At 68.9% G+C, this 223651-nt stretch carries 202 protein-coding genes, 2 tRNA genes and 3 riboswitches (1 of these 207 only partly in view); of the genes, 110 read left to right on the plus strand and 94 right to left on the minus strand.

All coding sequences use genetic code 11. The features are described from left to right. Window positions 1-141 precede the first annotated feature (141 nt). Window positions 142-268, plus strand: a riboswitch (S-adenosyl-L-homocysteine riboswitch). Between the two features lie 23 nt (window positions 269-291). From ahcY to AC2EWF_RS06025, 3 genes are all read left to right on the plus strand, one after another. Continuing rightward, complete coding sequence (gene ahcY, locus AC2EWF_RS06015) at window positions 292-1731, plus strand: adenosylhomocysteinase (protein WP_483638460.1); 1440 nt, start codon at window positions 292-294, stop codon at window positions 1729-1731. Window positions 1732-1895: 164 nt separating this feature from the next. Beyond that, on the plus strand, window positions 1896-2420 hold the full coding sequence (locus AC2EWF_RS06020; RefSeq protein ID WP_483638461.1) for an RNA polymerase sigma factor: 525 nt from the start codon (window positions 1896-1898) through the stop codon (window positions 2418-2420). After that, on the plus strand, window positions 2420-3184 hold the full coding sequence (locus tag AC2EWF_RS06025; protein WP_483638462.1) for a hypothetical protein: 765 nt from the start codon (window positions 2420-2422) through the stop codon (window positions 3182-3184). Before AC2EWF_RS06020 ends, AC2EWF_RS06025 begins: the two co-directional genes overlap by 1 nt. Before the next feature lie 169 nt (window positions 3185-3353). Here the strand turns inward: AC2EWF_RS06025 and AC2EWF_RS06030 are convergent, their stop codons facing one another. Next, window positions 3354-3911 (minus strand): DUF3228 family protein, encoded by a 558-nt coding sequence (locus tag AC2EWF_RS06030; protein ID WP_483638463.1) that lies wholly within the window; start codon window positions 3909-3911, stop codon window positions 3354-3356. 144 nt (window positions 3912-4055) lie between these two features. Here AC2EWF_RS06030 and metF point away from each other — a divergent pair, with 144 nt between their 5' ends. The 5 genes from metF to AC2EWF_RS06055 all read left to right on the plus strand — a co-directional run bounded on the left by metF (window position 4056) and on the right by AC2EWF_RS06055 (window position 8723). Continuing rightward, window positions 4056-4880 carry a methylenetetrahydrofolate reductase [NAD(P)H] gene (gene metF / locus AC2EWF_RS06035; protein WP_483638464.1) on the plus strand — a complete coding sequence of 275 codons (825 nt, stop codon included), beginning with the start codon at window positions 4056-4058 and terminating at the stop codon, window positions 4878-4880. A 52-nt stretch (window positions 4881-4932) separates the two neighbouring features. Then, the gene (locus AC2EWF_RS06040) at window positions 4933-5472 is read left to right on the plus strand and encodes a DUF4124 domain-containing protein (protein ID WP_483638465.1); all 540 of its coding nucleotides are present in this window, start codon (window positions 4933-4935) and stop codon (window positions 5470-5472) included. 74 nt (window positions 5473-5546) lie between these two features. Then, complete coding sequence (locus AC2EWF_RS06045; protein ID WP_483638466.1) at window positions 5547-6464, plus strand: branched-chain amino acid transaminase; 918 nt, start codon at window positions 5547-5549, stop codon at window positions 6462-6464. A 110-nt stretch (window positions 6465-6574) separates the two neighbouring features. Beyond that, window positions 6575-7750, plus strand: coding sequence for a class I SAM-dependent rRNA methyltransferase (locus AC2EWF_RS06050; RefSeq protein WP_483638467.1), 1176 nt, complete (start codon window positions 6575-6577; stop codon window positions 7748-7750). 7 nt (window positions 7751-7757) lie between these two features. After that, entirely contained in the window at window positions 7758-8723 is a 966-nt protein-coding gene (locus AC2EWF_RS06055; protein WP_483638468.1) for a hypothetical protein, read from the plus strand. Window positions 8724-8739: 16 nt separating this feature from the next. On the opposite strand, the gene AC2EWF_RS06060 is transcribed toward AC2EWF_RS06055, so the two are convergent. Further along, window positions 8740-9933: an NAD(P)/FAD-dependent oxidoreductase gene (locus AC2EWF_RS06060; protein ID WP_483638469.1), complete on the minus strand. Its 1194-nt coding sequence runs from the start codon at window positions 9931-9933 to the stop codon at window positions 8740-8742. Window positions 9934-10056: 123 nt separating this feature from the next. On the opposite strand from AC2EWF_RS06060, the gene AC2EWF_RS06065 reads away from it, so the two are divergent. The 7 genes from AC2EWF_RS06065 (at window position 10057) to AC2EWF_RS06095 (ending at window position 17829) form a co-directional block, all read left to right on the plus strand. Then, on the plus strand, window positions 10057-11502 hold the full coding sequence (locus tag AC2EWF_RS06065) for a DNA recombination protein RmuC (protein ID WP_483638470.1): 1446 nt from the start codon (window positions 10057-10059) through the stop codon (window positions 11500-11502). Window positions 11503-11593: 91 nt separating this feature from the next. Further along, complete coding sequence (gene folE / locus AC2EWF_RS06070; RefSeq protein WP_483638471.1) at window positions 11594-12193, plus strand: GTP cyclohydrolase I FolE; 600 nt, start codon at window positions 11594-11596, stop codon at window positions 12191-12193. Window positions 12194-12256: 63 nt separating this feature from the next. Further along, window positions 12257-13498, plus strand: a complete 1242-nt coding sequence (locus tag AC2EWF_RS06075) for a GGDEF domain-containing protein (protein ID WP_483638472.1) — start codon at window positions 12257-12259, stop codon at window positions 13496-13498. Window positions 13499-13623: 125 nt separating this feature from the next. After that, the gene (locus AC2EWF_RS06080; protein ID WP_483638473.1) at window positions 13624-13974 is read left to right on the plus strand and encodes an EF-hand domain-containing protein; all 351 of its coding nucleotides are present in this window, start codon (window positions 13624-13626) and stop codon (window positions 13972-13974) included. A 91-nt stretch (window positions 13975-14065) separates the two neighbouring features. Next, window positions 14066-15409, plus strand: a complete 1344-nt coding sequence (locus AC2EWF_RS06085; protein ID WP_483638474.1) for a TCR/Tet family MFS transporter — start codon at window positions 14066-14068, stop codon at window positions 15407-15409. Then, window positions 15406-15921 (plus strand): DUF1993 domain-containing protein, encoded by a 516-nt coding sequence (locus AC2EWF_RS06090; protein WP_483638475.1) that lies wholly within the window; start codon window positions 15406-15408, stop codon window positions 15919-15921. The genes AC2EWF_RS06085 and AC2EWF_RS06090 overlap by 4 nt, the downstream gene beginning before the upstream one ends. A gap of 249 nt (window positions 15922-16170) precedes the next feature. Then, on the plus strand, window positions 16171-17829 hold the full coding sequence (locus tag AC2EWF_RS06095) for an NAD(P)/FAD-dependent oxidoreductase (protein ID WP_483638476.1): 1659 nt from the start codon (window positions 16171-16173) through the stop codon (window positions 17827-17829). A gap of 79 nt (window positions 17830-17908) precedes the next feature. On the opposite strand, the gene AC2EWF_RS06100 is transcribed toward AC2EWF_RS06095, so the two are convergent. From AC2EWF_RS06100 to AC2EWF_RS06140, 9 genes are all read right to left on the minus strand, one after another. Continuing rightward, window positions 17909-18592, minus strand: coding sequence for an HAD family hydrolase (locus AC2EWF_RS06100; RefSeq protein ID WP_483638477.1), 684 nt, complete (start codon window positions 18590-18592; stop codon window positions 17909-17911). 20 nt (window positions 18593-18612) lie between these two features. Beyond that, entirely contained in the window at window positions 18613-19407 is a 795-nt protein-coding gene (gene trpC, locus AC2EWF_RS06105) for an indole-3-glycerol phosphate synthase TrpC (protein ID WP_483638478.1), read from the minus strand. Between the two features lie 65 nt (window positions 19408-19472). Continuing rightward, the gene (gene trpD, locus AC2EWF_RS06110; RefSeq protein WP_483638479.1) at window positions 19473-20528 is read right to left on the minus strand and encodes an anthranilate phosphoribosyltransferase; all 1056 of its coding nucleotides are present in this window, start codon (window positions 20526-20528) and stop codon (window positions 19473-19475) included. Next, complete coding sequence (locus AC2EWF_RS06115; RefSeq protein WP_483638480.1) at window positions 20525-21124, minus strand: anthranilate synthase component II; 600 nt, start codon at window positions 21122-21124, stop codon at window positions 20525-20527. Before AC2EWF_RS06115 ends, trpD begins: the two co-directional genes overlap by 4 nt. A gap of 115 nt (window positions 21125-21239) precedes the next feature. Beyond that, window positions 21240-22508, minus strand: a complete 1269-nt coding sequence (locus tag AC2EWF_RS06120; protein ID WP_483638481.1) for a dicarboxylate/amino acid:cation symporter — start codon at window positions 22506-22508, stop codon at window positions 21240-21242. Next, window positions 22505-23275, minus strand: a complete 771-nt coding sequence (locus AC2EWF_RS06125; RefSeq protein ID WP_483638482.1) for a L,D-transpeptidase family protein — start codon at window positions 23273-23275, stop codon at window positions 22505-22507. Before AC2EWF_RS06125 ends, AC2EWF_RS06120 begins: the two co-directional genes overlap by 4 nt. Before the next feature lie 291 nt (window positions 23276-23566). After that, on the minus strand, window positions 23567-24424 hold the full coding sequence (locus tag AC2EWF_RS06130) for a MurR/RpiR family transcriptional regulator (RefSeq protein ID WP_483638483.1): 858 nt from the start codon (window positions 24422-24424) through the stop codon (window positions 23567-23569). 13 nt (window positions 24425-24437) lie between these two features. After that, a complete protein-coding gene (locus AC2EWF_RS06135; RefSeq protein ID WP_483638484.1) occupies window positions 24438-25538 on the minus strand; it encodes a dipeptide epimerase in 1101 nt (366 codons plus the stop codon). A gap of 843 nt (window positions 25539-26381) precedes the next feature. Further along, on the minus strand, window positions 26382-27791 hold the full coding sequence (locus AC2EWF_RS06140) for a C40 family peptidase (RefSeq protein WP_483638485.1): 1410 nt from the start codon (window positions 27789-27791) through the stop codon (window positions 26382-26384). A gap of 167 nt (window positions 27792-27958) precedes the next feature. Between AC2EWF_RS06140 and AC2EWF_RS06145 the strand changes: the two genes are divergently transcribed. From AC2EWF_RS06145 to AC2EWF_RS06170, 6 genes are all read left to right on the plus strand, one after another. Continuing rightward, complete coding sequence (locus tag AC2EWF_RS06145; RefSeq protein WP_483638486.1) at window positions 27959-29437, plus strand: transglutaminase-like domain-containing protein; 1479 nt, start codon at window positions 27959-27961, stop codon at window positions 29435-29437. A gap of 19 nt (window positions 29438-29456) precedes the next feature. Further along, window positions 29457-30725, plus strand: a complete 1269-nt coding sequence (gene lysA, locus AC2EWF_RS06150) for a diaminopimelate decarboxylase (protein WP_483638487.1) — start codon at window positions 29457-29459, stop codon at window positions 30723-30725. Beyond that, window positions 30722-32323, plus strand: a complete 1602-nt coding sequence (locus tag AC2EWF_RS06155) for a serine hydrolase (protein ID WP_483638488.1) — start codon at window positions 30722-30724, stop codon at window positions 32321-32323. The genes lysA and AC2EWF_RS06155 overlap by 4 nt, the downstream gene beginning before the upstream one ends. Before the next feature lie 101 nt (window positions 32324-32424). Beyond that, the gene (locus tag AC2EWF_RS06160) at window positions 32425-33123 is read left to right on the plus strand and encodes a M15 family metallopeptidase (protein WP_483639116.1); all 699 of its coding nucleotides are present in this window, start codon (window positions 32425-32427) and stop codon (window positions 33121-33123) included. Between the two features lie 291 nt (window positions 33124-33414). Then, window positions 33415-34470, plus strand: coding sequence for a serine hydrolase domain-containing protein (locus tag AC2EWF_RS06165; RefSeq protein WP_483638489.1), 1056 nt, complete (start codon window positions 33415-33417; stop codon window positions 34468-34470). A 23-nt stretch (window positions 34471-34493) separates the two neighbouring features. Beyond that, complete coding sequence (locus AC2EWF_RS06170) at window positions 34494-35309, plus strand: N-acetylmuramoyl-L-alanine amidase (RefSeq protein ID WP_483638490.1); 816 nt, start codon at window positions 34494-34496, stop codon at window positions 35307-35309. On the opposite strand, the gene AC2EWF_RS06175 is transcribed toward AC2EWF_RS06170, so the two are convergent. The 8 genes from AC2EWF_RS06175 to AC2EWF_RS06210 form a co-directional block, all read right to left on the minus strand. Continuing rightward, window positions 35306-35941 (minus strand): hypothetical protein, encoded by a 636-nt coding sequence (locus AC2EWF_RS06175; RefSeq protein ID WP_483638491.1) that lies wholly within the window; start codon window positions 35939-35941, stop codon window positions 35306-35308. The genes AC2EWF_RS06170 and AC2EWF_RS06175 overlap by 4 nt on opposite strands. 22 nt (window positions 35942-35963) lie before the next feature. Next, window positions 35964-37439: an anthranilate synthase component I gene (gene trpE / locus AC2EWF_RS06180; protein WP_483638492.1), complete on the minus strand. Its 1476-nt coding sequence runs from the start codon at window positions 37437-37439 to the stop codon at window positions 35964-35966. 156 nt (window positions 37440-37595) lie between these two features. Beyond that, window positions 37596-39608, minus strand: coding sequence for an ATP-binding protein (locus tag AC2EWF_RS06185; RefSeq protein ID WP_483638493.1), 2013 nt, complete (start codon window positions 39606-39608; stop codon window positions 37596-37598). Window positions 39609-39618: 10 nt separating this feature from the next. Then, the gene (locus tag AC2EWF_RS06190; protein ID WP_483638494.1) at window positions 39619-40209 is read right to left on the minus strand and encodes a hypothetical protein; all 591 of its coding nucleotides are present in this window, start codon (window positions 40207-40209) and stop codon (window positions 39619-39621) included. A gap of 2 nt (window positions 40210-40211) precedes the next feature. Beyond that, on the minus strand, window positions 40212-40901 hold the full coding sequence (gene pdsR / locus AC2EWF_RS06195) for a proteobacterial dedicated sortase system response regulator (protein ID WP_483638495.1): 690 nt from the start codon (window positions 40899-40901) through the stop codon (window positions 40212-40214). A 741-nt stretch (window positions 40902-41642) separates the two neighbouring features. Continuing rightward, window positions 41643-42311, minus strand: coding sequence for a ribulose-phosphate 3-epimerase (rpe, locus tag AC2EWF_RS06200; RefSeq protein ID WP_483638496.1), 669 nt, complete (start codon window positions 42309-42311; stop codon window positions 41643-41645). A gap of 85 nt (window positions 42312-42396) precedes the next feature. Beyond that, on the minus strand, window positions 42397-43203 hold the full coding sequence (gene djlA, locus AC2EWF_RS06205) for a co-chaperone DjlA (RefSeq protein ID WP_483638497.1): 807 nt from the start codon (window positions 43201-43203) through the stop codon (window positions 42397-42399). Further along, window positions 43200-43526, minus strand: a complete 327-nt coding sequence (locus AC2EWF_RS06210; RefSeq protein ID WP_483638498.1) for a c-type cytochrome — start codon at window positions 43524-43526, stop codon at window positions 43200-43202. The genes djlA and AC2EWF_RS06210 overlap by 4 nt, the downstream gene beginning before the upstream one ends. 278 nt (window positions 43527-43804) lie before the next feature. On the opposite strand from AC2EWF_RS06210, the gene AC2EWF_RS06215 reads away from it, so the two are divergent. From AC2EWF_RS06215 to AC2EWF_RS06225, 3 genes are all read left to right on the plus strand, one after another. Then, window positions 43805-44701 (plus strand): phosphoribosylaminoimidazolesuccinocarboxamide synthase, encoded by an 897-nt coding sequence (locus tag AC2EWF_RS06215; RefSeq protein WP_483638499.1) that lies wholly within the window; start codon window positions 43805-43807, stop codon window positions 44699-44701. A gap of 77 nt (window positions 44702-44778) precedes the next feature. Continuing rightward, window positions 44779-45270 carry an Mpo1 family 2-hydroxy fatty acid dioxygenase gene (locus tag AC2EWF_RS06220; protein ID WP_483638500.1) on the plus strand — a complete coding sequence of 164 codons (492 nt, stop codon included), beginning with the start codon at window positions 44779-44781 and terminating at the stop codon, window positions 45268-45270. Continuing rightward, the gene (locus AC2EWF_RS06225) at window positions 45267-45674 is read left to right on the plus strand and encodes a hypothetical protein (protein WP_483638501.1); all 408 of its coding nucleotides are present in this window, start codon (window positions 45267-45269) and stop codon (window positions 45672-45674) included. The genes AC2EWF_RS06220 and AC2EWF_RS06225 overlap by 4 nt, the downstream gene beginning before the upstream one ends. Before the next feature lie 498 nt (window positions 45675-46172). On the opposite strand, the gene AC2EWF_RS06230 is transcribed toward AC2EWF_RS06225, so the two are convergent. The 3 genes from AC2EWF_RS06230 to rplM all read right to left on the minus strand — a co-directional run bounded on the left by AC2EWF_RS06230 (window position 46173) and on the right by rplM (window position 47131). After that, a tRNA-Gln gene (locus tag AC2EWF_RS06230) sits at window positions 46173-46246 on the minus strand. A gap of 54 nt (window positions 46247-46300) precedes the next feature. Continuing rightward, entirely contained in the window at window positions 46301-46693 is a 393-nt protein-coding gene (rpsI, locus tag AC2EWF_RS06235; RefSeq protein WP_483638502.1) for a 30S ribosomal protein S9, read from the minus strand. A gap of 9 nt (window positions 46694-46702) precedes the next feature. Beyond that, on the minus strand, window positions 46703-47131 hold the full coding sequence (rplM, locus tag AC2EWF_RS06240) for a 50S ribosomal protein L13 (protein ID WP_404541882.1): 429 nt from the start codon (window positions 47129-47131) through the stop codon (window positions 46703-46705). A gap of 206 nt (window positions 47132-47337) precedes the next feature. On the opposite strand from rplM, the gene coq7 reads away from it, so the two are divergent. Further along, entirely contained in the window at window positions 47338-47979 is a 642-nt protein-coding gene (coq7, locus tag AC2EWF_RS06245; protein WP_483638503.1) for a 2-polyprenyl-3-methyl-6-methoxy-1,4-benzoquinone monooxygenase, read from the plus strand. Here coq7 and AC2EWF_RS06250 read toward each other — a convergent pair. Together AC2EWF_RS06250 and speD are read right to left on the minus strand one after the other, a co-directional pair. Further along, window positions 47967-48320: a low molecular weight protein tyrosine phosphatase family protein gene (locus AC2EWF_RS06250; RefSeq protein WP_483638504.1), complete on the minus strand. Its 354-nt coding sequence runs from the start codon at window positions 48318-48320 to the stop codon at window positions 47967-47969. The two genes, coq7 and AC2EWF_RS06250, sit on opposite strands and share 13 nt — an antisense overlap. A gap of 37 nt (window positions 48321-48357) precedes the next feature. Then, a complete protein-coding gene (gene speD / locus AC2EWF_RS06255; protein ID WP_404548982.1) occupies window positions 48358-49143 on the minus strand; it encodes an adenosylmethionine decarboxylase in 786 nt (261 codons plus the stop codon). Window positions 49144-49578: 435 nt separating this feature from the next. On the opposite strand from speD, the gene crp reads away from it, so the two are divergent. After that, window positions 49579-50274, plus strand: a complete 696-nt coding sequence (gene crp, locus AC2EWF_RS06260) for a cAMP-activated global transcriptional regulator CRP (protein ID WP_483638505.1) — start codon at window positions 49579-49581, stop codon at window positions 50272-50274. Window positions 50275-50292: 18 nt separating this feature from the next. Here crp and AC2EWF_RS06265 read toward each other — a convergent pair whose 3' ends face one another. Next, the gene (locus AC2EWF_RS06265) at window positions 50293-53220 is read right to left on the minus strand and encodes a bifunctional diguanylate cyclase/phosphodiesterase (RefSeq protein ID WP_483638506.1); all 2928 of its coding nucleotides are present in this window, start codon (window positions 53218-53220) and stop codon (window positions 50293-50295) included. 110 nt (window positions 53221-53330) lie between these two features. Between AC2EWF_RS06265 and dinG the strand changes: the two genes are divergently transcribed. The 6 genes from dinG (at window position 53331) to AC2EWF_RS06295 (ending at window position 58401) form a co-directional block, all read left to right on the plus strand. Continuing rightward, entirely contained in the window at window positions 53331-55427 is a 2097-nt protein-coding gene (dinG, locus tag AC2EWF_RS06270; protein ID WP_483638507.1) for an ATP-dependent DNA helicase DinG, read from the plus strand. Between the two features lie 286 nt (window positions 55428-55713). After that, window positions 55714-56265: a HutD/Ves family protein gene (locus tag AC2EWF_RS06275; RefSeq protein ID WP_483638508.1), complete on the plus strand. Its 552-nt coding sequence runs from the start codon at window positions 55714-55716 to the stop codon at window positions 56263-56265. 70 nt (window positions 56266-56335) lie between these two features. Further along, on the plus strand, window positions 56336-56914 hold the full coding sequence (locus AC2EWF_RS06280) for an NnrU family protein (RefSeq protein ID WP_483638509.1): 579 nt from the start codon (window positions 56336-56338) through the stop codon (window positions 56912-56914). Between the two features lie 243 nt (window positions 56915-57157). Further along, window positions 57158-57355 carry a hypothetical protein gene (locus AC2EWF_RS06285; RefSeq protein WP_483638510.1) on the plus strand — a complete coding sequence of 66 codons (198 nt, stop codon included), beginning with the start codon at window positions 57158-57160 and terminating at the stop codon, window positions 57353-57355. Between the two features lie 10 nt (window positions 57356-57365). Beyond that, window positions 57366-57962 carry a DUF938 domain-containing protein gene (locus AC2EWF_RS06290; RefSeq protein WP_483638511.1) on the plus strand — a complete coding sequence of 199 codons (597 nt, stop codon included), beginning with the start codon at window positions 57366-57368 and terminating at the stop codon, window positions 57960-57962. 37 nt (window positions 57963-57999) lie between these two features. Continuing rightward, on the plus strand, window positions 58000-58401 hold the full coding sequence (locus tag AC2EWF_RS06295) for a YchJ family protein (RefSeq protein ID WP_483638512.1): 402 nt from the start codon (window positions 58000-58002) through the stop codon (window positions 58399-58401). A gap of 76 nt (window positions 58402-58477) precedes the next feature. On the opposite strand, the gene ligB is transcribed toward AC2EWF_RS06295, so the two are convergent. The 3 genes from ligB to AC2EWF_RS06310 form a co-directional block, all read right to left on the minus strand. Beyond that, on the minus strand, window positions 58478-60160 hold the full coding sequence (gene ligB, locus AC2EWF_RS06300) for an NAD-dependent DNA ligase LigB (RefSeq protein ID WP_483638513.1): 1683 nt from the start codon (window positions 60158-60160) through the stop codon (window positions 58478-58480). Window positions 60161-60255: 95 nt separating this feature from the next. Next, window positions 60256-61032, minus strand: a complete 777-nt coding sequence (locus tag AC2EWF_RS06305; protein ID WP_483638514.1) for an NRDE family protein — start codon at window positions 61030-61032, stop codon at window positions 60256-60258. A 3-nt stretch (window positions 61033-61035) separates the two neighbouring features. Then, the gene (locus AC2EWF_RS06310; RefSeq protein ID WP_483638515.1) at window positions 61036-61956 is read right to left on the minus strand and encodes a LysR substrate-binding domain-containing protein; all 921 of its coding nucleotides are present in this window, start codon (window positions 61954-61956) and stop codon (window positions 61036-61038) included. A 94-nt stretch (window positions 61957-62050) separates the two neighbouring features. On the opposite strand from AC2EWF_RS06310, the gene AC2EWF_RS06315 reads away from it, so the two are divergent. Continuing rightward, window positions 62051-63256 (plus strand): YbfB/YjiJ family MFS transporter, encoded by a 1206-nt coding sequence (locus AC2EWF_RS06315; RefSeq protein ID WP_483638516.1) that lies wholly within the window; start codon window positions 62051-62053, stop codon window positions 63254-63256. Here the strand turns inward: AC2EWF_RS06315 and AC2EWF_RS06320 are convergent. Both AC2EWF_RS06320 and AC2EWF_RS06325 read right to left on the minus strand, forming a co-directional pair. After that, a complete protein-coding gene (locus AC2EWF_RS06320; protein ID WP_483638517.1) occupies window positions 63189-65300 on the minus strand; it encodes a beta-galactosidase in 2112 nt (703 codons plus the stop codon). The genes AC2EWF_RS06315 and AC2EWF_RS06320 overlap by 68 nt on opposite strands. A 58-nt stretch (window positions 65301-65358) precedes the next feature. After that, on the minus strand, window positions 65359-66690 hold the full coding sequence (locus tag AC2EWF_RS06325; RefSeq protein WP_483638518.1) for an APC family permease: 1332 nt from the start codon (window positions 66688-66690) through the stop codon (window positions 65359-65361). A gap of 111 nt (window positions 66691-66801) precedes the next feature. Between AC2EWF_RS06325 and AC2EWF_RS06330 the strand changes: the two genes are divergently transcribed. After that, window positions 66802-67128, plus strand: coding sequence for a hypothetical protein (locus AC2EWF_RS06330; RefSeq protein ID WP_483638519.1), 327 nt, complete (start codon window positions 66802-66804; stop codon window positions 67126-67128). Here the strand turns inward: AC2EWF_RS06330 and AC2EWF_RS06335 are convergent. Both AC2EWF_RS06335 and AC2EWF_RS06340 read right to left on the minus strand, forming a co-directional pair. Beyond that, window positions 67125-67331, minus strand: a complete 207-nt coding sequence (locus AC2EWF_RS06335; RefSeq protein WP_483638520.1) for a hypothetical protein — start codon at window positions 67329-67331, stop codon at window positions 67125-67127. The two genes, AC2EWF_RS06330 and AC2EWF_RS06335, sit on opposite strands and share 4 nt — an antisense overlap. Next, on the minus strand, window positions 67328-68092 hold the full coding sequence (locus tag AC2EWF_RS06340) for a COG4280 domain-containing protein (RefSeq protein WP_483638521.1): 765 nt from the start codon (window positions 68090-68092) through the stop codon (window positions 67328-67330). Before AC2EWF_RS06340 ends, AC2EWF_RS06335 begins: the two co-directional genes overlap by 4 nt. A 143-nt stretch (window positions 68093-68235) precedes the next feature. Beyond that, window positions 68236-68313: riboswitch (S-adenosyl-L-homocysteine riboswitch) on the plus strand. An 18-nt stretch (window positions 68314-68331) separates the two neighbouring features. On the opposite strand from AC2EWF_RS06340, the gene AC2EWF_RS06345 reads away from it, so the two are divergent. Beyond that, complete coding sequence (locus tag AC2EWF_RS06345; protein WP_483638522.1) at window positions 68332-69237, plus strand: ATP-grasp domain-containing protein; 906 nt, start codon at window positions 68332-68334, stop codon at window positions 69235-69237. Continuing rightward, window positions 69237-69587, plus strand: a complete 351-nt coding sequence (locus AC2EWF_RS06350; protein ID WP_483638523.1) for a gamma-glutamylcyclotransferase family protein — start codon at window positions 69237-69239, stop codon at window positions 69585-69587. Before AC2EWF_RS06345 ends, AC2EWF_RS06350 begins: the two co-directional genes overlap by 1 nt. Window positions 69588-69611: 24 nt before the next feature. On the opposite strand, the gene AC2EWF_RS06355 is transcribed toward AC2EWF_RS06350, so the two are convergent. Then, a complete protein-coding gene (locus AC2EWF_RS06355; RefSeq protein WP_483638524.1) occupies window positions 69612-70091 on the minus strand; it encodes a YybH family protein in 480 nt (159 codons plus the stop codon). Window positions 70092-70252: 161 nt separating this feature from the next. On the opposite strand from AC2EWF_RS06355, the gene dinB reads away from it, so the two are divergent. Continuing rightward, on the plus strand, window positions 70253-71335 hold the full coding sequence (gene dinB / locus AC2EWF_RS06360) for a DNA polymerase IV (RefSeq protein WP_483638525.1): 1083 nt from the start codon (window positions 70253-70255) through the stop codon (window positions 71333-71335). A gap of 27 nt (window positions 71336-71362) precedes the next feature. On the opposite strand, the gene AC2EWF_RS06365 is transcribed toward dinB, so the two are convergent. Genes AC2EWF_RS06365 through AC2EWF_RS06375 form a run of 3 tightly spaced genes read right to left on the minus strand, consistent with a single transcriptional unit; the run spans window position 71363 to window position 73969 of the window. Further along, window positions 71363-71668, minus strand: a complete 306-nt coding sequence (locus AC2EWF_RS06365) for a hypothetical protein (protein ID WP_483638526.1) — start codon at window positions 71666-71668, stop codon at window positions 71363-71365. A 28-nt stretch (window positions 71669-71696) separates the two neighbouring features. Further along, window positions 71697-73010 (minus strand): ABC transporter permease, encoded by a 1314-nt coding sequence (locus AC2EWF_RS06370; protein ID WP_483638527.1) that lies wholly within the window; start codon window positions 73008-73010, stop codon window positions 71697-71699. Beyond that, the gene (locus AC2EWF_RS06375; RefSeq protein WP_483638528.1) at window positions 73007-73969 is read right to left on the minus strand and encodes an ABC transporter ATP-binding protein; all 963 of its coding nucleotides are present in this window, start codon (window positions 73967-73969) and stop codon (window positions 73007-73009) included. Before AC2EWF_RS06375 ends, AC2EWF_RS06370 begins: the two co-directional genes overlap by 4 nt. Before the next feature lie 226 nt (window positions 73970-74195). On the opposite strand from AC2EWF_RS06375, the gene AC2EWF_RS06380 reads away from it, so the two are divergent. Then, window positions 74196-74474 (plus strand): hypothetical protein, encoded by a 279-nt coding sequence (locus tag AC2EWF_RS06380; RefSeq protein ID WP_483638529.1) that lies wholly within the window; start codon window positions 74196-74198, stop codon window positions 74472-74474. A gap of 78 nt (window positions 74475-74552) precedes the next feature. On the opposite strand, the gene AC2EWF_RS06385 is transcribed toward AC2EWF_RS06380, so the two are convergent. After that, window positions 74553-75182: a trimeric intracellular cation channel family protein gene (locus tag AC2EWF_RS06385; protein WP_483638530.1), complete on the minus strand. Its 630-nt coding sequence runs from the start codon at window positions 75180-75182 to the stop codon at window positions 74553-74555. Between the two features lie 57 nt (window positions 75183-75239). Next, window positions 75240-75566, minus strand: coding sequence for a hypothetical protein (locus tag AC2EWF_RS06390; protein WP_483638531.1), 327 nt, complete (start codon window positions 75564-75566; stop codon window positions 75240-75242). A 120-nt stretch (window positions 75567-75686) separates the two neighbouring features. Here AC2EWF_RS06390 and AC2EWF_RS06395 point away from each other — a divergent pair, with 120 nt between their 5' ends. From AC2EWF_RS06395 to AC2EWF_RS06410, 4 genes are all read left to right on the plus strand, one after another. Continuing rightward, the gene (locus tag AC2EWF_RS06395; RefSeq protein WP_483638532.1) at window positions 75687-76262 is read left to right on the plus strand and encodes an RNA polymerase sigma factor; all 576 of its coding nucleotides are present in this window, start codon (window positions 75687-75689) and stop codon (window positions 76260-76262) included. Continuing rightward, window positions 76259-76726 carry a hypothetical protein gene (locus AC2EWF_RS06400; protein WP_483638533.1) on the plus strand — a complete coding sequence of 156 codons (468 nt, stop codon included), beginning with the start codon at window positions 76259-76261 and terminating at the stop codon, window positions 76724-76726. Before AC2EWF_RS06395 ends, AC2EWF_RS06400 begins: the two co-directional genes overlap by 4 nt. 82 nt (window positions 76727-76808) lie before the next feature. Then, the gene (locus AC2EWF_RS06405) at window positions 76809-77492 is read left to right on the plus strand and encodes a hypothetical protein (protein ID WP_483638534.1); all 684 of its coding nucleotides are present in this window, start codon (window positions 76809-76811) and stop codon (window positions 77490-77492) included. Between the two features lie 91 nt (window positions 77493-77583). Continuing rightward, the gene (locus AC2EWF_RS06410) at window positions 77584-78279 is read left to right on the plus strand and encodes a hypothetical protein (RefSeq protein WP_483638535.1); all 696 of its coding nucleotides are present in this window, start codon (window positions 77584-77586) and stop codon (window positions 78277-78279) included. Window positions 78280-78282: 3 nt separating this feature from the next. Here the strand turns inward: AC2EWF_RS06410 and dapB are convergent, their stop codons facing one another. Further along, window positions 78283-79083, minus strand: a complete 801-nt coding sequence (dapB, locus tag AC2EWF_RS06415; RefSeq protein WP_483638536.1) for a 4-hydroxy-tetrahydrodipicolinate reductase — start codon at window positions 79081-79083, stop codon at window positions 78283-78285. A 165-nt stretch (window positions 79084-79248) separates the two neighbouring features. Here dapB and AC2EWF_RS06420 point away from each other — a divergent pair, with 165 nt between their 5' ends. Then, complete coding sequence (locus tag AC2EWF_RS06420; protein ID WP_483638537.1) at window positions 79249-79941, plus strand: hypothetical protein; 693 nt, start codon at window positions 79249-79251, stop codon at window positions 79939-79941. An 81-nt stretch (window positions 79942-80022) separates the two neighbouring features. On the opposite strand, the gene lpdA is transcribed toward AC2EWF_RS06420, so the two are convergent. Both lpdA and aceF read right to left on the minus strand, forming a co-directional pair. Next, a complete protein-coding gene (gene lpdA, locus AC2EWF_RS06425) occupies window positions 80023-81849 on the minus strand; it encodes a dihydrolipoyl dehydrogenase (RefSeq protein WP_483638538.1) in 1827 nt (608 codons plus the stop codon). A gap of 102 nt (window positions 81850-81951) precedes the next feature. After that, the gene (gene aceF / locus AC2EWF_RS06430) at window positions 81952-83640 is read right to left on the minus strand and encodes a dihydrolipoyllysine-residue acetyltransferase (RefSeq protein WP_483638539.1); all 1689 of its coding nucleotides are present in this window, start codon (window positions 83638-83640) and stop codon (window positions 81952-81954) included. 237 nt (window positions 83641-83877) lie between these two features. Between aceF and AC2EWF_RS06435 the strand changes: the two genes are divergently transcribed. Both AC2EWF_RS06435 and AC2EWF_RS06440 read left to right on the plus strand, forming a co-directional pair. Further along, on the plus strand, window positions 83878-84762 hold the full coding sequence (locus AC2EWF_RS06435; RefSeq protein WP_483638540.1) for an ABC transporter ATP-binding protein: 885 nt from the start codon (window positions 83878-83880) through the stop codon (window positions 84760-84762). A 25-nt stretch (window positions 84763-84787) separates the two neighbouring features. Continuing rightward, entirely contained in the window at window positions 84788-88387 is a 3600-nt protein-coding gene (locus AC2EWF_RS06440) for an ABC transporter permease/M1 family aminopeptidase (RefSeq protein ID WP_483638541.1), read from the plus strand. An 899-nt stretch (window positions 88388-89286) separates the two neighbouring features. On the opposite strand, the gene AC2EWF_RS06445 is transcribed toward AC2EWF_RS06440, so the two are convergent. The 9 genes from AC2EWF_RS06445 to AC2EWF_RS06485 form a co-directional block, all read right to left on the minus strand. Next, on the minus strand, window positions 89287-90114 hold the full coding sequence (locus tag AC2EWF_RS06445; RefSeq protein WP_483638542.1) for a mechanosensitive ion channel family protein: 828 nt from the start codon (window positions 90112-90114) through the stop codon (window positions 89287-89289). Between the two features lie 224 nt (window positions 90115-90338). After that, window positions 90339-91160 carry a DUF2884 family protein gene (locus tag AC2EWF_RS06450; RefSeq protein ID WP_483638543.1) on the minus strand — a complete coding sequence of 274 codons (822 nt, stop codon included), beginning with the start codon at window positions 91158-91160 and terminating at the stop codon, window positions 90339-90341. Window positions 91161-91303: 143 nt separating this feature from the next. After that, on the minus strand, window positions 91304-91645 hold the full coding sequence (locus AC2EWF_RS06455) for a DUF2845 domain-containing protein (protein WP_483638544.1): 342 nt from the start codon (window positions 91643-91645) through the stop codon (window positions 91304-91306). A 135-nt stretch (window positions 91646-91780) separates the two neighbouring features. Further along, window positions 91781-92272 carry a ferritin family protein gene (locus AC2EWF_RS06460; protein WP_483638545.1) on the minus strand — a complete coding sequence of 164 codons (492 nt, stop codon included), beginning with the start codon at window positions 92270-92272 and terminating at the stop codon, window positions 91781-91783. Between the two features lie 45 nt (window positions 92273-92317). Continuing rightward, a complete protein-coding gene (locus tag AC2EWF_RS06465; RefSeq protein WP_483638546.1) occupies window positions 92318-93070 on the minus strand; it encodes a DUF2884 family protein in 753 nt (250 codons plus the stop codon). Window positions 93071-93180: 110 nt separating this feature from the next. Next, window positions 93181-94017 (minus strand): energy transducer TonB, encoded by an 837-nt coding sequence (locus AC2EWF_RS06470; RefSeq protein WP_483638547.1) that lies wholly within the window; start codon window positions 94015-94017, stop codon window positions 93181-93183. 59 nt (window positions 94018-94076) lie between these two features. Beyond that, on the minus strand, window positions 94077-94622 hold the full coding sequence (locus tag AC2EWF_RS06475; protein WP_483638548.1) for a hypothetical protein: 546 nt from the start codon (window positions 94620-94622) through the stop codon (window positions 94077-94079). After that, window positions 94622-95164, minus strand: coding sequence for a peroxiredoxin (locus AC2EWF_RS06480; protein WP_483638549.1), 543 nt, complete (start codon window positions 95162-95164; stop codon window positions 94622-94624). The genes AC2EWF_RS06475 and AC2EWF_RS06480 overlap by 1 nt, the downstream gene beginning before the upstream one ends. A gap of 96 nt (window positions 95165-95260) precedes the next feature. After that, window positions 95261-95719 carry a hypothetical protein gene (locus AC2EWF_RS06485; RefSeq protein WP_483638550.1) on the minus strand — a complete coding sequence of 153 codons (459 nt, stop codon included), beginning with the start codon at window positions 95717-95719 and terminating at the stop codon, window positions 95261-95263. Between the two features lie 200 nt (window positions 95720-95919). On the opposite strand from AC2EWF_RS06485, the gene AC2EWF_RS06490 reads away from it, so the two are divergent. After that, window positions 95920-96333: a universal stress protein gene (locus AC2EWF_RS06490; protein WP_483638551.1), complete on the plus strand. Its 414-nt coding sequence runs from the start codon at window positions 95920-95922 to the stop codon at window positions 96331-96333. Window positions 96334-96505: 172 nt separating this feature from the next. Here AC2EWF_RS06490 and AC2EWF_RS06495 read toward each other — a convergent pair whose 3' ends face one another. The 3 genes from AC2EWF_RS06495 to AC2EWF_RS06505 form a co-directional block, all read right to left on the minus strand. After that, window positions 96506-96952 (minus strand): DUF6491 family protein, encoded by a 447-nt coding sequence (locus AC2EWF_RS06495; protein WP_483638552.1) that lies wholly within the window; start codon window positions 96950-96952, stop codon window positions 96506-96508. Between the two features lie 64 nt (window positions 96953-97016). Beyond that, a complete protein-coding gene (locus AC2EWF_RS06500; RefSeq protein ID WP_483639117.1) occupies window positions 97017-97754 on the minus strand; it encodes a hypothetical protein in 738 nt (245 codons plus the stop codon). 76 nt (window positions 97755-97830) lie between these two features. Then, a complete protein-coding gene (locus AC2EWF_RS06505) occupies window positions 97831-98706 on the minus strand; it encodes a LytTR family DNA-binding domain-containing protein (RefSeq protein WP_483638553.1) in 876 nt (291 codons plus the stop codon). Between the two features lie 156 nt (window positions 98707-98862). Between AC2EWF_RS06505 and AC2EWF_RS06510 the strand changes: the two genes are divergently transcribed. After that, window positions 98863-100692: an FAD-binding oxidoreductase gene (locus AC2EWF_RS06510; protein WP_483638554.1), complete on the plus strand. Its 1830-nt coding sequence runs from the start codon at window positions 98863-98865 to the stop codon at window positions 100690-100692. An 11-nt stretch (window positions 100693-100703) separates the two neighbouring features. On the opposite strand, the gene AC2EWF_RS06515 is transcribed toward AC2EWF_RS06510, so the two are convergent. After that, the gene (locus AC2EWF_RS06515) at window positions 100704-101009 is read right to left on the minus strand and encodes a DUF3247 family protein (protein WP_483638555.1); all 306 of its coding nucleotides are present in this window, start codon (window positions 101007-101009) and stop codon (window positions 100704-100706) included. Between the two features lie 146 nt (window positions 101010-101155). On the opposite strand from AC2EWF_RS06515, the gene AC2EWF_RS06520 reads away from it, so the two are divergent. From AC2EWF_RS06520 to AC2EWF_RS06540, 5 genes are all read left to right on the plus strand, one after another. Continuing rightward, window positions 101156-102430 carry an MFS transporter gene (locus AC2EWF_RS06520; protein ID WP_483638556.1) on the plus strand — a complete coding sequence of 425 codons (1275 nt, stop codon included), beginning with the start codon at window positions 101156-101158 and terminating at the stop codon, window positions 102428-102430. 112 nt (window positions 102431-102542) lie between these two features. Then, window positions 102543-103109 (plus strand): hypothetical protein, encoded by a 567-nt coding sequence (locus tag AC2EWF_RS06525; protein WP_483638557.1) that lies wholly within the window; start codon window positions 102543-102545, stop codon window positions 103107-103109. After that, window positions 103106-103777, plus strand: coding sequence for a glutathione S-transferase family protein (locus AC2EWF_RS06530; protein WP_483639118.1), 672 nt, complete (start codon window positions 103106-103108; stop codon window positions 103775-103777). The genes AC2EWF_RS06525 and AC2EWF_RS06530 overlap by 4 nt, the downstream gene beginning before the upstream one ends. A gap of 75 nt (window positions 103778-103852) precedes the next feature. Then, on the plus strand, window positions 103853-104170 hold the full coding sequence (locus AC2EWF_RS06535; RefSeq protein WP_483638558.1) for a hypothetical protein: 318 nt from the start codon (window positions 103853-103855) through the stop codon (window positions 104168-104170). 85 nt (window positions 104171-104255) lie between these two features. Next, window positions 104256-105863 carry an MFS transporter gene (locus AC2EWF_RS06540; RefSeq protein WP_483638559.1) on the plus strand — a complete coding sequence of 536 codons (1608 nt, stop codon included), beginning with the start codon at window positions 104256-104258 and terminating at the stop codon, window positions 105861-105863. A 109-nt stretch (window positions 105864-105972) separates the two neighbouring features. Here AC2EWF_RS06540 and AC2EWF_RS06545 read toward each other — a convergent pair whose 3' ends face one another. The 5 genes from AC2EWF_RS06545 to rsgA all read right to left on the minus strand — a co-directional run bounded on the left by AC2EWF_RS06545 (window position 105973) and on the right by rsgA (window position 114305). Then, window positions 105973-106302, minus strand: coding sequence for a hypothetical protein (locus AC2EWF_RS06545; protein ID WP_483638560.1), 330 nt, complete (start codon window positions 106300-106302; stop codon window positions 105973-105975). A 111-nt stretch (window positions 106303-106413) separates the two neighbouring features. Continuing rightward, window positions 106414-109110, minus strand: a complete 2697-nt coding sequence (aceE, locus tag AC2EWF_RS06550) for a pyruvate dehydrogenase (acetyl-transferring), homodimeric type (RefSeq protein WP_483638561.1) — start codon at window positions 109108-109110, stop codon at window positions 106414-106416. A 436-nt stretch (window positions 109111-109546) separates the two neighbouring features. Then, entirely contained in the window at window positions 109547-111823 is a 2277-nt protein-coding gene (locus AC2EWF_RS06555; RefSeq protein ID WP_483638562.1) for an NADP-dependent malic enzyme, read from the minus strand. A gap of 77 nt (window positions 111824-111900) precedes the next feature. Continuing rightward, on the minus strand, window positions 111901-113169 hold the full coding sequence (locus AC2EWF_RS06560; protein ID WP_483638563.1) for a peptidase MATCAP family protein: 1269 nt from the start codon (window positions 113167-113169) through the stop codon (window positions 111901-111903). Window positions 113170-113249: 80 nt separating this feature from the next. Continuing rightward, window positions 113250-114305: a ribosome small subunit-dependent GTPase A gene (gene rsgA, locus AC2EWF_RS06565; protein ID WP_483638564.1), complete on the minus strand. Its 1056-nt coding sequence runs from the start codon at window positions 114303-114305 to the stop codon at window positions 113250-113252. Between the two features lie 146 nt (window positions 114306-114451). Here rsgA and AC2EWF_RS06570 point away from each other — a divergent pair, with 146 nt between their 5' ends. Continuing rightward, window positions 114452-115696 carry an aminotransferase class I/II-fold pyridoxal phosphate-dependent enzyme gene (locus AC2EWF_RS06570; RefSeq protein ID WP_483638565.1) on the plus strand — a complete coding sequence of 415 codons (1245 nt, stop codon included), beginning with the start codon at window positions 114452-114454 and terminating at the stop codon, window positions 115694-115696. A gap of 32 nt (window positions 115697-115728) precedes the next feature. On the opposite strand, the gene mpl is transcribed toward AC2EWF_RS06570, so the two are convergent. Both mpl and AC2EWF_RS06580 read right to left on the minus strand, forming a co-directional pair. After that, window positions 115729-117096 carry a UDP-N-acetylmuramate:L-alanyl-gamma-D-glutamyl-meso-diaminopimelate ligase gene (gene mpl / locus AC2EWF_RS06575; protein WP_483638566.1) on the minus strand — a complete coding sequence of 456 codons (1368 nt, stop codon included), beginning with the start codon at window positions 117094-117096 and terminating at the stop codon, window positions 115729-115731. Window positions 117097-117256: 160 nt separating this feature from the next. Further along, window positions 117257-117841, minus strand: coding sequence for an adenylate kinase (locus AC2EWF_RS06580; RefSeq protein ID WP_483638567.1), 585 nt, complete (start codon window positions 117839-117841; stop codon window positions 117257-117259). Window positions 117842-117996: 155 nt separating this feature from the next. On the opposite strand from AC2EWF_RS06580, the gene AC2EWF_RS06585 reads away from it, so the two are divergent. Further along, entirely contained in the window at window positions 117997-119265 is a 1269-nt protein-coding gene (locus tag AC2EWF_RS06585; RefSeq protein ID WP_483638568.1) for a 6-phosphofructokinase, read from the plus strand. Between the two features lie 26 nt (window positions 119266-119291). Beyond that, window positions 119292-120224: a 1-phosphofructokinase family hexose kinase gene (locus AC2EWF_RS06590; protein ID WP_483638569.1), complete on the plus strand. Its 933-nt coding sequence runs from the start codon at window positions 119292-119294 to the stop codon at window positions 120222-120224. A 39-nt stretch (window positions 120225-120263) separates the two neighbouring features. On the opposite strand, the gene AC2EWF_RS06595 is transcribed toward AC2EWF_RS06590, so the two are convergent. Continuing rightward, complete coding sequence (locus AC2EWF_RS06595; protein WP_483638570.1) at window positions 120264-121088, minus strand: isocitrate lyase/PEP mutase family protein; 825 nt, start codon at window positions 121086-121088, stop codon at window positions 120264-120266. Window positions 121089-121277: 189 nt separating this feature from the next. Here AC2EWF_RS06595 and AC2EWF_RS06600 point away from each other — a divergent pair, with 189 nt between their 5' ends. From AC2EWF_RS06600 to ppa, 8 genes are all read left to right on the plus strand, one after another. Then, complete coding sequence (locus tag AC2EWF_RS06600; protein WP_483638571.1) at window positions 121278-121643, plus strand: RcnB family protein; 366 nt, start codon at window positions 121278-121280, stop codon at window positions 121641-121643. 152 nt (window positions 121644-121795) lie between these two features. After that, window positions 121796-123853 (plus strand): sodium-translocating pyrophosphatase, encoded by a 2058-nt coding sequence (locus AC2EWF_RS06605; RefSeq protein ID WP_483638572.1) that lies wholly within the window; start codon window positions 121796-121798, stop codon window positions 123851-123853. 146 nt (window positions 123854-123999) lie between these two features. Then, complete coding sequence (locus AC2EWF_RS06610; protein ID WP_483638573.1) at window positions 124000-126132, plus strand: prolyl oligopeptidase family serine peptidase; 2133 nt, start codon at window positions 124000-124002, stop codon at window positions 126130-126132. Between the two features lie 573 nt (window positions 126133-126705). Further along, the gene (locus AC2EWF_RS06615; RefSeq protein ID WP_483638574.1) at window positions 126706-127257 is read left to right on the plus strand and encodes a helix-turn-helix domain-containing protein; all 552 of its coding nucleotides are present in this window, start codon (window positions 126706-126708) and stop codon (window positions 127255-127257) included. Window positions 127258-127508: 251 nt separating this feature from the next. After that, entirely contained in the window at window positions 127509-130637 is a 3129-nt protein-coding gene (locus tag AC2EWF_RS06620; RefSeq protein ID WP_483638575.1) for a TonB-dependent receptor, read from the plus strand. Between the two features lie 539 nt (window positions 130638-131176). After that, window positions 131177-132619: a MocR-like pyridoxine biosynthesis transcription factor PdxR gene (pdxR, locus tag AC2EWF_RS06625; RefSeq protein WP_483638576.1), complete on the plus strand. Its 1443-nt coding sequence runs from the start codon at window positions 131177-131179 to the stop codon at window positions 132617-132619. 300 nt (window positions 132620-132919) lie between these two features. Then, entirely contained in the window at window positions 132920-133750 is an 831-nt protein-coding gene (locus AC2EWF_RS06630) for a 2OG-Fe(II) oxygenase (RefSeq protein WP_483638577.1), read from the plus strand. Between the two features lie 226 nt (window positions 133751-133976). Further along, entirely contained in the window at window positions 133977-134513 is a 537-nt protein-coding gene (ppa, locus tag AC2EWF_RS06635) for an inorganic diphosphatase (RefSeq protein ID WP_483638578.1), read from the plus strand. A gap of 57 nt (window positions 134514-134570) precedes the next feature. On the opposite strand, the gene AC2EWF_RS06640 is transcribed toward ppa, so the two are convergent. Continuing rightward, a complete protein-coding gene (locus AC2EWF_RS06640) occupies window positions 134571-135521 on the minus strand; it encodes a LysR family transcriptional regulator (protein WP_483638579.1) in 951 nt (316 codons plus the stop codon). A 97-nt stretch (window positions 135522-135618) separates the two neighbouring features. Here AC2EWF_RS06640 and AC2EWF_RS06645 point away from each other — a divergent pair, with 97 nt between their 5' ends. The 3 genes from AC2EWF_RS06645 to AC2EWF_RS06655 are packed head-to-tail and all read left to right on the plus strand — an operon-like array spanning window position 135619 to window position 138920. Continuing rightward, a complete protein-coding gene (locus AC2EWF_RS06645; protein ID WP_483638580.1) occupies window positions 135619-136815 on the plus strand; it encodes an MFS transporter in 1197 nt (398 codons plus the stop codon). Between the two features lie 27 nt (window positions 136816-136842). Beyond that, on the plus strand, window positions 136843-137907 hold the full coding sequence (locus AC2EWF_RS06650) for an aldo/keto reductase (protein WP_483638581.1): 1065 nt from the start codon (window positions 136843-136845) through the stop codon (window positions 137905-137907). Beyond that, entirely contained in the window at window positions 137904-138920 is a 1017-nt protein-coding gene (locus tag AC2EWF_RS06655; protein ID WP_483638582.1) for a zinc-binding alcohol dehydrogenase family protein, read from the plus strand. The genes AC2EWF_RS06650 and AC2EWF_RS06655 overlap by 4 nt, the downstream gene beginning before the upstream one ends. A gap of 54 nt (window positions 138921-138974) precedes the next feature. Here AC2EWF_RS06655 and AC2EWF_RS06660 read toward each other — a convergent pair whose 3' ends face one another. From AC2EWF_RS06660 to AC2EWF_RS06670, 3 genes are all read right to left on the minus strand, one after another. After that, window positions 138975-139592, minus strand: a complete 618-nt coding sequence (locus AC2EWF_RS06660) for a ferritin-like domain-containing protein (protein ID WP_483638583.1) — start codon at window positions 139590-139592, stop codon at window positions 138975-138977. Between the two features lie 116 nt (window positions 139593-139708). Continuing rightward, complete coding sequence (thiC, locus tag AC2EWF_RS06665) at window positions 139709-141586, minus strand: phosphomethylpyrimidine synthase ThiC (protein WP_483638584.1); 1878 nt, start codon at window positions 141584-141586, stop codon at window positions 139709-139711. A gap of 112 nt (window positions 141587-141698) precedes the next feature. Continuing rightward, a riboswitch (TPP riboswitch) is annotated at window positions 141699-141795 on the minus strand. Between the two features lie 66 nt (window positions 141796-141861). Then, entirely contained in the window at window positions 141862-142512 is a 651-nt protein-coding gene (locus AC2EWF_RS06670) for a TetR/AcrR family transcriptional regulator (protein ID WP_483638585.1), read from the minus strand. Between the two features lie 239 nt (window positions 142513-142751). Here AC2EWF_RS06670 and AC2EWF_RS06675 point away from each other — a divergent pair, with 239 nt between their 5' ends. Continuing rightward, window positions 142752-143411 carry a protein-L-isoaspartate O-methyltransferase family protein gene (locus AC2EWF_RS06675; RefSeq protein WP_483638586.1) on the plus strand — a complete coding sequence of 220 codons (660 nt, stop codon included), beginning with the start codon at window positions 142752-142754 and terminating at the stop codon, window positions 143409-143411. Between the two features lie 41 nt (window positions 143412-143452). Beyond that, complete coding sequence (locus tag AC2EWF_RS06680; protein WP_483638587.1) at window positions 143453-144802, plus strand: TolC family outer membrane protein; 1350 nt, start codon at window positions 143453-143455, stop codon at window positions 144800-144802. Between the two features lie 73 nt (window positions 144803-144875). On the opposite strand, the gene waaA is transcribed toward AC2EWF_RS06680, so the two are convergent. Beyond that, complete coding sequence (gene waaA / locus AC2EWF_RS06685) at window positions 144876-146150, minus strand: lipid IV(A) 3-deoxy-D-manno-octulosonic acid transferase (protein WP_483638588.1); 1275 nt, start codon at window positions 146148-146150, stop codon at window positions 144876-144878. Between the two features lie 57 nt (window positions 146151-146207). Here waaA and lpxL point away from each other — a divergent pair, with 57 nt between their 5' ends. Genes lpxL through AC2EWF_RS06700 form a run of 3 tightly spaced genes read left to right on the plus strand, consistent with a single transcriptional unit; the run spans window position 146208 to window position 148960 of the window. Continuing rightward, a complete protein-coding gene (lpxL, locus tag AC2EWF_RS06690; RefSeq protein ID WP_483638589.1) occupies window positions 146208-147143 on the plus strand; it encodes an LpxL/LpxP family Kdo(2)-lipid IV(A) lauroyl/palmitoleoyl acyltransferase in 936 nt (311 codons plus the stop codon). Window positions 147144-147161: 18 nt separating this feature from the next. Beyond that, the gene (locus tag AC2EWF_RS06695) at window positions 147162-147881 is read left to right on the plus strand and encodes a polysaccharide deacetylase family protein (RefSeq protein ID WP_483638590.1); all 720 of its coding nucleotides are present in this window, start codon (window positions 147162-147164) and stop codon (window positions 147879-147881) included. After that, window positions 147878-148960, plus strand: a complete 1083-nt coding sequence (locus AC2EWF_RS06700) for a glycosyltransferase family 4 protein (protein ID WP_483638591.1) — start codon at window positions 147878-147880, stop codon at window positions 148958-148960. The genes AC2EWF_RS06695 and AC2EWF_RS06700 overlap by 4 nt, the downstream gene beginning before the upstream one ends. Before the next feature lie 72 nt (window positions 148961-149032). Here AC2EWF_RS06700 and AC2EWF_RS06705 read toward each other — a convergent pair whose 3' ends face one another. The 4 genes from AC2EWF_RS06705 to AC2EWF_RS06720 form a co-directional block, all read right to left on the minus strand. Continuing rightward, complete coding sequence (locus tag AC2EWF_RS06705; protein WP_483638592.1) at window positions 149033-149785, minus strand: glycosyltransferase family 2 protein; 753 nt, start codon at window positions 149783-149785, stop codon at window positions 149033-149035. After that, window positions 149782-151104, minus strand: a complete 1323-nt coding sequence (locus AC2EWF_RS06710) for an O-antigen ligase family protein (protein WP_483638593.1) — start codon at window positions 151102-151104, stop codon at window positions 149782-149784. Before AC2EWF_RS06710 ends, AC2EWF_RS06705 begins: the two co-directional genes overlap by 4 nt. A 53-nt stretch (window positions 151105-151157) precedes the next feature. Then, window positions 151158-152285: a glycosyltransferase gene (locus tag AC2EWF_RS06715; RefSeq protein WP_483639119.1), complete on the minus strand. Its 1128-nt coding sequence runs from the start codon at window positions 152283-152285 to the stop codon at window positions 151158-151160. 94 nt (window positions 152286-152379) lie between these two features. Next, the gene (locus AC2EWF_RS06720) at window positions 152380-152586 is read right to left on the minus strand and encodes a zinc-finger domain-containing protein (RefSeq protein WP_367855626.1); all 207 of its coding nucleotides are present in this window, start codon (window positions 152584-152586) and stop codon (window positions 152380-152382) included. Between the two features lie 181 nt (window positions 152587-152767). Here AC2EWF_RS06720 and AC2EWF_RS06725 point away from each other — a divergent pair, with 181 nt between their 5' ends. Then, window positions 152768-154030: a Yip1 family protein gene (locus tag AC2EWF_RS06725; RefSeq protein WP_483638594.1), complete on the plus strand. Its 1263-nt coding sequence runs from the start codon at window positions 152768-152770 to the stop codon at window positions 154028-154030. Between the two features lie 71 nt (window positions 154031-154101). On the opposite strand, the gene AC2EWF_RS06730 is transcribed toward AC2EWF_RS06725, so the two are convergent. After that, window positions 154102-154686 carry a YceI family protein gene (locus AC2EWF_RS06730; protein WP_483638595.1) on the minus strand — a complete coding sequence of 195 codons (585 nt, stop codon included), beginning with the start codon at window positions 154684-154686 and terminating at the stop codon, window positions 154102-154104. Between the two features lie 236 nt (window positions 154687-154922). Between AC2EWF_RS06730 and AC2EWF_RS06735 the strand changes: the two genes are divergently transcribed. After that, window positions 154923-155888 (plus strand): mitochondrial fission ELM1 family protein, encoded by a 966-nt coding sequence (locus AC2EWF_RS06735; protein ID WP_483638596.1) that lies wholly within the window; start codon window positions 154923-154925, stop codon window positions 155886-155888. Window positions 155889-155900: 12 nt separating this feature from the next. Here AC2EWF_RS06735 and glnE read toward each other — a convergent pair whose 3' ends face one another. After that, the gene (gene glnE, locus AC2EWF_RS06740; RefSeq protein ID WP_483638597.1) at window positions 155901-158750 is read right to left on the minus strand and encodes a bifunctional [glutamate--ammonia ligase]-adenylyl-L-tyrosine phosphorylase/[glutamate--ammonia-ligase] adenylyltransferase; all 2850 of its coding nucleotides are present in this window, start codon (window positions 158748-158750) and stop codon (window positions 155901-155903) included. 299 nt (window positions 158751-159049) lie between these two features. Here glnE and AC2EWF_RS06745 point away from each other — a divergent pair, with 299 nt between their 5' ends. Continuing rightward, on the plus strand, window positions 159050-160936 hold the full coding sequence (locus AC2EWF_RS06745; protein WP_483638598.1) for an LTA synthase family protein: 1887 nt from the start codon (window positions 159050-159052) through the stop codon (window positions 160934-160936). A 142-nt stretch (window positions 160937-161078) separates the two neighbouring features. Continuing rightward, on the plus strand, window positions 161079-161462 hold the full coding sequence (locus tag AC2EWF_RS06750) for a hypothetical protein (protein WP_483638599.1): 384 nt from the start codon (window positions 161079-161081) through the stop codon (window positions 161460-161462). 369 nt (window positions 161463-161831) lie between these two features. Here AC2EWF_RS06750 and groL read toward each other — a convergent pair whose 3' ends face one another. Together groL and groES are read right to left on the minus strand one after the other, a co-directional pair. Next, on the minus strand, window positions 161832-163475 hold the full coding sequence (groL, locus tag AC2EWF_RS06755) for a chaperonin GroEL (protein ID WP_483638600.1): 1644 nt from the start codon (window positions 163473-163475) through the stop codon (window positions 161832-161834). Window positions 163476-163576: 101 nt separating this feature from the next. Next, window positions 163577-163870 carry a co-chaperone GroES gene (gene groES, locus AC2EWF_RS06760; protein ID WP_049623107.1) on the minus strand — a complete coding sequence of 98 codons (294 nt, stop codon included), beginning with the start codon at window positions 163868-163870 and terminating at the stop codon, window positions 163577-163579. 369 nt (window positions 163871-164239) lie between these two features. Between groES and cutA the strand changes: the two genes are divergently transcribed. The 11 genes from cutA (at window position 164240) to purH (ending at window position 174562) form a co-directional block, all read left to right on the plus strand. Beyond that, complete coding sequence (gene cutA / locus AC2EWF_RS06765; RefSeq protein WP_483638601.1) at window positions 164240-164566, plus strand: divalent-cation tolerance protein CutA; 327 nt, start codon at window positions 164240-164242, stop codon at window positions 164564-164566. Window positions 164567-164633: 67 nt separating this feature from the next. Then, entirely contained in the window at window positions 164634-166877 is a 2244-nt protein-coding gene (locus AC2EWF_RS06770; protein ID WP_483638602.1) for a protein-disulfide reductase DsbD family protein, read from the plus strand. Window positions 166878-166968: 91 nt separating this feature from the next. Next, window positions 166969-167478, plus strand: a complete 510-nt coding sequence (locus AC2EWF_RS06775) for a TlpA family protein disulfide reductase (RefSeq protein ID WP_483638603.1) — start codon at window positions 166969-166971, stop codon at window positions 167476-167478. A gap of 196 nt (window positions 167479-167674) precedes the next feature. Further along, the gene (gene aroQ / locus AC2EWF_RS06780) at window positions 167675-168118 is read left to right on the plus strand and encodes a type II 3-dehydroquinate dehydratase (protein ID WP_483638604.1); all 444 of its coding nucleotides are present in this window, start codon (window positions 167675-167677) and stop codon (window positions 168116-168118) included. A gap of 55 nt (window positions 168119-168173) precedes the next feature. Next, window positions 168174-168638: an acetyl-CoA carboxylase biotin carboxyl carrier protein gene (gene accB, locus AC2EWF_RS06785; RefSeq protein ID WP_483638605.1), complete on the plus strand. Its 465-nt coding sequence runs from the start codon at window positions 168174-168176 to the stop codon at window positions 168636-168638. A 10-nt stretch (window positions 168639-168648) separates the two neighbouring features. Beyond that, window positions 168649-170016 (plus strand): acetyl-CoA carboxylase biotin carboxylase subunit, encoded by a 1368-nt coding sequence (gene accC / locus AC2EWF_RS06790; protein ID WP_483638606.1) that lies wholly within the window; start codon window positions 168649-168651, stop codon window positions 170014-170016. Between the two features lie 4 nt (window positions 170017-170020). Further along, the gene (locus tag AC2EWF_RS06795; RefSeq protein WP_483638607.1) at window positions 170021-170497 is read left to right on the plus strand and encodes a hypothetical protein; all 477 of its coding nucleotides are present in this window, start codon (window positions 170021-170023) and stop codon (window positions 170495-170497) included. An 11-nt stretch (window positions 170498-170508) separates the two neighbouring features. Continuing rightward, window positions 170509-171408 (plus strand): 50S ribosomal protein L11 methyltransferase, encoded by a 900-nt coding sequence (gene prmA, locus AC2EWF_RS06800; RefSeq protein WP_483638608.1) that lies wholly within the window; start codon window positions 170509-170511, stop codon window positions 171406-171408. 100 nt (window positions 171409-171508) lie between these two features. Further along, on the plus strand, window positions 171509-172363 hold the full coding sequence (locus AC2EWF_RS06805; RefSeq protein ID WP_483638609.1) for a zinc-ribbon and DUF3426 domain-containing protein: 855 nt from the start codon (window positions 171509-171511) through the stop codon (window positions 172361-172363). 224 nt (window positions 172364-172587) lie between these two features. Next, window positions 172588-172875, plus strand: coding sequence for a helix-turn-helix domain-containing protein (locus AC2EWF_RS06810; RefSeq protein WP_483638610.1), 288 nt, complete (start codon window positions 172588-172590; stop codon window positions 172873-172875). Window positions 172876-172951: 76 nt separating this feature from the next. Then, complete coding sequence (purH, locus tag AC2EWF_RS06815) at window positions 172952-174562, plus strand: bifunctional phosphoribosylaminoimidazolecarboxamide formyltransferase/IMP cyclohydrolase (RefSeq protein WP_483638611.1); 1611 nt, start codon at window positions 172952-172954, stop codon at window positions 174560-174562. A 109-nt stretch (window positions 174563-174671) separates the two neighbouring features. Here purH and AC2EWF_RS06820 read toward each other — a convergent pair whose 3' ends face one another. After that, window positions 174672-175673, minus strand: coding sequence for a bile acid:sodium symporter family protein (locus tag AC2EWF_RS06820; RefSeq protein ID WP_483638612.1), 1002 nt, complete (start codon window positions 175671-175673; stop codon window positions 174672-174674). 112 nt (window positions 175674-175785) lie between these two features. Beyond that, window positions 175786-176307, minus strand: a complete 522-nt coding sequence (locus AC2EWF_RS06825) for a DUF2782 domain-containing protein (RefSeq protein WP_483638613.1) — start codon at window positions 176305-176307, stop codon at window positions 175786-175788. A 94-nt stretch (window positions 176308-176401) separates the two neighbouring features. On the opposite strand from AC2EWF_RS06825, the gene polA reads away from it, so the two are divergent. From polA to AC2EWF_RS06850, 5 genes are all read left to right on the plus strand, one after another. Beyond that, complete coding sequence (polA, locus tag AC2EWF_RS06830) at window positions 176402-179179, plus strand: DNA polymerase I (RefSeq protein ID WP_483638614.1); 2778 nt, start codon at window positions 176402-176404, stop codon at window positions 179177-179179. 291 nt (window positions 179180-179470) lie between these two features. Further along, window positions 179471-179689: a hypothetical protein gene (locus AC2EWF_RS06835; protein WP_483638615.1), complete on the plus strand. Its 219-nt coding sequence runs from the start codon at window positions 179471-179473 to the stop codon at window positions 179687-179689. A 26-nt stretch (window positions 179690-179715) separates the two neighbouring features. Next, window positions 179716-181920, plus strand: a complete 2205-nt coding sequence (uvrD, locus tag AC2EWF_RS06840; RefSeq protein WP_483638616.1) for a DNA helicase II — start codon at window positions 179716-179718, stop codon at window positions 181918-181920. A gap of 182 nt (window positions 181921-182102) precedes the next feature. Next, the gene (locus tag AC2EWF_RS06845; protein WP_483638617.1) at window positions 182103-183161 is read left to right on the plus strand and encodes an HD domain-containing phosphohydrolase; all 1059 of its coding nucleotides are present in this window, start codon (window positions 182103-182105) and stop codon (window positions 183159-183161) included. A 4-nt stretch (window positions 183162-183165) separates the two neighbouring features. Further along, window positions 183166-185352 (plus strand): ATP-binding protein, encoded by a 2187-nt coding sequence (locus tag AC2EWF_RS06850; RefSeq protein WP_483639120.1) that lies wholly within the window; start codon window positions 183166-183168, stop codon window positions 185350-185352. Here the strand turns inward: AC2EWF_RS06850 and AC2EWF_RS06855 are convergent, their stop codons facing one another. The 4 genes from AC2EWF_RS06855 to AC2EWF_RS06870 form a co-directional block, all read right to left on the minus strand. Beyond that, window positions 185353-186249 carry a crotonase/enoyl-CoA hydratase family protein gene (locus AC2EWF_RS06855; protein ID WP_483638618.1) on the minus strand — a complete coding sequence of 299 codons (897 nt, stop codon included), beginning with the start codon at window positions 186247-186249 and terminating at the stop codon, window positions 185353-185355. A gap of 426 nt (window positions 186250-186675) precedes the next feature. Next, window positions 186676-187929, minus strand: coding sequence for a heme biosynthesis HemY N-terminal domain-containing protein (locus AC2EWF_RS06860; RefSeq protein WP_483638619.1), 1254 nt, complete (start codon window positions 187927-187929; stop codon window positions 186676-186678). Beyond that, a complete protein-coding gene (locus AC2EWF_RS06865) occupies window positions 187926-189023 on the minus strand; it encodes a uroporphyrinogen-III C-methyltransferase (protein WP_483638620.1) in 1098 nt (365 codons plus the stop codon). The genes AC2EWF_RS06860 and AC2EWF_RS06865 overlap by 4 nt, the downstream gene beginning before the upstream one ends. Window positions 189024-189077: 54 nt before the next feature. Next, window positions 189078-189809, minus strand: coding sequence for a uroporphyrinogen-III synthase (locus AC2EWF_RS06870; protein ID WP_483638621.1), 732 nt, complete (start codon window positions 189807-189809; stop codon window positions 189078-189080). Window positions 189810-189914: 105 nt separating this feature from the next. On the opposite strand from AC2EWF_RS06870, the gene AC2EWF_RS06875 reads away from it, so the two are divergent. The 3 genes from AC2EWF_RS06875 to AC2EWF_RS06885 all read left to right on the plus strand — a co-directional run bounded on the left by AC2EWF_RS06875 (window position 189915) and on the right by AC2EWF_RS06885 (window position 191402). Then, window positions 189915-190391 (plus strand): YiiD C-terminal domain-containing protein, encoded by a 477-nt coding sequence (locus AC2EWF_RS06875; RefSeq protein WP_483638622.1) that lies wholly within the window; start codon window positions 189915-189917, stop codon window positions 190389-190391. Between the two features lie 63 nt (window positions 190392-190454). Further along, window positions 190455-190868 (plus strand): hypothetical protein, encoded by a 414-nt coding sequence (locus AC2EWF_RS06880; RefSeq protein WP_483638623.1) that lies wholly within the window; start codon window positions 190455-190457, stop codon window positions 190866-190868. Window positions 190869-190955: 87 nt separating this feature from the next. Then, window positions 190956-191402: a rhodanese-like domain-containing protein gene (locus tag AC2EWF_RS06885; RefSeq protein ID WP_483638624.1), complete on the plus strand. Its 447-nt coding sequence runs from the start codon at window positions 190956-190958 to the stop codon at window positions 191400-191402. A gap of 63 nt (window positions 191403-191465) precedes the next feature. Here the strand turns inward: AC2EWF_RS06885 and AC2EWF_RS06890 are convergent, their stop codons facing one another. Beyond that, on the minus strand, window positions 191466-192557 hold the full coding sequence (locus AC2EWF_RS06890) for a 2Fe-2S iron-sulfur cluster-binding protein (protein ID WP_483638625.1): 1092 nt from the start codon (window positions 192555-192557) through the stop codon (window positions 191466-191468). A 27-nt stretch (window positions 192558-192584) separates the two neighbouring features. Between AC2EWF_RS06890 and AC2EWF_RS06895 the strand changes: the two genes are divergently transcribed. The 3 genes from AC2EWF_RS06895 (at window position 192585) to AC2EWF_RS06905 (ending at window position 194474) form a co-directional block, all read left to right on the plus strand. Further along, window positions 192585-193025, plus strand: a complete 441-nt coding sequence (locus tag AC2EWF_RS06895) for a hotdog fold thioesterase (RefSeq protein ID WP_483638626.1) — start codon at window positions 192585-192587, stop codon at window positions 193023-193025. Continuing rightward, the gene (locus tag AC2EWF_RS06900; protein WP_483638627.1) at window positions 193022-193966 is read left to right on the plus strand and encodes a serine/threonine protein kinase; all 945 of its coding nucleotides are present in this window, start codon (window positions 193022-193024) and stop codon (window positions 193964-193966) included. Before AC2EWF_RS06895 ends, AC2EWF_RS06900 begins: the two co-directional genes overlap by 4 nt. Window positions 193967-194039: 73 nt before the next feature. Next, on the plus strand, window positions 194040-194474 hold the full coding sequence (locus AC2EWF_RS06905; RefSeq protein ID WP_483638628.1) for a hypothetical protein: 435 nt from the start codon (window positions 194040-194042) through the stop codon (window positions 194472-194474). A 38-nt stretch (window positions 194475-194512) separates the two neighbouring features. Here the strand turns inward: AC2EWF_RS06905 and AC2EWF_RS06910 are convergent, their stop codons facing one another. The 6 genes from AC2EWF_RS06910 to AC2EWF_RS06935 all read right to left on the minus strand — a co-directional run bounded on the left by AC2EWF_RS06910 (window position 194513) and on the right by AC2EWF_RS06935 (window position 200098). Next, window positions 194513-195796 carry a sensor histidine kinase gene (locus AC2EWF_RS06910; protein WP_483638629.1) on the minus strand — a complete coding sequence of 428 codons (1284 nt, stop codon included), beginning with the start codon at window positions 195794-195796 and terminating at the stop codon, window positions 194513-194515. Then, a complete protein-coding gene (locus AC2EWF_RS06915) occupies window positions 195780-196466 on the minus strand; it encodes a response regulator transcription factor (RefSeq protein ID WP_077485657.1) in 687 nt (228 codons plus the stop codon). The genes AC2EWF_RS06910 and AC2EWF_RS06915 overlap by 17 nt, the downstream gene beginning before the upstream one ends. A 302-nt stretch (window positions 196467-196768) precedes the next feature. Further along, on the minus strand, window positions 196769-197686 hold the full coding sequence (rimK, locus tag AC2EWF_RS06920) for a 30S ribosomal protein S6--L-glutamate ligase (protein WP_483638630.1): 918 nt from the start codon (window positions 197684-197686) through the stop codon (window positions 196769-196771). Further along, window positions 197683-198165, minus strand: coding sequence for an ATP-dependent zinc protease family protein (locus AC2EWF_RS06925; protein WP_483638631.1), 483 nt, complete (start codon window positions 198163-198165; stop codon window positions 197683-197685). Before AC2EWF_RS06925 ends, rimK begins: the two co-directional genes overlap by 4 nt. A gap of 217 nt (window positions 198166-198382) precedes the next feature. Then, the gene (gene ltrA / locus AC2EWF_RS06930) at window positions 198383-200008 is read right to left on the minus strand and encodes a group II intron reverse transcriptase/maturase (protein ID WP_483638632.1); all 1626 of its coding nucleotides are present in this window, start codon (window positions 200006-200008) and stop codon (window positions 198383-198385) included. Between the two features lie 16 nt (window positions 200009-200024). Continuing rightward, a tRNA-Gly gene (locus AC2EWF_RS06935) sits at window positions 200025-200098 on the minus strand. Between the two features lie 1122 nt (window positions 200099-201220). Between AC2EWF_RS06935 and AC2EWF_RS06940 the strand changes: the two genes are divergently transcribed. From AC2EWF_RS06940 to AC2EWF_RS06960, 5 genes are all read left to right on the plus strand, one after another. Then, window positions 201221-203398 carry a DUF6600 domain-containing protein gene (locus tag AC2EWF_RS06940; RefSeq protein ID WP_483638633.1) on the plus strand — a complete coding sequence of 726 codons (2178 nt, stop codon included), beginning with the start codon at window positions 201221-201223 and terminating at the stop codon, window positions 203396-203398. A 91-nt stretch (window positions 203399-203489) separates the two neighbouring features. Then, a complete protein-coding gene (gene thiS / locus AC2EWF_RS06945) occupies window positions 203490-203690 on the plus strand; it encodes a sulfur carrier protein ThiS (RefSeq protein WP_483638634.1) in 201 nt (66 codons plus the stop codon). A gap of 68 nt (window positions 203691-203758) precedes the next feature. Then, window positions 203759-204559 carry a thiazole synthase gene (locus tag AC2EWF_RS06950; protein WP_483638635.1) on the plus strand — a complete coding sequence of 267 codons (801 nt, stop codon included), beginning with the start codon at window positions 203759-203761 and terminating at the stop codon, window positions 204557-204559. A 241-nt stretch (window positions 204560-204800) separates the two neighbouring features. After that, the gene (gene trmB, locus AC2EWF_RS06955) at window positions 204801-205502 is read left to right on the plus strand and encodes a tRNA (guanosine(46)-N7)-methyltransferase TrmB (protein ID WP_483638636.1); all 702 of its coding nucleotides are present in this window, start codon (window positions 204801-204803) and stop codon (window positions 205500-205502) included. A gap of 324 nt (window positions 205503-205826) precedes the next feature. Continuing rightward, window positions 205827-207644, plus strand: coding sequence for an SLC13 family permease (locus tag AC2EWF_RS06960; RefSeq protein WP_483639121.1), 1818 nt, complete (start codon window positions 205827-205829; stop codon window positions 207642-207644). A 57-nt stretch (window positions 207645-207701) separates the two neighbouring features. Here the strand turns inward: AC2EWF_RS06960 and AC2EWF_RS06965 are convergent, their stop codons facing one another. Then, entirely contained in the window at window positions 207702-208046 is a 345-nt protein-coding gene (locus AC2EWF_RS06965; protein WP_483638637.1) for a Rieske (2Fe-2S) protein, read from the minus strand. A gap of 78 nt (window positions 208047-208124) precedes the next feature. Here AC2EWF_RS06965 and AC2EWF_RS06970 point away from each other — a divergent pair, with 78 nt between their 5' ends. From AC2EWF_RS06970 to AC2EWF_RS06985, 4 genes are all read left to right on the plus strand, one after another. Beyond that, entirely contained in the window at window positions 208125-208397 is a 273-nt protein-coding gene (locus AC2EWF_RS06970; protein ID WP_483638638.1) for a hypothetical protein, read from the plus strand. Window positions 208398-208465: 68 nt separating this feature from the next. Then, complete coding sequence (locus tag AC2EWF_RS06975) at window positions 208466-209326, plus strand: methylated-DNA--[protein]-cysteine S-methyltransferase (protein WP_483638639.1); 861 nt, start codon at window positions 208466-208468, stop codon at window positions 209324-209326. Window positions 209327-209596: 270 nt separating this feature from the next. Next, on the plus strand, window positions 209597-210514 hold the full coding sequence (yedA, locus tag AC2EWF_RS06980; protein WP_483638640.1) for a drug/metabolite exporter YedA: 918 nt from the start codon (window positions 209597-209599) through the stop codon (window positions 210512-210514). A 111-nt stretch (window positions 210515-210625) separates the two neighbouring features. Next, entirely contained in the window at window positions 210626-212017 is a 1392-nt protein-coding gene (locus AC2EWF_RS06985; protein ID WP_483639122.1) for a short-chain fatty acid transporter, read from the plus strand. 88 nt (window positions 212018-212105) lie between these two features. Here AC2EWF_RS06985 and AC2EWF_RS06990 read toward each other — a convergent pair whose 3' ends face one another. The 4 genes from AC2EWF_RS06990 to AC2EWF_RS07005 form a co-directional block, all read right to left on the minus strand. Beyond that, complete coding sequence (locus AC2EWF_RS06990; protein ID WP_483638641.1) at window positions 212106-213431, minus strand: ABC transporter permease; 1326 nt, start codon at window positions 213429-213431, stop codon at window positions 212106-212108. 12 nt (window positions 213432-213443) lie between these two features. After that, window positions 213444-214610 (minus strand): ABC transporter permease, encoded by a 1167-nt coding sequence (locus AC2EWF_RS06995; protein ID WP_483638642.1) that lies wholly within the window; start codon window positions 214608-214610, stop codon window positions 213444-213446. A gap of 10 nt (window positions 214611-214620) precedes the next feature. Beyond that, window positions 214621-215307 carry an ABC transporter ATP-binding protein gene (locus AC2EWF_RS07000; protein WP_483638643.1) on the minus strand — a complete coding sequence of 229 codons (687 nt, stop codon included), beginning with the start codon at window positions 215305-215307 and terminating at the stop codon, window positions 214621-214623. A 70-nt stretch (window positions 215308-215377) separates the two neighbouring features. After that, window positions 215378-216625: an efflux RND transporter periplasmic adaptor subunit gene (locus AC2EWF_RS07005; RefSeq protein WP_483638644.1), complete on the minus strand. Its 1248-nt coding sequence runs from the start codon at window positions 216623-216625 to the stop codon at window positions 215378-215380. 605 nt (window positions 216626-217230) lie between these two features. Between AC2EWF_RS07005 and AC2EWF_RS07010 the strand changes: the two genes are divergently transcribed. The 4 genes from AC2EWF_RS07010 (at window position 217231) to AC2EWF_RS07025 (ending at window position 220536) form a co-directional block, all read left to right on the plus strand. Next, a complete protein-coding gene (locus tag AC2EWF_RS07010) occupies window positions 217231-217779 on the plus strand; it encodes a hypothetical protein (RefSeq protein WP_483638645.1) in 549 nt (182 codons plus the stop codon). A gap of 18 nt (window positions 217780-217797) precedes the next feature. After that, window positions 217798-218484 (plus strand): fumarylacetoacetate hydrolase family protein, encoded by a 687-nt coding sequence (locus AC2EWF_RS07015; RefSeq protein ID WP_483638646.1) that lies wholly within the window; start codon window positions 217798-217800, stop codon window positions 218482-218484. A gap of 95 nt (window positions 218485-218579) precedes the next feature. After that, window positions 218580-218990, plus strand: a complete 411-nt coding sequence (gene mscL / locus AC2EWF_RS07020) for a large-conductance mechanosensitive channel protein MscL (RefSeq protein WP_483638647.1) — start codon at window positions 218580-218582, stop codon at window positions 218988-218990. A 109-nt stretch (window positions 218991-219099) separates the two neighbouring features. Next, window positions 219100-220536: a M20/M25/M40 family metallo-hydrolase gene (locus AC2EWF_RS07025; protein ID WP_483638648.1), complete on the plus strand. Its 1437-nt coding sequence runs from the start codon at window positions 219100-219102 to the stop codon at window positions 220534-220536. Window positions 220537-220589: 53 nt separating this feature from the next. Here AC2EWF_RS07025 and AC2EWF_RS07030 read toward each other — a convergent pair whose 3' ends face one another. Beyond that, window positions 220590-223651 carry the 3' portion of an efflux RND transporter permease subunit gene (locus tag AC2EWF_RS07030; RefSeq protein WP_483638649.1) on the minus strand. 43 nt of this gene lie beyond the right edge of the window, so only the last 3062 of its 3105 coding nucleotides appear in the window; the start codon falls outside the window, past its right edge; it ends in the stop codon at window positions 220590-220592.

Genomic DNA, 223651 nt, shown 5'->3' on the forward strand with positions numbered 1-223651 from the left:
CGGCATCGGCTCGCAGGAGGCGGAACCCCAAGCCTAGCGCAAGCGCGACACTTTTGCTGCACTGCCGCAAAACCCTTCGGCGGGACTGCGCGAAGGCTCGCCGCAGGCATGTCCGACTCCACGCAGCTATAATGCGCGTTCACCGTCGAGGGGCGCTGCGACCGTGGGTGCTGCGGTTTCATCCGCAACAGGCTGCACATCCTTGTGCAGGCTCATCACCCGAACGGCCAGGCTCGACGGCATTTTTCTGAAACGGCGCCCGGTTTGTCCCCACCAGAACCGGAGCAACACATGAACGCCGCTCTCAAAGAAAACAGCCACGACTACAAGATCCGCGACATCGGCCTTGCCGATTTCGGCCGCAAGGAACTGGACATCGCCGAACACGAGATGCCCGGCCTGATGGCCATCCGCCGCAAGTACGCCGCCGCCAAGCCGCTCAAGGGCGTGCGTGTCACCGGCTCGCTGCACATGACGATCCAGACCGCGGTGCTGATCGAGACGCTGAAGGACATCGGCGCCGACGTGCGCTGGGCCTCGTGCAACATCTTCTCGACGCAGGACCACGCGGCCGCCGCGATCGCCGCCACCGGCACGCCGGTGTTCGCGTGGAAGGGCGAGACGCTGGAGGAGTACTGGGACTGCACGCTGGATGCGCTGTCCTTCCCCGACGGCAAGGGCGGCTTCCTCGGCCCGCAGCTGGTGGTGGACGACGGCGGCGACGTGACGCTGCTGATCCACAAGGGCTACGAACTGGAAAAGGGCGACGAGAGCTGGGTCAACAGCGCCTCGGGCAGCCATGAGGAGCAGGTCATCAAGAACCTGCTGAAGCGCGTCGCCAAGGAGCGTCCCGGCTACTGGACCCGCGTGGTCGCCGACTGGAAAGGCGTCTCCGAGGAAACCACCACCGGCGTGCACCGCCTGTACCAGCTGGCCGAGGCCGGCAAGCTGCTGGTGCCCGCGATCAACGTCAACGACTCGGTGACCAAGAGCAAGTTCGACAACCTGTACGGCTGCCGCGAGTCGCTGGCCGACGGCCTGAAGCGCGCGATGGACGTGATGCTGGCCGGCAAGCTGGCCGTGGTCTGCGGCTACGGCGACGTGGGCAAGGGCTGCGCGCATTCGCTGCGTGCCTACGGCGCGCGCGTGGTGGTCACCGAGATCGACCCGATCAACGCGCTGCAGGCGGCGATGGAAGGCTTCGAGGTCAACACCGTCGAGAGCACGCTGGGCCGCGGCGACATCTACGTCACCACCACCGGCAACAAGGATGTGCTGACGTTGGCCCATATGCAGGCGATGAAGGACCAGGCCATCGTCTGCAACATCGGCCATTTCGACAACGAGATCCAGGTCGATGCGCTGAACGCCAGCGGCGCCCAGCGCCTCAACATCAAGCCACAGGTGGACAAGTACACCTTCAAGAACGGCCATGCGATCTTCCTGCTCGCCGAAGGCCGCCTGGTGAACCTGGGCTGCGCCACCGGCCACCCCAGCTTCGTGATGAGCAACAGCTTCTCCAACCAGACGCTGGCGCAGATCGACCTGTGGGCGAACAAGGATTTCTACGATCCGAAGGTCTACATCCTGCCCAAGAAGCTCGACGAGGAAGTCGCGCGCCTGCACCTGGAGAAGATCGGCGTGAAGCTCACCAAGCTCACCGACGAACAGGCCGCCTACCTCGGCGTGTCGGTGGACGGCCCGTACAAGCCGGACCACTACCGCTATTGACCGGCGGTTCCGTTCCCGAACGGACAGGCGAAGGGCGCAGCGATGCGCCCTTCGTCGTTTCCGGTGCCCGCTGCTGTAAGAATCGGGTACGCCGGAGCGTCTTGGTGGGTGAACCCAGCCGGAGACGCACCATGCCCCTCTCACTTTCCCGCGGAGGCGAACCCATGACGGACATCGCACCGCCCGACGTGAACGCGCTCGCCCGTGGCTACGGCCGTGCCGTGTATCTCGCCGCCTACCGCGTGCTCGGCGACGCCAGCCAGGCAGAGGACGTGCAGCAGGACGTATTCCTGCGCCTGATCGAAAAGCCGCCGGCGGACGTCGCCTCGTGGCCGGCCTACCTCACCGCGATGGCCACCCGGCAGGCGATCGATCGCCTGCGCAGCAGGCAACGCTGGCGCCGGTTGCGGCCGCTGTGGAAGGCTGCCGAGCCCGTCGCCGCGGATACCGTCGAGGAAGACGCCGCACTAGCCGAACGCGCACGGCTCCTGCGGGCCGCCCTGGCCCGGCTCAAGCCACGACATGCCGAGTGCTTCGTGCTGCGGCATGTCCAGGGCCTCGACAGCGCGGCGATCGCCCGCGCCACGGGCCTGACTCCCAACCACGTCGGCGTATGCCTGCACCGCGCTGCGCAGACGCTGGAATCCCTGCTCAACGACCCGGCGCGCCCTGCGCAGGAGGTGCTGTGATGGAACCGACCCTGTCCCCCGCCCTGATCGGCCACCTGCAGGCATTGACCCGCGATCCGCCCGCCGCTGCGCTCGATGCCGCGCAGGCCAGGCTCGAACACCGCCTTGCCGGCATGCGCCCGCGCAGCACGCGGCCCGTGCGCTGGATTGGCGCGTTCGCCGCAGCGGCGACTGCCTGCCTGATACTCGCCCTGGTGCTGATGCCGACCTCGCGCAGCGTGGCCTTCGATGCGGCGCTCAGGCGCCTGCGCGACTTCCACACCCTCGCGCTGACCGTCGAGCAGCAATCGCAGGGCATGGCGATGCCGACGATCCACGTGCGGATGGACCGCGCCGGCGATGCCCGCACCGACATCGGCAACGCCACCAGCGTGGTGGTGAATGCGGCCGAGCATCGCATGCTGACGCTGTTGCACGGTCCGCGCATGGCGCTGGTGACCCTCTTGCCGACGAATGCCAGGCCGACTCCGGATGCCGCACTGAAGTGGCTGGATGCGATCCGGCAGTTCCAAGGTACCGCGGTCAAGCTGCCGGGCCAGCGCGTGATCGACGGTCGTATCACCCACGGTTGGCGCCTCGACGTGCAAGGCATGCGCATCGCCCTCTGGGCCGACGACGACGGCGTGCCGCGCGCGGTGGAGGTCGGCGACGGCCGCGTGCTGAGCCAGCGCATCCACGTGACCGTGGATCCGCCGCTGGAAGCAGGCACCTTCAACACTGCAGTCCCCACGGGCTACCGCGAGGCGAGACCCGATCGGGACTGAAACAGCACGATTGGACGTGCGCGGGCCTGCGGCCCGCGCGCGTCACGAGGCTCCTGGCCGATTGCGCAAACCATGGCGCGGCTGATCGGCTCCGGACCCGTCCAGGCCAGTGAAGACCCTGTCCGACCAGCGGGCGGTCCGGCGCGACACGCTGCCGACGACAGCGGCACTACGGCCGCCAGTTCGCATTGCGCTCCCAGAACGCCACGCTGCGCAGATACGCCTCGCGGTCCAGCAGCACGCCGGAGCCGCCCTCGTCCACCCCCAGCGCATTGCGCATCATGGTGATCGGCGCCATCGGGATTTCCTCCGGCTCGAGGGTGTAAAGGCAGCCCACGATGCCCCAGTCCGCATCAATGGGCTCGCCTTCCTTGGCCAGTTGCTCCCGGCTGTAGAGGATCACCACCAGATAATTCGCCACCGGCGACTCCACGCCCTCGAACCAGCGAACCAGCACCGGCAGTTCGGCCCTGGTGCGTGCCTCGTAGGCGCTGCGCAACCGGTGCCGGTTGGCGTCGGTGACAGGAATGGTGAGGCAGCGCGTGGAAGTCCAGTTGCGGTGCACGTGCAGCTTGCAGAACGGCGCGTAGCCGTCGAGCACCTTGCACGGCGCCTCGTCGTTGAGGCGGCGCTGGAAAGCTTCGGGTGTGCAGTCCTGGATGGTGTTGCCACGCGGTTCGCGCGGGAACAGGCGGGCTCGCGCGAAGGGGGTGAGGACGATAGACATGGTGCAGCCCGCAGGGAAAGGGCGCCAGCCTAGCGCATGCCACTGGGCGGACTGCCGTCGTCCGCGGCACCCAGGCGTTTGGACTTCTATCTTTTCATCGCGATGAACGTATAAAATTACCCGCAGCACTCCCGAAGGACTCCCATGCCCGCCATCAGCCTCGAATTCTTCCCGCCCAAGACCGACGAGCAGCGCGCCCAGCTGGACCAGGCCGCGCAGACGCTGAAGGCCTGGCAGCCCGAATACGCATCGGTGACCTTCGGCGCCGGCGGCTCCACGCTGAGCTACACCGGCGACACCGTGGCCCACCTGCACGCGGTGCACGGCCTCGCGGTGGCGCCGCACCTGTCCTGCATGGGCGGCACGCGTGCCGAGATCCACGCCCTGCTCGACGGCTACAAGGCCGCCGGCTACCGCCGCATCGTGGCCTTGCGGGGCGACCTGCCGTCGGGCATGGCCAGCGTGGGCGATTTCCGCTACGCGGCCGAACTGGTGCGTTTCATCCGCGAGCACAGCGGCGACCATTTCCACATCGAGGTGGCGGCGTATCCGGAAATCCATCCGCAGGCCGGCGACGCCCATGCCGACCTGCGCCACTTCAAGGCCAAGGTGGACGCCGGCGCGAACGGCGCGATCACCCAGTACTTCTTCAACCCCGACGCGTATTTCCGTTTCGTGGAAGACGCCTACCGGCTCGGCGTGCGGGTACCGATCGTGCCGGGCATCATGCCGATCGCGAACTACAGCCAGCTGCAGCGCTTCTCCGACCTGTGCGGCGCCGAGATCCCGCGCTGGATCGCCAAGCGCATGCAGGCGCACGGCGACGATGCCGCGTCGGTGCGCGAGCTGGGCGCGGAAGTGGTGGCGCAGATGTGCCGCCGCCTGCTGGACGGCGGCGCGCCGGGCCTGCACTTCTACACCTTGAACCGGGCGAAGGCCACGCGCGCGGTGCTGGAACAGCTGCGTTAAACCGCCGGATGGATTCACGGTCGTCGCGGCCGCGCATCGCTATGCTGCGCAGATGCGTGTGATCGCCTTGCTCCTGCTGCTTCCGCTGTTTGCCGTCACCCTGCCGGCACGGGCGCAGAACCCTATCCATCACTGCGTGGACGCGCACGGCAACCCGCTGTTCACCGACCAGCCCTGCGCGTCGCAACAGGCCAGCCCGGTGCAGGCGGTGGCGCCCGGCACCGGCGTCTCCTCCCCCGGCCTGCCGGTGCCCCTGCAGCGCTGCGCCGGTACCGCGGCGGAACTGCGCCAGCGCGTGATCGATGCCTTCGCTGCGCGCGATCCGAACCAGCTGGCCGGACTGATGCTGTGGCATGGCTATGGCCACGTGTCGGCAGTCGGCGACCTCCGCGCGCTGGGCCGGCTGGTGCAGCAGCCCTTGCTGGAGATCCACTTCGGTGACGATCCGGGCGACGGACCCGCCGTGGAAGGCAGTGCGGCCACGCCGCCCGCGGCAGCAGGCGACGAGCTGCGGCTGCGCACCGGCGACGACGACGCGCGCTTCGCCGTCTCCCGCCAGGCCGGCTGCCTCTGGTTGCGCTACGGCGGCTGAGCCTTCGTGCTGCGCCGCAAATGCCGGCGCGCGACGGGGGGATTATCATGGGCGGTCCCCAACGGAGATTCGCCATGGCGCAGCAGTACCCCGAATGGATCTGGCAGAACGGCACGATCAAGCCGTGGGCCGAGGCCACCACCCACGTGATGTCGCATGCGCTGCACTACGGTTCCTCGGTCTTCGAAGGCATCCGCAGCTACGCCACGCCGGACGGCGCCGCGATCTTCCGCCTCACCGACCACCTCGACCGCCTGTACCACTCGGCGAAGATCTACGACATGGCGCTGCCGTACACGCGCGACGAACTCGCCGCAGCCTGCCGTGACGTGGTGAAGAAGAACGGCCTCACCGCCGCCTACCTGCGTCCGGTGGCCTGGCGTGGCCTGGGCGGCTTCGGCCTCTCCGCCGAGACGCCGATCGACGTGGCCGTGGCCGCATGGCCGATGGGCCCCTACCTCGGGCCGGAGGCGCTGGAGAACGGCATCACCGCCTGCGTATCGAGCTGGCAGCGCTTCGCGCCCAACACCATCCCGGCCGGCGCCAAGGCCGGCGGCAACTACCTCTCCGGCCAGCTGATCGCCCGCGAAGCGCGTCGCCTCGGCTTCGGCGAGGGCATCGCGCTGGCCTCCAGTGGCCTGCTCAGCGAAGGTGCGGGCGAGAACATCTTCCTGGTGTTCGACGGCGTGCTGCACACCACGCCGGCCAGCGCGTCCATCCTCACCGGAATCACCCGCCACTCGCTGATCACGCTGGCGCGCGAGGATGGCATCGAGGTGGTCGAGCGCGACATCCCGCGCGAGTACCTCTACCTCGCCGACGAGGTGTTCATGTGCGGCACCGCCGCCGAAGTCACCCCGATCCGCGCCATCGACGGCAAGCAGATCGGTGCCGGCAAGGCCGGTCGCGTCACGCGCCGCGCCCAGGAACTGTTCTTCGGCCTGTTCAACGGCAAGACCAACGACCAGTGGGGCTGGCTGGAGCCGGTATGAGTCTTGCCTGAAGCCCTTTCCCGCAGGCGGGCCCGCGGGGAGCGGCCAGGGAAGGCCGCAGCCTCGAGGGGCGAGGGGAGGACGGCGGGGCTAGCCGTTATCATGGGCGGATGACCGACACCACACCCGCTCTGCCCTTCATCCGCCTGAAATCCGACCGCTCCCCCGGCCATCCCTGGGTGTGGTCGGCGCAGGTGCACAAGCCCGAAGACCGCATTCCGCCGGGCAGCGTGGTGGATGCGGTGGACGCGAAGGGCCGTTTCGCCGGCCGCGGCTTCTGGAACGGCCACGCGCGCATCGCGCTGCGCCTGCTCACCCATGATCCCGCCGAAACCGTCGACGCCGGCTGGATCGCCGCACGCATCGCCCGTGCCGTGCAGCTGCGCCGCGAGCTGCTGCAGCTCGATCGCGACACCGACGCCTGGCGCGTGGTGCACAGCGAGGGCGACGGGCTCAGCGGCCTGATCGTGGACCGCTACGCCGACATCCTGGTGGTCGAGTACTTCGCCGCCGGCATGTGGAAGTTCCGTGACGCGATCCGCGATGCGCTGCTGGCGCACTTCCCGGGGGCGCGCATCTATGGTTTCGCCGAAACGCACGTGCAGAAGCAGGAGTCCTTCGACTGCCGCACCGGCGAGCCGCCGGTGCCGGTGGCGGTGCACGAGCACGGCCTCGCGTTCCACGCCGCGCCCGGCGCGGGCCACAAGACCGGCTTCTTCGCCGACCAGCGCGACAACCGTCGCCGCTTCGCTGAACTGGCGCGTGGCCGCCGCGTGCTCGATCTCTGCTGCAACGCCGGCGGGTTCGCGGTGCATGCCATGGCCGCAGGCGCGCGCGAGGCGGTGGGCGTGGACATGGACGCCGGCATCCTCGACATCGCCCGCGCCAACGCCGCTGCGAACAAGGTGACGGTGGATTTCCAGCAGGCCGACATCTTCGACTGGCTGCGCGCCGCGGCGGCGCGCGGCGAACAGTACGACGCCGTGATCCTCGACCCCGCCAAGCTCACCCGCGACCGCAGCAAGGTGTTCGACGCGCTGAAGAAATACTTCGCGATGAATCGCCTCGCGCTTGACGTGATCCCGCCCGGCGGCCTGCTGCTCACCTGCTCGTGCACGGGCCTAGTGAGCGAGGCGGATTTCCTGGAGATGCTGCGCCGCGTGGCGCTGAACGCCGGCCGCGAGATCCAGATCCTCGAAGTGCGCGGCGCCGGCGCCGACCACCCGGTGCGCGCCGACGTGCCGGAAAGCCGCTATCTCAAGGCGGTGTTCTGCCGGGTGGAATGAGGCTTCGTTGCGCGACGTCGCATGTCGGGCCAAAGTAGGCAAACAGGGAAAGCCTGAGGGGAATCGACTCATGCGCAGGATCGCCGCGGGCCTGGCGCTCGCCTGTCTCTCGTTGTCCGTCGCCCATGCCCGCGACAAGGCCAACCCGCGGGCGCCCATCGAGGACACCTACATCATCGCGCCAAGGCATGACGCCGAGTACACGCTGACGCGCTCGGAGAATTACGCCGACAAGGGGGACCTCGTCGACGGCGTCGGCCTGACTTACCGCGATGCGCTGTCGCCCGCGTTGAATACGGACATCTACATTTATCCTGCTGGCGACAACGCCACGCCCGAAACGCTGGAAGCGGGCTTCCGCGCCAGCGTGAAAGCCGCGGAAGCACACGGCCTCTACACCGTCACGCAGCAGGGCGACTCCACGCCCTATGCCTTGCACCAACGCGACGGCAGCGAATGGCAGGGGCGCGTGGTGCCGCTGCGCATGAAGCTGGAGCGGGGCGAGCTCGAATCCCGCGCCTACCTTTTTCACCATGGCATCTACGCCTACAAGGTGCGCATAGACCTTCCTGTCGCCCAGGCCGCCGACCTGCCCGCGACCGCTGATGCACTGGTGCGCGCGTTGCTGCCGTCGATCCAGGTGGTGAGCATCGGCGGTTGCGGCAAGCAGATGAGCATCGACGTGCTGAAGGGCACGGATGCCATTCCCGCGGATTACGTGGATGGCGTCACTGCCGATGGTTTCGGCATAGCCATCCGGGAGACCGACTTGAATGCCGCCGCGGCGAGTTCCAGCGCGGCGGCGGCGGAGAACAATGCCGTGGTGAAACTGACCCTGCTCGCCGCCCAGCGGCAAGTCGCCCACGGCTGCACCTCTTTTCCCTTCGAGCCGCAAGGCGACGACGTGGCCGTGCTGAAGCTGCACTATCCCGCCGACTTCTGGCGGTCCGGCCCTGCCAGCCCGGGGCACTGAATAACCGGATTCCTGCTCACGCGCCGCGCGGCAACCTGCCGCGCAACGTCGCCGCATCGAACGGCCCGGCTTCGGCGATCAGCGCGCGCGCCGCATCAACCTGGTCCCAGGTATTCCACAACAACACCCCGCGCACGCGGCCATGCTCGAGGTAATACACCACGCCTTCGCGGTTGGGTTCGCGCCAGTCCTCGACCACCTGCAATCGCGTGTCGAGCAGGCCCACGGCCTCGTAGCCGAGGTCGAACAGGTCGGAATAGAAGAACGGCAGCGTGTCGAAGCTGTCGGCGATGCCGGCCATGGCGCGTCCGGCGTGGCGGCCCATGCTCACCGCCGCGTCTTCGTGCTCCACGCGCAGGCGCCGGTCCAGCGCAGGATTGAAGAAGTTCGCCACGTCGCCTGCGGCCCAGATGTCGGGGACGTTGGTGCGCAGCTGCGCGTCGACCACGATGCCGTTGTCGACCTTGAGGCCCCCCTGTTCGGCCAATGCGGTGTTCGGCGTCACGCCGAGGCCGGCCACCGCCGCTTCCACCTGCAGCGTGCTGCCGTCGGACAGGTTCAGCTCCACGCCGCCGTCGGTGGGCCTGCTGCCGGTCACGCGCACACCGCTGCGCACGTTCACGCCGCGCTGGCGGTAGTAGCCGTCCAGATAATGCGCGAGGCCGTCGGGATAGCGGCCCGCGCCGAGGTGCGTATCGGGGAACAACAGGCACACCTTGCAGCCGGCGTCGCACAGCGAAGCAGCCAGTTCGGCGCCGATGAAGCCGCCGCCGACCACCGCGATGATCGCGCCTGGCTGGGCGTAACGGCGGAGTGCCCGGTAGTCGTCCAGCGTGCGGTAGTGGATGATGCGGTCACCGCCTTCGAACGGCAGACGCCGTGGCGCGGCACCGGTGGCGAGCAGCAGGCGGCGATAGCGGTAGCTGTCGCCTTGTTCGTCGTGCACGGCGTGGGTCATGCGGTCCAGTTTCACGATGCGCCGCCCCTGGTACAGCAACGCGCCGCTGGCGGCGGTGCCGAGGTCGATGTCGGCCACCTGCTTGCCGCCCTTCCACAGGGCCTTGGACAGCGGCGGGCGCTGGTACGGCGGCGCGGGTTCGTCACAGACCATGCCGATGTCCGCCGCCGCGTCCGCCTCGCGGATCGCCTTCGCCGCCGCGTCGGCCGCCATGCCGCCGCCGACGATCAGATAATCGTGCACGTGCTCCATGATCCGCTCCCTTGCCAGGCGATCCAGGCATCATGCGCGCCCGTGGCGAATGCAGCGTGAAGTCGCAGAGCTTGCGACGACAGGACGTACACTGGTGCATACCGTTCCATGCGAAACCAGCCCATGCCCGCCAGCGAAATCCTGCTCATCGTCCTCGTCGTGCTCGCGCTGGTGCTGCTGGCCTTGCAAGTCGCCCTGCTGCTGCGTGGCCACGGCGATGTCGGCGTCGCCGCGAAGCTCGACGCGCTGAAGGACGACAACGAGCGCCTGCAGCGCGCGCTGCGCGAGGAGCAGCACAATGGCCGCGAGGAATTGCAGCAGGGTTTCGAGCGTTTCCGCGGCCACGTCAACGAGCAGCTCGGCGGCATGTCCCGCCAGCAGGCGGAACGCATCGACGGCTTCGGCCAGCGCCTCGCCGCACTCACCGACAGCACCGGCGCCGGCCTGCAGACACTGGCGCAACGACTGACCGACGACGCGCGCCACAGCCGCGAAGAGCTCGCACAGGCCCTGAACCGCTTCGGCGAGCAGCAGCAGCAGCGCCTGTCCGCGCTCGGCGCCGAGCACGAGAAACGCATGGGCGAGGTGCGCGGCACGCTGGAGGCGCAGCTGAAGGCACTGCAACAGGACAACGCCACCCAGCTGGAGAAGATGCGCGCCACCGTGGACGAGAAGCTGCAGACCACGCTGGAGGCACGGCTAGGCCAGTCGTTCCAGCTGGTCTCCGAACGGCTGGAAGCGGTGCAGCGCGGGCTGGGCGAGATGCAGTCCCTGGCCACCGGCGTGGGCGATCTCAAGCGCGTGCTGAGTAACGTGAAGACGCGCGGCATCTTCGGCGAGGTGCAACTGGGCGCCCTGCTCGAACAACTGCTCGCTCCCGACCAGTACGAGTCCAACCTGGCCACCGTGCCGGGCAGCGGCGAGCGCGTGGAGTTCGCGATCCGCCTGCCTGGCGCCGAGCGCGAGCAGCCGGTGTGGCTGCCGGTGGACGCGAAGTTCCCGCGCGAGGACTACGAGCGCCTGCTCGACGCCCAGGAGCGCGCCGACGCCGAGGCCGCCACGCTCGCCGCCGGTGCGCTGGAGCGCCGCGTACGCGACGAGGCCAGGACCATCCGCACCAAATACCTGGCGCCACCGCACACCACCGACTTCGCGATCCTGTTCCTGCCCACCGAAGGCCTGTACGCCGAGGTGATCCGGCGCCCCGGGCTGTTCGAGGCGCTGCAGCGCGAGCATCGGGTGACCGTGGCCGGACCCACCACGCTCACCGCGATCCTCAATGCACTGCAGATGGGCTTCCGCACGCTGGCGATCCAGCAGCGCAGCGGCGAGGTGTGGCAGCTGCTTGGCGCGGTGAAGAACGAGTTCGGCAAGTTCGGCGAGATCCTGGACAAGGCCAAGAAGCAGCTCGACAGCGCCCGCAACAACCTCGACGAACTGGTCGGCAAGCGTACCCGCGCGATCGAACGCAGGCTGCGCGGCGTGGAGTCGCTGGCCGAGGACGACGCGCAGCGCCTGCTGGGCGGCGCCACCGCGGGCGACGAGGCCGGCGGCGAGGACGAGGCCTGACCCTCGCCGCGGGCCTTGCACACCGACCGCAGCGCCCGCGACGGCGGGGCCGTTACACTGTCGCACCCCACCCGATGATCGCGAGCCCCGCATGAGCGAGTCCATCTCCAACGACGTCACCCGCGAGCAGGCCGAGGAAGCCGTGCGCGTCCTGCTGCGCTGGGCCGGCGAGGATCCTGCGCGCGAAGGCCTGCTGGACACGCCAAGGCGTGTGGTGAAAGCCTATCGCGACTGGTTCAGCGGCTACGCCGAGGACCCAGCCGACTACCTCAAGCGCACCTTCAAGGAAGTCGAGGGTTACGACGAGATGGTGGTGCTTCGCGACATCGAGTTCGAGAGCCATTGCGAGCACCACATGGCGCCGATCATCGGCCGCGCCCACGTCGGCTATCTGCCGACCAACCGCGTGGTCGGCATCAGCAAGCTGGCGCGCGTGGTGGAAGGCTATGCGCGCCGCTTCCAGGTGCAGGAGAAGCTCACCGCGCAGATCGCCCACTGCATCCAGGAGAACCTGCGGCCGGTCGGCGTGGCGGTGGTGGTCGACGCCAGCCACGAGTGCATGACCACCCGCGGCGTGCACAAGCGCGGCGTGTCGATGGTCACCAGCCAGATGCTGGGCGCGTTCCGCGACGACGCGCGCACCCGCGCCGAGTTCCTGCAGTTTATCGGCATCCACGGCGGAGTGCGCTGAAGCATCCCGTACCGCTGCCGATAACCGCTGCGTACCCGGAGGCACCGCCGCCGCTCCGGTCCCGTGATCCCGGACATCGTGCGTATCGACCTGGCCACCATCGCCCTGTTCGGCGCCTTGCAGGCGCTGCTGCTGGCACCGCTGCTGCTGGCTGCCACGCGGGCCTATGCCGGCGTCGCCCGCACCAGCCTGCGCATCTGGGGCACCGTGTTGCTGCTGCAGGCAATCGGCTGGGTGCTGATGGGGTTGCGCGGACAGGTCAGCGACTGGCTGTCGATCGTGCTCGCCAACGGCGTGCTGATGGTGTCCTACGCTGAGACCGCGCGCGCGCTGCGCCTGTTGCTGGGCGCGCCGCAACGCCGGCCGCTGCTGGTGGCGATCGGCGCGGCCGGCTGGCTCGGCATCGCCTGGTTCGGCGTGGCCGTGCCCGACTACCGCATGCGCGTCTACATCGCCTCGCTGGCGCTGGGCGCCTACCTGCTATTGCTGGCGTGGCCGCTGCGCCACGCGCTGCGCCGCGGCGGCTCGATCGCGCAGCGGGTGATGCTGCTGGTGCTGCTGGGCACCTTGGCGGGCTGGGTCGCCCGGCTGGGCGACCTGGCCTTCCACCCCGCCGCTGCGGCCGGGCTGCTCGCCTACTCGCCCGCGAATGCGGCGCAGGCGATCTACAGCGCGGTGGAGCCAGTGCTCGCCAGCATCGGCTTCCTGCTGATGTACAACGAGACGGTGCAGGCTGAACTGCACCGGCTGGCGCGCACCGATCCGCTTACCGGCACGCTGAACCGCCTGGCGCTGGACGAGGAGTCGGCACGGCTGTTCGGCGCAACCAGCCGCCCCAACACGCTGGCCGCGCTGATCATCGACGTCGACCACTTCAAGCGCATCAACGACGATTTCGGCCACGCCACCGGTGATCGGGTGCTGGCCGCACTGGCCGCCGCCATCCGCTGGCGGCTGCAGCCACCGGCCGTGCTGGGCCGCATGGGTGGCGAGGAGTTCCTCGCCCTACTGCCGGGCACGGGCCTGGCCGAGGCGATGGCGCTGGCCGAACGGCTGCGCGTGGCCGTCGCCATGATGCAGCCCTTGCCGGATGTCGGCGTCCCGGACATCACCATTTCCGTCGGCATCGCCGCCTGCCGGCTCGAGGACACCGAGGTGCAGACCCTGGTCCGCCGCGCGGATCGCGCGCTGTACGACGCCAAGCGCGCGGGGCGCAACCGCGTCGTCGCCGCGCTTGGCGATGCCTCACCGGTCCAGCCTCATGCCGCCAACTGCTCGCCGCAGCAACCGCGGCCCGCGAAGTAAGGCGCGGGAAACCGGGCTTCGCGGCGGCGCGCCGGCTGGATCGCACGACGCTCCCCGCCGCGGGTTTTCGCGCGGCGTGCATCCGTTCTCGACGCCACGGCGCGGCGTGCCGCACACTGTCCCGCATGCCGACTGCCCCGCATCTCCTCCGCCCCGGCCTCGCCGCCACGCTCGCGTTGCTGCTGCCGCTCACGGTGCTGGCGCAGGATTCGCGCAATGCCTACTTGCGCCAGTTCGATACCGATAGCAACGGCTGCGTGAGTAAGGCCGAATACGTGGCCTACATGAGCCGGGGCTTCGAGCGCATGGACAGCAACCACGACGGCGTGCTGGAGCCGGACGAACTGCCCGGCGGCCACGGCAGGCCGGTAACGCTCGAGGCATGGCAGGCCGACCTGCGCCGCCAGTTCCACCGGCTGGACCGCCGCCACACCGGCTGCCTCGACGCGCAGGAACTCACGGCGCCGCCGGGCTGAGAGCAATGCCCTCCGCCGGCGTTTCGCCGCCGGCCAGCCGCGACACGGCGCGATGCGTTATCGTTCCGCGTCTGCCGTCGCCACCCGTGCCATGAACCAGCCCACCGATCACGTCCCGCGCCGCCACGCCGCCCTTGCCTTCATCTTCGTCACCGTGATGCTGGACATGCTGGCGTTCGGCATCATCATCCCGGTGCTGCCGCACCTGATCGTCGACCTGATCGGCGGAAGCATCGCCCGGGCTGCCATCTGGGTAGGCGCGTTCGGTGCGCTGTTCATGGCAATGCAGTTCGTGTTCTCGCCGGTGCAGGGCGCGCTGTCGGACCGGTTCGGCCGCCGCACGGTGATCCTGATCTCCAGCTTCGGCCTCGGCGTGGACTTCATCGTGATGGCGCTGGCGCCGGTGCTGTGGCTGCTGTTCCTGGGCCGTGCGGTGTCGGGCATCTGCGCGGCGAGCTTCTCCACCGCGAACGCCTACATCGCCGACATCGTACCCAAGGAGAAGCGTGCCGCCGCGTTCGGCATGCTCGGCGCGGCGTTCGGCATCGGCTTCATCGTGGGCCCGGCGCTGGGAGGCTTCCTGGGCCACTGGCATCTGCGCCTGCCGTTCTGGGTGGCCGCCGGGCTTTCGCTGCTCAACTTCTGCTACGGCTGGTTCGTGCTGCCGGAATCGCTGCCGAAGGAACGCCGCGCCGCGCGCTTCGACTGGCGCCACGCCAATCCCTTCGGCGCGGTGGTGCTGCTGCGACGCTATCCGCAGGTGTTCGCGCTGGCCACGGTGTTCTTCCTGATCAATCTGGCGCAGTTCTCGCTCAACTCGACCTACGTGCTGTTCACCGATTACCGCTTCGGCTGGGGGCCGCAGGCGGTGGGCTACACGCTGGGCCTGGTCGGCCTGTGCAGCGGCCTGGTGCAGGCGGTGCTGGTGCGCCGGCTGATGCCCAGGCTGGGCGAGCGGCGGATGATCATCATCGGCCTGTCGCTGTGCGTGCTGGGTTATCTCGCGTTCGGCCTCGCACCTAGCGCCTGGCTGTTCCTGCTGGCGATCCCGGTGTTCTGCCTCGGCGGCCTCGCCGGACCGCCGGCGCAGTCGATGATGACCCATCAGGTCGATCCGCACGAGCAAGGGCGCCTGCAGGGCGCACTGACCAGCCTCGCCAGTCTTGCCGGCATCTTCGGCCCGGCGATGTTCGCAAACATCTTTGCGTTGTTCATCAGCAACCACGCGCCGGTCCACCACCTGCCGGGCGCCGCTTTCGTGCTGGCCGCGCTGCTGCTGCTGGCGGCGACCCTGGTGGCGATCCGCGCCACCCGCCACGCCGCACCTTCGCAGGCACACGTCGACGCCGCCGCGGCGCATGCCGCGCAACCGGTGATCGGCGACGTGCTCGCGTCCGAGATGACTTCCCACGACCCCGCGGAGCAAACCCGATGAGCCTCTCCATGTACCAGGCCAGCGTCCCCGTCTTTGTCCGCACGCTCTCCAACCTGCGCCACGTGCTGCAGAAGGGCGAGGCGCACGCCAAGGCAAAGAACGTCGCTGACGCCGTGCTGCTGCAGACGCGCCTGATCCCCGACATGCTGCCGCTGGTGAAGCAAGTGCAGATCGCCTGCGACATGGCGGCCCGCGGCAGTGCCCGTCTCGCCGGGGTCGAACCGAAATCCTTCGAGGACAGCGAAACCACGCTCGCCCAGCTGTACGCACGCATCGACAACGCGATCGCCTACGTGCAGGGCTTCCAGTCCGCCCAGATCGACGGCAGCGAGGCGCGCGCCGTGGCCTTTCCCAGCCGCAACAGCCCCAGCGGCGAGCTGCGCTTCGAGGGCCAGGCCTACCTGTTCGACTACGTGCTGCCCAACCTGTTCTTCCACTGCACCACCGCATACGCGATCCTGCGTGAGGCCGGCGCCGAGCTGGGCAAGACGGATTTCCTCGGGAAGTTCTGAGATGCGGCGTGGATTCGCCGCTTGAGCCTTTCCGCCCGCTGATTCATGGCAGCTCTCAAGGCGGTCCCGGGCGCCCCGGACCGCCTAGCCGCTGGCGATAAAGGGCAAACAGGGCCCTGACAGCCGGGCTCATCGCAAGCCCCTCCCCCCGCCCCGCCGGGGAGGTGGAGCAAGGCGCGCCGATGCGACGCTTCTGCGCCATATCTGCGAAAATCCGTCCCCCGCCGAGCGAAATGCCGCCATCCCCTGATGTTGCGCCTCACCGACCTCAAGCTCCCGCTGGACCACCCCGCGGAGGCCCTGCCCGCCGCGATCCGCGCGAAGCTCGGCATCGAGCCCGCGGCGCTGCGCGGCTTCAGCGTGTTCCGCCGCGGCTACGACGCGCGCAAGCGCGGCGCCATCGCGCTGATCTACACGGTGGACGTGGACGTGGCGGACGAAGCCGCGCTGCTCGCACGCCATGCCGATGACCGCCACGTGCAGCCCACACCGGACACCGGCTACCACTTCGTGGCGCAGGCGACGGCGCAGCTGGAGCACCGTCCCATCGTGATCGGCTTCGGCCCCTGCGGCATCTTCGCGGCGCTGATCCTCGCGCAGTCGGGCTTCCGGCCCATCGTGCTGGAGCGCGGCAAGGCCGTGCGCGAGCGCACCAAGGACACCTGGGACCTGTGGCGCAAGCGCAACCTGCACCCCGATTCCAACGTGCAGTTCGGCGAAGGCGGCGCTGGCACGTTCTCAGACGGCAAGCTGTACAGCCAGATCCGCGACCCGAAACACCACGGCCGCAAGGTGCTGGCCGAGTTCGTCAAGGCCGGCGCGCCGGAAGAGATCCTCTACGTCAGCAAGCCGCACATCGGCACATTCCGGCTGGTGACGATGGTGGAGAACATGCGCGGCACCATCGAGGAACTCGGTGGCGAGATCCGCTTCGGCCAGCGCGTGGACGACCTGCTGGTGGAGACCGACGCGCAGGGCGAGCGCCACGTGCGCGGCGTGCGGCTGGCCGACGGCGGCGAGCTGCGCAGCGACCACGTGGTACTGGCGCTGGGCCACAGCGCGCGCGACACGTTCGAGATGCTGCATGCGCGCGGCGTCTACGTGGAGGCGAAGCCGTTCTCGATCGGCTTCCGCATCGAGCATCCGCAGTCGCTGATCGACAAGGCGCGCTTCGGCCCGCAGGCCGGCCACCCTATCCTCGGCGCGGCGGACTACAAGCTGGTGCACCACGGCAGCGGTGCCCATGGAAGCAAGGGCCGCTCGGTGTACAGCTTCTGCATGTGCCCCGGCGGCACCGTGGTGGCCGCCACCAGCGAACCCGGCCGCGTGGTCACCAATGGCATGAGCCAGTATTCGCGCAACGAGCGCAACGCCAACGCGGCGATCGTCTGCGATATCGCGCCCGCCGACTATGCACCCTACGGTGAAGGCCCGCTGGCCGGCATCGCGCTGCAGCGGCACTGGGAGTCCAACGCGTTCCGGATGGGCGGCGGCGACTACAGCGCGCCGGGCCAGCGCGTGGGAGATTTCCTCGCGGGCCGGCCTTCGCGCGCGCTGGGCGACGTGCTGCCCTCGTACCAGCCTGGCGTGCACCTCACCGATCTCTCCACCGCGCTGCCCGACTACGCGGTGGCGGCGATCCGCGCCGCGATCCCCATGTTCGACCGCCAGATCCGCGGCTACGCGCTGCCCGATGCGATGCTCACCGGGGTGGAGACGCGTACCTCTTCGCCGGTGCGCCTGCGCCGCAGCGACGACGACCTGCAGAGCCTCAATACGCGCGGCCTGTACCCGGCCGGCGAAGGGGCGGGCTACGCGGGTGGCATTCTCTCCGCCGCGGTGGACGGGATACGCGTGGCGGAAGCGGTGGCGCTATCCATCGCCGGCGGATGGACGACATCGCCGTAGGAGCGCACCCAGTGCGCGAATGCTCCTGTCTTCGGTCAAACGCGGGACATTGCGCACACGATGCGGTGCCGCAGACGCGTCAACGCCACTCGACGCGGCCGACCACGCGGCCCAGCGCGGCGTCCATCTTCTTGCACAGCTTCGGCGTACCGTTGACCAGCACCGGCTCGACTGCGGGCTTCAGCATCGGCACGTCCATCAGCGAATCGCTATAGGCGAGGTGCCACGCGGTGACGCCATGGCCGGCGAGCGCCTTGAGCTTGTTCGCGCCGACATTGTGGAAGCCGGTGCGCATGCCCAACCAGCCCGGCCGCAGGCGCGAGGCCAGCAGCTCCACATCGCCCAGGCCCAGCTGTTCGAGGATGCCGCCCACCAGCGCCTGTTCGCAGCCGGTGACGACGATCACGCGATCGCTGGCCTGCTGGTGGCGGCGCAGCGTGCGCAGGGCATCGCGGTTGAACAGGCGCGAGCGCTGCACCAGTTCGGCGGCATAGGCGCGCGCCTGCGTGCGGTAGCTTTGCTCGCCGGTGCCAAACAGCGCGGCATGCACCAGGGTGCGCGCGGCGCGCCGGCGCGAGAACGGCAATTGCAACAGCAGCCACGGCAGGCAGGGCAGCACCAGCAGCTTGCGCAGCCAGGAGCGGGCGTAGCGGCTGCGGACGAAGAGATAGAACGCGTCGCCGTGCAGCAGCACGCCGTCGAAGTCGAACAGCACCACGCGCTGGGCTTGCACGTCATCACCCGCCGCGACGGGCGGCGCCATGTCCCCCGGTTCCGTATGCATTACTTCGTGCCGAACAGCCGCTTCAGTTCGCTGCCCGGATCCTCGGCGCGCATGAACGCCTCGCCGACCAGGAAGGCGTGGATGCCGCCTTCGCGCAGCCGTGCCACGTCCTCGGGCGTGCGGATGCCGGATTCGGCGACCAGGATGCGGTCGTATTCCATCAATTCCTGCAGCGCCAGCGAAGTCTCCAGCGAGGTCTCGAAGTTGCGCAGGTTGCGGTTGTTGACGCCGATCAGCGGCACCGGCAGCGCCAGCGCACGCTCCAGCTCCTCTTCGTCGTGCACCTCGCAGAGCACGTCGAGGTCCAGCTCGGCGGCCTGCAGCGAAAGCTGCAGCAGCACGTCGTCGTCCAGCGCGGCCACGATCAGCAGCACGCAGTCGGCGCCGATCGCGCGCGCCTCGTGTACCTGGTACGGGTCGATGATGAAGTCCTTGCGCAACACCGGCAGCGAACAGGCGTCGCGCGCCTGCTGCAGGAAGGCTTCGCTGCCCTGGAAGAAATCACTGTCAGTGAGCACCGAAAGGCAGGCGGCGCCCCCCTTCGCGTAGCTCTTCGCGATCGCCGCCGGGTCGAAGTCGGTGCGGATCACGCCCTTGCTCGGACTGGCCTTCTTCACTTCGGCGATCACCGCCGGCCGGCCGGCGTTGATCTTTGCCTCGATCGCCGCGGCGAAGCCGCGCGTCTCGGGCAGGTCGGGGATGCGCGCGACCAGTTCGGCCAGCGGCAGCCGTGACTGGCGTTCGGCCACTTCTTCCGCCTTGCGGGCGAGGATGCGGTTGAGGATGTCGGTCATGGCAAAGGCAGATGCTGGGGGCGGAGGCATCGTGGCGACGAGGGTGTCGTCACGCCGTCAAGCTATCACAGCCCGCCGGCCAGCCGTTTCGTCACCGCCACGAAGGCCTGCATTTTCGCACGGGCCGCGCCGCTGGCAATCGTGGCGCGCGCCAAAGCGATGCCGGCGCCGATCGAGTCGGCCACGTTTGCCGCGTACAGCGCCGCGCCCGCGTTGAGGCAGACGATGTCGTGCGGCACGCCGCGCCCTCCCTCCAGCGCCTGCTCCAGCATCGCCTTCGACTCGGCCACGTCGGCCACGCGCAGATTGCGGCTGGACGCCATCGCCAGGCCGAAATCCTCCGGCTCGACTTCGTACTCGCGCACCACGCCATCCTTCAGCTCGCCCACCAGGGTGGCCGCGCCCAGCGAGATCTCGTCCATGCCGTCGCGCCCCCACACCACCAGCGCGCGCCGCGCGCCGAGCTGCTGCAGCACGCGTACCTGGATGCCGACCAGGTCGGGATGGAACACGCCCATCAGGATGTTCGGCGCACCGGCGGGGTTGGTCAGGGGGCCCAGGATGTTGAAGAGGGTGCGCACGCCCATCTCCTTGCGCACCGGCGCCACCACCTTCATCGCCGGATGGTGGTTCGGCGCGAACATGAATCCGATGCCGGTCTCGGCCAGGCACTCGGCCACCTGCGCGGGCGCGAGGTCGATCCGCGCACCCAGCGCCTCCAGCACGTCGGCGCTGCCGGATTTCGACGACACGCTGCGGCCGCCGTGCTTGGCGATGCGCGCGCCCGCCGCCGCGGCCACGAACATCGAGGCAGTGGAGATGTTGAAGCTGCTGGCGCCGTCGCCGCCGGTGCCGACGATGTCGAGCAGGTGCGCGTCGTCGCCTGCCACCGGCACCTTGTGCGCCAGCTCGCGCATCACCCGTGCCGCGCCGGTGATCTCGCCGATGGTCTCCTTCTTCACGCGCAGCCCGGTGACGATTGCCGCGGTCATCAGGGGGCTCACCTCGCCCGCCATGATCTGGCGCATCAGCGCGATCATCTCGTCATGGAAGATCTCGCGGTGCTCGATCGTGCGCTGCAGGGCTTCCTGCGGCGTGATGGTGATCGCGCGCCCGCTCATGCCGCCAGCTTCCGCCGCGGCAGGCCCAGGAAGTTCGCCAGCATGTCGTGGCCGTGCTGGGTGAGGATGGACTCGGGATGGAACTGCACGCCCTCGACCGGCAGGGTCCGGTGGCGCAAGCCCATGATTTCGTCGAGCGAACCGTCGGGATTTTCCGTCCACGCGGTCACTTCCAGGCAATCCGGCAGCGAGCCCTGCTCCACTACCAGCGAGTGGTAGCGGGTCGCCTCGAATGGGTCGGGCAGGCCCGCGAACACGCCCTGGCCGCGATGGCGTACCGGCGAGGTCTTGCCGTGCATGATGCGCTTGGCACGGATCACCTTGCCGCCGAAGGCCTGGCCGATCGCCTGGTGGCCAAGGCACACCCCGAACACCGGGATCTCGCCCGACAGCTCGCGCAGCACGGCAAGCGACACGCCCGCATCGTCCGGCGTGCCCGGACCCGGCGAGATCATGATGTGCGCGGGCTTCAGTGCGCGGATGCCGGCCACGTCCAGCGCATCGTTGCGCACCACCTTCACTTCCTGCCCCAGCTCGCCCAGGTACTGCACGAGGTTGAAGGTGAAGCTGTCGTAGTTATCGATCATCAGCAGCATGGCGTACCTGCAGGCGGGACGGCGCACCGGGCACCGCGGCCCCACAGTATATAGCCGGCCATTTGTCCACGACCGCTGCGCCGCGCGCCCGCCGTCATGCGATGGTCCCTGGGCGCTACCGCCCGCCGGTCGCCTCCGGTGCGCGCGTCCCGTTTGCCGCATCGCGCCGCGACTGCCGCGCCACCACGCTGGTCACGGTGAGGTCGGCGGTGACGTTGCCCAGCGTGGCGAACACGTCGGGCAGCGCGTCCACCGCCAGCATCAGGCCCAGCGGCGCCACCGGCACGCCCATGGCCTGCGCCACCGGCAGGTTCGTCGCCATGAAGGTGACCTGGCCCGGCAGGCCCACCGAACCCAGGCTGATCACCACCGCCAGCGCCGCGCCCGCCACCAGCTGCGCCGGCCCCAGGTGCATGCCGCTGGCCCAGGCGATGAAGCTGGCCGAAGCGACGTATTGCACCGGGCTGGTGAGCCGGCACAACGACACCGCCATCGGCAGCGCCAGCGCCGTGACCTGGGTCGGGTAGCCGAGCCGCTGCTCCGCGCTCTCCAGCATTGCCGGCAGCGAGGCCAGCGATGACTGCGTGCTGGCCGCCACCGCCTGCGCCGGTGCCAGCGCGACGACGAAACGCCGCAAACGCTCGCCGCCCCACAGCATGGCCACCGGCAGCATCAGCACGGTGACCGTGAGGTGCAGGATGATCTCCAGCAGCACGAACACGCCCAGCGCGCGCACCATGCCCAGGCCGGCGCGGGCGCAGACGGCGAGGATCAGTGCGAACACCCCCAACGGCGCCACCCACAGCACCCAGCGCACGATCACTATCATCGCGTCGGCGACAGCCTGGAAGAACTCCACCAGCATCGCGCGCCGTGGCGGCTGCAACTGCGTGAGCGCGAAGCCGAGGAACAGCGCGAACACCACCAGCGGCAGCATCGCGCTTTGCGCCGCGGCCATCAGCGCATTGCTGGGCACGATGCCTTCGAACCAGGCGGCCCAGCCCGGTGCGGCCGTGGCGGCGGTTGCGGCATGGCCGCTGAGCACCTCGCCCAGGGCCGGGTTGTGCGGGAACAGCGCCAGCAGCGGCGGCGCGAGCAGCGCGGCGACCGCCGCGCCAAGCGCGAGTACCACGATGATGGCGACCAGGGTGCGCCGCGCGATACGCCCGGAAGCCGCCGCATCGCTGGCTGTATTCACGCCCACCACCACCAGCGCCAGCACCAGCGGCACCACCGTCATCTGCAAGGCGTTGAGCCAGAGGTGACCGATCGGCTGGGCGACGTCCGCCGCCTGCACGGCCCAGCCCGGCGCCCAGGCGGCGAGCGCCAGGCCGGCCAGCGCGCCCGCCGCAAGGCCCAGCAGCACGCGGGTGGTGGCGCTCATCGGTCGGCTCCCACGTCGGGCAGTTGCCAGGCGTGGCGCAGGCGCGCGTATTCGCCCTGCGGCAGCAGCACGAAGACGGGGTGCTCCTGCGGCTTCAACCACGCCAGCAGACGCTGCATGGCTTCCGGCGCCATCGCGGTGCAGCCGGTAGTGCCCGTGGCCGGCGACGACCACAGGTGCGCGAAGATGCAACTGCCGCCATGCGCCACGCCGTTCGGGTTGTGCTCGATCACGAAGCCGATGCGGTAGGCCTGGTCGCCGTGGAAGTGCAGGTCGCGCCGCATCGGTTCGCTGGAGCCCTTCAACGCTGCCGTGCCCACCTTGGCCGTGTCGGCGATGCGGTTGTAGAGCGGCGTGCCGCTGACATCCATGCAGTAGTCGTTGGCGGTGAGCGCGAGATACGGCATTGCCGTGTCCGCATGGGCGGCGTAGCCGAACGCGGTGCCGATGCGGAACACGCCGGCCGGGCTGCGGCCGTCGCCTTCGCGCTTCTGCGGGCCGTCATGCTGTGCCGGGCTCAGGCCGATGCCCCAGGCCGAGCCGCTACGGCCGATCACCACCGGTTGCGGCGCGCCCACTTCATGCCACGCGCCGCCATGCTCGCGCTGGTAGCTGCGCAGCGTGCCTTCGATCGTATTCCAGCCGGGCACGGTGACCAGCACCATCTGATTGGCGTTGGACCAGGCGGCGGACGGACTGGTGGCGGCGATGGCGTGACCCGCGACGGCGACGCCGGCGATCAGCAGGGCGACGAGATGACTACGCATGGATGAGACATCCTCTAAATGAAGAATCCCCTTCCCTTCGGGCGCGGGAAAGGACCAGGGATGGCCCTGCCTTGAGGCGCGAGGAAGAGGGTGCCAGCCTGCAGGTGCTGAAGCACCTGCAGGACAGCGAAGCCGACCCCGCCGGGGTGAACGCCACGGATAGCACGAATCGAGGCGGGCGAAGGTTCGGGTGAAGACGGGCGTTGCGGCAGAACCATACCCTCACCCCAACCCCTCTCCCGGCGAGAGAGGGGCTCCAGCTTGCAGCACCGATGAACGCCAGGGTGCCCATCAAGGCTCCAGCACCTGCTGGATGCGTTCCAGGTTGGCGACGAGTTGCGCATGGCGCCCCTCGTCACCTTCGCAAAGCTGCACGAACAGCACATCCAGTAGCTGCTGCAGCGCGGACTGGTAGAGCAGCGACTGGATGTAAGGGCGTTCGTCGTGCGCGGACACCAGCAAGGCCGTGTCGGCCAGCGCGCGCAGCGGATTGGCGCTGTGCCGGGTCACGCTGACCACCGTGCCGCGGTGTTCGCGGAAATGCCGGGCGATCCTGCACAGCGCCGGCTGGTTGCCATGTTCGGAGAACACCAGCAGCACGTCGCCTGGATCGGCGGTGGAGACATTGGCGGCCATCCGCGCGATGTCGAAGTTGTGCACGACAGGCAGGCCGAGCAACGCGAGCTTGTATGCGAAACCCCGCGCATGGACATCGTCTTCGCCCAGGCCGATGAGGAACACCTTGCCGCCCTGGGCCGCCTTCGCCAGGGCCCCGGTCACCGCGGCGAGCGCCTGCGGTGGATTGATGAGACGCGTGGCCTCTTCCGCCTCGGACTTGCGCCGCCACAGGCCGCCGGCCAGCGGCTCGCCCGTCTCGCCGCCGGCTTGCACGCCGGCATCCTCGTCGTCGCCGCTGTCGGCGCGGGCGATCGCCTCGCCCACCGAGTACTTGAGATCGGGGTAGCCCTTGAAGCCCAGCTTCTGGGTGAACTTCACCACGCTGGACTGGCTGATGCCCAACGCGTTGGCGAGCTGTTGCGAGGAGTAGTCGCGCAGCAGCTGGGCGTTGTCCAGCACGAAGTCGGCGATGCGGCGCTCCACCGCCGACATCTGGTCGCGCTCGGCGCGGATCTTTACCAGGGGCGACATGCGGCGCCCTGCCTCAAACCGCACTGCCGGTTTCGAGCCCGCGGATCTCGCGGATGCCCAGGCCCGGCGCATCCGTCACCGAGATCTCGGACTCGTTGAAGATCACCCCGCCGTCCACCGGGTTGAACTGGCACAGCGAGGGGCCGTCCAGGTCCACCTTGGTGATCGCGTTGGACTTGGCCACCGCCACGTGCACCGCCGCCGCCACGCTGATCGAGGTTTCCAGCATGCAGCCGATCATGCACTCCACGCCATGCAGCGCGGCGATATCCGCGATCTTGATGGCGTTGGAGATGCCGCCGGTCTTCATCAGCTTGATATTGATGATGTCGGCGGCGCGCAGGCGGATCAGCTCGATCACCTCCATCGGCCCGAACACGCTCTCGTCGGCCATGATCGGCGTGTGCACGCGCTCGGTGACGTAGCGCATGCCCTCCAGGTCGCGCGCCTTCACCGGCTGCTCGACCAGTTCCAGCTTGATGCCGGCATCCTCCAGCGTCTGCAGTGCGTAGACCGCCTGCTTGGCCGTCCAGCCCTGGTTGGCGTCCAGCCGCAGCAGGGCGCGGCCCTCGACCGCCGCGTAGATCGCCTTGACGCGCTCGATGTCGACGCCGATGTCCTTGCCCACCTTGATCTTCAGCGACTCGAAGCCGCGTTCCACCGCGGCAACGGAGTCGGCGACCATCTTGTCGATATAGTCCACGCTGATGGTGATGTCGGTGGTGATCACCGGGTCGCCACCGCCCAGCAGCTTGTACAGCGGTGCGCCGTAGAGCTGGCCCCACAGGTCGTACAGCGCGATCTCCACCGCCGCCTTGGCACTGGTGTTCTTCTCCATCGACGACTGCACCAGATGGGTCAGCCGGTTGAGTTCGGCCACGTCCTGGCCGAGCAGGCGTGGCGTGATGTAGTGGCGGATCGCGTCCATGATCGAGCCGTGGGTGTCGCCGGTGATCACCGCGGTGGCCGGCGCTTCGCCGTAACCCACGTGGCCGGTGTCGGCGTGCACCATCACCACGATGTCCTCGACCTGGTTCACCGTACGCAGCGCGGTCTTGAACGGCGTCTTCAGCGGTACCCGCAGCATGCCGAACTGGATGTCGGTGATTTTCATGGGGTGGCTTTCATCTGTAGTGGGTGTGCGTTCGCATTCGCGCATGCTGGTCGCCGCAACAAAGCAGTTTCGTGCGCCTGTCGGCGCCCGAGTTACTTTCTCTTTGCGTGGCCAAAGAGAAAGTAACCCAAGAGAAAGGCCACCCCGATGGCGCGCCCTCCAGGCATCCTGCCTTCCGGGTACGCGGGTGGGCTACGGGGTTTTCCGACGGCACCTCCCTGTACCGGCGGAAAACTGGCCGGCCTCCTGCCGGCCATCCTACGGACTTTCCTCCACCCACCCGCCGCGCCATAGGGGCCCCGGTAGAGCCGCGCGCTCCCGGCGCGCAGAAGCAAGAGCGCGCAGCGCTGCCGCTTCTAGCGCGCACGACGCACGCCTGCTTTTCCGGGGCCCCTGGGCGGCGGTGAGGCGGGGACGAGCAGGCCGCGCAGCGGGCGAGGCCAGGGATGGACTCGCCTTTTCGCGCGGGCAGGAGGCCCGCTCGAAAAGCCCGGCCACGACTCACGGACTCGCAGGGCAGGATGCCCGGAGAGCGCCAACCGGGGTGGCCTTCTCTTTGGGTTACTTTTCTCTTGGCCACGCAAGAGAAAAGTAACTCGGGCCGCGGCAGCGGACCGAAACCGCTCTGAAACTTGCGGGAGCACAGAAGCAAAAACCACTCTCCCCCAACCTCTCTCCTCGCTCCCCCGCGCGGAAAGAGCACATGGATGTGCTCGGCCTTGGGGAGCGAGGAAAGTCGGCGCCATCCATGGCGCCTCTCCGCGCGTCCGCAAGCAAGCGATGCGAGCAGCGTACACCGGTGTGCGAGAGGCAATGACGGCCACGATTGGAATCGCCTGCGATTCATCGCCGGATACGCACGATGCTTGTCATGTGGTCGATAAACGTCGAGCCATCCTTGCCATAAAGCATCGGCAACAACGGCGTCACCGACACCGCATTGAGCTTGACGTGCGCCACGGAGCCATCCGGTCTGGCATAGCTCATGCCCAGCACGTCGTGGATCACCCACGGCTGCCCCTTCCACTGGCCCAGCACCATCATCACGTGGCCGGGGATGTAGACCAGGTCGCCCAGCCGCAGCTGCATCGCCGCCTGTAGGCGCACCGCATGGCTGTCGGCGGCGGTGAACAGGCGATGTTCCAGCGCTGGGCTCTTGGCCTGGTCGCCGGTGTTGCGCGGCATCTGCACGCCCATGCTGCGGTAGACATCGGAGACGAAGCCCGAGCAGTCGCGACCGTCGTACGAATGGCCCCAGCCATACCGCTCGCCGAGGAACTTGAACGCCTGGGTGACCAGGTTGCGCGGCGTCAGCGGCAGGTAGTCGGCAGCGGTGTCGGTGTTCTTCTGCAGCAGGGCCGGCACCAGCTCCAGGCTGCCGTCGTCCCTGCGGATGGGCAGCTGCAGCGTGTACGCGGCATACGGCGTCTGGCCGTTCACCGGCTGGTCGGGCGGCAGCGACGTGAGCAGCGGCACGCGCGTGCCCATGTCAAGCTGCAGTTGCGACACCGCCGGCTGTTCGGGCGTGAACACGGTGCGCACGCTGGCGCCGGTGACCACGCGGTACGGCGTCCTGGCGGCGTAGGCCAGCACCACATCCTTCGCGCCTACCGCCACGTAGCGCTTCTGCATCCACGCCGCGTAGCGCGGGCTCACCACGAACAGCCATTGGCCATCGCGGCTGGCATGCAGGATGGCCACCGGCGTACCGGGGAACTCGGCGCTTTCCTGGAAGCGGTCGATGTCGTGGTCGTCGTCGCTGCTGAACACGCGCAGCGTGGTGGGAAAGGTGCGCAGCGCGGCGCGCTGCACCACCAGGCCATAGCGCACCGTGGTCTGTGCGGGGATCGCCTCCAGCGCCAGGTCGCCCTCCACCTTGTACAGCGTGGTCGCCGGCACTGGCAGGCCGTGTTCGTCGTACAGCGCATGCGCGGGCCGCTTCGACAAATGTTCGATCCACGCAGCCACCTGCGCGCTGGGCAGCGTGGCGGGCAGCGCCGCGAGATCGTGCAGGGTGGGATCGAGCCGGAATAGCTTCGCGTTCTGCGCGTCGATCTGCGCGCGGGAAAGGATCATCCGGTCGGGCTGCGGCTGCAGGGCGATCCAGAAGTCCGGCGTGAGTTGCGCATCGCCCACGCCAAGCACGCCACTGGGCGGAACCGGCAGGGCGCTGGCGGGTGCGTCACGCGCCGGCAGCGGCGCATGGACGAGCGCAAGGGCCAGAACCAAGGCTGCGAGCACCGGACGCTTCATCGTTTCACCCCCCCCTCACCCGCAGGTCGCCGGACACGATGGCACGGCTGCGCGACACGCCAAGGAATATTTGATTCCATGAATTTTCATTGCCAGCATAAATTATTGACCAACATTTGCAAGCGTGCTACACAACCCGCTGGGGAAGCATCGCAAGGGTTCCGATGATGGCGAATGCGACATCCGCTCCACACCGGGCGACGCGCCTGCTGTTCGCATTCTTTCTGCTGGCCGTACCGTGCGCGACGGCCTGGGCCGCCGACGCTCCGGCCGACATCGCCGCGCTGGTCGACGCTGGCCAGTTCCAGGCCGCCGACGCCGACATCACGCAGGCCCTGGACCAGCCAGGCCTGGATGCCGCCACGCGCGACGCGCTGCTGTTCCAGCGCGAACGGATGCGCCGCATCCGTTACGACTTCTCGCTCGACGCCGATGCGCTGAAGGCGCGCATCCGCAAGCAGGTGCCCGACCTGCGCGACGACGAATTCCGCGACTGGGACGAACACGGCCTGCTCGAACACATGGTGATCGACGGCCGCGTGATGTACTTCAAGCGCGACGCCTCCAACATCTTCCGCCTCAGCGCCGAGGCCGCCGCGCGCCGCGCCCATCCCGCGCCGTTCGACGACGACCCGATGGGCGTGCTGAACGACTACCACCGCGAAGTGCGCGCGGCGGCGCTGCAGGAGGACAGCAGCAGCGTGCTGCCGCACAGGGTGCGCATCACCCAGACACTGACCGTGGATGCCGACGCGGTGCCGGCCGGGAAAACCCTGCGCGCGTGGATTCCCTACCCGAAGCCGCTGCCTGGCCAGCAGGACGACATCCGCTACGTCGGCAGCGTGCCCGCGAAGCACGAGATCGCGCCCGGTGGCGCGCCGATGCGTACGGTGTATTTCGAAAAGACCGCGCAGGCCGGCAAGCCCACCACCTTTTCGGTCACCTACGAGCTCACGATCCACGCGCAATACCACGCTATCGACCCGGCCAAGGTGGTGCCGGCGACCATCACGCCGGACCTCGCGCCCTACGTGGCCGAGCGGCCGCCGCACCTGGTGTTCACCGAGCAGCTGCGGCTGTTCTCGCGCCAGGTGGTGGGCGACGAGAAGAACCCCTACCGCATCGCGCAGAAGCTGTTCGCCGCTGTGGACGAGATCCCGTGGGCGGGCGCGCGCGAGTACTCGACCATTCCCGACCTCAGCGACTACACGCTGCACGCCGGCCACGGCGACTGCGGCCAGCAGACGATGCTGCTGATCGCCCTGCTGCGCCTGAACGCCATCCCGGCGCGCTGGCAGTCCGGCGCGATCTTCGCCGACCACGGCTACAACGACATCCACGACTGGGGCCAGCTCTACCTCGCACCCTACGGCTGGGTGCCGATGGACGTCACTTTCGGCCGGCTGCATCCGGGCGCGCATGCCAAGCCCGGCGACGCCGCACTGGAGTGGTTCTATCTCGGCGGGCTGGATGCCTGGCGCGTCGCCTTCAACAGCGACTTCGGCCAGGACTTCACGCCGGCCAAGCAGTCGTTCCGCTCCGACAACGTGGATTCGCAGCGCGGCGAAGTCGAGTGGAGCGGTGGCAACCTCTACTACGACAAGTGGCGCTACAGCTTCGACTGGTCGCCGGCAGGCGGGCATTGATCCCTTCACCGAATCCACAATGAACCCACCCGCCACGGACACGCTGCCCTCCACGCATTTCGATGGCGTGGACCTCGCCACCCTCGCCGAACGGCACGGCACGCCGCTGCACGCCTACTCGGCCGGGGCGATCCGCCAGCGCATCGCCGGCCTGCAGCAGGCGCTGCAAGGCATGGACGCGATGATCTGCTACGCGGTCAAGGCCAACGGCAACCGCGCCATCCTGGAACTGATGGCCCAGGCCGGGCTGGGCGCGGACATCGTGTCCGCCGGCGAGCTGCAGCGCGCGCTGCGTGCCGGCATCCCGCCTGCACGCATCGTGTTCTCCGGCGTGGGCAAGAACGACGCCGAGATCGCCGATGCGCTGACGGCAGGCATCCAGCGCTTCAACGTGGAATCGCTGGACGAACTGCACGCCATCGAACGCATCGCCGGTGAACATGGCGCCGAGCCGCGCGCCGCGGTGCGCATCAACCCGGACGTGGACGCGCTTACCCACGCCAAGATTTCCACCGGCAAGTCGGAAAACAAGTTCGGCGTGAGCATCGCCGAGGCGCGCCGCTGGTTCGATGCACGCGCCACGCTGCGGCACGTGCGGCTGGACGGCCTGCACGTGCACATCGGTTCGCAGATCCTCTCGCTGGAACCGTATCGCCTCGCCCTGCAACGGGTGGCCGCGTTCTGGCGCGAACTGCGCGACGCCGGCCATCCCGTCGCCAGCATCGACGTGGGCGGCGGCCTCGGCGTGCGTTACCGCGAGGGCGACGTGCCCATCGCCGCGGCCGATTACGTGGGGGTCATCCGCGACGCGCTCGCCGGTTTCGATGGCCGCCTGCTGCTGGAACCCGGTCGCTACCTCGTGGCCGAGGCCGGCGTGCTGCTGACGCGCGTGCTGCGCGTCAAGCACGGCGAGGCGCGCGACTTCCTGGTGCTGGACGCAGCGATGAACGACCTCGCCCGACCCAGCCTGTACGATGCCTGGCACGACATCGTGCCGGTATCGGACGAAGCACGACCGCAAGCCGTGTACGACGTGGTGGGCCCGGTCTGCGAAACCGGGGACACCTTCGCGCAGGCCCGCACGCTGCCCGCCTGCACCGCGGGCGACCTGGTGATGATCCGCGGCACCGGCGCCTACGGCGCGTCCATGGCATCCACCTACAACTCGCGACCACTGGCCGCCGAAGTGCTGCTCGACCGCGGTCGTGCCGCCGTGGTGCGCCGGCGCCAGACCCTGGATGAAATGCTGGCCGACGAACAGCCGGCCAGCCAGTGGGAGACGACATGAAACCCTTCGCATCGCCCACGACGGCGTGCCTCGGCCTCGCGCTGCTGGCCGCTCACGCGCTCTCTGCTCCCGCGCACGCCGCCGCGCCGACGCCGGCGCCTCCGTCGGCGAACAACGACTACGACCGCATCCTCGATACGGTGGTCGCCCGCTACCATCTGCCCGGCATCGCGCTGGGCGTGATCGAGGACGGCAAGGTGGTCTACGTCGCCACGCGCGGCGAAACCGTCGCCGGCTCGGGACAGAAGATCACGCCGCGCACGCTGTTCAAGATCGCCTCCAACAGCAAGGCCATGACCACGGCCCTGCTGGGCCGTCTCGTGGATCAAGGCAAACTGCACTGGGACGACCCGGTGACGAAGTACCTGCCGGACTTCCGCATGCACGACCCCTGGGTCACGAAAAACATGCGCGTGGCCGACCTGCTTACCCATTCCAGCGGCCTGCCCGAAGGCGGCGGCGACCTGATGCTGTGGCCGGAGCCGAACGCGTTCACCCGCGCCGACATCATCCACGGCCTGCGCTACATCAAGCCCGGCTACAGCTTCCGCTCGAAATACGAATACGACAACCTGCTCTACGTGGTGGCCGGCGAGGTCGCCGCCGCCGCGGGCGGCGCACCGTACGAGGCGCTGATGCACCGCGAGGTGTTCAGGCCACTGGGGCTTTCGCGCTGCCAGGTCGGCCAGTGGAACCGCGACGCGGTGGGCGACGTGGCCGAGCCGCACGCCCGCGAGGGCGACCGCAACGTCCCGACGGACGAGGACGGCCCGGTGATCCCGGCGATCACCTCCGCCCCCGCCGGCGGCATCCGCTGCGACCTCGACGACATGCTGACCTGGGCGCGCAACTGGCTGGCGCCCACGCCGGCGCAGTTGCAGTGGCTCTCCGCGAAACAGCGCCACGTGCTGCAATCGCCGCATATGCTGATCCCCGTTTCCGAACAGCACCGCGACTGGGACGACAGCCACATCATGGCCTACGGCTACGGCTGGCGCATGACCGACGTGGACGGCACCTGGACGGTGTGGCACACCGGCACGCTGGACGGCATGTACTCCGAACTGATGCTGCTGCCCGACCGGAAGGACGGCTTCGTGTTCCTCATCAACGGCGAGGCGGAATCCGCGCGCACCGTGCTCGGCGAAGCGTTGCTCAAGCACTTCACCAAGCCGGACGACACGCGCGACGTCGCCTGGTATGCGGACGCGCTGCAGCGCACCGACGAGCAAGCCAGCAGGCGCGCCGCGGCGCCCGACACCTCGAAGGCAACGCCGGTCACGCCTGCCGCGTTGGCCTCGTGGATGGGGCGTTACCGCGACCCGTGGCTCGGTGATCTTGCGTTGTGCCCCAAGGACGGCCGAGTGCATTTCGCCGTCGCCAAGTCGCCGCGGCTCAACGGCGACGTGATGCGTCTCGGCGGCCGCGACCTGGTGCACTGGAGCAACCATGGCATGGACCCCGACGCCTGGCTGGACTTCCACCCCGCGCAAGGGGGCCGGCCCGCCACCCTGACCATGGCCAAGGTCGATCCGCTGGGCGACTTCAGCTCCGACTACGAGGACTTGCACTTCACCCGCACGGGGGATTGCCCGTGAAGCGCCGGTTCCCTGCAGGGGCGCGCGCTGTGCGCGAATGCCCTGACGGCGGACCGGAGCCAAAAGCGTTCGCGCGCAGGGTGCGCTCCTGCGGCATCGCACTGGCCCTCACTCTCGCGGCCTGCCTGTCGAACGCGCGGGCCGACGAACCGCCGCCGCAGCTCTCGCCCGCGAAAACCGCGGCACAGGCAGGCCTGGTGGACATCCGCAGCCTGGTGCCCGGCATGGCCGAGGACATCAAGTACGCCGGCAGCGACAACTTCGTCGGCCGGCCGGTGCATGGCTACCGCGCGCCCAGGTGCCTGCTGCTGCGCCCCGCCGCCGAGGCGCTGGCGCGGGTCGAGCGCGAGCTGCGCGCGCAGCACTACCGCCTGAAATTGTGGGACTGTTACCGCCCCGCCCGCGCGGTGGCGGACTTCGTGCACTGGGCGCACGACCTTGGCGACCAGCGCACCAAGCCGCAGCACTATCCGAACCTCGACAAATCGCAACTGCTCGGCGACTACATCGCGCCCGTATCCGGCCACAGCCGCGGCGCCACCGTGGACCTCACCCTGGAACGCTGCGCCGCCGACGGCACCCATTGCGTACCGCTGGACATGGGCACCGGCTTCGACTGGTTCGGCGTGCGCGCCCACACCGATGCGCCCGGCGTCAGCACCGTGCAGCTCGCCAACCGCCATCGCCTGCGCGCGGCGATGGAGCGCGGGGGATTCAGGAACTACCCGCTGGAGTGGTGGCACTACACCCTCACGCCCGAACCCACGCCGCACACGCTCTATGACGTGCCGGTGCAATGAACACTTCATTCTTGCCACACCCTGTCCGAAGCATCCCCTCTCCCTCCGGACGCGGGGAAGGGCCATGGATGGCCCTGCCTTGAGGAGCGAGGAAGAGGGTGCCGACCTGCAGGCGCTGGAGCACCAGCGGGACGGCGAAGCCGGCCCCGAGGGGGTGAGGCGCCATGGATGGCGCGAATCCAGATGGGTGAGGGTTCGGGCGAAGCCGGAGGTTACAGCGATAACGAACCCTCACCCCAACCCCTCTCCCAAGGGGAGAGGGGTCCAAATCTCGGCTTCCGGAGGTCCATCATGCGTCTCGCCACCTTGTTCGCCCTGTCGCTGCTCGCAGCCGGCGTGGCCAATGCATCGACTGCCGACGCCATCAACAACGCCAATCAGCTGATGCAGCCATACACCGGCGACGTGCCCGGCGCCTCGCTGCTGGTGATCAAGGACGGCCGCCCCCTGATCGACCGCGGCTACGGCATGGCCGACCTGGAACACCACGTCGCCGCCTCCCCGGCCACCGACTACCGCCTCGCCTCCGTGACCAAGCAGTTCACCGCCGCCGCGATCCTGCTGCTGGCGCAGGATGGCAGGCTGAAGCTCGAGGATTCGATCCGCCACTGGCTGCCCTCGCTGCCGGCTTTCACCGACAAGGTGACGCTCGCCGAACTGCTCTGCCACACGGGCGGCCTGCTCGACTATGAGGACCTGATCCCGCCGGGCACCACGAAGCAGCTCAACGACAACGACGTGCTGCGCATGATCGGCGCCACCACGCACGGTTACTTCCCGCCCGGCACCGCCTACCGCTACAGCAACACCGGCTTCGTGCTGCTCGGCCTGGTGGTGGAGAAGGCCTCGGGCACCACGCTGCAGGATTTCCTCGAACGACGCATCTTCAAGCCGCTGCACATGGACCACACCCTGCTCTACGTGCACGACGGCAAGACCGTGCCCGACCGCGCCTGGGGCTACAGCGAAACCAACGGCCAATGGCAGCGCACCGACCAGGACCTGACCAGCGCCACCCGCGGCGACGGCGGTATCTATTCCAGCATCGACGACCTTGCGAAATGGGACGCCGCGCTCTATGACGACCGCCTGCTCAGCGATGCCTCGCGCAAGCTCGCCTTCAGCCCGCATGCGAAGGTCGTCGGCGAGCCCTACCAGGCCGACTACGGCTACGGCTGGCGCATCACCGGCGATACGCTGTGGCACTCGGGCGAGAGCATCGGCTTCCGCAACGTGATCGTGCGCTGGCCGAAGCAGCATCTCACGGTGATCCTGCTCAGCAACCGCAACGATCCCGAGCCCTACCGCACCGTGCTGGCGATCGCCGAACCGTTCCTGCAGCACTGAACCATCCATCGGACACCGCATCCATGCACGCATTGCCCGGCACGTTGCGCAGCTGCTTCGCCTTCATCCGTCTTGCGGCGCTGCTGGTCATGCTCCTGCTGCTCGCCGCCTGCGCCCACGCGCCGCCGCGCAACCCGCTGGCGACCTGGGTGCCGTCGCCGAACTACGACACCCGCCGGCCGGTGCTGATCGTGCTGCACTTCACCGAACAGCAGTCCGTCGCGCAGAGCCTGGATACCTTGCGCACGCACAACAGCGGCGGACCGGTCAGCGCGCACTACCTGATCGGCCGCGACGGCCACATCTACCAGCTGGTGCCCGACCAGCTGCGCGCGTGGCAGGCGGGACCGGGACGCTGGGGCACCATCACCGACCTCAACTCGGCGTCCATCGGCATCGAGCTGGACAACGACGGCCAGACGCCGTTCGCGCAACCGCAGATCGCCAGCCTGCTGCGCCTGCTCGCCGATCTCACCACGCGCCTGCACATCCCGCCCACGCAGATCATCGGCCACGAGGACCTCGCTCCCGGCCGCAAGGTCGACCCGGGCCCGCTGTTCCCATGGCAGCAGCTCGCCGAGGCCGGCTTCGGCCGCTGGCCGCGCGGCCCGCTGTGCGACCCGCCGCCCGGCTTCGACCCGTGGATGGCGATGGCCGTGGTCGGCTACGCCCTGGACGACCGTCCCGCCGCCGTGCGCTCCTTCCACCACCACTTCCGCGGCATGGAAGGCGACACGCTGGACGCACAGGACCTGCGCATCCTCTACAACCTGGTACAGCAGATCGAGCCGGGCCCGAACACCTGCACCGCGCCGTCGGCGCAGGCGCCGATCAACTAGGGCCGGACCAGCACGCCCGCGGTATAGCTCTCCACCACCAGGCTGAAGGGCCGGTTGTCCCGCGCATACAGCAGCGCCCGGTGCTGCAGCACGTGCGGCGGGATGACCAACGGTTTGCTGCTTGCCGGCGGCAATGCGGCACCGCTGTCCCAGCCCCGCGGCAACGGTGACCACAGCAGTTCCGCCGAAAGCGTTTGCCGGCGGAAATGCAGTGGCTGCACCACCTTGCCGAACGGCACGTCGGTGGTGTCGAGCTGCCGGTTCATTGCCGCGGTCAGCCGCGACGGCACGTACCAGTTGTCGGCATCGGACAGTACCGTGTCGCCGCAGGCCAGCTGCACGCGGCGGTAACGCACCGGCACGTCCGGGCCGATGCCGAGCAGGCTGCGTCCGTCCGGCGGCAGCGGCTTGTTCTCGCCTTCCACGCGATGCGCCACGACCTTCGCCTGCGCCGCCAGGCGGTGCGCCCCGCACCAGCGCTCCAAAGTCAGCGTGGCACTGGGATGGCTCAGCAATTGGGCGTTGAGCGTCTGCAGCTCGGCCAGCGCCTGCGTGCGGGCCAGCGGCGTGTCCGGCCAGCCTTCACGCGCGGCGACGGGACCAGCGGCCAGCGCCAGCACGGCACATGCCACGAGATTCCGCGGGCGCATGCGCCTACAGCCCCTGCACTGCCTGCGCCACCGCCCTGAACAGGGCACGGCCCTTGTTCATCGTCTCCTCCCACTCGGCGGCGGGGTCGGAGTCGTAGACGATGCCGGCGCCGGCCTGCACGTGCAGGCGGCCGTCCTGGATCACCGCGGTACGGATCGCGATCGCGGTGTCGGCATCGCCCCACCAGCCGATCCAGCCGATCGCGCCGGCGTAGATGTTGCGCTTGTACGGCTCCAGCTCCTGGATGATCTCCAGCGCGCGGATCTTCGGCGCGCCGCTGAGCGTACCGGCCGGGAAGGTGGCCTTGAGCACATCCATGTAGCTCACGTCCGGCCGCACCTTGCCCTCCACCTGCGAGACGATGTGCATCACGTGCGAGTAGCGCTCGATGGCGAACGAGTCGCTCACTTCCACGCTGCCGGTCTCGCTGATGCGGCCGATGTCGTTGCGGCCCAGGTCGATCAGCATCACGTGCTCGGCGCGCTCCTTCGGATCGGCCAGCAGTTCGGCCTCGAGCGCCTGGTCTTCCTCCTCCGTAGCACCGCGCTTGCGCGTGCCAGCCAGCGGGCGCACCAGCACCTTGCCGTCCTTCAGCCGCGCCAGGATCTCGGGCGACGAGCCCACGATCTGCGTCTGGCCCAGGTCGACGAAGTACATGTACGGCGACGGGTTGAGCGCACGCAGCGCGCGGTACACGTCCACCGGCCGCGCGTTGAAGCCCACGCTGAGCCGCTGCGAGGGCACCACCTGGAAGATGTCCCCGGCGCGGATGTATTCCTTGGCCTTCTCCACCATCGCCTCGAACTCGGCCCTGGTGAACGACGACTTGAAATCGCCTTCGTCCAGCGCGACGGACTGGGTGAGTTGCGGATACGCCGCGCCGCCCTGGCGCAGGCGATGCACCAGCGCGTCGAGCCGGCGCTGCGCGGCGGCGTACGCCTGTGGCTGCGACGGATCGGCATGGACGATCAGGTAAAGCCGTCCCTTGAGGTTGTCGAACACGGCGACTTCCTCGGCCAGCATCAAGAGCACGTCGGGCGTGCCCAGCTCGTCGGCGCGATCCCAGCGCGCGAGGCGCGGTTCGATGTAGCCGATCGTCTCGAAGCCGAAGTAGCCGACCAGGCCGCCGCTGAACGCCGGCAGTTGCGGCAGGCGCGGCACGTCGTACCGTGCGCGCAGCTTTTCGATCTCGCCGAGGGGATCCGCCACATGGCGGCGCTCGGTGACCTCGCCCGAGTCTTCCACTTCCAGCTCGTGCCCGCGCAGGCGGAACACCCGCTTCGCCGGCAGGCCGATGATGGAATAGCGCCCCCAGGTGGCACCGCCCTCGACCGACTCGAACAGGAAGGTGTACGGGCCGTCGGCCAGCTTCAGATACACCGACAGCGGGGTGTCGAGGTCGGAAAACACCTCGCGCACCAGCGGGATGCGGGTGTGGCCCTGGGCGGCCAGCGCGTCGAAGTCGCTACGGGAGATCACGGGGAACGATCCAGCGGGGGACGGGTTGCACACGATAGCAGGGCCGCGCGGTTTTCCGTATGGACGTCCAGAAGCCGGCATCCCGCTTGCCCGGCACCGGCCCGCGCGCAGGGGCTCATCCCGACGCGCCGCAACCGGGAGGGAAACGGGCTGCCCTCAAAGCCGCTGCCGCGGCATGCCGCGCAGGCGCAGGCTGAAGGCCACGCCGCTGCCGTCGTCGAGGTTGCGCGCGCTGGCCGAGCCGCCATGGCGCTCGGCCACCAGCCGCACCACGTACAGGCCCAGGCCAAGGTGCGGCGCATCGCCGGGAGTGGCCTTATCGCGCAGGCTCACCAGCGAGTCGAACAGCCGGCCAGCCATCGCCGCGGGCAGCGGCGGTCCCTGGTTGGCCAGCTCGATCTCGGCACCGCCGTCGACGGGCCTCAGGCTGAGCCGCAGCCAGCCCTCGGGCGGTGTGAACGAGAGCGCGTTGTCGAACAACTTGTCCAGCGCCTGCGCGATCGGCTCCGGCGCGCAGTGCAGGTGCAGCGGCGCGTCGGGCAGCACGCAGTCCAGCCGCCGCGTGCCGGCCAGCGGCCGGTAGGCTTCGGCGCAGCCGCGCACCACCTCCCGCAGATCCACGTCCTCCGGTTCCGCGGCAGCGATCGCGCGTTCCATCCGGCTGGCCTCGCTCATCGCGCGCACCAGCGCGCCCAGTCGCGCCACGCCGTCGCGGGCGCGGGCAAGGTAGGGCTGGGCGTCAGGCGGCAGCTGGGCATGCTCGAGGTTGTCCAGCGAGGACTTCACGATCGCCAGCGGCGTGTTGAGTTCGTGCGAGAGCTTGGATGCCAGCGTGCGCAGGTAGTCGGTGTAGCCGCCCACCGCCTCGAACAGGCGCTCGAAGCTGCGCGCGAGGTCGCCGATCTCGTCCGGCGCATCGGTCATCGGGAAGCGGCCACGTTCGAGCGAGCCGTCCAGACGCCCGTCCGCAAGCTGCGCGCGCTCCGCGGCATTGCGCAAACGGCCGAGCCGCAGGCTGAGCCGGGTGGCGAACCACAGCAGGATCGCGCCGGCCAGCAGCAAAACGCCAAAACTGGTGAGCAGCAGCCCCAGAAGCGCGCGGTTGGCCAGGAGCGGCACCGCGCGGCTGGCCTGTTCCAGCAACAGCACGCCGGCGGGCTTGCCGTCCCGTTCGATCGGCACCGCGGCGGAGAGCACCACGCTGCCGCGCTCCTCGCCGCTGCGCCACACACTCGCCGGCGCCCCCGCGCGGGCGCGCAGGACCTCGGGCGTGTCCAGCCGTGGCACGTCCTGCGCCCACAGGTTCGCGTCCTCCAGCCGGGTGGCCAGCAAGGACCGGTAGACCAGCGAAGCGAACCAGCCAGGCTGGCCGTGCGCGCCAGGCGCGGTATCCAGCCGGCCGCTGTGCGCCAGCAGCCAACCCTGCGGCGACAGCACGCGCGCCTGCGTGCGCTCGGGCACGAGGCTGGCAAGTTCGGCCGACAGCGCGGCCGAATAGTCCAGCAGCGGCCGCGTTTCCACCGCCAGCCGGTCGCCGCCGGCCTCCGCGACATAGGCCCCGATGCCCAGCATCTGCAGCTGCAGGCCGCGCGGCAGGCGCAGCTCGATGCGGAAGCCGCTGCCGTCCTCCTGCCATTGCGCCGGGAATTCCGCGGGCAGGCCGGCCACCGGCGGCCCCAGCGCCCGGGCGGCGATCGCGCCAGGCGCATCGCTTTCCAGCAGGTAATGCTGCTGGCCGGAGGCGTTGCCCAGCACCAGGTTGAGGTGGTCGGCGGCCAGCGCGTTGGCGCCGTCCTGCGCATCTGCACGGGTGCGCCGGGTGTCGCGCACTTCGGTGTACAGGTACAGCCCGCCCGCGTCCTCGGCAAGCAGCAGCTTGCCGCGCGTGCCGAACGGCTGGCTCCACGGCGTCAGCGGCGCCCAGTCGTCGCCGTAGCCGTCCACGGTGATCGGGTTGGCCGCCTGTTCCACGTACCACGCGCTGTCACCCTGCGGCAGCGGTGCGTGCGTCACCACCAGGCTGCGCGCCACCGCGCGCGCGGAGGCGATCAGCGCCTGCGCCTGGCCTTCGCGCAACAGCGCCTCCATCTGCCGCACGTACAGCCAGCCGGCCACCGGCAGCGCCAGGGTGCACAGCGCGACCAGCAGCAGCTTGCGGCGCAGGGTCATCGCATGGCCGTCACGGCTTCTTCCCGGTGGCGGCCGGCCCGGTGTCGCGCTGGTAGCGCGCGTTGGTCGCCACCTGCATGAAGGCATCGAGCAGCGCGCGGCGCGTGGCGTCGCCGTCGGCAAAACTCATCGACCAGCTGAGGCGCACGCCGCTGGCCTCGCCCGGGTCGCAGAACACCACTGCATCGTCGATGCGGTCGCTGCCTTCATACACCACTCCGCGGCAGGGCATGTGCGGATTGTGGATGACGATGTCGGTGGCCTTGCCCGCTTCGTCGCGCTGCAGGTACTGCTTGCGGTCGGCTGCCAGCTCGTCCGCCAGCGTCGCCAGCTTGCGCGGCCACACGTTGAGCACCATCACGCGCTCGGGCTTGCCGGTCCACTCGCCCTGGTAGAGCACGGCGTCGACGCCGATCGCCTTGGCGTACATGCAGCAGTCGCGCGTCCAGCCCGGCGGACTCGCCACGGCAATCGCCCACGCCGGCGCCTTGCCATCGCGCACGCCGCGGGCCAGCACGTCGTCGCCGCTCCGCGCGGCAGCTGCCGCGAGGGGCAGGAGCAGGAGCAACGCCACCAGCAGGCCTCGCGGCATCGCATGCATGCTCACGGCTTCCACCGGTAGCCCACGCCGTGCACCGTCTCGATCGCGTCGAACTCCGGTGCCACCGCGATGAACTTCTTGCGGATGCGCTTGATGTGCGAAGTGATGGTGGCGTCGTCCACCACCAGCTCCGCCTCGCGCATCAGCTGGTCGCGGTTCTTCACATGGCCGGGGAAGCGGATCAAGGTGTGCACCATCCAGAACTCGGTGACGGTGAGCGGCACCTCGGTGCCGTTCCAGGTGATCCGCATGCGCTCGGACTCCATCTTCAGCGGGCCGTGCTCGATCACCGTCTCGCTGGCCGCCGGCGCCTTCAGCGACTCGATGCGGCGGAACAGCGCGGCGATGCGCGCAGCGAGCTGGTGCAGGCTGGTGTCCTTGCTGAGGTAGTCGTCGGCACCCAGGCGCAGGCCCGAGATCACGTCGAAGTCCGAATCGCGCGCGGTGAGAAAGATGATCGGCAGCGTGGCCGACTTCGCGCGCAGTTCGCGGCAGAGGTCGAAGCCGCCTTCCGGTTCGTCGCCCAGGCCGATGTCGATGATCACCAGCTCCGGCAGGCGCATCGCGAATGCGCCGGAAGCTTCCTGGCGCGAAGCGTAGCCACGCGTGTCGTAGCCGAAGCGGTTCAGCGCCTCGACGTAGTTCGCGCGGATCAGCGGTTCGTCCTCGACGATGGCGATGTTGCGGCCCATGGCGGCTCCCGGTGGCGATGGCGCGCAGCGTGCTATGTGCGCGCCGATGGCGCAAGCCGCTTGCCGCTGCTGCCCCTGTTTTGCCACAAACCGGCGGCAAGCAGCCCCTCCCGCGCCGCCCGCACGGCCGCGCCGGGAGATGAGATGCGGCCAACGCCTCCCGGAATGCCGCCATGACCCGCCACGATGCCGCCGACCGTGACCCCAACGCCGAACTGCGTGGCTTCGAGCCGCTGCGGGTGACGCTGGCGCTGGGCGCGCTGCTGCTAGGCCTGCTGCTTGGCCTGCACTGAATCGGTGCACCGTAACCCGTCAACGCCCGGTTAGCCGTGGAAAGCGATAGCGGCCGGCGCGCAGGGAGGCGCTCCGGCCGCGGGGCACGACGGATCGCGTCCCGATGCTGAACAAGCCTGCCGCGGCGTCCCGGCCCCATCCACCCGATCCTCCGACATGGTGGTTCCTTCATCCCCTCCACACGAGGGGATTTTTTTGGGGAACCAATCCCTTCCGGGGCGGGTCAGACCTGATGACCGGTGCTACATCCATTGCCGTGGATGGCGCCGATACGGCCGCTGACCTCCCCTCCGTGGCCGCCTTGTCCGCACCATGGCGCCGGTCGATGGTGTCTCCTCGCACGTCATGCAATGACGTTTGCCCCGGCTCGGCTGTCGCCACGCCGGGGCTTTTTGCAAACGGCATCGGCGGCGACTGGCTTCAGGCCGTCGCTGAAGCGGCGCCGTTTCAGCCGATCGCCGTGCGCATCGCCGCGATCTCGGCGCCATAGTCCCCGGCATGGAAGATCGCCGAGCCGGCCACGAAGGTGTCGGCGCCCGCGGCGGCGATCGCGCCGATGTTCTCGGCGGTGACGCCGCCGTCCACCTCCAGCCGCACGGCCAGGCCGCGCTCGTCGATCATGCGGCGTACGCGGCGCAGCTTTTCCAGCGCCATGGGGATGAACTTCTGGCCGCCGAAGCCGGGGTTCACCGACATGATCAGCACCAGGTCGAGCTTGTCCAGTACGTAGTCGAGGCAGTCCAGCGAGGTGGCGGGGTTGAATACCAGCCCGGCCTGGCAGCCCGAATCCTTGATGAGGCCGATGCTGCGGTCGATGTGCTCGCTGGCCTCGGGGTGGAAGCTGATCAAGGTGGCCCCGGCCCTGGCGAAGTCGGGCACGATGCGATCCACCGGCTTCACCATCAGGTGTACGTCGATCGGCGCGGTGATGCCGTACTTGCGCAACGCGGACAACACCATCGGGCCCATCGTGAGATTGGGCACGTAGTGGTTGTCCATCACGTCGAAGTGCACCCAGTCCGCGCCCGCGGCCAGCGCGGCGGCGGTGTCCTCGCCCAGCCGCGCGAAGTCGGCGGCGAGGATGGAGGGGGCGATGACGGGGCTTTGCTTGCTCATGGGCATGATTCCTGGGGGAGCGCACCCTGTGCGCGACCACTCTGATGTTGATCGAAGCCAAAGCATTCGCGCACCGGGTGCGCTCCTACTTGAAGCCTCGTTCCGCCTTGATCCGCTCGTAGGCGGCGTTGATCTCGCTGGCGCGGGCTTCGGCCCGCTTGCGCATCGCCTCGGGCAGGTCGCCGAGGCGATCGGGGTGGTGCTCGGAAATCAGCTTGCGGTAGGCGCGCTTCACCGCGCGGTCGTCCGCGCTGCGCTCGATGCCGAGCACGGTGTAGGGATCGGGCCCCTGGGTATTGCGCTGCGGCGGCACGTAGCCGCCCCCGCCGTAGCCCTGGCCGCCGCGGCCGCGCGCGCCGCCCGCGTTCCACGCATAGCCCTTCATCGCCATCAGCGCCATCAGCTCCATGTCGCTGACGCGCAGCGCGAACGCGAGCTGACGCAGGATCGCCATCTTCTCCGGCGGCGGATTGCCTTCGGCGAGCACGGTGTCGATCACCACGTCCAGCACCGGGAACGCGTGGTCGCGGCGCAGGCCTGCCCAGCGACGCAGCTCGTCGATGGTGGGCGTGACGTCGAATTCCGGCTGCTTGCCGGCGTTGAAGCTGGCGATCGCCTGCTGGCGCTGCGCGGCGTCCAGGCCCATGCGCGCCATCATGCGCTCGGCCACGGCGATCTCCGCCTCGGAGACGCGGCCGTCGGACTTCGCCACCGCGCCGAGCAGCGCGAACAATGGCCCGACGAAACCGCCCGCCTCCGGCGTGGCCTGCTTGCGCTGGCTGTGCCGCAGGTTGTCGAACACGAAGCCGATGATGGCGCCGGTGATCGCGCCGGGCAGGTGGCCGATCAGCAGGCCGAAGAAGCCGAACCAGAGCGTGTAGGTGAAGCTCATGGCTGGTCCGCCGGCGTCGGGATCTGGGCGCTGTACCAGCGCGCCAGCGCGTCCAGTTCGGCCGCATCGAGCGGGCCGATCGCGGCGCGCATCACCGGCACGTCGCGGCGGCCGTCGCGGTAATCCTTCAGCGCCTGGCGCAGGTAGTCCAGCCTCTGCCCGGCAAGGTTCGGGGCGCCGGGCATCACGGCCACGCCGGTCTCGCCGTGGCAGGCCGCGCACAGGCCCAGCCGCGACGGCTTCGCGATGCCGGCCGCGGGTGTTTGCGCCACGCACGGCATGGCGACGGTGAGGCAGAGTGCCGCGGTCAGCAGAATGCGCATCGACGGAAGCTGGGGGCCGAAAGCCGCGAATTCTAGCAGCCTGGCCGCGGCGCACCGCGGCGATGCCGCCGCCGGCAGACGGTCTAGTTTTGATCGGGGCTGGCAAATCCGGCTGCAAGGCCGATGTCTCCGCCGCTTATCGTCCCTCGAAACCGTCCTGGGCGGCGAAGCGTATTGAACCCGTTCTCGCGCAATCGGCTGTTCGACTCGACCGTCGAAGCCCGACAGGCTCCTGGCCGCTACAATGGGCGTTCCCCTCCCGCCACGGAACCGCCGTCGTGCCCACCACCTTGCCGCAATCGAACCTGCCAGGCCTGGAACTGATCCACCGCGGCAAGGTGCGCGACGTCTATGCGCTGGATGCGCAGCGTCTGCTGATGGTGGCCACCGACCGTCTCTCCGCGTTCGATGTGGTGCTGCCCAACCCGATTCCCGGCAAAGGCGAGATGCTCACCCAGATCTCCAACTTCTGGTTCGGCAAGACCGCCCACCTGGTGCCCAACCACCTACTAGGCGTGCCGCTGGCCGACGTGCTGCCGCCCGGCACCGACCTCGCGCTCTACGCGAAGCGCGCCGTGGTGACGCGCCGGCTGAAGCCGGTGCCGGTGGAATGCATTGCGCGCGGCTACCTGATCGGTTCGGGATGGAAGGACTACCAGAAGACCGGCGCGGTCTGCGGCATCGCCCTGCCCGCAGGCCTCAGGCAGGCGCAGCAGCTGCCGGAGCCGATCTTCACGCCCTCGACCAAGGCTGCGGTCGGCGATCACGACGAGAACGTCAGCTTCGACGCCGTGGTTGGCCTGGTGGGCCGCGAGCTGGCGGAAAAGGTGCGCGACGCCACGTTGGCGATCTACCGCTGGGCCGCCGCGTACGCCGCGGAGCGCGGCATCATCCTCGCCGACACCAAGTTCGAGTTCGGCACCGACGCCGACGGCAAACTGTACGTGATGGATGAGATGCTGACGCCGGACTCCACGCGCTACTGGCCCGCCGACAGCTACCAGGTCGGCATCAGCCCGCCCAGCTACGACAAGCAGTTCGTGCGCGACTGGCTGGAGGCCCAGGGCTGGGACAAGACACCGCCCGGCCCGGTGATACCGGACGAGGTGATCGCGCGCACCGCCGCCAAGTACGCGGAAGCGCTGGAGCGGCTGGCAGGCCTCCGGCTGGATTGAGGCCATCACCGTCCGGCTTGCGATGGCCGCCGCCGGCATGCTGGTATGGCAACCCTGGGCCACGAGGGCAACGCACCATGACCACGCAAGCCGCAAGTCCACGCAGCATGCAGGACTGGCTGGACAGCTACAGCAACGACCACCGCAACCCGGTGAACCAGGTCTTCCACTGGTGCTGCGTGCCGCCCATCGTATGGTCGGTGATCGCGCTGCTCTGGACGGTCCCCGTGCCGCAGGCGTGGCTGCGCCCCGGCGCCTGGGCGGTGGCGGTGATGGTGCTGGCGTTCTACTGGTACTGGAAGCGCTCGCGCCGGCTGGCGCTGGCGCTGCTGATCGCGTTCGCCGCGCTCGGCCTGCTCACCAACGTCATGTATGCGCGGCTCGGCGCCGCCGATCTGCGCTGGGTCGCCGTTGGCGTGTTCGTGGTGGCCTGGGTCGGCCAGTTCATCGGCCACAAGTTCGAAGGCCGCAAGCCCAGTTTCCTCACCGACCTCGCCTACCTGCTGATCGGCCCCGCCTGGCTGATGGCCAAGCTGCTGCATCGGCTCGGCTTCAAGCAAGTCGCATGAATACCCTGCTCACTCTCGTCAGCAGCCTGGTCTGGTGGGTGCTCTACGGCAGCATCGGCGCGCTCGCCTGCGCCCTGATCGCCTGGTCCGTGCTGCGCTGGACCGAGCGCTGCAACGTGGTATTCAATCGCGTCTACCTCGCCTGCCTGCTGTGGACCCTGCTCGGGCTGCTGCTGGTGGTTGGCGTGGCGGCGTATGAAGGACACCTGCAGCCGCCGTTCCGGCCGTTGCTCACCTCCGGGCTGCTGCGATGGGCACTGGTGGTGGACATGCTGATCGGCGTGCTGCTGGTGTGGCGGTTGACGCCGCGGGTGGATGCGCATCGCGTACGGCCAGGGAGCGCGTGCCTGGCGGTGGCGGCGGTGATGGCGGTGGGGTTCGGGGTGGCGACGACGTTGGTGTGAGGGTTGGCTGGGACTCACTATCGGAAGGTCCGAGATGACCCGGTCTTGATTGGTACGACGCCCATGCGTACAAGTCGATCGATCTCTCGAAGGTTCTGAAAGTATGGGTACAGCCGAGGGGGAGACCAGGATCGTTAGCCCCATCCCTGGGGCTAACCCCTCCGCGCTGCGCGCTACGGGGCCAGCGCTGCGCGCTGTCCAAATTTGTTCCCGGCAAAATTGTCGACTGCGGAGGCAGGATGCCGAAGCGAACATCGGCGAAGCCGATGGCCCGAAGGGCGAGACGCAGGATGCGCCGAGTATCGCGGTCCGGTTGCTTGGGAGACCAGGATTGTTCGCCCCATCCATGGGGCTCACCCCTCCGCGCTGCGCGCTACGGGGCCAGCGCTGGCGCGCTGTCCAAAATCGTTCCAGACGATTTTGTCGAACACAGGTTCGACTCCGGGAAGTCTCCCTGCCATACGCAAAAAGCCCGCCTTTCGGCGGGCTTTTTGCGTATGGCAGGGAGACTAGGATTCGAACCTAGATAAACAGAGTCAGAGTCTGTTGTCCTACCGTTAGACGATCTCCCTAAACCCTTGCGTGTCGGCGCGCTCTGACCTGGAGCGCCGCACGTCGAAGCGCGGTTAACGCTTCGAGAACTGGGTGGCGCGGCGGGCCTTGTGGAGGCCGACCTTCTTGCGCTCGACCTCGCGGGCGTCGCGGGTCACGAAGCCGGCCTTGCGCAGCGGCGACTTCAGGGTTTCGTCGTACTCGATCAGGGCACGGGCGATGCCGAGGCGGATCGCGCCGGCCTGGCCGGTGATGCCGCCGCCTTCGACGGTGACCTTGATGTCGAACTTGTCGGTGTTCTGGGTCAGCTCGAGCGGCTGGCGCACGATCATGCGCGAGGTCTCGCGACCGAAGAACTGCTCAAGGGTCTTGCCGTTGACTTCGATCGCGCCGGTGCCCTTGCGCAGGAACACGCGGGCGGCGGAGGTCTTGCGGCGGCCGGTGCCGTAATTCTGCTGAATCGCCATGATGGTTCCTTAAACTTCCAGCGCCTGGGGCTGCTGCGCAGCGTGCGGGTGCTCGGCGCCGCCGTACACCTTGAGCTTGCGATACATCTCGCGACCCAGTGCGTTCTTCGGCAGCATGCCCTTGACGGCGATCTCGATCACGCGCTCCGGATGGGTGGCCAGCATGTCCTTCAGACTGGTGGTCTTCAGGTTGCCGACGTAGCCGGTGAAGCGGTGGTACATCTTGTCGTCCAGCTTGGCGCCGGTGACGGCCACCTTCTGCGCGTTGACCACGACGATGTAGTCGCCGGTGTCCACGTGCGGGGTGAACTCCGGCTTGTGCTTGCCGCGCAGGCGACGCGCGATTTCGGTCGACAGGCGACCGAGCGTCTTGTTCGTGGCGTCGACCACGAACCAGTCGCGCTTGACGCTTTCTGCCTTGGCGCTGAAAGTTTTCATTTCGAGATACCCGTCTGCCGCCGGCGAGGGCGGTTGCACAATAATCGGTGAAGCAAAGGCGCGAGATGATAGCGGAGCCGTCATCGCTGGCGCAAGTCCACCGACAGGTGGGCTGTGAGCTGGCAATGATAGCATGCGGTGCCCGGCGCTTGCATAGCCCTAGCATGGCCGATGCATCCCACGCCGCCCGACACCGGAGTCCGCCCATGAACGCACGCATGCTCAGCCCGCTGGACCACCTGCTGGCCGGCATCGAACGCGCATTGGAGACGGTGGCCGGCGCGCCCCAGGCCAACCGCCCCTCGCCCGCGCATGGCGCTGGCCACGCGGAACTGGACGATGCCGAACGCCGGCACGCCGCCGGCCTGATGCGCATCAACCACACCGGCGAGGTCTGCGCACAGGCGTTGTACGACGGCCAGGCCGCGCTGGCGCGCAACGCCGCCAACCGCGAACACCTGCTGCATGCCGCCGCCGAGGAAACCGACCACCTAGCCTGGTGCGGCGAGCGCCTGCAGGAACTGGACAGCCGCCCCAGCCTGCTCAACCCGCTGTGGTACGCGGGCAGCTATGCGATCGGCGCGCTGGCCGCCCTGGCCGGCGATGCGGTGAGCCTGGGTTTCGTGGTGGAAACCGAGCGCCAGGTGGAGGCACACCTGGCCGAGCACCTTGAGCGCCTGCCCGCCCAGGACGAACGCTCACGCGCCGTGCTGGCGCGGATGCAGGCCGACGAGGTGCGTCACGCACAGGACGCGCAGGCACGCGGCGGCATCAGCCTGCCGTTTCCGATCCCGCAGCTGATGCAGGCCAGTTCGATGGTGATGAAGACGGTGGCTTACCGGATCTGAAGCCGCTCCGCGCAACCGGCCAGCAGCGGGCCGACCTTCCGCCCCAGCAGCGCCACCAGCTCGGGCTGCATGTAGCCGTAGCGATCCGGGATATCCAGGCACACCAACCTCTTGCCCTTGAGCCGGGCGCCGAAGCTGCGGGCAACGCCAGCCCTGTGCCGGCGCTCCATGACCACGATGAGCCCGGCCCAGTCCACCTGCGACGCATCGAGCACCGTCTCCGCGTCCGGCGCCAGGCCGGCGGAATCGGTTTCCACGCCGGGCACGCCGGCGAACACAGCCTCCGCCGTGGGGCTGCGCAGGCGGTTGCGGCTGCAGACGAACAGGACCCGTAGCGCCATGGCAAAGAAAAACCCGCCTCGCGGCGGGTTTTTCCTGTCACATCAGGTTGCGGCCGTGGAACAGTTCCTCGATCTCGCGGCGCAGCAGCGACTCGATGCGCTGGCGCTCCTTGAAGGAGAGGTCGTCGGCATGCGCTTCGAACAGGTAGGTGTCGAGGTCGAAGTCCTTGATGTGCATCTTGGTGTGGAAGATGTTCTCCTGGTACACGTTGACGTCGAACATCTCGTACTTCTGGCGAATGTGGCGCGCCAGGTAGTCCTGCACCGAGTTGATCTTGTGGTCGATGAAGTGCTTCTTGCCCTTCACGTCGCGGGTGAAGCCGCGCACCCGGTAGTCGCACACAACGATGTCGGACTCGAAGCTGTCGATCAGGTAGTTCAGCGCCTTCAGCGGCGAGATCACGCCGCAGGTGGCCACGTCGATGTCCGCGCGGAAGGTGGCGATACCGTTGTGCGGGTGCGTTTCCGGGTAGGTATGGACGGTGATGTGGCTCTTGTCCATGTGCGCCACCACGGCACCGGAGATGGTGTCGCGGCCCAGCTTCTCGACCACCGGCTCCTCGGAGATCAGGATGGTCACCGAGGCGCCCTGGGGATCGTAGTCCTGGCGGGCCACGTTCAGGATGTTCGCGCCAATGATCTCGGCCACGTCGGTGAGGATCTGGGTGAGGCGATCGGCGTCGTACTGCTCGTCGATGTACTCGATGTAGCGCTGGCGCTGCTCCTCCGACACCGCGTAGCAGATGTCGTAGATGTTGAAGCTCAGGGCCTTGGTGAGGTTGTTGAAGCCCTGCAGGCGCAGGCGCGGAAGCGGCTTGACCACGGCGACTCTCCATGACCGGATCGACGGTCAGCAGATGAGGCGGGTTAGCAGCAAGGGTCCCCGCGGGAATTCGGACGGCGGGGACCCTTGTCTCCCGCGACCCGGCGTACGCCCGCGGCTGGCGGCCACGAGCGAAAGACTGCGAAGTATGCGGCAAAATTCCGGAAAACTGAACCTGCGTCATTTCTTCCGGGTTTGCCATAATGCGGTGATCGGGGATGATCCAGGGAACCGAGCCCGCAGCGAGCCGGGTCGTTCCCTGTGCCAGCCCCGTCCGCAGCGACGAGCTTGCCGGACGACACGGAAGTTTCCATCGCTTGCGCGCGTCCCGCGTCAATCCGTCGCCGGCAACGGCGCGTGGCAGACAGCCGAACGAAGCAGCCCGATCGATCCAGGCAAAGCTGGCAAGGGCCAATCCAAGGGGAACCAGAAACCGTGGCGCTACTCAAATACCAGCTTCAACAGGCGTTCGAACGCTCCCAGGCACCGCTGGCGTTCGCGCCGGATCCGGCCTCGATGGAGCGCTTCCTCGCGCTCTGCCACCGCCGACGCTACCCCAGCAAGACCGCGATCATCCGTCCCGGCGACCCGGCCAACACGCTGCACTACGTGATCGACGGCTCGCTCGCGGTATGCACCGAGGACGAGCAGGGACGCGAGCTGATCCTCGCCTACATCAACCGCGGCCAGTTCATCGGCGAGATGGGCCTGTTCGTGGAGCAATCCCAGCGCGAGTCGGTGGTGCGCACGCGCACAGTCTGCGAAATGGCGGAGATCAGCTACGAGCGCCTGTTCCAGCTGATGAAGGGCCCGCTGCAGGAGGAGTGCCCGAAGATCCTGTTCGCGATCGGCTCCCAGCTCACCAACCGCCTGCTGCGCACCTCTCGTCAGGTGAGCCGGATGGCGTTCATGGACGTCACCAGCCGCATCTCGCGCACCTTGCTCGATCTGTGCGACGAGCCGGATGCGATGAGCCATCCCGAGGGTACCCAGATCCGCATCTCGCGCCAGGAAGTGAGCCGCATCGTGGGCTGCTCGCGCGAGATGGTCGGCCGCGTGCTGAAGCAGTTGGAGGAGCAGGGCATGATCGACGTGTCCGGCAAGACCATCGTCGTCCGCGGCACGCGCTGAGCGCGCCGACCGGCCATGTCACCCCGCATCCGCGGGGCGGCATGGCGACCGGGCCGGGCGCCCCAGCAGGAAGCCCTGGCCGAACTCGCAGCCCATCGCCAGCAACGCGTCACGCTGCGCCGCGGTCTCGATGCCCTCGGCGATCACGCCGATGCCCAGCGCGCGGGCCAGCGCGAGGATTGCCGCCACCACGGTGCCGGCACCGGCGCCGCCGGCGCCATCCAGCTCGCGCACGAACACCTGGTCGATCTTCAGCTTGCCCAGCGGCAACGAGTGCAGGTAGCTCAGCGAGGAGTAGCCGGTGCCGAAATCGTCCAGCGCCGCCTGCACGCCCACGGCGCGCAGGCGTTCCAGCGTGGCGCGCACCAGTACCGGGTCGTCCAGCAGCGCGCCCTCGGTCAGCTCGATCAGCAGCCGCGAAGGCGGCAGCCCGCTGCGCTCGAGCAGCTGCAGCAGCCGGCGGTCGAAGTCCGCATGGCGCAGGTGTTGCGGCGAGACGTTGATCGTCACGAAGCCGGTACCGGCATCCGGCTGCGCCATGCGCGCGCAGGCCTGCCCGAACAGCTGCCAGTCGATCACCTCGAGCTGGCCGCAATCCTGCGCGACGCGCACGAAGTCGTCGGGCGGCAGCAGGCCGCGGCGCGGGTGGTTCCAGCGCAGCAACGCCTCGTGCCCGACCACCACGCCGCTGTCGAGCCGGAAGATCGGCTGGTAATGCGGCACGAACTCGCCGTGCAGGAGGGCATGGCGCAACTCGACTTCCAGCGCCAGCTCGTCCACCGCGTTGCGGGCCAGCGTCTCGTCGAACATCGCATAGCGGCCACGCCCCAGCTGCTTGGCGCGGTACAGCGCGGTATCGGCATCGCGCAGCAGCGAGTCGGCCCGCTCGTGGCTGTCGCCGCCGATCGCAATGCCGACGCTGGCCGAGGGCTCCAGCTCACGCCCGCCGATCGACAGCGGCTGGTGGAGGGCCTGCAGCACGCTCTCTGCCATGCGCTCCGCGGCGGCCGGTTCGGCGATCGCATCCAGCAGGATCGCGAACTCGTCGCCGGCCAGCCGCGCCACCACGTCCGGTTCGCGCACGCACGCGCGCAGGCGGCTCGCGGTCGCCTGTAGGAAGGCGTCGCCGGCCAGGTGGCCGAGGCTGTCGTTGATCACCTTGAAGCGGTCCACGTCCAGGTAGAGCAGCGCGCAAGGCAGCGCACCCGACGGCTGCCGCGCCAGCCGCTCGCCCAGGCGCTCGCGCAGGAAGCCGCGGTTGGGCAGTCCGGTGAGCGGGTCGTGCATCACCTCGTGGCGCAGCTGGTGCTGGATCTGCTCGCGCTCGGCGATCTGCTCGCGCAGCTCGCGGGTTCGCGCCTCCACCCGGTGCTCCAGCTGGAGGTTGGCCTGCAGCAGGGCGGTGGCGGCGCGGCGGCGGTGGATGCTGTTGGCGATCTGCAGCGCGGCGAAACCCAGCAGCTCCTGGTCGGCGGCGCTGAAGCGCATCTCGTCGCCGTAGCCTTGCACGGCGACCACGCCGATCACCGTCTCCCCTGTGCGCAGCGGCACGCCGAGCCAGCAGGAGGACGGCGTGCCGATATGGTGCAGCACCACCTCGCCGGCCTCTTCCATCGCCTCCAGCTCGCGTCGGGTGCCCAGCCAGGGGCGGCCGGTGCGCAGCACGTAGGCGGTGATGCTGCGCTCCAGCGGCAGGCTGAACGTGCTCTGCACGCCCGCGTCGACGTAATACGGGAAATCCAGCCGCTGCCGTTGCTCGTCCAGCAGCGCAATGTAGAAATTCGAGGCGTCCAGCAGGCTGCCCACTTCCGCGTGCACGTGCCGGTAGAACGCTCCCTCGTCGAGGTCGGCGGTGGCCAGTTCGGCCAGCCGGAACAGCACCGACTGCAGGCGTTCCCCGCGCTGGCGTTCCAGCACTTCCTGCTGCAGCTCGCGGTTGGCGGCGGCCAGTTCGCGGGTGCGCCGCAGTACCCGGTGTTCCAGCTCGTCCTTGCTCTGCTTGCGCTCCAGCGCGGTGAGCACGTGCGCGGCGACGAAACCCAGCACCGCACTGTCCTCGTCGGAATAGCCCACGCCCTGGCGATAGCTCTGCACCACCAGCGCGCCATGGACGCGACCTTCGCGCAGCATCGGCACGCCCAGCCAGTCCACGCTGTCCGGGCCGACCACTTCCAGCGGCTCCCCGATCTGCGCCGCCAGCTGCTCGGCGTTGCCCATCAGCGGCCGCCCCTGGGTCAGCAGGTGCCAGGTGAGCGAGCCGCGCAATGCCTCCAGCGGTTCGTCGCGGGCGGTATCGGGGCCCGCATCCGCGGTGTCGGCGAAGTAAATGAAACGCAACGTGCCACGCTCCGGGTCGTGCCGCACGATGTAGAAGTTCTCGGCGTACATCAGCGTGCCGACGATGGCGTGGATGCCGCGCAGCAGCTCGGGCATGTCGAGATCGGCGCCGGCCAGGTCGGAGATCGCGAACAGGGCGCGCTGCAGGTTTTCCGAGCGTTCCAGCTGGCGGTGCGAGCCGTGCAGTTCGGCCAGCGCCAGCAACTGCTGCAGCTGGCGCGCGGCCAGTGCGAGGCGGGGTTCCAGCGCGGCCGCCAGCCGCGGGCCGGCCGCCGCGTCCTCCAGCGCCAGCAACAGCACGGCGGGCACGTCCGGCGCCAGCCAGATCGCCAGTTCCCCGTCGGCAACCGTCGCCGGGCCATCCTCGTTGCGCAGCAGCGCCAGCATCCGCGCGCGCGCGGAGGCATCCACGGTGCCGTCCGCGGCACGGCACTCGCCCCGCTCCAGCCACAGCAGGCGGGCATCGCGGCAGCCAGGGCACCCGCGGGCCAGCTCCACCGCCAGTTCGCCCACTGCGCGCGGCGAGGACGCGCCGATCAGCCGCCCCAGCCAGGCCAGCTGGTCGGTTTCGCCTGGAATCGTGACATGCGACCTGCGGGTCTGGTTCATGGCGCCCATGATTTCCCCCGCCCGATGGTAACGCGCGACCGCGGCGGCGCCCAACATCCACCCGGGCATGACCCGCCCGCTAGAATGAACGGCTCGCCCCGGATGCACGCATGCTCGCCGATACCACCAAGGACGCCATCCGCGCCGCCTACGCGCGACTGAAGGACGGCCTGCCCGGCTTCCGCCCGCGCGCCTCGCAGGGAAAAATGATCGCCGAGGTGGCGAAGGCGCTGGCGCACGAAGGCGGCGTCGCCGCGATCGAAGCGCCCACCGGTACCGGCAAGTCGATGGCCTACCTGATCGCCGGCCACGAAGTGGCGCGCGCGCAGAAGAAGAAGCTGCTGATCGCCACCGCCACCGTGGCGCTGCAGGAGCAGCTGGTGGAGCGCGACATTCCGCTGTACCTGCAGCTTTCCGGCCACGCGGCGAAGGTGGCTCTGGCCAAGGGCCGCGGCCGCTACCTGTGCCCGCGCAACCTCGCGATGGCGCGCAACAGCCTCGCCGGCCCTGCGCAGATGGGCCTCGGCTTCGATGCCGACCTCGCGCTGTGGGCCAGGCCCCCCGCCGAGCGCGACAAGCAGGCCTTGTCGAAACTCGCCCAAGCCTTCGACGCCGGCGAGTGGAACGGCGACATGGACAGCGCGCCCGAACCGGTGGGCGAATTGCTGCGCCCCATGCTCACCACCAGCGCGGGCGGCTGCACCAACCGCAAGTGCGGCCAGTTCATGATCTGCCCGTTTTTCGCCGCGCGCCGCGCGGTGGACGACGCCGAGATCATCGTGGCCAACCAGGACCTGGTGCTGGCCGACCTCACCATGCCGGGCGAGGACGAGAACTGGGGCGGCGTGATCCTGCCGCGCCCGGACGAGACGCTGTACGTGTTCGACGAGGCGCATCACATCCCCGGCAAGGCGATCGACCGCGGCGCCGCCGAGGTGCATCTGGCCGCCACGGTGCGCCAGCTGAACCGGCTGGGCCGGCAGGTGCACGCGGCCTATTCGCTCACCGACAAGGAAAACCTCGGCAAGCTTTCGCTCGATGCCGGCGACACCAGGCTGCAGGAACTCTCCGACGCGCTGGAAGCGCTGGAAAAGGAGATCCGCCTCGGCTGGCTGCCCGATCCTGCCGAGGCTGAGCCGATGTTCCGCGGCTCGCTGGGCCGCCTGCCCGAAGCCTGGGTGGAACACGCGCGCCTGCTCGGCCTGCAGGCTGCCGAAGTGCAGCGCTGGCTCGCCGCGGTGCGTCGCGCCGTGGTGGAGATGACCGACGGCGGCCCCACCCAGGAAGCGTTGTCGCGCGAGCTGGGCATCGCGCTGGAGCGCATCGGCAGGCAGGCCGCCTGCTGGCAGGCCTGGTCCGTCGACGATCCGGACCAGGCGCCACCGCTGGCGCGCTGGGTCACGCTCACCGGCGACCAGCAACTGGTGTGCCACGCCTCGGCGGTGTCCGCCGCGGGCCTGCTGCGCAATGTGCTGTGGGGCAACGCCAGCGGCGTGGTACTCACCTCCGCCACGCTGAGCGCCGGCGGCAATTTCCGCGGCTACGCCGACGCCGTGGGCCTGCCCGACGAAGCGGTGACGCTCAGCCTGCCCTCGCCGTTCGACCTCGCCGCGCAGGCGCAACTGGAAGTGCCGGCCATCGATGCCTTGCCCGACGCGCGCGAGGCGCACGCTGAGGCGATCAGCGACTGGCTGGCCGAACACCTCGACTGGAGCGCCGGCAACCTGGTGCTGTTCACTTCGCGCGCCAAGCTCGACCGCGTGCTGCAGCGCCTGCCGATCGATAAAGTACGCAAGGTGCGCGCGCAGGGCTCGCTGGGCAAGACGCAACTGATCGCCGAGCACGTCGCCGACGTGGAGGCCGGCAAGGGCAGCACGCTGTTCGGCCTGGCCTCGTTCGGCGAAGGCCTGGATCTGCCCGGCAAGCTATGCGAGACCGTGGTCATCACGCAGCTGCCGTTCGCCGTGCCCACCGATCCGGTGGGTGCCACCTATGCGGAATGGCTGGAATCGCGCGGCCGCAACCCGTTCATCGAGGTGAGCATCCCCGAGGCCACCCGCCTGCTCACCCAGTACTGCGGTCGCCTGATCCGCAACGAGAGCGACAGCGGCCGCATCGTGCTGCTGGATCGCCGGGTGGTCACCAAGCGCTACGGCGCCGGCATGCTGCGGGCGCTGCCGCCGTTCCGGCGCGTGATCGAGCGGTGAGAGCCTGTTCCATGTCTCCGCATAGTCCGCCTCGCCTTGCCGTGGCCGTCAGGTGGCGGCGCGCGGCGCAGCGCCTGCCTAGCTGGCAGGCTAAGCCGCGCGCTGCCGCATGGCGGCCACGGCAAGGCAACCCCTGCACCTATAAATTCCAGGGCGGGGTCTGTTTGCCCCCATCCCTGCGTCATCACTCAGTCGTGGGCGGACATCCACTTCTTCGTTCTTCCTTGGCCTGCGTGCAAACAGCTACTTGCGCAGGCCATGCGGAGACATGGAACAGGCTCCAGGCATGAGCATCCTTCGCCTCGCCGACTGCCCGCCCAGGCCATGGAAGAACGGCCTGGGCCGCACCCGCGAGCTAGCCATCCATCCGTCCGGCGCAGGCATGGACGATTTCCTGTGGCGGGTGAGCATGGCCGAGGTGGAGAGCGCCGCGCCATTCTCCGCGTTCCCGGGCATCGACCGCGTGATCGCCCTGCTCGATGGCGACGGCTTCACGATGGCGCTGGACGACGGTCGCGTCCATGCGCTCACCACGCCAGGTGCGCCGTTCGCGTTTCCCGGCGAGCTTGGCGTGCAGGTGGTGTTGGCCGGCGGCCCCAGCCGCGACTTCAACCTGATGCTGCGCCGCGGCGGTGCGCGTGGCGGCATCGAGGCGTGGCGCACGGCGGGTGCAAGGCAAGTCGACGCCGCCGTCGTGCTGGTGTACTGCGCGCATGGCCGCGTCGACACCGGCGATGGCGCGCTGCATGCGGGCGACGCCTGGCGCCCCGGTTCCGGTCCGCTGGTCCTGCAAGAGAACACGCTGGCGCTGGCCGTGCACATCGCATCATCGGCCTGACAACCGTCACTCGTGGCGCCGGGCCGGGCTGCCTATACTCCGACGCATCGCCCTCCTGGAGCCGCCTGCCATGCCTGTGCTGATCCTCGGCCTCGTGCTGTTCCTCGGCGCACATTCGCTGCGCATCTTCGCCGACGGCTGGCGCGCGCGGCAGATCGCGCGGCTTGGCGAGAAGAAGTGGAAGGGCTTGTACTCGCTAGTGGCGATCGGCGGCTTCGTGCTGATCTGCTGGGGCTTCGCGCTGGCGCGCCATCATCCGGTGCCGCTGTACACACCGCTGCCGTGGCTGGTACGGCTCAATGCGCTGTTCACCCTCGTGGCCTTCGTGTTGTTCGTCGCGGCACGGGTGCCGCGCAACAGCATCAAGGCGCGCCTGCACCATCCGCAGGTGCTGGCGGTGAAGACCTGGGCATTCGGCCATCTGCTCGCCACCGGCATGCTGCACGACGTGGTGCTGTTCGGCGCCTTCCTGCTGTGGGCCGTGGTGCTGTTCGCCGCCTCGCGCCGGCGTGACCGGCGCGAAGGCACGACCTACCCGCCAGGCACGTTCAAGGGCACGGCCATCACGGTCGTGGCCGGCGTGCTGGCCTGGGCGCTGTTCGCATTCTGGCTGCATGCGCTGCTGATCGGCGTGAAACCGGTGATGTAAGTCGAGCCGACTGCGCCAGCCGGCACCTCGCGTGCCCGCGGCACAGGCATGTGCCGCGCGCGATCGGGCACGCAAGCGCTCGATCGGCGGAGGCGAGTCCGGACATGTGCCGGACTCGCCGACTCGAACAACCGCCAGGACGACGGTTGTTCGAGATTCCCGGTACCTGTGCCGGAAGCCATCTGCGCAACCGCTCCCGGATCGCGCTAGAGTTCCGCCATCTGCCCCCACCGAGGTCGTGCCATGGCTGCCTTCCTGCTCTGGCTGTTGCTGCTGGTGTTCTGCTGGCCGCTCGCGCTGCTGGCGCTGGTGCTCTATCCCATCGTGTGGCTGATCTGCCTGCCACTGCGGCTGGTCGGCATCACCGTGGGCGCTGTGTTCGCTTTCCTCGGCGCGCTGCTGATGCTGCCGGCCCGCGTGTTGCGCGGCCATCCGGTCTGACCGCACGGGCGTGGACAAACCCCACGCCCCCGCCTGCGAACGCAACCGCGAACCGATCCTCGAGGTGCTTCGCCGGCACTTTGCCGACCGGCGGAAGGTACTCGAGATCGGCAGCGGCACCGGCCAGCATGCCGTGCATTTCGCCGCGGCGCTGACTTGGCTGGACTGGCAATGCTCGGACCGCGCGGAGAACCTGCCCGGCATCCGCGCCTGGCTGGACGAAGCGGCGCTGCCGAACACGTCGCCGCCACTGGAACTCGACGTCGGCGGGCCGTGGCCGCACGGCCCGTTCGATGCGGCGTTCAGTGCCAACACCCTGCACATCATGGCCTGGCACGAGGTGGAGGCGCTGTTCGCGCAGCTGCCCGCCGTGACCACCGGCGACGCGCGGCTGGCGATCTACGGCCCGTTCAACTACGGCGGCCGCTGCACCAGCGACAGCAATGCCGCGTTCGACCAGTGGCTGCATGCGCGTGGCTCGCACATGGGCATCCGCGATGCCGAGGCCGTGGACGCGCTGGCCGCTGCGGCGGGCTTTGCGCTGGTCGACGACGTGTCGATGCCGGCGAACAACCGCTGCCGCGTCTGGCAGCGCAGCCCGCGCTGAACCTGCACGCCGCCGCCGAAGCGGGTACAAAGGCGGCATGAAGGCGATCGACACGCTCACCCCCTGCCCCTGCGGCAATCCCGCCGGTTACGCCGGCTGCTGCGGCCCGCTGCACGACGGCAGCGCGGTCGCCGCCAGCGCCGCGCAACTGATGCGCTCGCGCTACAGCGCCTACGTGCTCAAACGCGAGGATTACCTGCTGGCCAGCTGGCACGCCGACACCCGCCCCGCATCGCTGCGCCTGGCCGCGCAGCAGCCGGCGCCGACCTGGCTGGGGCTGGAGGTGCGCCGCGAACAGCGCATCGACGACGATCACGCGACCGTGGAGTTCGTGGCCCGCTACCGTCTCGGCGGCGGCCGCGCGCATCGCCAGCACGAGATCAGCCGTTTCGTGCGCGAGGCCGGCCGCTGGTACTACCACAATGGCGAGCTGATGTAGGGGCGCACCCCGTGCGCGAAGGCTTTTGGCCTCGATCAGGCGCTCTAGCCTCTGCGCGCAGGATGCGCTCCTGCGGCTAAAAGCCTTGCACGCCTGCCGCGTGCAGTTGGACCGCCAAGGCCTGCAACTCGGGATGGGTGAAGAAGGCGGCCAGTTGCCGGGCACGCGTTGCACCGACACCGCGCGCGCGCCAGCCGACTTCACCCTGGGCGGCAAGCGCGGCCCAATCCTGGCCGGCGTACGTCGCATCGTCCGGCGCCCCCAGGGCGCGCAGCCAGTCATCGAACGGGCGACCGCGCGCATCGGCAAAAGCCTGCGCGAGTGCCGCGGCCCGGCTCGCCCCCAGGCCACGCACCGTGGCGAGTTGTCCCGGAGTCAGCGCCATCCAGTCCAGCAGGCCACGGAGCAGGCCGGCATCCGCCAGGGCTTGCCAGGCTCCCGTGCTGACGCCAGGCAGCCGCAGGCCCTGCCTGCCGCCCAGCCAGGCCAGCCGCGCCTGGAACTGCTGTTCGCAGCCTGGCGCGGATCGCCAGCAGCTCAGCGGGCCGTAGCGCGCCGGATCAGGGGCATCAACCACGGCCCGCTGCGCCGCGCGCCACGCCACCGACTGCAGGCGCGGGATGGTCAACCCCGCCAACGCCACTTCCACCCGGTCGCCGGGGCGGATGTCGAGCGCCTGCCAGCGCCTGAGCGAGCCCACGCTGACCCGCTGCACGCGATGGTCGTCCAGTTGCACCGGCGCCAGCTCCAACACCGGGGTGATGCGCCCGCTGCGTCCGATGGTGAAGTTCACCGCGCGCACCTCGGCCAGCGCGGTCGCAGCCGGATACTTCCATGCCACCGCCCAGTCCGGCGGCCGCGCCTGCCATGCATCGGCCGCCTGCCGATGGCCCTGGCGCAACACCGTGCCGTCGGCGGCGAACGGCAGCGCGCGGCGATACCACTGCTCGCGCCAACGCTTCACGTCATCGAGGCTCGTCACCGGCCGGGTGAGCGCCGCGCTGTCGGCGAAACCCATCGCCGCTAGGCCGGCCAGTCGTGCCGGCATGTCGGCCGGACCGCTGGGCCAGTCCCACACGAACAGTCCGATCTTCGCGGCGGTGACGGCATCCAGCGTATTGCGCGCCAGCGCGCCTGCCACCGCCGATCGCGCATTGACGCCGCCGTTTTCGGCCTGCACGTGGCCGGGCAGACGCCACACCAGTTCGCCCTGCAGCACCACGCGTGCCGGCGCGTTCGCAAGGTGCACGGGAATCGCGGCAATGGACTGTGCGAGTGCGGTCCAGTCCGAACCGTGCACGCCGTCGCCGCGACTGACCGCTCGGCGCAGCCGGCCGTGCTCGTAGAGCAGGGTCACCGCCACGCCGTCCGCCTTGGGCTGCACCCACAGGTCGCGGTTGCCGCGCGCGCGCATCCACGCCTCGACTGCGGCGGCATCCTGCACCTTGGCCAGCCCGGTCTGCGCCACCGGCGAACGGCTGCGGCCACCGGCGTCGCCCAGGTGCGCCAGGGGCGCCGGCGCCTGTTCGGGAAAGCACCGGCGCCACGCCGCGAGCTGCTGTTCGGCCTGGTCGTAAACGGCGTCGCTCACCGGCGAGCGACCATCGACCCGATACGCGTGGTTCCAGCTTTCCAGCCGATCGTGCAGATCCGTCAGTTCCTGGCGGGCCTGTCCGGGCGGCCAATCCGGGCAGTCTGCCGCATGCACGAGGCCGGCACCCGACATGGCCAGCAACAGCAACGGGCAAGCCATGCGCATGTGACGCTCCCACCGTGGACGGCGTCGTCGACCCTAGGCGCGCCACCGCATGGAGTCAGGCGGCTCCGCGCGCACCGGCGCGTAGGTGCAGGGCGTCAACCCGCGGCGGCGCGCGCACCGAAGGCCAGCCGGCTCTCGCCGAGAAAGCGTCCCTCGGGGCCGAAGCGCTGCTCCACGATCACGCCGCAGCCGTCATGGCCGACCGCCACCACGGTACTGGCGCGGGTGCCATAGTCGGCGCCGCGGATGAAGGCCGCGGACAGCCAGCGCTCGCGCTCCAGGCCGATGCCGGTGTCGGGCAGCTCCGCGTCCGGCGCCTGTCGCTCGTCGGCGAGCGCAGCCAGCAGCGGCGCGAAATCGTCTCCGTCGCCGGTCTCGACCCACGCGGCGAGCCGCGCCATCAGCGCACGCGTCTTCGGCCAGGGTGTGTTGAAGTCGGCGTTCGACAGGCCGTGTACGCCGGGCGTCACCGCCTGCGCGCGCGCCTCGGGCCGGTTGCCGAGATAGAACGCGGCCTGCGCATCGAAGGTGAGCAGGTTGAACGGACGGTAGCCGGCCGCCTGCACGAGCAACTGCCGTGCATGTGCCGTGGCGTCGGCCGCGCCGGCGAGGTAGTCGGTGGCGAGCAGGCCGCGCGAGGCGCCGAGCTGCGGGTCGCGTGGGTCGCGCACATTGGTGACCACGCAGCAGCGTCCCGCGTCGGTGACGCCCAGCCAGGTGCCCCCGGCCTCGAGGTCACGGCCGCCGACGATGGCGAGGTCGCTCCAGCGCGTCAGTGGGGCGCTGGGCCGCGCGTGGTATTCGTCGCGGTTGCCGGCCAGCACGAGGCGCCAGCGCGGATGGGCCTGCCAGGCGAAGGCGATCAGGCACATGGCTCAGGCCGCCTTCCGCGCGACGCGGCGCGGACGCGACGGCGCCTTGCCGCGGGCGGCGGCGGCGTCCTTGCGCAGGCATTCCTCCAGCCGGGCGAGCGCGGGCAGATGGGTGGTGCGCAGCATCACCAGCGCGGTCTGGATGCGCGCGAGCCGCGCGGGCATCTCGCGGACGGAAAGCGTGTCGCGCTGCGGGTAAGTCTCCAGCACCGAGCGCGGCACCAGCCCCACGCCGACGCCGGCCGCGGCTGCGGCGAAGATGCCGTGGTAGGAGGCGAACTCCAGCACGCGCGCAGGCACGATGCGCTGCGCGTCCAGCCACTCCACCAGCCGCCGGCGGTAGATGCAGCCCTGGCTGTGGTAGACCAGCGCGGTGCCGTCGGCCAGCCGCTTCGGCTCAGCCAGCATCGCACTGCCACGCGCGCCGACCAGCACCAGCTCCTCCACATACAACGGCACACTGCGGAAGCGTTCGGCATCCACCTGCTCGCCGACGATCGCCGCGTCCAGGGCACCACCCTGCACATCGGCCACCAGGCCGCGCGAGGACGCCGTGTGCAGGTTCACCCAGATCTGCGGATGCGCGCGGTGAAACGCCGCCAGCGGATACGGCAGGCGGCTCGCCGCCACGCTCTCCATCGAACCGAGCCGCAATGCGCCGCCGGTCTCGCCGCCGCGCACGGCCAAGCGGGCCTGCTCTGCCAGCTCCAGCATGCGTCGCGCGTAGTCGACCAGTTCCTCGCCCGGGGCGGTGAGGCGCAGGCGCTGGCCCTCGCGGTGGAACAGTTGCACGCCCAGCGAGCTTTCCAGCTGGTGGATGCGGCTGGTGATGCTGGACTGGGCACGGTGCAGCTTGGTCGCCGCGCGGCCGATGCCGCCCGCCGCCACCACGGCCTGGAAGGTTTCGAGCGCGCGCAGGTCCATATTCGATTTCCTCGATTGATTCATTCGCAATTATTCGCTTTGTACGATGATACGCCGCGCCTAGCATGGCCGCATCCCTTGCCGGAGCGCCGCCATGCGATCCCCTGTTCCGCTCTCCCTCGCCGGCATGACCGTGCTGGCCCTCGCCCTGGGCATCGGCCGTTTCCTGCTCACCCCGCTGCTGCCGCTGATGCAGGCCGATGCCGGCCTGAGCCTGGTCGGTGGGGGCTGGCTGGCCTCGATCAACAACATCGGCTACCTGCTGGGCGCCCTGCTGTGTACCGCGCTGGCACTGCCGCAGCGCGCGAGCCTGCGCGCAGGCCTGGTGCTGGTGGCCATCGGCACGCTGGGCATGGGGCTGGCGCCGTCGCTGCAGCTGTGGCTGCTGTGTCGCTTCGTGGCCGGCGTGGCCGCCGCGACGCTGATGGTGCAGGGCATCGCCTGGTGCAGCGCCCACCTGCGCCTGCACGGGCGGCTGGGCCTCGAAGCGGTGCTGTACAGCGGCCCGGGCGTCGGCATCATCGCCAGCGGCGCGCTGGTAGCGGCACTGCACGACGGGGGCCTGAAATCGGCGCGCTGGTGGCTGGCGTTCGGCGCGGCCAGCGCCGTGCTGGCCGCGCTGATCTGGCGCACGCTGGACGCGCCCGCCGCACCTGCCGTCGCCGCGGCCACGAAAGGCGATGCCCGCGACACCGGCCCGACCTGGCCGCTGGTGGCGATCTACGGCCTGTTCGGCTTCGGCTACGTGATCCCCGCCACCTTTCTGCCGCTGATCGCCGATGCACAGCTGCACCTGCCCGCGCTGCGCGAGTGGTTCTGGCCGCTGTACGGCGTAGCCACGGTAACGGCGACCCTGCTGCTGGGCGCGTTGCCGGTGCGCAGCAACTATGCCGGGCTGGCCGGCTGCTGCCTCTCGATGCTGCTGGGTACCGCGCTGTGCCTGTACTGGCCCAGCCGCGCCGGGCTGGCACTGGGCACCGTGCTGGAAGGTGCGGCGATCACGCCGGTGGTGATGTTCACGATGCGCGAGGCGGCGAGGCTGGCACCGCGCGACCCCACCCGGCTCATTGGTGCGCTGACCGTCGCCTTCGGCATCGGCCAGATCGTCGGCCCGCCGGTGGCTGCCACGCTCGCTGCACACCACCACAGCTTCGCCGCGCCGCTGGAACTGGCCGCGCTGGCGTCGGTGCTGGCACTGGCGATCGCCTTGTCGCGGCTGGGTCGCGGTGCGCTCAGTGCCGCAGCCCCAGGTTCGTCTGGCGCACCGTCTTCACGAAGCCCGCGAACGGAATATCGGTGATGCCGACCAAGCCGAAATGCGAGTTTTCGCCGTCGAGCAGGCGCCCGCTCACCGGTTCGTCCACGTATTCGAACCAGTGCGTGCCCACGATGTCGGGATCGGCGGCAGCCGCCTGCAGGTAGCGTGCGTAGGCCCCGCCACGTTGCGCCTCGCTCTCCACCGATACGACGCCCTTGCCGAACGGGCCGCGGTCGTCGGAGCCGAAGTGGAATTCGGAAATGATGACCGGCTTGTCGAGCCTGCGCACCGCCGCCGCGTCGAAGCCGTGCTGCGGCAGGTCGGCATAGACGTTGAAGCTCAGCACGTCGCAGTACCGGGCGCAGACCGCGATGGCCTCGGGCGTGCTGACCGCGAAGCGGCTGCCGAGGTAGAGGTGGTGCGGATCATGCCGATGGATGGCGGCGGCGACGGTACGGAAGAACCGCTCGGCATAGCGGCTCAACCAGGCGCTGTAGTCGGCAGCGATGGCCGGATGCGCTTCGTTAGGAGCGGGTGCTGGGAAATTGACGGCATCCAGCGCATCCCACGACGCCAGTGTGACGCCCCACGCCGCCGCGAGCCTCCCTGGCGTGCCGTATTTCTTCTTCAGGTCGGCGATGAAGGCCCGCTTCGCCGGGCTGCGTGCCTCGCCCCGCAGCGTGCCCACGGCCAGCGCCCAGCGCCCCTCGGGGCCGTACGCGGACCAGGACAGTTCGTTGCCGGCGAAGTAGCCCAGCAGCCACGGATCGTCGCGCACGCCCTGCACGGCCTTCGCCGCGGCCGCGTCAGCCGCCTGCGCGAAGCGCGGATCGAAGGGATCGGGCATGCGCCCCCACCAGTCGTAGCCGGTGGCGACGTTGCCGAAATCGCCCTGGATGTCCAACTCGCGCGTGTACGGCAGCTGGTGCATGGCGCCCAGCGCAGGATCGCTCCAGTTGGCGACAGTGTTGAAGCCCCACGCGCGCAGGCGCGCCAACGCGCGCGTACGCCACGCGGCAAGCCAGTTCTTGCCGTCCGCGCGATACAGGTTGGCAGCGTAAAAGTCGAACCATCGTCCGTGGTCGCAGCAGCGGCCGGCGCCCGCACCCTGCTGCGCGTTGCGATTGTCGCCGCTGCCGTAGAACGCGGCCCATGCGCCGCTGTCCGGCGGCAGCCCGCGGAACATGGACTCGCGGCCTTGCACGTAGGTACGCGTGTCGTCCGCCTTCACCGTGTTCACGCCCAGCGAGAAGAAGCCGTGGCCGTCCGGCGTGACCAGCCACCAGCGGCCGCCGGCCTTCTGCGTGTGGAACCAGCCCGTCGCCTGCAGATGGACGTCCAGGCGTCCGGCGTAGCGGTCTTCCCCCGCGGGCAACGCGGCGGGTGGTGCCCGCCTCACGGCGGCGCGCAGCGCGGCATCGTCGGCGACCTTCTCCGGCCAGTCGGCGCGGGTGTACTGGCCGTAGCGGTCCACGATGCCGGTGTAGGCACCGCTCAACCCCGCCTCGCCCGCCACCACGTCGAACCGGCCCAGCAGAATGGATTGCGCGGCCTGCGGCGCAGGCATGGAGAGCCGCACGGCGCGCACATTGGAAAGATCGAGCCTTCCTTCCACCGTGGTCGCCACCAGCATGCGCTTGCCGCCATCGTCGAAGGGCCTCGTCGGTCCCGCCTGCATGCCGAAGGCCAGCGGCGAGACCGCGCGCAGCGGGACCACCAGGGTTTGCGCGGGGCCGGCGGGCAGGCCGACCGCTGCGTGCAGGTGCGATGCCGCATCCGCACCGTCGATGTCCACGACCAGGGTCACCGCCCAGGGCATCGCGTTCTGCACGCGCAGGCGCAGCTCGCCCTGCCCGTGCCAGTTCCATGCACTTTGCGCGGGCATCACCACGATCTGCGGTTGCGCGGCAGGCTGGAAGGTATAGCGCTGCTGCTTCACGCCGTCCTGCGCGGTTTCCGTGGTCGCGACCCGCACGACGTGCTGCAGATCGAGGTGCACGGAAGCCGACGTCAGATCGGCCACCTCACCCGCCATGGCGCTGCCGGCGAACAGCGCGGCGACCGCGAACAGCCAGCTTCGTTTCATGGCACGCCCGTCACGACCCAGAAGTTTCCGAGTATGCGTCAGCGCGGCCGAGATGCAATCAAGCTCCTCGCAGCTGCCAGCGCCGCCACAGCCAGTACACCGGCGCGCCCAGTGCGATGATCACCAGGCTCATGCCTGCGTCATGCGGCGACGCGATCGAGGTCGCCACGATCACGCCCAGCACGGTGAGCACGAACACCAGCGGCAGCAGCGGGTACAACGGCACCCGGTACGGCGCCGGTTCGTCCACGAACTTCCAGCGGTACCAGAACAGCGTGCCGATGCCGAAGGCATGGCCCAGCCACTCGCCCACCGTGGTGTAGTCCACCAGCTGGCCGAAATTGCCCCACAGCATCAGCACCACCGTCCACGCGCCCAGCAGCGCCAGCGCCACCTGCGGCGCGCGCGTGCGCGGGTCGATGTAGCCCACCGCGTGGAACAGCATGCCGTCCGCGCCCATGGTCTGCATCACGCGCGCACCACCGGCGATGGCGATGCTGCAATAGCCGAAGGTGGAGCAGGCGATGCCGACCGCCATCACCTTCGCGCCGGTTTCGCCGAACAAGCGGCGCATCAGGTCGGCTGCCGGCGCCTGGCTTTCCGCCAGGCCCGCATGGCCCAGGCCCGTAAGGTAGGCCACGTTGGCCAGCACGTAGGCCAGCACGACGCCCAGCATGCCCAGCAACAGGGCGCGCGGCAGCGTGCGCTGCGGGTCGCGCACCTCGCCGGCGAGGTCGTTGAGGTAGTGGAAGCCGCCGTAGGTGAACAGCACGGGCAGCAGCGCGCCCACGAAGGCGCCGCTGGACACCGGGTGCGCGGTGTCCGCCGCCAGCACGCCGCCCAGGTGGCCGTGCGCCAGCGCCAGGCCCACTGCCACCAGCAGCGCGATCGCCGCCAGCTTCAGCACCGCGAAGATGTTCTGCATCAACGCGCCGGCGCGGATGCCGAACAGGTTCACGCCCACGATGAACACGATCGCCGCCACGCCCACCGGCTTCACCCACAGCAGCGGCAGGTCGACCGCCTTGCAGAAGTAGTCGGCGAAGGTAGTGGCCACCGCGGCCACGCTGCCGGGGTAATTGATCAGCGCCATCGTCCAGCCGAACAGGAAGGCCGGCAGCATGCCGAAGGCTTCACGAAGGTAGAGGTAGATGCCGCCGGCCTGCGGCCGCCGCGAACCGAGTTCCGCGTAGCACAGCACGCCGGTCAGCGTGAGCAGGCCGCCCAGCACCCACAGCGCCAGCAGCGGCAGGCCGGAAGCCGTGCGCTCGGCCACCGTGGCGGGCGTACGGAAGATGCCGGCGCCGATCACGCCGCCGATCACGATCATCGCGCCGTCCCACACGCCGAGGCGGCGCAGGTACGCGGGGGAGCTGGTTTCGGTCGTCATCCGGCAACCTTGGCATGGCGGCCGGGGGTTCGACCAGTCCCCGTCGGCACGGTGGCTTGCGCCGCCGCGGGACAGGGCCCAGGCTGCACGCGGGGAATCCTCGGGGGCGCGATGGCCAGAACCACGACACTGCTGTTCCTGTTGCTGATCGCCGCGGCGATCTGGCTGAGCTGGCGCCATTGGCAGAACGCCAGGGCCCTGTTGCAGGATTGGGCCGACGCCAACGGCCTGCGCATCCTGCACGCTAAATCCAATGCGTTCTGGCTATCGATGCCTCTGTCGATGTGGTTCACCACCTCGAAGTACCAGATGGTCTACCGCATCTCGGCCTACGACGAATCCACCCACCGCATCCGCAATGGCCTGGTGCGGCTGGGCACGCCCATATGGGGCTTCATGAACCGGGACGCGGTCGAGGTGTTCTGGGACGACAGCTAACGCCGTGCGCGGCGCAACACGCTCTCGGCCAGGATCGCGAGCAGGCCCGCGGCGAGGATGGCCGCATTCCAGCCGCGATCCAGGTCCAGCACTGGCAGGACCCGCCACGCCAGCAGCAGCCACACCACGATGGCGAGCGCGTAGCGCCCATCCTCGACGAACAGGCCCCAGAGTTCGACCAGCGCGGTGCGCAGCCAGCTCATCGCACAAGCTCCGCTGCCCGTGCTGAAGCGAGGCGACGGCACCACGACACGCTCAGCGCGGACACCGCGAGGAAGCCTGCGGCCAGGCCGGGGATGGACCCGTCCGCGCCCGGCCACACGTAGCCCATGCCCTCGCCGGCCCAGAACGTGCCGAACGCGCACAGCAGCACGCCCACCGCGAACTTCAGCGTGTTCTCTGGTACCCGCGCCAGCGGCCGGTGCAGCACCGCGCCCAGCGTCACCGCCAGCAGCAGCGCGGCCAGCGCGCCGAGGCCGGCCGGCCACAGAAGGCCGGCATGGCCGGCGCCGATCGCGAGCACGATGAACACCACCTCGAGACCTTCGAGCATGCTGCTCTTGAAGGTCACCGCGAACGCGAGCCGGTCCAGGCCGGGCCTTGCATCACCCTGGGCGAGCAGGGCCTCCGTCTGGCGCCGGTAGATCGCCTCCTCGTCGTGCAGTGCGAGCACACCGGCCGCCCGCAGCACCGCCTTGCGCAGCCAGCGCATGCCGAACAGCAGCAGCAATACGCCCACCAGCAGCTGGAAACCCTGCAGGGGGACATGGGCAAGCGCACCGCCGAGCAGCATGACCAGCAGCAGCAGCGCCAGCAGCGCGGTCGCGCAACCGGCCAGGGCACTGCGCCAGCCGCGTGTCGTGCCCACCGCCAGCACCACCGTCAACGCCTCCACGCACTCCACCAGCGAGGCCAGGAACGAGGCCAGCACGGACGGTCCAAGGTGGATCCAGTGGATAGGCAAGCGAAGCGACCTCATGCAGGCTGGGCGGACCGCGCGAGCATACGCCCCCGTGCATGGCGATGCCGCATCGACAAATTGACACGCTGCAGGCCCGCAGAGAAACTGCGCACGTTTGGCGCGCCGGACATCCTCCGCGCGCCGTCCGGGCCAAGGGGTGCTGCGACGGACCACGATCCGCCACGCTTGGCCTGGAATCACCTCGGCAAGGGCGCCCTTTCCATCACCTTGGAGAGTCTCCCATGCCCGTCAAGCTTGCCATCGCCACCTCGGCGGCCTACCCGACCATCCAGCCCGACGACGCCCATCTGGCGGCCTCGCTCGCGGCACTCGACATCCAGCTGCAGGTTTGCGTGTGGAACGATCCCGGCGCCGACTGGGCCGGCCACGATGCCGTGCTGGTGCGCACCATCTGGGATTACTTCGAGCACTACGACGCCTTCCTCGCCTGGCTGGACCGGCTGGAACGCGCGGGCGTTCCGGTCATCAACCCCGTGGCGCTGATACGCTGGAGCAGCGACAAGCGCTATCTGGCGCAACTGGAATCGCTGGGCGTGCCGACCATCCCCACCCGGCTCGCCGCATGCGACGCCCTGCCCGAAGCCTTGGCGGCGTTCCGGGGCCGGGAGGTGGTAGTCAAGCCGACCGTCAGTGGCGGCGCGTGGCGCACCGTGCGCGGCACCGTGGGCGATGCCGCGTTCGGGCGTGCGGTGGCGGAGCTGCCGTCCGGCGACTACCTGCTGCAGCCCTTCGTGCGCGAGATCGTCGACGACGGCGAATGGTCGCTGCTGTTCTTCGGCGGCGAGTTCAGCCACGCCGTCGTCAAGCGGCCCGCGGTGGGCGACTACCGCGTGCAAAGCCAGTACGGCGGGCGCACCGAGGCCGTCGAGCCCGATGCGGCGATCCTCGCCGCCGCCCGGCACGCGGTGGCAACCTGCGCAGGACTGGGAATGGGCGACATCACCTACGCACGAGTGGATGGCGTGGTCGTGGATGGCCGCTTTCTGTTGATGGAGCTCGAGCTGATCGAGCCCTTCCTGTTCCTTGCCGACCGGCCGGATGCCGCCGAGCGCTGTGCCCGCAGCATCGCCACGCAACTGGGATCGCCGCGGGCCTTGCACGCACCGCGCATGACGGAATCCTGCTGATGAAAGGCGCTGCCAGCGAGTACCTGTTCTCCTACGGCACCCTGCAGGGCGAAGCGGTGCAACTCGCCACCTTCGGCCGCCGGCTGACGGGCACGCCCGACCTGCTGCGCGGCTACCGGCTCGACATGCTGGCGATCCGCGACGCCAGCGTGGTGGCCACCAGCGGCGCCGAGCACCATCCGATCGCAAGCCACACCGGCGATGCCGCCCACGCCGTGCCGGGCACCGTGTTCCGCCTCACGCCAGAGGAACTGGCCCAGGCCGACGCCTACGAGGTGGACGACTACCGGCGCGTGGCCGTCATGCTGGCCTCAGGCCTGCAGGCCTGGATGTACGTGCGCGCGGAATGACGGGACGGACGCCGCGGTGGCGGCTCATTGCGGGTCTTTCTGCCACATGATCCGCGTGAACCTCCACCTTCCATCCGGCTGCTTATGCATAGCTCGCAGAAAGCGTCCATGCAATTCGACAGTCCGCGGTTGGCCAGCCGTGCGGAAGTCCACTTCGAAGAGGCCCCACTCCACGGCGGAGTCGCCATCGACGACGACATCCTGGATGTGCGGCGCGTACTTCAGCACTTTCCAGCCGCCCTGTGCATAGGCCGCACGCAGCGCCGCCCGGCCGACGACCGGGCGGTCGCCCTCTCCCAGCAGTACGCCGTCCCTCGTCCACAGCGCAGCCAAGGCATCGGGGTCCTGGCTGAGAGTCGCCGTGACGTCTCCCCGATGCAGCTCGGCGATTCCTTCCCTGTCCCGGCCTGTCGCGCTGCGATCCATCGCTTCGCGCCCGGACGCGGCGGCAGCGAGCGCGATGCTTGCCGCCGCCAGGATCCACCACCTGCCTCGCCTCTGCATGCCACATCTCCGCCAACGTGCTGAACCACCGTGGAGGCAAGCATATAACCCGGGATGACAGACAGGCCAGCAGGGCACCGGACCGCGCGGCACGGCATCCTGCGCTGACGCCGCGGAAGCGCGCGTCCTAGAATCGCCGCACGCCCCCGCCCGTCACGCCCGTGCCCACGCCCTCCCGCAAGATCATCCACGTCGACATGGACGCGTTCTACGCGTCGGTGGAGCAGCGCGACGATCCCTCGCTGCGCGGCAAGCCGGTGGTGGTGGCGTGGAAGGGCGCGCGTTCGGTGGTGTGCGCAGCCAGCTACGAGGCGCGCAAGTTCGGCGTGCGCTCGGCGATGCCGGCGGTGCGCGCGGAACGGCTGTGTCCGCAGGCGATCTTCGTGCCACCGGACTTCACGCGCTACAAGGCGGTGTCGCGCCAAGTGCGGGAGATCTTCGCGCGGCATACCGAGCTGATCGAACCGCTGTCGCTGGACGAGGCCTACCTCGATGTCACCGAAACGAAGAGCGGCCTGCCTTCGGCCACCGCCACCGCCGAGGCGATCCGTGCGGCGATCCGCGAAGAGACACGGCTCACCGCTTCCGCCGGCGTAGCGCCGAACAAGTTCCTCGCCAAGATCGCCTCCGACTTCCGCAAGCCCGACGGCCTGTTCGTGGTGCGTCCGCGCGAGGTGCTGGACTTCCTCGCGCCGCTGCCGATCGGCCGGCTGCCCGGCGTGGGCAAGGTGATGGAGGGCAAGCTCGTCGCGCTGGGCCTGGCTACCGTGGGCGACCTGCGCGTCTTCGCGGCGGCGGAACTGGAACAGCGCTTCGGTCGCTGGGGCCGGCGCCTGCACGAGCTGTCGCTGGGCATCGACGACCACCCGGTGACACCCGACCGCCCCACCCTGCAGGTCTCCGCCGAGGACACTTTTGAGCACGACCTCACGCTGGACGAGCTGGAACCGCACATCCGCCGCCTCGCCGAAAAGACCTGGGCCGCGCACCAGCGCGAAGCTCAGGACGGCCGCATCGCGCGCACCGTGGTGCTGAAGCTGAAGACCGCCGACTTCCACACGCTTACGCGGAGTCTCACGCCTGCGCAACGGCCGACGTCCGAACACGAGTTGGCCGAGCTCGCCTGTGCGCTGCGCGAACGGGTGGAGCGTCCCGCCGATGCGCTCTACCGCCTCGTCGGCGTGGGCCTGGCTGGCTTCGTGGAAGCCGACCAGTATGCGGCGCAGTACGAGTTGTTCGAGTAAGGTGGCGAAACCATCCGCTTGGGCGAGTCAGACGTACCAAACGATGGAGTCGCCAGCCTCCAGACACTCCTCGTAGTTGCGCTGGAACACCTGCCAATGCTGGGAATTCACGCTCTCAGGCTGAAATTGTCCTGCCCGCTTGATATGGGCATTGACCCAGCCGTGTTTGGCAAGCCGTGAGCGAGCGTCGTCGTAGTCCGGTTTATCGCATTGCTGGGCGACGAACAGGATGCAGTCATGTTCAGAACCGAGAGCGGGTTCCTCGGCATAGGGAATCTCCGATTGACCAGAGAACTGTGCACGACAGAGGAACAAGAAGACGCGGACCCGCATAAATAGTGCCCCTGATGCAGCCCCGGCCTCACGCCCGAATCCACCGCCACAGCTCGCCCCACGTGGGCTTTTTGCCGTACATCAGGATGCCGGTGCGGTAAATGCGCGCGGCCAGCCACACGCAGCCCAGCAGGCCCAGCACCATCAGGCCCAGCGACAGCGCGAGCTGCAGCGGCGGCACCGCGGTCATCGACCAGCGCACCGGCATGGTGAACGGCGCGAAGAAGGGAATGAAGGACATCGTGGTGCCCAGCGCGCCCGAGGGATTGTTGATCAGGCCGAACATCGACATGAAGCCGACCAGGATGCTCATCGTGACGAAGACCGCGTACTGCTGGGCATCCTGGATGGTGTTGCACATCGCGCCGATCGCCGCGTACAGCGAGCCGTAGATCAGGAAGCCCAGCGCGAAGTAGAGCAGGAACACCACCAGCAACGCCGGCGGCATGGTGGGTATGGCGAACTTGCCCGCGGCGGCGCCCATGCCGAACGCGCCAGCCAGGTGCGGGCCCTGTGCGCCAAGCACGAAGGCCGTACCCACCCATATCCCCATCTGGGTCAGTCCGACCAGTCCCACGCCCAGCACCTTGCCCATCAGCATCTGGAACGGGGTGAGCGAAGAGGTGAGCACCTCCATGATGCGCGAGTTCTTTTCCTCGATGACCGAGGTGAGCGTGCGGCTGCCATAGGAAATGATGGCGATGTAGAGGAGGAAGCCCATCGCATAGGCGAGCGCGAACGAGGACTCGCCGCTCTGCCCGGTCAGCCTGCCGTCAGTGACCTTGGTAGTGTCCAGGTCGGCGGGTGCCATCGCCCTGGCGACCAGCGAGGGGTCCACGCCGGCATGCGCCAGCCGCACGCCGGCCAGCGCCTTGGAAATGTCGCGCTGCAGGCGGTTCATGCCCTCGGGCGAGCTGACGTTGTCGCCGTAGTAGCGCAGCTTGCCGCTGGCCAGGGTGTTCGCGTCCAGCACCAGCACGCCGTCCCAGCCGTCCTTGCGGGTCTTGCCGGCAAAACCCGTCGCGGCGATCAGGCCGTCGCGCACCCGATCGAGGTTCGCGGCGTCAGTGGGGAACAACGCCACTTCATAGCGCGGCACGGCCGCCTTGCCGTCGCCGATGGAGGTGGCCTTGAGCGCGTCCAGCAACGGCTGGCCCAGGCCGCTGCCGGAGGCGTCCACCACCGCCACGCGGCTGGTGTGGTCGCCGCCGCTCATCAGCAAGGCCGGCAGCACCGCCATCGCCAGCATGAACACCGGCAGCAGCAGGGTCGAGATTAGGAAGGCCTTGGTGCGCACGCGCTCCACGTATTCGCGGCGGATCACGGCAAGGGTCTTGTTCATGCGGCGGCTCCGGCGACGACGGGCAAGGGCGCGGCATCGGGGTCGGCGCCGACCTTGGCGACGAAGATGGCGTGCAGCGAAGGCTCCACCACCTCGAAACGCCGCAGGCCCACGCCGGCGACGACCAGCGCGGCGAGCAACTGTTCGGGATTCGCGCCGTCGGCCATCTTCAACTCGGCGCTGGCGCCGTAGTCGTCCAGCCGCGCCACCAGGCGCGGATCGGCAAGCACGGCATCGGCGTGCTGGCGGTCGTGGGCAAAGCCCAGCGCCACGTGGCGGCCGCCGAAGTCGGCCTTGACCTGCGCCACCGTGCCGTTCACTACCAGCCTGCCGCGCGCGATGATCGCCACGCGGTCGCACATGCGCTCGGCCTGCTCCATCGCGTGGGTGGAGAACAGCACGGTGCGTCCGCTGGCGGCGATCTCCACCACGATGTCCTTCATGGTCTGCGCGTTGATCGGATCGAGCCCGGAGAACGGCTCGTCGAGGATCACCAACTCCGGCTCGTGCAGCAGCGCACCGGCGAACTGCACCTTCTGCTGCATGCCCTTGGAGAGATCCTCCACTTTCTTCTGCGCCCAGCCGGCGATGTCGAGGCGCTCCAGCCACGCCTGCGCGCGGCGCTTCGACTCGGTGCGCGCGATGCCTTTCACTTCGCCGAGGAAGACCAGGTGGTCGAGCACCTTCATCTTCTTGTAAAGGCCGCGCTCCTCGGGCAGATAGCCGATGCGCGCCGACAGGTCGCGGCTGTTGCCGCTGGCCCCGAACAGGGCGATGCGGCCCTCGTCCGGCGCCAGGATGCCCATGATCAGGCGGATCGTGGTGGACTTGCCGGCACCGTTGGGGCCGAGCAGGCCGTAGATGCCACCGGACGGCACCTGCAACGACAAATCGCTCACCGCGGTATGTCCGGCGAACCGCTTGGTCACCGACTCGACGCTGACGCTGGACGTGGACATGCGACTCCCCCCGCCTGCCTGGGCCTCTCCGGCCCGAAGCCACGCAACTTAGCATGCGCCCCGCGGCAGGCAAGCCCGTGGCAGGCCTCCGACGCGCCCGGCTCTCCGCCCCCGCCGTTCCGGCCGATGCACTTCACGGATATTCGTCGTTCATCCTGCCAATCCGACCCGGGTCTATCGTGGCCGCGCCATGCGCCGCATGGCCAACCCAAGTCGAGGTTACGTCATGAGCAAGACCATCACCGCTGCCCTGATCACCGCCGCCCTCGCGCTGCCGGCCTCGCATGCCCTCGCCACCCCGCAGCACAACGGCGGCGGCCACACCCCGCCCGGCCAGTCCATGCCCATGAACCACGATGCGCATGGCGATGCGGTGTCCGACGCCGCGCACATGGCGAAGGCGGACGACACCAAGATCGGCAAGGCTGTCAGCCCGGTCGCCAACGACAAGAACAAGGGTAAGCACGCGGCCAAGGGCCACGCCAAGACCCATCACACGCACTGAGTTTTCCGCGCTCCGCCTGCGGCAGGGGCCGGATCGCGCGATCCGGCCCTGCACCTCGATGATCCCGTTCGCCCGCGCTCAATGCGTCCCGCGCCCGCGCCCGAAGCGCGGCAGGTTCCAGCCATAGCGCAGCGAGACGAAGCGCAGCGCGAAGCACAGCAGGATAGGCAGCCAGGTCGCCCACAGCGCGGGCCAACCGAGCCGCTCGCCGATCACCGCCAGGGCGGCGCCGACACCGGCGGCGGAAGCATAGATTTCCTTCTGCAGCACGCTAGGCACGCGTGCCAGCAGCACGTCGCGGGCAAGCCCGCCGCCGATCGCGGTCACCATGCCGAGCAGGATCGCCACTTCGGCGTTGTCGCCGTGGAGCAGCGCCTTGTGCGCGCCGTACACGGCGAACAGGCCCAGGCCCATCGCATCGAACAGGCGCACCGGGTAGGTCAGCCGCTCCACCTGGCGATAGGCCATGATGGTGGCGAGCGCGGCGACCGCCGCGGTGAACAGGTAGCGCCAGTCGGACAGGCCCGCCGGCGGGATCGCGCCTATGCACACGTCGCGTGCGATGCCGCCGCCACAGGCGGTGACGAAGGCAATCACCAGGATGCCGAACAGGTCGAGGTTGCGGCGCCGCGCCGCGATGGCGCCGCTGATCGCGAACGCGAAGGTGCCGGCCAGGTCGACGAGGTTGAACAGCAGTTGCTCGTTCATGCAGCTGGCCCGGGCAGGCATGCCGACGGCGCGGCGATGCCCGCCATTGAACCAGCTTTAGTTCAACCGGCGCGAGACCGCGAAGAACATCAGGTTGCCCAGGCCGGTGGCGCCCGCCAGCACGGCGATCATGCCCGGGGTGACATCCTGCCAGCCGAACCACTGGATCAGGCCGAAGCCCAGCGCCACCGACAAAAGCACGATGCCCCAGCGCAGCGAGGAATGGCGTCGGCGCAGCTCCTCGTCGCGCAGCACCGAGCTGACCAGCTCGGCTGAACCGCCGGCGTCCAGCATGCGCCGGCGCGTTATTGCGTCCACGCAGACCTTGATGGCGTAGGTAATGCAGACAAACAGTGCGACCGGGACCACTATGCCGGGATTCATGGGTACCTCCGTGACGGAAAAGGAAAATGACGAGTTTCGGGGATATGGATACAGCCCACCGGCCAACGGTTGCAGCCGGCCCGTTGCAACCGTCGCGCGCCCACGCGTATCTCTTGCGCCATGGATGACGCCCATTCCTCCGACCGCGCCCTGGTCGACGCCGCGCTGGCCAACCGGCCAGGCGCGTTCGAACGCCTCGTGCGCGAGCACCAGGGACTGTGCTGGCACATCATCCAGCGCATGGTGCGCAACCCGGAGGACACCCGCGAGTTGTGCCAGGACACCTTCCTGCGCGTGCACCAGTGCCTGCACCAGTATCGCGGCGAGAGCGCACTGAAGTCCTGGATCGGCCGCGTGGCCTACACCATCGCCCTGCGCCACCTGCAACACAAGCGCATCCCGCTGGTCGAGGCGCACGACGATGAAGGCACGCCGCTGACGGAAAGCGTGGCCGACGACTTCGACCTCGAAGCCGCCTGTGCGGATGCGGAAATCGCCGGACACCTGCACGAAGCCATCGAGGCGCTGCCGCCGCTGCAGCGCACCGTGCTGACCCTGTACTACCTCGAGGAAAACACCATCCCCGAGATCGCCCACATCACCGGGCTCGCCAGCGGTACCATCAAGAGCCACTTGTTCCGGTCGCGCCTGCGCCTGCGCGAGGCACTGGAAGCCCGGACGGGAGTTGTTGCATGAACCACGATCTTCCCTCCTTCGACGATCCCGCCCGCGAGCGCGAATGGCAGGCACAGGAACGCGCCCTCGAAGACGAGCGCGCGGGCCTCGATCCCGCCGCCACCGATGCCCGTACCGGCCGCTACCGCATGGTCGCGCGCGTGCTGCGCGAACCCCTGCCCGTGCTGCTACCAGAGGATTTCGCCGCGCGGCTGGCGGCACAGGTGGCCGTCGCGCCGGCCCGGCAGCGAGCCGGCGCGCCGCGCCTCGAGTCCACCCTGGCGAGCGTGCTCGCCGCCGTGCTGCTGCTGGCCGGCGGCGTGGCGCTGGCGTACTACGGCAACGCATGGTTGCCCGCCTTCCGCGGGCTGCTGCCGGCCTCCGGCACGCCGGCGACGGGCTGGATGCTGGCGCTGGGCGGCTGCCTTGGCGCGTCCTGGCTGCTGGGGCTGTGGCAGCGGCACGCGCACGGCCTGGCCATCTGAACCGGCAGGCCCCGCACGCGCTTCGACCGCGGACCGGGCGATCGGCTACGCTTCGCAACCGCCCGCCCGCGCCGGAGATCCCATGCACCTCGAACTGCCGAACACCCGGCTGGCGTCCTTCCGGGACTTCGCCAAGCACTACCTGATGATCGTGCTGAGCATCCTCACCGCGCTGGGACTGGAGGCGTGGATCGAGCACGCGCACCACGTCCAGGCAGCCGCGCAGGCCAACCTGCACATCCGTACCGAACTGCTGGCGAACCTGGCGGACATACGCAAGTCGATCAGGACCAACGAGGAACTGCTCGCCCCGTTGCAGCAGCTCGACGAATCCATCGCCAAGGACATCCGCGGCAACCTGCCCGCCGCGACGATCAATCAGCTCATCCAGGCACAAAAAGATGCCTACAAACTGAGCATCAACTGGCCGACGTTCGCCTCGCAATCCTGGGACGTGGCCGTGGCCAACCAGTCGGCCAGCTGGATCGATGCCGCCCAGCTGCGCAACTATTCCGAGGCCTATGCCAACCTGCGTGAAACCTCGGACTGGTTCTCGCACGACGGCATCGCCCTGCTCGACGTACCCGCCATGGAACGCCTGCGCACGCGCATCGACTTCGGCGCGCCTGTCGACCCGCTGGAGTTCGTTGGCACCGTGAACCAGATGCTGCACACCTCATTGGAAGCGCAGTCGCATCTCAAGCAACTGGAAAACCATCTGGTCGCCGAGCTCGGCAAGGGCGCGGAAAGCGGTTCGCACGGCTGAGCGCACCGCAGGCCTCCGCCGCGTCGCACGCCACCGCCGGCCGGGCAATCGGCTACGCTTCACGGCCGATCCAGCTTTCGTCGGAGCCCCCATGCACATCGAACCACCGAACACCCGGCTGGCGTCCTACAGGGACTTCGCCAGGCACTACCTGATGATCGTGCTCAGCATCCTCACCGCGCTGGGGCTGGAGGCGTGGATCGAGCATGCCCACCACGCGCATGCAGCGGCCACCGCCAGCATGCAGATCGAGGCCGAGATCCGCAGCAACCTGGCCGAGGTCGACACGGATGCGCAACTGGACGCCGCGCAGCTGCAGAAGCTGGACGCGATCCGCAGCGCGGTGATCCAGGACCTCAAGTCCAACGCGTCCGACGATGCGGTACGCAAGCATATCCTCGCCCTGACCAGCGGCGGCTTCGACTTGAAGATGCAGTTCCCGACGCTGCGGCACGAGGCCTGGGACGTGGCAGTGGCCAACCAGTCCGCCAGCTGGATCGACCGCCCCCGCATGCAGCGCTACTCCGCCGCCTACGCCAACGCGCGCGACAGCGTCACCCTGATGCGCGAGGACACCGCGATCCTGATGAACGGCACCGGCATGGTGGACACCATCGCCGACCTGGATACCGGCCACGTCGAGCCGCACCAGTTCCTGCACGTGGTCAGCCAGATGCGGGCGATGATCGACCAGACCACGCAGAATCTGCGCATACTCAAGAAGCAGCTGGAGGCCGCCCTGCCGGCGACGCCGCAGCATGACGCCGGGAGCGCCACCCACGCCTGACGATCAGAGCTCCAGCACCGCGTCCAGCCCGCGGTGCACGCCGACAAGGCCCGGCACCTTGCGGATCGCCAGCAGCGCACCGTCCACATAGGGTCTGGCGCTGCCGCCGGCGTTGTGGCGGATGCTCAGGGTCTGGTCCGGCAGGCCGAAGATCGTCTCGGCGCCCAGCACGAAGCCGGGCAGCCGCACCGCGTGCACCTGGCTGCCGGCCAGGGTGCCGCCGCGCGACTCGCGCAGGCCGCGGATCTCGTCCAGCGGCACTTCCAGCTGCGGCTGGCGCACCTTGCCCATGCGCGTGGCCAGTTCGCGCACGGTGCCGCTGGGTGCGTCCGGCTTGCCGGCATACGCGTAGTCGATGATCTCCCAGTGCGGAAGGATCTTCGCCGCCATTTCCGAGAACTTGATCAGCAGCACCGCGGTGAGCGCGAAATTGCCGCAGGCGAGCACGCCGCGCCCGCGCTCGCGCGCTGCGGCGTCGATTTCGGCGTAGTCGTCGTCGCCCAGGCCCGAGGTGCCCACCACCACATGTGCGCCATGCCCCAGCGCGGCGAGGATGTTCGCCCGCGCGGCGTCGGGATGGGTGTATTCGACGAACACGTCGCAGGACGCGGCCAGCGCCTCGGCCGCGGTGGCGAATACCGGCGTGGCGATCGCGGCATCGCCCAGCGCCGCGCCCAGGGACTGGCCGGCATACCGAAGCGACACCGCGGCAACCAGTTCGAGATCCGGGCTGGCGGCGATGCCCCGCGCCAGTTCCGAACCGGCCCAGCCGGTGGCGCCGGCGAGACATACCTTCAGCGTCATGGTCACCTCGCAAGCCGTTGTCGCTCGCCGATGCGTGGCGGCCACCGGCTTCCATGGAATACGGAGCCGGAATGGTATCCGTGCAGAGCCCCGGACGTCATGCCGCCGTCCCGGACCCGGTCGATCCGCTACGCTTTGCAGGTTCCTGCCGCCATTGGAGCTGCCATGCACCTCGAACCGCCGAACGGCCGGCTGGAGTCCTTCAGGGATTTCGCCAGGCACTACCTGATGATCGTGCTCAGCATCCTCACCGCGCTGGGGCTGGAGGCGTGGATCGAGCATGCGCACCACGCGCACGCGGCCGCCGTGGCTAATGCGCAGATCGAGGCCGAGCTGAGTGCGAACCTCGCCGACATCCGCAAGATGCACGATGCCGACGTGCAGCGCCTGAAGGCACTGACCCAACTCGACGATTACCTGATCCAGGCCGTGAAGGACGGCACCGACGCCGCAGCCATCAGGCAGCACGTCGATGCGCTGACGAAGGGCCAGATCTATCTCGGGCTGTTTTTGCCGGAGATGCGCCACGAGGCCTGGGATGTGGCTGTCGCCAACCAGTCGGCCAGCTGGATCGATGCCAGGCGCCTGCGCCGCTACGCCACGATCTACGCCGACCAGGGCGAATTCGAACGGCGCATCGTGTTCAATACCAGCGTCAACCTGCAGGGCTCGCGGATGAACGACGTCGATGCAGGGCTGAAGGCCGGCACGATCCAGCCGATCGAGATGATGAATGCCGTGAATTCCATGGATTCCTCGATAGGCGACACGATTGTCGCGCTGGACTCCCTGGAACGAGCCTTCAGGCTTGAGCTGCCCGACCTCGTCGCGGCGGCGCCCGTTCCGTCCGCGCGCTGAATACCGCCCCGCCCTCACGGCTATTGGCGCCTGCACGAAAAAGCCCGGCCGATGCCGGGCTCTTCATGAATCGCACGAGGCCTATTTCTTCTTCGGGATGTAGAGGTCGGTGATGGTGCCTTCGTAGACCTCGGCCGCCATGCCCACCGACTCGCCGAGCGTGGGATGCGGGTGTACGGTGAGCGCGATGTCAGCCGCCTCGGCACCCATCTCAACCGCCAACGCCAGTTCGGAGATCAGCTCGCCCGCATTCACGCCGACCACGGCGCCGCCCACGACGCGATGGGTTTCTTCGTCGAAAATCAGCTTGGTGAAACCCTCGGTACGCGCGATGCCAATGGCGCGGCCCGAGGCCGCCCAAGGGAACTTGCCCACGCCGACCTTGAGGCCCTTCTCCTTCGCCTCGCGCTCGGTGACGCCCACCCAGGCCACTTCCGGGTTGGTGTAGGCCACCGACGGAATCACGCGCGCGTCAAAGTGCGCCTTGTGGCCGGCCGCGACCTCCGCCGCCACGTGCGCCTCGTGCACCGCCTTGTGCGCCAGCATGGGCTGGCCGACGATGTCGCCGATGGCGAAGATGTGCGGCACGTTGGTGCGCAGCTGCGTGTCGACGTTGATGAAGCCGCGCTCGGTCACCGTCACGCCGGCCTTGTCCGCGCCGATGTTCTTGCCGTTCGGTGAGCGACCCACCGCCACCAGCACGCGGTCGAACACGCTGGTGTCGGGGATGCTCTCGCCCTCGTACTTGACCTCGATGCCCTTCTTGCCGGCCTTGGCCTCGGTGACCTTGGTCTTGAGGTGGATGCCCTTGACCTTGCCGCCAAGGCGCTTGGCCAGCGGCTTGACCAGATCGGCGTCGGCGCCGGGGATGATCTGGTCCATGAACTCGACCACGGTCACCTCGCTGCCCAGCGCGGCATACACCGTGGCCATCTCCAGGCCGATGATGCCGCCGCCGACCACCAGCAGCTTGCCGGGCACGTCCTTCAGCTCCAGCGCGCCGGTGGAATCCACCACGCGCGGGTCGTCCCACGGGAACGCGGGCAGCTTCACCGACTGCGAGCCGGCGGCGATGATCGCCTGCTCGAAGCGGATGAGCCTGGTGCCTTCGGCCGTCTGGACTTCCATCTCGTGCGGCGACACGAACGTGCCCGTGCCAGTCACCGTGCGCACCTTGCGTTGCTTGGCCATGCCGGCCAGGCCCTTGGTGAGCTGGCCCACCACACCGGCCTTGAAGTCGCGCAGCTTGTCGATGTCGAGCTTGGGCTTGCCGAAGCTGACGCCGTGCGCGGCCATCGCCTCGGCCTCGTCGATCACCGCCGCGGCATGCAGCAGCGCCTTGGAGGGAATGCAGCCCACGTTGAGGCAGACGCCGCCGAGGGTGTCGTAGCGCTCCACCAGCACGGTGTCGAGGCCGAGGTCGGCGGCACGGAACGCACCCGAGTAGCCGCCGGGGCCGGAACCGAGCACGACGAGCTGGCAGGTGATGTCAGGGGTGCGGCCCGAGGCGCTGGCGGCTTGCGGCGCTTTCCCCTCTCCCGCCGGGAGAGGGTGCCCCGAGAGGGCGGGTGCGGGTGCGGGTGCGGGTGCGGTCGGAGCGGCAGGCCTGGCTTCGCCCGGACCCTCACCCCCGGCCCCTCTCCCGGCGGGAGAGGGGAGCGAGGCGCCCTCGGTCTCGAGCACCAGGATCACGGCGCCCTCGGAAACCTCGTCGCCCACTTTCACCTTGAGTTCCTTGACCGTGCCGGCGGCGCTAGCCGGCACTTCCATCGTCGCCTTGTCCGACTCCAGCGTGATCAGGCTCTGTTCCTTCGTCACGGTGTCGCCGGCCTTCACCAGCACCTCGATCACCGGCACGTTGTCGTGGCCGCCGATGTCGGGAACCTTCACTTCGATCATGTTCGCCATGGGTTGTCCTTGAATCGCGATGCGGGGAGGTGGCGCCTGCGGCAGCCCCTCACCCCAACCCTTCCCCTCGCCAACCTGCCAAGAGGAAGGGGAAGACAAAAGTCAGAGCAGCAGGCGGCGGATGTCGCCGAGCTGCCGCGCCACGAACACCGCGAAGCGGGCGGCGAGCGCGCCATCGATCACCCGGTGGTCGTAGCTCAGCGACAGCGGTAGCATCAGGCGCGGCGCGAACTCCTTGCCGTTCCACACCGGCTTGATCGAGGCCTTGGAAACGCCGAGGATCGCCACTTCCGGCGCGTTGACGATGGGTGTGAACGCGGTGCCGCCGATGCCGCCCAGCGAACTGATCGAGAAGCAGCCGCCGGACATGTCGTTCGGGCCGAGCTTCTTGTCGCGCGCCTTCTTCGAGATCTCGCCCAGTTCGCGGGCCAGGTCGAGCAGGCCCTTCTTGTCCACGTCGCGGATCACCGGCACCACCAGGCCGTCGGGCGTGTCCACCGCGATGCCGACGTGGAAGTACTTCTTGAGGATCAGCTTCTCGCCGGTCTCGTCCAGCGAGGCGTTGAACTGCGGGTATTCCTTCAGCGCCGCCACCACCGCCTTCATCTGGAACACCAGGGGCGTGATCTTGAGCTCCTTGTTCTCTTCGCCGAGCTTCTTGCGGAAGGCCTCCAGCTCGGTGATGTCGGCGTCCTCGTGCTGGGTGACGTGCGGGATCATCGCCCAGTTGCGCGCGAGGTTGGCGCCGGAGATCTTCTGGATGCGCGAGAGCGGCTTCTCTTCCACCGGGCCGAACTTGCTGAAGTCCACCTTCGGCCACGGCAGCAGGTTGAGCCCGCCGCCCGCCGCCACCGGCGCACCGCTCACCGGCCGCGCGCCGGAGGCGAGCGCATGCTTGACGTAGGCGCTGATGTCCTCGCGCACGATGCGGCCGCCGCGCGCGCTGCCCTTCACCTGGTGGATGTCCACGCCCAGCTCGCGCGCGAAGGCGCGCACCGCGGGACTGGCGTAGGGCGCGTCGCCCGGCATCACGATGTTCGCGTCGAACGGCGGCCGCGCCTGCGGCGGTACATCGCCCTCCGGCGCGTGGCCCGGTTCAGCGCGGCGGGCAGCCGGCGCGGGCGCTTCCGCCTGCGGGGCTTCGGCCTTGGCCGGTGCCGGCGCCGGTGCCACGGGAGCCGGTGCGGCGGCGGCGCCCTCCGCGCTCTCGATCAGCGCGATCAGCGCGCCCTCGGAGACCTCGTCGCCCACCTTCAGCTTCACTTCCTTCACCGTGCCGGCGAACGGCGCGGGCACTTCCATCGTGGCCTTGTCCGACTCCAGCGTGACCAGGCCCTGGTCCTTCGTCACGGTGTCCCCGGCCTTCACCAGCACCTCGATCACCGGCACGCCCTCGTGGCCGCCGATGTCGGGCACGCGGGCCTCGCGCACGCCGCCGCCGGACGCGGCCTTGGGCGCCTCGCTGCGGGCCGGCTCGGCTGCCTTCGCCGGAGCGGGGGCCTTCGGCGCTTCCGCGGGCGCGGGCGCCGCAGCCGGCTTCGCGGCGGCACCATCGGCCTCGATCAGCGCGATCACCGCGCCCTCGGAGACCTCGTCGCCCACCTTCAACTTCACGTCCTTCACCGTGCCGGCGAACGGCGCGGGCACTTCCATCGTGGCCTTGTCCGACTCCAGCGTGATCAGGCTCTGCTCCTTCTCCACCCGGTCGCCGGGTTTGATCATCACCTCGATCACCGGCACGTTGTCGTGGCCGCCGATGTCGGGTACGCGGGCTTCTTGGATGTCGGCCATGGTGTCTCCTGCGAATGGCGAAGGCAGGCCGCGCAAGGGGAGAAGGAAGGCGGCCGCAAGGCTTCCATCATAGCGAACGGGGACCCGCAGCGGCAGCTTTTGGCGCGTCCCGGCGCGCATGCGCATACGTATGCACGGCGTGACGAAGAGCCCATGACGTGAGGCCCATGCGCCCCTGTGGCGGTCCGACCACACTGCCGCCATCCGCCCATCACCGCCCGCGGCGCAAGGGAATACATGCTCAGCATCCGCAGCCTGTCCAAAACCTACGCCAACGGCGTGCGTGCGCTGCGCGACATCTCGCTGGACATCCCCAACGGCATGTTCGGCCTGCTGGGGCCGAACGGCGCGGGCAAATCGTCGCTGATGCGCACCATCGCCACGCTGCAGGACCCGGACGAGGGCACGATCCGGCTCGACGACATGGACCTGCTCGCCGACAAACAGGCCACGCGCCGCCTGCTCGGCTACCTGCCACAGGAATTCGGCGTGTACCCGAAAGTCTCGGCCGAGGCGATGCTGGACCACTTCGCGATGCTCAAGGGCGTGGTCGCAAAAGGGGAACGGCGCGAGCTGGTGGAGGCGCTGCTGCGCCAGGTGAACCTGTGGGACGTGCGCAGGCGCAAGCTGGGCAGCTACTCCGGCGGCATGCACCAGCGCTTCGGCATCGCCCAGGCGTTGATCGGCGATCCGCGACTGGTGATCGTGGACGAACCCACCGCCGGCCTCGACCCCGAGGAACGCAACCGCTTCCTCAACCTGCTCGCCGAGATCGGCGAGCGCGTGGTGGTGATCCTCTCGACCCACATCGTGGCGGACGTCACCGACCTCTGCCAGCGCATGGCGATCATCGGCCAGGGCCAGCTGCTGCTGGCGGGCGAGCCGCGCGAGGCGATCCGCGCCATGGAAGGACGGGTCTGGCGGCGCACCATCGACAAGGCTGCGCTGGACGGCTACCGCGCCCGCATGAACATCCTTTCCACTCGCCTCGCCGGCGGCCGCACGCTGCTGCACGTGCTGGCCGACGACTTGCCCGGGGAAGGTTTCGAACCGGTCGCGCCCGACCTGGAGGACGTGTACTTCGGCCACCTGCGCGCGCAGGCCACCACGCACGCTGCCTGAGGCCGCGTCCGCCGGGAAGGAAACCATGTTCTTCGAAATCCTCCGCTTCGAGCTGCGCCAGCAACTGAAGGCGCCGCTGTTCTGGATCATCGCCGCCGCGTACGCCGCCATCGCATTCGTCCTCGGCAGCACGGATGCGGTCGTCGCGGGCGGCGCCAGCGGCAACGTCCTGCGCAATGCCCCGCTGGTGACCGTGCGCCTGCTCAGCGGGCTCACGCCGTTGTGCCTGCTGCTGGCCGCCGCTTTCGTCGCCGGCGCCGCGCTGCGCGATTTCGATCTCGGCACGTCCGAACTGGTGTTCTCCACGCCGCTGCGCAAGCGCGACTACCTGGGCGGGCGCTTCACCGCCGGCGTGCTGGTGATGGTCGCGATCATGCTGCTGTGCGCGCTGGGCCTGGCGGTGGGCGGCAGCATGCCCTGGATCGATGCAACGCGGCTGGGCCCACCCAGCTGGCACGGCTACGCCTGGGCCTTCGGCGTGATGGTACTGCCCAACCTGCTGTTCATCGCCTCAGTGCTGTTCCTGCTCGCCACCGCCACGCGTTCGCTTCTGGCCACGCTGATCGGCGTGATCGCCTTTCTGGTACTGATCTCGATCGCCAAGCTGCTGACCCAGGACGTGAACAACCACGTGCTGGCGGCGCTCCTAGACCCGTTCGGCGGCCGCACGCTGCAGATCGTCACGCGCTACTGGACACCCGAGCAGATCAACCGCCAGCTACCGCCGCTGGCCGGCCTGCTGCTGTTCAACCGGGTGCTGTGGGGCGGCGCCGCGCTGCTGCTGGCCGGTACTGCGTTCGCGCTGTTCCGCAGCGACCGCGAGGGCCTCCGGCTGCGCCGGCACGTGCGGCGCGCCGAACCTCCGCTGCTGCGTCCAGCCACCATGCCCGCCACGCTGACCCTGCCGGCGGTGCGGCTGTCCGACGGCTGGCGAGCGCGGCTGGTCCAGCTGCAGCACCTGCTGGCGTTCGACGCCTGGAGCGTGCTGCGGGGCGTGCCGTTCCTGGTGATGCTGGTGTTCGGCATGGTCAACCTGGTGTTCTCGCTGGCGCTGTCCGGGCGCGCCTACGGGACCGCCACGTACCCGGTGACGCACGATGTGCTGCAGCTGGTCGCCGGCAGTTCGCAATGGCTGCTGTACATCATCGTGATGTTCTACGCCGGCGAACTGGTGTGGCGCGAGCGGGCGCAGCGCAGCGCCGAGGTCAGCGACGCGTTCCCGCTGCCGGACTGGATCGCCCTGGCCGCGAAACTCGGCGCGCTGCTGGCGGTGATCGCGACCTACCTGCTCGCCGGCGCGGCGCTCGGCATCGGCTGGCAGCTGGCCCACGGCTACACCCGCATCGAGCCGGGGCTGTACCTCGGCACCCTGGCGCTGCAGGCAGTCCCGTTCGTGCTGCTGGCGGTGCTGGCGCTGTTCCTGCAGGTGGCCACCAACAACCGCTACCTCGGCTACCTGCTGGTGATCCTGTGGTTCGTCTGCCAGCTCGCATTCCCCTGGCTGCACTGGGACCACAACCTCTACAACTACGCCGCCGGGCCCGACGTGCCGTATTCGGACATGAATGGCTTCGGCCACTTCCTCGTCGGTGCGCTGTGGTTCGACGCCTACTGGTCCTGCCTCGCACTGGCGCTGCTGGTGCTGGCCGCGCTGCTGTGGGTGCGCGGCACCGGCCAGGGCTGGCGCGGGCGCCTGCGCGAGGCCGTTGCACGGCTGCGTCCCGCGCTGGTGGCGGTGCTCGTCGCTGCGCTGCTGGGCTTCGCCGCGCTGGGCGGCTGGATCTTCTACAACACCAACGTGCTCAACCGCTACGAGAACGGCGCGGCGCAAAAGCGCGATCAGGCCGACTACGAGAAGCGGTACGCCAGATACGCCAGCCTGCCACAGCCGCGCATCACCGCGGTGCAGGCCGACGTGGACATCCATCCGTACCAGCGGCGATTGCGCATCCGTGCGCACTACACCCTGGTCAACAAGCACGACGTGCCGGTGACCGAACTGCTGGTCAACTACGCCGAAGGCTTCGCGCCAAAGGCGCTGACGTTCGCCCCGCACGACACGGTGGGCTTCGACCCGCGGCTAGGCGTGGCCATCTACAGGCTGAAGACGCCGCTGGCACCCGGCGCCTCGATGCCGTTCGACTTCGACATCAACTACGCGCCCCGGGGCTTCACCAACGGCACCGGCGAGACCTTCCTGGTGCACAACGGCACCTTCTTCAACAGCAGCAAGCTGCCGCAGTTCGGCTACCAGACCGGTCGCCGGCTCACCGACCGCAACGACCGCCGCAAGTACGGCCTCAAGCCCGACGTGCCACGCATGCCGCCGCTGGGCGATGAGACGGCGCGCGCCAACACCTATCTGTCCAGCGATGCGGACTGGATCAGCTTCGATACCATCGTCTCCACCGCAGGCGACCAGATCGCGCTGGCGCCCGGCACGTTGCAGAAGGAATGGACGGAGGGCAACCGCCGCTATTTCCACTACACCATGCTGCGCGATGGCCGACAGCAGCCGATGCTGAACTTCTTTTCATACCTCTCCGCGCGCTATGCGGTGAAGAGCGTGGAATGGAAGGGCGTGGCGATCTCGGTCTATTACGATCCCGCGCACGCCTGGAACGTGGACCGCATGATCGAGAGCGCCAAGGATGCGCTGGACTATTGCGACAGCCACTACACGCCGTACCAGTTCAGGCAGCTGCGCATCCTGGAGTTCCCGGGCTATGCCTCGTTCGCACAGTCCTTCGCCAACACCATCCCGTACTCCGAATCGATCGGCTTCATCGCCGACCTGCGCGACCAAAGCAAGATCGACTACGTGTACTACGTCACCGCACACGAGGTGGCGCACCAGTGGTGGGCGCACCAGGTGATCGGCGCCAACATGCAGGGCTCGACCATGCTCAGCGAGTCGCTGGCGCAATACAGCGCGCTGATGGTGATGAAGCGCAGGTACGGCGCCGGCCAGATGCGCAGGTTCCTGAAATACGAGCTGGACAGGTACCTGGCGGGGCGCGCCACCGACAAGGTCGCCGAGGAGCCGCTCGCGAAGGTGGAGAACGAGCAGTACATCCATTACGACAAAGGCTCGCTGATCTTCTACGCGCTGCAGGACTACGTGGGCGAGGACCGCCTGGAGGCGGTCCTGAAGCAGTTTCTCGTCGACAAGGGCTTCCAGCAGCCGCCCTACACCACCTCGAAGGAGTTCATGGACGCGCTGTCCGCCGCGCTGGGGCCGAAATGGCAGCCGCTGCTGGACGACTTCTTCTGGAAGATCACCTTGTTCGACGACCGCATGCTCGACGCCACCGCGAAGAAGCTGCCCGACGGCAGATACGAAGTGACGATGAAGGTACATGCGGGCATGGCCTGGGCCGACGGCAACGGCAAGGAGACCAGGGTCACCCCGAACATCCCGATCGCCGTCGGCGTGTTCGCAGCGTCGCCCGGCGACGGCAGGGACGGCAAGCCGCTGTACCTGGAGAAGCGCGTGCTGCCCGACGGCGACAGCACGATCACCGTGACCGTCGACGGCAAGCCCGCGATCGCCGGCATCGACCCGTACAACGAGCTGATCGACAAGGTGCCGGACGACAACCGCAGGGCGGTGACGGTGCGGTAGGGGCTGGTGGCTTGGGCGCGTTTGCGCCTGGACCTTTTGGAATGGGCCGCCCTGTTGGCGCGGGTCTGTACCTGTGCAAGCGACAAAGCAGCTTGGTTGTTATGGGCGTGCGATTGGATTCTCACGCCTGTTTGTTCGTGTTTCGGCAAGCGACAAAGCGATTTCGTCCACCTGCCGTTGGCCGAGTCACTTTTCTCTGCATGGCCAGAGGAAAGCAACCAAAAGAGAGGCCACCCCGATGGCACGCCCTCCAGGCATCCTGCCTTCAGGGTGCGCGGGCGGGTGGCGGGGCTTTTGACGGCACCTCCTGTGCCGGCGAAAAACTGGCCGGCATCCCTGCCGACCCTCCTGCGGACTTTCCGCCCCCGCCCACCGCGCCATAAGGGCCCCGGGTAGAGCAGCGCGCACCCGGCGCGCAGAAGCAACTGCAACAGCACCCCACCCCAAGCCCTCCCCTGCACGCAGGGGAGGGAAACCGCAACTCGCGAGCTCGCGGGGCTCCGCGGTTGCTGTTGCGCTGTTGCTTCTGGCGCGCACGATGCGCGCCTGCTCTTCCGGGGCCCCTCGGCAGCGGTGAGGCTGGGACGATCAGGCCGCGTAGCCGGCGAGACCATGGATGGTCTCGCCTTTTCGCGCGGGCAGGAGCCCGCTCGAAAAGCCCGGCCCCGCTTCACGCACTTGCCGGGCAGGACGCCCGGCAAGCGCCACCTGGGGGTGTCGTTTCCTATTGGCTACTTCTCCTTTGGACAAGCAAAGGAGAAGTAGCTCGCCCACCGACAGGTGGGCGAAGCCGCTCTGTCGCTTGCGACAGCCACTCGAAACCGCTTTGAAACTCGCGTGAGCAGAACAAGAGCCATCCACGATCGGACAAGAGGCAAATCACCAGCACGCTGCAGGCATCACTTCTCCACCTGGACCACGCTCACCTCATGCGCCGTCGTCGGCAGGCTGAGCTCGCCGGCATCGATGCGCTGTTTCACCGCGCGCAGCAGCGCGGTCTGCGCGACCCAGGCATCGCCGCTCTTCACCCAGCCGCGCAGCACCAGCGTCACGGTCTGGCCGGCAATGCCTTCCACCCACACGCCCGGCGCAGGCTCGGCCAGCACCAGTGGCTCGTCCAGCAGCACCTGCTGCAACGCAGCCATCGCCTGTGTGAGGTCGTCGCGCCAACCCACGCCGATCTTAAGGTCGACCCGCCGCGTGCCGCGGCGATTGAAGTTGAGGATGGCGTCGCCGCCCACCTTGGCGTTTGGCACGACCGCTTCCCGGTTATCCGGCAGCACCAGGTGGGTGTACATCAGGTTGATGCTCTCGACCGTACCGTCGATGCCGCCCGCGGTGACGTAGTCGCCCACCCGGAACGGCCGGAACATGATCAGCAGCACGCCCCAGGCGAGGTTGGACAGCGAGCCCTGCAGCGCCAGGCCGATCGCCAGGCCGGCAGTACCCAGCGCGGCGACCATCGGCGCCGGCGACACGCCCAGCGCAGCGAGCGCCATCGCCACCAGCACCGCGACCAGTACGCCGTAGATCAGGTTGCGCAGGAAACCGCCCAGGGTGTCGTCCACCTTCGCGCGGCGCAGCGCGCGTTGGCTGAAATTCGCCAACCGTGCCGCTAGCCAAGCGCCGAGCAGCAGAATCAGCAGCGCGCCGAGCAGCCGCGGACCGACATTGGCCGCTATGGCGTACAGGTCAATGGCAGCAAGGTGCTTCAACAGTTCGTGCATGGCGATCGCCCGGAAAGACTGGCAACGAGCCTAGCAGCCAGATCGTGTGTGCCGCGTCCCTGCCCTCGCAAGCGCCATCCAAAAACGCCCATAGCGATTGTCGACACTGCGTAGCGATGGCCCGGAAGGCCACCGGCAGGGAAAGCAGTCGAAAAAAAAGCCGCGGGCGGCATCACGCCGGGCGCGGCATGTGACCGTGCGGGGAGCGCACGGATTTGGGGGTATCAGCGCGCGGCGACCTGGTCGCCGGCACTGCTCTGGCTGTCCCTGCCCTGATGGTCCCGATTGTCCGTCAACAGCTGCAGCGGCCGGCCGTCGGCCAAGCGGAAACCGAACTGCCGCTGCAGGGCGTCCAGTTCCGCCAGACGCGGGCAGATCGCCTTGGCGCGCGCTTCCAGCCGCCCCGAACGCACCTTCATCTCCTTCTCCATCGATTCGTCGATCGAGTCCGCGCGCGCCTCGAGCTCGCTGGCGCGCCCGGTGAACAGCGACCACATCACGCTGCGCGTGACCGCGCTGGCCAACTGGTTGCTGGCCGCGGTAACCGGCTGCTCGATCGCATCGGCGAAGTCCTGCTGGCTCCAGTGGTCGGCGCCGATGCTTGCCTCCATCCCGCGCAGCGCCTCCATCCGTGACCGGTTGAGTTGGCGCACCAGCACACCGCGATGGTGCCGGCTGCCGCCCAGCGTGGCAGCCACCGTGGCCAGCGCGTCGAACGCGATGTCCACCGCCTCGTGTGCGACGCCGGCCATCTCGGGCAGCAGGCCACGCATGTCCGCTTCGTAGCGGCGCAGCCGCACCGCGTCGTCCGCCGAAACCGCGACCGCCCGACCGTCGACGCGCAAGGTGCCGTCATGCATGAAGACCTCCCCAGGCCGCGCGCTGCTGCGGCTGAAGTCGATGCCCGCCGGAGTCACCTGCACGTCGAAGCTGCTGCTGTACCCGCACTGGTTGCCCTGGACGCGCACCTCGGCGGCCTGCGCCTGCAGGCCGAAGGCGAGACCGGTGGCGAGGATGAGCGTGGCGACTCCGCAGAATCTGGACATGGAAACCTCCCGGGCGCCGGCCCCATGGCCCGATGCAGGCCTGGATGCGCCGCCCCCCAGCTAGGTTTGACCGAGCGGCCCGCGGCGGCATGCGCCATGCGTCATGCCCTGCCATCAGTAACGGTTTGCGCTGCGCGAAACGGTCAGCGGCTGCGCTCGTCGATGTCGCTGACGCGGCCGTCGACCAGGGTGACCACGATCACCCGGCCATCGCGGCGGTATTGCCATTGCTCGCCGCGCGGCGCTCCCGCGGAAGCGCTGCGCACGCGCTTGCCGCGACGGCTGCCGCTGCGGGAAGCGCCCTGGTGCGACTTGTGAGAGGGCTTGCCTAGCAGGGCTGTCACCGTGGCCGCGCTGTCGCCCACGACCAGCACGCGATTGCCCACGCGCAGGCTGTCGGAGGCGGCGGCGCCGGTGGCGCGGGCGAGAAGGGCGCAGGCCAGCAGACCGGCCAGGAAGCACCGATTCAGGAAGTAGCGATGCATGACAGGCTTCCCATGCGACGAGCGCGGCTGCGCCCTGCCACGCAGGCTAGCCAGCCCATGGCAACGCCCGTCACCGCGGAACGCCGCGGTCCGGGTGGGCGCGACGCCCGCCGCCGTGTAGTTGCATGCCGCGGGTCAGGAATGCGCGGCGCCCGCCAGGCTGTGCATGTCCAGATGGATGCCGCGCAGGCGGGGCAGCTGCCGGCGCAACACCTTGGCCGAATCCTCGGGCAGGCCGGCAATCGCCCGTTCGAAGGCACACAGCAGGCCCGACTCATCCTGCGCCAGGGCATGGATCCAGGTGTAGTCACGGCGGGCGGCGGTGCGCGCCATGCCATCCACCAGCCGGAGACGCAGGGCGGCCCGCCAGCTCCCGTGCATGCGCGGCGCGCCGCCGGCCAGTGCCACCTCATGTTGCAGGTCCGCGACCAGGGCGGCGAGCGCCTGGGCATCCTCGTCCAGCACCGCGCGCAGGCCGGGTTCGCCGACCACCAGGGCGGCGTGACGATATAGGCGGCACAGGTCGATGCCGCGGCGGATCAGCTGATTGCAGGTGGTGCGGATGAAGCTCGAGGCCACGGTCGCCCCCGGTCGAGCGGTGAAGAGGATGGTGTCATCCTCGCCCACCGCCACTTAGCCGGAGATTAATTCGGGTCGCGAGGGTGTCACGTTTCACTGGCCGACCTGCAGCAGGTCCAGTGGCCGCCCTTTGCCGTCACGCACGCCCTGCTGCAGCGTGGCCAGTTGCCGGATCGCCGGGCACAACGCCTCGATCTGCGGCCGCAGCGCCTGCATCCGCTGGCGCATGCGTGGCTCCAGCTGGGTGGCAAGGTTCGCCGCGCGGTCGCGCAGGTCGGCGGCGGTTTGCAGGTCGCCGCTCATGGCGGCGCTGAGTGCATGCTGGCCGAGGTCGGCGGCGATCAGCGGCAGCAGGTCACTCTCGATCTGGCTGACGTACCGGTCCATCGCGCCGCCCTGCCAGTCGTGCGTGCTGTTGCTGGCTGCGATGCGCTGCTTGAGGCCGGTCGCGTCGGCCGCCAGCCGTTGGTCGAGTTGCACCTGCGCATCGGCGCCCAGGCCCATGCCCGCCGCCTCCTGGCGCAGGCCCTGCGCGGCGATGTCCACGCCGTGCTCCGCCACCGTACGCACGCGCGGCGCCAGCGCGCGCAGGTCGCGCTCGAACAGGCTGACGCGGTCCTGGTTTTCCGGGCTCAACGGCACCGCCACGCCATCGGTGCGCAAAGTGCCCCGGCTCAACTCCACCTGCGTTGGCGCGGGCGACGTGCGGTCGAACAGCAGGCTGCCCGGCCGCAGTGTCAGGTCGTAGCTGCTGGAGGCATGGCAGGTGGCGGCAAGGTCTTGCGCCTGCAGCGGCAGCACGGCGAGCAGCGACAGCAGGAACGGCAGCAGACGGCAGGGACGCATCGGGAGGATTCCGGAAACGGGATGGCGCAGCGATACCCGGGGCCGGGGCAACCTTTGCTGAACACGCAGGCTGTCGCCTGCGCGTCCCGCGTGAGGAACCCCACAGCGCCTCAGGTTCGCGGCGGCTTCGCCTGCATGCGCAGGCCGTGCCCGACCAGGTCGATGTCGCCGTCGGGCAGGGCATCCACGCCGCCGGTCGCCTGCTCGTCGTCCAGCCACGGGACCGGCTGCACCGGACCCGGCTCATAGACGTTCCAATGCCCGTAGGCCGGCTTCGTGCTCCCGCCTGTCGCAAGGGAGCGCAGTCCGAACGTGAGGGACACCCGGACGATGCGATACGGTGCAGTCGAGCTGCTCGCGGGGGTGAACACCCAGCGGCTCGCGGCCTCCCTGGAGACCCTGCCAAACAGCGCCCGCCAGCGGTTCAGCTCGGCGTCGCGCCCGACCTCGCCCATGTCGACCTGCTGCACGGCGACGTCGGCCACCTTGCCGGCCGGGTCCACGCGCATGGCCAGGTACACCGTGCCATGCACCAGTGCATGCTCCGCTGCCGGCGGGTAGACCGGCTTTTCCCGTTTCACCACCGCGATGCCGGGATGATGGTCCGGCGGCCCGAAATGCACACCCTCGATCTCGAGGCGGACCTTGTCCCCGTCCATCGTCGTCGCCACCACGCGGACGGCAACCGGCACCGTGGGGGTGGCAGCTTTGCTGTCCGCCAGTGGATCGAACTTCCATGTCGGAATGGCGCTGGCCAGCAGGCTCCTGACCGCAGGCGGAAGGCTTTCAGGGTGATCGATGGCATACGTCGCCACGCTGCCGTCCGGCGCCTCCTGGATCGTGCCGGTGACCAGCATGCTCGCCCGTACCGATTCGCTCTGCGTGCCGGATGCCAGCGCCGCCGTCGACAACACGATGCCCGCGCAACACGGCAGCAAGTGCTTCATGTCCACACCCTCCTTGTTGAACGATGTCAGGCTTGGAAAACACGCCCCCCTGCCTTGGCTCAGCGCCGATGGCGGAACTGCGTGCGCACCGCCGGCGTGCCCAGCCGCCAGGCCAGCCACAGCAGCACGGGGATCGCGATGGCCTTCAGCGCCAGCGTGATGCGGTAGACGCGGCGGGCGTGGACCACGGCGCCGCGTAGGACATCATCGTGGCCGAGCTGGGCCAGCGCGTCAGCGCTGGCACGATGGAACTGGGGCCATTGCGCCAGCATCATGCCGCCGCTGGCCAGCGCCCACAGCACGAGCACCGCACAGGCCACGCGCAGCGGCGCGCGCGCCCAGGCCTGGCGCAGGATGCAGCCGGCGCACAACACGATCAGCACGAACGCGGCCAGCAGGTAGCCGATGTCCCAGGCCAGCATGCGCCGCAGCGCGGCGCCGTCCTCCGCCGACAGACCGGCGCGGTGCGCCCAGAGGAGCTGCGCATGGCTGAGGTATTGCACGCTGCCGAACGCAGCCAGCAACAGCATCAGCCAGACCAGCACGCGCCAGGCCGCGAACCCACGCGCGGCGGAACCGGGCTCGGCCCGGGCCGTCACCGCCATCAGGGGGCCGCCTTCTTCATTGCGGCGAGGTCGGTAAGTACCTGGCCGGAGTTCGCCTTGGGGTCGACATCGACATAGACCTTGGCGATCCTGCCGGCGGGATCGATCAGGAAGGTGGTGCGCTTGGCGTAGTGTATGCCCACCATCGAGGACAACACGCCGTATTCGGTCGCCGTCTTGCGGTCCGTGTCCGCCAGCAGCGGGAACGGCACGTGGTACTTCGCGGCGAATTTGGCGTGCGACTTCGCATCGTCCAGGCTCACCCCCACCACCGACGCGCCGGCCTGGCGCAGCTTGGCGACGTCGTCGCGGAAGGTGCACACCTCGGTGGTGCAGCCAGGAGTGAAGTCCTTGGGATAGAAGTACAGCACCAGCCAGTGGCCGTGGTAGTCGGCAGGGCTGCGCCAGTGGCCATTCTGGTCCTGCAGGCGGAAGGCCGGCGCGGCGCTGCCGACTTGCGGCATGGCGTCGGCGGCAGACGCGGAGACGGCGAACAGGTTGCACAGCAGGGTCAGCACAAACAGCAGCGACAGGCGACGCATCGGGACTCTCCGGAGAGGACGGCGTCGCCCAGTCTACGCTGCCGCGCAAGCGAAGGGCGCCCTGCGGCGCCCTTCGGACCTTGTCGCGGGACCGCCTCAGCGGCGGGTGATGCTGAACTTGCCCACCGACACGCCGAGGTTGATGCCCTCGCCGTGGCCCGCCAGCGCCAGCGAGGTGGTGCCCTTGGTCAGCACCTGCGCGGTGCCGCTCTTCACCACGCCGGCTTCCGCGCCGGCCTGCACATAGTCGCCGAACACATCGTCGATGCCGCGCACGTGGCTGATCTCGCCGGTGCCATGGTCGATACGGTACTTGCCGGCGGTGAGGCCGCCACCCACCACCGCGATCTTCACCGCGGCGTGCTGGCCGTTGTTGCAACTCACCATGCCTTGGCCTTCTGCATGCTTGTAGATGAGCGACCAACCCGACAGGGTGAAGCTGAGATCGCACTTCACGTTCGCCTCGGCGGCATGCGCCGGCACAACGGGCAGAGCCGTCAGGGCACCCGTGCCAAGCAGCAACGCGGCAGTCAGGGCTAGAGTCTTCTTGTTCATCGGCGTCTCCTTCCGGTTGGGGATCGTTGCAGACAATGCGCCTGCCCTAAACGCGGCAGGAACGTGCGGTGCAGCTTCGGCAGCCCTCCGTGACGAGCATGTGAGCCGCGCGGGCGTCCATTCATCTTGATGTTTCGCTAACGCCGCGCCGTTCAGACTCCTTCACCGGACGACGATGTTTCGCTGCGACAGGAGCAGGCATGCCCAAGTATTCGCTGGTCGGATACGACAGCTCGGACGCCGCGCGCCGCGCGTTCGCGTTCGCGATGGAACTGGCCCGCGCCTGCGGTGGCCGGGTACGCGTGGTATCGGTGCTGCAGGTGGCCGAAGGCGGCGACACCTGCGCGCTGATGATGACCGACTCCGGCACCCAGCGCCTGCAGGAGCTGAAGGACGAACTGGCCGCTATCGCATCGGACGCCACCAGCCTGGTCGACGTCGAACTGACCCACGGCAGCCCCGGCGACGTGCTGCTGGGCCAGATCGGCCAGCACGGCATCGACCACATCGTGATCGGCCACACCGAGCGCGGCGCGCTGGCGCGCTGGCTGCTCGGCTCGGTCTCCACCAACGTGCTGGCGCGCGCCCACGTACCGGTGACGGTGGTGCGCTAAGGGCCTGTTTACGACCACCGCGAGGCAACCCGAAGGGCCGGGTCTGTTTGCGCACATGCCCGCGTCATCAACTCAGTCGCGGACGGACGTCCACTCCTTTGTTCCTCTTTGGCCTGCGTGTAAACAGCTCCCAGCGCGGGCCATGCGGAGACCGTAAACAGGCTCTAACGCCTCAGTGACCGGCCGCGCCCGGCTGCCGCGGCTCCGCTTCGATCTTGCGCTGCGCCTGCTGCTCCAGCTTCAGCTTCGCCACGTCCACGGGACGGATCTTCGCGATGAAGCACGGCGGGAAGCCGCGGCCGGTGAGCACCTTGTCGAAGTTCACCGACACCTCGCCCCCGAAGGAGGTGAGCCCGATCGCGTTGGTGAACTCCAGGTTCTGGCAGGGGCCCACGTCCAGCAGCCACGCGCGATTGACCTGGGTGTAGACAGCCACCTGGTCGTCGCCCAGCGGTTCCCACGAGTACAGATTGAAGAAGCGGAAGCTGCGTACCGGCGCACCGGCCGCCGCCGCGTAGGCAGCCTGGCGCTGGGCCATCCGCTGTGCATACGGCACGCTGGAACACGCCGCCAGCAGCGCGGCCAGGCCGAGCGTCACCCACGAAGCCTTGCGAGACATGGCCGCGTCCTCCTTTCGTCGATACGCGTGAAACGCGCGGGCCGCCGGCGGGTGTACCGGGGCGCTACTTTTTCCCGCCCTTTTTCGGCAATGCCTGCCACTGGCCGGGCACGAAGCCGCCGACCTCGTAGACCAGTTCCAACTTCTTCTCATCGTTCTGCAGGGTGACCGGCAGGACGATCTTCTTCGCCTTCTCCAGCAGCGCGACGAAGCCCTTGTCGTCGCGGATCATCAGCGCCGGCTCGCCGGTGGAGGGAGCGTAGGCCTTGATCGCGTGCACTTTGTCGTCGAACTTCGCCACGATCGTGCACTCGCCCTTGCAGACGAAGCCGCCGCGGCCGTCGTTGAACAGGAATGCGCTCTGGCCCCAGCTGGTGTGCCGGCGCAGTACCAGCCGCACGTGCGCGCCGATCGGCCGGCTGTCGTAGATCGCCGCGGTGGACTGGGTGCCACCGGCCATCGGCGCCACCTGGTACTGCCACAGTGCGGCGAGGCGCGCCTTCTCGCTGTTCTCCTTCCAGCGCTTCTCGACCTCGGGCAAGGTCTGCTGCACTTCCTTCGCCGCGGCGCTGCCGGGGAAGCGTTGGACGATCTCCTCACCCTGCGCCGCCGCCATCTGGTCGTTGTGGATGCGCAGCAACTGGCGGTAGGTGTCGAGATTGCGCGCCGCTTCTGCAGCCTTGGCCTGCGCTTGCTGCTGCGCGGCGTCCGGCGCGGGCGCGCCGCCCTGCGAGCAGCCGGCGAGGATCAGCGTGCCGGCAAGCGCGGCAAGGACGAAGTGACGGAGCGACGGCACGGGCATCATCGGCAGAGTATCCGTAACGGAACGAGCGGCTAGCTTGGAACGAGCGCGCGCCGCGACGCAAGCGCGGCACGGCTCACTCCGCTGCCACCGGCGCGCCATAGCGCTCGCGCAGGGCGGTGCGATAACGCCGGCTGCACGGGATGCTGGTGCCATCGCGCAGATGCAGGCGCGCATCGCCGGTGTCCAGCGGCTCGATCTCGGCGAGGTAGTCGAGGTTGACGAAATAGCCGCGGTGCACGCGCAGGAAGCGCGCCGGGTCCAGCCGCGCCTCGATGCCGGCCATCGTGCTGCGCAGCGGGTAATCGCGTCCCCGCACGTGCAGGTTCACGTAATTGCCCGCGGCCTGCAGCCATTCGATCTCGCTGGCGTTGACCAGGAACTCCTTGCCCAGCTTGCGCACCAGGAACCGCTCCGGCCGGTCCACCGGCTCCACCGGCGGCCCCTCGTCCGGCTCGGCCAGCAACGTCGCCTCGCCTTGCTGGCGCAGCAGCCACAGCCGCGACAGGCAGATCAGCGCGACGATGAGGAAATAGCTGCGGATGTCCTTCAGGTACTCGTAGCCGAAGTTCGGCCACCAGGCACCGAAACGGTAGTGCCGGCCCACCGCCTCGTAAGCCAGCTTGCGCAGCCCGACCATGCCGGCCACGTGCAACAGGCTGAATGCCAGACTGGCCAGCAGGTGCCTGGGCAGGCTGTGGCGCCAGGTATCGAAGCGGAACGGCCAGCGCCGCTCCACCGTCCTGACGAAGGGGATCAGCAGCAGGACCAGCAGCGCGCTGCTCGATTCCCACACCCACGGTTCCCAGGCCGCCGTGCGTGCGTGGTCGATCTGCGCAACGAGACCGTTGAACACCGTGTTGAGGATGGACAGCGCCACCCAGAAGGCCACCTCGACCGAGCGGGGCCAACGCTGGAAGTCCCTGTATCCGCCATCCGCCTGCTCGTTCATGCCGGCGATTCTACGTGGCCGCGGCGAAATCCCCACGCACCCGTCCCCCACCCGGGTCGGTTCGTCCCCGACAGCCCGCGATCCGTCCCCCTGCACTGGGAACGGCGGCGGCGCAGGTCCACGCTGGCCGCCGTCCATCCCCTCCGGAGCGATACGATGAAAAGGCGCGACTTGCTGAAGGCGGCCGTCACCCTGCCCCTGCTGCCCTTGCTGATGCGCAACGGCACGGCCCTCGCCCGCGGCACCGGCGCGCTCACGACGGCCCTGCGTTCGCGGCTGCGCCCGGGCCAGCCGGGCTGGCCCGCCGCCGCGGAATGGGCGCAGCTGAAGCGGCAAGTCGGCGGCCGGCTGCTGAAGCTGGAATCGCCATTCGCCCATTGCGATGCATCGCCGCCGGGCGGCGCCTGCGCACAGGCGCTCAAGCAACTGGACAACCCCTTTGCGGTGGGCGACAACCCGGCGCTGACCCAGACCAGCGGCTGGGCCGATGCCTGGACCTCGCAACCCAGCGCCTACGCCGTGGCCGCCGAGCATGCGGCCGACGTGGTCGCAGCCGTCAACTTCGCCCGCAAGCACCATCTGCGGCTGGTGGTGAAGGGCGGCGGCCACAGCTACCAGGGCACCTCGGACGCGCCGGATTCGCTGCTGGTGTGGACCCGCCACATGAATCAGGTGGACCTGCACGACGCCTTCGTGCCGCAAGGCTGCGCCGGCCACCTGGCACCGCAGGCGGCGGTGAGCGTGCAGGCGGGCGCCATGTGGATCGACGCCTACAACGCCGTGACCACCCGCGGCGGCCGCTATGTGCAGGGCGGCGGCTGCACCACGGTGGGCGTGGCGGGGCTGGTGCAGAGCGGCGGCTTCGGCAGCCTCTCGAAGCGCTGGGGTACCGCGGCGTCCAACCTGCTGGAGGCGGAGGTCGTCACCGCCGACGGCCGGGTGCGCATCGCCAACGCCCGCACGAACCCTGAGCTGTTCTGGGGTCTCAAGGGCGGCGGCGGCGGCAGCCTGGGCATGGTCACGCGGCTGACCCTGCGTACCTTCGAACTGCCCGACTTCTTCGGGGGCGTCAACCTCACCGTCAAGGCCGACTCGGATGCGGCGTACCGCGCCCTGATCGCCGAGGCGGTGGGCTTCTACCAGCGCGCGCTGTTCAACCCGCACTGGGGCGAGCAGATGAAGTTCTACGGTGGCGACACCTTCGAGGTCTCCATGATGTTCCAGGACCTCACCAAGCAGCAGGCCGAGCAGATCTGGGCACCCTTCCTGGCCTGGGTGGAGGCCCGCAAGGACTGCCACGTCACCAAACCGTTCCAGGCGCTGGCGGCGCCGGCCCGGCATCTATGGGACGCCGAATTCCTCCGCAAATACCTGCCGGACGCGATCGTGTCGGACGACCGGCCGGAGGCGCCGCGCGACCGCTTCGTATGGGCCGGCGACCGGGAACAGGCCGGCTGGTTCATTCAGGGCTACCAGTCGGCCTGGCTGCCGGCTTCGCTGCTGCAGCCGGGGCGGCAGGCGCCCCTGGCGGAGGCCTTGTTCGAAGCCGCGCAGCACCAGGGTGTCTCGTTGCACTTCAACAAGGGGCTGGCCGGCGCGCCCGCCGACGCGATTGCCCGCGCCCGCGACACGGCCACGCATCCGCAGGTGCTGGACGCCTTCGCCCTCGCCATCAGCGCCAGCGGCGACGACCCCGCCTTTCCCGGCATGCCGGGTGCCAAACCCGATCTGGCCATGGCGCGGCGCATGGCAGCGGCTGTCGACAAGACGATGGAGGCGCTGCGCGCGGTGGCGCCGGACGCCGGTTCCTACGTCTCGGAAAGCGACTTCTTCCTGCGCGACTGGCAGCGGGGATTCTGGGGCAGCAACTATCCGCGCCTCGCCGCGGCGAAGCGCAAGTACGACCCCGACGGCCTGTTCTTCGTGCACCACGGCGTGGGCAGCGAGGAGTGGAGCGCGGACGGCTTCACCCGATTGCGGACGTGAGGCGGACCCGCTCAGTTTTCGCTGCCCAGCGTGGAGTCGAGATGCTCCACGCGGGCGATCTCGTCCAGCCACATCCAGCGGTGCCAATCGGGCTCGTCCGGGCGCTCCAGCCGCAGCTCGCCGTTGATGCCCTGGCGCCGCTCCGCGGGGTCGTAGTAGACCTGCACGGTGGCGCGTTCGGCGACCACGCCCTCGCAGGTGCCGCCGTCCTTCAACACCAGGCGCACGTGCCCGTTGGCGGGGAGTTCGCCCGCAAGCGCCTGGAGCGCGTGCACGGCGGCCGGATCGGAGTAGACGTGTTTGGCGGACCTGCCCATTGGCGCATGCCTCCAGGTGGAAATCTGCCTCCACCGTAGCGGCGCGCAGGGAAAGCCCGGATCAAATCCGCGGCATGGCGGCGTCAAGCCCCGCCGGCGGCCGGCAGGTGCGATGCGACTACAATGCGCGCGCCCCAAGGATTCCCATGTCGAAGCCCACGCCCTCGTCCACCGCAGCGGATTCGCCGCTGCGCCACCGCGCCTTCCTGCAGTTCTGGTGCGCGCGCATCGCCTCCGGCTTCGGCTTCCAGATGCTGTCGGTGGCGGTAGGCTGGCAGATCTACGCGATCACCGGGCGTGCCTTCGACCTCGGCCTGATCGGCCTGGTGCAGTTCATCCCCTCGGTGCTGCTGGCGCTGCCGGCCGGGCACGTGGCCGACCAGTTCGAGCGGCGGCGCGTGGTGCTGATCGGGCAGATCGTGGAATGGGCCGCCATCGTGCTGCTGGCCGTGCTGACCCTGCTCGGCCGCGTCCATGAGGCCGGCATCCTGCTGCTGGTGTTCGTGATCGGCGTGGCCAAGGCGTTCGAGTCGCCCTCGATGCAATCGCTGCTGCCGGCGCTGGTGCCTCCGGCGATCCTGCCGCGCGCCGTGGCGGTGAGCGGCTCCGCGTTCCAGATGGCGATGATCCTCGGCCCCGCGGTGGGCGGCCTGCTCTACGTGGCGGGTCCGGGGGTGGTGTACCTGAGCGCCGCCGCGCTGTATCTCGTCGCCGCCGGCATGATGGCGCTGCTGCGCTACGAGCAGGCACCGCCGAGGCGCGAGCCGGCCACGCTGAAGACGCTGTTCGCCGGCGTGCATTTCATCCGCGAGCGCAAGGACGTGCTGGGCGTGATCTCGCTGGACCTGTTCGCGGTGCTGCTGGGCGGCGTCACCTCGCTGCTGCCGATCTTCGCGCGCGACATCCTGCATACCGGGCCGTGGGGGCTGGGCCTGCTGCGCGCGGCGCCCGCGGTAGGCGCGCTGCTGATGTCGCTGTGGCTGGCCAGGCACGATCTGCAGCGCCGCGTGGGCATGACCATGTTCGCCTCCGTCGCCGGCTTCGGCGTGGCGACCCTGGTGTTCGCGGTCTCCACCGCACTGTGGCTGTCGTTGGCCGCGCTGTTCGCGCTGGGCGCGTTCGACATGGTGAGCATGGTGATCCGCGGCTCGCTGGTGCAGCTGGACACCCCCGATGCGATGCGCGGCCGGGTCAACGCGGTGAATTCCATCTTCATCAACACCTCCAACCAGCTCGGCGAGTTCGAGTCGGGCATGGTCGCCGCATGGCTGGGCGCGGTGGGTTCCGCGGCGGTCGGCGGCCTGGGCACCCTGGTGGTGGTGGGCCTGTGGATGGCGATGTTCCCCGGGCTGCGCCGGCGCCAGCGACTGCACGTGGAGCCCGCCGCGGACGAGGCGGAGGCCGCGGCGGGCACGCTCTAACGACGGGATCCCTGCGCGCCATGGATGCCACGCCGCCGCCTTGCCGCGCCATTGCCCGGCGCGCGCAAACCCGCGATGCTGGAGCGGCCAAGCCCACCACGGAGAGTCGCGCATGTCCGCGCCGCCGCCCCTGCGTTCCACCTTCGTCACTGTGCTGGCCTGGGTGTTCATCGGCCTGTCCGGCTTCGCCACGTTGATCGCGGTGCTGCAGAACCTGATGCTGCAATGGCTGTTCCTGCCCGCGATGCAGCAGGCGTCGCAGCAGCCACCGCTGCCACCGGGCCTGCCGGTGCCGATGCACTGGATGTTCGGCCATTTCGCCTGGTTCTTCCGCGCTTTCCTGCTGGTCTCGGCCCTCACGCTGGTCGCCGCCATCGGCCTGCTGCGCCGGCACGAGTGGGCACGGCGCCTGTTCGTCGGCCTGATGGGCGTCGCCATCGCCTATCAGCTGCTGGGGCTGGCATGGCAATGGTGGTTCATGGGCTCGATGCCGGGCTTCATGCAGGCGTTCGGCGCGCCGGCCGACATGGCCGTGGTGATGCGCGGCTTCCTGCGCGCCGTGCAGGTGTTCAGCGCGCTGGTGGCACTGGGCCTGTGCGTACTGTTCGGCTGGATCCTCCGGCGCCTGTGCAGCGCGCCGGTCCGCGCCGAATTCCGCCCGTGGAAGGCCTCGCCGTGATCGTCGTTCATCATCTCAACAACTCGCGCTCGCAGCGCGTGCTTTGGCTGCTGGAGGAGCTTGGCCTGCCCTACGAGATCAGGCGCTACCAGCGCGACCCGAAGACGATGCTGGCGCCGCCGGAGCTGCGCGCGGTGCATCCGCTCGGCAAGTCGCCGGTCATCGAGGACGGCGGGCTGGTGCTGGCCGAGTCCGGCGCGATCCTCGGTTACCTGGGCGACCGGTACGGCAACGGCACGCTGATGCCACCGCGCGGCACGCCGCCGGGCCTGCGCTGCGACTACTGGCTGCATTACGCGGAGGGCTCGTTGATGCCGCCGCTGCTGCTGAAACTGGTTTTCCGCCGGGTCGAGTCCGCTCCCGCGCCATTCTTCGTGCGCCCGGTGGCGAAAAGCGTCGCCGCCAAGGTGCAGCGCGGCTTCGTCGATCCGCAGATCGCACTGCACCTGGATTATCTCGAAGCCGAACTGGGCAAGAACGCATGGTTCGGCGGCGACGCATTCAGCGTCGCCGACATCGCGCTGAGCTTTCCGCTGGAGGCGGCGGCTGCACGCGCCGGCCTCGACGCCGTCCGCCCGCGGCTGTGGGCCTTCCTCGAGCGCATCCACGCACGGCCGGCGTATCGGCGCGCGCTGGAGCGCGGCGGCGCCTACGCACTGGCTGGCTGAACGCGAGTACGCCTCCTTTACACGCGGCTCACGCCGGCGCTGGCAGCGTGACGCGGTTCCCTACAGGAGTACGTCATGAGTACCCGCCGCGACATCGAACATGGCATGGACGAACTCGGCGACCGCGTGCGCCGCTACGCCGATGGCGCCAGCGACACGGCGCGCGGCTGGATCACCCGCGGCCGACACGCGGCGGCGCGTTTCGACGGCGACGACTACCGCCGCCGGCTGGCGCGTGCCGCCGAGGATTTCGTCGACGAAACGAACTACCGCTACCGGCGGTTGAAGCGCCAGGTGAACCGTCACCCGGTCGCCGCCGTCGCGATCGTGGCCGGCACCGTCGGCGCCTTCCTTCTGCTGCGCCGGATCCTGCGCGACAACGACGAGGACTGAACCCGCCTCCCGGCGGGGCCCGCGCTGCGGCTGCATGTTGCGGCCGCTGTTAAGCTGGCGGCTGCCTGCCCAGCCGACTGCCGTCATGCCACCGGAACTGCGTTTTCATCATCCGCTCGCGTTCTGGCTGGGCTGCGTCGCGGTCGCGGTAGGCGTGCTGCTGCACCTGCCGATGTACCTGATGGCAGCGCCGATGCATTACCAGCTGGCCGGCATGGCGATGGACGCGCCGATGGCGGTGGGCATGGTGCTGATTCCCTGCGGCGTGCTGCTGGCCGGCTACGGCCTGATGCCGCACATGGCCCAGCTTCGGCAGAGCCTGCACGACCACGACAACCGCCGCCACTTCCACATCGCCGACGGCGTGCCGCTGCAGCATGCGCACTGGACGCTGGTGGCGGCGCTGGCGGTGGCGCTGGCGATCGACGTGATGAAGCCCGCGTCGCTGGCCTTCGTGATGCCCGGCATGACCGCGGAATACCGCATCGGCATGAGCACCGCGGGCTGGCTGGCGTTGTCGGCGCTCACCGGTACTGCGCTCGGCTCGCTGGCCTGGGGGCGGCTGGCCGACCTGTTCGGGCGCCGCGCGGCGATCCTGCTGTCGGCGATCCTGTTCATGGGCACCGCGATCTGCGGCACGATGCCGGCCTTCAGCTGGAATCTCGTGATGTGCTTCCTGATGGGCGCGGCGGCCGGCGGCATGCTGCCGATCGCATTCACCCTGATGGCCGAGACGATCCCCGCCGCGCATCGCGGCTGGCTGCTGGTGGCACTGGGCGGGGTGGGCACTTCGGCCGGCTATCTCGCCGCTTCCGGCGCCGCCACCTTGCTGGAGCCCAGCTTCAGCTGGCGCTCGCTGTGGCTGCTGAACCTGCCGACCGGCGCGCTGATCGTATTCCTCAACCGCTACATTCCCGAATCGCCGCGCTTCCTCTCCAACGCGGGTCTGCACGCGCAGGCCCGCGCGGCGCTGGCCCGCTTCACCGGCACGCGCAACTCGGTGGTCGCCGACCCGGCCGGCACCGATGCCGATCCGCCCATCCTGGAGAGCCTGCATCCGGCGGCCGACCTGCGCCAGCTGCTGCGTGGCCGCCAGGCGCGCATCACCGCAGGGCTGGCAACCTGCGGACTGGCCTGGGGACTGGTGAACTTCGGCTTCCTGCTATGGCTGCCGGCCAACCTCACCCGCCTGGGCGTGGACGCCCACGGCGCCAGTGCGCTGCTGGCGCGTTCGGCGCTGCTCGCGGTGCCAGGTACCGCCGTGGTGGTGTGGCTGTACCAGCGCTGGAGCAGCTTCCGCAGCCTGGTGCTGCTCATCGCGCTGACCGCACTGGCGCTGCTGGGGTTCTGCGCGATCGCGCTCACCGATGCGCGCGATGCTGCGCTCACCGTCGCCGCCACGGTGGCGCTGCTGGTGAGCAGCGGCGGCGTGATCGCCACCATGCTGCCGTATTCGGCGGAGATCTATCCGGTGCACCTGCGCGGCACCGGCTCGGGGCTGATCGCCGCCAGCTCGAAGGCCGGCGGCATCCTCGGCGCGGGCCTGGGCGTGCTCGGGCTGTTCTCGCACTTCGCGCTGTCGGCGCTGTTGATCGCCCTGCCGATGGCCGCGGCCGGCTGGCTGCTGGCGCGCCACGGGGTCGAGACCCGCGGGCATGCGCTGGAGGCGATCCAGCGCAGGTTATCGGAGTGACCTCCATCCCAATGCAGGTCCACCACGAACCAAGCATCCCATTGGTGTCTGCCGCCGGTGACCTACCAAGCCTCACATGACGACGCATCATCCTGGGCTGACGCATTACTCAGGGCGAAACGATGTGGGCGGTGTGCACCACATGCCCACTTGCATCAAGTTCCACAGACCATGCTTCACCGACCAAGCCCAGGTAGTTGGGGTACCACAGGCGCTGGACACATGGATCACGGCATTCGGGTGAGCCATATTTCGCCAGTCGGTTGCTCGGGATCTCACGGTCAGCAGGCTCGCCCATCGCAGCAATCACCTGTTGCTCAGTGTCGCCCTCTTTCACCAAGGCGAAACCACGATTCCGATCGAACGAAATCGCGCTGCAAGCACCGATGTAGAGCACGGGAACCATGACGATGGTCACCGCGATGACCTTGGCAGTCACGCCCATCTGCGAAGCCCGATGCAAGGTGACAGATTGGCAGAATAGCTAACCGCTGTCGCCGCAAAACAAAACCCGCCAACGGCGGGTTTTGTTTTGCCAACCGAAAACGGCTTACACCGTGGTCGGGTTGGGCTTCTCCGGATCGAGCTTGTATTCCTTGATCGCGCGGGCCACGTCCTTGGCGTTGACCTTGCCGTCCTTCGCCAGCGCGGCCAGCGCGGCGTGGGCGATCCAGTGGCGGTCCACCTCGAAGAACTCGCGCAGGTGCGCGCGGGTGTCGGAGCGGCCGTAGCCGTCGGTGCCGAGCACCGTGTAGCGCATGCCGTCGGGCATGAAGGCGCGGATCTGGTCGGCGTACTCGCGCACGTAGTCGGTGGCGGCGATCGCCGGGCCGCCACGGCCCTCCAGCAGGCTGGTGACGTAGGGCACGCGCTGCTCGGCTTCCGGATGCAGGCGGTTCCAGCGCTCGGCGTCGAAGCCGTCGCGGCGCAACTCGACGAAGCTGGGGCAGGACCAGATGTCGGACTTCACGCCGAAGTCCTTCTCCAGCAGTTCGGCCGCCGCGATCACCTCGCGCAGGATGGTGCCGGAACCCAGCAGCTGCACCCGCGGCTCGCCCTTCTTGGGCTTGCCGCCGTCCTTGAACAGGTACATGCCCTTGATGATGCCCTCGGCGCTGCCTTCGGGCATGTCCGGATGAACGTAGTTCTCGTTCATCACGGTGACGTAGTAATAGTGGTCTTCCTGCTCCTGCATCATGCTGCGCACGCCGTCCTGCAGGATCACCGCCACCTCGTAGGAGAACGTGGGGTCGTAGGCCTTCACGTTCGGGATGGTACCGGCCATCAGGTGCGAATGGCCGTCCTCGTGCTGCAGGCCTTCGCCGTTCAACGTGGTGCGGCCCGAGGTGCCGCCCACCAGGAAGCCGCGCGCGCGCATGTCGCCGGCGGCCCAGCACAGGTCGCCGATGCGCTGGAAGCCGAACATCGAGTAGTAGATGAAGAACGGCAGCATCGCCTGGTTGCTGATGCTGTAGCTGGTGGCCGCGGCCATCCAGGCGGCCATGCCGCCGGCCTCGGAGATGCCTTCCTGCAGTACCTGGCCCTTCTGGTCTTCGCGGTAGTACAGCAGCTGGTCGGAATCCTGCGGGCGGTATTTCTGGCCGAACGGCGCGTAGATGCCGATCTGGCGGAACATGCCTTCCATGCCGAAGGTACGCGCCTCGTCGGCCACGATCGGCACCACGCGCTCGCCGAGCTGCTTGTCGCGCAGCAGCAGGTTCATGCCGCGCACCAGCGCCATGGTGGTGCTGATCTCGCGCTCGCCGGTGCCCTTGGTGATCTGCTCGAACGCGGCCAGGTCCGGCGCCTTCAGCTTGGCGTCGGCCTTGCGGCGGCGCTGCGGCAGGAAGCCGCCCAGCGCGCGGCGGCGCTCCAGCATGTATTCCACTTCCGGCGAGTTCTTGCCGGGGTGGTAGTAGGGCACGTCAGCCAGCTTGTCGTCCGGCACCGGAATCTGGAAGCGGTCGCGGAAATGCCGCACCGCCTCGTCGTCCAGCTTCTTCTGCTGGTGCGTGGGGTTCTGCGACTCGCCGGTGCCGATGCCCATGCCGTAGCCCTTCACCGTCTTGGCGAGGATCACGGTGGGCATGCCCTTGGTCTGCGAGGCGGCGTGATAGGCCGCGTAGACCTTGTGCGGGTCGTGGCCGCCGCGGTTGAGGCGCCAGATGTCGTCGTCGCTGAGGTTGGCGACCATCTCGCGCGTCTGCGGGTACTTGCCGAAGAAGTGTTCGCGCGTGTACGCGCCGCCGAAAGCCTTGCAGGCCTGGTACTCGCCGTCGACCGTCTCCATCATCAGCTTGCGCAGCACGCCGTCCTTGTCGCGCGCGAGCAGCGGGTCCCAGTAGCTGCCCCAGATCAACTTGATGGCGTTCCAGCCGGCGCCGCGGAACACGCCTTCCAGCTCCTGGATGATCTTGCCGTTGCCGCGGACCGGGCCGTCCAGGCGCTGCAGGTTGCAGTTGATGACGAACACCAGGTTGTCCAGTCCCTCGCGGCCGGCCAGCGCGATCGCGCCCAGCGACTCCGGCTCGTCGGTCTCGCCGTCACCCATGAAGCACCAGATCTTGCGGTCGGTCTTCGGCATCAGGCCGCGGTGTTCCAGGTACTTCCAGAACTGCGCCTGGTAGATCGCCTGGATCGGACCCAGGCCCATCGACACCGTGGGCACCTGCCAGTAATCCGGCATCAGCCACGGGTGCGGGTAAGACGACAGGGCGCGGCCCTTGCCGACCACTTCCATGCGGAACAGGTCGAGCTGCTCCTCGGCGAGGCGGCCTTCGAGGAAGGAGCGTGCGTAGATGCCGGGGCTGGAGTGGCCCTGGTGGAACACCAGGTCACCGGGATGGTCGGCGCTGGGCGCCCGCCAGAAGTGGTTGAAGCCCACGTCGTACAGCGTGGCCGAGGACGCGAAGCTGGCGATGTGGCCGCCCAGCTCGCCCGGCTTGCGGTTCGCCCGCACCACCATCGCCATCGCGTTCCAGCGGACCAGGGAGCGGATGCGCCACTCCATCGCCGCGTCGCCCGGGCTCTTCGCCTCCTTCGCCGGCGCGATGGTGTTGACGTAGGCGGTGGTGGGGTCGAACGGCAGATAGCCGCCGGCGCGGCGCGTCGAGTCGACCATCTGCTCCAGCAGGTAGTGCGCGCGCTCGGTACCGTCGTGGCTGATGACCGCGCTGAGCGAGTCGATCCATTCGCGGGTTTCGGTGGGATCGAGATCCTGGTTGAGGATGTCGTCGAGCTGGTCCATGGGAGATTCTCCGCAGCGCCGCGCGGCGCAGATGCCTGTAGGGGAAGCCGTCGCCGGGGAAGCGGCTGGCCGACGCCCAAGTCTAGCCTTCGCGGCACATCGCTGCCAGTTGGACGTCCGTCGATGGACGGCCATGCGGAGGCGCATGCTGCTGAAGGAGGGATGGGACGAGTGCACACGTTGGCGACGCAGCGGCTATGCAAACGTATGCATAAGCGTTTCGATGGATCTTTCGCGAACCGGGCCCCTCGCCTCAATCCTCTTCCTCGCTCCTCGGAGCAGGAGCCATCCATGGCCCTTGCCGCGTCCCTCCGGGGGCAGGAGGCCAACGCGGCGGGCGGGTTCGTCCAACGCATGTCCCGGGGCCCGGCAGCATCCGGTTTCGACGCAGGCTTGGTCCTTTGCCCAAAACGGGGCGCTGTCGCGAGGAAAGCGCCTAGCTGCGCGCCCGGATCTGCGCGTCCACCGCGGCTACCGCAGTCATGTTGACTACGCGGCGCACGCTGGACGAGGTGGTGAGGATGTGCGCGGGCTTGTCGACGCCCATCAGGATCGGCCCGATCGCCACGCCGTCGGTCATCACCCGAACCATGTTGTAGACGATGTTGGCGGCGTCGAGGTTGGGCAATACGAACAGGTTGGCGCGCCCGCTCAGCGTGGTGCCGGGGAAGATGCGCCGACGCAGCGTTTCGTCCCAGGCGGTATCGGCCTGCATTTCGCCGTCCATGTCCAGCTTGGGTGCGCGCGCCTTGAGGATCTCCCGCACCTTGCGCATCTTTGCCGCGCTGGCGTTGTCGTGGCTGCCGAAGTTGGAGTGCGACAGCAGCGCCACCTTGGGCTCGATGCCGAACAGCTTGAGCCGGTAGATGGCCTGCAGCGTGGCCTCGGCGATCTGCTCGGCGCCGGGATCGAGCTGCACATGGGTGTCGAGGAAGAACCATGCGCCCTTGTCGTTGATCACGCCGGTCATCGCCGAGGTGCACTGCACGCCCGGGTCCAGCCCGAACACGCTGCGCAGGTAGCCGAGCTTCTTGTGATAGCGGCCGACCAGGCCGCATATCAGCGCGTCGGCCTCGCCGCGCTCGACCATCATCGCGGCGATCAGGGTGGGCCGCGAGCGCATCAGGTTTTTCGCCGCATCCGGGGTCACCCCGCGGCGCTCGGTCATGGCGTGGTACTGCTGCCAGTACTCGTTGAAGCGGGGATCGTCGTTGATGTTGGTGAGCTCGAAATCCACGCCCGCGCGCAGGCGCAGGCCGAGCCGGTGAATGCGCATCTCGATCACGTCGGGCCGGCCGATCAGGATCGGATAGGCCAGCTTGTAGTCGACCACCGACTGCACCGCGCGCAGCACGGTCTCTTCCTCGCCTTCGGCGTAGACCACGCGCTTCAGGTCGGAGCGGGCGCGGTCGTACACCGGCTTCATGATCAGGCCGGTGCGGTAGATGAACTGGCCGAGCTTCTCCTTGTACGCATCCATGTCGGCGATCGGCCGCGTCGCCACGCCCGAATCCATCGCCGCCTGCGCCACCGCAGGCGCCAGCATCACCAGCAGGCGCGGGTCGAACGGACGCGGGATCAGGTATTCGGGGCCGAACGAGGGAATCTCGCCGCCGTAGGCGCTGCCGAGGTCCGAGGCCTCCATCCGCGCCAGCTCCGCGATGGCGCGCACGCAGGCCGTCTTCATCGCCTCGTTGATGCCGGTCGCGCCCACATCCAGCGCGCCGCGGAAGATGTAGGGGAAGCACAGGGCGTTGTTGACCTGGTTCGGGTAATCCGAACGGCCGGTGGCAATGATGCAGTCCGGGCGCACCTTCTTCGCGTCCTCGGGCAGGATCTCCGGGTTGGGGTTGGCCAGCGCCAGGATCACCGGCCGGTCGGCCATGGTGGCGACCATCTCCGGCTTCAGTATCCCGCCGGCGGAGAGGCCCAGGAACACGTCGGCACCGGCCACGATCTCGGCCAGGCTGCGCTTGTCGGTGTCGCGCGCGTAGCGCGCCTTGTCAGGGTCGAGGTGGTCGCGGCCCCGGTAGATCACGCCCTCGCGGTCGAAGGCAAGGATGTGCTCGGGCTTGGCGCCGAGCGCCACCAGCATGTCGAGGCAGGCGATGCCCGCCGCGCCGGCGCCGGTGGTGGCGATCCGCACGTCCTCGATCCTCTTGCCCACCACTTCCAGCGCATTGACGATGGCGGCGCCCACGATAATGGCGGTGCCGTGCTGGTCGTCGTGGAATACCGGAATCTTCATCCGCTCGCGCAGCTTGCGCTCGACGATGAAGCACTCCGGCGCCTTGATGTCCTCGAGATTGATGCCGCCGAAGGTGGGCTCCATCGCGGCAATGATGTCCACCAGCTTGTCCGGGTCGCGCTCGTTGAGCTCGATGTCGAACACGTCGATGCCGGCGAACTTCTGGAACAGCACGCCCTTGCCCTCCATCACCGGCTTGCCGGCCAGTGGGCCGATGTCGCCCAGGCCCAGCACCGCGGTGCCGTTGGTGATCACCGCCACCAGGTTGCCGCGCGCGGTCATCTCGCTGGCCGCGTTCGGATCCTCGACGATGGCCTCGCAGGCATAGGCCACGCCCGGTGAATACGCCAGCGACAGATCGCGCTGGGTCAGCAGCGGCGTGGTCGGGCTCACCTTGATCTTGCCCGGGCGCGGATGGCGGTGGTATTCGAGCGCGGCGCGGCGCAGGTCTTCGGAGTGGGCCATGGGATGGGCTTTTCGTGGAATTCAGGGGGCCGCGAGGCGGCGTGACATGGTAGCACCGGGCACCGCCCGGGCCGCGGCTAAACGCTCAGCGACAGCTCGTCGGCATGCACCTTGCCCATGCGGATTCCGTTGACGAACACCGAGAACGCCAGCTTGCCGGCCAGGCCGTGCACGTGCTGCATCCACGGCGGCAGCCAGCGCGGCGGCGCGATCGCGCCGGATTCGAAGTGCGGCTGCAGCGCCACCACGTCGTGCAGGGTGAGTTTGCCGGCGAACAGGTGGCGCAGCATCTCCAGCCGCCGCTCCTTCATCGCCCAGCGGAAGAAGGTATGCACGGTGAGCAAGCCGCTGAGATACACGTTGTCCTTGGCGAACGCCGCGCCGCCGACCGGCGGCACGCCGCGGAACACGCGCTGGGCGGAGTGGAAGCTGTCCGCCGCGTTCTGGCCGCGCTCGACGAAGAACTTGTAGACCTCGACGAAGTCGGCGCCCGACAGCGCCATGTCGATCGCGAGGATGCGCAGGCTGATGCGCTTAAGCCGCGCGATGTCGATCGCGCCCGACATCAGCTCGGCGAACACCGCCAGCCCTTCCTGGGTGGCGGTGACGCGCGGCGAGGTGCGTCCCAGCGAGGCCAGCAGCGGCTGCGCGCGGCCGTTCAGCGCGGTGAGCGTGTGCACCAGCGCCTCGTGCGCCAGCAACTGGTGGCGGTCGTAGTCGGTGAAACTGGCGCCGCCGCGCAGCCGGATGCGGGCGGCGCCCGCGGCGGCCTTGGCGGTGAGCTCGGGATCGACCTCCACCTTCACCGCGCCCGCGCCGAAGAAATCGTCCAGGGTTTTCGCCAGCTCGTCGCGCAGGGTCTCGGCGCTAATGCCCTCGCGGGAATCGTCGGCCAGCAGGTCGGCGCCCAGTTCGTCCGACAGCTCCACGAAATAGCGCGCCGCGTCGAGGTTGCTGCGCTGGCTGCCGGGGATCGCATCGCCGGGCCGGCCGTACAGCGCGATCGACGGCGCGCTGACCCCGTCGCTACCCACCGCCTCCAGCATCTCCGCCGCGATGCGCCAGGACTCGGCGGTGCGCGCCAGGTAATCGCCCAGCGGATCGCCACCCAGCGCCGCCGTCTCACGCTCGATCGCCGCCAGCTCGGCGCGCGCGGCGGCGAGGTCGGGCCGCTGGTACTGCACCGCAGGCAAGGCGAACCGCCCGGCAGCGTAGTCCGCGATCATGCGGTTCTCCAGCGACGCCGGCCACGCCACCGTGGACAGGATGCGGATGCCCTTCACCGCGGCCAGCAGGCGCTGGTCGAGCGCGGCGCAGTGTCGCAGGCCGGGGTCTGGAGTGTTCATGCGTGCCACCGCATCACTGAGGAAAGTCGCCGCATGTCAGATACTCCCTGCCGGGTTGTCCATCATGTGTCCGACCTTCCTCACTCCCGTTCCCGCCGCCCGCGTGGCGCGTGCGGCCGCTCGATCGGCCGGCCGCCGCGCTGGCGGCGCAGTTTCGCCTCCAGCGTGGCGGCCTGCTCCTCGCGCTCGTCGCGCAGCTTGAGGTAGTTGCGCCAGCGCTCGGGCGACAGCTCGCCGCTGTCCAGTGCGGCCTGCACCGCGCAGCCCGGCTCGCTGCCGTGGCCGCAGTCGGCGAAGCGGCAGGCCTCGGCCAGTTCCTCGATGTCGGCGAACAGGTCGAGGTTTTCCTCGCCGGTGAGCTTCAGCTCGCGCATGCCGGGGGTGTCGATCAGGCAGCCGCCGGTGGGCAGCTGCAGCAGCGCGCGGTGCGTGGTGGTGTGGCGGCCCCGGCTGTCGTGGTGGCGCACCGCACTGGTGGCCATCCTGTCGATGCCCAGCAAGGTGTTGGTGAGTGTGGACTTGCCTGCGCCGGAGGAACCCACCAGCACCGCGCTGTCGCCGGGCTGCAGGTAGGGCGCGAGCTGCGCCGCGCTGGCGGCGTCCTTGCCATTGATCGCGTGGACGGCCGTGCCGGGCGCCAGCCGCGCGCGCAGTTCGTCGACGCGCGCACCGACGTCTTCGTGCAGGTCGGGCTTGCTCAGCAGCACCACGGCCCGCGCGCCGGAATCCTCGATCAGCGAGAGGTAGCGCTCGATGCGCGCCGGGTTGTAGTCGCCGTCCAGCCCGGTGAGCACCAGCACGTAGTCGATGTTGGTGGCGATCAGCTGGCGCGCGTAGCGTTCGCCCGCCGCGGCACGCGACAGCACGCTGCGCCGCGGCAGCACCGTGACGATGTGCGGCGGCTGGCCGGGCTCGATCTCGACGAAATCGCCCACCGCGGGGCGCTCCGCCGGATCGATGCCGCGCTTCAGGAACTGCCCGGCCGGTTGCGCGCCGAAGCTGCGTTCGCCGTCGTGTAGCTCGTAGCCGGTGCGGTGCTGCGCCACCACCCGCGCCAGCTCCCGGCCGGCCGCCGGCCGGGCTTCGCCGCGCCAGCCGATCCGCCGCAGCCGCTCTATCATTTCGGCGTCGCTCATGAGTCAGGAAATTCCGCAGGTGAAGGCGATTATGCCTTGCCCCGGAAATGCCCGTACAAAGCCAGCCGGGCGACTCGCGCTGCATCGCACCATGCTGTTAGCATCGGCGCAAACCGGCGCTCCGGCCGGCCCTGAGGATTCCGGCGTTGGCTTCGATCAGACCCAGCACGCATCTGGCGGACGTGCGTTACGAGATCCGTGGCGCACTCACCCGGCGCGCCCGCGAACTGGAAGCGGCCGGCCGCGACATCATCAAGCTCAACATCGGCAATCCCGGGCGCTATGGCTTCCAGACGCCGTCGCACCTGCGTGAGGCGATTGCGAGCCACCTCATCGAGAGCGAGGCCTACGGCCACGAGCAAGGCCTGGAAACGGCCCGCGAGGCGATCGCCGCGCAACAGCGCGCCCGCGGCGCGCGTGGCGTGGAGGTGGAGCGCATCTTCATCGGCAACGGCGTCAGCGAGCTGATCGACCTCAGCCTGCGCGCCCTGCTGCAGCCGGGCGACGAGGTGCTGCTGCCCAGCCCCGACTACCCACTGTGGAGCGCCGCCACCATCCTCAACGGCGGTCGCCCGCGCTACTACCGCTGCCTCGCGGAGAACGGCCACCTGCCCGACCCGGACGAGATCGAGGCGCTGGTGACGCCGCGCACCCGCGCGCTGGTGCTGATCAACCCGAACAACCCCACCGGCGCGGTCTATCCGCGCGCGCTGCTGGAGCGCATCGTGGCGGTGGCCGCGCGGCACGGCCTGCTGCTGCTGGCCGACGAGATCTATGACGAGATCCTCTACGACGGCACGCTGTTCCAGCCGCTGGCGGAAATCGCCGGCGCGCTGCCCTGCGTCAGCCTCGGCGGGCTCAGCAAGGTGCACCGCGCCTGCGGCTACCGGGTGGGCTGGCTGTCGCTCTCCGGCGATCCCGCGCGCAGCGCCGACTACCGCGACGCGCTGCAGCTGCTGGCCGCGCTGCGCCTGTGCGCGAACGTCACCGCGCAGTGGGCGGTGATCCCCGCGCTTGAAGACGCCCCCACCATCACCGCGCTCACTGCGCCGGGCGGCCGCCTGCACGAGGCGCGCCAGGCCGTGCTCGACGGCGTGGCCGCCAGCGAATGGCTGACCGTGGTCGCACCCGCCGGCGCGCTGTATGCCTTTCCCCAGGTGCGCGCCGATCGCCTGCCCGTATTCGACGACGAGGCCTTCGCGCTGCGCCTGCTCGAGGAGGAACACGTCCTGGTGGTGCCCGGCACCAGCTTCAACGTGCCGTCCAGCCGCCACCTGCGCCTCACCCTGCTGCCGCAGCCGGCGCAGCTGCGCGAGGTGTTCCTGCGCATGGAACGGGTGCTGGCGCGCATGGCGGCCGAACAGCCGCACCGTGCCACGGCTGCCGCCTGACATCGACGCCTCTCCCCGTTCGGGGCGTGGGATCAGGCAAGCAACTCGACGAAGCGCCGCGGCGCGCCCTCGAAGCCGCCGTTTGACATGAACACCACGTGGTCGCCCGGTCGGGTCTGCGCACGTAACGCCGCGAGCAGCGCATCGACGCCGGGCGCCGTGCTGCCGCGTCCCCGCAGCGCGTCGGTGACGCGCTGCGCATCCCACGGCAGCTCGGGGCGATGCAGGAACACTACCGCGTCGGCATCGGCGAGCGAAGGCGCCAGCGCCTCGGCATGCGCACCGAGGCGCATCGAGTTCGAGCGCGGCTCGAGTGCCACCAGGATGCGTGCCTTGCCCACCTTCGCGCGCAGGCCGGCCAGCGTAGTGGCGATCGCGGTGGGGTGGTGGGCGAAGTCGTCGTAGACGCGCACGCCATCGGCCTCGCCGACCAGCTCCATCCGGCGTTTCACGCTTTCGAAGCTGGCGAAGGCGGACAGCAGCGCGCGCGGGTCGGCGCCGGCCGCCGTGGCTGCGGCGAGCGCCGCCAGCGCGTTCATCACGCTGTGGTTGCCGAGCAGCGGCCAGTGGATCTCGCCCAGCAGCTCGCCCTGGCGCATCACCTTGAACGCGCTGCCGTCGGCCTCGATCAGCACGGCCTGCCAGTCGCCGCGGCCGATGCCAAAGCTTTCCACCGGCGTCCAGCAGCCCATCGCCAGCACCTCCGCGAGGCGCTCGTCGTGGGCGTTGACGATCAGCCGGCCGTTGCTTGGCACGGTGCGCACCAGATGGTGGAACTGGCGCTGGATCGCCGCCACGTCGGGGAAGATGTCCGCGTGGTCGTATTCGAGGTTGTTGAGGATCGCGATGCGCGGGCGGTAATGCACGAACTTCGAACGCTTGTCGAAGAACGCGGTGTCGTATTCGTCCGCCTCGATCACGAACGGCCTGCCCCCACCCAGCCGCGCCGACACCCCGAAGTTGCCCGGCACGCCGCCGACCAGGAAACCAGGCGCCATGTCGGCCCGCTCTTTGGCGGCCTGATCCAGCAGGTGCGCCAGCAGGCTGGTGGTGGTGGTCTTGCCGTGGGTGCCGGCCACCGCCAGCACTTCGCGCCCGGCCAGCACCGTCTCGCCCAGCCATTGCGGGCCGGAGACGTAGCGCAGCTGTTCGTCGAGCATGTATTCCACGGCCGGGTTGCCGCGGGTCATCGCGTTGCCGACCACCACCAGGTCGGGCGCGGGCCGGAGGTGTTCGGCGGCGTAGCCGCTCATCAGCCCGATGCCCAGCGCCTCGAGCTGCGTGCTCATCGGCGGGTAGACATTGGCGTCGGAACCTTCGACCTCATGCCCCAGTTCCCGCGCCAGCGCGGCGACGCCGCCCATGAAGGTGCCGCAGATGCCGAGGATGTGCAGACGCATGTCGTGGAATCCGTCCCTCTCGCCGATGCTTGCGCCCCTCTCCCGCCGGGAGAGGGGCTGGGGGTGAGGGTACGGGACTTGCGAGGGAGCAGGGCTACGCGGATACGGACGTATTCACTCCGCCGGCCCATCACCCTGCAGGTGAGAGGGAGAGCGTGGCTCAGCCGTTCGCGGCAGCCGTCTCGGCCTTGAGCGCGCGCTTCACCCGCGCGGTGACTTCGTCCAGCTCGCCCACGCCGTCCACCACCTGCAGCTTGCCGCGCTTGGCGTAGAAATCCGCCACCGGCGCGGTCTGCTCGGCGTAGACCTTCAGGCGGTCGCGCACCACGGCCGGGTCGTCGTCCTTGCGGTGCTCGGCGGCGTAGCGGATCTCGCAGCGGCCGATGATGACCTCGTTCGGCACTTCCAGCTTGACCACCGCGTCCAGCGGCTGGCCGATGCGCGCCAGCAGGTGTTCGAGCGCGTCGGCCTGGGCGAGATTGCGCGGGTAGCCGTCGAGGATGAAGCCGTTTTTCGCGTCTGGCTGGGCCAGGCGCTCTTCCAGCATGGCCAGCAGGATGTCGTCGGATACGAGCTTGCCGGCGTCCATCACCGCCTTGGCCTTGAGCCCGGTGGGGGTACCCGCGGCCACGGCTGCGCGCAACATGTCGCCAGTGGAGATGTGCGGCACGCCCAGGTCGTTCTTCAGCCGGGTGGCCTGGGTGCCCTTGCCCGAACCGGGCGCACCGAGTAGCACGAGTCGCATATTGCTCCGCAATGGCGGCGGATGGCCGCCGATTCCCTGGGAAATGGGCTTCACGGTAGCGTTTGCGGGCGTCCGCCGTCAAACGGAAAACGCTGCCGACGTACCGACATGCGTCGCATAGGCGCGATACTGGACCCCCACCGACGGAGATACCCATGCCGAACCGCCAAGCCACCTCCGGCCGCCTGCTCTACGCCCAGTCCGGCGGCGTCACCGCCGTGATCAACGCCACCGCGGCCGGCGTGATCGAAGCGGCGCGCGCGAAAGGCGTGCCAGTCTACGCCGCGCGCAACGGCATCCTCGGCGCGCTGCGCGAGGAACTGATCGATACCACGAAGGAAGCGAAGGCCGCGATTGCGGCATTGCGCCACACCCCGGGCGGCGCGTTCGGCAGCTGCCGCTACAAGCTGAAGTCGCTGGAAGCGAACCGCGCCGAATACGAACGCCTGATCGAGGTGTTCCGCGCGCACGACATCCGCTGGTTCCTCTACAACGGCGGCAACGACTCGGCCGACACCGCGCTGAAGATCTCGCAGCTGGGCAAGGCGATGGATTACGACATCCGCTGCATCGGCGTGCCCAAGACGGTGGACAACGACCTCGCCGTCACCGACTGCTGCCCCGGCTTCGGTTCGGTGGCGAAGTACACCGCAGTGTCGACGCTGGAGGCCAGCCTGGACGTGGCCTCGATGGCCGACACCTCCACCAAGGTGTTCATCCTCGAAGTGATGGGCCGCCACGCGGGCTGGATCGCCGCCGCCGCGGGCCTGGCCGGTGAAGGCGCAGACGCGCCACCGCACCTCATCCTGTTTCCCGAGCGCGTCTTCGACGAACAGGCCTTCCTGGCCAAGGTGAAGGCCACGGTCGAGCGCGTGGGCTGGTGCACCGTGGTGGCCTCCGAGGGCCTGCGCAACGCCGAAGGCCGGTTCCTGGCCGAAGCGGGCACGCGCGACGCGTTCGGCCACTCGCAGCTGGGCGGCGTGGCACCGGTGCTGGCGGCGCTGGTGAAGGAGAAGCTGGGCTACAAATACCACTGGGCGCTGCCCGACTACCTGCAGCGCTCCGCACGCCACCTGGCGTCCAAGACCGACGCCGAACAGGCCTACGCCGTGGGCCAGGCCGCGGTGGACTACGCGCTGGCCGGCATGAACGCGGTGATGCCGGTGATCGTGCGCAGCAGCGACGCCCCCTATCGCTGGAAGGTCGAACCGGCGGCGCTGCACCGTATCGCCAACCGCGAGAAGAAGATGCCCAGCGGCTTCGTCACCCGTGATGGCTTCGGCATCACGGCCGCCGCGCGGCGCTATCTCGCGCCGCTGATCCAGGGCGAAGCGCATCCGCCACACGGGCGCGACGGCTTGCCGATGTATGGGCGCCTGAAGAACACCCGCGTGGCGAAGAAGCTGCCGACCTTCGAACACTGACCGGACCACGATCCGCGGAGGCCGCCATGGCGAGGATCGTCACGCTGACCATGAACCCGGCGCTGGACATCGCGACGTCGATCGAGCGGATCGCGCCGGAGCGCAAGCTGCGCTGCGATGCGCCGCGCTACGACCCGGGCGGCGGCGGCATCAACGTCGCCCGGGTGGCGCATGCGCTGGGCGTCGACGCGTTTGCGGTGTTTCCGGCGGGCGGCGCCGCGGGCGAGCTGATCGGCCATCTGCTGCAACAGGAAGGCGTCGGCTACTCGGCCATCCCGATCGACGGATTCACGCGCGAGAGTCTCAATGTCGCCGAGCGCGCCAGCGGCCAGCAATACCGCTTCATCCTCCCCGGCCCGGAGATCGGCAGCCGCGACCAGCAGCAATGCCTGGATGCACTGGAAGCCGCCGCGACCGATGCCGACTACGTCGTCGCCAGCGGCAGCCTGCCCCGCGGCGTTGCCGAGAATTTCTACGCGCGCGTGGGGGAAATGGCGAAGCGACTCGGCAAGCGCCTGGTCCTGGACACCTCCGGACCGGCGCTGCGGCATGCCGGCACCGGCGTCCATCTGCTCAAGCCCAGCCTGGGCGAGCTGGAAGGCCTGCTCGGCCACCCGATCCAGGGCGAACGCGAGGAGGAACAGGCGGCGCGCGGCCTGATCGAACAGGGTCGCTGCGAGATCGCCATCGTGTCCCTCGGCGCGCGCGGCGCGCTGCTGGCGAGCAGGCAAGGGATCGAACGCCTGCCTGCCTTGCAGGTGGCATCCAAGACCGCTGTCGGGGCGGGCGACTCGATGCTGGCCGGTGTACTCGTGGGGCTGGTCCGCGGGCTCGGCCTGGGCGATGCCGTGCGCTTCGGTGTCGCGGCAGGCGCCGCGGCACTGCTTGCCGCCGGCACCCAGCTGTGCCGCGCGGAGGATGTGGAGCGCCTGTACCGGGCATCGGCTGGCGCCGGGTGACACCGCGCCCTCCAGCGCAACAGCCCTCGCGCGGGCGCATCAAGCCCGGAACAGTGCGTCGACTTCCGCGTGGGTGGCGTTGCCGGCAAAACCGTCGAAGCGCCCCTCGGCCAAGCCACGCGCGGCGCGCAGGAAGCCACCCCAGGCGGCTCCCGCAAGTGCGCCGCCCACGCTGATCCGGCGCACGCCGAGTTTCGCGAGATCGGCCTGCGTGAAGGCAGCGGCGTAGCCCACCAGCACGTTGACCGGCTTCGGCGCGACGGCGCGCACCACCGCCTCGATCTGTTCGCTGGTGCGCAGGCCCGGCGCGTACAGGCAGTCCGCGCCGGCCTCGGCATAAGCCTTGAGGCGCCTCAGCGATTCCTGCATGGGATCGGGATGGCCGACCAGAAAGCACTCGGCGCGACCGATCAGCATCACGTCCTCGCCCGATGCATCGATCGCCGCGCGTGCGGCTCGCATGCGCGCGACCGCCTCGTCCAGCGGGTACAGCGGCTGCGCCGCATCTCTGGTGGAATCCTCGATCGACAGTCCGGCCACGCCGGTGTCTACGCAGCGGCGCACGTTGTCTGCCAGCTCCCTGAGGTCGCGGGCGTGACCGTCCTCGAAGTCGGCGTTCACCGGCAGGTCGGTGGCCGCCACCATCGCGCGGCAATGCGCCAGCACCGTGTCCAGGTCCACCGCGTTGTCGCAATGCGCGCGCGACCATGCGAAGCCCGAGCTGGTGGTCGCCAGCGCCTTGAAACCGAGCTGCTGCAGGGCCCGGGCGGAACCGGCATCCCAGGGATTGGGAAGCATGAAGCAGCCGCTTTCATGCAGCTTGCGGAAGACGGCGCGTCGCGCCGCGATGTCGGCGGAGTTCATGCCCGCAGCCTACTACGCCACACGCGACCATCGATGCCGATCACATCACCGCTGCAAGCATGGGCACGGGCATGCACGCGTGGAGGACTGCCGCCCCGAGGCGGCAATGGCATCGACATATCTTTCGTTCATGCGCAATTTCATACGATTCACCCCGAGCCGCAAGACGGCGCGACCGGAGGATCCGCGATGAAGACCTTGTACAGCGTGATGCTTGCGCTGCCCCTGCTTGCCGGCATCGGCACGGCGCTGGCCGGCCACAACCACGGCCGCGGCGATGATCGCGGATACGACCGCCAAGGCTGGCAGGAACGCCGAAGCCACGGCCACGGCCACCATGGCAACGGCCACCGCATCGTCGTCCGCCACCACGACCACTACCGCCGCTGGGACCGCGGCCATCGCTACGGTGGCCCGATCCATGTGGTGCACGACTACGGCCGCTACCGGCTGCACCCGCCGCCGCGCGGTTACGGCTGGGTGCGCGTGCGGAACAACGATTACCTGCTGGTCGCGCTCGCCACTGGCGTCATCCTCCACATCGCCACCCGCTGAATCCGCAGCAAATCGACCAAGGCCGCGCTGCAACGCGCGGCCTTCCCGTCTTTGCGGGACGTTGCGCCGCACAACGGGATGTGCGGCGGGCTCTGCCTATACTCCCTCGAACCGTCCGCTCCGGACGGCCCACAACTCATGGGGAGGCTCCGATGCTGCAGCAGTTTGGCTGGTGGATCGTGCTCGCGTGTGCAGTGGTGGCCATTTTGTATGGCGCATTGTCGGCACGCTGGGTTCTGGCGCAGTCGCCGGGCAATGCACGGATGCAGGAAATCGCCGCGGCGGTGCAGGAGGGTGCACGTGCCTACCTCAATCGCCAGTACGGCACGATCGCCCTGGTCGGGGCGGTGCTGTTCCTGCTGATCGGCTTCTTCCTCTCCTGGCCCACCGCGGTGGGCTTTTTGATCGGCGCGGCACTGTCCGGCGCCGCCGGCTACATCGGCATGAACGTCTCGGTGCGCGCGAACGTGCGCACCGCCGAGGCTGCGCGACAGGGCCTGGGCCCGGCAATGAACGTGGCGTTCCGCGGCGGCGCGATCACCGGCATGCTGGTGGTGGGCCTGGCGCTGCTAGGCGTGGCCGGCTACTGGCTGATCCTCAACCGCAGCGGCATCACCAGCGAGCATGCGCTGCACGCGCTGGTGGGCCTGGCGTTCGGCAGCTCGCTGATCTCGATCTTCGCGCGCCTCGGTGGCGGCATCTTCACCAAGGGCGCCGACGTGGGCGCCGACCTGGTGGGCAAGGTCGAGGCCGGCATCCCTGAGGACGATCCGCGCAACCCCGCGGTGATCGCCGACAACGTGGGCGACAACGTGGGCGACTGCGCAGGCATGGCCGCCGACCTGTTCGAGACCTACGCGGTGACGGTGATCGCCACCATGCTGCTCGGCGGCCTCACCCTGAGCAACGCCGGCAGCGACGCGGTGCTGTACCCGCTGCTGCTGGGTGCGGTATCGATCATCGCCTCGATCATCGGCACGCTGTTCGTGCGGGTGGGCGCGGGCGGCTCGATCATGGGCGCGTTGTACAAGGGCGTGATCGTCTCGGGCGTGCTGGCCGCGATCGCGTTCTATCCGATCACGATGCAGATGATGGCGAGCTTCGACGGCGGCGCGCTGAACCTGTGGTTCTGCTCGCTGATCGGCCTGGCGCTCACCGGCGCCATCGTGTGGATCACCGAGTATTACACCGGCACCGACTACAAGCCGGTGCAGCACATCGCGCAGGCCTCCACCACCGGCCACGGCACCAATATCATCGCGGGCCTGGGCATCTCGATGAAGGCCACCGGCCTGCCGGTGGTGGCGATTTGCGTGGCGATCTGGGGCGCGTATGCGCTGGGCGGCCTGTACGGCATCGCGATCGCGGCGACCGCGATGCTGTCGATGGCCGGCATGATCGTGGCGCTGGATGCCTACGGGCCGATCACCGACAACGCCGGCGGCATCGCCGAGATGGCCGACCTGCCGCCCGAGGTGCGCGGCGTCACCGACCCGCTGGATGCGGTGGGCAATACCACCAAGGCGGTGACCAAGGGCTACGCGATCGGCTCGGCCGCGCTTGCCGCACTCGTGCTGTTCGCCGACTACACGCACAACCTCGACGTGTCCGCCCAGCTCAAGGCGGCCGCCAGCGGCGGCGTGGCGCAGGCGCTGACCTTCGACCTGTCCGACCACATGGTGATCATCGGCCTGCTGATCGGCGGCCTGATCCCCTACCTGTTCGGTGCGATGGCGATGGAGGCGGTGGGCCGCGCCGCGGGCGCGGTGGTGGAGGAAGTGCGCCGCCAGTTCCGCGACATCGCCGGCATCATGCAGGGCACCGGCAAGCCGCAGTACGACAAGGCGGTGGACATGCTCACCAGGTCGGCGATCCGCGAGATGATCGTGCCCTCGTTGCTGCCGGTGGTCGTGCCGATCGTGGTGGGCCTGCTGCTGGGGCCGAAGGCGCTGGGCGGCGTGCTGATCGGCACCATCGTCACCGGCCTGTTCGTGGCGATCTCCATGACCACCGGCGGCGGCGCCTGGGACAACGCCAAGAAGTACATCGAGGACGGCCACCACGGCGGCAAGGGCTCGGAAGCGCACAAGGCCGCCGTCACCGGCGACACCGTGGGCGATCCCTACAAGGACACCGCCGGTCCCGCGGTGAACCCGCTGATCAAGATCATCAACATCGTGGCGCTGCTGATCATCCCGCTGCTGCATTGAGCGACATCCGTCCCGACGACAGGCCCCGCATGCGGGGCCTGTCGCGTTTCAGGCGAACCTGACTTCAGTCACAGGCGGCAACGCCGCCGCCTCGGCACACTCGCGTTTTCGCCGCCTATCCGGCCACACGACCAAGGACTCCACGCATGGCTTCCAAGACCTCCCTCTGGCTGGCGCTCGCGCTGGGCATCACACTGGGCGGCATGAACACCGCCCGCGCCAACACCACCCGCCCGCCCGTCGCCGGCGACGATCCCTACCTGTGGCTGGAAGCCACCCACGGCGCCCGCGCGATGGACTGGGTAAAGCAACAGAACGCGATCACCGAGAAGGCCTTCGCCAGCTCGGCCGGGTTCGACCGCACCCGCAACCAGATCCTCGAGGTACTCGATTCCGACGCCCGCATCCCCTACGTGAGCCGCATGGGCGAATACCTCTACAACTTCTGGCAGGACAAGGCGCATCCGCGCGGCCTGTGGCGCCGCACCACGCTGGCCGAGTACCGCAAGGCCGATCCGAAGTGGGAAACCGTGCTGGACGTGGACGCGCTGAACAAGACCGAGGGCAAGCGCTGGGTGTTCAAGGGCGCGGATTGCCTGAAGCCTGCCTACACGCGCTGCCTGCTCTCGCTGTCGCCCGACGGCGGCGACGCGGTCGTGGTGCGCGAGTTCGATATCCCCTCGAAGTCCTTCGTGAAGGGCGGCTTCGAGCTGCCGGTCGCGAAGACCCAGGTGAGCTGGATCGACCAGGACCACATCTACGTGGGCACCGATTTCGGCCCTGGCTCGATGACCCAGTCCAGCTACCCGCGCATCGCCAAGGAATGGACGCGCGGCACCCCGCTGTCGGCCGCCACCACGGTATACGAGGGCAAGCCCACCGACATGTCGGTAAACGCCTACCACGACCGCACGCCCGGCTTCGAGCGCGACTTCGTGCAGGTGGCCACCGACTTCTTCCACAGCGAAACCTTCCTGCGCAAGGACGGCAAGCTGGTCAAGCTGGACATTCCCAGCGACGCCAGCGCCGACGCGCACCGCGAGTGGCTGCTGGTGACGCTGCGCTCGCCGTGGACGATGGGTGGCACCACCTATCCCAACGGCGCGCTGATCGCCACGAAGTTCGACGACTTCATGGCCGGCCGGCGCGCGTTCACCGTCCTGTTCAAGCCGGACGCGCACACCGCGCTGTCCAGCTATGCGTGGACGCAGCATCACCTGATCGTCGACGTGCTGGACGACGTGAAGAGCCGGCTGGAAGTGCTGACGCCCCCCGGAAGCTCCGCAACCGCCGGCGACTGGAAGCGCGAGGCCATGCCGGGCGCACCGGCGATGAGCACGGTGGCCGTGGTCGATACCGACCCCGACCACAGCGACGAGTACTGGCTCACCGTCACCGGCTTCCTCACCCCGCCCACGCTGGAACGCGGCGTGCTGGACCAGGGCAAGGCGGAGACGATCAAGCATCAACCGGCCTTCTTCGACGCCTCGAAGTTCAGCGTGACCCAGCACTTCGTCAGCTCGAAAGACGGCACCCGCGTGCCCTATTTCGAGATCGCGCCGAAGGACCTGAAGCTCGATGGCAGCAACCGCACCTTGCTGTACGGCTACGGTGGCTTCGAGGTCTCGCTGCAGCCGTTCTACAGCGGCAGCGTTGGCCGCGCGTGGCTGGACCGCGGCGGCGTCTACGTGGTCGCCAACATCCGCGGCGGCGGCGAATACGGCCCGGCCTGGCACCAGGCCGCGCTGCAGGCCAACCGGCCCAGGGCCTATCAGGACTTCGCCGCGGTGGCCGAGGACCTGGTGAAGCGCGGCATCACCTCCGCGAAGCACCTCGGCGCCGAGGGCGGCAGCAACGGCGGCCTGTTGATGGGCAACATGCTGACGACGTACCCGCAGCTGTTCGGCGCGATCGCCTGCGAGGTGCCGCTGCTCGACATGAAGCGCTACATCCACCTCGATGCCGGCGCCTCGTGGATCGCCGAATACGGCAACCCCGACGACCCGAAGCAATGGGCCTTCATCAAGACCTTCTCGCCCTACCAGAACCTGCACAGGGAAAAGCATTACCCGCCGGTGCTGTTCTACACCACCACCAGCGACGACCGCGTGGGCCCGGCGCAGGCGCGCAAGATGGCGGCGAAGATGGAAGGCATGGGCATTCCGAACGTGTGGTTCTACGAGAACCTGGAAGGCGGCCACGGCGCCGGCGCGGACAACAAGCAGTCCGCGCACATGCATGCGATGGTGTATGACTTCCTGTGGAATGAACTGAAGTAATCCCGGACACGGAATCGCCTGGAATGGAGCACGTCCATTCCAGGCCCCGGCCGCATGGCCGGACAAGGGCCATCCCAACACGCCCCGTCGCCGCGCGGACGCATCCCCGCACCAGCCCCGCAACAGCGCAGTCGCCTGCGACTGGCTCCGTCCACCCACGCGCATTCGTCGCGGCGGCCGGCCGTGGGCTCGCAACATTCTCCGAATGGCTTTGACGATTCCGCGCGGATTGGTCGTGTATCGCATCGCCGCGCGTACCTACGCTGCTCGCCGGACGCTTTCGTAACGAATCGTTGACGGCGACACCAACCATTCCTATCGCAAGCGTCCGGTTCGCCTGGGGGTTCTCCCCAGTCCCCCGGGCGAATCCCTTGTCCGCCCTTCCGCCATCGCGGAGCACAGGCCATGTCAACGCTGATCGCAACGCCCGATATGGATTCGCCCCGCACCGCCGCCGGAGGCGGTGGCGCAGCCGACTTCATGCGCGACGGTGCCCACGCGCGCATCTCGTTTCCCGGACGCCCTCCCCGCAGGCCCGACGCGTCACGCAACGGGCTCGGGGATGAGGTGCGCATGGCGCCGTCACAGGCGCCGACAGGCACCGCACTGAGCCTGCCCGCACGCATCCAGTGCCTGATCCGGACCGCAGGCAGCGCCAGCGCCATCGCGCGGAGTTGCGGCGTTTCCGAAGGCACGGTGCGCAACTGGCGCGATGGCCATAGCGACATGTCACGCGAACGTTGCGTCATGCTCGCGCAGGCGCTGGGCATCTCGCTGCTCTGGCTGGTCACCGGCGAGGGAGCCATGCGTGCAGAACCCCAAGCCACTGCCGCGCCGGCCGTGCTCGCCGCTCCACCGGCCCTGCCCGAGCCCACCGGGACTGCGCCGCACACCCGCACGCCGGCGGTCGATGCGCGCCTGCTCGCCTCCGCGTTGCGGCTGCTGCAGTCGTACATCGGCCTGGCCGGCGGGTCGCTGGATCCGTCGCAGCGCGCCGACGTGCTGGTCGAGCTCTACGAACTGCTGGGTCGCGCCGGCGAGCCGGGGCACGCCGAGCGCCTGATCGCCTTCCACGCCACGCTCGGCAACCTGCTGCGTGGCAATCACCGAGCCCTGATCGCATGACCCGGCACGTCGCCAGGCCCGCACACGGCGGAAGCACGGATGGATAGCCATGCGAAGCCACCGGCGCGGCCATCGGTTCGAACGTGGCGCGGGAGCGCCATGGCTTCCGCAATGCCGGCATCGACCGGCTCCGGACGCCGTTGGCGCGGCCACTCAAAAAGCGAAGTAGATCGCCATAAGCATCCGCATTCCATGCGGCCAGGGTTCGCCGGTGCGAATCCGATTTCACATCTCACTGAGAGGGGAGTTGCATGAACAGCAGCACGCAAGTTGCAAACCGGCGCCGTCGCCGAAATCCGGCCTGCACGGCCTTGAGCCTGGCGATGGCCGCCGCGTTGTACGGCGTCGGCGCGGCAAACCTGGTGCACGCGCAGGCCACGACCGGCAGCATCTTCGGCACAGCGCCCGTGGCAGCCGGCGAAACCGTGATGGCGAAGAGCGCCTCGGGCGTCACGCGCGAAGTGGCGGTCGGCGCGGACGGCCACTACGCCATCAAGTCCCTGCCAGTGGGCACGTACACGGTGACCCTGCGCAACGGCGGCCAGACGATCGCCACGCACGACAACGTGGCGGTCAGCGTCGCCACCGGCATCGAGGTTCCATTCGCGGCGGCCGCCAACGCCCAGAACCTGAGCGCCGTGCGTGTGGTCGCCAACGCCTTGCCGTCGATCGACGTCTCCAGTGTCAGCTCCAGCACCATCATCACCGCCGCCGACCTGCGCAGGCTGCCGGTGGCGCGCACCGCCGAATCCATCGCCCTGCTCGCGCCGGGCACGGTCGCGGGCAGCAGCTTCTTCATGGGCCCCGGCAACAACACCCTCGTATCTTTCGGCGGTTCGTCGGTCACCGAGAACGCCTACTACGTGAACGGCTACAACACCGGCGAGCCCTACAAGAACCTCGGTGGCTTCCAGCTGCCCTATGGCGCGATCGACCAGCAGGAGACGCTCACCGGCGGCTACAGCGCCAAGTACGGCCGCTCCGACGGCGGCGTGATCAACCAGCTCGGCAAGCGCGGCACCGACGAGTGGCACTTCGGCGGCCAGGTGGCCTGGCAACCGCGCTTCCTCGAGAGCAGCCCGGTCAACAACTACTACGGCCACCCGGAGGTTCCCGCGCCGATCGGCAACGTCACCTACCAGCTGGAAAATCCCAGCAAGCCGGGCACGCTGAACCAGTATCGCGCCGACAACAAACAGTGGCAGACGATCTACTCCGCCTATCTGGGCGGCCCGCTGATCAAGGACAAACTGTTCCTGTTCCTGGCGGCAGAGACCACCAGGACGCATTCCACCAACGTGGAATTCGCCGCCAATCAGCTCGTCCAGTACAACCGGGACAAGGACGACAAGTTCTACGGCAAGCTGGACTGGAACATCACCGACAACAACATCCTGGAGCTGACCGCGCTCAAGAACAATTCGAGCATCGGCGCCGGCTCGTCCTACGCGTTCAACACCGACACGCTGAAGGTGGGGCCCTTCGTCACGAACAACGACGTCACCAAGGACAACGCCCAGTTCTACATGGGCCACTTCACCAGCTACATCACCGACAACGCCACGCTGAGCATCCTGTACGGCAAGGCGCGCTTCCAGGATCCGGTCGTCTACGCGAACCGCAGCCCGCTGCCGTTCATTTCCCGTGCGGACAACCAGGACCCTGCGCTGCTGCCGCCGGGCACCGGCTCGAACGGCATCGTCAACAGCCAGACCAACATCAACTGGACCTCGCCGCAGGCCACCAACGGCACCCATGGTCTGCGCGTCGACTTCGACTACAGGCTGGGCGACCACGACCTGTCCGCCGGCATCGACAACATGAGCTACAAGGCCCGCCACCAGGGGCCGGACCAGCAGAACCCGTTCAATCCGTCGATCAACTACTTCTGGCGCTACTACCCGGGCGACATCGTGCGCAAGCGCGAGGTGGGCTGGGCCACCAGCATGACGATGACCCAGAAGGCGTACTACCTGCAGGACGCCTGGCAGGTCACGCCGAACGTGCTGCTGGACGTGGGCGTGCGCAACGACCACTTCATCAACTACAACGACCTCGGCAAGGCCTTCGTCGACGAGAAGAACCAGTGGGAGCCGCGCCTCGGCGTGAGCTGGGACGTGTTCGGCGACTCCTCGTTCAAGATCTATGGCAACGCAGGCCGCTACTACCTCGCGCTGCCTGACAATGCGGCCGAACGTGCGGCGAACCGCTCGACCTACATCGTCACCACCTACAACTACACCGGCATCGATCCGGCCACCGGCATACCGACCGGTCTGACCCAGGTCGGCAACCCGACTTCGCCCGACGGCGAGTTCGGCCTGCCGAAGGACCCGCAGCAGGTCACCGCGCGCAACCTGAAGCCGGAGTACGTGGACGAATTCATCGTCGGCTTCGACAAGAAGCTGGGCGACCGCTGGGTCTATGGCGCCAAGGCGATGTGGCGCGATTTGAAGGCCGCAATCGATGACGAGTGCTCGCCCGGCCAGATCGACGCCAAGATGCAGGCCATGGGTGTGAATCCGGCGCTGACAGCGGGGGCGACAAAGACGACCCCAGCTGGCCCCTATTACGACTCGCTGTATGGCGCTTCGTACTGCCGCCTCATCAACCCGGGCCTGACCAACAACATGCTGGTCGTCTCCAGCGACAGCAGCCATCCCAACATGCTCGTGCCGATGAGCATGAAGGACTGGGGTTACCAGCAGGGCGTGATCCGCAAGATCGGCTCGCTGGACCTGTATCTCGAACATCCGTTCGACGGCACGTGGTACGGGCGGGTGGACTACACCTTCAGCCGCGGCTTCGGCAACACCGAGGGCCAGGTGCGCAGCGACTTCGGCCAGGCCGACGTTTCCAAGACCGAGGACTGGGACAGCTGGCAGTTGATGGATGGCCAGAACGGCGAACTGACCAACATCCGCAAGCACCAGTTCCGCTTCCGCGGCGCCTACCAGATCACGCCGGAGTGGCTGGTCTCCGCCGTCCTGCTGATGCAGTCCGGCTTCCCGAAGGAGTGCCTGGGCTACTACGGCCCCTCGGGCACCGGCGACCCGACCCACTACAACAACGGCGGCGGCGGCAATTACCACTGGTGCCACGGCATGCGCGTCCCGCCGGGATCTACCGGCCATACGCCGTGGACGGAGCTGCTCAACCTCGGCGTGCACTACATGCCGGCGTTCGCCGACCACAAGCTGGGCATCAACCTGGACGTCTTCAATGCGCTGAACCAGCAGCGGGCCATCCAGACCCAGCCCGTCGGGGAAAGCGCCTACAACAGTGCCACCCACGTCATCTCGATCAACAACAGCTACGGGCAGGGCATCTTCTGGAACCCGCCGCGTACCGTGCGGTTGTCGGTGACCTACGACTACTGAGCCATCGCGGCACCCGCCTGGCCCGGATCGGTCGGGCACCATGCCGACCTGACGCCGGTGTCCCTCACGGACACCGGCGTCGTTTTCGACGCGGTGGCGATGCCGTGGAACCCGCAGCGGTTGGTGGGATGGTGGCCTGGCCTCACATCCGGAGAAGTCCTTGCCGCGTCGGCCGCGCGCTCGAGCAGACGCTCGGGTCCGCCGACATCACCCATGGGCCCAGCCCACCACTCGCCGTGGCCCGTCGGCGCGGCTCGCCGCTGCCGGTCGATTTCCGGGCCCCTCGCTGCAGCGACCGCGTGCGCGCGACACTGGGTATCGCGCGGCTCCACCAGAGCGGCAGCGGGCAGATGCTCAGATGGCGGGGGCGCCCCAGGGATTCCGGCCTCGTACACGAATCCACGAACCTGCCAGCCGCGATCGCAGAAACCTGCGGTGCCGCTTGTTGCACGGGTGTTGATGTGCCCATGCCGTTGTGCGCAAACTCTTGCCGCAGTCGAACTTCCACCCTCCGACTCCCCATCCGAGAGTGCGCTTGCATGTTCCTCGACCTGGACGGCGACGGGCCGCAGTATGCCCAGCTGACCCGCGCGCTGAAGGGCGCCATCCTCGATGGTCGCATGACCGCCGGCTCGCGCCTGCCGCCCACGCGCGAGCTGGCGCAGGAGCTCGAGGTGTCGCGCACCACCGTGCTCGCCGCCTACGAGCAGCTGCGTGCGGAGGGCTTCATCAACGGTCGCGTCGGTTCCGGCAGCTACGTGGCGCGCCTGCAGATCGCACCGGCGCTGCAGCCCGCCGACGGCGAGACCCCGCCGCCCGCCTCGCGCTACGCGGAACGCGCCCGCGGACTGCGGAACCGCGGCATCGCAGGCATGCATTCCGGCCTGCGCTACGACCTGCTGTATGGCGATCCGGTGACCAATCCCGCGCTGAATGCCGCCTGGGGCCGCGAGCTGGCGCGCGCGGCCGCCTACTCGTCGCTCAAGGTGACCGGCTCGTGGGGCCTGCCGGCCCTGCGCCAGCAGATCTGCGACTACCTGGCGCGCCGGCGCGGCGTGCAGGCGCACCCGGAGAACCTGCTGATCGTCACCGGCACTCAGCAAGCCTACGCGCTGTGCGCGCGCGTGCTGCTCGACGAAGGCGACACCGTGGTACTGGAAGAACCGCACTACTTCGGAGCCCACCACGTCCTTGACGCGCACGGCGCGAACTTCCATCCGGTGCGCACCGACGACGACGGCCTGGTCTGCGATGAGCTGCCGGACGCGCCGCCGAAACTGATCAGCGTGACCCCCTCGCACCAGTTCCCCACGGGGGCGGTGATGTCGCTGCCGCGAAGGCTCGAACTGTTGCGCTACGCCGCCAGCAAGCGCTGCTGGATCGTCGAGGACGACTACGACGGCGAACTCCGCTACGACGGCCATCCACTGGCCGCGCTGCGCTCGCTCGACGAAAGCGACCGCGTGATCTACGTGGGCACCTTCTCCAAGACCTTGTTCGGCGCGCTGCGCCTCGGCTACATGGTGCTGCCCGCGGCACTGCGCAACGATTTCAGCACCGCCAAATACCTGAGCGACATGTCATCCCCCGGCATCGAGCAGGCGGCGCTGGCGCACTTCATGGAAAGCGGCGGCTTCGAACGGCATCTGCGCCACGCGCGCAAGGAGCTCAAGGCGCGGCGCGAGGCGCTGATCGAAGGCCTGCGCCGCCACGCCGGCGAACGCGTGCAGATCGTGCATTCGCCGGCCGGCATGCACGTGGTGGCGTGGCTGAACGACTACGACCACGTTCGCGCCGCGGCGCTGATCACCCATGCCCACGGCCGCGGGCTGGGCCTGCACCCGATAGCGCCGCATTACTTCACGCCACCGTCCCGGCCCGGCTTGCTGCTCGGTTACTGCAACCTCTCGACCACCGAGCTGCGCGAGGCGATGCAGCTGTTCGGCGAGTGCCTGGCCGCAGTCCCGGCCGCCACGGGCTGAGCGATTCGACCGGCCAGGCCGACCGGTTCCGTTGGCGATGGAGTGCCTCGGCCCTTGCCCATGCCGTGTCGCGGATGCCACGCCGTTCCGCAATGACGCCTTCCCAGGCAACTGCAGGGGCGCTGTGCCACTGCGGATTTCCGCACCGGCATGGCAAGACGTGATGCTTGTGTCCCGAGCTTCCGGGCTTCTGCTGGCGGCGACCATCGCCATCGAACGGGCAGAGTCGACGCCGTACCGGTGCGGTCGCGCCGGGCCTCCTGAAGTAAGCTTGGGCGAGCCCACGACCCGCCCCGCGCCATGAACACACGCCCCGCGATCAGCCCCGAACTGCGCGAATGGATCCTCGCCACCAGCCGCGCCGGCCACGGCCCGCAGGACGTGCTGGAACTGATGCGGGCGCATGGCTACGAACCGCAGCAGAGCCGCGCCATCGTGGCGGAGGTGCTGCAGCTGCCGCCGGCTGCACTGCATGCGGATGCCGCCGCGCCGCCGGGACGCCGCACGAAGCATCCCGAAGGGCCGCTGGCCGCGGCGGGCGACCGCGAGGTCAAGGTCGCGCTGAGCATGGACCGGCCCGCACTGCGCGTACTCGAAGGGCTGCTGACGGACGAAGAATGCGAGGAGTTGATCGGGCTGGCCCGACCGCGGCTGGCGCGCGCGCTCACCGTGAACGCGACCGGTGGCCACCAAGTGGACCATCGGCGCACCAGCGTGGGCATGTTCTTCAAGCTGGGCGAGCTGCCACCGGTGGCGCGGCTGGAACAGCGCATCGCCGACCTGCTCGACGTTCCGGTGAGCCACGGCGAAGGCCTGCAGATCCTGCATTACCTGCCGGGCCAGGAATACCAGCCGCATTACGACTGGTTCGATCCCGGCCAGCCCGGCTACGCCACGATCACCGCGCGCGGCGGCCAGCGCATCGCCAGCGTGGTGATGTACCTCAACACGCCGGAGGCAGGCGGCGGCACTACCTTTCCCGAAGTCGGCCTCACCGTCACCGCGCTGCGCGGTTCGGCCGTCTATTTCGCCTACGAGGGCGGCGACGCCAGTTCCCTGCACGCCGGCCTGCCGGTGCAGCGCGGCGAGAAGTGGATCGCCACCAAGTGGCTGCGCGAGCGGCCGTACTGAACCGGCAGCGCGGCAGCTCCCTCCGCGGATGGCGCGGGCCCTGTGCATGAAGGCTGTTGGCCCTGATCGCCGCGCCAGAACCATCGCACACAGCGTGCAGTTCCGCGGGGCGATACCGGACGGACGGCCATTCCTCGCCGGCGTTCAGCCTCGGCTGCTGCATCGCAGCAGCCAGTGGCGTATCCTTGCGGGCTTTCTTCCTCCGAAATCGCGCAAGGACATCCCCATGGGTCTGCACCTGGTTCCCGCCGGCCGCAACGTGCCGGACGAAATCAACGTCATCATCGAAATCCCCAAGGATGCCGAGCCGGTCAAGTACGAGGTGGACAAGGACTCGGGCGCGATCTTCGTGGACCGCATCCTCTCCACGCCGATGCGCTACCCGTGCAACTACGGCTACGTGCCGGGCACGCTGGGCGGCGACGGCGATCCGCTGGACGTGCTGGTGATCCTGCCGCTGCCGTTGACCGTGGGCTCGGTGATCCGCTGCCAGCCGGTCGGCATGCTGAAGATGACCGACGAGGCCGGCAGCGACGAGAAGCTGCTGGCGATCCCCTCGCCCAAGGTGTTCCCCGGTTACGCCCACATCAGCGACATCAAGGGCGTTTCGCCGCACTGGCTGGAACGCATCGGCCACTTCTTCGAGCACTACAAGGATCTGGAGAAGGGCAAGTGGGTGAAGGTGGAAGGCTGGGAAGGCGCCGATGCGGCGAAGGCCGAGATCATCGCCGGCGTCGCGCGCTACAAGGCTTCCAAGGCCTGAACCCGTCGGACCGACGGCGCGTTGCCGCGAGGCGACGCGCCGTTTCCTTTGCGCGCTTCAGCAACGACGCGCGGGCCGACTGCGCCGCGCGGCCGCCTCAATCGGCAGCGCTCGGCGCTCCCACGGCGGCGGATCGCCCAGCTTCTCGACCAGGAAATCCGTGAACGCGCGTACCCGGGGCGGCATCAATCGCCGCTGCGGCGTCACCGCCCAGATACCGCTCTCGGGCAGTGTGTGATCCGGCAGTAGCGCTTCCAGTTGTCCCTTGGCCAGCGCCTCGTGCACATGCCACAGCGAGTGCACGGCAATGCCCTGCCCGGCCAGCGCCGCATCGCGCACCGCCTCGCCCAGCGTGGTTTCGAACCGCCCCTGCACGCGCACCGCGTGCTCATGCCCACGACGGTCGATGAAACGCCAGACATTCTGACCCGACAGCAGCACGCATTCGTGCCGCGCCAGATCGGCAGGGGTGCGCGGACGGCCGTGCCGGCGCAGGTAGTCGGGCGAGGCGCACAGCACGCGCCGGTTCGCGGCCAGCTTGCGCGCGACCAGGCTGGAGTCGTTTAACGCACCGATCCGGATGGCAAGGTCATAACCCGCACCGACCACGTCCACCATCTCGTCGCTGAGATGCGCGAACAGGCGCAGCTTCGGATGACGCGCGAGGAACTCGGGCAGCAACGGCGAGATGTAATCGCGACCGAACGCGGCCGACATCGTCACGCGCAAGGTACCGGATACGCTGCCAGCACTCAGGCGCAGGCCGGCGGTCAGCGCATCCAGGTCCTCGACCAGGGGGCGACCCTGTTCGGCCAGCAGCCGGCCTTCCGGCGTGGGATGCAGGCGCCGCGTGGTCCGCTGCAGCAATCGCACGCCCAGCCCGCGCTCCAGCCGCTGCAGGCGCTGGCTGGCTACCGCCGCCGAGATGTCCAGGCTGCGTGCTGCGGCGCTGATCGAACCCTGGTCCAGCACGCGCAGGAACAGGGCGAGGTCGTCCAGATGATCCATGGCTTTCAACAGAAAATTGAAAATGAATCTCCATGTTGATGGTTTTTGTTGAGAGTGCAAGCGCCTAGGCTGCGCACTCCCTCCAAGGAGCATCCGCATGGATCCCGCCCCCGCACGCACGCCGCCCGCCTTGTACGCACTGGCCGTCGGCGCCTTCGGCATCGGCACCACCGAGTTCGTGATCATGGGCCTGCTGCAGCAGGTGTCCGCCGATCTCGGCGTGGGCATCGCCACCGCCGGCCTGCTGATCTCGGGCTACGCCATCGGCGTATTCGCCGGCGCACCAGCCATCACCATCGCGACGCGCCGCCTGCCGCGCAAGACGGTACTGCTGGGCTTGATGGCCGTCTTCACCCTCGGCAATCTGGCCTGCGCGCTGGCCGAAAGCTATGCCGCGCTGATGGCCGCGCGAGTGCTGACCTCGCTGGCGCACGGTACCTTCTTCGGGGTGGGCGCGGTGGTAGCCACGTCGCTGGTACCGGAGCGGCGCAAGGCTTCGGCGATTGCCACGATGTTCAATGGTCTTGCCCTCGCCACCCTAATCGGCGTACCGGCCTGCGCGTGGCTGGGCCTGCACTTCGGCTGGCGTGCGGCGTTCTGGGCGGTGACCGCAATCGGCATGCTGGCGATGCTGGCGCTGGCCGTGCTGGTGCCACCCAGGCAGGGCGAAGCCGCGCCGGCGGCGCTGGACAAGGAGCTGCGCGCGATCGCGGGCACGCCGGTGCTGCTCGGCCTGGCCACCACGGTGTTCGGCTTCGCCGGCGTGTTCGTGGTCTACACCTACATCGAGCCGTTGCTCACCCGCGTCACCGGCTTCGGCGATGCGATGGTCTCGCCGGTGCTGCTGGTGTTCGGCCTGGGCATGGCGATCGGCAATCCGCTCGGCGGACGACTGGCCGACCACCGACTGTCCGGCGCACTGATCGGCACGTTGGTCGCGCTGGCCGCGGTGCTGGTGGCGTTCGGTTTCGCACTGCAGGCGCGGTGGTCGATGGTGCTGGTCACCGGCCTGCTGGGCGTGGCGATGTTCGCCACCGTAGCGCCGCTGCAGTTATGGATTCTGCGCCAGGCCAGCGACGCTCCGAGCCTGGCCTCCAGCCTCAACATTGGCGCGTTCAACCTGGCCAACGCGCTGGGCGCATGGCTGGGCAGCGCGGTGATCGCGCACGGCGCCGGGCTGACCGCACTGCCCTGGGCGGCCGCGCTGGTAACGGCCGGCGGCATCGCGCTGGCGGCGTATGCGTTGCGCGGCCACCGCGCCGCCCGGGCAGGCATGGCCTGCCAGCAGGCCTGAATTTCCCGCGAATCACGGAGCTTTGTCATGGATTACCGTTTCCTCGGCCGTTCCGGCTTCAAGGTACCCGCGCTGGGTTTCGGCACCGGGACCTTTGGCGGCAAGGGGCCGCTGTTCAGTGCATGGGGCAGCAGCGGCAACGCCGAGGCGAAGCGACTGGTCGATCTCTGCCTCGATGCTGGTGCCAACCTGTTCGACAGCGCGGATGTCTATTCGGACGGCGCAGCGGAGGAAATCCTCGGCACCGCGCTGAGAGGTCGCCGCGACCAGGCGATCATTTCCACCAAGCTGACCTTGCGCGCGGGCGACGGCCCGAACGACGTGGGCGCCTCGCGCCACCATCTGGTCGCCGGCGTCGAGCGGACGCTGAAGCGGCTCGGCACCGACTGGATCGACTTGCTGCAGCTGCACCATTTCGACGCGATGACGCCGGTGGACGAGGTGATGTCCACGCTGGACGATCTGGTGCGCGCGGGCAAGGTCCGCTACCTCGGCGTGTCGAACTTTTCCGGTTGGCAGATCATGAAGTCGCAGGCTGCCGCCGAACGCCACGGACGCACGCGCCTCGTGGCCAACCAAGCCTACTACTCGCTGATCGGGCGCGACTACGAGTGGGATCTGATGCCCGTCGGCCAGGACCAGGGCCTGGGCGCCATTCTGTGGAGCCCGCTGGGTTGGGGTCGGCTCACCGGCAGGATCCATCGTGGTCAGCCCCTGCCGTCCGGCAGCCGCCTGCACGACACCGCCGGCTTCGCGCCGCCCGTGGACGAAGTGCGCCTGTTCCGCGTGCTGGATGCGCTGGAAGCCATCGCCGCGGAGACCAGCCACACGGTGCCGCAGGTGGCCATTAACTGGCTGCTGCAACGCCCTACCGTGTCCAGCGTATTGATCGGCGCCCGCAACGAGCGGCAGCTCGTCGACAACCTGGGCGCCGTCGGCTGGAATCTCGCACCCGCGCAAGTGGCCATGCTCGACGCCGCCAGCGCGGTCATGCCGCCCTATCCCTACTACCCTTACTGGAACGGTCCTTTCGCCGAGCGCAACCCGCCGCCGGTGGCCGCCCTGCCCGCCCCCACGGAGTCGAACCCATGAAAGCCGTCGCCCTCACCCACTACCTGCCTGTCGACGACCCCGCGTCGCTGCTCGACGTGGAATTGCCGAGGCCCGAACCCGGCGCGCACGACCTGCTGGTGCGCGTGGAGGCCGTGTCGGTGAACCCGGTCGACACCAAGCTGCGCTCGCCGAAGCCGCAGGTGGAAGCGCAGCCGAAGGTGCTGGGCTACGACGCCGCCGGCACGGTCGAGGCCGCAGGCGCCGAGGTGCAGGGTTTCCGCCCCGGCGACCGCGTGTACTACGCCGGCGACGTCACCCGCCCTGGAAGCAACGCCGAGTTCCAGCTCGTCGACGCGCGGCTGGCGGCGGCGATGCCGCGCACGCTGGACTTCGCCCAGGCCGCCGCGTTGCCGCTGGTGGCGCTCACCGCGTGGGAGCTGCTGTTCCAGCGCATGCCGTTCGACAGCGAGCAGGGCGGCAAGGGCAGATCGCTGCTGGTGATCGCCGGCGCCGGCGGCGTGGGCTCGATCGCGACCCAGCTCGCCAGGCGCGCGGGTTTCACGGTGATCGCCACCGCCTCGCGTCCCGAGACCGCGGACTGGTGTCGAACGATGGGCGCGCAGCACGTCGTGAACCACCGCGAGCCGCTGGCGCCGCAGCTCGCCGCGCTGGGCTTTCCGCAGATCGACGCCGTGCTGAACCTGGCCGACACCGATCGCTACTGGGACACGCTGGGCGAAGTGCTGGCGCCCCAGGGCCACGTGGGCTTGATCGTGGAGCCGAAGGGCGCGCTGAAGATCGGCGACCCGTACAAGGCCAAGTGCATCGGCATCCACTGGGAGATGATGTTCGCGCGTGCGCGCTTCAGAACGCCGGACATGGCCGAGCAGGGCCGCATCCTGGCGCGCGTGGCGGCGCTGGTCGATGCGGGCGAATTGAAGGGTATCCAGCACGAGGCATTGGGCCCGATCAATGCGGCCAACCTGCGCGAGGCGCATCGCCGGCTGGAGTCGGGCACCAGCATCGGCAAGCTGGTGCTGGCCGGCTGGTGAGGCGGCGCGGGCGGCGCTTGGCAGGCCCGCTGCGGCGAGCTGGGCCCGGCACACTCAGCGGCGCTTGTGCCCGCCCTTCTTCGCCGCGGCACGGTCGCCGTTCGCGGGCGCGGACCTGGCCGGCTCGCCCTTCTTGCCCAGCTGCTCCAGCAAGGTGTTCATGTCCTCGGCGTGCTCCTCCTCCATCGCGAGGATGCCTTCCAGCACGCGGCGCGTGGTGGGGTCGGCGCTGCCCACGTAGTCGATCATCTCGCGGTAGCTGTCGATCGCGATGCGCTCGGCGACCAGGTCTTCCTTGATCATGTCGACGATGTCCTCGCCCTCCACGTAGTCGGCGTGGCTGCGGGTGGCCAGGCCCTCGGGCGAGAGATTCGGCTTGCCGTCGAGCTGGGTGATGCGCTCGGCGATCAGGTCCGCATGGCCTTGCTCCTCGTTCGCGTGCTGCAGGAATTCCGCCTTGATCGCCTGCGAGTGGATGCCCGACGCCATGTAGTAGTGGTACTTGTAGCGCAGCACGCAGACGATCTCGGTGGCCAGCGCGTGGTTGAGCAGCTTCACCACGGTGGCGCGATCGGCCTTGTAGCCCGCGGTCATCGCACCTTTGTCGATGTCCTGGCGCGCGCGCTTGCGGATGGCTTCAATGTCGCTGACGAAGGGCTTGGCTTTGGACATGACTGGCTCCTGCGGTCGTTTGCTGCGGGCATGGCTCTCCAGCCTATGCAGGCCCATGAAAAAGCCAGGTGAAGGGACCTTCACCTGGCTTCACAGGCGCAACCACGATGCCGGCGTCAGGCCTTGCGGTACACCTCCGCGCCCTGCGCGCGGAACTCGGCGGCCTTCTCGGCCATGCCTTCGGCCAGCGCCTCGGCTTCGCCGGTGCCGTGCTCGGCGGCGTAGTCGCGCACGTCCTGGGTGATCTTCATCGAGCAGAACTTGGGGCCGCACATCGAGCAGAAGTGCGCGCTCTTGTGCGCGTCCTTGGGCAGGGTCTCGTCGTGGAACTCCTTGGCCTTCTCCGGGTCGAGGCCGAGGTTGAACTGGTCGTCCCAGCGGAACTCGAAGCGCGCCTTGCTGAGCGCGTTGTCGCGCACTTGCGCGCCCGGGTGGCCCTTGGCTAGGTCGGCCGCGTGCGCGGCGATCTTGTAGGCGATGATGCCGTCGCGCACGTCCTGCTTGTTCGGCAGGCCGAGGTGCTCCTTGGGCGTGACGTAGCAGAGCATGGCGGTGCCGAACCAGCCGATCATCGCCGCGCCGATCGCGCTGGTGATGTGGTCGTAGCCGGGCGCGATGTCGGTGGTGAGCGGCCCCAGCGTGTAGAACGGCGCCTCTCCGCACTTCTCCAGCTGGCGGTCCATGTTCTCCTTGATCAGCTGCATCGGCACGTGGCCGGGGCCTTCGATCATGGTCTGCACGTCGTGCTTCCACGCGATCTGGGTGAGCTCGCCCAGCGTGTCCAGCTCGCCGAACTGCGCGGCGTCGTTGGCGTCGGCCACGCAACCGGGGCGCAGGCCGTCGCCGAGGCTGAAGGACACGTCGTAGGCCTTCATGATCTCGCAGATGTCCTCGAAGTGCGTGTAGAGGAAGTTCTCCTTGTGGTGCGCGAGGCACCACTTCGCCATGATCGAGCCGCCGCGCGAGACGATGCCGGTGACGCGCCTGGCGGTGAGCGGCACGAAGCGCAGCAGCACGCCGGCGTGGATGGTGAAGTAGTCCACGCCCTGCTCGGCCTGCTCGACCAGGGTGTCGCGGAACAGCTCCCAGGTGAGTTCCTCGGCCACGCCACCGACCTTCTCCAGCGCCTGGTAGATCGGCACCGTGCCGATCGGTACCGGCGAGTTGCGCAGGATCCACTCGCGCGTCTCGTGGATGTGCTTGCCGGTCGAAAGATCCATCACCGTGTCGCCGCCCCAGCGGATCGACCACACCATCTTCTCGACCTCTTCCGCGATCGACGAAGTGACGGCGGAATTGCCGATGTTCGCGTTGATCTTGGTGAGGAAGTTGCGGCCGATGATCATCGGCTCGCTTTCCGGGTGGTTGATGTTCGCGGGTATGATGGCGCGGCCGCGCGCCACTTCGTCGCGCACGAACTCCGGCGTGATCACGCGCGGGATCGCGGCGCCGAACGACTGGCCAGGATGCTGCACACGCAGCGCGCTGTCGCCCAGCGCCTCGACCCTCTGGTTTTCGCGGATCGCGATGAATTCCATCTCCGGCGTCACGATGCCGCGACGCGCGTAGTGCATCTGGGTGACGTTGGCGCCCGCCTTCGCGCGGCGTGGCACGGGCAGGCGCGGGAAGCGGATCGCGGCCAGTTCCGGCGCATGCGCGTGGCGGCGGCCGAACTCGGAGCTGCGGCCGTCCAGCGCCTCGGTGTCGCCGCGCCCGGCGATCCACTCCGAGCGCAACGCAGGCAGGCCGGCGGCCAGATCAACGCGGTAGTTCGGGTCGGTGTACGGACCCGAAGTGTCATAGACGGTTATCGCGGGGTTCTTCTCCACGCCGAACATCGCCGGCGTGTCGGCCTGCGCGATCTCGCGCAGCGGCACGCGCAGGTCGGCGCGGCTGCCCGTCACGTGGACCTTGCGCGAGCCTGGAATCGGCCGCGTCACGGCTTCGGAGAGTTCCTGCGCGGCGCGCGCGAGATCGGAGAGCTGGGCATTCATCGGCTGGTTTCCGGCTTGGCTTCGGAGTTTTTGAGGAATCCGCACACGGGCATGCGGTCTTGCGCGAGGGACTCGCGCGCGAAGCGGCGGCGCCGGACGCACGGCAAACGGGACACCGTGCGGCGAAGCTCCCTACACCGGTGCTAACCGGATCAGGTTCGAAGGGACTCTCTCAGCCGACCGTTGCGCCGGCACCCCCGCTTCTGGAGCGGCTATTCAAGCACGAAGTGGCGAGTGCCGCGAGTGCGGCGGCAGGCAGAACCTGTCGAGTGCTCTCAGCGCGGCCCGTAGGCGCGCAGGAAGGTGACCACGCCGGCGCGGGCGGTGGCCTCGATCTCGGCGGCGTAGCTCTCGCCGCAGTCCACGCAGCCGAACATGCGGCGCATGAACAGGTCGCCCTTGATCAGCGCGAAAAACTGCACGCAGGCGCGCGGCACGTCGTCGATCGCGAGCTGGCCGGCGTCAACCGCCTGCTGCAGCAGGCGTTCCATCAGGCCATGCGTGCGCAAGGTGCCTTCTTCCCACAGCAGGCGGCCGAAGCGCGGGTTGCCCTGGCGGCAGTCGCCAAGGATGGCGCGGAAAGTGCCCACGGTCTCCTGGTCGCAGTCGAGCCGGGCGTGGATCAGCGCCACGCGCAGCAGCGTCTGCTCGATCGGGGCCTGCGCGTCGTGGTCGTAGGTGTTCTCCGGCAGCAGATCCTCGATGCGCGCGCGGATCACCTCGCGGAACAGGTTGTCCTTGTCGCCGAAGTGGCTGTAAACGGTGAGCTTGGAGACGCCCGCCTCGGCGGCGATCGCGTCCATGCTGGTGCCGGCGAAGGCATTGCGGATGAACAGCGCCTTGGCCGCGGCGAGGATCGCCGCGCGTTTCTCAAGGTCTTTCGGTCGGCCCGGTCCCTGTGACCTGACCGGCGAGATGCTGCTCATGGCTAAGCCTTCCCAAATCGGTACATGGACTTTATTATACGCACTGGTTCAATTATTTCCAGTCGACGGGCAGGAGAGTGTCCGCGGACATCGCCCGGGACATGACTTACGTCAACGCATCGCGGTGACTTCCGGCACTTAGTGGCATGGCGTGGGGGCCGCAGTCTAGTCATTGTCGAGGCAAGGCCAAGCCCTTATCCTTTCAGGTCTTTTTTCGACACTCACGGAACCTGGCAGACATGGCGATGAACTTCGAGCAGGCGCGGACGAACATGGTGGAAAACCAGGTACGTCCCTGGGAAGTGCTGGACGGCCGCGTGCTGGACATGCTCGGCCGCGTGCGACGCGAGGATTTCGTGGCGCCCGGGCACCGCCAGCTCGCCTTCGCCGACCTCTGCCTGCCGCTCGGCCACGGCGAGGTGATGATGAAGCCGGTAGTGGAAGGCCGCGTGCTGCAGGCGCTGGACCTCCAGCCCGGCGAGCGCGTGCTGGAGATCGGCACGGGTTCAGGCTTCCTCACCGCCTGCCTCGCCGGGCTCGCGGCCGAGGTCGTCAGCGTCGATATCCATGCCGACTTCACCGCGGCCGCCGGCCAGCGCCTGCAGGCCGCCGGCGTGACGAACGCACAGCTGCACACCGGCGAAGCCGTGCGCGACTGGCAGCCGGACGGCCCGTTCGACGTCGTGGTCGCCACGGGCGCGGTGGCGGAGACGCCGGCGCGCTGGTTCGGTTGGCTGAGGCCGGGTGGCCGCCTGCTGGTCATCCGCGGCGAGTCGCCGGCGCAGCAGGCCGTGCTGATCGTCCACGAGGGCGAGGGTCGCCAGCGCGAGCAAAGCCTGTTCGAGACCGACCTGCCCTATCTTGCCCACGCCGCGCCGTCGCCGCGTTTCGTGTTCTGAACGCCCCACCGACCGACATCGACTTCCCCACGAGGCAACCCATGCGTTTGAAGCTGCTCACCCTGGCACTGGCCCTGGCGGCCGTCTCGTTGCCCAGCCATGGCGAAGACCTGCTCGACGCCTACCGTCAGGCACTGGCCAACGATCCGACGCTGGCCCAGGCCGATGCCACCCGCCTCGCCACCGGCGAAGGGGTCGACCAGGCGCGTGCGCTGCTGCTGCCGCAGGTCAGCGCTGGCCTTTCGCTGAGCCAGACCACCGGCGGCAGCGGCGGCCGCATCCAGGATCCGAACAACCCCGGCCAGTTCATCAGCACCAGCTCGTTCGGCCACAGCCGTACGCGCAGCCTCAGCGCCAACCTCAGCCAGACCGTGTTCGACTTCAGCAAATACGCAAACCTGAAGGCGGCCCACGCTTCGGCGAACGCCCAGGACGAGCTGTACCAGGCCGCGTTGCAGAACCTGTTCGTGCGCGTCACCACCGCCTATTTCACGGTGCTCACCGACGAGGACCAGCTCACCTACGCCAAGGCCAACGAGGACGCGTACAAGCAGCAGTACGACCAGTCCAACCAGCGCTACAAGGTCGGCTTGTCGGCGATCACCGACGTCTACCAGGCCAAGTCCTATTACGAGGCGGCCAAGGCGACGACGATCACCGCGCAAAACACCCTAGACAACGATCGCGAGGCGCTGAGCCAGATCACCGGCAAACCCACCGGCAACCTGAAGAAGCTGCGCGACGAGCTGCCGATGAATTCGCCCGACCCGGCGGACCCGGATGCCTGGGTCAAGCAGGCGCTGATCAACAACCCGAACCTGCTGGCCCAGAAGCAGAACGTGGCGGCAGCCGAGCACAACATCACCGCGGCGCGCGCCGGCCACCTGCCCACGATCACCGCCAACGTCAGCTACGGCAAGAGCGCGAGCTGGTACGAGAACGCGGCGATCCATTCCAACACGCCGTCGCAGACCACCATCGGGCTCACCCTCAACGTGCCGATCTTCTCCGGCGGCCTCACCCAGTCGCGCGTGCGCCAGTCGATCTACCAGCGCGACGCCGCGCAGGACTCGGAGGAGATCGAGCGCCGCCAGGTGAAGGCGAGCACGCTCAACTACTACCGCTCGGTGCTGGCCGGAGTGAGCCAGGTGCAGTCCAGCAAAGCCGCGGTGGAGTCGGCGCAGAAGGCGCTGGACGCCACCCGCGCAGGTTTCGAGGTCGGCACGCAGACGATGGTCAACGTGCTGCTGGCGATCCAGACCCTGACCCAGGCGGAAAGCAGCTACTCGCAGTCGCGCCATCAGCTGGTGCTGAACCGCCTGCTGCTGAAGCAGAGCGCCGGCACCGCCAGCCTCAGCGACATGCAGACCATCAACGCCCTGCTGCAGTAAGGCGGCAATCCCGCAGCGGAATGGAAACGGCAACGGCCGGGTAACGCCCGGCCGTTGCCGTTTCTGGAATACGTCACTGCTGCAGCTGTGCGTCGATCAGCTGCATCAAGCGCCCTACCGCGCCGCGCTCGCGCTCGAATACCCGCTGCGCGGCCCGCCCCATCGCCTGGCGGCTCGTGCCGTCGCACAGCAGACGCAGCACCGCCTCGCCCAGCGCGCCGCTGTCCGGCACGCGCAGTGCGCCGCCATCCTCGATCAGGCTGGCGGTGATCTCCTCGAAGTTGAAGGTGTGCGGCCCCACCAGCACCGGCGTGCCCAGCGCAGCCGGCTCCAGCACGTTGTGGCCGCCGATCGGCACCAGGCTGCCGCCGACGAAGGCCAGCCCCGCCGCGGCATAGAACGGCATCAGCTGGCCCATCGCATCGATCACGAACACCTGGTTCGACGGGGTGGGCGCACCATCCGCACTGTAAGTGCCCGTGGCGAAACCCAGGCTGCGCACCGCATGTTCCACCGGCCGGAAGCGCTCGGGGTGGCGCGGCGCGATCAGCAGCAGCGCGTCGGGCAGTCGCTTCAGCACCGCGAGGTGCGCCTCCAGCACGGACTGTTCCTCGCCCTCGTGGGTGCTGGCGGCGATCCACGCCGGCCGCCTCGACCCCCAGTGCTCGCGCAGGCGCGCGCCGGCCGCCGGCGCTTCCTGCGGCACCGGCATGTCGTACTTGAGGTTGCCGCCGACCACGATGCGCTCGGCCGGTGTGCCGATCAGGCGGTAGCGCGCGGCGTCCGCGTGGGATTGCGCAACCACCAGATCCACGCAACCCAGCGCGGCGCGCACCATGCCGCGCAGTGGCCGCGGCCGGTAGCCGCGCAGCGAGCGTTCGGACAGGCGCGCGTTGACGATCATCAGCGGGACGCCGCGGCGCCGGCAGGCGAAGAACAGGTTCGGCCAGATCTCGGTTTCCAGGATCAGCGCCAGCCGCGGCCGCACACCCCGAAGGAAGCGATTCACCGCATACGGCAGGTCGTAGGGCAGGTAGACGTGGAACACGCCGTCGCCGAACAGCTGCTGCACGCGTGCAGTGCCGGTGGGCGTCACCGTCGTCACCACCAGCGGCGCCCCGGGGTAGTCGCGCTGGAGCGCCTTGATCAGGGGCTCCGCCGCGTTCACCTCGCCCACCGATACCGCGTGCACCCACAGGCTGCCGCGCAGTTCCGGCGGCGTCTTGAAAAAACCGAAGCGCTCGGCCCAGCGCCAATAGTACGGTCGCGAGCGGAAACCGCGCAGCGCCAGCCGCAGGACGATCAACGGCGTCACCAGATACATCGCGAGGGTGTAGAGATAACGCAACGGCCGGCTCCGGAATCGGCGCTCGAGTATACGGGGCAAGCGGGGACGTCCATTACAATGCTGCCGATGTCCGGCACCCCCCTCCCCGATTTCCAGCGCGCCCTGCTCGCGCCGCGCCACTGGCCGGCCTGGCTGGCCGTGGGCGTGATCCGGGCGGTGGCGCGGCTGCCGTATCGCGCGCTGATGGCGCTGGGCCATGCCCTGGGCTGGTTGATCCAGCGCGTGCCGTCCGCACGGCGGACGGTGGCGGAAACCAATGTCGCCCTGTGCTTCCCCGAACTCGACCGCGCGGCGCAGGCTGCGCTGGTCGACGCCCATCTGCGCGATCTTGGCGTGATGCTGATGGAATTCGCGCTGGGCTGGCTGGGCTCGGAGCGCGCGATCGCCCGCGTGCCGCTGGTGATCGAAGGCATCGAGCATCTCGAGGCCGCCCGCGCGCAGGGCCGCGGCGTACTGCTGGTGGGCGGGCACTTCTCGCACCTGGAGCTGTGCGCGCGGCTGGTCTCGCGGCGCATCCGCATCGCCGGCATGTACCGCAAGATGGATTCCGCGGTGTTCGAGTGGGTGGTGCTGCGCGCGCGCCTCGGCTACGCCGACGCGATGTTCGACAAGGACGACATCCGCGGCACGGTGAAATACCTGCGCGCCGGCGGCACGCTGTGGTACGCGCCCGACCAGGACATGCGCAGCAAGGACAACGTGTTCGTGCCGTTCTTCGGCGTACCTGCCGCCACCATTACCGCCACGCACCACCTCGCGCGGCTGTCCGGCGCCGCGGTGATCCCGTTCTTCCATCGCCGCCTGCCCGGCGGCCGGGGCTATGCGCTGCGCCTGGGCGCACTGCTGGACGGCTTTCCCGGAGCCAGCGCAGGCGACGACACCGCGCGCATCAATGCCTGCATCGAGCAGATGGTGCGCGAGGCGCCCGAGCAATACCTGTGGGTACACAAGCGCTTCAAGACCCGCCCGCCCGGCCTGCCGCCGGTGTACTGAACACACAGCAGCGTCACCATGCCCATCCCCATCCTGATGTACCACAACATCGCACCGGCACCGCGCGAACTGAAACGCTGGCGCAGCCTGTACGTGCACCCGCGCTCGTTCGGGCGACAGATGGCGCTGCTGAAGCGGCTCGGCTATGCCGGCCTGTCGATGGACGAGGCGATGCCGTACCTGCGCGGCGAGCGGCAGGGCCGCGTCGTGGCGATCACGCTGGACGACGGCTACGCCGACAACCTGGAAAACGCGCTGCCGGTGCTGCAGCGCCACGGCTTCAGCGCCACCTGCTATGCGGTGAGTGGTGCGCTGGGCCGCTACAACGACTGGGACGACGCCAAGCTCGGCGTGCGCAAGCCGATGATGGATGCGAACCAGTTGCGCGCCTGGCATGCCGGCGGCATGGAGGTGGGTGCGCACACGCGCACGCATCCGCGTCTCAGCCAATGCAACAACGCGCAGTTGCGCGACGAGACCGCCGGCAACAAGGCCGAGCTGGAGGACCTGCTCGGCGTCCCGGTGACGCAGTTCTGCTACCCCTACGGCGACCACGACGAGCGCGTGGTGGACGCCACGCGCGAAGCCGGCTACGCCGCGGCGACCACGATCCGGCGCGGCCGCGCGCAAGCGGGCGGCGACCTGTGGCGACTGCCGCGCGTGGCGGTGGCGCGCAGCCACGTCCTGCCGCAGTTCACCTGGCGCGCGCTCACCGGCTACGAGGACCGGCACGGATGAAATTCCTGCTTGTCGGCACGACCCGCGAGCGCGGCGGCGCCGAGGTCCATTTCGTCACCCTCGCCCAGGCGCTGGCGGCCGCCGGCCACGAGGTCGAAGCGGTGGTGTATCCGGGCGCCCCGGTGGCGCTGGCGCTGGCGGGCTCGGCGGTACGCCTGCACGCTGGCCGCTTCCGCAACGTGTTCGACCCGCGCGGGTATCGCGTGGTGATCGCAGCGGCGCGGCGACTCAAGCCAGACTGGCTGGTGGGCGATTTCGGCAAGGAGTACTGGCCACTGATCCTGCTCGGCCGCCTGCTGCGCATTCCGGTCGCACTGTTCCGCCACCGCATCAAGCCGATGAAGGGATATTCCGCGCGGCTGGTGCCGCGTCTCGCGCAACGCTTCTTCGCGGTGTCCGGGTATGCCCGCCGCGACTACATCGAGCGCGGCATGCCCGCGCAACGCGTGCAGGTGCTGTACAACCCGGTGGATACCGGCTCATACCGCCCTGACCGGATACAGCGCGCGGCGCTGCTGCACGTGCTGGGGCTGGAGGAGAACGCGATCGTGCTCGGCTACATCGGGCGCATGCTTACCTGGAAAGGCATCTTCACCCTGCTCGAGGCGGCGAATGCGGCCATGGCACGCGAGCCGCGCCTGCACTGCCTTTGGCTGGGCGACGGCGCCGACACGCAACAGCTGCAGGAGCGGATCAACACGCTGCCGCTGGCCCACCGTCACCAGGTGCTCGGCTGGGTCGACGATGCGCACTCGTACTACAACGCCTTGTCCATGCTGGCCCTCCCATCGCTCGAACCGGAGACGTTCGGCCGGGTCTCGGCGGAAGCGCAGGCCTGCAACGTGCCGGTGCTGGTCAGCAATGTCGGCGGCATTCCCGAAACCTTGCAGCCGGGCGTCACCGGCCTGCTGCTGCCCCCGGGCGATGTCGACGCCTGGCGCGATGCCATCCTCGCGCTGTGCGACGACGCCACGCGCCTGCCGATGGCGGACGCCGCGCGTGATTTCGTCGAGCGGCACTTCAGCACGCCGGTGATCGCCGCGGAGTTCGTGCGCCAGCTCGATGAGGCAAGTCGCTGATCCAGCCGTCGGTGCCTTGCGATCGTCCGTGATCGCGAAAACCAGACAGGCGGCCTTCCATGGCCGCGCCCTTCAATGTCGCCGCCGCGCCTCGTGCAGCTTGGCGTATTTCAGGAACACGTAGTTGGCGCCGACCACGCTGGCGATGAAGCCCGCCCAGCCGTTGAGGAAGTAGCGCTTGAACAGGTACTGGCGCAGGAAGAACACCGGCGGGTAGACCACCATGCGCAGCCCGGTGAACCGCTGCCGGCGGCGCAGCTTGTGCGCCACCAGCGCGCTGCTGTAGCGATTGATGCGATCGATGCGGCTGGCGATGTCGGGGTCGCTGTCATTGATGAAGTCGGCGCGCCACAGCGTCTTCACGGGGCCGTCCACTTCCATCGCCGAATGGACTTCCACGTCGTTCATGCGGCCCCGGCGACGGTCGTACAGGCGCAGGTGCGCATTGCGCCAGCTCCACGAATGCTGCACGGCCCAGAACATGCGCTCGCGGCGCGGCAGGCGGAAGCCCGCGTATTTCGGCTGCATCAATGCGCGCTCGATCACCGCGCGGCTGGCCGGCGAGAGCACCTCGTCCGCATCGAGGTTGAGGATCCAGTCGTGGCTGGCCATGTCGATCGCACGCTGCTTCTGCGGGCCGAACTCGTCGAACGGGTGCATGGCCACGCGCGCGCCGTGACGCCGCGCGATCGCCAGCGTGTCGTCGGTGGAGCCCGAATCCAGCACCACGATCTCGTCGGCCCAGTCCACGCCAGCAAGGCAGGCATCCAGCGTGCCCGCGTTGTTTAGGGTGATCACCACCACCGACAGCATCTCACGCTTCATCGTGCACATCCCGGGGGCAAGGGCTTCGTTGAGGAGTCCGGCACGGAGGCCGGGCTTTGCACTGCCGGCAGGGATGCCCGCACAAACAGGCTGGCGCACCACAGCCCCAGCAGCCATGCGAACAGCAGCCCCCACCAGGCCGAATAGAAGGCCAGATGCGTGTTCAGCGGGAACAGCATCACGCCCAGCGCCAGCGTGGCGGGGAACGCGCGTTCGCGCGCCGCCGGACCCACGCGCCGCCATGCGCGCCACGCCACCGCCACACCGGCCAGCCACAGCGCGAGGCCGACGCCGCCGGTCTCGGTGAGGATCTCCAGCACGATCTGGTGCGCGTGGCAGGCGCCCTCGCCCTGGCCACAGGACTCGGCCACCACGAAGTGATCGTTCGCCGGCGCGAACTGTGGATAGGCGTAGCGGAACGCGCGTACGCCCACCCCGTTCCACGGGTGAGCGGCGATCATCTTCAGGCTGTCGTGCCAGATCTCCAGCCTCCCAGTCAGCGCCTCGTCCAGCCCGCGGTGCGTACCGTGCAGCACGTCCAGCGTGCGCTGCATGCGCGCCTCGAAGCGGGAGGACGTGCGCCACGCAAGGCCGCCGGCCAGCGCCAATACCAGCGCGCCGAGCCCGCAGTACAGCGCGAAGCGGCGCCAGGAACGCGCCTCGCGCCAGGCGAAGGCCAGTGCCACCAGTCCGTAGCACAGCCACGCCGCACGCGATCCCGCAAGCAGCACCGGCCCCAGCAGCAGCAGGAAGGCGATGGCCAGCCCCGTGCGCCCCCAGCGCCGCCGGGCCGTCCACAGCGCGAATGGCGACAGCACCGCCAACGTCGGGCCGAGCTTGAGGTTCGTCGCGCCGAAGATGCCGGAGATGCGTTCGGCCTCCGCATGTCCACCGAGGCTCCAGCCGGTGAACGCCTGCGTCCATGCATCCAGCACCCACCACCCCAGCACGCAGGCCACCGCCACGTACAAGGCCCGCAGGCGGCGCTCGCCGCGGATCGCGAGGCAGGCATACAGGCCCAGCGGCAGGTAGCGCAGCAGCGCGGCCACCGTGCCCCAGCTCTTGCCGGGCGCCAGCGAATCAATGGCCGAGACCAGCGCCGCGCCGATGTAGGCCGCCAGCAGCCACAGCAACAGCCGCACGCCGGGTTGCCCGCGCCAGTCGCGCGGCCCGCGCACGACGAGCAGGATCGCCCCGACCAGGCAGAGGAAGGTGCCGAACTCGCTGCTGCGGCCGAAAGGCAGCAGCAGGATCACCAGCCAGAAGGGCAGCAGCGGCCAACGCAAGGCGGTCTTGAGTGAATCGATCGCGGAAGTCATGCGGGAGCCGTGGCGACGACGATCCCGCATTGTAGAGGGAGGAAAGCGGGCGCTCAGCCCGCGACCACTTCCCCGTACAGCGTCAGCGTGGCCTGCTGCATGTCGGCCAGCCGGTAGGACTGCAGCATCGGGATCGGCGGCGCCACGCGCAGCAGTTCGGCCGCGCGCTCGACCAGCCGCTCGCGATCGCCTGGCGGCACGCGGCCGGCGGGGTACAGTTCGGCCAGGAGCTCGCCCACGCCGCCGTGCGCGTAGCCGAGCACCGGCCGGCAAAGCGACAGCGCCTCGATCACGGTGCGGCCGAAGGACTCGGGCTTGTTCGACAGCTGCAGGATCAGGCTGGAGACCGCGTAGACGTCCCGCACGTCCTGGCGCGGCGGAGTCAGCGCCACCTGCGCTTCCACGCCGCGTGCGCGGATTAGCCTGCGCAACTCTTCCACGTAGGCCTCGCGACCGGCTTCGATCACCCCGAGCAGCAACAGCCGCGCGTCGATGTCGCGGCGCTTCAGCTCGGCGAGCAGTTCGATCGCGTCATGATGTCCCTTCAACCGGGTGCCGCGCCCTGGCAGGGTCAGCAGTGGCGCACCGGCCAACGCGGGGTATTCGGCGAAGAACGCCCGCTTCCACCCCTCGTCCGGGCGATGGCCGTAGGGGAACGCCTCGGGGTCGATGCCGCGCGGGATCACCCGCACCCGCCCCGGCTCCAACCAATCGTAGTGGCCGAGCACGTAGTCGCGCAGGGTCTGCGAAACCACGATCACCCGTTCGCCGCGCAGCAGGATCGCGCTGTAGCGGCCGGGCGTGTTCAGCCCGTGCACCGTGGTGATGAAATGCGGTTGCGGTTTGAGCCCCTTCAGCGCCCACCAGCCCAGCCAGGCCGGCAGGCGCGAGCGCGCGTGCACGATGTCGGGCCCAAGCTCACGCAACTGCCGGCGCAGCATGCCGACCCGCAACAGGGTCCCCAGCGACTTGCGACCGATGTCCAGCGTGATGTGCTCGCTGCCCTCGGCCACCAGCTGGTCCACCAGGCGGCCGCCGGCGGAGATCACCACCGAACGATGGCCCGCCTGCACCAGGGCACGGGCGACTTCCAGCGCGGAACGCTCCGCACCGCCGGACTGCAGCGCGGGGATCAGCTGGACGACGGTCAGTCGCGGTGCGGTGTCGACACTGCCGGACATGGTTCCCGCCTGCGGGCCTGCATCCTGGTGCACGAGTTTCATCCTGAAATCCAAGCAAGAACAATGCCGCGGTCATCCTGAACGACGCCCCGGATCAGTCGCGCAGGACGTAACGTGCTCCGCAATAAGGACAAACCGACTCGCCGCCGTCGTCGACGATCGGCAGATACACCTTCGGGTGCGAGTTCCACAATGCCATTCCGGGCATCGGGCAGGACAGCGGCAGGTCGGCGCGCGTCACTTCGTAACGATTTTCGGCATTCGCCGGGATCGGCGCGACGGCTGCGGCAGAGGCAGACATGGGGAGGGCTCCGGACGGGATGCGAGGCCGCCAATGGTAGCAGGCTGCGCTATCCTGCCGGCGCGGTACGCAGGGGAGCCAGGGGAAGCAAACGGGGCGGCGCGCCATCCGGCGCCGCGGGACTCACGGCCGGCCGGCTCGTGTCCGGCAAGGCCGACCACACGCACGCGGGGGAACGATCATGGATTTCGCAAAGATCATCGCGCGGATCAAGGCCATCCTCACCACACCGAAGACCGAATGGCCCGTCGTGGCCGCTGAGCCGACCTCGGTCAGCGGCCTGTACACCGGCTACATCGTCGTCGTCGCCGCACTGCCGGCGATCGCCCACTTCATCAAGAGCAGCCTGATCGGCTACAGCGCCTTCGGCATGACCGTGCGCAGTTCGTTCAGCGGCGGCATCGCGAGCCTGGTGCTGGCCTATCTGCTGTCGCTGGTGCTGATCTACGTGATGGCGCTGATCGTCAACGCGCTGGCACCGAGTTTCGGCGGACAGAAGGACATGACCCAGGCACTGAAGGCGGTGGCCTACTCCTGGACCGCCAGCTGGATTGCCGGCATCGCGGTGATCCTGCCGTGGATCGGCTGGCTGATCGCGCTGGTCGGCGCGATCTACGCGATCTACCTGCTGTACCTCGGCCTGCCGCCCACCATGAAGTGCCCGCCGGAAAAGGCCGGCGGCTACACCGCGGTGAGCGTGATCATCGCGATCGTGCTGAGTTGGATCATCGGCCTGATCATCGCCGGCGTGGTCGGCACAGCCATGCTGGGCGGCGCCGCGATGAACGGCATGCATCTCGGCAGCAGCGATGGCGGCAACGTCAGCCTCGACAGCAACAGCGCACTGGGCAAGCTCGCCGCGATGGGCCAGCGCGCCGAGCAGGCCGGCAAGGAAATGGATGCGGCGCAGAAGTCCGGCGACAGCGCGGCGCAGTCGGCCGCGATGGGCAAGATGATGGGGGCGATGGCCGGCGGCGGCAACGTCGAGGCGCTGCCGCCCGAGCAGATCAAGGCTTTCCTGCCCGACAGCCTGGGCGACCTCAAGCGCACCAGCCTGTCGGCCCAGCGCAATGCGGCGATGGGCATGCAGGTTTCCGAGGCCGACGCCGAGTACGCGGGCGACAACGGCCGCCACATCCGGCTCGAGGTCTCCGACACCGGCGGCGCCAAGGGCCTGGTGTCGCTCGCCACCGCGATGGCGCCGGAAGAAGAAAAGCAGACCGAGCACGGCTACGAGAAGACGTACAGCGCCAACGGCAACCTGGTCCACGAGCAGTGGGACACCCAGTCGAAGTACGGCGAGTACGGCGTACTGGTGGGCCAGCGCTTCTCGGTGAAGGCAAGCGGCAATGTCGACAGCATCGACCAGCTGAAACAGGCGGTGGCCAGTGTCGACCTGGACAAGCTGGCGGCGCTGAAGGACGCCGGCGTGAAGGCGAACTGAGCCACCGGCGTCGACAACAAAAAAGCCCGCGCCGTCGCCGGCGCGGGCTTTTCGTTTGCGCGCGTACCGGCTTACTTCGCCTTGGGCACCGCGCCTTCGGTGGTGATGTGGATCTTGATCTCGTCGCTCACCATCGGCACGTAGGCGCCCACGCCGAAGTCCGAGCGCTTCAGCGTGGCGGTGGCATCGAAGCCGATCGCCTGCGCCTTGGTCATCGGATGCGGACCGATCTTGTTCAGTGTGGCGTCCAGCGTCACCGGCCGGGTCACGCCGTGCACGGTGAGGTTGCCCGTCACCTTGTAGTGGTTGTCGCCGAGCGGCTCGACGCCGGTGCTCTTGAAGGTCACCACCGGGTACTTGGCGGCATCGAAGAAATCGGCTTCCTTGAGATGCTTGTCCAGCGCCGGCACGTGGGTGTCGAGCTTGCTCAGCGGCAGCGTCACGTCCACCGAGGATTTCGCCGGGTCCTGCGAGTCGAACACCAGCGTGCCATCGCCCAGGCCCAGGTCGGCGGTGGGGTTGGAGTAGCCGAAGTGGTTCCAGGTGAACAGCACCATGGTGTGGCTCGGGTCCAGCTTGTAGGTGACCGGGCTGGCCTGAACGGTGGCCGCGGCGCCGAGCAGGCCCGCGATCAGGAGGTAACGAAACACGCGCATGGAGGTTCTCCGCAATGGGTGGGTGATCGGCCGGGTGACGGCCGCTACGGGAAGAAAAAACTACCGACGGCCAGGCGATGCCTCGGAACAACGGTCGACCGCGGGTATTCTCCGGGCCGTCGGCTGGACGGGAACAGTGCCGGCCGTCAGTGTATCTACACGCCGCCACCCCATAAACGCGAGCTGGAGCAACGCAGCGTGTACGCACGGGAAACAATCCGCCGATGCCATCTGCCATGTCCGGCGTAAGGGCCGAGTGCTGGGCCGTCACCGATGCCTCCGCAGGCAACCAGCGACAGGCGCTGGCGTTGGCCGAACGCATGGGGCTGCCGGTGCGCCACCTGGTGCTGGAGCCGCGCGCACCGTGGTCGTGGCTCGCCCCCCGCCTCACGCTGGGCGGTCGCCTGGCCCTGCCCGCGGATCAGCGCGACCAGTTCGCGGCGCCGTGGCCGCAACTGGCGATCGGCTGCGGCCGCGCCGCCGCGCTGTTCACCCGCATGCTGCACCGGCTTTCGCACGGGCGGTGCCACAGCGTGCAGATCCTCGATCCGCGCATCGATCCGGCACACTGGGACACGGTGATCGCACCGCGCCACGACCGGCTCGCCGCACCCAACGTGCTCGTCCCGCTGGGTTCGCTGAACCCGGTGGACGACGACTGGCTGGCCGATGGCCGCGATGCCTGTCCCGCCTTCGAGGAACTGCCGCAACCGCGCGTGGGCGTGCTGCTGGGCGGCCCGCGCAAGCAGCTGGGGCTGGATGCGGACTACGCGCTTGCGCTGGCCAGGCAGCTGCTGGCCCGGCACGCGCACGAGGGCGGCAGCCTGCTGGTGCTGGCCTCGCGGCGCACGCCGCCGGCGACGCTGGCGATATTCCGCGACGTGCTGGCCGGCGTGCCGGGACTCGTCTGGTCCGGCCCCGACGATGGCGGCAACCCCTACCCGGGCGTGCTGGGCTGGGCCGACCGCCTGGTGGTCACGCCCGACTCGGTGAACATGCTCAGCGAGGCCTGCGCCGTAGGCTGCGCCGTGCATACCCACGTCGCCGCGCCGCTGCCGGACAAGCTAGCGCGCTTCCACCAGGCCCTGCGCGAACGCGGCCTGCTGCACGGGCTGGACGGCGAGGCTCCCGCGCGCCAGTCGCCCCTGCGCGAGACCGCCGCGATCGCGGCGGAGCTGCAAAGGCGCATGGGCCTGCGCTGATCCCGCCGCGCATCAGTCGAACGCGAATCCCAGCGCCTGCGTCTGCTGCGCCACCTCGCCGCACAGCGCTTCCAGCCCCTCGTCGCGTGGCGCGACACGCGAACGCGCATCCAGGGTGCAGGCCAGTGAGCGTTGCAGCAATGCAGCATGCGCGCCTGACAACGCGGCGAACTGCGTTGCATCGAGCAGGCCCGCGTCGCGGCAGGCGGCGAGCAACGCCGCATTCGACGTAACGCCAAGCAAGGCGGGATGCCGCGCCGCGTGCGCCAGCACCAGTCCCTGCAGCGCGAACTCAATGTCGAGCAGGGCGCCACGGCCCTGCTTGAGGTCGAGGTGGCGCTCGTCGGAGCGGTCGCGCTCGGCACGCCAGCGGCGGCGCATCTGGCTCACCTCGTCCAGCACCTGCGATGGCTCGCGCGGCACCGCCAGGACGTCGCGGCGCACGCTGACCAGCGCCGCGCCCAGCGCGGCATCGCCGGCCACCGGACGCGCGCGCAGCAGCGCCTGATGCTCCCAGGTCCACGCGCGGCTCTGCTGATAGGCGACGAAGGCGTCGAGGCTGCCCACCAGCAAGCCCTTGGACCCGTCCGGCCGCAGCCGCGTGTCCACCTCGTACAGGCGACCGGCGCGGGTGGAAACGGTGAGCCAGTTCATCACGCGCTGGGCGAGGCGCTGGTACCAGCGCGCGCCCTCGATCGGCCGCGGGCCGTCGCTCATCGCCTGCGCGCGCCTGCCGTCGTAGACGAACACCAGGTCGAGGTCGGAGGCGAAGCCCAGTTCCTCGCCGCCCAGGCTGCCGTAGCCCAGCACCGCGAAGCCGGAACCGTCGCCAGGCAGGCGTCCGTGCTGGGCCACCAGCTCGCGCTCGGCCAGCGCGGTGACCGCACCCACCACGGACTCGGCCAGTGCCGCCAGCCGGCGCGCGGTGGCCGCCGCGTCGGCACGGCCGTCGCTGAAGGCGAGGCCGAGGCGAAAGGCAGTAGAGGACTGGAATTCGTTGATACGCTCCAGTTCCGCCTCCGCCTCGCGTTCCTCCAGCGTGGCGAGCACGCGGGCGATCTCGGCGGCGATGTCGGCGCGCTTCAGCGGCAGTTGGTCGATGCGCGGGTCGAGCACGTCGTCCAGCAACAGCGGCTGCGCGATCACCTGTTCGGCGAGCAGGGCGCTGTCCGCGAACAACGTGACCAGTCGCTTGCGCGCGGCCGGCTGCTCCTCCAGCAGGGCAAGGTAGGACGAACGCCGAGCCACCGCCTGCGTGAGCCGGCACAGCCGCAGCAGGCAAGGCACAGGCGCCTTGCTGCCGCGCGCGGCGGCGATCAGCTGCGGCATCAGGTGGTCGAGCCGCTCGCGCGAGCGCGCCGACATTGCACGCACCGCGCCAGCCTGCGGCAGCTTGGCGAGTGCATCGGCCACCTCCGCGCCCGGCAGGAAGCCGCTGGCTTCGAGCATGCCGGCGTCCAGCGTTTCGGCGCAGGCGGCCTGCCACAGCGCCGCGTCCGCGGCGGGCACGTGGGTGTCCCGCCCGCCTTGTGGCATGAGCACGGCGGCGAACTCGGTGGCGACGATCTCGCGGTGCCTTGCCAGTTCCGCCGCCAGCGGCTCCCACGCCGGCCAGTCCAGGCCGATCGCAATGCGCTCGCGGCCCAGCGCATCGTCGGGGATGTCATGGGTTTGTGCGTCGCGCAGCATCTGCACGCGGTTCTCCAGCTGGCGCAGGAACACGTAGGCCTCGCGCAACGCCTTCGCACGCACGGCGGGAATGTGGCCGCGCGCTTCGCAGGCGGCGAGCGCGGGCAGCAGGCCGCGCACGCGCAAGCTGGGCTCGCGGCCGCCGCGGATCAGCTGGGTGAGCTGCACGATGAACTCGATCTCGCGGATGCCGCCGGAGCCGAGCTTGAGGTTGCCGGAAAGATCCTTGCGCGCCACCTCGGCATCGATCAGCGCCTTCATTTCGCGCAGGCCGGCGAACGCGGTGTAGTCGAGGTATTTCCGGTAGATGAAGGGTCGCAGCAATTCCTGCAGCCGCTTGCCCGCGGCGCGGTCGCCCGCCACCGGACGCGCCTTGATCCAGGCGTAACGCTCCCAGTCGCGACCCTCGCGCTGGTAGTACTGCTCCATCGCGCTGAACGACAGCGCGAGCCGGCCCGCATTGCCGAACGGGCGCAGGCGCAGGTCGACGCGTGCGCAGATGCCGTCCACCGTGGGTTCGCCCAGCAGGCGCACCAGCTGCCGGCCAAGCCGCACGAAGTACTCGCCGTTGTCGAGCACGCGTGCGCCGTCGCTCTCGCCACCGTGCGGATAGGCCAGCACGAGGTCGATGTCGGAGGAGAAGTTCAGCTCCGCGCCTCCCAGCTTGCCGAAACCCACCACTACCAGCCGCTGGCGTTCGCCCTCGCGGCTGCGCGCATGGCCGTAGCGTGCGGCCAGCGCGCGTTCGCTCCAGCCCAGCGCCGCCTCCAGCAGCGCCTCGTACAGCACGCTGGTGGCAGAGAGGGTTTCCGGCAGCTCGTCCAGCCCGTTGACGTCGCGGAACACCAGCCGCAACGCCTCGGCGTGGCGGAAGCGGCGCAGCGCGGCCAGCGTCGGTGCCTCCTCGTCGGACAGCTTCAGTGCGTCGATGCGGGTGGCGGCGTCGGCGTTCGAGCGCAGGCGGTCCAGCCCCGTGGGCGACAGCAGCTGCGGCTGGGCGCGCCAGGCCTCGAACGCGAAATCGCTGGCGGCGAGCGTGCGACGGATGCGCTCGGCCACGCCGGCATCGTCGTGCAGCGGCACGCCGGCGGCGCGGCAGGCGGCGGCCAGTCCGGCGTAACGGTCGTCGACCAGGGCGCGCAGCGCGGGCGATTCGTGGGTGAGGGCGGGCATCGCGCCATTGTGCCGCAGCGGGGACGTGAACCGGCACGCGTCCACCATTGACCAGCCGCTGCGTTGTACGGAAGGTCTGCCGCGGTTTGCCGCCCGCCGCGGCAAACATCCGGTTCATGTCATCCTGATTACCGTTGCAATTCTTTTTCGGTTGTCCCGGCCACGGACGTCAAGCGGGCGGCCATGGCCGCTCTGCCCGGCGCCTCTGCAATCATCCGTGATCGCGAAAATCAAACGTGCGGCCATCCAAGGCCGCACTCTTCAACCATTCCATGACAACCGAGCCCCCCGGTTACGCCATGACCCCAACTGCCGTCCCCGTACCGCGCCGCATCGTGCCACGCATCGCCCTCATCCTCGTGATGGCGCTGGCCTTCGTGCTGCTCACCAGCCTGCTCGACGGCGGCAAGGGCGTGCTGCCGCTGCGCCTGCTGGACCAGCCCCGCTTTCCCCTCGCCAACGCGTGGCCCGGCCTGCTGTTCGCCGGCCTGCTGCTGGTGATGACGCGCCGCGTGCTGCTGTCGTTCGGGCTGGCCTACCTGCTGCAGGGGCTGATCTACGGCGTCAACGCGCTGAAGGTGGCGAACCTCGGCACGCCGCTGCTGCCGGCGGACTTCCGCATGGTGGGACAACTGCGCAAGGGCGGGTTCCACCTGCTGGCCGGCTACCTGCCGCACAGCCCGTGGCCGTATCTGGCGCTGCTCGCGGGCGTGCTGATCCTGATCGCGATGTGGCGACTGGAACCGCCGCTGTTCGAACGCCGCACCGGCGGCAGGCGCCTCGCGGCCGGCACGACGCTGGCGCTGTTGCTGGGCAGCCTGCTCGGCGGCTGGGGTGGCTGGGCGAAGCTCTACAACGGCCGCGTGCTGTGGCTGGAACCCTGGTCGGCCGCTTCCACGCGCATCCATTCGGGACTGGTCGGCGAACTGGTGATGTTCCACCTGCAGTACAGCCAGCGAAAGCCCAAGCCCGACCGCGCCGTCGCCGAGCAGCTGATCGGCCAGTCCGCCGACGCGCTGCGCCAGCACCTTGCGATGCCGAACGCCGCCGTGCTGCCTGACATCGTGGTGATCCAGAGCGAGTCGTTCTTCGACCCGAGCATCATGAAGGGCTACGCGCACGACGACCTCACGCCGAACCTGCGCCGGCTCGCGCAGCACGGCACCAGCGGCGCACTGCACGTGCCCACCTTCGGTGGCGGCACCATCCGCACCGAGTTCGAAGTGCTCACCGGACTCTCGCTGCGCTACTTCGACAACCTGCAGTTCCCCTACCTGCAGATCGGCCGCAAGCCGCTGCCCAGCCTCGTCCGCGTGCTGGACGAACATGGCTACGTCACGGTGGCGGTGCACGGCAACGACCCCACGTTCTGGAACCGCAGCACCGCATTCAAGACGCTGGGCTTCCAGCGATTCGTGTCGCAGTCCGCGTTCCCGCCCGATGCGCCGAACGACGGCAAGTACATGGCCGACAGCGCGATGACCGACGAGATCCTGCGCCAGCTCAAGGACAGCGGCCCGCCGCAATTCGTCTTCGCGATCAGCATCGAGGCGCACGGCCCCTACGACGTCGAGCCGAAGGACACCGCCGCGCGCGACGCGATCGCGGTACCCGCCGGCATCGAAGGCAAGGACAAGCGCGAGCTGCAAACCTACCTCTACCACATGCAGCACGCCGACGAGGAACTCGGCCGCCTCGCCGCGCAACTCGCCAGGCGCCAGCGTCCCACCCTGCTGCTGTTCTACGGGGATCACCTGCCCGGACTCGCCGGCAGTTACCGCATCGACGGCTTCGTCAACGGACAGGACATGCTGGCGCAGGCCGGCACCTGGCTGCTGGTCGACCCGCGCGCCAACGGCAACGCCGTGCATGAAGACACAGCCTCGTGGCTGCTGCCCGGCAAGCTGCTCGCTGCCGCCGGCATCCATGACGATCCCTATTTCACCCTCACTGAACTGGTCGGGCCGCCGCTCGCCGCGCTCACCCGCGCCCCCGGCGCACCTCAGCCCGACGAAGACGCCGTCACCCAGAAGCTCGACCAGTCCATGGCCAGCGTCGAGCAGTTGCGCATGAGCCGCAAGCTGGACGGAGTGCTGGCGAAGTTCGTACGGCCGGCCGCTCCCGCCACCGTGGCGCACGCGCCACCACCCGCACCGGCTGCCGCGCCGACGACCGCACGCCCCTGAGCCACATCGGTCCCGTTGCGGCGTTGAACGGGTTCTGAAGACGGGCACGGCGAATTCAGGATGCAGCCAGTGCGCAGCGCCTAGCGTGGCCCGCGCCGCGCCACCACGCGCACGCGGCCATTCCACTCTGGAGGTTTGCCCGATGAAAAAGACGATCCTGCTAGCCGCCTTCGTCGCCTCGACCAGCCTGCTGGCCCTTCCCGCTCTCGCGCAGGACGCCGCCGCAGGCGCCGGGGCGAGCGCCAGCGTCAACGCCGGTTCGCTCGTCAACGGCGTCACACAGGCCGCCGGCCAGACCACCGGTGCGCTTGGCGGCACTTTGCACCAGACCGGCGAAGCCGCGCACAAGGCCGCCCACACGATGAGCCACCATGCCCGCGGGGCTATGCACAAGGCCGGCACGGCGACCGGCAACACCGCCACCGACACCCACCTGTCCGCAGGCATGGACGCCGATGCCCATGCTGGCGGCGCCAAGCTCAATGCCAGGGCCGACGCGCAGACCGACGCCAACGCCGGGCACTGATTCCAGGTAGCTCGATCGCGGCCCCGGGAGTCCGCCTCCCGGGGCTTTGTTTGCTGGAGGCCGGCCAGTTCCAGAAAGATGGAGGCGCCCCGTACCGGTAGGTGCATGATGCGGCGCTGCGCCCCGATGGGGACGGTGACGACACGGTGGCAAACGCCGCCGCACTTTGCCGCCATCGCCACCGTGAACTTCACTCCGGGAAGAACCGGAAGTCGCTCAGGAAAGCGCTTGCGGCTCGCATCGCGAGGCTACCTTGGCCAGCAACGAGGGCCCCAAAGAAAAACCCCGCCGAGGCGGGGTTTTTCGTGTTGCTTGCCCTTGGGCTTCGCCGCTGCGCGGCGATGCTCAGGGCGAACGGCTCGGGCCGGATCAGAAATCCATGCCGCCCATGCCGCCCATGCCTCCGGGGGCGCCGCCGTGGTTGTGCTCTTCCTTCTTCGGCAGCTCGGCCACCATCGCCTCGGTGGTGATGGCGAGGCCGGCCACGGAGGAGGCGTACTGCAGCGCCGAGCGGGTGACCTTGGTCGGGTCCAGGATGCCGAACTCGATCATGTCGCCGAACTCGCCGGTGGCGGCGTTGTAGCCGTAGTTGCCCTTGCCTTCCTTGACCTGGTTGACGATCACGGACGGCTCGGCGCCGGCGTTGAACACGATCTCGCGCAGCGGCGCTTCCAGCGCGCGGCGGGTGATGGCGATGCCGAGGTTCTGGTCCTCGTTGTCGCCCTTCAGGTTCTCGACCGCCTTCAGCGAACGGATCAGGGCCACGCCGCCGCCCGGCACCACGCCCTCCTCGACCGCTGCACGGGTGGCGTGCAGGGCGTCTTCCACGCGCGCCTTCTTTTCCTTCATCTCGACTTCCGTCGCGGCACCGACCTTGATGACGGCCACGCCGCCGGCCAGCTTGGCCACGCGCTCCTGCAGCTTCTCGCGGTCGTAGTCGGAGGAGGTCTCCTCGATCTGCGCCTTGATCTGCTTGATGCGGGCCTGGATCTTCTCGGCTTCGCCGGCGCCGTCGATGATGGTGGTGTTTTCCTTGGTCACCACGACCTTCTTGGCGCGGCCGAGGTCGGCGATGGTCGCCTTCTCGAGCTGCAGGCCCACTTCCTCGGAGATCACCTGGCCGTTGGTAAGGATAGCCATGTCTTCCAGCATCGCCTTGCGACGGTCACCGAAGCCCGGCGCCTTGACGGCGGCGACCTTGACGATGCCGCGGATGGTGTTGACCACCAGCGTGGCCAGCGCCTCGCCTTCCACTTCCTCGGCGACGATCAGCAGCGGCTTGCCGGCCTTGGCCACGCCTTCCAGGATCGGCAGCAGCTCGCGCACGTTGGAGACTTTCTTGTCGTGCAGCAGGATGAACGGGTCTTCCAGTTCGACCTGCTGGCTCTGCTGGTTGTTGATGAAATACGGCGACAGGTAGCCGCGGTCGAACTGCATGCCCTCGACCACGTCCAGCTCGTTGTCCAGGCCCGAGCCTTCCTCGACGGTGATCACGCCTTCCTTGCCGACCTTCTTCATCGCGGTGGCGATGATGTCGCCGATCGCGCTGTCGGAGTTGGCGGAGATGGTGCCGACCTGGGCGATCGCCTTGTCGTCGGTGGTGGGCTTGCTGAGGTTCTTCAGCTCGCCCACGGCGGCGGCCACGGCCTTGTCGATGCCGCGCTTCAGGTCCATCGGGTTCATGCCGGCGGCGACCGCCTTCATGCCCTCGCGGATGAACGCCTGCGCCAGCACGGTGGCGGTGGTGGTGCCGTCACCGGCATTGTCGGAGGTCTTCGAGGCGGCTTCCTTGACGATCTGCGCGCCCATGTTCTCGTAGGCGTCGGCCAGCTCGATCTCCTTCGCCACGGACACGCCGTCCTTGGTGACGGTGGGGGCGCCGAAGCTCTTCTGCAGCACGACGTTGCGGCCCTTCGGGCCCAGGGTGACCTTGACGGCGTTGGCGAGCGTGTTCACGCCCTTGAGGATGCGCGAGCGGGCGTCTTCGCCGAAGCGGACTTCTTTAGCGGCCATAAAATTTTTGCCTCAAAATTTTGAAATTAAGGAAAGGGGTCTGTCGTTCCGAAAGCCTTGCCGGAGCAGGCTTCTGGCGACGGGCGAGCGCGATGGCGCGCTCAGCCCTCGATCACCGCCACGATGTCGTCTTCCTTCAGGAAGACCAGCTCTTCGCCGTCGATCTTGATTTCCTGGCCGGCGTACTTGCCGAACAGCACCACGTCGCCTTCCTTCAGGCTCATCGGGCGGACGTTGCCGTCTTCCAGGATGCGGCCGGTACCGGCGGCGATCACCTTGCCGCGGGTGGGCTTCTCGGTGGCGCTGTCGGGGATGACGATGCCGCCGGCGGAGACGCGCTCCTCTTCCAGGCGCTTGACGATGACGCGATCGTGCAGCGGACGCAGTTTGCTCATGGGTGGCTCCCAAGCTGGGTGGTGGAATGTGGTGGAGGACTGACAGATCGGCCCGGGAGGACCGCTGTTAGCACTCGACGTAGATGAGTGCCAATTCTAGCGATACAAGTGTTCACCGCAAGTGGCGGCGAACCCGAAGCCCCGCGATCCGACCCTTGTGGAAGCGGATGGGGCGCGGAGGAACGGGTTTCAAGAGGCGGCCGTCGCTCTGCTACCGTGGCGGCGCCGGCCGGTGCCCCCGCCCGGCAGCCGCCGCCGCCCGGACGCAGGCCGCGATCCATCGCCCCGGAGGCCGGCCGAAACAGTGCAGCGGCAGATTCCAGCCCGCACTGGAAGCACGACCTGCGAAAACTGCACCCCGTGAGCGCCATGCCCGAAACCACCGTCCTGCTTTGCCTGTGCAGCTGCCCCGACGCCGCCGGCGCGCAACGGCTGGCCGAAGCGCTGGTGGCCGAACGGCTGGCCGCCTGCATCAGCCGGGTGCCTGGCGTGCTTTCCACGTATCGCTGGCAGGGCGAGGTACACACTGATCAGGAAGAACTGCTGCTGATCAAGACCACCGTCGCAGGCTTCGAGGCGCTCAAGGCGCGCCTGCCGGAACTGCACCCCTACGAACTGCCCGAACTGCTCGCGCTGCCGGCGGAGCGTGGCCTCGCGGCGTACCTCGACTGGGTGCGGGCGAACGTCACGTCGTGAACCCCGCCCGCATCCTGCCGTCATAATGGCCACCCCTCCACCGCGGCCCTGCGTGGCCGGAGTCGTGATGTCGAAGCTCCTCCACCGAACCTTGCCGATAGGCCTGCTGCTCGGCCTGCTGGCCGCGCTGCTGCCTGCGGCCTTCGCGCAGACGCAGGACGACAACATCCTGCCGGTGACCGAGGCCTACAAGCTCAGCGCGGACGCGAACACGCCCGGCACGCTCAAGCTGCACTGGACGATCGCGCCGGACTACTACCTTTACCGCGGCCGCATGAAGTTCACCGCCGGCCCTGGCGTGACCCTGGGCAAGGCGCAGTTGCCAGCCGGCGAAAAACACGTCGACCCTTACCTGGGCCCGGTGGAGACCTACCACCACGGCATCGACGCCAGCCTGCCCTATACCGCGGCGCCGGGGACCACGCGCCTGCGGGTGGACGTGCAGTACCAGGGCTGCCACGAGGTGGAGCCGAAGATCTGCTACCCGCCGCATACCGAGCACCTCGACCTGCCGCTGCCGGCCGCCGCGGGCGCAGCCGCCTCGCCGCCATCCGCCACCGGCGACACATTCAGCCATGCGTTGCGACAGCTTGGCGGCCCGGGCGGCACGTTGGCGGGCACGCCATCGTCGCCGCTGCCGCCGGAACAGGCCTTCCAGTTCACCGCGGTGGCGCAGGATCCGCAGCACCTGCTGCTGCGCTGGACAATGCCCAGGGACTACTACGTCTACCGCGACCACATCGCGCTTAAGCTCAAGGATGCCGGCGACCTCCGGCTCGACACACCGGCATGGCCGACTGGCGGCGTGGTGCACCAGGACCCGCAACTCGGTGCGATCACCGTGTACTTCGGCGATCTCGAACTGCCGGTGGCGATCGAGGGCGATACCGCGGGCCGCCGGCAGGTGACCCTGGAGGCGAGCTTCCTCGGCTGCCAGGACGGCGGCGTGTGCTACCCGCTGATGACGCGCGACGTGACGGTGGACCTGCGAGGCGGCGCGGTGGCGAACGGCGTAACGGTGCCGGGCGCGCCGGCGGCGCCGGGCGCACCCTCAGCCCGCGTGTCATCGACCGGTACTGCGGCCGCGCCTGCCGGCCCGCTGCAGACCAGCCTGTTCGCCGCATTGCTGCTGGCGCTGGGCGGCGGCCTTGTCCTCAACCTGATGCCCTGCGTGCTGCCGGTGCTGTCGATCAAGGCCGTGAGCCTGCTGGAAAGCGGCGAGAATCCCGTGCGACGGTGCCGCCATGCGCTGGCCTACACCGCCGGCGTGCTGGCGAGTTTTGCGGCGCTGGGTCTGGCCATCCTCGCGCTGCGCGCCAGCGGCCATGCGCTGGGCTGGGGTACGCAACTGCAGCAGCCGCTGCTGGTGGCGGTGCTGGCCTGCGTGATCTTTGCGCTGGGCCTGTCCATGTCGGGCGTGGTGCAGTTCGGCGCCTCGCTCGGCAATGCCGGCAGTGCGCTGGCGAACCGCGGTGGCGCAGCCGGGGATTTCTTCACCGGCGTCCTCGCCGTGGTGGTGGCCAGCCCCTGCACGGCGCCATTCATGGGCGGCGCGCTGGCGTATGCATTCGCCGCGCCGGCGCTCAACGCCCTGCTGGTGTTCCTCGTGCTGGGCGCGGGCCTGGCGCTGCCCTTCCTCGCCATTGCCTACATCCCCGCGCTGGCGCGCTGGCTGCCGAAGCCGGGCCGCTGGATGGAGACGCTGAAGCAGGTGCTGGCCTTTCCGATGTACCTCACCGCGGCGTGGCTGGCCTGGGTACTGGCCAACCAGCGCGGCGCCGACGCCGTGGGCCTGCTGCTGGTGGCGATGGTGCTGCTGGCGCTGGCACTGTGGTGGTTCGAACGCAGCCGCGGGCGCGGCCGACTGCACCATGCGCTGACCGCGCTGCTGGCGCTCACCGTACTGGCGCCGCTGTACCTGCTGGCGCAGGTGCCGGCTGCAACGAATGCCGCAACGGCACGGAAAGGCGTCGTGCCGTACAGCGCCGAACGTCTGGCCGAACTGCGCGCCGCCGATACGCCGGTGTTCGTGGACATGACTGCCGACTGGTGCATCACCTGCAAGGCCAACGAGCACGCAGTCCTGGATGGCGCCACCTTCCGCGCGGCGCTGGAGCGCAGCGGCGCGGTCTACATGAAGGGCGACTGGACCAACGAGGATCCGGCGATCACCGCCTTCCTGCAGCAATACCACTCGCCCGGGGTGCCCTTGTACGTAGTGTTCCCGAAGGGCGGCGGCGAAGGACGGCAGCTGCCGACCGTGCTGACCACCGCGCTGGTGGAACGGGCGCTGGACGACGCCGCGCGGTGAGCAAGTCACGCACTCTCTGCATTTTCTCCCGCCCCCTGCTGCCGGAGCGGAACGGAAGCGGCGGCCGCAGCCAATGTTGAGCCGAGACAGCGTGGTGATTCTGGGGATCGCCGTGCTGGCGGCGGCACTGGGCAGCTGGTTGCAGCACGAAAGCCGGCTGGCGCGCGTGCCGGCGGGAGTGGCGGTGGCGCAGGTGGGCAAGTCCGCGCCGACACTGGAACTACCGGATCTGCAGGGGCAGATACACCGATTGGCCGACTATCGCGGCCGCCGCGTGCTGCTGAATTTCTGGGCCAGCTGGTGCGGGCCCTGCCTGGACGAGCTGCCCGCGCTGGACAAGGCACAGACCAAGTTCGGCGATCAGGGCACGATCGTGCTCGCAATCGCGATGGACGAGCCTGCGCGTGTTCGCGCCTTTCTTGGCGGCCATCCTGTGCGTTTCCCGATCTTGCTGGGCCGGATGACACCACCTAGCACCTCGCTGCTCTGGGGCGATAGCGGTGAGATATTGCCTTACAGCGTGCTGATCGGCGCTGATGGGCGCGTGATTGCCACTCATCGCGGCCCGCTGAACGCCGCCACACTCGACCGCTGGTTTTGAGGAGTGCGGCCAAGGATGGCCGCCCGTTTGATCTTCGCGATCGGGATGATCGCAAGCAGTGATGCATACGTCGGCGCACGGAGAGTGATGCACTTCTCCTTGGAACATCGCCGATCTACGCCGAACTGGACAACATCCCCAACTGCGCGCACACTGCGCCCGTTCCGGGCCTTCCGGACGCCGTCGAAGGCATGATGTGGCGAAGATCCTGGTCCTGCACGGGCCCAACCTCAACCTGCTGGGCGCCCGCGAGCCGGCGATCTACGGGCACGACACACTGGCCGACGTCAACGGCCGGCTGGCCGCGCAGGCGCAGGCGGCCGGGCACGAACTGACCTGGTTCCAGTCCAACGCCGAGCACGAGCTGATCGGCCGCGTGCATCAGGCCCGCGACGAACAGGTGGCGACGATCCTGTGCAACGCCGGCGCGTTCACCCACACCAGCATCGCGCTGCGCGATGCGTTTGCCGCGGTCGCGATCCCGCTGATCGAAGTGCATCTGTCCAACGTCCATGCCCGCGAACCGTTCCGCCACCACTCTTACCTGTCGGACATCGCGGTGGGCGTGATCTGCGGCTTCGGCGCCGACAGCTACCGGCTGGCACTGGATGCGGCGATCACCCGGCTGGCGGCACGCTGAAAATCCTTTCCTTTTCCGTCGCCCCTCGGCGACGCCACGAACTGAAGGCCATCCCATGGATCTGCGCAAGATCAAGAAACTGATCGACCTGCTCGAGGAATCCAACCTCGCCGAACTGGAAATCAAGGAAGGCGAGGAAGTGGTACGCCTGTCGCGCGTTCCCAAGGGCGGCGTGGCCGTGGCCGCACCAACACCGGCCGCCATGGCCCCTGCCCCGGCGACGGCTGCCGCGGCTCCCGCGCCCGCAGCCGCCCCCGCGGCTCCTGACGCCGACGCGCTGCCCGCAGGCCATGTGGTCAAGGCGCCGATGGTCGGCACCTTCTACGCCTCGGCCACGCCGGGCGCGGCCGCCTTCGTCAAGGTGGGCCAGCAGGTGAAGGCCGGCGAGACGCTGGGCATCATCGAGGCGATGAAGATGTTCAACCAGATCGAGGCCGACGTCTCCGGCACCGTCCAGGCGATCCTGGTCGAGAACAGCCAGCCGGTCGAATTCGACCAGCCGATGTTCGTGATCGCCTGAGGCCGCCCGGATGCTCGAGAAGGTCCTCATAGCCAACCGGGGCGAAATCGCGCTGCGCGTGCTGCGCGCCTGCCACAGCCTTGGCATCAAGACGGTGGCGGTGCACTCCACCGCCGACCGCAACCTCAAGCACGTCGGCCTCGCCGACGAGGCGATCTGCATCGGCCCGGCGCCATCGGCGGAAAGCTACCTCAACATTCCGCGCATCATCGCCGCGGCGGAAATTTCCGACGCGCAGGCGATCCATCCGGGTTACGGCTTCCTCTCCGAACGCGCGGACTTCGCCGAGCAGGTGGAGCAGTCTGGCTTCGTCTTCATTGGCCCCACCGCGGACGTGATCCGCCTGATGGGCGACAAGGTGGAAGCGATCCGCGCGATGAAGGCCGCCGGCGTGCCCTGCGTGCCCGGTTCCGGTGGGCCGCTCGGCGACGACATCGAGGCGAACCTGCGCATTGCGCGCGAGATCGGCTACCCGGTGATCATCAAGGCCGCGGGCGGCGGCGGCGGCCGCGGCATGCGCGTGGTGCGCACCGAGGCGCACCTCGGCAACTCCATCGTGATGACCAAGCAGGAGGCCAAGGCGGCCTTCGGCAACGATCAGGTCTACATGGAGAAGTTCCTGGAGAACCCGCGGCATGTGGAGATCCAGGTGCTGGCCGACGGCCAGGGCAACGCCATCCACCTGGGTGAGCGCGACTGCTCGATGCAGCGCCGCCACCAGAAGGTGGTGGAGGAAGCGCCCGCGCCCGGCATTACGCCGGAGCTGCGCGCCGAGATCGGCAAGGTCTGCGTGGACGCCTGCATCCGCATCGGCTATCGCGGCGCCGGCACCTTCGAGTTCCTGTTCGAGAACGGCCGCTTCTACTTCATCGAGATGAACACCCGCATCCAGGTCGAGCACCCGGTGACCGAGTTCATCACCGGCGTGGACCTGGTGCGCGAACAGCTGCTGATCGCCGGCGGCGAGAAGCTGTCGATCCGGCAGGAAGACGTGAAGATCAACGGCCACGCCATCGAATGCCGAATCAACGCCGAGGATCCGGACAGCTTCCTGCCCTGTCCCGGCACGGTGAAGCGCTTCGAGGCGCCCGGCGGCCCCGGCGTGCGCGTGGACACGCACCTGTATGACGGCTACCGCATCCCGCCGAACTACGACTCGATGATCGGCAAGCTGATCGTGTACGGCCCCGACCGCGCCACCGCCATCGCACGCATGCGCCTCGCGCTAGCCGAGACCGTGATCGAAGGCGTGAAGTGCAACATCCCGCTGCAGCAGCGCATCATGGCCGACGTGGGCTTCCAGCACGGCGGCCAGAACATTCACTACCTCGAGAAGCGGATGGCGGAGCAGAAGGAAAAAGCTGCGACCGGACACTGATTGGATGGCGCCGGACTGGATCGAGTCATTCGCCGGTCCGCGCTTCCGCGTGCGGGATGCAGTCGTGACTGCATCCCGTCGCGGCATGTGGAACCCGCTGTTTTTGTTTGCCATGGCCATGTTGGCGTTCGTGCTTCGGTTCTCGGAACCACTTTCCAACCGACTTTTTGCAGGCACCGCTGTAATCGCAATCTCGCTCGCGGCCGGCTTGCCGCTGGCTTGCGTGAGCATCGTGGCCGACCGCCGCTACCCATTTCGCGACGTGCTGAAAGCCACCATGGTTTCGGGATTGTGGGCGGCGCTATCCATGGCAAGCGCCTTTGTCCTGCGCTCCAGATATTGGAAGCACGCAACATTTCGGCATGCACTGGACTTGACCACTGACCTGAGCACCCTGGGCATCATGGGAGGAATGTGGGCCGGCATCTGCTTTTTCGGTGCCATCCTTTTCAGAGCCTGCAACAAACCACGCCGCTTCTGAGTCAATCCGCCATGCCCTTCCTCGAACTCTCCCTCACCGCCCGTCTCGAACAGCAGCCTCGCGTGGAGGAAGCGCTGGAGGATCTCGGCGCACTGTCGGTCACCCTGCGCGACGCCGACGCTGAGACGCCGGACGAGCAGGCAATCTTCGAGCCGGGTGTGGGCGAGCTGCCGTTGTGGCCCACCATCACCCTGAACGCGCTGTTCGACGAGCACACCGACCGGCGCGGCCTGGCCGCCGCGCTGGGCGAACTGCTGCCGTGGCTGGAGCCCGACCAGCTGGACTTCCGCAGGGTGGAGGACCAGGACTGGGAACGCGCGTGGATGGACCAGTACCAGCCGATGGCGTTTGGCCGGCGGCTGTGGATCTACCCGTGGAACATCGAGCCGCCAGCGGACGGTGACCAGGTGGTGGTGCGCCTAGACCCCGGCCTCGCCTTCGGCAGCGGCACCCATCCCACCACGGCGCTGTGCCTGGAATGGCTGGACGGGCTCGAACTCGCGGGCAAGGCGGTGATCGACTACGGCTGCGGCTCGGGCATCCTCGCCATCGCCGCACTCAGGCTGGGCGCGGCGAGCGCCGTCGGCGTGGACAACGATCCGCAGGCGCTGACCGCCTCGCGCGACAACGCGGAGCGCAACGGCGTGGCCGAGCGCCTCGCGCTGTTCCTGCCCGGGGATTACGCAGGCGAACCGGCCGATATCTTCGTGGCGAACATCCTCGCCGGCCCGCTGGGCGAGCTGGCGCCCGTTTTCGCCGCGGCGGCGAAACCCGGCGCGCCGTTCGCGATCTCCGGCATCCTCGAAGGCCAGCAGGACGAGCTGCTGGCGCGCTACGCGGAATGGTTCGACGCGCTGCGCGTGGATACGCACGAAGGCTGGGTCCGCATCAGTGGCCGACGTCGCGGCTAAGAGCCTGTTCACTACCTCCGCGTAGCCCGCACGGAGGTGGTGAACAGGCTCTCGTGCGACCGCCTGCTAAGCTGGCGGCTCGCCCACTGCCGCGGCCCGCATGTACACGCAATGCCCCGAATGCCTGTCCGTGTTCTCGCTAGGCGCGCAGGCGCTGGTGCAGGCGCACGGCTATGTGATGTGCGGACATTGCGGCGCCGGCTTCGACAGCCTCGCCACGCTCAGCGAACAGTTGCCGCCGGAGCCGTTCCAGGAGCTGCCGGTGAACGACCAGGCACTGGTTCCGCCGCGCATCGAGCTGGTGGTTTACCGGCCGCAGCCGCCGGCGCCTGAACCGGCAGTGGTCGTGGCGGAGCCGACGACGCCGGCCGCGGCCGCCGAGGATTTCTCGCAACTGGTGTTCACACCCCGTTTCGCGAAAAACGCGCGCCGGCACAAGCCGGCGCGGGCGGAACGCCAGCGCCGTCCGCGCCGCGATGCCGCGATGCCGCGACGCTGGCCCTGGGTGCTGGTCTGCAGCACGCTCACGCTGGCGCTCGGGCTGCAACTGGCGTGGATCGGCCGCGATGGCCTGATCCGCGACCCGCTGGTCGGCGGCTGGTTGCGCGACGCCTGCAAGGCATTCGACTGCCGCCTGCCGCTGGTCGCCGCACCACGGCAACTTCGCCTGCTCGCCAGCAATGTCGAGAGCCACCCCAATGCCGCGCATGCGCTGATGATCAGCCTCAGCCTGCGCAACGAGGCCACGTTTTCACAGCCCTGGCCTGTGGTGGTGGTTACCTTGTCGGACGCGCAGGGCCATCGGCTGACCATGCGCCGCCTGCTGCCCACCGACTACCTGGACGACCCCACCGTGCTGGACCACGGCCTCGCCCCCGGTGCAACTACGGCCCTGCTGCTGGAAGTCCAGGACCCCGGCGACCAGGCGGTCGCCTACGAGTTCGGCTTCGAATAAGGGCGCTGCCGCCCCCTCAGTCGCGCCGCGGCGCGCGTGGCGGGAAATGCAAGTGCCCGATCACGCCGGCCTCGCCTGCGCAGCACTTAAAATTCGCGGCCCGCGCGGGTAGACTCCGTCTTTCCGCGCATCGTCACCGGCATGCGCGGAAAGACCGCCGACGCGGTTGCGGAAGACAATCACAAGCAGCGGCCCAAGCAGCCGCGCAAGACACACAGAGGGAAATGTCAGTGAACGCCGTGAGATTGCCAGCCACCGAGGCCACCCGTCCGGTCGCCTCGCAGAGTGCGCTGGGCGAATGCGTCAGTCGGACCGTGCGCCGCTACCTCGCCGACCTCGGCGACGCGGACTGCGGCGAGGGCCTGCACGCGCTGGTGATCCGCGAGGTGGAAGGTCCTCTGCTGCGCGAGGTGCTGGCGTTCCATGACGGCAACCAGAGCCGCGCCGCGGTGGCGCTCGGCATCAACCGCGCCACGCTGCGCAAGAAGCTGGCCGCGCACGGCCTGCTGTAGTCCCGTTTGGCCGTCCAAACGACGGCTGCCGCACCGACTCGGCTATAATCGGCAGCTTTCCCGCCTGGAAGCCGCCATGTCCGCCCCCGCCGTCGTCCCCGTCCGCCGCGCCCTGCTCAGCGTCTCCGACAAGACCGGACTGCTCGAACTGGGGCGCCGCCTCGCCGCCAAGGGCGTGGAGCTGCTCTCCACCGGCGGCAGCGCCAGGGCACTGCGCGAAGCGGGTATCGCAGTGAAGGATGTCAGCGAGCTCACCGGCTTCCCCGAGATCATGGACGGCCGCGTGAAGACCCTGCACCCCAGGGTGCACGGCGGCCTGCTCGGCCGGCGGGGCACCGATGACGCGGTGATGGCCGAGCTGGGCATCCAGCCCATCGACCTGCTGGTGCTGAACCTCTATCCGTTCGAAGCCACCGTGGCCAAGCCGGACTGCACGCTGGAGCAGGCGATCGAAAACATCGACATCGGTGGTCCCGCGATGCTGCGTTCGGCGGCGAAGAACTGGAACGATGTGGGCGTGCTCACCTCGCCGGAACAGTACGAGGGCGCGCTGGCCGAGATCGAGCAGCACGGCGGCCTCAGCCGCGCCACCCGCTTCGCTCTCGCGGTGGCGGCGTTCAACAACGTGTCGAACTACGACGGTGCGATCAGCGACTACCTCAGCGGCCTCAAGCTCGACGAGGCGCACACGGCCATCGCCGGCCACGAGGCCTTCCCGGGCCAGGCGAACGGCCGCTTCGTGAAACTGATGGACCTGCGCTACGGCGAGAACCCCCACCAGCAGGCTGCGTTCTACCGCGACCTGTACCCGGCGCCGGGTACGCTGGCCACCTTCCGGCAGGTGCAGGGCAAGGAACTCTCGTTCAACAATATCGCCGACGCTGACGCCGCGTGGGAGTGCGTGCGCAGCTTCGTCAAGCCTGCCTGTGTGATCGTGAAGCACGCCAACCCCTGCGGCGTGGCGGTGAGCCTGGACGGCATCGGCAAGGCCTATGACCTGGCCTACCAGACCGACCCGACCTCGGCCTTCGGCGGCATCATCGCGTTCAACCGCGAGGTGGACGGGGCGACGGCGCAGGCGATCGTGGCGCGCCAGTTCGTCGAAGTGGTGCTGGCCCCGGGCTACGCCGACGAGGCGCTGAGGGCGTTCGCGAAGAAGGGCAATGTACGCGTGCTGGTGATCCCGGTGCCTCCGGGTACCGATCTGGTCGCCGCGCATCCCGGCAACAACGTCAAGCGCGTGGGCTCGGGCCTGCTGATCCAGACCGCCGACACCGGCATGGTCGAGGCCGCCGACCTGAAGGTCGTGACGAAGGTGGCGCCCTCGCCGCAGCAGGTCGATGACCTGATCTTCGCCTGGAAGGTGGCCAAGTTCGTCAAGTCCAACGCGATCGTCTACGCGAAGGACCGCCAGACCATCGGCATCGGCGCCGGCCAGATGAGCCGCGTGTACAGCGCGAAGATCGCAGGCATCAAGGCCGGCGACGAGAAGCTCGAAGTGCGCGGTTCGGTGATGGCGTCGGACGCCTTCTTCCCGTTCCGCGACGGCATCGACGCCGCCGCCGTCGCGGGCATCAGCGCCGTGATCCAGCCGGGCGGCTCGATGCGCGACGCCGAGGTGATTGCCGCCGCCGACGAGCACGGCATGGCGATGGTATTCACGGGAATGAGGCATTTCCGCCATTGATCGCGGGGGAGCGCACCCCGTGCGCGAATGCTTTTCCGCTACGTGACGAACAGCGCTCGCGCACCAAGTACGCTCCTGCGGCATGACCGCGGTTGCGACGGAAGCCACCTCAATCCGCCGGCGCCGTCTCCCTTTCGTCCACCATCGTCGCCGCACCGCGCCGCGCATACCGCCGCGCCAGCACTGCGCACACCATCAGCTGGATCTGGTGGAACAACATCAATGGCAGCAAGATCATGCCCAACGGATGGCCGGCAAACAGTACCTTCGCCATCGGCACGCCGCTGGCGAGGCTCTTCTTGGAGCCGCAGAACACGATGGTGATCTCGTCCTCCTTGCCGAACCCCAGCGCCCGCGCACCGTGGCAGGTAGCCAGCAGGGCAAGCGCCAGCAACGCCGCGCAGACCAGCACCAGGCCGCCCAGCACCGGCAGCGGCACCTGCTTCCACAGCCCCTCCAGCACCGAGGTGCTAAACGCGGTGTAGACCACCAGCAGGATCGAACCCTGGTCGGCCACGCCCACCAGCGGGCGATGGCGTTGCACCCAGCCGCCGATCCAGCGCTGCGCCACCTGTCCCGCCACGAACGGCAGCAACAACAGGGTGACGATCTCGCCCAACGCATGCCATGACATGCCGCCGCCCGCGCGCGACTCCAGCAGCGCGCCCACCCACAGCGGCGTGATGAAGATGCCGAGCAGGCTGGAGGCCGACGCCGAGCACACCGCGGCGGAGACGTTGCCGCGTGCGATCGAGGTGAACGCGATCGACGACTGCACGGTGGACGGCAACGTGCACAGGAAGAGCACGCCGAGGTAGAGGTCCGGCGTTACCAGGGGCGCCAGCAGCGGACGCAACGCCCAACCCATCAGCGGAAACAGCACGAAGGTGCTGGCCAGCACGACCAGATGCAGCCGCCAGTGCGTGGCGCCCGCCAGCACCGCCTGCCGCGACAGCTTGGCGCCGTGCAGGAAGAACAGCAGCATGATCGCGCCGTCGGTGAGCCAACCGAACGTCGTGGCCCATGCGCCGCGGCAAGGCAGCGCGCTGGACAGCAGCACGGTCAGCAGCAGCGCGCAGGTGAAGCGATCGGGCAGCAAGCGGCGGAACATGGGCAGTGCCGGCGACTGGAAACGCTATTGCAGCGATGCCGCCGCGGCAAATCAATCCCGCGGGCTGGGAGCCTGCGCCGTCAACGCCGCCCGCCGGCGCGACAACCGCGGCTCAGCGGCCGTTGTCGTTGCCGCTGCCGGACGTGGCCGGCTTGCTGCCGCCCCACTCCAGGATCTTGTACATCACCGGCCGCACCGGCGGTGCGCCGTCGGTGGCGCGCATCACGCCATTGCTGTCCACCATGTAGGTGTACGACAACCCGTTCTTCTGCGTGACCACCACCATGTAGACGCGACCGCCGCGGCGGTACTCCTGGTAGACCGCATCGCCCTCGGTGTGCACCGTGACATCCGGCGGCGGCTCGCCCTTGGCGTCGTCGCCCTTCGCCTTGTCACCCGGCAGGGGGATCGGCTTGCCCGGCACCGGTGTGGCGGTGACCTCGGCCGGGGTGCTGCCGCCGCTGCTGGCCGCGGCCGGCCTGGCGGGCGGCGCTACCGCCTGCACGCCCGGGTCGTTCATGCCCGGCGGCGGGGGCGCCGGCGCGAACTTCGGCGCCTGCTGGCCGGAGGACTGCGCACAGACCGGCAGCGCGACGAAGGCAGTGAGGGCGAGCAGGCTGGCAGCGTATTTCATGGCGGCGACCTCGATGGGGAGCCGAAGCATAGCAGCGTGCCCGCAGCCCGCCCGTGAACCGGCTTTCCTGCGCCTCGCGTGCAAGAATGCGCCCATGCCCAAGCTCATCCTGATCGACGGTTCGTCCTACCTGTACCGCGCCTTCCACGCGCTGCCGCCGCTGAGCAACGCGCAAGGCGAACCTACCGGCGCGCTGTTCGGCGTGGTCAACATGCTGCGCGCCACGCTGAAGGCGAAGCCCGACTACCTGGCCTTCGTCAGCGACGCCTCCGGGCCCACCTTCCGCGACGAGCTGTACGAGCACTACAAGGCGAACCGGCCGCCGATGCCGGACGACTTGCGCGCGCAGATCGAACCGATGCTGGCGATCGTGGGCGCACTGGGCTTTCCGATCCTGCGCATCAGCGGCGTCGAGGCCGACGACGTGATCGGCACGCTCGCCGTGCAGGCGCAGCGCGCCGGCATCAAGGTGGAGATCTCCACCGGCGACAAGGACATGGCCCAGCTGGTCGGTCCCGGCGTCACCCTGGTCAATACCATGACCAGCACCACGATGGACCGCGATGGCGTGATCGAGAAATTTGGCGTGCCGCCCGAGCGCATCGTCGACTACCTCGCCCTGGTCGGCGACACGGTGGACAACGTGCCCGGCGTGCCCAAGTGCGGGCCCAAGACCGCCGCGAAATGGCTGGCCGAATACGGTTCGCTGGATGGCGTGATCGCCAACGCCGACGCGGTGGGCGGCAAGATCGGCGAGAGCCTGCGCGCCGTGCTGCCGCGACTGCCGCTGTCACGCGAACTGGTGACGATCAAGACCGACGTGGCGCTGGAACAGGGCCCCGCCGACCTCGCGCTGCGCGAGCCGGACACGGCGACGCTGCGCCAGCTGTACACCCGCTACGAGTTCAAGGCGGCACTGAAGGAACTCGATGCCAGCGTGGATGCTTCGCTCCCCTCTCCCGCCGGGAGAGGGGCCCGGGGTGAGGGTACGACGGCGCCTCGCGCTACAGCCGAACCCTCGCCCCAACCCCTCTCCCCGGGGGAGAGGGGCCTTGATCTCGCCGCGCCCGGCGAATACGAACTCGTCACCACGCAGGCGCAGCTCGACGGCTGGCTGGACAAGCTGCGCGACGCAACGCTGATCGCCTTCGACACCGAGACCACGGCGCTCGACCCGATGCTGGCCGAGATCGTGGGCTTGTCGCTGGCGGTAGAACCGGGCAAGGCCTGCTATGTACCGCTGGCCCATGACTATCCTGGAGTGCCCGCGCAGCTCGCCCGCGACGCGGTGCTCGCCGCGTTGAAGCCCGTTTTCGAGGACGCGGACCGGCCCAAGCTGGGCCAGCATGCGAAGTACGACATCAACATCCTGTCGCACTACGGCATCGCGGTGGCCGGCGTGCGCCATGACACCATGCTGGAATCCTACGTGTGGAACGCCACCGCCACGCGCCACGACATGGATTCGCTGGCGAAGAAATACCTCGGCTACGACACCGTGAAGTACGAGGAAGTGGCCGGCAAGGGCGCGAAGCAGATTTCGTTCTCGCAGGTGGACCTGGACACCGCCTGCCGCTACGCCGCCGAGGACGCCGACATCACCCTGCGCCTGCACCGCGCGCTGTGGCGCATGCTCGAAAGCGTGCCGTCCTTGCGCAAGGTGTACGAAGAGATCGAGATTCCACTCATTCCCGTGCTGGCCGGCATGGAGCAGCGCGGCGTGCTGATCGACGTGGACGAATTGCGCAAGCAGAGCCAGCAGCTGGGCAAGCGCATGCTGGAACTGCAGCAGCAGGCCTACAGGGAAGCCGGACGCGAATTCAACCTCGACTCGCCGAAACAACTGCAGGCGATCCTCTTCGACGAGCTGGGCCTGCCCGCCAAGCTGAAGACCCCCACCGGCCAGCCCTCCACCAACGAGGAAGCGCTGGAAGCGATCGCCGATGCGCACGCGCTGCCGAGACTGGTCCTCGACTACCGCGGTCTCGCCAAGCTGCGCTCCACGTATACCGATAAATTGGCAAGTACCGTGAACCCGCGCACCGGCCGCGTGCACACCAGCTATCACCAGGGTGCGGTGGCCACCGGGCGCATCTCCTCCACCGACCCGAACCTGCAGAACATCCCGGTGCGGACCGAGGAAGGCCGGCGTATCCGCCAGGCTTTCATCGCGCCGCCGGGCTGGCGGGTGATGGCGGCGGACTATTCGCAGATCGAGCTGCGCATCATGGCCCACCTCTCCGGCGACGAGGGCCTGCTGAAGGCCTTCCACGAGGGCGGCGACGTGCACCGCGCCACCGCCGCCGAAGTGTTCGGCCTCAAGCCGGAGGAAGTCAGCGGCAACCAGCGCCGCGCCGCCAAGGCGATCAACTTCGGCCTGATGTACGGCATGAGCGCATTCGGCCTCGCCCGCCAGCTCGGCATCGACCGCGGCGAAGCCGGTGACTACATGGCGCGCTACTTCGCCCGCTACCCCGGCGTGCATGCCTTCATGGAGGCCACCCGGGAGCAGGCGCACCGCGACGGCTACGTGGAAACGATCTTCGGCCGTCGCCTTTACCTGGAAAACCTGCAGTCGCGCAATCAGGCGCATCGCGCCGGCGCCGAGCGCGCCGCGGTGAACGCGCCGATGCAGGGCAGCGCCGCCGACATCATCAAGCGCGCGATGATTGCCGTGGCCGCCTGGCTGAAGGACCGCGACGATGCCCACATGCTGATGCAGGTGCATGACGAACTGGTGTTCGAGGTACGTGCCGACGCGGTTGACGAGGTGCGCGAGGCCGTACGCGAGCGCATGCAGGGCGCCGCGGAACTCGCCGTGCCGCTGCTGGTCGAGGTGGGCGTGGGCGCGAACTGGGACGAGGCGCATTGAACCCGTCCCGGTTGTTGGGTTTCCGTGAAATGAATCGAACCTGACTTTTTTTCGCGTCGGCGGTAGAACTTTTCCGGATTTGCGCGTTCTCAATCATCGGATGCACGCAACGGCATCCACGGCTGGTCACCTCCCTGGACAGCCACCCGGACGCGGAACCTCTCCCCTGGGTTTCCGCCTCCCCGGCCCCGAAGGCACCCCCTGGCCTTCGGGGCCTTTTCTTTGCCCCGCACTTCATCTGCACGAGCCACACCGGCATACTCGAAGCCCGCTTCATCGTCGGAAGAACCCATGCGCCTTCTCCTGATCGTTGTCGGCCTCGTCCTGCTCGTCGCCGGCCTGTGGGTGGTCTTCGGCCACGGTAGCTACCAGACCACCGACACCCTGGTGCAACTGGGCTCGGCCAAGCTCACCGCCACCCGCGACAAGGCTTTCCCGCAATGGCTGGGCATCGCCGGCATCGTGGTGGGCGCGCTGCTGGCCATCGGCGGCTTCCTCAAGAAGGGCTGAGCACCACAGTCGCTACAATGGGTGCGATGGATGTCTCGCACCTGATCGACTCGCTCAACGACGCGCAACGCGAAGCCGTCTGCGCCCCGCCCGGCCACTACCTCGTCCTTGCCGGCGCCGGTTCCGGCAAGACCCGCGTGCTCACCCACCGCATCGGCTGGCTGATGCAGGTGGAACGCGTACCGCCGTGGGCGATCCTCGCTGTCACTTTCACCAACAAGGCCGCCGGCGAGATGCGTGCGCGGCTGGAGTCGCTGATTCCCGGCGGCACCCAGGGCCTCACCGTGGGCACCTTCCATGGCATCGCGCACCGACTGCTGCGCCGACACTGGCGCGAAGCCGGCTTGCCGGAAGGCTTCCAGATCCTCGACGCCGACGACCAGCAGCGGCTGGTGAAGCGCGTGGTCGCGGGACTGGGCCTGGACGAGGCGCGCTTCCCGCCGCGCCAGGCCACCTGGACCATCAACGGCTGGAAGGACGAGGGCAAGCGCCCCGACGCGGTCGAGCACCGCGACCATCCCGTCACTGCAACCCTGGCACGCATCTACCAGGCCTACGAGGACGCCTGCCGCCGCGCCGGCCTGGTGGATTTCGCCGAGCTGCTGCTGCGCGCCCACGAGCTTTGGCTGAAAAACCCCGCCGTGCTGGAGCACTACCAGCAGCGCTGGCGGCACCTGTTGATCGACGAATTCCAGGACACCAATACGCTGCAGTACGCATGGATCCGGGTGCTCGCCGGCCACGCGGGCAAGGTCTTCGCAGTGGGCGACGACGACCAGTCGATCTACGGCTGGCGCGGCGCCCGGGTGGAGAACATGCAACAGTTCCTCAAGGATTTCCCTGGCGCGCGCACGATCAAGCTGGAGCAGAACTACCGCTCCACCGCCACCATCCTGAAGGCCGCCAACCAGGTGATCGCGCGCAACGGCGGCCGCCTCGGCAAAGAGCTGTGGACGGCGGGTGGCGAGGGCGAGCGCATTGCGCTGTACGCCGCCTACAACGAGCAGGACGAGGCACGCTTCGTGGTCGAGCGCATCCGCGAATACATCGCCGAGCACGGCAGCGCGAAGGACTGCGCCATCCTCTACCGCTCCAACGCGCAGTCACGCAACTTCGAGGAACAGCTCACCCAGCGCAGCATTCCCTACCGCGTCTACGGCGGCCAGCGCTTCTTCGAGCGCGCCGAGATCAAGGATGCGCTGGCCTACCTGCGCCTCACCGCGAACCGCCACGACGACGCCTCGTTCGAGCGCGCGGTGAACACTCCTGCGCGAGGCATCGGCGACCGCACGCTGGACGTGCTGCGCCGCCGCGCCCGCCACGACGGCGGCTCGCTGTGGGAAGCTGCGCTGGCCGAACTCGGCGGCAGCCAGCTGGCCGGCCGGGCGAAGAATGCGGTGAAGGGTTTCCTCGCGCTGATCGACGGCATGGCCCGCGACTTCAGGCCAGCCGCCACGGAAGACGCGAGCCATGGCCTGCCGCTGGCCGAACAGATCGATCACGTCCTCACCCACACCGGCCTGCGCGACCACTATGAGAAGGACAGCCGCGGCAACGGCGAGGCGCGCATCGAGAACCTCGACGAACTGGTCAACGTGGCCAGCCGCTTCGAGCGCACCCAGGAGGACGCCGACGCCGGCCTCGACGAACTATCCGCCTTCCTCTCGCACGCCGCGCTGGAGGCCGGCGAGGGCCAGGGCGAGGCGTGGGATGACTGCGTGCAGCTGATGACCCTGCACTCCGCCAAGGGCCTGGAGTTTCCGCTGGTGTTCCTGGTGGGACTGGAAGAGGGCCTGTTTCCCAGCCAGCGCTCCACCGAGGACGAGGGACGGCTGGAAGAGGAACGCCGGCTCGCCTACGTTGGGATCACCCGTGCACGCGAGCGTCTCGTCATCAGCTACGCCGAATCGCGCCGCATGCACGGCACCGAGATGCTGGCCCGCCCCTCGCGCTTTCTCGCCGAAATGCCCGCCGAGTTGATCGACGAGGTGCGTCCGCGGGTGCAGGTGAGCCGCCCGCTCTACGCTGGCGCCGGCCGCTACGCGGATGGCGCCCCGTTGCAGGAAGATCTGCCGGTGAAACTCGGCCAGCGCGTCAGCCACCCCAGCTTCGGCGAGGGCGTCGTGGTCAGCGCCGAGGGCAGCGGCGCACACACTCGGCTGCAGGTGAATTTCGCGGATGCAGGCAGCAAATGGCTGGTGGCGGCGTACGCCAATCTCACGCCCTTGTAGGCCGTAACGATTCCAGCCGGCGGCAAGGCTGCCGATATCGGAGATCAACCCCCGCCCCCGTTGTTTCCAACCGCGCTTGTTTGGGTGGCCAAACCGCACCACCGGCCCTTGCCAAGGCGCCGGATTGCGGGGAGGATGCCGAGCATCGCGCCTTCCTGCGTTCTGGCTGAAAGGAGGATTGCATGGATGTCGTGATCGTCGACGACCAGGCTTCGGCCCGCACGATGCTGCGGCATATCGTGCAGGACATCGGGCCGCAGCTTGTCGTGCACGATTTCGGCGCGCCCCAGGCGGCGCTGGACTGGTGCGAGGACAACCGGCCCGACCTGTTGCTGCTGGACTACCGCATGCCGGGCATGGACGGGCTGGAGCTGGCCAAGACCTTTCGCAAGCCGCTGCGGAACCGGGATGTGCCGATCGTGCTGATCACCGTGGTAGGTGACGAACCGGTACGGCAGGCGGCACTGGATGCCGGGGTGATTGATTTCCTGGTCAAGCCGGTCCACCCGCGCGAGTTGCGCGCGCGCTGCCGCAACCTGCTGCAGCTACGCCAGCAGTCGGAATCGATCAAGCAACGCTCGCTGTCGCTGGAGCAGCGGCTGCTCGCCAGCATGCACGAGGTCGAGGAGCGCGAGCGCGAGACGCTGTCGCGACTCGCCAGGGCCATCGAGCTCCGCGACGCCGGCACCAGCGCCTTCCTCGAGCGCATGGCGCACGTGGCCGGATTGATCGCGGAGGGCCTGGGGCTGCCGGAGGAACAGGTGCGCACGATCGAGCTGGCGGCGCCCCTGCACGACATCGGCAAGATCGCCATTCCCGATGCGATCCTGATGAAGCCGGGTCCGTTGAACGCGGAGGAGCGAGCGCGCATGCAGCAGCACCCGCGCATCGGCTACCAGCTGCTGCAGGACAGCCAGAACCGCTTCATCCAGGCGGGCGCGCAGATTGCGCTGCGCCACCACGAGCACTGGGACGGCAAGGGCTACCCGGACGGGCTGGCGGGGGAGGCAATCCCGATCGAGGCGCGGGTGACCACCGTAGCCGACGTGCTGGACGCGTTGCTGTCGCCACGCCCGTACAAGGAGGCCTGGAGCATCGAGCGCTCGCTCGAATACATCGGTACGCAAAGCGGGGCGCTGCTGGATCCGGCCTGCGTGCGCGCCCTGATGGACAACCTGCCGCGACTGCACGGCATCTGCGAACGCTATTCCCATGTTCCGCTCCATCGCGATTGGCGTTGACAGCTTGCGCCCGGCCCTGGCCTGGGTGCGCCTGCGGCTCCGCGGACGCGCGGACAGCGAGCATGCGCAGGTATTCGTGCGCATCGCGATCACCCTGCTGTTCTCGATCTATCTCGGCTGGAAGGTCGGCTGGGGGAACGACACCCCGGCGCTGTTCTCGACCTGGCTGATCCTGCTCGGTGAGCTGGGCCTGTCGATCGGCCTGCTGGCCGCGATCCTCGTTGCGCCGCAGCCGTCGGAACTGCGGCGCTGGCTGGGGATGCTCGCCGACTATGCGGCGATCGGCGGGGTGATGTACCTGCAGGGCGAATCGGCCTCCCCGCTGTACGCGGCATACCTGTGGGTGACGATCGGCAACGGCATGCGCTACGGGCCGCGCTACCTGTACGTCTCCACCGCACTGGCTGCACTGTCGTTCGCGGAGATGATGACATTCACCCCCTACTGGCTGCAGAACCGCTATCTGTCCTGGGGTCTGCTGCTCGGCCTCGTCGCGGTGCCGCTGTATTTCGCCGCCCTGCTCAAGGCGCTGACCGCCGCCATCGAGGAAGCCCGGCGCGCCAACCTGGCCAAGAGCCGCTTCCTCGCCAACATGAGCCACGAGTTCCGCACGCCGCTGAACGGGCTGTCGGGCATGTCGGAGCTGCTGGCGAGCACCCGGCTGGACGCGGAGCAGCGCGGCTACCTGGAAACCATCCAGGCCGCCAGCCGCTCGCTGCTGGCGCTGGTGGAGGACGTGCTGGACATCTCGGCGATCGAGGCCGGCAAGCTGCGGCTGAAGCAGGAGAGCTTCAACCTGCATGCCCTGCTGGAGCAGATCAACCTGATGCTGCGCCCCGAGGCGCGCTCGAAGCGGCTGGACTACGCGGTGACGGTGATGCGGGAAGTGCCGACGCAGCTGCGCGGCGACGCCCATCACCTGCAGCAGGTGCTGGTGAACCTGCTCAGCAACGCGATCAAGTTCACCGCGTCGGGCGAGGTCCACATGACGGTGGCGAAATCGGCCGTGGTCGGCGCAGGGCAGGTACGCCTGCGTTTCACGGTGTCGGATACCGGCATCGGCATTCCCGCGTCGGCGCGCGCCAGGCTGTTCGAGGCCTTCGAGCAGGTCGACAACAGCCTGGTCCGCAAGCACCAGGGCAGTGGGCTGGGCACCACGATCGCCAAGGGCCTGACCGAGGCCATGGGGGGATCGATCGGGTTCGAAAGCCACGAGAACGTCGGCAGCAGCTTCTGGGTCGAGCTGCCATTCGAACTCGCCGTCGAGTCAGCGCGCACATCCGGCAGCGCCGCGCCGCAGACCGCGGATGCACGCATGTCGCCTTCCCCGTCGAGCGCGCACAACGTCATCGCGTTTGCCGATCCGTTCTCGCGCCATCGCGCACGGATCAAGTCGGCCCGCGTCCTGGTCGCCGACGACCACGCCGCCAACCGCCTGCTCCTGCAGGGCGTGCTGCAGAAGGCCGGACACCGGGTGATGACGGTGGAGGATGGCGAAGTCGCGCTCGATGCCCTGGCAGGCGGCGGCTTCGAACTGGCACTCCTGGACCTGCACATGCCGTCGCTGAGCGGCATCGACCTGCTGCGTCAGCTGCGCGTGATGGAAGCGGGCTCGCGCGCCCGCACCCCGGTGGTGATCATCAGCGCCGATGCCACCCCCGAGTCGGCCCAGGCCTGCCGCGACGCCGGTGCCCGCGCGTTCATCACCAAGCCCTTTGCCGCCGGAAGACTGCTCGACGCCATCGCCGCGATCCTGAATGGCGGGGACGGCGAGGAACAGGAGAGCCCGCACCCGGTCGCGCATGCTTCTTCCGCGGAAGTGCTGGACCCCTCGGTACTGGACGAACTCGCGTCGCTCGGCATGGGCAAGGCCTTCGAAGCCGACTTCATCAGCCAATGCATCGCCGACGCGCGGGTGGCGCTGGCAAGGATGCGCCAGACCGGGGCCGAGGGCGACTGGGAGCAGTTCCGCGAGCACGCCCATGCCATGAAGGGCATCGCCGGGAATCTCGGCCTGGTGCAATGTGCCGGCCTGAGCGGCGCCCTGATGCGGATGACCGCCTTCGAGCTGGATCGCGACTGGCGGCGCCATTGCGAAAGCCTGACCCAGCGCCTGCACGACGGCGAACAAGCGCTGCAAGCGCGCGGGAGCTGGACACCCGCGCGCGAGGACAACCCGCAGCAGCCATGATCAGGCCTGCACCGCGGTCGGTTCGCCATGCCGGCGGTACTGCGCGCGCACCAGCCGCTCCATGGTCCGCAGCGACTTTTCGCCGAGCTGCAGCGCGGTGTCCACCCAGATCTCGGTGATGGCCATCATCTCCTCCAGCGTCACGGGCTGCGCCAGCGCCCTGACCCGATGCATCGCCATGCGCGCGTGCGGGATGCGGCGGTTGCCACGGATGACCTCCTCGACCGCCTGCACGCCCTGTCCGCGTGGCGCCAGGACATCCACCAGGCCCATCTTGTAAAGCTCTTCGCTGGACAGTACATCGCCACTCAGCATCAGCTGTTCGGCCTTGTGCGGCGGGATCCGCTTGCACAGGAAGGAATAGGCCCCCATCCCGGGGAACAGGTCGAACAGCACCTCCGGCAGCCCCATGCCGACGCCTTCCTCCGCCACGATGGTGTGGCAGCTCAGCGCGACCTCGAAGCCTCCGCCCAGCGCGTCGCCCTGCACCAGGGCGATGCTGTGCGCATCGGCATCCAGTCCGGCATGGAAGGCATGCACCCCGCGCACGCACTGCCGGGCGTAGGTCAGCAGTGCCGGGCGGTTCTGGTGGCGGATCGCGTCGCAGAAATATTCCAGGTCGCCACCGAGATTGAACGCATCGCAATCGGAAGCGATCACCACATGGCGCAGCCCGGCTTCGCCGAACATGCGCTCACGGCGCAGGCGGTCGCCCAGGACGTTCTGGTACTGCAGGATGTCGGCAACAAGTGCCGGCTTGAAGCAGGCACGGCCGGGCGAGGTGGCCAGGTCGGCGTGCATGTGGCACCAGTGCACGGCGGCATCCGAACTCTCGGTGACGCGCAGGGTGGGATAACGGGGGGCAGCAGCAAGCTTCTCCAGGATCGCGGTAGCCATGGTCGCTCCAGACGGGTGATGCCAGCCCGGGCCGCGGCCGGCGGGACACGGAAGGTATGTCAAGGGGCCCGTGGGCCTCTATGCACCCAAACGCCTGGGAGTGCAAGGAAAAGCCCGGTCCCGGGAACTGCCCGCAGCGGATCGCAGGAAGCCGCGAATCCGGCCGCGCCGCTGGCGTTGCGATCAGCCAGTGGCCAGCACGCGTCCTAGTGGCGGAACCCGGCGGGCACACCGGTCCGTTCCGGGTTCCGTTGGATGGGGTGCCCGGTGCCGGAGCCGGCTGGCTGCGTCGGGGCTGCAGTTGGATTTCGCGGGTGCCGGTAGCCAGTGGCCGGCAGCGGCCGTCCACCCGGCGCCGATGCAGCCACACGGACACACCGACCGTCACAGCTTGAGCCGGAGATACACGACCAGGCATCCATGCGCTTACCCCCGCAACCGCGGCACTCCATGCTCATCGCGCTCCTCCACCGCGATGGCGCTGGTGTCGATCACGCCGCTGGCCTGGCCTGGCGCCGGGCGCACGGTTTCACCGCGGGCCATCGCCAGCGCGTTGCGGTAGCAGCGTTGGGCCTGGCCGGCGTCGCCCTGGCCTTGCCAGGCGTCGCCCAGCGCTTCCCATGCCCCCGCGCCGGGCTCCAGTGCCAGCGAGCGTTCGAGGTATTGGCGGGCCTTGCCCCACAGCTTGGCGCGCACGCAGATGCGGCCGGTGGCGAGCAACAGGGTCGCGTCGTTGGGGTGGTCGGACAGCCAGCTTTCGGCGCGGCGCAGGCGGGCCTCGAGGTCCCCGCCGGCGAGCACGCCGTAGGCTTCCACCAGTTCCGGCGACCATTCGCGGCGCAGCGCGGACTCGAGTTCATCCATCGCCGGCAGGACCAGGCCGAACCCAGCGGCGTGGCGCGCGTAGGCGTCAATGGCGGCGGGGGCACGGCGCTGGGCCTTGGGCAGTGACGACCACAGCGTGTTGAGCGCGGCGCCGTCGGGCGCGGCGTCGATGGCGGCGACCAGCACCTTCGCCTCCAGCGCGGCATAGCCTCGCGTGCCGAGTGCCCCGCTTTTCTGCAGCGGTTCCAGGGCGGCGAGCGCGCGGCGGGTCTCGCCCGCGGCCAGCGCGGAGAGCGCCATTTCGCGCCAGCCACCGGGTGGCAGCGAGGCCTTGTCGGCGTCAGGCACCAGCAGGGCCAGCGCTTCCGCGGCCTTGCCGTCGCGACGCAGCACGCGGGCGCGCAGCACGCGGGCAGCCTGCGGCGCAGCCTGCGAGGCTTCGGCGAGAGTCTCCAGCGCCCGGCCGTGTTCGCCGCGGCGCGAGGCGGCTTCGGCGGAAGCCAGCAAGGCCACGCCGCGCAACGCATCCAGCCGCGAGGCGCGGTTGAGGTCGCGCTCGGCGTCGCCATGGCGGCCTTCCATCAGCGCGATCAGACCGTCGGCCAGGCGTTTGCGGCTGAGCCGGCGGTGCCGCCGCGACAGCGCGCCGAACGGCCAGCGCAGCAGTCGCCACAGCGCGGTGAGCAAGGCCCACGCCAGCAGCAGGATGAGCACGCCGGCGACCACCGTGGTTTCCACCGTCAAGCCACGGATACGTACCAGCACGTAGCCGGGATCGACCGCCACCCAGTGCCAGCCGAACGCCGCCAGCACGGCCACGGCCACCAGCAGCAGGATCCAGCGCCACAGGTTCATCGCGCGGCCCCCGCCGCGCTGGCGGCAGGCGCCGGGTTGTTCGACAGCGCATGCACCGCACGCAGGTTGCGCAGTTCGGTGAGTGCGGCACCGAGCTGCACTGGCGCATTGTCGGGCAAGGCGTCGGCCAGTTGCTTGAGCGTGGCACGCGCCTGCCGCACGGCGTCGGCGCCGTCGTCGAATTGACCGGCGAGCCCGTCGTCGGCGCGCCGCAAGGCCGCGGCCCAGGCGCCGGGATCGTGCGCGAGCAACGCCGCTTGCGCCTGCGCAAGGTCCAGCCCCACCAGTTCACGGGCGAAGCGCGCATCGGCGACCGCCAGCGGCGCGCCGTTGTCGCGTCGCACGCTGACCACGCCGGCCAGCGCGCGGCGGACGCGCGACCACGCACTGGCCGATGACGCGCCCGCCGGCCCGTCCAGCGGTTTCAGGGGCAGCGTGGGCAACGCACCGCGCAGCACCGTGAGCCTTGCCAGCGCCTCGGCCTGGCCGGTCGGCTGGCTGGCAAGCAGGGCACGGCGTTCCGCCTCGATGCTCTGCCGCAAGCCTGCAAACGCGCCGTCGCTCACCGCAGCCAGCGTCTGCGCGGCCAGCGCATAGGCCGCCGCCGCGCCCTGTGCGTCGTGGAACAACTCGTAGCGTTCCTTGGCCATGCGCAGCAGCGATTCGGTTTCGTCTAGCAAGGTGGTGTCGCGCGCGGACAGCGTGCTCTGGGAGAGCTTGCCCACCGCGTCTTCCAGTTGGCGCAGGCGATCGCCCTGCGACTGCTGCGCGGCCTGCAATGCACGGTCGAGCTGGTCGGTTGCATCCAGGCGCTGGGCGAGGTTCGTGCGGCCGCCGCTGACACTGGCGAGGGTGGTTTCCAGTGCGGTCACGCGCTGTTGCAATGCACCCAGCTCCTGCGCATCGGCGACACGGCCTTGCCGTTGCTGCCACTGGCGCCAGCCCACGTAACCGGCTGCAAGCAAGGCCAGCAAGGCCAGCAGCAGGGCCAGCGCGACGCTTCCCCCGCGCGGCGCGGCGGCGCGGGGGGCGGGTTTCGTGGCACGCGGCGTGGACGCAGGCGCGATAGACGGTGCGGGTTCGTGTTCAGTCATGCCCGGAATGCTAGCAGGCAGGCCCGGGGCGTTCGTTGCAAGGCCGTGAAACGATCAGCGCAACGCCGCGGCCCGGAGCAGATCGGCAGCAAGCGCGGATTCGGCCTGCACGATGCGCGCGAAACCCGCTGCGCCTGCTGCCTGCGCCAGCCGCGGGCTGCTGGCCACGGCCACCGCCGCGCACAGGCGCGCCAGTGCCGGTGCCGGCAGCAGGTCAACGAGGTTCCGCAACGCCTCGGCGCTGGAAAGCAGCACACGCGCCGAACGCGGCAGGGCCAGCACGGCATCCACGTGCCGACGATCCAGCCGCGGCGGCACGCGCCGGTACACCTGCACTTCGCGCAGACGCGCGCCACGGGTGGCCAGCTGCTCGCGCAATACGCCGCGGCCGCCGGGCGCACCGACCAAGGCCACGCGCCTGCCGTGCAGAGCCTGCGCGACAGGCAGGTCGAGCAGGCCTTCGCTGTCCTGCCGCGACGGCGCCTGCGCGGACACGCCGTGCCGGCGCAAGGCCTGCGTCGTGCCCTGCCCCACCGCCAGCACCGCGGCCTTCGTGCGCAGCGGTAGCAGGGCGGCGGCGAAACGCACCGCGGCGGGACTGGTGAACACCAGCACGTCATCGCCCAGCGCCGCGCGCATCGCCGCACACGGCTCCGCGCCATCCGTCGCACCACGCAGCGACAGCCCCGGCAACAGCAGCGGCACACCGCCGCACGCACGCACTCGCCGCGACAGCGCGCCTGCGGTGCCCGCCGGGCGGGTGATCACTACCACGCGACCACGCAAGGCCGGCGCCTTGCTTGCACTTGAGGAAACCACGCGCGCCCCACATCTGCACGATTCGGCCAGCCCGCAGTGTAGCGGCTGCCATCGCCCGCCCATGGATCGTCCGTGAACCCACCGAGCCCGAGTACCGACGCCGCGCAGGACCTGGTCCGCTTCATCCGCGACAAGATCCCGCTAGCGCGGGCGATGGACCTGGAATTGCAGGCGCACGACGACGACCTGCTGGTGCTGGGCGCGCCGCTGCCGCCGAACGTCAACGACAAGGGCTGCGCGTTTGGCGGCAGCCTGGTGAGCCTGATGACGCTGTGCGGCTGGGGCCTGGTGGAGCTGGCGCTGCGTCGGCACGGCCATGACTGCGACGTGTTCGTGGGCGAATCGACGGTGCGCTACCTGCAGCCAGTGTGGGCGGACTTCCGCGCCGAGGCGCGGCTGGCGGAAGGGGCGGACTGGACCGTGTTCCTCGACACCTTGCATGCACGCGGCAAGGCACGCATCGAGGTGGACTGCCGGGTGCCCGGCGCGGACGGCCATCCCGCCGCCACGCTGACCGCCCGCTTCGTGGCCAAGCTGCGCGCCGATTGACCGCCGATTGAAGCGGGGGGCGCGTGGCCGCAGAATGGCGCGGTTTCCCGGGGAAGAATCGCCATGCGCCGCCTTCTGCTTCCGCTTGCCGCCAGCACCGCCCTGCTGTTCGCAGGCTGCGCGCAATCCACCCGCAGCGACAGCCTGACGGCCACGCTCAACGCCTACGGCAACGCGGTGCGCTGGAATGGCCTGCAAAGCGCGCTGCAGTTCGTCGATCCCGCCGAGCTCAAGGCGCACCCGCCCACCGACTTCGACCTGGCGCGCTACCGGCAGGTGCAGGTGAGCGACTACGACGATGGCGCCGGTCCGGTCCCGCTGGGCGACAACGAGGTGCAGCAGACCGTGCGGATCAGCTTCATCAACATCCACACCCAGGCAGAACGCAGCGTCACCCTGCGCCAGGTCTGGCGCTACGACGAGAAGCTCAAGCACTGGTGGCTGGAAAGCGGCCTGCCGGACATCCGGCAGGACTGATGGCGGCCGGGCTTATGGCGGCAGCGGATGTCCGTATAATTGCCAGTTTGACCGTAGCGGCGCGATCGTCGCGCCCGTGGACCCGACATGCAAGATTTCCTGCACAAGCTGCCCCAGTTCATCGGCAACCATGCGGCACTGGCCGCGCTGTTCGCGATCCTGCTGGTCGCGCTGATCGTGGTGCAGGTCGGCCTGCTGTTCGGCAAGAGCAAGGAGCTGACGCCGGCGGGCCTGACCCTGCTGATCAACCGGGACAGCCCGCTGCTGATCGACCTCTCGGCGATCGCCGACTTCGAGAAGATGCACGTGCCCGGCGCGCGCCACGTGCTGATGAGCCAGTTCGACCCCGAGCACAAGGACCTGGCCAAGGCCAAGGAGCTGCCGGTGGTGGTGATGGACAAGGACGGCCGCGGCAATTCGGTGAAGGCTTCGCAGCGCCTGGTCAAGGCCGGCTTCCAGAAGGTCTACACCCTGGGCGGCGGCGTGCTGTCCTGGCACGCCGCGCAGTTGCCGGTGGCCAAGGGCAACAAATAGCCCCCGCGCGCGGAGGCTTTTGCGCCGGTCGGGCACCGGGGCATCCGCGCACCGGGCGCGCCCCTACAGATGGAATCCCGCGCGCTTGGCGATGATCTGCGCCAACACGTCCGGCGCATAGTCGAACGAGTCGTAATACAGCCGCTCCTCCGGCAGGCCCGCTGCCACGAAGCGGTGGCGCGCGATGTCGATCATCGCGGGCGGCCCGCTCATGTAGAGGTCGTGGCCGGAAAGATCTGGGTGGTCGGCCAGCACCGCCTCGTGCACCAGCCCCGAGCGCAGCGGCGCGGCGATGTCCGGCGCCACGTCGGACAACACGGCGTGGAAACGCAGGTGCGGAGCCTGCCGCTGCCAGGCTTCGATCTGCGGCCGCAGGTACAGATCGGCCGCGTGGCGCACGCCCCAGTACACGTCCATCGCGCGTCGCGTGCCCAGCGCGAGGAAGTGCTCGACGATGGCCTTCACCGGCGCGATGCCGGTGCCGCCGGCCATGAAGACCATCGGCCGCTCGGAATCCTCGCGCGCCACGAAGGTACCCAACGGCCCTTCGATCCGCAGCGTGTCGCCCACGGCGAGGCCGCCTGCCACCCTGGTCGTGAAACCTCCCCCGGCGACATGGCGCACGTGCAGCTCGATCGCGCCGTCCGGCTGCGGACCGTTGGCGATCGAGAACGGCCGGCGTCGCCCCTCGTCCAGCAGCACGTCGAGGTACTGCCCGGGCAGCCACCGCAGACGCTGCTCGCCGTCGACGGGCAACAGGTGCAGGCCGGTCACGTCGGGAGCCAGCAGGCGCTTCCCGGCCACGCGCACGTCGAGGCGGCGACGCGCGATGTCCTCCACCGAGGTCACCTCGCGCGCCTCCAGCAGCAGGTCGCTGGCCGGCACGGCCTGGCACAGCAGCACGGCGTGGTGTGCCTGCTCGTCGGCGTCCAGCGCCAGCGGCGGGTTGCGCGGGTACTCGCAGCGGCCGGCCAGCAGGGTGGCCTTGCAACTGCCGCAGACGCCGGCCCGGCAGGAGTACGGCAGGGCGATGCCGGCGCGCTGCGCGGCTTCCAGCACGGTTTCGCCCGCGGCCACGTCGAAGCGACGTCCGGTGCTTTGCAGGGTGACGGTGAACACCCGTGCATTGTCGCCGCGATGGCGGTCGGCCGACAATGGAAGCCTGTTTGACGAGGACCGGGCATGAGCATCTGGCAGCAGGACACCGATCTGGCGCGCATCAACGCGTGGAGCACGAACACGCTGATGGCGGTGCTGGGCATCCGCATCACCGGCATCGGCGACGACTGGCTGCGCGGCAGCATGCCGGTGGACCATCGCACCCACCAGCCCTACGGCCTGCTGCACGGTGGCGCCTCGGTGGCGCTGGCCGAGACACTGGGAAGCACCGCGGCGATGCTCACGCTCGACCCGGCGAAGTCCCGTGCGGTGGGCCTGGAGATCAACGCGAACCACCTGCGCGGCGTGCGCGACGGCGAGGTCACCGGCACCGCAAGGGCATTGCACCTGGGCCGCAGCACCCAGGTGTGGGAGATCCGCATCGAAGACGGAGGGCAACGGCTGGTCTGCGTGTCGCGCATCACCATGGCGGTGGTGCCGGTCGAGGTGGTGGCGCCGCGTTGAACGGTACACCTTACGCGGGCCTCACCCCCGATCTGGTGCTGGACGCCGTGGGCGCCTGCGGCCTGTGGCCGGATGGCCGCCTGCTCGCGCTCAACAGCTACGAGAACCGCGTGTGGCAGGTAGGCATCGAGGATGCCGCTCCGGTGATCGCCAAGTTCTATCGCCCCGGACGCTGGAGCGATGCGGCGATCGAAGAAGAACACGCTTTCGCGCGGGAGCTGGCCGAAGATGAGGTGCCGATGGTGGCTCCTCTCGTCTTCGACGGCCGGAGCCTGCTGCGGCACGGCGGCTTCCGCTACGCGCTGGCGCCGCGCCACGGCGGCCGGGCGCCCACGCTGGAATCGCGCGAGCAACTGGAATGGCTGGGCCGCCTGCTGGCGCGCCTGCACGCGGTGGGCGCGCGACAGCCGTTCACGCATCGTGGCGTGCTCGATCGCGCCACGATGATCGCGCAGCCAATGCAGGCCGTGCTGGCTTCGCCGCTGCTGCCCGCGCACCTGCACGCCGCCTACCGCAGCGCGGCGCAGCGGCTCGACGCGGCGGTGGCCGCGCGCCTGGATGCCGTAGGCCCCGTGCGCGCCCTGCGCCTGCACGGCGACTGCCACCCCGGCAACATCCTGTGGACCGACGCCGGCCCGCACTTCGTCGATCTCGACGACGCGCGCACGGGCCCGGCGGTGCAGGACCTGTGGATGCTCGCCAGCGACGACGCGGCGATGCGCGCATTGCTTGACGGCTATACCCAGCTGCGCGATTTCGACCATGCGGAACTCGCGCTGGTGCCCGCGCTGCGCGCTATGCGCCAGCTGCACTACGCGGGCTGGATCGCCGGGCGCTGGCACGACCCCGCCTTCCCCGCCGCGTTCCCGTTTGTGGCCGAGGCGCGTTGGTGGGACGAGCACATCACCGATCTGCACGAGCTGGCCGACGCGCTGGAATGACCGGCGTCGCCAAAGACAGCACGCGTTTCGCGCCGATAACCTAAGCTTCCACTTTTTCCAGCGAGACCAACGCGTGCGCACCCTCCTGTTCCGCCTGATCGGCATCCTCGAAGTCGCCGGCGGCTGCTACGGCATGATCCAGATGCTGTACCGCCTGCTGCCGTTCCACGCGCACGACAGCGTGGTCGCCCTGATCGGCCTGGCACTGTACGCCTTCGTGCTGGTGGCCGGCGTGCTGCTGCTGGAGAACAGCGAGCGCGGCGTGCGCTGGTCGGGCTGGGCGCAGCTGCTGCAGCTGCCGCTGATCGCCACGCCGGTGTTCAGCTGGGCGCTGCACTGCGGTGGCTACGTCAACCTGTTCGCCACGCTGCATCTGCCGCCGCACCTGGGGCTGGCCGTGCACTTCGGCAGCCAAGCCTTCGTGCTCGCCGCGGGCGGCCCTGCCGCCGCGCACCTGGGCATCAACCTGCTGGCGCTGCTGTCCTGGCTGGCGTTGAAGCTGCGTTGAACGTGCAGCAGCGCACAGGGTGCGCTCCTACAAAAGGGTCAAGCGAACACGATGCAGGCGATCGCGCCGTTCGCGTCGGTGCGCGGGCGCATCGACACCTCCCAGCCGTAGAGCTCGCACAGCCGGCGCACGATGGCGAGCCCCAGCCCAGCGCCGCTGCCGCCCGCACCTTCGCCGCGCACGCCGCGCTGGAAAAGGCGCTCGGCATCCTCCGGCTTGATGCCGGGGCCGGTATCGATCACCTCGATGCGGCCCGCACCCACCTCGACACGCACCGTACCTTCCAGCGTGTATTTGATCGCGTTGCCGATCAGGTTGGTGAGCGCCACTGACAGCACCGAGGCCGGCGCGTTGACGCTCAGCGCTTCGTGCGCCGCCAGTTCGATCTCCAGTGGCTTGCCGCGCACCTGCGGACGCTGGCTCTCGATCACGTCGGCGGCGACCTTGGCCACTTCGGTGGTCTCGCCGCGGGTGGGGCCGCGCCGCTCGGCGCGCGACAGCAGCAGCAGCGCCTCGATCAGCTCGGTGGCCTGGCGCGAGGCGCGCTCGATGCGCTTCAGGCGCTCGCGCAGCTTGTCGGTGAGGTCGGGCGAACCCTGCAGCAGCTCGGTCGTGCTGGCGATCACCGCCAGCGGTGTGCGCAGTTCGTGGCTGACGTCGGAATTGAACTCGCGGTCGCGTTCGACCATCGCGGTAAGCCGCGCCGCGTATTCGTCCAGCGCGTGCGCCAGCTCCCCCACCTCGTCGTCGGCGAAATGCTGCGCCAGCGGCTCGGCCTTGCCGGCCTTGCGGAAATCGCGCAGGCGGTTCGCCAGCAGGGTCACCGGCTTCAGCACCTTGCGTGACAGCCATAGCCCGATCGCCAGCGACAGCAGACTGAACAGCAGCACCACCGTGACCAGCGCGGTCACCAGCTGGCGCTTGCCCAGCTCCTCGCGACCCACGTCGTAGCGCACGAAGCCGATGATGCCGTCCTTGCGCCGCACCGCCAGCTTGTAGTGGCGCACCACGCCGTTCGCATCGGTCTCGGTGATGTTGTGCACGCCGCTGGCGAGGTTTTGCCAGGCCAATGGCATCTTGTACAGCGTGCGGTCGCTCTTGAACCAGGCCTCCAGCAATTCGGAGTGCGACTGCTGGTCGGGATGCGCAATGATCTGGTCGACGGCCTGGTCGACGTCGTGCTGCAACGCCGACACCACGAGTTGGTCTTCCACCTTTGCGCGCACGTACAACGAGGCGACGGCAAACAACGCGCTGAGGCCGAAGCCGAACAGCGCGAAGGAAAGGACGAGGCGGAAACGGAGCTTACGCCTGGACTGCATCCGGCTCGACCATCCTGTAGCCGATACCGTGCCGCGTGTGGATCAGCGGCTTGTCGAACGGCTTGTCGATCGCCGCGCGCAAGCCGTGGATGTGTACCCGCAGCGAATCGGAGTCGGGCAGTTCCTCGCCCCACACCTTCTGCTCCAGGTCCTGCCGCGTCACCACCGAGGGGCTGGCTTCCATCAGCGCCTGCAGCAGCTTGAGGCCGATCGGATTGAGCTGGATCGCCTTGCCTGCGCGGCTCACGGTAAGCGTATCGAGGTTGTAGGTGAGGTCGGCCACCTTGAGTACGCGGCTCTGCGGGCCCTTGCCGCGGCGCGCCAGCACTTCCAGGCGTGCAGAAAGTTCCTGCAGCGCGAACGGCTTGGTCATGTAGTCGTCGGCGCCGGACTCGAAGCCGGTGAGCTTCTGCTCCAGCGCATCGCGCGCGGTGAGCATCAGGATCGGCGTCTGCTTGTGCGCCTCGTGGCGCAGCTTCTTCGCCACCTCGAGGCCGTCCATGCCTGGCAAGGTGAGGTCAAGCACGATCACGTCGAAGTCGTGCACCACCGCGAGGTGCAGGCCGGTGACGCCGTCGCCGGCGAAGTCCACCACATGGCCACGATCTTCCAGATAGTCGCCGATGTTGGTCGCGATATCGCTGTTGTCTTCGATCACCAGTACGCGCATGCGCCGCTCCGCGATGCCGCCGGCGGCATGGGCCGGCCCCGGCCGCAAGCTTAACATTTGCGGCTCGCCAAACTCGCGACAAACCGGCTCCGGCCTGAACACGCCCCGGTCGGTCGCCACGCCGGCCTCGCCCAAGAAAAAACCCGGATGTGCCGGCAGGTCGCCGTCGCATCCGGGCACAGGGCTCGTCCCGTTACCGCCATCCACCGTTGCCGGACCTCTTGGTCCGCTTCGGCAAACCGACAGTGGGATCGTTTATAGAAGCTAGGGAGTTACGACCGGGTTAATCGCGCGAACGGCGTTCATGTCGCGTTCGTCCTGCCGCGTCGCGCGACACGGAGCGTGCCGCCCATCTGCGCCTCGAGCAGTTCGATGATCGCGCCGGCTACGTCCACGCCTGTAGCGGCCTCGATACCTTCCAACCCCGGCGAGGCGTTCACCTCCAGCACAAGCGGACCGCGATCGGAGCGCAGCAGGTCGACGCCGGCCACGCCCAGGCCCAGCGCCTCGGCGGCGTGCACGGCGATGCGCTTTTCCGCGGCGCTCAACTTCACCGCCACCGCGCTGCCGCCGCGATGCAGGTTGGCGCGGAAGTCGCCTGCGCTGGCTTCGCGCTGCATCGCCGCCACCACCTTGCCACCGACCACGAAGCAGCGCAGGTCGCAGCCCTTCGCCTCGGCGATGAACTCCTGTACTAGGAAGTTCGCGTAAAGCCCGCGGAAAGCCTCGATCACGCTCTGCGACGCGCTGCGCTTCTCCGCCAGCACCACGCCGTTGCCCTGGCTGCCCTCGTTGAGCTTGATCACGTGCGGCGGCTCGCCCAGCATCGCCAGCAGGTCCTCGGTGTCGTCGGGGTTGTCGCCGAAAACGGTGACCGGCATCGCGATGCCCTGCGCGGCGAGGATCTGCAGGCTGCGCAGCTTGTCGCGTGCGCGCAGCACCGCATCGGAGGAGTTGGGCGTGTACACGCCCATCATTTCCAGCTGGCGCAGTACCGCAGTGCCATAGAACGTGCTTTGGGTGCCGATGCGCGGAATCGCCGCGTCGAGGTCTCGTACCGGCTTGCCCTTGTAGCGCATCGCGACGCTGCCTGGCGCGATGCGCACGTAGCAGCGCAGCGGATCGAGCACGCGCACCACGTGGCCGCGTGCGCGTGCGGCGTCCACCAGCCGTTGGGTCGAGTACAACCGCGCGTTGCGCGAAAGGATGGCGATCTTCATGGACGGTCCATGGCCGCTGGCGGCAGCCGGGGCTGGGTGTAGGCGCGCGCCGGATCGACCATGAAGCGCCCGTGCAGGGCGCTGCGACCGAGCAGCATGGGAAACAGCATGTGCCGCCGGTCGGTCAGGTTGATGTCCGTCTCGAAGCGCCTCCCGGCCAGCAGGACCTCGCTGCGGATGAACCAGCGCTCGGTGCGGTGGCCGCCGGTATCGGTGACCACGCGCCGGTCCAGCGCCGGCGCCTCGCAGTGCATCGCGTCCGACGGATGCCGCCCGGCGCGCACGGTGAAACGCAACCACACCGCGCCGTCGCGCAGGAAACTGTCCAGCGTTTCCACGTGCAGCGCACTGCTGCGCGCGCCGGTATCGAGCTTGGCCTTGAGCTGGGCGATGCCCAGCTGCGGCAGCGCCAGCCGTTCGCGCCAGCCCAGCACGGTCGGCCCCGGCGCGAGCGGACTCGGAGTGGTCGGATCCGTCATCGGTGTCGGCGGGCTCGCTGGGGTGGCGATATGGGACGGCTGGCCATTGCAGGGGAAGCAATGGAGCGGGTGAAGGGAATCGAACCCTCGTCAGTAGTCGGGTGGGAAGGTGGCCTCGCGGCCACCCTCCCCCCTAAGAACCGTACGTGAGACTTTCGCCTCATACGGCTCAAGCAGCCGAGAACTCGACCGACACCCGCGTCGGCAGAGCGGCAGCCTATCCCTTCGTGGCGCGCGCGTGCAACTGCGCGTGACATGTCGGGTGGAGCAACTGCAGGTTGGACAGTTTGTCCGAACCACCGTAGACCCTCCACACCACGTGATGAACGTTCCATCCCGTGGCCTTGGTGATCTTGGCGGAGCAGATTGGGCAGACGCCCTCCTGTCTGTTCCACAGCCAGTACAACCTCCTGCGTCCTTGCAGAGTGGACCGCATCCGCCGAGTCAGTCGCTCGTCGAAGTAGGCCTCGTCCTTTGGGTCGTATGGGTTGGTATCGGACCTAACCTTTACGTGCCTGACCAGAGGAACCCTGGCCAGGTGCATCAGGCTGGACACATCCGTCCGAAAGAGCCAGTCGCGGGAATCGTCCCGGCGGAAGTACCGCCATTTGATCCAGCGCTTGCCCTTCATGGGATGCCGACGCGTTGCCCATCGCCATAGCGCGCGCGTGATCTGGTGATCCAGCTTCGCGAACGTACGTGACGCGTGCACGATTTGGTGATAGTTGGCCCAGCCCCGAAGAATCGGGTTGAGGGCGAACACCACGTCATCCTGCCTTGCGCCTCGTAGCTCTCGCAGCCGGTCCCTGACTTTCGCGTAGAACGCCGTGGCGTTTCGTTTCGACGGGACGATGTTCAGGAATTGCTTGTGCTTCTGAACATGCCAGCCAAGGAAGTCGAACCCTTCCGTCACGTGGGTGATTTTCGTCTTTTTCTCCGAGATCATGAGACCGCGCTCGGATAGGAAGCCCACGATCAGCGGCTTGACCTTGGCTTCCAGGACCTCTTTCGAGACCCCAGTTACCACAAAGTCGTCCGCGTACCGGATGAAGTTCACCTTGTCTCGGCGTGGGAGGCTGTCTTTCAACAACCGCTCCATGCCGTCCAACGCCAGGTTCGCCAGACACGGGGAGATGATCCCGCCTTGTGGCGTACCTGCATCCGTCGGGAACAGTTTCCGACCCTCCACAAACCCGGCTTTGAGCCACTTCTCCAGCAAGCGCCGATCCATCGGCACGTTGCGCACCAGCCAGTCGTGGCTGATGTTGTCGAAGCAGGCTTTGATATCGCCCTCCAGTACCCATTGCGGTGAATGTTCTCGGCTCAGTGCGTTATGGCACTGGGCGATGGCATCTGCCGTCGAACGTCCGGAGCGAAAGCCGTACGAGTTGAGATCACCTCGGGTTTCCGCGACAGGATCGAGTGCAAGCCAGTACAGCGCCTGCATGGCTCGGTCCTTCATCGTGGGTATGCCTAAGGGCCTCTTCCCGCCATTGGCCTTCGGGATGTGGATCCTGCGAAGCGGCTTGGGACGGTATCCGCGCGAATCCAGCGCTGATATCGCCTTCCACTTCTCCTTGGGTGTGGACCAAGTGAGGCCGTCCACACCGGGGGTCTTCCGGCCTTGGTTCTCCGTGACTCGACGCACCGCGACTACTCGTGCGGTGGTCGAGCGGACTAGCAACTTTTGCAGCCGTTTCACGGTGCGCCAGTTTTCGTCCTTTGCTGCCTTCGCTATGCGTGCCTGCAACCTCCTGACGTGTTGGAACGCTTCGGCCCACGGAATCGTGTGCCACTGGTTCCAGCGCGCGGAGGCGACATCGCCAAGAATATTGGCGTCCATATCAGTCCTCCAAAGTTGGAGCGGGTGAAGGGAATCGAACCCTCGTCAGTTGCTTGGGAAGCAACAGCTCTACCATTGAGCTACACCCGCCCATGACCCTTTGGGGATGGACGCCCCCTGATGGGGATCGTCACCCCATCGGGAGTCGGTTGTCAGACCTGTCTAGCGACAGGCCACCACGCGGAAGTCTGCACCCTTTCGGGTCGGGGCGATCGTTTCATCCCTTATCCCGGCCATTACAGCCGGGCCTTCGCTTTTTCCGCGATCCTAAGCCCGCTACGCGTTCAACGTTCCTCACGGAACGCCTAGTCGGCCAAGAAGCGCCGACAGCCTAACGGGATTGCCACGTTCCGTACAAGCAACAGTACAACGAGGGTTCCATCTTTTCGCCGGAGGTTCTGGTATCAGCGCACTTCCACCAAGCAGGGAAGTGTCCGACCTCGTCCCGTTTTGGGTAGGGCCTGTCAGATGTCTTTGGCCCAGCTAGCTTGACGACGTTTAGATGATGGTTCGCTTGCGCTAACCCTGTTGCACAGCCTAGCGCCTACTCGGATACATCTTCCGAGGTCACGCCCGCCCCTCACGGGGCTGACGTACCCGTGAGGGTGGCTACATTGTCAGATCGCTCGGCACCGGGCAGTTACCCGCCCCGCACTGATCCTAGGCTACTGATGGCTGAACATCAGGTCGGAGTGAAGCGCATGCACTTCATCCGACAATTACTTGCACGGCCTTCGCCGCGTGACGTCGCATCCAATTGCTGGATACAACCGTCTATCCCACTGAACCACGAGGCATTGCACCTTCGTGGCCATCGGAGCGTAGGTATACCTCCGACAGACCCTCACATCGAGGAGGGGGACCGCCCAGTTATACGACAGGGAGTCGGCCGCTTGGTGGAACGACGTGTGACACGCGGCTCGTGTCGCACGCTTGGGAAGCTACAGCTCTACCATTGAGCTACACCCGCGTCGGCCGGCGGATGGTAACCCGGGACACGCCGCGGTGGGAATCGCCGCCCGTGCAGGCCGGCATGAACCGTCGTCGGCCGCTGGATATCCGCCCGCTGAACCGTGATCTCGGCTGCCGCGAAAACTAAGCCGGGCCTAATCCCTGCCGTAGGCATAATCGGGCCGTCAATGCACGTCGCGCAGCGTGCCTTGAGGCGGCGATCGCCGCCGCTCGCGTTGCGCCTGGAACCGGGAGACTCCGATGCGTGTGCTTGCTTCCCTGCTTGCCTCATGGCGCCGCGGCGGCCGTCCGCTGGCCGTGCTGCTGCTGTGCGCCGCGGCCGCACTGGCCCAGGCGCAATCCGCCGACGACAGCGACGCCGCGCCGCCGGATCGCGTGGCGCGGCTGTCCTACATCGCCGGCGACCTCGGTTTCCTGCCCGCCGGCAGCCAGGACTGGGCCAGCGCCGACCTCAACCGGCCGCTGACCACCGGCGACCGCCTCTCCACCGCCGACGGTTCGCGTGCCGAACTGGAGCTGGGCGGCGGGGTGCTGCGCATGGCCGGCGGCACAGACTTCGGCCTGCTCAACCTCAACGACAATCTTGCTCAGGTGGAGCTGACCCAGGGCACGCTGAACCTCAGCGTGCGCCACCTCGACCAGGGCCAGAGCTACGAGATCGACACGCCCACGCTGGCGCTGGTGGTCACCAGCCCCGGCACCTTCCGCGTGGACGTGGACAACGGCGGCAACGGCAGCCGCGTCACCGTGTTCGGCGGCCAGGCCACGGTCTACGGCGAGAACAACGCGCAACACGACGTGTTCCAGGGCCGCAGCTACCAATTCGACGACGCCTCGCTGGCGGCGCTGACGGTCAGCGACATCGAAGGCGGCGACGCTTTCGACGCGTGGACCAGCGAGCGCGACCGGCGCTACGCGCAATCGCAGACGCGCCGCTACGTGTCCGACGACGTGGTCGGCTACCAGGACCTCGACCAGTACGGCAGCTGGCAGAGCAGCCCCGACTACGGCGCGGTCTGGTATCCCAGCCAGGTGCCGGTGGACTGGGCGCCGTACCGCGACGGCCACTGGGCGTACGTCGCGCCGTGGGGCTGGACCTGGGTCGACGATGCGCCCTGGGGCTTCGCGCCCTACCACTACGGACGCTGGGCCTACATCCGCGGCGCCTGGGGCTGGATCCCTGGACCGATCGTGGCACGCCCGGTGTATGCGCCGGCGCTGGTGGCCTTCGTGGGCGGTGGCGGCTGGAGCGTATCGGTCGGCATCGGCGGCGGCCCGGTGGGCTGGTTCCCGCTCGGCCCGGGCGAGGTCTACAACCCGTGGTACCACTGCGACCGCGACTACTACCGCCGCGTCAACGTCACCAACATCTACGTGCACAACACCGTCTACCGCACCACGGTCATCAACAACATCAACAACCAGTACAACGACTACCGCCAGGGACGCGCGCCGCGCAACCTGCGCTACGCGAACCGCGCCGCGCCGCGCGGCTTCACCGCGATGCCCGGCGCGGCCTTCGCCGACGGCCAGCGCGTGCAGCGCGGCCTGCTGCACGTCGACCCGCGCCAGGTCGCCGCCGCGCCGGTGCTGGCCCGCGGCGTGACCACGCTGCGTCCCGCCCCGCGCAGCGTGGCCCCGCCTCGCGGGCCGCAGGCGCGGCCGTTGCCCACCGCCGACTTCCGCCGCAACGTGGTGGCACGCACGCCGCCACCGGCCTCGCTGCCTGCGGTACACCCGAGTTTCGCACCGGCGAACGCGCGCACGCCGCTACGCGCAGCCGCGCCGTTCGCCAACGTGCGCGTGCTGAACGGCCGTGGCGCGCCGCGCCCGACCGCCGCGGCACAGGCCGAGGCGGTTCGCGCCGCCCCGACGCAACCGCGCACGATGCGCGCCCCGAATGCCGTCCCCGCCGGCCAGGCCGGCCTGCGCCAGGCGGAGCCGGCGCAGGCCGGCGCACTCCCCTCGGCCCGCTTCGCCCATCCGCAAGCGGAAAGGCGCACCCTGCCCGCGGCCGAGCCGGTCCGCCGCGCGCAGACAGTCGAGCCGCCGGCATCGCGCCCGCAACCCGGCGAGCGCCCAGCCCGCACGCTGCCGCAACCGCCACGCTTCGAGCGTGCACCCACCCAGCCCACGCCGGTGGAACGCGCCCCTGCGCAGCCACAATACGTGCAGCCACGCCAACCGCCACCGCGCGAGCTTGCACCGCCGCGCCCGACGTACAATCCACCGCCGCGCGAATACGCCCGGCCGACCTACCAGGAAGCGCAGCCGCGTTACGAGCAACCACAGCCTCGCTACGAACAGCAGCGGCCACGCTACGAGACTCCGCGCCCGGCCCCGCAGCCACAGCAGAGGCAGCAGGCCGAGCCGGCACGCAAGGCGCCACCGCTGCGCAAGGACGACCAGCAACACTGAGTCCGGCACCCGTGCCCCGTCGCCCGCCACGCGCGACGGGGCGCCGGCGCCCCGATTCGGCGTCGACGGCGCCAGCGGCTACAATGGCTGCATGCAGATCACGCTCAACGGCCAGCCGCGCGCTTGCGCCCCCGCCACCACCGTCGCCCAGCTGCTCGAATCGGCCGGTTACGGTGGCCGGCGCGTGGCGGTGGAGTTGAACCACGAGATCGTGCCGCGCAGCCAGCACGGCAGCCGCGCGCTCGCCGACGGCGACCGGGTCGAGATCGTCCACGCCATCGGCGGCGGGTGATCCGCGCAAGAAACGTTCACCGCTTCTCCGCGACGCCCCGCCGGACGCCGCCCTCGCAAGGCCACTCCATGAACCTCAAGACCCTCGACGTCACCGATCCGCTGGTCATTGCCGGCACCAGCTATGCCTCGCGCCTGCTTACCGGCACCGGCAAGTACAAGGACTTCGACGAGACGCGCGCCGCCTCGCAGGCGGCAGGGGCAGAGATCGTCACGGTGGCGATCCGCCGCGTGAACATCGGCCAGGACGCGAACACGCCCAGCCTGCTCGACGTGCTGCCGCCGAACGAGTTCACCCTGCTGCCGAACACCGCCGGCTGCTACAACGCCGTCGACGCGGTGCGCACCTGCAAGCTGGCGCGCGAGCTGCTGGACGGCCATAAGCTGGTGAAACTGGAGGTACTGGGCGACCAGAAGACCTTGTTCCCCGACGTGGTGGAAACGCTGAAGGCCGCCGAGCAGTTGGTCGCCGGCGGCTTCGACGTGATGGTCTACACCTCGGACGATCCGATCCTGGCCAAGCGCCTGGAAGAGATCGGCTGCGTGGCGGTGATGCCGCTGGCCGCGCCGATCGGCTCGGGCCTGGGGATCCAGAACCGCTACAACCTGCTGGAGATCGTGGAGAACGCGAAGGTGCCGATCATCGTCGATGCCGGCGTGGGTACCGCCTCCGATGCCGCCGTGGCGATGGAGCTGGGCTGTGACGGCGTGCTGATGAACACCGCGATTGCCGGCGCCAGCGACCCGGTGCTGATGGCGCACGCGATGAAGCTGGCGATCCAGGCCGGCCGCGCCGCGTTCAAGGCCGGCCGCATCCCGCGCCGGCGCTACGCTTCCGCCTCCAGTCCCATCGACGGCACCCTAGCCTGACGCAACTTCCTGCCCTCTCGGGACATGGGCTGGGGGCGGGGTTCGGTCGGGGCGCGGCATGGATGTCTGCCGCTGACCCGCTCCCGCTCGTTCCGCCCGCGCCCTCTCCCTGCATGGATTCGCGCCATCCCCGGCGTCCTTCCCTTCGGGGCCAGCTCCGTTGTTCCGCAGGCGCTCCGGCACCTGCGGCCCGGCACCCTCTCCCGGAGGAGAGGAGATCACCAGACACGTTGCGCCTGCCATGACCGACGACACCCCTGCCGAACACCTCCGCCGCATCCGCAGCTTCGTGCTGCGCGAGGGCCGCATGACCCCGGCGCAGCAGCGGGCCTTCGACGAGCACTGGGCGCGCTTCGGCATCGACTACACCGGCACCCCGCAGGACTACGCCGCCCGCTTCGGCCGCACGGCGCCGCTGGTGCTGGAGATCGGCTTCGGCAACGGCGAAGCGCTGGCCTGGGCCAGCGAGCACGACCCTGGGCGCGACTACCTCGGCGTGGAGGTGCACGGCCCCGGCGTAGGCCGGCTGATGAATGCGCTGGCCGCGCGCGACGCAGGCAACGTGCGCTTGTACAGGCACGATGCGGTGGAGGTGCTGGAGCGCGAGATCCCGCCGGGCACGCTGGCCGAGGCGCGCATCTGGTTCCCCGACCCCTGGCACAAGAAACGCCATAACAAGCGCCGCATCATCCAGCCTGGCTTCGTCGCCCTGCTCGCCTCGCGCATGGCCCGCGACGGGCTGCTGCACCTGGCTACCGACTGGCAGCCCTATGCCGAGCACATGCTGGAAACGATGGAAGCGGCGCCGGACTGGCGCAATGCCATCGCTCCCGGCCAGTACGCCGAGAAGCCGGCATGGCGCATCGAGACCCACTTCGAGCGTCGCGGGCTGAAGCTGGGACATGGCGTGTGGGACCTGCTCTACCGCGCCTCGATGAAATGAAAGCCACGCCGCCCCCGGGGCGGCGTTTCGTTCGCCCTCTCCGCTCGCGGGCACGCGTGGAGGGACCAGGGATGGCACCGGCTTTGAGGAACGAGGAGAGGGTTGGGGAGAGCGCCGGCCGCCGCTCCGGGAGGTCCAGCAAAAGGGAAAAATCCCACGCATCATGGTTCTTGGTTCACCAGCCCTTGCATTGCGCCGCTTATACTTGTGCGAATCTGCCAGGGACGAGCGCCGCAGCGTGAATTCGCCACTGCCACTCCGCATCCACCCACGTCCGACGCCCTTCCGGGAAACGCGCTAGTGCCGCTCACGCTCACCCCCGAAATGATCCTGGTGCTCGGGCTGGTGGGCTTCACCATGCTGATGCTGGTGCTGGAGTGGATCCGCGCCGACATGGTGGCTCTGCTGGTGGTGGTGGTGATCGGCCTCACCGGGCTGATCCCGTCCGACCGCGTGTTCAACGGCTTCGCCGGCAACGCGGTCATCGCGATCATCGCGATCATGATCATGGGCGAGGGCCTGGACCGCGCCGGCGTGCTCAACCTCACTGCGCATATGGTGATGCGCCTGGCCAAGGGCATGGAATCGCGCCTGGGCCTGGTCATCAACATCATGGCCAGCCTGTTTTCCGCGGTGATCCCAAGCCAGGCGCTGGCCGCGCTGATGATCCCGGTGTCCAGCCGCCTGTCCGCGCGCACCGGCGTGCCGATCTCGCGGCTGCTGCTTCCGATGTCGTTCTGCATCCTCACCGCCACCAACACCACGCTGATCGCGAACTCGCCGCTGATCGTGCTGAACGACCTGATCGCCAGCGCGAACGCGAACCTCCTGCCTGGCGCGCACACCATCCCGAAGTTCGGCCTGTTCAGCGTCACCCCGGCCGGCCTCGCGCTGGCCGCGGTGGGCATCGGCTACTTCTACTTCTTCGGACGCAAGCTGCTGCCGGGCCACGAGGACGAGCGCCTGAAGGTGACGCCCGGGCGCACCGAGAGCTACTTCGCCGACACCTACGGCATCGTGGGCGAGACCGCCGAACTCGCGGTCACCGCCGAAAGCCCGCTGGTGGGCATGAGCATTGGCGAAGCCGAGCAGTTGCATGGCGCACCGCTGATCCTGGCGATCAAGAGCGGCAACGAGGCGCGCATGGCGCCGCCGGCCGACCACGTGATCTGGGTGGGCTCGGTGCTTGGCGTGCTGGGCCCGCGCGAGCAGTTGGCCCAGTTCGCCAACAACCAGCTGTGCAAGCTGTCCACCCGCATGCGCCAGCTGGGCGAGCTGTTCAATCCCACCCGTGCAGGCATTTCCGAAGTGGTGATTCCGCCGGTATCGCGCTTCGTGAAGCACACCATCGCCTCGCTGCGCCTGCGCAAGCGTTTCGGCATCTCGGTGCTGGCGGTGAACCGCGGCGAGCAGGTGCTGCGCGACGACGTGCGCCAGGTCGAGCTGCGCGCCGGCGACACCGTGGTGGTGCACAGCAACTGGCGCGACCTGGCGCTGGCCTCGGAGGATCGCGACCTGGTGGTGGTCACCGACATCCCGAAGGAGGAACAGCGCCCCGGCAAGATCTGGCAGGCGGTGGGCTTTTTCGTGCTGGCCAAGTGCCTGGCGCTGTTCACCAACCTCGACCTTTCCGTGGCGATGATGTGCGGCGCGATCGGCATGCTGCTCTCGGGCGTGCTGAACATGGACGAGGCCTACAAGGCGGTCAACTGGAAGACGATTTTCGTCACCGCGTGCCTCATCCCGCTGGGCTGGTCGATGGACGCCACCGGCACCGCCGCTTGGCTCGCGCAGTACGTGCTGCACTATCTGGGCCACGCCTCGCCGTGGGTGCTGCAGGCCACGCTTGCCGTGCTCACCCTGCTGTTCTCGCAGGTAATGTCCAACGTGGGCGCCACGGTGATGATGGTGCCGATCGCGATCTCGGTGGCGGTGGCCACCGGCGGCAACCCGTCCGCCTACGCGCTGATCGTGGCGGTGTCCTCGTCCAACACCTTCCTGCTCAGCTCGGGCCACCCCGCGCTGATGATGGTCACCGGCCCCGGTGGCTACAAGGGCAAGGATTTCCTGCGCGTGGGCGCGCCGTTGACGCTGGCGATGCTGATCGTGACCCTGGTGTCGATCAACCTGCTGTTCCGCTGAATTGAAGCGTGCGGCCAGGGATGGCCGCCCGTCTGATTCTGCGATCAAGGGCGATCGCTAAAGAACAAGCCAGACTTCGTCGCCACGCAATTCCACCGCCAGCGCGCGCAGGTGTTCGCCGCGGCAGGGTCCGGCCACGCAGATGCCGCGGTGGCGGTCGAAGCTGGCACCATGCACGGCGCAGATCAGCAGTTCGTCCTTGAGCAGGAACTGGCCCGGCGCGTAGTCCAGCCGTCGGCCGGCGTGCGGGCAGACGTTGAGCCAGGCCCGCACCTCCTCGCCGCGACGCATGACGATCACACTCTCGCCGTCGACCGCCGCCACGTCCTCGATCGCGGTGGCGCCGCCGTCGGGAATCGCGTCCAGGCGGCACAACGGGGAAGTAGGGGAAACGGTGTCCATCGGCACTTGTCCTGCGGGCCGGATGGCCTCATCGTTGCACGCGTAAGTCCTTGATTTTAGCACACGGATTTTTAACACATGCGCTTCCATCTGCCCCCGCCCCGCCGTTCCCGCCACCCGCTGGTGCGCGCCCTGTCGCTGCTGCTCGGCATCGCCGTGCTGGGCGTACTGCTGGTGTTCGGCCTGGCCGTGGCCGGCGTGCTGCTGATCGGTGGCGCCATCCTGCTGGCATGGCGGCAGTGGAAGCAGGTACGTGCCCCGCTGAGCCGCACCGCAAAGCCGAACAAGCCGGCTGCGGACGTGCTGGAGGGCGAGTTCGTGGTGATCCGCCAGGGGCCGGTCGCACACTGACGCAAGATCCGGATGGCGTACGCCGCCGCCCCGTCACACCATGGCGCCGAGCACTGCCGGATGACGCCATGAATACTCGCCTCGCTCCGATCGCCGATTCCCTTGAACGCGTGCGTGCCCGCATCGAGCGTGCCGACCAGGCACCCACGCTCGACGCGCTGGCGCAGTTCGCGCAATTGAGCCCCAGCCACCTGCAGCGCGCGTTTCGCCGCCGCTACGGCATGAGCCCCGCCGAATACCACCGCGCGCGCCGCTTCGGCCAGCTCAAGGCGGCGCTGCGCGACGGTGCGGCGGTCACCGATGCGGTTTACGAGGCCGGCTTCGGCTCCGGCAGCCGCGTCTACGAGCACAGCGACCGCCTGCTCGGCATGACTCCCGCCAGCTACCGCGCTGGCGGCGCCGGCGCCAGCATCCGCTACACCACCACCGCCACGCCGCTGGGCCGGTTGCTGGTGGCAGCCACCGTGCGCGGCATCTGTGCGGTGACCCTGGGCGCGGACGACGACGAGCTCGAGGCCCGCCTGGTCGCCGAATTCCCGCAGGCCACGCGCGAACGGGTAGAGGCGGGCCGCGAGGAATGGCTGGACGCGGTGATCGCCCGCATCGCCAGCGAGCTGGGCTGGAGCGAGGCCGGCGCGCCCGCGTTGCCGCCGCTGGACGTGGCCGCCACCGCGTTCCAGTGGCGGGTGTGGGACGCGCTCACTCGCATCCCCGCCGGGGAGACGCGCAGCTACGGCGAGCTGGCCGCCGCGATCGGTGCGCCGGGGGCCGCGCGTGCCGTAGGCAACGCCTGCGGCAACAACCGCCTCGCCCTGATCGTGCCCTGCCACCGCGTGGTGCGCGAGGACGGCACGCCCGGGGGCTGGCGTTGGGGGGTGCAGCGTAAACGCGAGTTACTGGCGCGGGAGCGGCACCACGCGGAACGCTAGCAGTCGCTCCCAGGGAGCGTGTGCGCAATGCATTTCCGTTAGCCGACGAAGAGCTGTCGCGCACAGGGGGCGCTCCTGCGGGCCACTGCCTTGACGCCGCCTCAAGCCTGCCTTGCGGAAGACTCGCTACCACTGGTCCGGCGCCTTCTTCATCATGGATGCTGTCGCCGTTCCTCCACGGCGATGCACGGCGTTGGTCGAAGTCCCGGGCGGCTCCTCCGTTGCCTGTAGACTGCGCCGCGCGCAACACCCTTCTGCCGAGTCCCCGCCATGAACGATGCCACCGCCCTCACCGCCAACGACGCGGCGAACGCCGCTGTCGATCGTTCCCGCCTGCTGGTGCCGCTGGGTCTGATGTCGCTGTACGTGATCTGGGGCTCGACTTACCTGGGGATCCGCTTCGCGCTGGAGAGTTGGCCGCCGTTCCTGCTCGCCGGCGTGCGCTTCCTGATCGCCGGCACCCTGCTGTTCGGTTTCCTGCGCCTGCGCGGCGTGGCCGCGCCCACCGGGCGGCAGTGGCGCAACGCAGCCTTCGTCGGCACCTTGCTGCTGGGCCTCGGCAACGGCCTGGTGTGCTTTGCCGAGGAACGCGTGAGCTCGGGCATCGCCGCGGTGGCGGTGGCCAGCATGCCGCTGTTCGCCGCGCTGTTCGGCCGCTGGTACGGGCACCAGACGAACCGGCGGGAGACACTGGGCCTGCTGATCGGCTTCGCGGGCGTGATCGTGCTCAATCTCGGCGGTGATCTGTCCGGCTCGCGCATCGCGGCGCTGGCGCTGTTGCTGGCCGCCGCCGCCTGGGCGTTCGGTTCGGTGTGGAGCAAGCAGCAGGACATGCCGGCCGGGCCGATGAACACCGCCGCACAGATGCTGTGCGGCGGCGCGGCGCTGCTGCTGATGGGCTTTGGCGGCGGCGAACGGCTGCCCGCGCACCCCGCGCTGCATGCCAACCTCGCGCTGGCCTACCTGGTGGTGTTCGGCTCGCTGATCGGATTCAGCGCCTATCTCTACGTGCTCAAGCATGCGCGGCCGGTGCTTGCCACCAGTTATGCCTACGTGAACCCGCCGGTGGCGGTGCTGTTCGGCATGCTGCTGGCGGACGAACATATCGGACCGCTGGAATTGTCCGGGATGGCGGTGATCCTGCTCGGCGTGGCAGCGATCACGCTGGCGCGGCAGAAGCGCATATAGGGCAACGCCTCGACCTTGGTCGGCTTGCCCTGCGCGGCGGCCGGGCGCCACCATGCCCGCGGCATCGCATGGGAGGAGCCCCGCGGCATGAACACGACGAACGAGGGCTTGATGGCGCGCCTGGCGTTGCGCAGCGCGGCATGGTCGGAGCGCTGGTTCCCCGACGCCTGGGTGTTCGCGGCGCTGGGGGTGGTGATCGTGGCGATTGCCGTGCTGGCCTTCGGCGCCACACCCGTGGCCACGGTCAATGCCTTCGGCGACGGTTTCTGGAGCCTGATCCCGTTCACCATGCAGATGGCCTTCGTGGTGATCGGCGGCTACGTGGTGGCCACCGCGCCGGTGGTGGCACGCTTCATCGACCTGCTGGCGTGGGTGCCGAAGAGCGGGCGCGGCGCGATCTGCTACGTGGCGCTGGTGAGCATGCTGGCCTCCCTGCTGTCGTGGGGCTTCTCGCTGGTGTTCGGCGGCCTGCTGGTGCGCGCACTGGCGCGGCGCGAGGAGCTGCGCATGGACTACCGCGCGGCCGGCGCGGCGGCCTATCTGGGCCTCGGCGCAGTGTGGGCGATGGGCCTGTCCTCGTCGGCGGCGCAGCTGCAGGCGAACCCGGCCAGCATGCCGCCCGGCCTGCTCGCGATCACCGGCGTGCTGCCGTTCACCAGCACGATCTTCCTGTGGCAGTCCTTCGCGCTCACCGCCTGCCTGATCGCTACCTCGCTGCTGGTGTGCTGGCTCACCGCGCCGTCGGAGCGACATGCGCGCACTGCGCGCGATTTCGGCATCACCGAAGCCGCTGCCGTACCGGAGCTGCCGCCGCGCACCCGCCCGGGCGAATGGCTGGAATACAGCCCGCTGCTGGCGGTCCTGATCGGCCTGCTCGGGCTGGGTTGGCTGGGCCACGAGTTCGCCACCAAGAATGCGGTGACCGCGATCGCCAACCTCAATACCTACAATTTCCTGTTCCTCACCGTGGGCCTCCTGCTGCACTGGCGTCCGCGCAGCTTCCTCGACGCGGTGGCGCGCTCGGTGCCGAGCACCGCCGGCGTGCTGATCCAGTTCCCGCTGTACGGCGGCATCGCCGCCCTGCTCACCCACGCGCAGGGCGCGGGCGGCGTGACGCTGGCGCACCGGCTGTCGCAGCTGTTCGTGCACGTGGCGAGCACCGACAGCTTCCCCGCGGTGATGGGCGCGTACTCCGCCATCCTCGGTTTCTTCGTGCCGTCCGGCGGCGGCAAGTGGCTGGTGGAGGCGCCCTACGTGATGCAGGCGGCGAACGACCTGCACGTGCATCTCGGCTGGGCGGTGCAGGTGTACAACGCCGCCGAGGCGCTGCCGAACCTGGTCAACCCGTTCTGGATGCTGCCCCTGCTCGGCGTGTTGGGCCTCAAGGCGCGCGACGTGGTGGGCTACACCTTCATGCAGCTGCTGGTGCACGTGCCGCTGGTGCTGGGCCTGCTGTGGCTGCTGGGGCTAACGCTGACTTACGTGCCGCCGGTGATGCCGTAGGAGCGCGCGCCCTCGCGCGATGGTTTCTGGCTTCGATCAAGCACCAGAGCCATCGCGCACAGGGTGCGCTCCTACAGGCCAGGCGGGTTCACAGTTCGCGCAACGCCGTGGTCACCGGCAGCCGTGCCGCGCGCACGGCGGGGAACAGGCCGCCGACGAAGCCGATGGCAAGCGCCCACTTCAGGCCAGTCCACAGCAGCGCTGGCGTGACGGCCAGCTTGAAGCTGAGCGTACCCACCGTTCCCTGGGCCAGGGTCGATGCGCTGTAGCCGTTGAAGACCAGCCACGCCAGCAAGCCGCCGATGATGCCACCGAGCAGCGCCAGCAACATCGTCTCCAGCATCACCGCCACCACCACCGGCAGGCCTCGGAAGCCGATGGCGCGCAGTGTGGCGATCTCCCGTGCCCGCGTCGCGACAGTGGCGAACATGGTGTTGAGTGCGCCGAATACCGCGCCTATGGCCATGATCACGCCGACCACGATGCCGATGATGGTGATCGCCTTGGTGACTCCCTCGGACTGCTTGCGAAAGTAGTCCAGCGTCGTGGTGGCATCCACCTGCAGGCGCGGGTCGCTGGCGAGGGCCGCCTTGAACGTGCCGAAGGCGGCGGCATCGGTCAGGCGCACGAACACCGAGGTGCGGCTGCTGCCGCGGCGGTAGGTGTCGGCGACCACATTCGCGTCGCCCCAGAGTTCCGAGTCCATCGCACCGTTCGACTCGAACACGCCTACAACGGTCCAGGTCTGGCTGCCCAGCTTGATCTCATGGCCCGGCGTCAGCCCGGCGAACTCATGCTGCGCACCCTTGCCTACCACCAGTTCGCGCAACCCTGGCTTGAACTTGCGCCCGGCGATGATCTTCACGTCCGGACGCACCGCCCAGGCCTCGTCGCCGACGCCACGCACCTGCACGCTTCCCTCGTCGCCGCTGCCGTCGTTGAGCGGCAGGTTCGCCGCCACCACCAGCTCGGGCGAGGCGATCGGCTTGCCGCTGGCATCGCGGGCGATGCCCGGCGCCTGCGCGATCACCGTGGTGCTCGCATTGTCGAGCACGGAGGACACTTCGGAGTCCGAACCGCCACGCAGCACGACTGCGGTGTCGGCGCTGCCGCTCATGCTCAGCGTCCGCTGGTAGCCGACTCCCATCGCCAGCAGCGACACCAGCACCGCGACCACGCCGGCAATGCCGATGACCACCACGGACGAGGCACCGAGGCGCCGTGGCAACGTGCTGATGCCGACACCGGTGACCGAGCTCGCCTGCCGGCCGGTGCGCAGCAGCGCCATCCAGAGCGCGAACAGCACCGCGACCAGCAGCAGCACTGGCCATGGCAGGACGGTCCAGGCGGCGACCCCGAAGGCGACGATCAGGCACAAGCCGAGGCCACGCAGGAAGGATTTCAACTTGTTCATGGCGGATGCTCCTCAGCGGCCGGCCAGCGCGTCGACGATGTTCAGGCGCATCGCCCGCAACGCGGGCAGCGCTCCCACCAGCAGGCCGATGGCGATCATCAGGCCCACGCCAAACGACCAGCTGCCCGCGCCCACCGGCGGCATGTTGATGACGCCGCCACTGCCGGCGCTGACGATCGGTCCCAGCACAGCCGCCAGCCCCAGGCCCAGCACGCCGCCGATCAGCACCAGCAACACCGATTCCGCCAGCACGATCGCCAGCACGCTGGCGCTGGAAAAGCCGATGGTCTTCAGCACCCCCAGCTCCGTGGTGCGTTCGCGCACCGCCTGCGCCATCGTGTTGCCGGTCAGGAACAGCAGGGTGAAGAACACCGCGCCCATGATCGAGAACACGATCAGGCCGACGTTGGCCATCTGCTTGATCCACGACGCCATCGCGGCCTGCTCGGTCTGCGTCTTGGTCTCGTGGTCGGAATTGGCCGAAAGCGCGTCGATCGCCTTCGCCACCTGGTCGGCCTGCACGGGATCGGCGACGTGGCTGACGTACCAGCCCACCTGCCCCCGGTTGTAGGGATTCGACTCGTCGAAGTACTTCCAGTGCATCAGGATGCCGCCCTGCAGGAACTCGCCGTGATCGGGGTTCTTGGCGTGCATGATGCCGCTGATGTCGAAGGTCCAGTTCTTGCTGCCGTCGCGGTTCGGGAAGATGTTCGACATCAGCGGGATCTTGTCGCCGACCTTCCAGTGGTATTTCTTCGCCAGCACGTCGCCGACCAGCACGCCGGTACGGGTGCTGTCGAACGCCTTGCGTTCCTCGGGCGAGACGACGATCTCCGGGTACATGTCGATGTAGTTCGGACTGACCGCGAAGGTGAAGATCTGGTTGTGCGGATCCTGGTAGGCGCCGCCGAACCAGTTGGCGTAGGCCACGCCCTTCACGCCAGGTACGGCCGCGATCTTCGCCTCGAGCGCCGACGGCAGGGGCTGGATGAACGACAGCTTCGAGCCGGTCTGCAGGCGCTCGGCGCCCGCCGCGCTCTTGCCCGCGTTGGCGAAGCTGGTGCGCACGCCATTGAGCATGCCGAACAGCAGGAAGGCCGCGACGATCGACACCAGGGTGAGGATGGTGCGGGTCTTGCGCCGGAACAGCGCAGCCCAGATCAGGTGGAAGTATTTCATGGCGTCGTCCTCAAGCCGTCACTTGTTCGACGAGGGTGCCCTTGTCCAGATGCAGGGTGTGGTTGGCGTATTCGGCGGCCTTGGGATCGTGGGTGACCATCACGATGGTCTTGCCGTGCTCGCGATTGAGCGTGCGCAGCAGGCCCAGCACTTCCTCGGCCGATTGGCGATCGAGGTCGCCGGTGGGCTCGTCGCAGACCAGCAGGGTGGGATCGGAGACGATCGCGCGGGCGATCGCCACGCGCTGCTGCTGGCCACCGGACAGTTCGCCGGGCCTGTGACCTGCACGGTCCGCCAGACCGACCAGCTGCAGCGCGATGGCTGCGTTCTTCCTGCGCTGCGCGCCGGAGAGCTTGGTCAGCAGCAGCGGCAGCTCCACGTTCTTTTGCGCGCTCAGCGTCGGCATCAGGTTGTAGAACTGGAATACGAAGCCGACGTTGGATGCACGCCACTTTGCCAGCGCGCTACCGCCGAGCTGGTCGATGCGCGAGCCGGCCACGCTGATGCTGCCGGCGGTGGGCGTATCGAGTCCGCCGATCAGGTTGAGCAGGGTGGTCTTGCCCGACCCGGACGGGCCCATCAGCGCGAGGAAGTCGCCTTCGGTGATGTCGAGGTTGATGTGGTGCAGCACCTCGACCTTCTGCTTGCCGCGCTCGTAGACCTTGGAGAGGTCGCGGATCTGGATCAGTGTGTCCATGGCGTTGCTCCGATGGCTGTTGGCCGAATGAATGGATGCCTCTGCGCGCCCGCCGGCTCAGGCGCGCCGATCAGGGTGACGGCTTTTCCGTCTGGACGTCCGAGCCGTCGCGCAGGGCGGCCGGCGGCGACAGCACGACCACGTCACCCGCCTGCACCGCGTCCGGGACCAGCTTCATGTCGCCGTAGCCCTGCGCCGCCGGCTGCACGGTGCGTTGTTGCGCCTTGCCGCCGGCGACCACGAACACCACGCTGTGTCCGTCACGCTGCGCGATCGCCTTCGCCGGCACCAGCACGCCCTTCGGCGCCTGCGCCACGTCCGCGGCTTTCTGTTCGAGGAAGGACACCCGCACGCCCATGTCGGGGACGATGCGCGCATCCTTGTTTTCCAGCGCCACGCGCACCTTCACGGTGGCCTTGCCGCGGTCGGCGGCGGGCACGATGGCGATCACGTGGGCCGGAATCTTCCAGTCCGGGTAGGCGTCGAGCACCGCCTCGGCGGGCATGTCCGGCTTCACGCGGCCGATGTAGGCCTCGTTGACGTCCACGTCCACTTCCAGCGAATCCATGTCGACGATGGTGCCAATGCCGGTGCGGGTGAAGCCGCCGCCGGCGGAGAACGGCGAGACGATCTCGCCCACCTGGGCGTCCTTGGTGGTGATGACGCCGTCGAACGGCGCGCGGATCACGCAGTAGTCGAAATTGACCTGCGCCTCGACCACCGCCGCATCCGCGGCGGCCACCTGCTTCTGCTGCGAGTCCAGCTGGGCGCGCGTGCTGTCGGCCAGGGTGCGCGCCTGCTCGGCCGCCTGTTTCGGCACCAGCCCCTGCGCGGCCAGCTCCTGCTGGCGCCGCGCGTCGCGCTCGTTCTGGGCCAGCTGTGCCTGGTACTGGGCCACCAGCGCATGCGAGGCGGCGGCCTGCGCCTTCGCCGCGTCCAGCGCAGCCCTGTAGGCGCTGTCGTCCAGCCGGGCCAGCACCTGGCCCTTCTTCACGTGGTCGCCTTCCTCGATCAGCACCGCGGTGAGCGTGCCGGTGATCTGCGCCGACACCGTGGCCTGCCGCCGCGCGGTGACGTAACCGGTGGCCTGCAACACCGCGCCGGCGCCCGGGGCGCTGGCCGGCGACACCGCGGTGGCGGTCTGCACGGCGATGGCGCGATGGCTCATCACCCACCAGGCGCCGGCGCCAACCAGCGCCAGCAGCAGCGCGATCGCAAGCACGATCCACGGCCAGCGCGCAGGCCCCTGGCGATGGTCGTCGCGCTGGTGCTTCTCGATACGCAGTTCCTTCAGCAACTCGGCCTGGCTCACCGTCATCCCCGTGACTCCGTGATGCGCAATACCGTAGCGGCGAACGGGCCTTCGAGGCCACGGGCGCTTATCAGCCATCGACAATGACAGATGTCATCCCATGCGCGCAATCGATGGGAATGGCTTTGTCCGCGACGCCAGAATTGGCCTTGCCGGCTTGCCGGCCGAAGCCACGGACGGGCCAGACGGCCGCGACCGGCGGCCTCACCTGGCATCGAGCTTCGCGCGGATCCGGTTGCGTGTCGCCTTGGTCTCCGGCGCCCGGATCACCGCGATTTCGACTACCGCTGCCACCGTCGCATGCATTTCCTGTCTCCGTGCCGGAACCGGTCCGCCCGGCCCTCGTGGGAATGACGAACAAGGCCTTCCGGAATCGACAAGGTCCCGCGCATCTTCAACAGCTGGCAGCAGCAGGATATCCGGCGCTTGCCGAAACGGAATCGGAGGCCGGAGCGCCGGGCGCGGTACCAGTCCCGGCGAACACAGGCGCAAACCGCCGGGCCCAGGGTGAGGACAGCTCTCCGGGCCAGCCCACCCGCAGGGTATTGAACAGGTTCCTGGGAGTCGGCACGCTGATGCGCGCGCCATCTTCCATGCCACGGAGCCGCCTCATGCCGAATCGTCCGTTTGCCGTCTTGCTCGCCGCCACCCTCGGGTTCGCGATCCCCGCACCGCCCACGTCGGCGACCAGCGCGCCGCCCGCCACGCACTGCAGCACGCCGGTCTACCGGCAGTTCGACTTCTGGCTGGGCGACTGGGACACCTATCGCGTGGACAAGTCGGGCCAGGTTCCGCCCGGTTCGGCTTCGGTGGCGCGCAACCAGGTCACGGCCATCCTCGGTGGCTGCGTGCTGCACGAGGTGTATCGGCGCACGGATGGCTACACGGGCGAAAGCTTCACCATCTACGACGTCACCCGCCACCTGTGGCACCAGAGCTGGGTGACCAACGAGGGGGAGCTGCTGGTGGCCGAAGGCAACCGGCAAGGCAGGTCCATCGTGCTGACCGGCAGCAGCCGCGACGCACAAGGTGCCCAGCTGCAGCGGGTGAGCTGGACGCCGCAGGGCGACGGCGTACGGGAGACGGCGCTGCAGTCCCGCGACGGCGGCAAGAGCTGGACGCCGCTGTTCGACATCCTGTTCCGTCCGCACCAACACTGAAGCGCTAGACTGGCCGGCATGGACTACGTCATCGCCCCGCCCTCCGTGCCCAGCCTGCCGATCCAGGGCAGCGCGCTGCGCTTTCCGGTACGCCGCATCTTTTGCATCGGCCGCAACTACGCTGAGCACGCGAAGGAAATGGGCGCCGCGGTGGAACCGGGGCGGCCGATGTTCTTCTGCAAGCCCGCCGACGCCGTGGTCACCGACGGCGCCGACGTACCCTACCCTTCGGCCACGAACGAGCTGCACCACGAGGTCGAGATGGTGCTGGCGCTGGGTGCGGGCGGCCGCGACGTGCCGGTGGAGCGCGCCGCCACCCTGGTGTGGGGCGTGGGCGTGGGGCTGGACCTTACCCGCCGCGACCTGCAGGCGCAGGCCAAGGCCAAGGGCCACCCCTGGGACGTGGCCAAGGCCTTCGACCATTCCGCGCCGGTGTCGGCGCTGCATCCGCTGGCCGGCGCCTTGCCCGGCGCCGACACCGAGCTGCGGCTGACGGTGAACGGCGAACCGCGCCAGCACGGCCGGCTGGGCGAGATGATCCACGACGTGCCGCGCCTGCTTGCCGCCTTGTCGGAACTGTTCGAGCTCCAGCCCGGGGACCTGGTGTTCACCGGCACCCCCGCCGGCGTGGCGGCGCTTCAGCGCGGCGACCGTTTCCATGCGGAGCTGGCCGGCGTGGCCGAACTGGCCGGCCGGATCGCCTGACCCATCCGGGTTTCGACGCGGCATTCATCCCGGCGCCGCGCGGGCTGCGCTAGAGTCACCCCGCCATTCGGCGCACCAATCGGGGAGAGGCATCTATGAGCATGCTGCAGGAGTTCAAGGCGTTTGCCATGCGCGGCAACGTGATGGACATGGCCGTCGGCATCGTGATCGGCGGGGCGTTCGGCAAGATCGTCAGTTCACTGGTCAGCGACGTGATCATGCCGCCGATCGGGGCGATCACCGGAGGCATCGATTTCTCGGCCATGAAGTGGGTACTCAAGCCAGCCGATGACAGCAACCCCAAGCACAAGATCGCCGAGGTGGCGATCAACTACGGCAGCTTCATCAATACCATCATCACCTTCATCATCATCGCGTTCGCGATCTTCATGGTGATCAAGCTGATGAACCGGCTGCAGAAGAAGCAGGAGGAAGCGCCCGCCGCGCCGCCGGCCGACGTGGTCCTGCTCACCGAAATCCGCGACCTGCTGAAGAACAGGCAGTGACCCGCGTCCGCGGGGCGGCGCGGAGCCGTCCCGCGGGCCGCGACTTCCGGCCTGTGCGGGCGCCGGAACGCACCGGATAATCGGGGCTCCCGCACCAGGAGCTCCCCGCATGCCCCGCCTTCCGCTTTCCCTGCTCGCCGCCAGCCTGCTGCTCGCCGCCGGCGCAGTCAGTGCCGCCGACACCGTCGTTCCCGCCTCGGCCGTAAAGACGGCCGAACAGCTGCGCGACAAGGCGCTCGACGACGGCACCGCGATGGCCGTGCTGACCTCGCTCACCACCGAGGTGGGCCCGCGCCTGGCCGGCAGCGGCGCCGACCAGCGCGCCCGCGACTGGGCAGTGGCCAAGTTCAAGGCGCTGGGCTTCGACAAGGTCTATACCGAGCCGGTAACCTACCCGCTGTGGGTACGCCGCCACGAGAGCGGCGCGATCATGGCGCCGTTCCCGCAACCGTTGGTGCTTACCGCACTGGGCTATTCGCCCGGCACACCGAAAGGCGGCCTCAGCGCGCAGGTGGTCGGCTTCGACAGCCTCGCCGCGCTGAAGGCCGCGGACCCCGCGACCATCAAGGGCAAGATCGTCTACGTGGGTTATCGCATGCAGCGCCACCAGGACGGGCACGACTACGGCATGGGCTCGGCCGTGCGCGTGGCCGGCCCGGTGATCGCGGCGGAGAAAGGCGCCGCCGGCTATCTCTTGCGCTCGGCGGGCACCGACGCGCACCAGCGCATCGCCCACACCGGCGTCACCGGCTTCCGCGACCCGGCCAAGGCGATCCCTGCCGCCGCTCTCTCCAATCCCGACGCCGACCAGCTCGAGCGCGTGCTGGCCTACGGCAGGCCGGTGACGGTGAAGCTCGACCTCGACTGCGGCATCGTGGGCGAGTACACCGGAGCCAACGTGATCGGCGAGATCACCGGCCGCAAGCATCCCGACCAGGTCGTCGCCATCGGCGGGCACCTGGACTCCTGGGACCCGGGCACCGGCGCGATCGACGACGGCGCCGGCATCGCCATCTCCATGGCCGCCGCCAAGCTGATCCATGACCTGCCGCAGCGTCCCGACCGCACCATCCGCGTGATCGCCTTCGCCAACGAGGAAATGGGCCTGTGGGGCGGCCGTGCCTACGCCGAGAAGCACGCGAAGGAGGTGGCGAAGTTCCAGCTCGGCACGGAGTCGGACCTCGGCGCCGACCCGGTGTATCGCATGAGCGCCAGCGTGAAACCCTCGGCGCGCGGTGCGGTCGCGCAGATCGCCGGCGTGCTGAAGCCGCTGGGCGTGGCCTACGACCCCGGGCGTCCGGGTGGCGGCGGGTCCGACCTGTCGCAGATGCACGCCAAGGGCATGGCGGCGCTGACCCTGGACCAGGACGCCACCCGCTATTTCGACTGGCATCACACCGCCAACGACACGCTGGACAAGATCGACCCGCGCAAGCTGGCGCAGAACGTGGCGGTCTACGTGGCGTTCTCGTACATGGCCGCGCAGGCCGACGGCGATTTCGGCTCCGCGCCGGGCGCGTTCGCGGGCGACGGCGCAGGGGACTGACAGCGGCAGGACGTGCCGACGGGAACGAGGCGGCCTGAAGGCCGCCTCGCTGGTCATGGCGCCGGCAGGCTATCGGCAGCCGGCTTGCGCCTGTGCCCGAAGCGCTGCTGCAGCCGGTCCATGTAGAGGTAGATCACCGGCGTCAGGTACAGCGTGAGCACCTGCGACACCACCAGACCGCCCACCACGGCGAGGCCCAGCGGGCGGCGCGAGGAGGCGCCGGCGCCGATGCCCAGCGCGATCGGCAAAGTGCCGGCGAACGCCGCCATGGTCGTCATCATGATCGGGCGGAAGCGCACGTGGCAGGCTTCGATGATGGCCTCGGCGGGCGACATGCCTTCCGCACGCTGTCGCTCCAGTGCGAAGTCGATCAGCATGATCGCGTTCTTCTTCACGATGCCGATCAGCATCACGATCCCCACGAAGGAGAACAGGTCCAGCGGCGCGTGGAAGATCATCAGCGTGAGCAGCGCGCCAACGCCTGCCGCAGGCAGTCCGGAGAGGATGGTGAGCGGGTGGATGAAGCTCTCATAAAGGATGCCCAGCACAAGGTAGATCACGAACAGGGCCAGCACCAGCAAGAGGCCCATGCCCTGCATAGACTGCTGGAAGGCCTGCGCGGTGCCTTGCACGCTGCCGGTGATCGAGGCGGGCAGGTCGAGCCGGTGCATCGCGCCGTCGATCTCGGTTACTGCCTGGCTGAGGCTTACCCCGGGCGCGAGATTGAAAGAGACGGTCACCGCCGGCAGCTCGCCCTGGTGGTTTACCGTGAGCGGCCGCGAAGTGCGCGAGAAGCTGGCCACCGTGCTGAGCGGCACCAGGGTGCCAGTGTTCGAGGTGACGTAGAGCTGCGACAGGACGGCCGGGTCGTTCTGCAGCGCGTACTTCACTTGCAGGATCACCCAGTACTGGGTGGCCGCACCGTAGATGGTGGAGACCTGGCCCTCGCCGAAGGCGGTGCCCAGCGCGCTCTGCACCTGGCGCATGGTGAGGCCCAGCGGCGCCAGCTTCGAGCGATCCACCTTCACGTCGATCGCCGGACCGTTGAGGTCGAGATCGCTGGTGACGTCCTGGAAGCCTGGCAGCTTCGCGAACGCGTCGAGCACCTTGCCCGACTCCGCGTACAGCGCGTCGAGGTCGGTGGACTGGAGGGTGTACTGGTACTGCGCCTTCGAGGCGCGGCCGCCCACCTGGATCGCCGGCGGGTTCTGCACGTAGGCGCGGATGCCCGGTACCTTGGCGAACTTCGCACGCAGCTCCTGCATGATCTGGTCGGGGCCGAGCGTGCGCTCGTTCGCGGGCTTCAGCCGCATGAAGATCGAACCGTTGTTGGTGGTGGTGCGCGAACCGCCCGACCCCACCGAGGACATGTACGCGGCGATGTTCGCATCCTTGCCCACGATGGCCGCCAGTTGCTGCTGGCGTTGCGCCATGCCGGCGATGGAAATGTCGTCGGGGCCTTCCGTGTTGACGAACAGCTGCCCGGTATCGCCCGCGGGGATGAAGTCCTTGTCCACCACCACGAACAGCAGCGCCGTCGCGGCGAGGCTGGCGAAGAACACGCCCAGCACCGCGCGCGGATGCGCCACCGCCCACGCCAGTGAACGGTTGTAGCCGTCGCGCACACGGTTGAAGCCGCGGTCGAAGGCCAGTGCCACGCGCGACTTCTGCTCGTGCTCGGCATGCTTCACGAAGCGGCTGCACAGCATGGGCGTGAGCGTGATCGACACGAAGCCGGAAATCAGGATCGCGGTGGAGATCACCACCGAGAACTCGTGGAACAGCCGGCCCACGATGCCGCCCATGAACATCACCGGCAGGAACACCGCCACCAGCGACAGCGTCATCGAGAAGATGGTGAAGCCGATCTCGCCGGAACCCTTGACCGAGGCCTCGTACGGATCCATGCCGGTCTCGACGTGGCGCACGATGTTCTCCAGCATCACGATCGCGTCGTCCACCACGAAGCCGACGACGAGGGTCAACGCCAGCAGCGAGAGGTTGTCGAGGCTGTAGCCCAGCGCGTACATCACGCCGAAGGTGCCGATCACCGACACCGGCAGCGCCAGCGCCGGGATCAGCGTGGCCGAGGCGTTGCCGAGGAACAGGTAGATCACCAGGATCACCAGCACGCCGGCCAGCAGCAACGTGTACTGGACGTCATCCACCGAGGCGCGGATGGAGTCGGAGCGGTCGTACAGCGTCTCCAGCCTGATCGACGGCGGCAGCGTGGCCTCGAACTGCGGCAGCACCGCGCTGATGCGGTCGATCGTGGCCACGGTGTTGGAGCCGGGCTGGCGATCGATCGCCAACACCACCGCCCGCCGCCCGTTGAACCAGCTCGCCACCTGGTCGTTCTGCACGCTGTCCGTGGCCTGGCCGAGCTGTGACAGCGTGACCGGCGCGCCGTTGCGCCAGGCCACGATGATGTCGTTGTAGGGTGCCGCTTCCTGCAGCTGGCCATTCGAGCTCACCTGCAGCAGCTGGCGTGCGCCGTTGAGCGAGCCGGTGGCGAGGTTGACGTTGGCATCCGCGATCGCCTGCTGCAGCGTGTCGATGCCGATGCCGTTGGCCGCCAGTTTTGCGGGATCCACGCTGATGCGCACGGCGTATTTCTGCGAACCGAACACGCTCACCTGCGCCACGCCCTCGATCATCGACAGCTGCTGCGCCAGCTGTGTCTCGCCGTACTGGTCCACGGTGGACAGCGGCAGCGTGTCGGAGCTGAGCGCAAGATAGAGGATCGCCTTGTCCGCCGGGTTCACCTTGCGAAAGGTGGGCGGCGTGGGCATGTTGGTGGGCAGCTGGCGCTGCGCCGCCGAGATCGCCGCCTGCACGTCCTGCGCGGCGCCGTCGATGTTGCGGCTGAGGTCGAAGGTCAGCGTGATCGAGGTCGAGCCCAGCGCGCTGGTCGACGTCATCTGGCTGATGCCGGCGATGGTGGAGAACTGGTTCTCCAGCGGGGTGGCCACCGCGGTGGCCATCGTCTCCGGCGAAGCGCCGGGCAGGCTCGCGCTCACTGAGATGGTGGGAAAATCCACGTTCGGCAGCTCGTTCACCGCAAGCTGCGGATACGCCACGGCGCCGAATACGATCAGCGCGATCATCAACAGCG

The organism is Rhodanobacter sp. sgz306013 (assembly GCF_057031145.1).

What these genes read in the sequence shown, in the direction of transcription:
- ligB (WP_483638513.1), bottom strand. Translation starts at nt 60,160, where the DNA reads ATGCGCATGGCTTGCCCGTTGCTGTTGCTGGCCATGTCGGGTGCCGGC.
- AC2EWF_RS06495 (WP_483638552.1), bottom strand. Translation starts at nt 96,952, where the DNA reads ATGTCTCGCAAGGCTTCGTGGGTGACGCTCGGCCTGGCCGCGCTGCTG.
- AC2EWF_RS06285 (WP_483638510.1), top strand. Translation starts at nt 57,158, where the DNA reads ATGGCTGCCTTCCTGCTCTGGCTGTTGCTGCTGGTGTTCTGCTGGCCG.
- accB (WP_483638605.1), top strand. Translation starts at nt 168,174, where the DNA reads ATGGATCTGCGCAAGATCAAGAAACTGATCGACCTGCTCGAGGAATCC.
- glnE (WP_483638597.1), bottom strand. Translation starts at nt 158,750, where the DNA reads ATGCCCGCCCTCACCCACGAATCGCCCGCGCTGCGCGCCCTGGTCGAC.
- AC2EWF_RS06820 (WP_483638612.1), bottom strand. Translation starts at nt 175,673, where the DNA reads ATGTTCCGCCGCTTGCTGCCCGATCGCTTCACCTGCGCGCTGCTGCTG.
- AC2EWF_RS06350 (WP_483638523.1), top strand. Translation starts at nt 69,237, where the DNA reads ATGAAAGGCGCTGCCAGCGAGTACCTGTTCTCCTACGGCACCCTGCAG.
- metF (WP_483638464.1), top strand. Translation starts at nt 4,056, where the DNA reads ATGCCCGCCATCAGCCTCGAATTCTTCCCGCCCAAGACCGACGAGCAG.
- AC2EWF_RS06750 (WP_483638599.1), top strand. Translation starts at nt 161,079, where the DNA reads ATGAAAAAGACGATCCTGCTAGCCGCCTTCGTCGCCTCGACCAGCCTG.
- AC2EWF_RS06385 (WP_483638530.1), bottom strand. Translation starts at nt 75,182, where the DNA reads ATGAACGAGCAACTGCTGTTCAACCTCGTCGACCTGGCCGGCACCTTC.
- accC (WP_483638606.1), top strand. Translation starts at nt 168,649, where the DNA reads ATGCTCGAGAAGGTCCTCATAGCCAACCGGGGCGAAATCGCGCTGCGC.
- pdxR (WP_483638576.1), top strand. Translation starts at nt 131,177, where the DNA reads ATGTTCCTCGACCTGGACGGCGACGGGCCGCAGTATGCCCAGCTGACC.
- folE (WP_483638471.1), top strand. Translation starts at nt 11,594, where the DNA reads ATGAGCGAGTCCATCTCCAACGACGTCACCCGCGAGCAGGCCGAGGAA.
- AC2EWF_RS06410 (WP_483638535.1), top strand. Translation starts at nt 77,584, where the DNA reads ATGCACATCGAACCACCGAACACCCGGCTGGCGTCCTACAGGGACTTC.
- AC2EWF_RS06100 (WP_483638477.1), bottom strand. Translation starts at nt 18,592, where the DNA reads ATGGCGCCGCCCGTCGCGGCGGGTGATGACGTGCAAGCCCAGCGCGTG.
- AC2EWF_RS06085 (WP_483638474.1), top strand. Translation starts at nt 14,066, where the DNA reads ATGAACCAGCCCACCGATCACGTCCCGCGCCGCCACGCCGCCCTTGCC.
- AC2EWF_RS06500 (WP_483639117.1), bottom strand. Translation starts at nt 97,754, where the DNA reads ATGCCCGTGCCGTCGCTCCGTCACTTCGTCCTTGCCGCGCTTGCCGGC.
- purH (WP_483638611.1), top strand. Translation starts at nt 172,952, where the DNA reads ATGTCCGCCCCCGCCGTCGTCCCCGTCCGCCGCGCCCTGCTCAGCGTC.
- AC2EWF_RS06805 (WP_483638609.1), top strand. Translation starts at nt 171,509, where the DNA reads ATGTACACGCAATGCCCCGAATGCCTGTCCGTGTTCTCGCTAGGCGCG.
- ahcY (WP_483638460.1), top strand. Translation starts at nt 292, where the DNA reads ATGAACGCCGCTCTCAAAGAAAACAGCCACGACTACAAGATCCGCGAC.
- AC2EWF_RS06825 (WP_483638613.1), bottom strand. Translation starts at nt 176,307, where the DNA reads ATGAAATACGCTGCCAGCCTGCTCGCCCTCACTGCCTTCGTCGCGCTG.
- AC2EWF_RS06115 (WP_483638480.1), bottom strand. Translation starts at nt 21,124, where the DNA reads ATGCTGCTGATGATCGATAACTACGACAGCTTCACCTTCAACCTCGTG.
- AC2EWF_RS07005 (WP_483638644.1), bottom strand. Translation starts at nt 216,625, where the DNA reads ATGACGGTGAGCCAGGCCGAGTTGCTGAAGGAACTGCGTATCGAGAAG.
- AC2EWF_RS06275 (WP_483638508.1), top strand. Translation starts at nt 55,714, where the DNA reads ATGAGCATCCTTCGCCTCGCCGACTGCCCGCCCAGGCCATGGAAGAAC.
- AC2EWF_RS06995 (WP_483638642.1), bottom strand. Translation starts at nt 214,610, where the DNA reads ATGAAATACTTCCACCTGATCTGGGCTGCGCTGTTCCGGCGCAAGACC.
- AC2EWF_RS06510 (WP_483638554.1), top strand. Translation starts at nt 98,863, where the DNA reads ATGAAAAGGCGCGACTTGCTGAAGGCGGCCGTCACCCTGCCCCTGCTG.
- AC2EWF_RS06950 (WP_483638635.1), top strand. Translation starts at nt 203,759, where the DNA reads ATGAACCTCAAGACCCTCGACGTCACCGATCCGCTGGTCATTGCCGGC.
- AC2EWF_RS06185 (WP_483638493.1), bottom strand. Translation starts at nt 39,608, where the DNA reads ATGACCCTGCGCCGCAAGCTGCTGCTGGTCGCGCTGTGCACCCTGGCG.
- AC2EWF_RS06485 (WP_483638550.1), bottom strand. Translation starts at nt 95,719, where the DNA reads ATGAACAAGAAGACTCTAGCCCTGACTGCCGCGTTGCTGCTTGGCACG.
- uvrD (WP_483638616.1), top strand. Translation starts at nt 179,716, where the DNA reads ATGGATGTCTCGCACCTGATCGACTCGCTCAACGACGCGCAACGCGAA.
- dinG (WP_483638507.1), top strand. Translation starts at nt 53,331, where the DNA reads ATGCTCGCCGATACCACCAAGGACGCCATCCGCGCCGCCTACGCGCGA.
- AC2EWF_RS06730 (WP_483638595.1), bottom strand. Translation starts at nt 154,686, where the DNA reads ATGCGCGTGTTTCGTTACCTCCTGATCGCGGGCCTGCTCGGCGCCGCG.
- AC2EWF_RS06710 (WP_483638593.1), bottom strand. Translation starts at nt 151,104, where the DNA reads ATGACTTCCGCGATCGATTCACTCAAGACCGCCTTGCGTTGGCCGCTG.
- AC2EWF_RS06735 (WP_483638596.1), top strand. Translation starts at nt 154,923, where the DNA reads ATGTCCGGCGTAAGGGCCGAGTGCTGGGCCGTCACCGATGCCTCCGCA.
- AC2EWF_RS06555 (WP_483638562.1), bottom strand. Translation starts at nt 111,823, where the DNA reads ATGGCCCACTCCGAAGACCTGCGCCGCGCCGCGCTCGAATACCACCGC.
- AC2EWF_RS06835 (WP_483638615.1), top strand. Translation starts at nt 179,471, where the DNA reads ATGCGCCTTCTCCTGATCGTTGTCGGCCTCGTCCTGCTCGTCGCCGGC.
- AC2EWF_RS07000 (WP_483638643.1), bottom strand. Translation starts at nt 215,307, where the DNA reads ATGGACACACTGATCCAGATCCGCGACCTCTCCAAGGTCTACGAGCGC.
- AC2EWF_RS06480 (WP_483638549.1), bottom strand. Translation starts at nt 95,164, where the DNA reads ATGCGTCGCCTGTCGCTGCTGTTTGTGCTGACCCTGCTGTGCAACCTG.
- AC2EWF_RS06600 (WP_483638571.1), top strand. Translation starts at nt 121,278, where the DNA reads ATGAAGACCTTGTACAGCGTGATGCTTGCGCTGCCCCTGCTTGCCGGC.
- AC2EWF_RS06025 (WP_483638462.1), top strand. Translation starts at nt 2,420, where the DNA reads ATGGAACCGACCCTGTCCCCCGCCCTGATCGGCCACCTGCAGGCATTG.
- AC2EWF_RS06640 (WP_483638579.1), bottom strand. Translation starts at nt 135,521, where the DNA reads ATGGATCATCTGGACGACCTCGCCCTGTTCCTGCGCGTGCTGGACCAG.
- ltrA (WP_483638632.1), bottom strand. Translation starts at nt 200,008, where the DNA reads ATGGACGCCAATATTCTTGGCGATGTCGCCTCCGCGCGCTGGAACCAG.
- trmB (WP_483638636.1), top strand. Translation starts at nt 204,801, where the DNA reads ATGACCGACGACACCCCTGCCGAACACCTCCGCCGCATCCGCAGCTTC.
- AC2EWF_RS06440 (WP_483638541.1), top strand. Translation starts at nt 84,788, where the DNA reads ATGTTCTTCGAAATCCTCCGCTTCGAGCTGCGCCAGCAACTGAAGGCG.
- cutA (WP_483638601.1), top strand. Translation starts at nt 164,240, where the DNA reads ATGCCCGAAACCACCGTCCTGCTTTGCCTGTGCAGCTGCCCCGACGCC.
- AC2EWF_RS06925 (WP_483638631.1), bottom strand. Translation starts at nt 198,165, where the DNA reads ATGACGGATCCGACCACTCCGAGTCCGCTCGCGCCGGGGCCGACCGTG.
- trpC (WP_483638478.1), bottom strand. Translation starts at nt 19,407, where the DNA reads ATGACCGACATCCTCAACCGCATCCTCGCCCGCAAGGCGGAAGAAGTG.
- AC2EWF_RS06190 (WP_483638494.1), bottom strand. Translation starts at nt 40,209, where the DNA reads ATGCATGCGATGCCGCGAGGCCTGCTGGTGGCGTTGCTCCTGCTCCTG.
- AC2EWF_RS06720 (WP_367855626.1), bottom strand. Translation starts at nt 152,586, where the DNA reads ATGTCTGCCTCTGCCGCAGCCGTCGCGCCGATCCCGGCGAATGCCGAA.
- AC2EWF_RS06120 (WP_483638481.1), bottom strand. Translation starts at nt 22,508, where the DNA reads ATGAGCGCCACCACCCGCGTGCTGCTGGGCCTTGCGGCGGGCGCGCTG.
- AC2EWF_RS06420 (WP_483638537.1), top strand. Translation starts at nt 79,249, where the DNA reads ATGCACCTCGAACCGCCGAACGGCCGGCTGGAGTCCTTCAGGGATTTC.
- AC2EWF_RS06050 (WP_483638467.1), top strand. Translation starts at nt 6,575, where the DNA reads ATGACCGACACCACACCCGCTCTGCCCTTCATCCGCCTGAAATCCGAC.
- AC2EWF_RS06520 (WP_483638556.1), top strand. Translation starts at nt 101,156, where the DNA reads ATGTCGAAGCCCACGCCCTCGTCCACCGCAGCGGATTCGCCGCTGCGC.
- lpxL (WP_483638589.1), top strand. Translation starts at nt 146,208, where the DNA reads ATGCTGCCGATGTCCGGCACCCCCCTCCCCGATTTCCAGCGCGCCCTG.
- AC2EWF_RS06645 (WP_483638580.1), top strand. Translation starts at nt 135,619, where the DNA reads ATGGATCCCGCCCCCGCACGCACGCCGCCCGCCTTGTACGCACTGGCC.
- AC2EWF_RS06310 (WP_483638515.1), bottom strand. Translation starts at nt 61,956, where the DNA reads ATGGACCTGCGCGCGCTCGAAACCTTCCAGGCCGTGGTGGCGGCGGGC.
- AC2EWF_RS06845 (WP_483638617.1), top strand. Translation starts at nt 182,103, where the DNA reads ATGGATGTCGTGATCGTCGACGACCAGGCTTCGGCCCGCACGATGCTG.
- lpdA (WP_483638538.1), bottom strand. Translation starts at nt 81,849, where the DNA reads ATGGCGAACATGATCGAAGTGAAGGTTCCCGACATCGGCGGCCACGAC.
- AC2EWF_RS06140 (WP_483638485.1), bottom strand. Translation starts at nt 27,791, where the DNA reads ATGAAGCGTCCGGTGCTCGCAGCCTTGGTTCTGGCCCTTGCGCTCGTC.
- AC2EWF_RS06605 (WP_483638572.1), top strand. Translation starts at nt 121,796, where the DNA reads ATGCTGCAGCAGTTTGGCTGGTGGATCGTGCTCGCGTGTGCAGTGGTG.
- groL (WP_483638600.1), bottom strand. Translation starts at nt 163,475, where the DNA reads ATGGCCGCTAAAGAAGTCCGCTTCGGCGAAGACGCCCGCTCGCGCATC.
- AC2EWF_RS06390 (WP_483638531.1), bottom strand. Translation starts at nt 75,566, where the DNA reads ATGAATCCCGGCATAGTGGTCCCGGTCGCACTGTTTGTCTGCATTACC.
- coq7 (WP_483638503.1), top strand. Translation starts at nt 47,338, where the DNA reads ATGAACGCACGCATGCTCAGCCCGCTGGACCACCTGCTGGCCGGCATC.
- AC2EWF_RS06725 (WP_483638594.1), top strand. Translation starts at nt 152,768, where the DNA reads ATGGATTTCGCAAAGATCATCGCGCGGATCAAGGCCATCCTCACCACA.
- AC2EWF_RS06170 (WP_483638490.1), top strand. Translation starts at nt 34,494, where the DNA reads ATGCACGCATTGCCCGGCACGTTGCGCAGCTGCTTCGCCTTCATCCGT.
- AC2EWF_RS06135 (WP_483638484.1), bottom strand. Translation starts at nt 25,538, where the DNA reads ATGAAAATCACCGACATCCAGTTCGGCATGCTGCGGGTACCGCTGAAG.
- AC2EWF_RS06165 (WP_483638489.1), top strand. Translation starts at nt 33,415, where the DNA reads ATGCGTCTCGCCACCTTGTTCGCCCTGTCGCTGCTCGCAGCCGGCGTG.
- AC2EWF_RS06915 (WP_077485657.1), bottom strand. Translation starts at nt 196,466, where the DNA reads ATGCGCGTACTGGTGATCGAAGACAACAGCGATATCGCGACCAACATC.
- AC2EWF_RS06590 (WP_483638569.1), top strand. Translation starts at nt 119,292, where the DNA reads ATGGCGAGGATCGTCACGCTGACCATGAACCCGGCGCTGGACATCGCG.
- AC2EWF_RS06080 (WP_483638473.1), top strand. Translation starts at nt 13,624, where the DNA reads ATGCCGACTGCCCCGCATCTCCTCCGCCCCGGCCTCGCCGCCACGCTC.
- AC2EWF_RS06325 (WP_483638518.1), bottom strand. Translation starts at nt 66,690, where the DNA reads ATGACGACCGAAACCAGCTCCCCCGCGTACCTGCGCCGCCTCGGCGTG.
- aceF (WP_483638539.1), bottom strand. Translation starts at nt 83,640, where the DNA reads ATGGCCGACATCCAAGAAGCCCGCGTACCCGACATCGGCGGCCACGAC.
- AC2EWF_RS06450 (WP_483638543.1), bottom strand. Translation starts at nt 91,160, where the DNA reads ATGTCCAGATTCTGCGGAGTCGCCACGCTCATCCTCGCCACCGGTCTC.
- AC2EWF_RS06040 (WP_483638465.1), top strand. Translation starts at nt 4,933, where the DNA reads ATGCGTGTGATCGCCTTGCTCCTGCTGCTTCCGCTGTTTGCCGTCACC.
- AC2EWF_RS06295 (WP_483638512.1), top strand. Translation starts at nt 58,000, where the DNA reads ATGAAGGCGATCGACACGCTCACCCCCTGCCCCTGCGGCAATCCCGCC.
- AC2EWF_RS06885 (WP_483638624.1), top strand. Translation starts at nt 190,956, where the DNA reads ATGCAAGATTTCCTGCACAAGCTGCCCCAGTTCATCGGCAACCATGCG.
- AC2EWF_RS06855 (WP_483638618.1), bottom strand. Translation starts at nt 186,249, where the DNA reads ATGGCTACCGCGATCCTGGAGAAGCTTGCTGCTGCCCCCCGTTATCCC.
- ppa (WP_483638578.1), top strand. Translation starts at nt 133,977, where the DNA reads ATGGGTCTGCACCTGGTTCCCGCCGGCCGCAACGTGCCGGACGAAATC.
- dapB (WP_483638536.1), bottom strand. Translation starts at nt 79,083, where the DNA reads ATGACGCTGAAGGTATGTCTCGCCGGCGCCACCGGCTGGGCCGGTTCG.
- AC2EWF_RS06630 (WP_483638577.1), top strand. Translation starts at nt 132,920, where the DNA reads ATGAACACACGCCCCGCGATCAGCCCCGAACTGCGCGAATGGATCCTC.
- AC2EWF_RS06090 (WP_483638475.1), top strand. Translation starts at nt 15,406, where the DNA reads ATGAGCCTCTCCATGTACCAGGCCAGCGTCCCCGTCTTTGTCCGCACG.
- AC2EWF_RS06355 (WP_483638524.1), bottom strand. Translation starts at nt 70,091, where the DNA reads ATGCAGAGGCGAGGCAGGTGGTGGATCCTGGCGGCGGCAAGCATCGCG.
- AC2EWF_RS06030 (WP_483638463.1), bottom strand. Translation starts at nt 3,911, where the DNA reads ATGTCTATCGTCCTCACCCCCTTCGCGCGAGCCCGCCTGTTCCCGCGC.
- AC2EWF_RS06125 (WP_483638482.1), bottom strand. Translation starts at nt 23,275, where the DNA reads ATGCGTAGTCATCTCGTCGCCCTGCTGATCGCCGGCGTCGCCGTCGCG.
- AC2EWF_RS07010 (WP_483638645.1), top strand. Translation starts at nt 217,231, where the DNA reads ATGCCGAATCGTCCGTTTGCCGTCTTGCTCGCCGCCACCCTCGGGTTC.
- rimK (WP_483638630.1), bottom strand. Translation starts at nt 197,686, where the DNA reads ATGAAGATCGCCATCCTTTCGCGCAACGCGCGGTTGTACTCGACCCAA.
- polA (WP_483638614.1), top strand. Translation starts at nt 176,402, where the DNA reads ATGCCCAAGCTCATCCTGATCGACGGTTCGTCCTACCTGTACCGCGCC.
- AC2EWF_RS06660 (WP_483638583.1), bottom strand. Translation starts at nt 139,592, where the DNA reads ATGTCCAAAGCCAAGCCCTTCGTCAGCGACATTGAAGCCATCCGCAAG.
- AC2EWF_RS06595 (WP_483638570.1), bottom strand. Translation starts at nt 121,088, where the DNA reads ATGAACTCCGCCGACATCGCGGCGCGACGCGCCGTCTTCCGCAAGCTG.
- lysA (WP_483638487.1), top strand. Translation starts at nt 29,457, where the DNA reads ATGAACCCACCCGCCACGGACACGCTGCCCTCCACGCATTTCGATGGC.
- aceE (WP_483638561.1), bottom strand. Translation starts at nt 109,110, where the DNA reads ATGGACCAGCTCGACGACATCCTCAACCAGGATCTCGATCCCACCGAA.
- AC2EWF_RS06365 (WP_483638526.1), bottom strand. Translation starts at nt 71,668, where the DNA reads ATGCGGGTCCGCGTCTTCTTGTTCCTCTGTCGTGCACAGTTCTCTGGT.
- AC2EWF_RS06745 (WP_483638598.1), top strand. Translation starts at nt 159,050, where the DNA reads ATGACCCCAACTGCCGTCCCCGTACCGCGCCGCATCGTGCCACGCATC.
- AC2EWF_RS06880 (WP_483638623.1), top strand. Translation starts at nt 190,455, where the DNA reads ATGCGCCGCCTTCTGCTTCCGCTTGCCGCCAGCACCGCCCTGCTGTTC.
- AC2EWF_RS06975 (WP_483638639.1), top strand. Translation starts at nt 208,466, where the DNA reads ATGAATACTCGCCTCGCTCCGATCGCCGATTCCCTTGAACGCGTGCGT.
- AC2EWF_RS06470 (WP_483638547.1), bottom strand. Translation starts at nt 94,017, where the DNA reads ATGAAGCACTTGCTGCCGTGTTGCGCGGGCATCGTGTTGTCGACGGCG.
- AC2EWF_RS06250 (WP_483638504.1), bottom strand. Translation starts at nt 48,320, where the DNA reads ATGGCGCTACGGGTCCTGTTCGTCTGCAGCCGCAACCGCCTGCGCAGC.
- AC2EWF_RS06655 (WP_483638582.1), top strand. Translation starts at nt 137,904, where the DNA reads ATGAAAGCCGTCGCCCTCACCCACTACCTGCCTGTCGACGACCCCGCG.
- AC2EWF_RS06305 (WP_483638514.1), bottom strand. Translation starts at nt 61,032, where the DNA reads ATGTGCCTGATCGCCTTCGCCTGGCAGGCCCATCCGCGCTGGCGCCTC.
- AC2EWF_RS06680 (WP_483638587.1), top strand. Translation starts at nt 143,453, where the DNA reads ATGCGTTTGAAGCTGCTCACCCTGGCACTGGCCCTGGCGGCCGTCTCG.
- AC2EWF_RS06700 (WP_483638591.1), top strand. Translation starts at nt 147,878, where the DNA reads ATGAAATTCCTGCTTGTCGGCACGACCCGCGAGCGCGGCGGCGCCGAG.
- AC2EWF_RS06145 (WP_483638486.1), top strand. Translation starts at nt 27,959, where the DNA reads ATGGCGAATGCGACATCCGCTCCACACCGGGCGACGCGCCTGCTGTTC.
- AC2EWF_RS07025 (WP_483638648.1), top strand. Translation starts at nt 219,100, where the DNA reads ATGCCCCGCCTTCCGCTTTCCCTGCTCGCCGCCAGCCTGCTGCTCGCC.
- AC2EWF_RS06490 (WP_483638551.1), top strand. Translation starts at nt 95,920, where the DNA reads ATGCCCAAGTATTCGCTGGTCGGATACGACAGCTCGGACGCCGCGCGC.
- AC2EWF_RS06370 (WP_483638527.1), bottom strand. Translation starts at nt 73,010, where the DNA reads ATGAACAAGACCCTTGCCGTGATCCGCCGCGAATACGTGGAGCGCGTG.
- AC2EWF_RS06540 (WP_483638559.1), top strand. Translation starts at nt 104,256, where the DNA reads ATGCCACCGGAACTGCGTTTTCATCATCCGCTCGCGTTCTGGCTGGGC.
- AC2EWF_RS06910 (WP_483638629.1), bottom strand. Translation starts at nt 195,796, where the DNA reads ATGCAGTCCAGGCGTAAGCTCCGTTTCCGCCTCGTCCTTTCCTTCGCG.
- groES (WP_049623107.1), bottom strand. Translation starts at nt 163,870, where the DNA reads ATGAGCAAACTGCGTCCGCTGCACGATCGCGTCATCGTCAAGCGCCTG.
- AC2EWF_RS06225 (WP_483638501.1), top strand. Translation starts at nt 45,267, where the DNA reads ATGAATACCCTGCTCACTCTCGTCAGCAGCCTGGTCTGGTGGGTGCTC.
- AC2EWF_RS06345 (WP_483638522.1), top strand. Translation starts at nt 68,332, where the DNA reads ATGCCCGTCAAGCTTGCCATCGCCACCTCGGCGGCCTACCCGACCATC.
- AC2EWF_RS06130 (WP_483638483.1), bottom strand. Translation starts at nt 24,424, where the DNA reads ATGTCGCCCCTGGTAAAGATCCGCGCCGAGCGCGACCAGATGTCGGCG.
- AC2EWF_RS06505 (WP_483638553.1), bottom strand. Translation starts at nt 98,706, where the DNA reads ATGAACGAGCAGGCGGATGGCGGATACAGGGACTTCCAGCGTTGGCCC.
- AC2EWF_RS06940 (WP_483638633.1), top strand. Translation starts at nt 201,221, where the DNA reads ATGCGTGTGCTTGCTTCCCTGCTTGCCTCATGGCGCCGCGGCGGCCGT.
- AC2EWF_RS06155 (WP_483638488.1), top strand. Translation starts at nt 30,722, where the DNA reads ATGAAACCCTTCGCATCGCCCACGACGGCGTGCCTCGGCCTCGCGCTG.
- AC2EWF_RS06435 (WP_483638540.1), top strand. Translation starts at nt 83,878, where the DNA reads ATGCTCAGCATCCGCAGCCTGTCCAAAACCTACGCCAACGGCGTGCGT.
- yedA (WP_483638640.1), top strand. Translation starts at nt 209,597, where the DNA reads ATGAACGATGCCACCGCCCTCACCGCCAACGACGCGGCGAACGCCGCT.
- mscL (WP_483638647.1), top strand. Translation starts at nt 218,580, where the DNA reads ATGAGCATGCTGCAGGAGTTCAAGGCGTTTGCCATGCGCGGCAACGTG.
- AC2EWF_RS06580 (WP_483638567.1), bottom strand. Translation starts at nt 117,841, where the DNA reads ATGCGACTCGTGCTACTCGGTGCGCCCGGTTCGGGCAAGGGCACCCAG.
- AC2EWF_RS06650 (WP_483638581.1), top strand. Translation starts at nt 136,843, where the DNA reads ATGGATTACCGTTTCCTCGGCCGTTCCGGCTTCAAGGTACCCGCGCTG.
- AC2EWF_RS06060 (WP_483638469.1), bottom strand. Translation starts at nt 9,933, where the DNA reads ATGGAGCACGTGCACGATTATCTGATCGTCGGCGGCGGCATGGCGGCC.
- AC2EWF_RS06045 (WP_483638466.1), top strand. Translation starts at nt 5,547, where the DNA reads ATGGCGCAGCAGTACCCCGAATGGATCTGGCAGAACGGCACGATCAAG.
- mpl (WP_483638566.1), bottom strand. Translation starts at nt 117,096, where the DNA reads ATGCGTCTGCACATCCTCGGCATCTGCGGCACCTTCATGGGCGGCGTC.
- AC2EWF_RS06400 (WP_483638533.1), top strand. Translation starts at nt 76,259, where the DNA reads ATGAACCACGATCTTCCCTCCTTCGACGATCCCGCCCGCGAGCGCGAA.
- AC2EWF_RS06315 (WP_483638516.1), top strand. Translation starts at nt 62,051, where the DNA reads ATGCGATCCCCTGTTCCGCTCTCCCTCGCCGGCATGACCGTGCTGGCC.
- AC2EWF_RS06615 (WP_483638574.1), top strand. Translation starts at nt 126,706, where the DNA reads ATGGCGCCGTCACAGGCGCCGACAGGCACCGCACTGAGCCTGCCCGCA.
- AC2EWF_RS06475 (WP_483638548.1), bottom strand. Translation starts at nt 94,622, where the DNA reads ATGGCGGTGACGGCCCGGGCCGAGCCCGGTTCCGCCGCGCGTGGGTTC.
- AC2EWF_RS06970 (WP_483638638.1), top strand. Translation starts at nt 208,125, where the DNA reads ATGCGCTTCCATCTGCCCCCGCCCCGCCGTTCCCGCCACCCGCTGGTG.
- AC2EWF_RS06375 (WP_483638528.1), bottom strand. Translation starts at nt 73,969, where the DNA reads ATGTCCACGTCCAGCGTCAGCGTCGAGTCGGTGACCAAGCGGTTCGCC.
- AC2EWF_RS06965 (WP_483638637.1), bottom strand. Translation starts at nt 208,046, where the DNA reads ATGGACACCGTTTCCCCTACTTCCCCGTTGTGCCGCCTGGACGCGATT.
- AC2EWF_RS06705 (WP_483638592.1), bottom strand. Translation starts at nt 149,785, where the DNA reads ATGAAGCGTGAGATGCTGTCGGTGGTGGTGATCACCCTAAACAACGCG.
- rsgA (WP_483638564.1), bottom strand. Translation starts at nt 114,305, where the DNA reads ATGAGCGACGCCGAAATGATAGAGCGGCTGCGGCGGATCGGCTGGCGC.
- AC2EWF_RS06095 (WP_483638476.1), top strand. Translation starts at nt 16,171, where the DNA reads ATGTTGCGCCTCACCGACCTCAAGCTCCCGCTGGACCACCCCGCGGAG.
- AC2EWF_RS06280 (WP_483638509.1), top strand. Translation starts at nt 56,336, where the DNA reads ATGCCTGTGCTGATCCTCGGCCTCGTGCTGTTCCTCGGCGCACATTCG.
- AC2EWF_RS06585 (WP_483638568.1), top strand. Translation starts at nt 117,997, where the DNA reads ATGCCGAACCGCCAAGCCACCTCCGGCCGCCTGCTCTACGCCCAGTCC.
- AC2EWF_RS06330 (WP_483638519.1), top strand. Translation starts at nt 66,802, where the DNA reads ATGGCCAGAACCACGACACTGCTGTTCCTGTTGCTGATCGCCGCGGCG.
- AC2EWF_RS06265 (WP_483638506.1), bottom strand. Translation starts at nt 53,220, where the DNA reads ATGAACCAGACCCGCAGGTCGCATGTCACGATTCCAGGCGAAACCGAC.
- AC2EWF_RS06670 (WP_483638585.1), bottom strand. Translation starts at nt 142,512, where the DNA reads ATGAGCAGCATCTCGCCGGTCAGGTCACAGGGACCGGGCCGACCGAAA.
- trpD (WP_483638479.1), bottom strand. Translation starts at nt 20,528, where the DNA reads ATGAGCGGGCGCGCGATCACCATCACGCCGCAGGAAGCCCTGCAGCGC.
- AC2EWF_RS06960 (WP_483639121.1), top strand. Translation starts at nt 205,827, where the DNA reads ATGATCCTGGTGCTCGGGCTGGTGGGCTTCACCATGCTGATGCTGGTG.
- AC2EWF_RS06380 (WP_483638529.1), top strand. Translation starts at nt 74,196, where the DNA reads ATGAGCAAGACCATCACCGCTGCCCTGATCACCGCCGCCCTCGCGCTG.
- AC2EWF_RS06065 (WP_483638470.1), top strand. Translation starts at nt 10,057, where the DNA reads ATGCCCGCCAGCGAAATCCTGCTCATCGTCCTCGTCGTGCTCGCGCTG.
- AC2EWF_RS06610 (WP_483638573.1), top strand. Translation starts at nt 124,000, where the DNA reads ATGGCTTCCAAGACCTCCCTCTGGCTGGCGCTCGCGCTGGGCATCACA.
- rpe (WP_483638496.1), bottom strand. Translation starts at nt 42,311, where the DNA reads ATGAGCAAGCAAAGCCCCGTCATCGCCCCCTCCATCCTCGCCGCCGAC.
- AC2EWF_RS06795 (WP_483638607.1), top strand. Translation starts at nt 170,021, where the DNA reads ATGGCGCCGGACTGGATCGAGTCATTCGCCGGTCCGCGCTTCCGCGTG.
- AC2EWF_RS06810 (WP_483638610.1), top strand. Translation starts at nt 172,588, where the DNA reads ATGTCAGTGAACGCCGTGAGATTGCCAGCCACCGAGGCCACCCGTCCG.
- AC2EWF_RS06985 (WP_483639122.1), top strand. Translation starts at nt 210,626, where the DNA reads ATGGCGCGCCTGGCGTTGCGCAGCGCGGCATGGTCGGAGCGCTGGTTC.
- AC2EWF_RS06535 (WP_483638558.1), top strand. Translation starts at nt 103,853, where the DNA reads ATGAGTACCCGCCGCGACATCGAACATGGCATGGACGAACTCGGCGAC.
- AC2EWF_RS06220 (WP_483638500.1), top strand. Translation starts at nt 44,779, where the DNA reads ATGACCACGCAAGCCGCAAGTCCACGCAGCATGCAGGACTGGCTGGAC.
- rpsI (WP_483638502.1), bottom strand. Translation starts at nt 46,693, where the DNA reads ATGGCGATTCAGCAGAATTACGGCACCGGCCGCCGCAAGACCTCCGCC.
- thiS (WP_483638634.1), top strand. Translation starts at nt 203,490, where the DNA reads ATGCAGATCACGCTCAACGGCCAGCCGCGCGCTTGCGCCCCCGCCACC.
- AC2EWF_RS06320 (WP_483638517.1), bottom strand. Translation starts at nt 65,300, where the DNA reads ATGAAACGAAGCTGGCTGTTCGCGGTCGCCGCGCTGTTCGCCGGCAGC.
- AC2EWF_RS06515 (WP_483638555.1), bottom strand. Translation starts at nt 101,009, where the DNA reads ATGGGCAGGTCCGCCAAACACGTCTACTCCGATCCGGCCGCCGTGCAC.
- AC2EWF_RS06895 (WP_483638626.1), top strand. Translation starts at nt 192,585, where the DNA reads ATGAGCATCTGGCAGCAGGACACCGATCTGGCGCGCATCAACGCGTGG.
- thiC (WP_483638584.1), bottom strand. Translation starts at nt 141,586, where the DNA reads ATGAATGCCCAGCTCTCCGATCTCGCGCGCGCCGCGCAGGAACTCTCC.
- AC2EWF_RS06560 (WP_483638563.1), bottom strand. Translation starts at nt 113,169, where the DNA reads ATGAACACTCCAGACCCCGGCCTGCGACACTGCGCCGCGCTCGACCAG.
- AC2EWF_RS06405 (WP_483638534.1), top strand. Translation starts at nt 76,809, where the DNA reads ATGCACCTCGAACTGCCGAACACCCGGCTGGCGTCCTTCCGGGACTTC.
- AC2EWF_RS06990 (WP_483638641.1), bottom strand. Translation starts at nt 213,431, where the DNA reads ATGAACAAGTTGAAATCCTTCCTGCGTGGCCTCGGCTTGTGCCTGATC.
- rplM (WP_404541882.1), bottom strand. Translation starts at nt 47,131, where the DNA reads ATGAAAACTTTCAGCGCCAAGGCAGAAAGCGTCAAGCGCGACTGGTTC.
- djlA (WP_483638497.1), bottom strand. Translation starts at nt 43,203, where the DNA reads ATGAGCTTCACCTACACGCTCTGGTTCGGCTTCTTCGGCCTGCTGATC.
- AC2EWF_RS06020 (WP_483638461.1), top strand. Translation starts at nt 1,896, where the DNA reads ATGACGGACATCGCACCGCCCGACGTGAACGCGCTCGCCCGTGGCTAC.
- AC2EWF_RS06210 (WP_483638498.1), bottom strand. Translation starts at nt 43,526, where the DNA reads ATGCGCATTCTGCTGACCGCGGCACTCTGCCTCACCGTCGCCATGCCG.
- AC2EWF_RS06445 (WP_483638542.1), bottom strand. Translation starts at nt 90,114, where the DNA reads ATGCACGAACTGTTGAAGCACCTTGCTGCCATTGACCTGTACGCCATA.
- AC2EWF_RS06715 (WP_483639119.1), bottom strand. Translation starts at nt 152,285, where the DNA reads ATGTCCGGCAGTGTCGACACCGCACCGCGACTGACCGTCGTCCAGCTG.
- AC2EWF_RS06465 (WP_483638546.1), bottom strand. Translation starts at nt 93,070, where the DNA reads ATGCGTCCCTGCCGTCTGCTGCCGTTCCTGCTGTCGCTGCTCGCCGTG.
- AC2EWF_RS06620 (WP_483638575.1), top strand. Translation starts at nt 127,509, where the DNA reads ATGAACAGCAGCACGCAAGTTGCAAACCGGCGCCGTCGCCGAAATCCG.
- AC2EWF_RS06455 (WP_483638544.1), bottom strand. Translation starts at nt 91,645, where the DNA reads ATGCATCGCTACTTCCTGAATCGGTGCTTCCTGGCCGGTCTGCTGGCC.
- AC2EWF_RS06695 (WP_483638590.1), top strand. Translation starts at nt 147,162, where the DNA reads ATGCCCATCCCCATCCTGATGTACCACAACATCGCACCGGCACCGCGC.
- AC2EWF_RS06675 (WP_483638586.1), top strand. Translation starts at nt 142,752, where the DNA reads ATGGCGATGAACTTCGAGCAGGCGCGGACGAACATGGTGGAAAACCAG.
- AC2EWF_RS06335 (WP_483638520.1), bottom strand. Translation starts at nt 67,331, where the DNA reads ATGAGCTGGCTGCGCACCGCGCTGGTCGAACTCTGGGGCCTGTTCGTC.
- pdsR (WP_483638495.1), bottom strand. Translation starts at nt 40,901, where the DNA reads ATGGGCCGCAACATCGCCATCGTCGAGGACGAACCGCTGATCCGCGCG.
- AC2EWF_RS06525 (WP_483638557.1), top strand. Translation starts at nt 102,543, where the DNA reads ATGTCCGCGCCGCCGCCCCTGCGTTCCACCTTCGTCACTGTGCTGGCC.
- AC2EWF_RS06860 (WP_483638619.1), bottom strand. Translation starts at nt 187,929, where the DNA reads ATGAACCTGTGGCGCTGGATCCTGCTGCTGGTGGCCGTGGCCGTGCTG.
- AC2EWF_RS06770 (WP_483638602.1), top strand. Translation starts at nt 164,634, where the DNA reads ATGTCGAAGCTCCTCCACCGAACCTTGCCGATAGGCCTGCTGCTCGGC.
- AC2EWF_RS07015 (WP_483638646.1), top strand. Translation starts at nt 217,798, where the DNA reads ATGGACTACGTCATCGCCCCGCCCTCCGTGCCCAGCCTGCCGATCCAG.
- prmA (WP_483638608.1), top strand. Translation starts at nt 170,509, where the DNA reads ATGCCCTTCCTCGAACTCTCCCTCACCGCCCGTCTCGAACAGCAGCCT.
- AC2EWF_RS06865 (WP_483638620.1), bottom strand. Translation starts at nt 189,023, where the DNA reads ATGACTGAACACGAACCCGCACCGTCTATCGCGCCTGCGTCCACGCCG.
- AC2EWF_RS06395 (WP_483638532.1), top strand. Translation starts at nt 75,687, where the DNA reads ATGGATGACGCCCATTCCTCCGACCGCGCCCTGGTCGACGCCGCGCTG.